This is a genomic window from Janthinobacterium sp. Ant5-2-1 (assembly GCF_001445815.1).
GTDB classification, from domain to species: Bacteria; Pseudomonadota; Gammaproteobacteria; order Burkholderiales; family Burkholderiaceae_D; genus Janthinobacterium; species Janthinobacterium lividum_E.
This window is the reverse complement of the sequence record NZ_LNCE01000014.1, coordinates 1-165,329: the sequence shown is the minus strand read 5'-3', so window position 1 is coordinate 165,329 and position 165,329 is coordinate 1. Positions and strand designations below refer to the sequence as shown.

The 165,329-nt window shown below is 63.6% G+C and carries 136 protein-coding genes, 14 tRNA genes and 2 pseudogenes; 64 read left to right on the top strand and 88 right to left on the bottom strand.

Features of this window, described 5'->3' with window-relative positions; genetic code table 11:
- From ASN89_RS28915 to ASN89_RS05580, 4 genes and pseudogenes are all read left to right on the top strand, one after another.
- Window positions 1-1,478: pseudogene (locus ASN89_RS28915) on the top strand (hypothetical protein); the annotation flags it as partial.
- Between the two features lie 135 nt (window positions 1,479-1,613).
- Window positions 1,614-2,885 carry a TolC family protein gene (locus ASN89_RS05590; RefSeq protein WP_058048543.1) on the top strand — a complete coding sequence of 424 codons (1,272 nt, stop codon included), beginning with the start codon at window positions 1,614-1,616 and terminating at the stop codon, window positions 2,883-2,885.
- A 28-nt stretch (window positions 2,886-2,913) separates the two neighbouring features.
- Window positions 2,914-5,046 carry an ATP-binding cassette domain-containing protein gene (locus ASN89_RS05585; RefSeq protein ID WP_200968978.1) on the top strand — a complete coding sequence of 711 codons (2,133 nt, stop codon included), beginning with the start codon at window positions 2,914-2,916 and terminating at the stop codon, window positions 5,044-5,046.
- Entirely contained in the window at window positions 5,043-6,212 is a 1,170-nt protein-coding gene (locus ASN89_RS05580; RefSeq protein WP_052755812.1) for an HlyD family type I secretion periplasmic adaptor subunit, read from the top strand. Before ASN89_RS05585 ends, ASN89_RS05580 begins: the two co-directional genes overlap by 4 nt.
- Window positions 6,213-6,238: 26 nt before the next feature.
- Here the strand turns inward: ASN89_RS05580 and udk are convergent, their stop codons facing one another.
- The 6 genes from udk to rnr form a co-directional block, all read right to left on the bottom strand.
- The gene (gene udk, locus ASN89_RS05575; RefSeq protein ID WP_046684712.1) at window positions 6,239-6,883 is read right to left on the bottom strand and encodes a uridine kinase; all 645 of its coding nucleotides are present in this window, start codon (window positions 6,881-6,883) and stop codon (window positions 6,239-6,241) included.
- Window positions 6,884-6,940: 57 nt separating this feature from the next.
- Window positions 6,941-7,444 (bottom strand): DUF2199 domain-containing protein, encoded by a 504-nt coding sequence (locus tag ASN89_RS05570; protein ID WP_058048542.1) that lies wholly within the window; start codon window positions 7,442-7,444, stop codon window positions 6,941-6,943.
- A gap of 13 nt (window positions 7,445-7,457) precedes the next feature.
- Window positions 7,458-8,168, bottom strand: coding sequence for a YceH family protein (locus ASN89_RS05565; RefSeq protein ID WP_046684714.1), 711 nt, complete (start codon window positions 8,166-8,168; stop codon window positions 7,458-7,460).
- Window positions 8,169-8,178: 10 nt separating this feature from the next.
- Entirely contained in the window at window positions 8,179-8,928 is a 750-nt protein-coding gene (cysE, locus tag ASN89_RS05560; protein WP_034784004.1) for a serine O-acetyltransferase, read from the bottom strand.
- A 128-nt stretch (window positions 8,929-9,056) separates the two neighbouring features.
- Complete coding sequence (rlmB, locus tag ASN89_RS05555) at window positions 9,057-9,800, bottom strand: 23S rRNA (guanosine(2251)-2'-O)-methyltransferase RlmB (protein WP_058048541.1); 744 nt, start codon at window positions 9,798-9,800, stop codon at window positions 9,057-9,059.
- A 14-nt stretch (window positions 9,801-9,814) separates the two neighbouring features.
- Window positions 9,815-12,340, bottom strand: a complete 2,526-nt coding sequence (rnr, locus tag ASN89_RS05550; RefSeq protein ID WP_058048540.1) for a ribonuclease R — start codon at window positions 12,338-12,340, stop codon at window positions 9,815-9,817.
- A gap of 408 nt (window positions 12,341-12,748) precedes the next feature.
- Here rnr and ASN89_RS05545 point away from each other — a divergent pair.
- The 5 genes from ASN89_RS05545 to ASN89_RS05525 all read left to right on the top strand — a co-directional run bounded on the left by ASN89_RS05545 (window position 12,749) and on the right by ASN89_RS05525 (window position 15,841).
- Window positions 12,749-12,833, top strand: a tRNA-Leu gene (locus ASN89_RS05545).
- Between the two features lie 233 nt (window positions 12,834-13,066).
- Window positions 13,067-15,250, top strand: coding sequence for a heparinase II/III domain-containing protein (locus tag ASN89_RS05540; protein WP_082654405.1), 2,184 nt, complete (start codon window positions 13,067-13,069; stop codon window positions 15,248-15,250).
- Between the two features lie 192 nt (window positions 15,251-15,442).
- Window positions 15,443-15,527, top strand: a tRNA-Leu gene (locus tag ASN89_RS05535).
- A gap of 69 nt (window positions 15,528-15,596) precedes the next feature.
- Window positions 15,597-15,681: transfer RNA gene (locus ASN89_RS05530), tRNA-Leu, on the top strand.
- A gap of 75 nt (window positions 15,682-15,756) precedes the next feature.
- Window positions 15,757-15,841 (top strand) — tRNA-Leu (locus ASN89_RS05525).
- A gap of 91 nt (window positions 15,842-15,932) precedes the next feature.
- Here ASN89_RS05525 and ASN89_RS05520 read toward each other — a convergent pair.
- Window positions 15,933-16,784, bottom strand: coding sequence for an SDR family oxidoreductase (locus ASN89_RS05520; protein ID WP_058048539.1), 852 nt, complete (start codon window positions 16,782-16,784; stop codon window positions 15,933-15,935).
- 116 nt (window positions 16,785-16,900) lie between these two features.
- On the opposite strand from ASN89_RS05520, the gene ASN89_RS05515 reads away from it, so the two are divergent.
- The 4 genes from ASN89_RS05515 (at window position 16,901) to phaP (ending at window position 20,633) form a co-directional block, all read left to right on the top strand.
- Window positions 16,901-17,329 carry a winged helix-turn-helix transcriptional regulator gene (locus tag ASN89_RS05515; protein WP_058048538.1) on the top strand — a complete coding sequence of 143 codons (429 nt, stop codon included), beginning with the start codon at window positions 16,901-16,903 and terminating at the stop codon, window positions 17,327-17,329.
- Window positions 17,330-17,431: 102 nt separating this feature from the next.
- A complete protein-coding gene (locus ASN89_RS05510; RefSeq protein WP_058048537.1) occupies window positions 17,432-19,672 on the top strand; it encodes an ATP-binding protein in 2,241 nt (746 codons plus the stop codon).
- Between the two features lie 47 nt (window positions 19,673-19,719).
- The gene (locus tag ASN89_RS05505; protein WP_034755105.1) at window positions 19,720-19,914 is read left to right on the top strand and encodes a hypothetical protein; all 195 of its coding nucleotides are present in this window, start codon (window positions 19,720-19,722) and stop codon (window positions 19,912-19,914) included.
- Window positions 19,915-20,021: 107 nt separating this feature from the next.
- Complete coding sequence (phaP, locus tag ASN89_RS05500) at window positions 20,022-20,633, top strand: TIGR01841 family phasin (RefSeq protein WP_046684733.1); 612 nt, start codon at window positions 20,022-20,024, stop codon at window positions 20,631-20,633.
- A gap of 116 nt (window positions 20,634-20,749) precedes the next feature.
- On the opposite strand, the gene ASN89_RS05495 is transcribed toward phaP, so the two are convergent.
- On the bottom strand, window positions 20,750-21,979 hold the full coding sequence (locus ASN89_RS05495; protein ID WP_058048536.1) for an MFS transporter: 1,230 nt from the start codon (window positions 21,977-21,979) through the stop codon (window positions 20,750-20,752).
- A gap of 156 nt (window positions 21,980-22,135) precedes the next feature.
- On the opposite strand from ASN89_RS05495, the gene ASN89_RS05490 reads away from it, so the two are divergent.
- From ASN89_RS05490 to ASN89_RS05480, 3 genes are all read left to right on the top strand, one after another.
- Entirely contained in the window at window positions 22,136-22,840 is a 705-nt protein-coding gene (locus ASN89_RS05490; protein ID WP_058048535.1) for an SMI1/KNR4 family protein, read from the top strand.
- 95 nt (window positions 22,841-22,935) lie between these two features.
- On the top strand, window positions 22,936-24,588 hold the full coding sequence (locus tag ASN89_RS05485) for a VRR-NUC domain-containing protein (protein ID WP_058048534.1): 1,653 nt from the start codon (window positions 22,936-22,938) through the stop codon (window positions 24,586-24,588).
- The gene (locus ASN89_RS05480; protein ID WP_152988445.1) at window positions 24,585-26,852 is read left to right on the top strand and encodes an ATP-dependent DNA helicase; all 2,268 of its coding nucleotides are present in this window, start codon (window positions 24,585-24,587) and stop codon (window positions 26,850-26,852) included. Before ASN89_RS05485 ends, ASN89_RS05480 begins: the two co-directional genes overlap by 4 nt.
- Before the next feature lie 142 nt (window positions 26,853-26,994).
- On the opposite strand, the gene ASN89_RS05475 is transcribed toward ASN89_RS05480, so the two are convergent.
- The 14 genes from ASN89_RS05475 to pstS all read right to left on the bottom strand — a co-directional run bounded on the left by ASN89_RS05475 (window position 26,995) and on the right by pstS (window position 41,341).
- Complete coding sequence (locus ASN89_RS05475) at window positions 26,995-27,723, bottom strand: LytR/AlgR family response regulator transcription factor (RefSeq protein WP_058048532.1); 729 nt, start codon at window positions 27,721-27,723, stop codon at window positions 26,995-26,997.
- 11 nt (window positions 27,724-27,734) lie between these two features.
- A complete protein-coding gene (locus ASN89_RS05470; protein WP_058048531.1) occupies window positions 27,735-28,811 on the bottom strand; it encodes a sensor histidine kinase in 1,077 nt (358 codons plus the stop codon).
- A 6-nt stretch (window positions 28,812-28,817) separates the two neighbouring features.
- Window positions 28,818-29,633, bottom strand: coding sequence for a LiaI-LiaF-like domain-containing protein (locus tag ASN89_RS05465; RefSeq protein WP_058048530.1), 816 nt, complete (start codon window positions 29,631-29,633; stop codon window positions 28,818-28,820).
- Window positions 29,623-30,006, bottom strand: coding sequence for a LiaF transmembrane domain-containing protein (locus ASN89_RS05460; protein WP_034755139.1), 384 nt, complete (start codon window positions 30,004-30,006; stop codon window positions 29,623-29,625). Before ASN89_RS05460 ends, ASN89_RS05465 begins: the two co-directional genes overlap by 11 nt.
- 381 nt (window positions 30,007-30,387) lie before the next feature.
- Entirely contained in the window at window positions 30,388-31,302 is a 915-nt protein-coding gene (locus ASN89_RS05455) for an NAD-dependent epimerase/dehydratase family protein (RefSeq protein ID WP_058048529.1), read from the bottom strand.
- A gap of 93 nt (window positions 31,303-31,395) precedes the next feature.
- Window positions 31,396-33,342: a UvrD-helicase domain-containing protein gene (locus tag ASN89_RS05450; protein ID WP_058048528.1), complete on the bottom strand. Its 1,947-nt coding sequence runs from the start codon at window positions 33,340-33,342 to the stop codon at window positions 31,396-31,398.
- Window positions 33,343-33,366: 24 nt separating this feature from the next.
- Window positions 33,367-34,563: a selenoneine synthase SenA gene (gene senA, locus ASN89_RS05445; RefSeq protein WP_235501867.1), complete on the bottom strand. Its 1,197-nt coding sequence runs from the start codon at window positions 34,561-34,563 to the stop codon at window positions 33,367-33,369.
- A 76-nt stretch (window positions 34,564-34,639) separates the two neighbouring features.
- Entirely contained in the window at window positions 34,640-35,956 is a 1,317-nt protein-coding gene (gene phoR, locus ASN89_RS05440) for a phosphate regulon sensor histidine kinase PhoR (protein WP_034755076.1), read from the bottom strand.
- A gap of 11 nt (window positions 35,957-35,967) precedes the next feature.
- Window positions 35,968-36,657 carry a response regulator gene (locus ASN89_RS05435; protein WP_034755074.1) on the bottom strand — a complete coding sequence of 230 codons (690 nt, stop codon included), beginning with the start codon at window positions 36,655-36,657 and terminating at the stop codon, window positions 35,968-35,970.
- Window positions 36,658-36,662: 5 nt separating this feature from the next.
- A complete protein-coding gene (gene phoU, locus ASN89_RS05430) occupies window positions 36,663-37,373 on the bottom strand; it encodes a phosphate signaling complex protein PhoU (RefSeq protein ID WP_034778131.1) in 711 nt (236 codons plus the stop codon).
- A 42-nt stretch (window positions 37,374-37,415) separates the two neighbouring features.
- Window positions 37,416-38,198 carry a phosphate ABC transporter ATP-binding protein PstB gene (gene pstB, locus ASN89_RS05425; protein ID WP_010396817.1) on the bottom strand — a complete coding sequence of 261 codons (783 nt, stop codon included), beginning with the start codon at window positions 38,196-38,198 and terminating at the stop codon, window positions 37,416-37,418.
- Between the two features lie 38 nt (window positions 38,199-38,236).
- Window positions 38,237-39,124: a phosphate ABC transporter permease PstA gene (gene pstA, locus ASN89_RS05420; RefSeq protein ID WP_046684743.1), complete on the bottom strand. Its 888-nt coding sequence runs from the start codon at window positions 39,122-39,124 to the stop codon at window positions 38,237-38,239.
- Window positions 39,121-40,092 carry a phosphate ABC transporter permease subunit PstC gene (gene pstC, locus ASN89_RS05415; RefSeq protein WP_235194289.1) on the bottom strand — a complete coding sequence of 324 codons (972 nt, stop codon included), beginning with the start codon at window positions 40,090-40,092 and terminating at the stop codon, window positions 39,121-39,123. The genes pstA and pstC overlap by 4 nt, the downstream gene beginning before the upstream one ends.
- A 199-nt stretch (window positions 40,093-40,291) precedes the next feature.
- The gene (pstS, locus tag ASN89_RS05410; RefSeq protein WP_046684744.1) at window positions 40,292-41,341 is read right to left on the bottom strand and encodes a phosphate ABC transporter substrate-binding protein PstS; all 1,050 of its coding nucleotides are present in this window, start codon (window positions 41,339-41,341) and stop codon (window positions 40,292-40,294) included.
- Between the two features lie 271 nt (window positions 41,342-41,612).
- On the opposite strand from pstS, the gene ppk1 reads away from it, so the two are divergent.
- The 3 genes from ppk1 to ASN89_RS29665 all read left to right on the top strand — a co-directional run bounded on the left by ppk1 (window position 41,613) and on the right by ASN89_RS29665 (window position 44,517).
- On the top strand, window positions 41,613-43,706 hold the full coding sequence (gene ppk1 / locus ASN89_RS05405) for a polyphosphate kinase 1 (protein WP_034755061.1): 2,094 nt from the start codon (window positions 41,613-41,615) through the stop codon (window positions 43,704-43,706).
- 25 nt (window positions 43,707-43,731) lie between these two features.
- Window positions 43,732-44,190: a phosphohistidine phosphatase SixA gene (gene sixA / locus ASN89_RS05400; protein WP_058048527.1), complete on the top strand. Its 459-nt coding sequence runs from the start codon at window positions 43,732-43,734 to the stop codon at window positions 44,188-44,190.
- A gap of 198 nt (window positions 44,191-44,388) precedes the next feature.
- A complete protein-coding gene (locus ASN89_RS29665; RefSeq protein WP_256267160.1) occupies window positions 44,389-44,517 on the top strand; it encodes a hypothetical protein in 129 nt (42 codons plus the stop codon).
- An 84-nt stretch (window positions 44,518-44,601) separates the two neighbouring features.
- Here ASN89_RS29665 and ASN89_RS05395 read toward each other — a convergent pair whose 3' ends face one another.
- The 8 genes from ASN89_RS05395 to ASN89_RS05360 form a co-directional block, all read right to left on the bottom strand.
- Window positions 44,602-45,723, bottom strand: coding sequence for a polyamine ABC transporter substrate-binding protein (locus tag ASN89_RS05395; RefSeq protein WP_058048526.1), 1,122 nt, complete (start codon window positions 45,721-45,723; stop codon window positions 44,602-44,604).
- 185 nt (window positions 45,724-45,908) lie between these two features.
- Window positions 45,909-48,515: an ATP-dependent chaperone ClpB gene (gene clpB, locus ASN89_RS05390; RefSeq protein ID WP_034755055.1), complete on the bottom strand. Its 2,607-nt coding sequence runs from the start codon at window positions 48,513-48,515 to the stop codon at window positions 45,909-45,911.
- A gap of 121 nt (window positions 48,516-48,636) precedes the next feature.
- A complete protein-coding gene (gene moaE, locus ASN89_RS05385) occupies window positions 48,637-49,110 on the bottom strand; it encodes a molybdopterin synthase catalytic subunit MoaE (protein ID WP_058048525.1) in 474 nt (157 codons plus the stop codon).
- A complete protein-coding gene (locus tag ASN89_RS05380; RefSeq protein ID WP_058048547.1) occupies window positions 49,107-51,689 on the bottom strand; it encodes a DUF349 domain-containing protein in 2,583 nt (860 codons plus the stop codon). Before ASN89_RS05380 ends, moaE begins: the two co-directional genes overlap by 4 nt.
- Window positions 51,690-51,890: 201 nt before the next feature.
- Window positions 51,891-52,520, bottom strand: coding sequence for a hypothetical protein (locus tag ASN89_RS05375; protein ID WP_138828856.1), 630 nt, complete (start codon window positions 52,518-52,520; stop codon window positions 51,891-51,893).
- A 116-nt stretch (window positions 52,521-52,636) separates the two neighbouring features.
- A complete protein-coding gene (locus ASN89_RS05370) occupies window positions 52,637-55,303 on the bottom strand; it encodes a bifunctional acetate--CoA ligase family protein/GNAT family N-acetyltransferase (protein WP_058048524.1) in 2,667 nt (888 codons plus the stop codon).
- A gap of 99 nt (window positions 55,304-55,402) precedes the next feature.
- Window positions 55,403-56,395, bottom strand: coding sequence for a DUF2804 domain-containing protein (locus ASN89_RS05365; protein WP_058048523.1), 993 nt, complete (start codon window positions 56,393-56,395; stop codon window positions 55,403-55,405).
- The gene (locus ASN89_RS05360) at window positions 56,392-57,729 is read right to left on the bottom strand and encodes a winged helix-turn-helix domain-containing protein (RefSeq protein WP_235501865.1); all 1,338 of its coding nucleotides are present in this window, start codon (window positions 57,727-57,729) and stop codon (window positions 56,392-56,394) included. The genes ASN89_RS05365 and ASN89_RS05360 overlap by 4 nt, the downstream gene beginning before the upstream one ends.
- Before the next feature lie 338 nt (window positions 57,730-58,067).
- Between ASN89_RS05360 and ASN89_RS29765 the strand changes: the two genes are divergently transcribed.
- Together ASN89_RS29765 and ASN89_RS29760 are read left to right on the top strand one after the other, a co-directional pair.
- A complete protein-coding gene (locus ASN89_RS29765) occupies window positions 58,068-59,273 on the top strand; it encodes a discoidin domain-containing protein (protein ID WP_321166316.1) in 1,206 nt (401 codons plus the stop codon).
- Between the two features lie 93 nt (window positions 59,274-59,366).
- Window positions 59,367-61,292: a di-heme oxidoredictase family protein gene (locus ASN89_RS29760; protein WP_321166315.1), complete on the top strand. Its 1,926-nt coding sequence runs from the start codon at window positions 59,367-59,369 to the stop codon at window positions 61,290-61,292.
- A 33-nt stretch (window positions 61,293-61,325) separates the two neighbouring features.
- Here the strand turns inward: ASN89_RS29760 and ASN89_RS29660 are convergent, their stop codons facing one another.
- Window positions 61,326-62,672, bottom strand: coding sequence for an ATP-binding protein (locus ASN89_RS29660; RefSeq protein WP_268766376.1), 1,347 nt, complete (start codon window positions 62,670-62,672; stop codon window positions 61,326-61,328).
- A 170-nt stretch (window positions 62,673-62,842) separates the two neighbouring features.
- On the opposite strand from ASN89_RS29660, the gene ASN89_RS05345 reads away from it, so the two are divergent.
- Complete coding sequence (locus ASN89_RS05345) at window positions 62,843-64,987, top strand: TonB-dependent receptor domain-containing protein (RefSeq protein WP_058048521.1); 2,145 nt, start codon at window positions 62,843-62,845, stop codon at window positions 64,985-64,987.
- Between the two features lie 63 nt (window positions 64,988-65,050).
- Here ASN89_RS05345 and ASN89_RS05340 read toward each other — a convergent pair whose 3' ends face one another.
- Both ASN89_RS05340 and ASN89_RS05335 read right to left on the bottom strand, forming a co-directional pair.
- Entirely contained in the window at window positions 65,051-65,719 is a 669-nt protein-coding gene (locus tag ASN89_RS05340; protein WP_058048520.1) for a response regulator, read from the bottom strand.
- Window positions 65,720-65,740: 21 nt separating this feature from the next.
- A complete protein-coding gene (locus ASN89_RS05335) occupies window positions 65,741-66,112 on the bottom strand; it encodes a YajD family HNH nuclease (RefSeq protein ID WP_034755042.1) in 372 nt (123 codons plus the stop codon).
- Between the two features lie 281 nt (window positions 66,113-66,393).
- Between ASN89_RS05335 and ASN89_RS05330 the strand changes: the two genes are divergently transcribed.
- The 3 genes from ASN89_RS05330 (at window position 66,394) to ASN89_RS05320 (ending at window position 74,483) form a co-directional block, all read left to right on the top strand.
- Window positions 66,394-69,414 (top strand): PAS domain-containing protein, encoded by a 3,021-nt coding sequence (locus tag ASN89_RS05330; protein ID WP_235501863.1) that lies wholly within the window; start codon window positions 66,394-66,396, stop codon window positions 69,412-69,414.
- Between the two features lie 67 nt (window positions 69,415-69,481).
- Complete coding sequence (locus ASN89_RS05325; protein WP_058048518.1) at window positions 69,482-70,708, top strand: exonuclease SbcCD subunit D C-terminal domain-containing protein; 1,227 nt, start codon at window positions 69,482-69,484, stop codon at window positions 70,706-70,708.
- Between the two features lie 16 nt (window positions 70,709-70,724).
- On the top strand, window positions 70,725-74,483 hold the full coding sequence (locus ASN89_RS05320; protein WP_058048517.1) for an AAA family ATPase: 3,759 nt from the start codon (window positions 70,725-70,727) through the stop codon (window positions 74,481-74,483).
- 4 nt (window positions 74,484-74,487) lie between these two features.
- On the opposite strand, the gene ASN89_RS29260 is transcribed toward ASN89_RS05320, so the two are convergent.
- On the bottom strand, window positions 74,488-74,655 hold the full coding sequence (locus ASN89_RS29260) for a hypothetical protein (RefSeq protein WP_166449232.1): 168 nt from the start codon (window positions 74,653-74,655) through the stop codon (window positions 74,488-74,490).
- Between the two features lie 177 nt (window positions 74,656-74,832).
- On the opposite strand from ASN89_RS29260, the gene ASN89_RS05315 reads away from it, so the two are divergent.
- From ASN89_RS05315 to ASN89_RS05295, 5 genes are all read left to right on the top strand, one after another.
- A complete protein-coding gene (locus ASN89_RS05315; RefSeq protein ID WP_034755039.1) occupies window positions 74,833-75,042 on the top strand; it encodes a hypothetical protein in 210 nt (69 codons plus the stop codon).
- Between the two features lie 61 nt (window positions 75,043-75,103).
- Window positions 75,104-75,961, top strand: a complete 858-nt coding sequence (locus ASN89_RS05310) for a hypothetical protein (RefSeq protein ID WP_058048516.1) — start codon at window positions 75,104-75,106, stop codon at window positions 75,959-75,961.
- 58 nt (window positions 75,962-76,019) lie between these two features.
- Complete coding sequence (locus tag ASN89_RS05305; RefSeq protein WP_058048515.1) at window positions 76,020-77,198, top strand: methyltransferase; 1,179 nt, start codon at window positions 76,020-76,022, stop codon at window positions 77,196-77,198.
- A gap of 56 nt (window positions 77,199-77,254) precedes the next feature.
- Window positions 77,255-77,331 (top strand) — tRNA-Met (locus ASN89_RS05300).
- Between the two features lie 145 nt (window positions 77,332-77,476).
- Window positions 77,477-77,553: transfer RNA gene (locus ASN89_RS05295), tRNA-Met, on the top strand.
- Between the two features lie 67 nt (window positions 77,554-77,620).
- Here the strand turns inward: ASN89_RS05295 and ASN89_RS05290 are convergent.
- On the bottom strand, window positions 77,621-78,289 hold the full coding sequence (locus tag ASN89_RS05290; protein ID WP_138828859.1) for a hypothetical protein: 669 nt from the start codon (window positions 78,287-78,289) through the stop codon (window positions 77,621-77,623).
- Window positions 78,290-78,517: 228 nt separating this feature from the next.
- On the opposite strand from ASN89_RS05290, the gene ASN89_RS05285 reads away from it, so the two are divergent.
- The 6 genes from ASN89_RS05285 to dbpA all read left to right on the top strand — a co-directional run bounded on the left by ASN89_RS05285 (window position 78,518) and on the right by dbpA (window position 86,431).
- A complete protein-coding gene (locus tag ASN89_RS05285) occupies window positions 78,518-79,036 on the top strand; it encodes a sigma-70 family RNA polymerase sigma factor (RefSeq protein ID WP_058048514.1) in 519 nt (172 codons plus the stop codon).
- Between the two features lies 1 nt (window position 79,037).
- A complete protein-coding gene (locus tag ASN89_RS05280) occupies window positions 79,038-80,048 on the top strand; it encodes a FecR domain-containing protein (protein WP_058048513.1) in 1,011 nt (336 codons plus the stop codon).
- Window positions 80,049-80,198: 150 nt separating this feature from the next.
- Window positions 80,199-82,667 carry a TonB-dependent siderophore receptor gene (locus ASN89_RS05275; RefSeq protein WP_235501861.1) on the top strand — a complete coding sequence of 823 codons (2,469 nt, stop codon included), beginning with the start codon at window positions 80,199-80,201 and terminating at the stop codon, window positions 82,665-82,667.
- Window positions 82,668-82,790: 123 nt separating this feature from the next.
- Complete coding sequence (locus ASN89_RS05270) at window positions 82,791-84,455, top strand: acid phosphatase (protein ID WP_058048511.1); 1,665 nt, start codon at window positions 82,791-82,793, stop codon at window positions 84,453-84,455.
- A gap of 205 nt (window positions 84,456-84,660) precedes the next feature.
- Window positions 84,661-84,897, top strand: a complete 237-nt coding sequence (locus ASN89_RS05265; protein ID WP_046684764.1) for a hypothetical protein — start codon at window positions 84,661-84,663, stop codon at window positions 84,895-84,897.
- A gap of 109 nt (window positions 84,898-85,006) precedes the next feature.
- The gene (gene dbpA / locus ASN89_RS05260) at window positions 85,007-86,431 is read left to right on the top strand and encodes an ATP-dependent RNA helicase DbpA (protein WP_058048510.1); all 1,425 of its coding nucleotides are present in this window, start codon (window positions 85,007-85,009) and stop codon (window positions 86,429-86,431) included.
- Here dbpA and ASN89_RS05255 read toward each other — a convergent pair.
- From ASN89_RS05255 to ASN89_RS05240, 4 genes are all read right to left on the bottom strand, one after another.
- Window positions 86,418-86,960 (bottom strand): hypothetical protein, encoded by a 543-nt coding sequence (locus ASN89_RS05255; protein ID WP_058048509.1) that lies wholly within the window; start codon window positions 86,958-86,960, stop codon window positions 86,418-86,420. The two genes, dbpA and ASN89_RS05255, sit on opposite strands and share 14 nt — an antisense overlap.
- Window positions 86,953-87,531, bottom strand: coding sequence for a hypothetical protein (locus ASN89_RS05250; protein ID WP_058048508.1), 579 nt, complete (start codon window positions 87,529-87,531; stop codon window positions 86,953-86,955). The genes ASN89_RS05255 and ASN89_RS05250 overlap by 8 nt, the downstream gene beginning before the upstream one ends.
- Before the next feature lie 42 nt (window positions 87,532-87,573).
- The gene (gene cysS, locus ASN89_RS05245; protein ID WP_058048507.1) at window positions 87,574-88,956 is read right to left on the bottom strand and encodes a cysteine--tRNA ligase; all 1,383 of its coding nucleotides are present in this window, start codon (window positions 88,954-88,956) and stop codon (window positions 87,574-87,576) included.
- Window positions 88,957-89,193: 237 nt separating this feature from the next.
- Window positions 89,194-90,435 (bottom strand): MFS transporter, encoded by a 1,242-nt coding sequence (locus ASN89_RS05240; protein WP_046684768.1) that lies wholly within the window; start codon window positions 90,433-90,435, stop codon window positions 89,194-89,196.
- A 127-nt stretch (window positions 90,436-90,562) separates the two neighbouring features.
- Here ASN89_RS05240 and ASN89_RS05235 point away from each other — a divergent pair, with 127 nt between their 5' ends.
- The gene (locus ASN89_RS05235; RefSeq protein WP_058048506.1) at window positions 90,563-91,393 is read left to right on the top strand and encodes an AraC family transcriptional regulator; all 831 of its coding nucleotides are present in this window, start codon (window positions 90,563-90,565) and stop codon (window positions 91,391-91,393) included.
- Window positions 91,394-91,436: 43 nt separating this feature from the next.
- On the opposite strand, the gene aqpZ is transcribed toward ASN89_RS05235, so the two are convergent.
- The 17 genes from aqpZ to ASN89_RS05150 form a co-directional block, all read right to left on the bottom strand.
- Entirely contained in the window at window positions 91,437-92,126 is a 690-nt protein-coding gene (aqpZ, locus tag ASN89_RS05230; protein ID WP_058048505.1) for an aquaporin Z, read from the bottom strand.
- Between the two features lie 211 nt (window positions 92,127-92,337).
- Window positions 92,338-92,766 carry a GNAT family N-acetyltransferase gene (locus tag ASN89_RS05225; RefSeq protein ID WP_058048504.1) on the bottom strand — a complete coding sequence of 143 codons (429 nt, stop codon included), beginning with the start codon at window positions 92,764-92,766 and terminating at the stop codon, window positions 92,338-92,340.
- A complete protein-coding gene (locus tag ASN89_RS05220; RefSeq protein ID WP_058048503.1) occupies window positions 92,766-93,224 on the bottom strand; it encodes an Ivy family c-type lysozyme inhibitor in 459 nt (152 codons plus the stop codon). Before ASN89_RS05220 ends, ASN89_RS05225 begins: the two co-directional genes overlap by 1 nt.
- Window positions 93,225-93,286: 62 nt before the next feature.
- On the bottom strand, window positions 93,287-93,697 hold the full coding sequence (locus ASN89_RS05215; RefSeq protein ID WP_138828861.1) for a hypothetical protein: 411 nt from the start codon (window positions 93,695-93,697) through the stop codon (window positions 93,287-93,289).
- Window positions 93,698-93,725: 28 nt separating this feature from the next.
- Window positions 93,726-94,832, bottom strand: coding sequence for an amidase family protein (locus tag ASN89_RS05210; protein ID WP_235501860.1), 1,107 nt, complete (start codon window positions 94,830-94,832; stop codon window positions 93,726-93,728).
- Between the two features lie 248 nt (window positions 94,833-95,080).
- A complete protein-coding gene (locus ASN89_RS05205) occupies window positions 95,081-95,656 on the bottom strand; it encodes an elongation factor P (protein WP_034758247.1) in 576 nt (191 codons plus the stop codon).
- Window positions 95,657-95,791: 135 nt separating this feature from the next.
- Window positions 95,792-96,961 (bottom strand): elongation factor P maturation arginine rhamnosyltransferase EarP, encoded by a 1,170-nt coding sequence (gene earP / locus ASN89_RS05200; protein ID WP_058048501.1) that lies wholly within the window; start codon window positions 96,959-96,961, stop codon window positions 95,792-95,794.
- A gap of 94 nt (window positions 96,962-97,055) precedes the next feature.
- Window positions 97,056-97,131 (bottom strand) — tRNA-Glu (locus ASN89_RS05195).
- Between the two features lie 57 nt (window positions 97,132-97,188).
- Window positions 97,189-97,264 (bottom strand) — tRNA-Glu (locus ASN89_RS05190).
- Between the two features lie 124 nt (window positions 97,265-97,388).
- Window positions 97,389-97,464, bottom strand: a tRNA-Glu gene (locus ASN89_RS05185).
- A gap of 464 nt (window positions 97,465-97,928) precedes the next feature.
- Window positions 97,929-98,004 (bottom strand) — tRNA-Ala (locus ASN89_RS05180).
- A 47-nt stretch (window positions 98,005-98,051) separates the two neighbouring features.
- Window positions 98,052-98,127: transfer RNA gene (locus tag ASN89_RS05175), tRNA-Glu, on the bottom strand.
- Window positions 98,128-98,178: 51 nt separating this feature from the next.
- Window positions 98,179-98,254, bottom strand: a tRNA-Ala gene (locus tag ASN89_RS05170).
- Between the two features lie 134 nt (window positions 98,255-98,388).
- Window positions 98,389-98,464: transfer RNA gene (locus ASN89_RS05165), tRNA-Glu, on the bottom strand.
- Between the two features lie 67 nt (window positions 98,465-98,531).
- Window positions 98,532-98,607, bottom strand: a tRNA-Ala gene (locus ASN89_RS05160).
- 124 nt (window positions 98,608-98,731) lie between these two features.
- Entirely contained in the window at window positions 98,732-100,138 is a 1,407-nt protein-coding gene (gltX, locus tag ASN89_RS05155) for a glutamate--tRNA ligase (protein WP_058048500.1), read from the bottom strand.
- Window positions 100,139-100,208: 70 nt separating this feature from the next.
- Window positions 100,209-101,120, bottom strand: coding sequence for a LysR family transcriptional regulator (locus tag ASN89_RS05150; protein ID WP_046684828.1), 912 nt, complete (start codon window positions 101,118-101,120; stop codon window positions 100,209-100,211).
- 144 nt (window positions 101,121-101,264) lie between these two features.
- Between ASN89_RS05150 and lysA the strand changes: the two genes are divergently transcribed.
- Together lysA and ASN89_RS05140 are read left to right on the top strand one after the other, a co-directional pair.
- Window positions 101,265-102,509 (top strand): diaminopimelate decarboxylase, encoded by a 1,245-nt coding sequence (gene lysA / locus ASN89_RS05145; RefSeq protein WP_046684775.1) that lies wholly within the window; start codon window positions 101,265-101,267, stop codon window positions 102,507-102,509.
- Window positions 102,510-102,572: 63 nt separating this feature from the next.
- Window positions 102,573-104,138 carry a phospholipase D family protein gene (locus ASN89_RS05140; RefSeq protein ID WP_058048499.1) on the top strand — a complete coding sequence of 522 codons (1,566 nt, stop codon included), beginning with the start codon at window positions 102,573-102,575 and terminating at the stop codon, window positions 104,136-104,138.
- A gap of 102 nt (window positions 104,139-104,240) precedes the next feature.
- Here ASN89_RS05140 and ASN89_RS05135 read toward each other — a convergent pair whose 3' ends face one another.
- From ASN89_RS05135 to apbC, 3 genes are all read right to left on the bottom strand, one after another.
- Window positions 104,241-105,932 carry an alkaline phosphatase family protein gene (locus ASN89_RS05135; RefSeq protein ID WP_058048498.1) on the bottom strand — a complete coding sequence of 564 codons (1,692 nt, stop codon included), beginning with the start codon at window positions 105,930-105,932 and terminating at the stop codon, window positions 104,241-104,243.
- 138 nt (window positions 105,933-106,070) lie between these two features.
- Window positions 106,071-106,478, bottom strand: a complete 408-nt coding sequence (locus ASN89_RS05130) for a DUF4399 domain-containing protein (protein WP_058048497.1) — start codon at window positions 106,476-106,478, stop codon at window positions 106,071-106,073.
- Window positions 106,479-106,565: 87 nt separating this feature from the next.
- Entirely contained in the window at window positions 106,566-107,654 is a 1,089-nt protein-coding gene (gene apbC / locus ASN89_RS05125) for an iron-sulfur cluster carrier protein ApbC (protein WP_034758315.1), read from the bottom strand.
- 147 nt (window positions 107,655-107,801) lie between these two features.
- Here apbC and metG point away from each other — a divergent pair, with 147 nt between their 5' ends.
- From metG to panC, 5 genes are all read left to right on the top strand, one after another.
- Window positions 107,802-109,958, top strand: coding sequence for a methionine--tRNA ligase (gene metG / locus ASN89_RS05120; RefSeq protein WP_058048496.1), 2,157 nt, complete (start codon window positions 107,802-107,804; stop codon window positions 109,956-109,958).
- An 18-nt stretch (window positions 109,959-109,976) separates the two neighbouring features.
- On the top strand, window positions 109,977-110,456 hold the full coding sequence (locus ASN89_RS05115) for a GNAT family N-acetyltransferase (RefSeq protein ID WP_034778216.1): 480 nt from the start codon (window positions 109,977-109,979) through the stop codon (window positions 110,454-110,456).
- Window positions 110,457-110,563: 107 nt separating this feature from the next.
- The gene (locus ASN89_RS05110; RefSeq protein ID WP_034778041.1) at window positions 110,564-110,773 is read left to right on the top strand and encodes a DUF3460 family protein; all 210 of its coding nucleotides are present in this window, start codon (window positions 110,564-110,566) and stop codon (window positions 110,771-110,773) included.
- A 17-nt stretch (window positions 110,774-110,790) separates the two neighbouring features.
- On the top strand, window positions 110,791-111,723 hold the full coding sequence (locus tag ASN89_RS05105) for a segregation and condensation protein A (RefSeq protein ID WP_058048495.1): 933 nt from the start codon (window positions 110,791-110,793) through the stop codon (window positions 111,721-111,723).
- A 54-nt stretch (window positions 111,724-111,777) separates the two neighbouring features.
- A complete protein-coding gene (panC, locus tag ASN89_RS05100; protein WP_058048494.1) occupies window positions 111,778-112,617 on the top strand; it encodes a pantoate--beta-alanine ligase in 840 nt (279 codons plus the stop codon).
- Window positions 112,618-112,656: 39 nt separating this feature from the next.
- Here the strand turns inward: panC and ASN89_RS05095 are convergent, their stop codons facing one another.
- Window positions 112,657-113,109, bottom strand: a complete 453-nt coding sequence (locus tag ASN89_RS05095; protein ID WP_046684783.1) for a hypothetical protein — start codon at window positions 113,107-113,109, stop codon at window positions 112,657-112,659.
- A gap of 294 nt (window positions 113,110-113,403) precedes the next feature.
- Between ASN89_RS05095 and ASN89_RS05090 the strand changes: the two genes are divergently transcribed.
- The gene (locus ASN89_RS05090; protein WP_058048493.1) at window positions 113,404-114,156 is read left to right on the top strand and encodes an SDR family oxidoreductase; all 753 of its coding nucleotides are present in this window, start codon (window positions 113,404-113,406) and stop codon (window positions 114,154-114,156) included.
- A 77-nt stretch (window positions 114,157-114,233) separates the two neighbouring features.
- On the opposite strand, the gene cheY is transcribed toward ASN89_RS05090, so the two are convergent.
- The 14 genes from cheY to flhD all read right to left on the bottom strand — a co-directional run bounded on the left by cheY (window position 114,234) and on the right by flhD (window position 127,202).
- Entirely contained in the window at window positions 114,234-114,632 is a 399-nt protein-coding gene (cheY, locus tag ASN89_RS05085; RefSeq protein WP_010396677.1) for a chemotaxis response regulator CheY, read from the bottom strand.
- Window positions 114,633-114,779: 147 nt separating this feature from the next.
- Entirely contained in the window at window positions 114,780-115,850 is a 1,071-nt protein-coding gene (locus ASN89_RS05080) for a protein-glutamate methylesterase/protein-glutamine glutaminase (protein WP_035826603.1), read from the bottom strand.
- A 108-nt stretch (window positions 115,851-115,958) separates the two neighbouring features.
- Window positions 115,959-116,567 (bottom strand): chemoreceptor glutamine deamidase CheD, encoded by a 609-nt coding sequence (cheD, locus tag ASN89_RS05075; RefSeq protein WP_034758343.1) that lies wholly within the window; start codon window positions 116,565-116,567, stop codon window positions 115,959-115,961.
- Between the two features lie 9 nt (window positions 116,568-116,576).
- The gene (locus ASN89_RS05070) at window positions 116,577-117,449 is read right to left on the bottom strand and encodes a CheR family methyltransferase (protein WP_058048492.1); all 873 of its coding nucleotides are present in this window, start codon (window positions 117,447-117,449) and stop codon (window positions 116,577-116,579) included.
- 71 nt (window positions 117,450-117,520) lie between these two features.
- A complete protein-coding gene (locus ASN89_RS05065) occupies window positions 117,521-119,242 on the bottom strand; it encodes a methyl-accepting chemotaxis protein (RefSeq protein ID WP_058048491.1) in 1,722 nt (573 codons plus the stop codon).
- 195 nt (window positions 119,243-119,437) lie between these two features.
- Entirely contained in the window at window positions 119,438-119,944 is a 507-nt protein-coding gene (locus ASN89_RS05060; protein WP_034758356.1) for a chemotaxis protein CheW, read from the bottom strand.
- A gap of 30 nt (window positions 119,945-119,974) precedes the next feature.
- Window positions 119,975-122,176, bottom strand: coding sequence for a chemotaxis protein CheA (cheA, locus tag ASN89_RS05055; RefSeq protein WP_058048490.1), 2,202 nt, complete (start codon window positions 122,174-122,176; stop codon window positions 119,975-119,977).
- A gap of 43 nt (window positions 122,177-122,219) precedes the next feature.
- Window positions 122,220-122,585: a response regulator gene (locus tag ASN89_RS05050; RefSeq protein ID WP_034758362.1), complete on the bottom strand. Its 366-nt coding sequence runs from the start codon at window positions 122,583-122,585 to the stop codon at window positions 122,220-122,222.
- Between the two features lie 83 nt (window positions 122,586-122,668).
- A complete protein-coding gene (locus ASN89_RS05045) occupies window positions 122,669-123,217 on the bottom strand; it encodes a hypothetical protein (protein ID WP_034758366.1) in 549 nt (182 codons plus the stop codon).
- A gap of 46 nt (window positions 123,218-123,263) precedes the next feature.
- Window positions 123,264-124,241: a flagellar motor protein MotB gene (gene motB / locus ASN89_RS05040; RefSeq protein ID WP_046684787.1), complete on the bottom strand. Its 978-nt coding sequence runs from the start codon at window positions 124,239-124,241 to the stop codon at window positions 123,264-123,266.
- A 58-nt stretch (window positions 124,242-124,299) separates the two neighbouring features.
- A complete protein-coding gene (motA, locus tag ASN89_RS05035) occupies window positions 124,300-125,160 on the bottom strand; it encodes a flagellar motor stator protein MotA (RefSeq protein WP_034758373.1) in 861 nt (286 codons plus the stop codon).
- A 218-nt stretch (window positions 125,161-125,378) separates the two neighbouring features.
- Entirely contained in the window at window positions 125,379-126,140 is a 762-nt protein-coding gene (locus ASN89_RS05030; protein WP_058048489.1) for a class I SAM-dependent methyltransferase, read from the bottom strand.
- A gap of 120 nt (window positions 126,141-126,260) precedes the next feature.
- Complete coding sequence (gene flhC / locus ASN89_RS05025; protein WP_058048488.1) at window positions 126,261-126,824, bottom strand: flagellar transcriptional regulator FlhC; 564 nt, start codon at window positions 126,822-126,824, stop codon at window positions 126,261-126,263.
- 60 nt (window positions 126,825-126,884) lie between these two features.
- The gene (flhD, locus tag ASN89_RS05020; protein WP_010396649.1) at window positions 126,885-127,202 is read right to left on the bottom strand and encodes a flagellar transcriptional regulator FlhD; all 318 of its coding nucleotides are present in this window, start codon (window positions 127,200-127,202) and stop codon (window positions 126,885-126,887) included.
- Between the two features lie 607 nt (window positions 127,203-127,809).
- Here flhD and kynU point away from each other — a divergent pair.
- The 5 genes from kynU (at window position 127,810) to ASN89_RS04995 (ending at window position 133,713) form a co-directional block, all read left to right on the top strand.
- A complete protein-coding gene (gene kynU / locus ASN89_RS05015) occupies window positions 127,810-129,060 on the top strand; it encodes a kynureninase (RefSeq protein ID WP_058048545.1) in 1,251 nt (416 codons plus the stop codon).
- A gap of 8 nt (window positions 129,061-129,068) precedes the next feature.
- Complete coding sequence (gene kynA, locus ASN89_RS05010) at window positions 129,069-129,959, top strand: tryptophan 2,3-dioxygenase (protein WP_058048487.1); 891 nt, start codon at window positions 129,069-129,071, stop codon at window positions 129,957-129,959.
- A gap of 23 nt (window positions 129,960-129,982) precedes the next feature.
- Window positions 129,983-130,528 (top strand): RBBP9/YdeN family alpha/beta hydrolase, encoded by a 546-nt coding sequence (locus tag ASN89_RS05005; protein WP_058048486.1) that lies wholly within the window; start codon window positions 129,983-129,985, stop codon window positions 130,526-130,528.
- Window positions 130,529-130,630: 102 nt separating this feature from the next.
- The gene (locus tag ASN89_RS05000) at window positions 130,631-132,685 is read left to right on the top strand and encodes a hypothetical protein (RefSeq protein WP_152988444.1); all 2,055 of its coding nucleotides are present in this window, start codon (window positions 130,631-130,633) and stop codon (window positions 132,683-132,685) included.
- A gap of 2 nt (window positions 132,686-132,687) precedes the next feature.
- Complete coding sequence (locus ASN89_RS04995) at window positions 132,688-133,713, top strand: hypothetical protein (RefSeq protein WP_058048484.1); 1,026 nt, start codon at window positions 132,688-132,690, stop codon at window positions 133,711-133,713.
- A gap of 2 nt (window positions 133,714-133,715) precedes the next feature.
- Here ASN89_RS04995 and ASN89_RS04990 read toward each other — a convergent pair whose 3' ends face one another.
- Complete coding sequence (locus tag ASN89_RS04990) at window positions 133,716-134,753, bottom strand: hypothetical protein (RefSeq protein ID WP_058048483.1); 1,038 nt, start codon at window positions 134,751-134,753, stop codon at window positions 133,716-133,718.
- A 134-nt stretch (window positions 134,754-134,887) separates the two neighbouring features.
- Between ASN89_RS04990 and ASN89_RS04985 the strand changes: the two genes are divergently transcribed.
- On the top strand, window positions 134,888-135,619 hold the full coding sequence (locus ASN89_RS04985) for an alpha/beta fold hydrolase (protein ID WP_058048482.1): 732 nt from the start codon (window positions 134,888-134,890) through the stop codon (window positions 135,617-135,619).
- Here the strand turns inward: ASN89_RS04985 and ASN89_RS04980 are convergent.
- Window positions 135,596-135,973: a hypothetical protein gene (locus tag ASN89_RS04980; RefSeq protein ID WP_152988443.1), complete on the bottom strand. Its 378-nt coding sequence runs from the start codon at window positions 135,971-135,973 to the stop codon at window positions 135,596-135,598. The genes ASN89_RS04985 and ASN89_RS04980 overlap by 24 nt on opposite strands.
- Window positions 135,974-136,139: 166 nt before the next feature.
- On the opposite strand from ASN89_RS04980, the pseudogene ASN89_RS04975 reads away from it, so the two are divergent.
- The 4 genes and pseudogenes from ASN89_RS04975 to ASN89_RS04965 all read left to right on the top strand — a co-directional run.
- Window positions 136,140-137,234: pseudogene (locus ASN89_RS04975) on the top strand (alkene reductase); the annotation flags it as partial.
- A gap of 21 nt (window positions 137,235-137,255) precedes the next feature.
- Window positions 137,256-137,801: an OsmC family protein gene (locus ASN89_RS29655; protein WP_268766378.1), complete on the top strand. Its 546-nt coding sequence runs from the start codon at window positions 137,256-137,258 to the stop codon at window positions 137,799-137,801.
- A 63-nt stretch (window positions 137,802-137,864) separates the two neighbouring features.
- Window positions 137,865-138,197, top strand: a complete 333-nt coding sequence (locus ASN89_RS04970) for a carboxymuconolactone decarboxylase family protein (RefSeq protein WP_046684792.1) — start codon at window positions 137,865-137,867, stop codon at window positions 138,195-138,197.
- A 61-nt stretch (window positions 138,198-138,258) separates the two neighbouring features.
- Window positions 138,259-138,960 carry a DsbA family oxidoreductase gene (locus ASN89_RS04965; RefSeq protein ID WP_058048480.1) on the top strand — a complete coding sequence of 234 codons (702 nt, stop codon included), beginning with the start codon at window positions 138,259-138,261 and terminating at the stop codon, window positions 138,958-138,960.
- Here ASN89_RS04965 and ASN89_RS04960 read toward each other — a convergent pair.
- Window positions 138,957-139,586: a TetR/AcrR family transcriptional regulator gene (locus tag ASN89_RS04960; RefSeq protein WP_058048479.1), complete on the bottom strand. Its 630-nt coding sequence runs from the start codon at window positions 139,584-139,586 to the stop codon at window positions 138,957-138,959. The genes ASN89_RS04965 and ASN89_RS04960 overlap by 4 nt on opposite strands.
- A gap of 17 nt (window positions 139,587-139,603) precedes the next feature.
- Here ASN89_RS04960 and ASN89_RS04955 point away from each other — a divergent pair, with 17 nt between their 5' ends.
- The gene (locus ASN89_RS04955; RefSeq protein WP_235501858.1) at window positions 139,604-140,083 is read left to right on the top strand and encodes a CopD family protein; all 480 of its coding nucleotides are present in this window, start codon (window positions 139,604-139,606) and stop codon (window positions 140,081-140,083) included.
- 14 nt (window positions 140,084-140,097) lie between these two features.
- Here ASN89_RS04955 and ASN89_RS04950 read toward each other — a convergent pair whose 3' ends face one another.
- The 3 genes from ASN89_RS04950 to ASN89_RS04940 all read right to left on the bottom strand — a co-directional run bounded on the left by ASN89_RS04950 (window position 140,098) and on the right by ASN89_RS04940 (window position 144,310).
- Window positions 140,098-140,661, bottom strand: coding sequence for a TetR/AcrR family transcriptional regulator (locus ASN89_RS04950; RefSeq protein WP_046684796.1), 564 nt, complete (start codon window positions 140,659-140,661; stop codon window positions 140,098-140,100).
- Between the two features lie 222 nt (window positions 140,662-140,883).
- Window positions 140,884-142,803, bottom strand: a complete 1,920-nt coding sequence (htpG, locus tag ASN89_RS04945; protein WP_046684797.1) for a molecular chaperone HtpG — start codon at window positions 142,801-142,803, stop codon at window positions 140,884-140,886.
- A gap of 88 nt (window positions 142,804-142,891) precedes the next feature.
- Window positions 142,892-144,310 carry a PLP-dependent aminotransferase family protein gene (locus ASN89_RS04940; RefSeq protein WP_058048477.1) on the bottom strand — a complete coding sequence of 473 codons (1,419 nt, stop codon included), beginning with the start codon at window positions 144,308-144,310 and terminating at the stop codon, window positions 142,892-142,894.
- A gap of 148 nt (window positions 144,311-144,458) precedes the next feature.
- Here ASN89_RS04940 and ASN89_RS04935 point away from each other — a divergent pair, with 148 nt between their 5' ends.
- From ASN89_RS04935 to ASN89_RS04925, 3 genes are all read left to right on the top strand, one after another.
- Window positions 144,459-145,367 carry a DMT family transporter gene (locus ASN89_RS04935; RefSeq protein WP_058048476.1) on the top strand — a complete coding sequence of 303 codons (909 nt, stop codon included), beginning with the start codon at window positions 144,459-144,461 and terminating at the stop codon, window positions 145,365-145,367.
- Window positions 145,368-145,543: 176 nt separating this feature from the next.
- On the top strand, window positions 145,544-146,737 hold the full coding sequence (locus ASN89_RS04930) for a PLP-dependent aminotransferase family protein (RefSeq protein ID WP_046684799.1): 1,194 nt from the start codon (window positions 145,544-145,546) through the stop codon (window positions 146,735-146,737).
- Between the two features lie 291 nt (window positions 146,738-147,028).
- Window positions 147,029-148,387, top strand: coding sequence for a diguanylate cyclase (locus ASN89_RS04925; protein ID WP_058048475.1), 1,359 nt, complete (start codon window positions 147,029-147,031; stop codon window positions 148,385-148,387).
- Between the two features lie 194 nt (window positions 148,388-148,581).
- On the opposite strand, the gene ASN89_RS04920 is transcribed toward ASN89_RS04925, so the two are convergent.
- The 5 genes from ASN89_RS04920 to ASN89_RS04900 all read right to left on the bottom strand — a co-directional run bounded on the left by ASN89_RS04920 (window position 148,582) and on the right by ASN89_RS04900 (window position 156,205).
- Window positions 148,582-150,855 carry a TonB-dependent hemoglobin/transferrin/lactoferrin family receptor gene (locus tag ASN89_RS04920; RefSeq protein WP_058048474.1) on the bottom strand — a complete coding sequence of 758 codons (2,274 nt, stop codon included), beginning with the start codon at window positions 150,853-150,855 and terminating at the stop codon, window positions 148,582-148,584.
- Between the two features lie 249 nt (window positions 150,856-151,104).
- Window positions 151,105-152,682 (bottom strand): FGGY-family carbohydrate kinase, encoded by a 1,578-nt coding sequence (locus ASN89_RS04915; RefSeq protein WP_058048473.1) that lies wholly within the window; start codon window positions 152,680-152,682, stop codon window positions 151,105-151,107.
- A gap of 4 nt (window positions 152,683-152,686) precedes the next feature.
- Window positions 152,687-153,124, bottom strand: a complete 438-nt coding sequence (locus tag ASN89_RS04910; protein WP_058048472.1) for a hypothetical protein — start codon at window positions 153,122-153,124, stop codon at window positions 152,687-152,689.
- Window positions 153,030-154,598, bottom strand: a complete 1,569-nt coding sequence (locus tag ASN89_RS04905; RefSeq protein ID WP_058048471.1) for a glycerol-3-phosphate dehydrogenase/oxidase — start codon at window positions 154,596-154,598, stop codon at window positions 153,030-153,032. The genes ASN89_RS04910 and ASN89_RS04905 overlap by 95 nt, the downstream gene beginning before the upstream one ends.
- Window positions 154,595-156,205, bottom strand: coding sequence for an FAD-binding oxidoreductase (locus tag ASN89_RS04900; RefSeq protein ID WP_058048544.1), 1,611 nt, complete (start codon window positions 156,203-156,205; stop codon window positions 154,595-154,597). The genes ASN89_RS04905 and ASN89_RS04900 overlap by 4 nt, the downstream gene beginning before the upstream one ends.
- A 139-nt stretch (window positions 156,206-156,344) precedes the next feature.
- Here ASN89_RS04900 and ASN89_RS04895 point away from each other — a divergent pair, with 139 nt between their 5' ends.
- The 3 genes from ASN89_RS04895 (at window position 156,345) to ASN89_RS04885 (ending at window position 159,302) form a co-directional block, all read left to right on the top strand.
- Entirely contained in the window at window positions 156,345-157,406 is a 1,062-nt protein-coding gene (locus tag ASN89_RS04895) for an AraC family transcriptional regulator (protein ID WP_058048470.1), read from the top strand.
- Between the two features lie 92 nt (window positions 157,407-157,498).
- Entirely contained in the window at window positions 157,499-158,281 is a 783-nt protein-coding gene (locus ASN89_RS04890) for a 3-hydroxybutyrate dehydrogenase (RefSeq protein WP_058048469.1), read from the top strand.
- Between the two features lie 172 nt (window positions 158,282-158,453).
- Entirely contained in the window at window positions 158,454-159,302 is an 849-nt protein-coding gene (locus ASN89_RS04885) for a DUF2071 domain-containing protein (protein ID WP_058048468.1), read from the top strand.
- Here the strand turns inward: ASN89_RS04885 and ASN89_RS04880 are convergent.
- The 3 genes from ASN89_RS04880 to ASN89_RS04870 all read right to left on the bottom strand — a co-directional run bounded on the left by ASN89_RS04880 (window position 159,274) and on the right by ASN89_RS04870 (window position 162,174).
- Complete coding sequence (locus ASN89_RS04880) at window positions 159,274-160,917, bottom strand: PAS domain-containing methyl-accepting chemotaxis protein (protein ID WP_058048467.1); 1,644 nt, start codon at window positions 160,915-160,917, stop codon at window positions 159,274-159,276. The two genes, ASN89_RS04885 and ASN89_RS04880, sit on opposite strands and share 29 nt — an antisense overlap.
- A 239-nt stretch (window positions 160,918-161,156) precedes the next feature.
- Window positions 161,157-161,747, bottom strand: coding sequence for a hypothetical protein (locus tag ASN89_RS04875; RefSeq protein ID WP_058048466.1), 591 nt, complete (start codon window positions 161,745-161,747; stop codon window positions 161,157-161,159).
- A 61-nt stretch (window positions 161,748-161,808) separates the two neighbouring features.
- A complete protein-coding gene (locus ASN89_RS04870; protein ID WP_058048465.1) occupies window positions 161,809-162,174 on the bottom strand; it encodes a winged helix-turn-helix transcriptional regulator in 366 nt (121 codons plus the stop codon).
- A 113-nt stretch (window positions 162,175-162,287) separates the two neighbouring features.
- Between ASN89_RS04870 and ASN89_RS04865 the strand changes: the two genes are divergently transcribed.
- Both ASN89_RS04865 and ASN89_RS04860 read left to right on the top strand, forming a co-directional pair.
- Window positions 162,288-162,995 (top strand): glutathione S-transferase family protein, encoded by a 708-nt coding sequence (locus ASN89_RS04865; protein ID WP_058048464.1) that lies wholly within the window; start codon window positions 162,288-162,290, stop codon window positions 162,993-162,995.
- 118 nt (window positions 162,996-163,113) lie between these two features.
- A complete protein-coding gene (locus ASN89_RS04860; RefSeq protein WP_058048463.1) occupies window positions 163,114-165,198 on the top strand; it encodes an alpha/beta hydrolase family protein in 2,085 nt (694 codons plus the stop codon).
- The last annotated feature ends 131 nt before the right edge of the window (window positions 165,199-165,329 follow it).

Here is a 165,329-nt window from a genome sequence, read left to right as displayed (position 1 = left end):
GGGCGGCGAAAGCCGATGACGCGGCAGCTGCGCTGGCGGCAGCCAACGCCGCCAACGCCCAGGCAGCGCACAACGCCGCCGTCGCCGACGACCAGGCGGCAGCCGATGCCGCCGCCACCGCAGCACTGGCACAAGCGGCTGCCACGGCAGCGGCAGCGGCCGATGCCACCGCCGCCGCCAGCGCCGCCGCAGCGGCAGCGTCACTGCTCGCCGCACAGGCGGCGCAGGCCGACGACACGGCCGCCAACCAGGCAGCGGCCAATGCCGCCGCCGCCACCGCCGCGCACACGGCAGCCATTGCCGCCGACGCCCTGGCTGTCAGCACGGCGGCAACGGCTGCCAGCGCACTGGCAGCGGCCACCGCAGCGCAGAACGCCGACGACGCGGCCGCAGCAACGGCAGCGCAGGCCGCCGCCTCCTTGGCGCTCACCCAGGCGGCGCAGGCCGACGATGCGGCGGCAGCGACTGCCACCATCAACGCCAACAATGCAGCGGCAGCCGCGCTGGCCGCCCATGCCGACGATGCGGCCGCGGCATTGGCGCAGACACAGGCCGCCGCTTCCCTGCTGGCCATGCAAGTGGCGCAAGCCGACGATGCCGCCGCCGCCAGCGCGGCAGCGGCAGCTGTGCAGGCGCATGCCAATGCGAACGCCGCGTATGCGGACGACGCGGCGGCAGCCCAGGCCAATGCCGACGCGCAAGCGGCCGACATCGCCCTGGCGCAAGCGAACGCCATCGCCGCGCAGACCGACGCCAGCGCCCTGGCATCCGTGGCAGCCACGGACGCGGCCCACGCCGCGGCCGTGCAAACCATCGCCGACCAGACCGATGCCGCGGCGCTGACGCAGGCCGCCGATGCGGCAGCGGCAGCGGCCCTGGCAGCGACCCAAACGGCCGACCTGACGGACGCCAACGCCCTGCACTTGGCAGCCGATGCGGCAGCGGCCGCCGCCCTGCAGGCGCAGGCGCAAGCCGACCTGACGGATGCGGGCTCGCTGACGGTGGCGGCGAATGCCGATGCCGCGGCGGCGGCGGCAGCCCAGGCGCAGGCCGACCTGACGGATGCGAGCCAGCTGTTCGTGCTGAGCCAGAATGCCCTGCACAACCCGCTGACGGTAGCCGACTTCAGCACGGGCTTGCCGGCCGCCGGCGGCGACGTCATCGACATGTCGGCCATCGCCGACCTGACGGCATCGGTGGCCGTCGGCGTCAATGTGGGCACGGACTTCAGCAACAACAACCTGTTCATCTTCGACGGCACGTCCGTGTCGATCGGCGCGGCGGCCAGCGCCATCGCGGCCGACGACAGCGTCTTGTCGGGACAGGGTTACATCGTCATCGCCGATGCGCAAAACAGCGGTGCCGTGACGGTATATCACTCGAGTGACCTGAGCAACGCCAACGCCATCGACACGGCGCTGGTGCTGCTCAGCGGGGTGAACATCACGCAGCTGACGGGCGCCAACTTCGTCGTCTGACGCCGTGCACCCACGCCAGGCGCCGCGCCTGGCACGGCAGCGGGAGCGTGCAGCAGCACGCTCCCGCCCCTACCTTGAAATGCTTCAGGCCTGGCGCCGGAAAAATACGGGATGAGATTACGCGGTTTCCCAGCATTGTTTGTACTGCCACGTGGCGCGGCCTTGCTGGCGGCCATGGCCATGGCATCCATCAGCTCCTTCGCCCAGGCCCAGGGCGCCACCGCCTGGAGTTTCGACCAGGTCTTGCAGCAGGCGCTGCAAAACCATCCCGCCGTGCAAGGCAAGCGCTCGGCGCAGGCGGCCGCGCGCGCCGACCTCGATGGCGCGCAGTGGCAGCGCTTCCCCAGCCTGTCGGCCGAAGTTCCCGCAGGGTCGCGTGAAACGGGCGGCGTGGTGCGCATCGAGCAGCCCCTGTGGAGCGGCGGTCGCATCAACGCGGGCATCGATGCGGCCGGCAGCCGGGTCGACGCGGCCGGCGCGGCCATCGAAGAAGAACGCCTGACCCTCTCGCTGCGCGTGATCGCCGCCTACACGGAAGCGCTGCGCCAGACAGCCCGCATGCGCTCGGCCGAAGAGGGTCTTGCCGAACACCAGCGCCTGCTGGACATGATCAAGCGCCGCGTGGCGCAGTCGGTCAGTTCGCAAACGGACCAGCGCCTGGCCGAATCGCGCGCCTACCAGGCGGCCAACGACGTGTCGAATGCGCGCCAGGCGCAGGAAAACGCGCTGGCGCAGCTGTCGCAGCTGGCCGGCAAACCCGTGCGCCTCGTCACCGCCGCCGGCATCGGCGTGGGCGAACCGCTGCCCGACGCCAGCCTGGATCGGGTCATGCGCCAGGCCATCGACTACTCCCCTACCCTGCACCGCCTCGATTTCGAGGCGCAGGCAGCCGATTCCGAGATCACCATGCAGCGCTCGGCCTACATGCCGAAGGTGGTGCTGCGCATGGAAAAGCCCACGGGCGGCGGCATCAATGCCGACAACAGCACGCGCGCCATGCTGGTGCTGCAGGCGCAGCCGGGCGCCGGCTTGTCGGCCAAGGCCGGCGTGGACGCGGCCGTTGCCCGGCGCGAAGGCGCGCGCGCCGCGCACGATGCGGCCGAGCGTGACGTGCGCGAGCGTTTCACCCTGGACTGGAACGAGGCCGAGGCGAGCCGCCAGCGCCTGGGAAACGCGGGCGAAGCCAGCACCACCTCGACGCAGGTATTCGAATCGTATGCGCGCCAGTACGTGATCGGCCGCAAGAGCTGGAACGACGTGCTCAACGCCGTGCGCGAAGCAACCCAGGCGCGCTTTTCGCTGGAAGACACGCGCGCGCAGGCGATTGCCGCCAGCCTGCGCCTGGCCGCGCAGACGGGCACCCTGGCCGGGCGCACGACGCCGGCGGGCCTGGCGCGCGCGAATTGACACCGACACGATGCACACAGGAGACAGCGTGGATACCTCCATCAAACATGGCTTGCTGACACTCATCGAACGGGCCGCCCGCCTGACAGGCCAGCACGTCGCTAGAGCGCGCCTGGCCGACCTGCAGCGCCAGCTCGATGACGTCGACGACAATGGCGCGCCCAGCGCGGTATTGACCACCATCTGGCAGGCGGCCGGCCTGGAAGGCGCGGCGCGTCCGCTGCACGAACCGACGCCGGGCGAGCTGCCGTTTGCCGTCTACAGCGCCAGCACGGGCTGGGGCTTGCTGCAGTCGCGCGGCGCCGACGGCGCCTGGCGCGGCGAAGGCATCGATGGGCGCGCCCTGCAATTGGCCTCGCTGGCGGGCCTCGCTTGCGTGGGCCTGCCGCGCCGCAGCGAAAAAAGCGGCGCCCGCCCCGGTGCGCTGGACCTGGTGCGCAAGGCCCTGTGGCTCAAGAAAAGCGTGTTTGTCGACGCCGTGCTGGCCACCGCGCTCGTGACCCTGCTGACCATGGCCACCTCGCTGTTTTCCATGCAGGTGTACGACCGCGTGATCCCGAACCAGAGCTTCAGCACCCTGTGGGTGCTGGTGGTGGGCGTGGCCCTGTCGATCGGCCTGGAATTCATCCTCAAGCAGGTACGCAGCCGCATCGTCGACCACTCGTGCAATGACGTCGACCATGAATTGTCCGAGTGGTTTTTTCAGCGCATGCTGGGCATCCGCATGGAGGCGCGCCCCGCTTCCGTCGGCACCCTGGCGGCGCAGGTGAAAGGTTTTGAAATGGTGCGCGGCGTACTGACGTCCACCTCGCTGTTCGTACTGACGGACGTACCCTTCGCCCTGATTTTCCTCGCCATGATCACCATCATCGGCGGCTGGCTGGTGGTGGTGCCGCTGGTGGCCCTGCCGCTGGCCCTCGTGTGCGGGCTGATGTTCCAGCGCGCCATCCAGAGCCACACGCGCAAGAACCTCAACGCCAGCAACCGCAAGGCGGGCTTGCTGGTGGAAGCCGTCGATGGCGTGGAAACGCTCAAGGGCAGCAGCGCCGAATGGATGATGCAGGCGCGCTGGGCCGAACTGGTGGCCGAGACCAGCCACGCGGAGCAGAATATCCGCGACTATGCGGCCCTGTCGCAAAACATCACGGCCGCCTTCCAGCAGCTGACCAACGTGGCGCTGATCTCCATGGGCGCGTGGTTCGTGGCCGAGAACCAGATGACCATGGGCGCCCTGATGGCCTGCACCATCATCAGCAACCGCGCGCTGATGCCCATCGTGCAGCTGCCCTCCGTGATGGTGCAGTGGGCGCACGCGCGCGCCTCGATCGACGGCCTGGAACAGGTCATCAGCCTGCCCAACGAGGCCGACAACGCGCAGTTCGCGCTGACGCCGCGCAGCCTCGATACGGGATTGCGCTTCGAACGCATCCGCTTTACGTACGGCGGCGCGCAAAAGGTGGCGCTGGAAGTGGAAAACCTGGCCATCCTCCCCGGCGAACGGGTCGGCCTGGTGGGCGCCATCGGCTCGGGCAAGAGCACCCTGCTGAAACTGGCCTCGGGCCTGTACCAGCCGGCCGAAGGCAAGGTGTACCTGGGCGACGTCGACATGGCCCTGCTGGCGCCGGCCGTGGTGCGTGAAATGGTCGGCTACCTGCCGCAGGAAACGCGGCTGTTCAGCGGCACCCTGCGCGACAACCTGCTATTGGGACTGGCCGACCCCGGCGAGGAAGCGATCCTGGCGGCGGCCAAGCGCACGGGCCTGATCGAGCTGATACTGGGCCAGCCACGGGGGCTGGCGCTGGGCATTACCGAAGGCGGGCGCGGCGTGTCGGGCGGCCAGCGGCAATTGATCGCCGTCACGCGCCTGCTGCTGGCCAAGCCGCGCATCTGGCTGCTCGATGAACCGACGGGGGCCATGGATGCGAAGACGGAGGCGCGCATCGTCGGGCTATTGGGCGAACTGGCGGCCGAAGGCGTGACCATGGTCGCCACCACGCACAAGAACGCCCTGCTGCCCCTGCTCGACCGCCTGGTGGTGCTGCAGGCGGGAAGAGTACTGCTCGACGGCCCGCGCGATGCCGTGCTGGCGAAGCTGTCGGGCAAGCCGCAGGCCGTGCCCAGTCCCGCAACTGCGCCGGTGGCGCAAGGAGCCGTCGCATGAAACTGGCCAAGGTCGAAGCGAAAGAGGAAGCGAAACGGGGCCGGGTGCTGATCTGGAGCTGCACGGCGGCGCTGGCCGGCGTCATCGCCTGGGCTTCATGGGCGGAGCTGGACCAGGTCACGCGCGCCAACGGCCAGGTGATCGCCAGTTCGCGCAACCAGATCATCCAGGTAGCCGATGGCGGCGTGCTGGCCGAACTGCGCGTGCATGAAGGCAGTGTGGTGAAAAAGGGCGAATTGCTGGCCCGTTTCGACCGCACCCGGGCCGAGACGAGCTACCTGGAAAGCACGGCCAAGGCAGCCGGGCTGAAGGCGGCAGTGGCGCGCCTGCAGGCGGAAGTGTTTGGCGGCGCGCCGAAGTTCCCGCCCGAGCTGCAGGCGTTTCCGGAATTTCGCGCCAACCAGCTGGCCCTGTTCAGCAAGCGCCAGGGCGCCGTGCAGGCGGAAGTGGGCTCGCTGGAAAGCGCCATGAAGCTGATCAAGGAAGAGCTGGAAATGAATTTGCCGCTGCTGGAAACGGGGGACGTCAGCCGCGCCGAAGTGCTGAAACTGCGGCGGCAAGTGGTCGACATCCAGGCGCAGATCACCAACCGGCGCAACAAATACCTGCAAGACAGCCAGACGGACCTGGTGAAAGCCCAGGAAGACCTGGCCGGCGTGCTGCAGACGGTGACCCAGCGCAAGGAGCAGCTGGGCTCGACGGACATCTACGCGCCCACGGACGGCATCGTGCGCAACGTGCGCCTCACTACCCTGGGCGGCGTGGCCAAGCCGGGCGAGGAAATCCTGCAGATCGTGCCGACGGACGACGACCTGATCATCGAAGCGAAAGTCAAACCGGCCGACATCGCCTTCATCAAGCCCGGCCTGCCCACGGCCGTCAAACTGGACGCCTACGACTACGGCATCTACGGGCGCCTGCGCGGCACCGTCAGCTACATCAGCGCGGACACCTTAAGTGAAGATAACAAGGGCAACGAGCAGCCCTACTACCGCGTGCAGATCAAGACCAGCGGGCGTAATCTGATGGGCAAGAATGGCGAGCCGATCCTGATCCAGCCCGGCATGACGGCCACCGTGGAAATCAATACGGGCCGCAAGACGGTCTTGCGCTACCTGACAAAACCGATCACCAAGACGTTCTCGGAGTCGATGGGAGAGCGCTGACGTAGCAGGCGTTTAGCCGGCCGGTTTCAAGCTGCCGGTTTCAACTGGCCAATCACGCTGGCCACCTTGGCCGTGATCATGTCGACCGCGGGGCCATTCGCGCCATGCGGCAAGATGACATCGGCATTGCGCTTGGTCGGCTCGATGAATTGCTTGTGCATCGGGCGTACCGTTTCCAGGTACTGCTCGATGACGCTTTCCACCGAACGGCCGCGTTCCGTGATGTCGCGTTGCATGCGGCGGATGAAGCGCACGTCGGAGGCCGTGTCGACAAAGATCTTCAGCGACATCATGTTGCGCAAGTCTTCGTCATACAAGGCAAACAGGCCTTCGATCACGATCACCGGCGCCGGCTTGACGGGGATGGTCCGGTTGGAGCGGTTGTGCAGCGTGAAGTCGTACTCGGGCATCTCGATCGCTTCGCCATTGCGCAAGGCCTGGATATGCTGCACCAGCAATGGCCACTCGAACGCCTGCGGATGGTCGTAGTTCTGCTGGCGCCGGACTTCTGGGGAGAGATGGGTTTGGTCGCAGTAGTAGTCGTCCTGCATCACGACCGAGACCATGTCGGCGCCGAACGACGCCAGCACTTGTTGGGATACGGTGGACTTGCCACTGCCGCTTCCGCCAGCGACACCAATAACAAACGGTTGGAAGGAAATATTATTCATGCCGAATGATACCGGAAACGGGGCTGGACTGACAGGGAGCGGCTGAGAAGCCGGGCCTCACTCGCCATGCGCGAGCTGCGCATACAGCTCGGCCACCCGCTCTGCCGTGATGCCATCGCGCTGTTCGATGGCCAGCGGATGCTCCGTCGGCTCCAGCTCGATGGATGGGCGCACGCCATCGTCGCGCAGGTGGACGCGGGTTTTCAGGTTCAGGGTATCCGGGTACACGGGCAGCTGCGTGCTGAGCCAGCCGAAGAAGGGGCCGATGTGCGCCCGCTGCGCGTCATTGAAGCAGGCATCCCAGGAGTCGAAGCTCTCGCCGCTCAGTGACACCCACACGCCCCAGCTGAACGGCTCATCGGAGCCATGCACGGGGATGTCGATGGTGGCGCGCACGAAGCAGTGCGCTTCGTCGACGATGCAGGCGTCGCTGTCGAGCTGGCAGCGCGCTTCGCGCTCGGCGGGCGCCATCTGCTCATACAGCCACGGCGCATCGGCGCCGAAGCTGGGCATGCCCGTGTGGGTTTCGCCGCAGGAACGGCACAGGAAGGAAAAAGTCACGCCTGCGTGCCCCTCACTCGAACTGCTTGCGGAACGCCTCGAACTGCGCCGCCAGGCCATCGAAGTCGCTGCGCAGTTGCAGCACCTCCTGTTCCAGCTGGGCGACACGGCTGCCCTGCTGCGGCGCGCTGACGGCGCCGGCGTAGCCTGCCGCCGTCTCGATCTGCGCCAGCGCTTCCTCGCCGCCCAGCAAGTGGCCGTAGCGCGGTTCCTTGGCACCGGGTGCGACGGCCAGCTTGGCCACCAGCGGCGGGTATTTGTCGATCAAAAACTGCAGGCCCGACTCCACTTCCGCCACGGACTTGAATTCATGTACGCGGCCGCTGCGGCTGCGGATTTCGCCCGCCGTCTGCAAGCCGCGCAGCATCAGGATCGTCAGGATGGCCAGCTTGTCCTGCTCCAGCGACCACTTGATGCGCATGCGGTGTTCGTACTTGGCGACCCGCGCGCCGGCCTGCGTGATGCCGTTGACGAACTTGCGTTGCATCAGGCGCTGCAGCACGTCGTAGACGGTTTCTTCGGACAGGGCCATGACGGGATCGCGGCTGGACAGCTGGTTGCAGCCGTTCGTCAGCGCGTTGAGCGAGAGCGGATAGCTGTCCGGCGTCAGCGCTTCCTTTTCGGCCAGCACGGCCAGCACGCGGATCTCGAACGGGTCGAGCAGATTCGGATTGTCAGTGCTTTTTTCTGCTGCGTTTTCAGCTATGTTTGCGTCTGTAGTCATACCTGTATCCTTAATCAACCAGCTTGTTCATTTGCTCGGAATCGAATTTATCACACTCGGGCACGCCCTGACAGCAGATGCCCGCCGCCTTCAGTGTGGCGAGGATGGTTTCGATGCGCTGTTCCTGCGCCACGGCATGCGTGATCAGGCCTTGCAGGGCTTTCGACAATGGATCGTCGCCGTTGGGCGTGACGCCATACGCGGCGAACAAATGGGCCGTGCTGCCCTCGCGCAGGGCGCTGACATCCTTTTGCACGATATGCGCGGGGTTGCCCACAGCCGTCGCGCCGGACGGCACGGGTTTCAACAGCACGGCGTTCGAGCCCACCTTGGCGTACTCGCCCACCGTGAAGCTGCCCAGCACCTGCGCGCCGGCGCCGACGATGACGCCGCGCTCCAGGGTCGGATGGCGCTTGGCGCCGCTGTGCAGCGATGTGCCGCCCAGGGTCACGCCCTGGTAGATGGTGCAGTCGTCGCCGACAACGGCCGTCTCGCCGATCACCACGCCGAAGCCATGGTCGATGAAGACGCGCCGGCCGATGACCGCACCCGGATGGATCTCGATGCCCGTGATGATCCGGGCGATATAGGAAATGAAGCGCCCTACCCACTTCATGTGCCGCGTCCAGCACCAGTGCGCCCAGCCATGCATGACGATGGCGTGCAAACCGGGATAACAGGTCAGCACCTCCCAGCCATTGCGGGCGGCCGGGTCACGTTCGATGATGCTGTTGATGTCTTCGCGCAGGTGGTGGAACATAATGACAATGAATAAGGTGGAACGCAAATGGTAGCGTATTCGGCGGCGTGCTGCCGGAGAGGCAGATAAACAACCGCCGCCTCAAGGGCGGCGGCTCAAAGAAGCGCTATAAAACGTTCAGGACGTTCTTAAGCTTCTAAAGCAATCCGCTGGCGGCGGGCTTCATACAAGCACACGCCCGATGCCACGGACACGTTCAGGCTCTCGACGGAGCCGAACATCGGGATGCTGACGAGGATATCGCAGGTGTCGCGCGTCAAGCGACGCATGCCTTCGCCTTCGGAACCCATGACGAGGGCCGTCGGGCCCGTGAAATCGGCTTCGTACAAGCCTTTTTCGCCGTCGTCCGAGGTGCCGATCAGCCAGATGCCGCGATCCTTCAGTTCACGCATGGTGCGCGCCAGATTCGTCACGGTGATGTACGGGACGGTTTCGGCGGCGCCGCTGGCGACCTTGGCGGCCGTGGCGTTCAAGCCCACGGCGCGGTCCTTCGGCACGATGACGGCATGTGCGCCGACGCCGTCGGCCACGCGCAGGCAGGCGCCCAAGTTGTGCGGGTCGGTGATGCCGTCGAGAATCAACAGCAGCGGCGGGCCGTCGATGGCGTCCAGCAGCTCATCGAGATTGCGCGCCAGCGACAGTTGCGAGGCAAACGCGATCACGCCCTGGTGGCGGCGCGTGCCGACGATCTTGTCCAGACGCGACGAGTCGACAGGCATGACGCGCACGTTGGCAGCCTTGGCGGCGGCGATCATGTCCTTCATGCGGCCGTCGACGCGGCTGGCATCGACGAAAATTTCTTCCACGGACGACGCTTCATGACGCAGACGCGAGGTGACGGCGTGGAAGCCGAAAATCATTTTATTCTTCATTATCTATCTATCGCTTATCGCTTGTTCTTGCTTGATTTTGATACAGTTTTTGCTGCACGTGGTGCCGCCGCAGCAGGTGCCGCGGCTGGTTTCTTGCTGCGCTTAGACTCGGCGGCCTTGGGGACTGCCGCCTTGGGAGCGTCCTTGGCTGCAGGCTTGGCTTGCGCCTTGGCGCCATTGGAACGGCCGCCGGTCTTGACGCTATTTTTGATCTCGTGGCGCTGCTCGGTCGCGGGACCGGGCTTGACCATCGATTTCTTTTCGCCCTTGCGCTTGCCGCCAGCTTGCTTGGCCGGCGCTTCTTCGCCCGCCAGTTCCGCATCGGTGACCAGACGCAGGTCGATCTTGCGCGTTTCCAGGTCGACACGCGCCACCTGCACCGTCAAACGGTCGGTCAGCTGGTAACGCTTGCCCGTGCGTTCGCCGCGCAATTCATGGCGCGCATCGTCGTACTGGAAGTAGTCGGTACCCAGCTCGGTGACGTGCACCAGGCCTTCGACAAACAGGGTGTCCAGTTGCACGAACACGCCGAACGTGGTCACGCCCGTGATCGTGCCGGTGAATTCCTCGCCCAGTTTGTCCTGCATGAAGTAGCACTTCAGCCATGCCTCGACGTCGCGCGACGCTTCGTCGGCGCGGCGCTCGTTGGCCGAGCAATGCACGCCCAGCGCGTCCCAGATCGTCAGGTCCGTCTTCTTCGGCTTGCCGTCGGCCTTGTCCTTCGCCTGCTGCTTGCGCGTGGCGTTCGATACGTTCGTGTTCAGCACGGTTTTTTCGGACAGCTTCGGCTCGTATTTCTTGCCTTGCAAGATGGCCTTGATGGCGCGGTGCGTCAGCAGGTCGGGATAGCGGCGGATCGGGCTGGTGAAGTGGGCATACGCCTCGTAGGCCAGGCCGAAGTGGCCGATATTGTCCGGGCTGTAGACGGCTTGCTGCATCGAGCGCAGCAGCATCGTTTGCAGCAGGGCCGCATCGGGACGCTGCTTGATCTGCTGCATCAGGGTCTGGTAATCGGATGCCGATGGCGTGTCGCCGCCCGTCAGGTTCAGGCCAACCTGTTTCAGGAAAGTGCGCACTTGCGTGAGCTTTTCCTTGGTCGGGCTGGCGTGGATGCGGTAGGTGCCTGGGTGCTTGTTACGCAGCAACAGATCGGCTGCGCAAACGTTGGCTGCCAGCATGCACTCTTCGATGATTTTGTGCGCTTCGTTGCGCGTACGGGGAATGATCTTTTCGATCTTGCCCGCGCTATTGCAGACGATATACGTTTCCGTCGTCTCGAAGTCGATGGCGCCCCGCTCCGTGCGTGCTTTCAGCAAGGCGCGGTAGACGGCTTCCAGGTTTTGCAGGTGCGGCAGGATGTCCGCGCGGCGCGCCGCTTCGGGACCCTTGGTGTTGCCCAGCACGGCAGCGACTTCGTCATACGTGAGGCGTGCGGCAGAGTGGATGACGGCCGGATAGAACTGGTAAGCCTTCAGCTCGCCCTTGTCGCTGACGACGGCGTCGCAGACGAGGGTCAGGCGGTCGACGGCCGGGTTCAGCGAGCACAGGCCGTTCGACAGTTTTTCCGGCAGCATCGGGATCACGCGGCGCGGGAAGTAGACGGAGGTGCTACGCTCGAGCGCGTCGATATCGAGCGCGTCGTTCGGTTTCACGTAATGGCTGACGTCGGCAATGGCCACGATCAGGCGGAAGCAGTTGGCGCGGCCGATCTTGACGGGTTCGCAATATACGGCATCGTCGAAATCGCGCGCGTCCTCGCCATCGATGGTCACCAAAGGCACGTCGCGCAGGTCGACACGGTCTTTCAGGTCGGCGGCGCGCACTTCGAACGGCAGCTTTTCAGCTTGCTTGAGGGCGGCGGCGGAAAAGATGTGCGGCACGTTGAATTTGCGCACGGCAATTTCAATTTCCATGCCGGGATCATCCAAAGCGCCCAGCACTTCGACGATCTTGCCGACCGGCTGCTTGAAGCGCATCGGTTGCTCGGTCAGCTCGACGCTGACGATCTGGCCGGCTTTTGCCTTGCCCACCGAACCGGTGACCAGGATGTCCTGGCCGATGCGCTGGTCTTCCGGCGCCACGACCCAGGTGCCGTTTTCCTGGATCAGGCGGCCGATGACGTGGGTATTGGCGCGGTAGGTGACTTCGACAATCGTGCCTTCCGGGCGGCCGCGGCGGTCCGTGCCGACGATGCGGGCCATGACCTTGTCGCCATGCAGTACTTTCTGCATTTCTTTCTCAGGCAGGAACAGGTCGGCGCTCGCGTCGTCGGGAATGACGAAGCCGAAGCCATCGCGGTGGCTGGTGACGCGACCGGCGACAAGCGCGCTCTGGTCGGCCAGGCTGAAAACACCGCTGGCGTCAGACTTGAGCTGGCCGTCGCGCTCCATCGCCTTCAGGCGACGAACGAGGACATCCATGGAATCGGCATGCACTTGCAGCGTTTTCCCGAGAGACTGCGGGTCGAGAGGCGCGTTGACGCTGCGGAATATGCCGAGAATGTCCTCCCGGCTGGGGATGGTGTGGGTATTTTGGCTCAAAAGTATTTCTATAGTTGTTATTGACAGTGATCAAACGGAAGACAAAGACCGATGACATCACCGTCAATATTGACACGGTGATGTCCGGTAGTGTACCGGAGGACGCCTTGGTTTGCCTAACGGACAGCGTAGCGGAAACCGAACAAGTGCCCCGCCGATGAAAAAAAGGAGAAAAGCTGCGCAATGCATTTGACTTCGGCAAATATTGCTCTATAATCTCGGTCTCTTGCAGCGACAAACCTTCACGGGAATGCAGTTGCAGGAAAGCGGTACAGGGTTGATGTGCAGTATGGAGCGAAAGCTCATCTGGCGCAAAACTCTTCAAGTCGCTATAATAGCAGAATTGTTGCTAAGTTATTTGGCAACAAGTACTCGAGCAGTAATGTAGTAAGTCACAGCAGCATCAGTGCCCACGTGGCGGAATTGGTAGACGCGCATGGTTCAGGTCCATGTGCCTTCGGGTGTAGGGGTTCGAGTCCCTTCGTGGGCACCATTACCTAATTCGCAAAAAAGCCGCAAACTTTCACGAGTTTGCGGCTTTTTTCATTTCCGCAGCACGGCACCGACTCGCCTTGAAAAATTATCAAAAAAGAACATTCTCAGCCTATTTGATAGTATATTGACATCTTCTTGGCCGCGCATCGCGCGTGGCTGGCAACAGCCTTACGGAGAGAAGTCATGACATGCAGGCCCCGCAAACACCAACGGATTCTTTTCAGCAGCTTTATGGCATTGAGCCTCGGCGCTGGCGCCAGCCAGGCGGCGGACTGGGTGACCACCCGCTCCAGCAGCCCTGAAATCGTCAAACCGGCACCGGAGCAAGTGAAATTGCAGGTGCAAAATCCGCCGTCCTTTGCCTGGCCGCGACATGCCAGCTATCCCGCGCAATATGTTGTGGAGATTTTACCGCTTGGCGGCACCGCAAGCAGCCACACGGTTTCGCGCAACTTCCTGCTGCCATCGAGCGCACTGCCGCTCGGCGAGTATGAATGGCGCGTGAGCCCGCTCTCCACGCCCCGCAACTGGTCCGATAAACGCCCATTTACCATCGACAGCAATTCACGCACTTTTGTCGTTCCCGAATCGTCCGATCTCGCGGCCACCGTGCGGGCCCACCCGCGCCCGCGCCAGTTGCCAGCCGCCTTCACGCAAGCGAGCGCCTGGGATGCCGCCATGGAGAGCAAGCGGCGCCCCTTCCTGAACCGCCTCGTCAGCGAAGTCAATCTGAATACCACGGCCGTGGCCAGCGTCAACGATGGCCTGTGGACCACGCCCAACGATAGTGGCCAGTACAACCGTATCGCCAATGCCGCCGGCGCCGTGATTCGCCAAATGGAAGCGGCCGCCCTGCTGTTTCGCTTGACACAGGAACGCAGGTATCTGGACGAAGCCATGCTGCGCGGCGACCAGCTGGCCGCGCTGAGCCCGGACGGCCCCACCAGCTATAAAGCGCAGGATCAGGTGGCGCGCATGATTGCCCTGGTACTTGCCAAGGGCGCCGACTTCCTGTGGCTGGACCTGGACGCGCCGCGCCGCGCGCACTGGCTGTCGGTCGCCGCGCAGCGGCTGACACCCATTTATGCGGATCTGTCCGCCGCCGGCGGGCGCCTGGATCAATCCCCCATGGACTCGCACGGCGTCGAAGCACTCGGCTACCTTGCCGCCGCCTCGACCCTGCTGCTCGATGCCAGGCCGGAAGCGCAAGCCTGGTTCGACTTCGCCGTGCGCTCGTACATGCATATCGTCCACGTCTGGAGCGGCCCGGAAGGCGGCTTTGCCAACGGCTCGGCGTATGGCCAGTACACCACCGACATGCAACTGCAATTATGGCAGCCACTGGCCGAAGCCACCGGCGTCAGCCTGTTCAACAAACCCTGGGCTGCGGGATTTGCCAATTATTTCATGCAGTTCATTCCACCAAACGCACCGCGCCATGTCTTCGGCGATGTCCATGAAAGCAAGCCGGACCCGGCGCCACTGAAGGCATATGTGGCGCGCCAGGCCACGCCAGCGGCCGCCTGGTACAGCAGCCAGCCAGGCGCGCAGGAAAATCCCATCACCCTGCTGCAAGCGCCCTACCCGCTTCCCGCCGACACTGTCGCGCCCGAGGCGCCACCCAACGCCATGCTCTTCCCCAGCATCGGCTGGGCCGCCATGCACAGCGACATGAGCAATCCAGCCCGCACTTCCGTCTACTTCAAATCGAGCCCGTTTGGCGCTTTCAATCACAGCCACGGCGATCAAAACAGCCTGGTCATCAACAGCGGCGGCAAGCCATTGCTGATCGAAGCCGGCTACCAGGACTACTATGCATCGCCGCTTTCGCAGAACTGGTACCGCCAGTCGCGTGCGCACAACGCCATCACATTTGATGGCGGGAAAGGTCAATTCATCGAAGGCCATTACGAGATGCGCTACAAAAACGGCAAGATCACGATATTCACGCCCGGCACGGACCTCGATTATGTGGAAGGCGATGCCAGTGCCGCCTACAGCAACGACTTGAGCCTGGCCAGGCGTCAGGTATGGTATTCGCGCCTGAACGACGTGGTGGTGGTGCGCGACAAACTGAACTCCGCGACAGCGCGCACTTTCGAATGGAACATGCATGCACTCAACACCTTGTACCTTTACCCGAATGGCCGGGCCAGCATAGAGAACGGCAGCACCTCGCTTTGCCTGCAATCACTACGGCCAGACGAGGAGCAATTGTCCAGATTCAGCGCCCCCAATCCACCGCTGGAAGCCAGCCAGCAGCATGCCGCCTACGTCAAGACCACCCCGGCCATGGCGGCAGAGTTCCTGATCGTGCTCGATATCGGCTGCAAATCGGTGCCAACCTCGCTGGAACCCGTGCCTGGCGGACGCTTGCTGCAGATAGGCACGCAAACCATCACCCTGCCGCAATAAGCGCCCAATGCCTGTTTTTGCCAAAAAAACAGGCAGACTTATCCTCCCTTTCATAGGGAAATGCCTTTTTTCAGGGGAAAAGGGTGTTTCTTGAAGAAAAGTGCAAAATGTTGATTGACCGAATGCGCGCCAGCCCTTATGATTTTGTCCTCGCTGCAGAACACGCAGCGACAAGCAGCAAGCAGTAACAATGCCCACGTGGCGGAATTGGTAGACGCGCATGGTTCAGGTCCATGTGCCTTCGGGTGTAGGGGTTCGAGTCCCTTCGTGGGCACCACCAGCAACGAGTTGTTCATCGTTGTGATCCGCAGTAAAGTAGCAAGATTGCAGTAACAAGCAGCACAATGCCCACGTGGCGGAATTGGTAGACGCGCATGGTTCAGGTCCATGTGCCTTCGGGTGTAGGGGTTCGAGTCCCTTCGTGGGCACCACCAGCAACGGGTTGTTTTCGTTGTAGTCCGCAGTACAGTAGTGAGATATAGCAGTAAGCAACAAGCAGCATCAGTGCCCACGTGGCGGAATTGGTAGACGCGCATGGTTCAGGTCCATGTGCCTTCGGGTGTAGGGGTTCGAGTCCCTTCGTGGGCACCATTACCTAATTCGCAAAAAAGCCGCAAACTTTCACGAGTTTGCGGCTTTTTTCATTTCCGGATGCCGTGCTGCCACGGCATCCTCCCTCCCCTTACTTCGCCAGCGCCGCCTTGACGGCGTCAAGCAGGCTCGTCGTCGGACGGCCGATCAACGCGCTCAATTGCTTGCCATGATCCTCCAGGCCGCCCTTGGCCACACCCGCGTCGGAGTCGGCCAGCAGCTCGGCAAAGCCTTCCGGCACGCCCACGCTCACCAGCGCCGCCTTGAAGTCCGCCTGCGGCAAATCCTTGTACACAATCGTCTTGCCCGACTGGCGCGCCACTTCGGCCGCATATTCCGTCAGGGTAAAGCCCTGGTCGCCAGCCAGTTCATAGATGGCTTGCGGTTTATCCGCCGTCAGCACGGCAGCGGCGGCGGCGGCATAATCAGCGCGCGCGGCCGACGAGAAGCGGCCGTTTTGCGCCGCACCCAGCACGACGCCATGCTCGAGCACGGGCGCCAGGTGTTCCGTGTGGTTTTCCAGGTACCAGCCGTTGCGCAGGAAACTGTAAGGCAGGCCGGAGGCGCGGATGGCCGCTTCCGTGGTCACGTGCTCGGCGGCCAGGCCCAGCGGCGATGTGTCGGCGCGCAAGACGCTGGTATAGGCCAGCAGGGATACGCCGGCGCGCTTGGCCGCATCGATGACGTTCTGGTGCTGCTGGGCGCGCTGACCCACTTCGCTCGACGAAATCAGCAGGATTTTCGTTGCGCCCTTGAACGCCGCATCGAGGCTGGCGCCATCGTTGTAATCGGCCTGGCGCACTTGCACGCCCTGGGCGGCCAGGTCGGCGGCCTTGGCCGGGTTGCGCACGGCGGCAATGATGTTGGCTGCGGGAACGGATTTGAGCAGGCTGGCGATGACGTGCTGGCCCAGATTGCCTGTGGCGCCGGTGATGACGATCATGATTTCTCCTTGGTACGTGGGTGGTAAAACCCTATAATAGGACTATTACTTACTTATTGTAAGTACGTACCTTTTGGTAAGTATGAATGAAATTTCAATTTATAGGGCCAACTATCATGTCCACAGACACTCCCGGCGCCAGCCTGCGCGCCGCCCTAGCCCGGCAAACCCAGGACGCCCATCTGATGGCCGCCGCCTGCCCCTCGCGCGCCGTGCTCAGCCACCTGACCAGCCGCTGGGCCGTGCTGGTGCTGGTACTGCTGCTGAGCGGCACGCGGCGCTTCAGCGAACTGCGCCGTGAAGTGGGCGGCGTCAGCGAAAAAATGCTGGCGCAAACCCTGGAAGCGCTGGCGGGCGACGGTTTCGTGCTGCGCCAGGCGTATCTGGTGATACCGCCCAAGGTGGAATACAGCCTCACGCCGCTGGGACGCGAAGCGGCCGAACGCCTGGCCGTGCTGGTCGACTGGATCGAGGATAACTACCCGCGCATCGAGCAGGCGCGCGCCGACCTGGCAGCGGCGCCCGCAGCGCAAAACGCCGCGTGAACGAGACCCATCCGCATTGCTTTGAGTCATCAAGAATTATCGTTTACTCCTACTTGCCTTGATGTAATACTAGGCCCATGAACCGCGTAAGGGCGCGACACCATGAATCAGTTGATTTCTTCCATCACCGACCGGGCCAATGTGCTGCTGGTCAGCAATTCGCCGAACGAAGTGCGCGAACTGCTGTATGTGCTGGACCGGCATAACCTGGGCACGGGACTGGCGGGCGATATCGACGAAGGCGTGGAACTGGCGGCCGGCGGCACGGACCTGATCCTGCTCGACGCAGCCCTGGCGGGCTCGAATATCGGCGCCACCTGCATGCGCTTGCGCAATGCGGGCGGACGCCACAGCGTGCCCCTGCTGCTGATGTCGGCCACGCCCAGCGCCGAGGAACAGGGCCGCAGCGTGGGCGCCGGCGCCTCCGACTACATCAAGATGCCCTTCAATGCGCGCGACGTGGCGGAAAAAATCCTCATGGAACTGGCGCTGCACAAGGCCGAGGCGCCCGCGCCGCGTGCGACCACGCCGCCGCGCCCCCTGCATCCGCAAACGCTGGAAGTCAATTACCACTCGATCCTGGCAGGCTCGCCCGACGCCGTGCTGCTGTTCGATATCGACAATGGCCTGCTGATCGACGCCAACCACCTGGCCGAAGAGTTGTTCGGCATGCCGCTGGCCGAGCTGCTGCAAGGCGGCATGGAGCCGCTGTTCCCTCAGCATCAGAGCGATGGACGCGCCTCGCCGCAGCTGCTGGAAGAAAAGATCCGCGATACCTTGCAAGGCAAGATCGTCGTCTTCCGCGCCAGCTGCTGCCACCGCGACAGCCGCCCGATCGCCTGCGAAATCCGGCTGATGCGCCTGTCCGTGCCGGGCCGCCAGCTCGTGCATGCGCGCATCATCGACTTGACCGAACGCAACCTCGCCGAAGCGATGCGCTCGGGCCAGAGCGCCCTGCTGGAAATGGTCGCCAAGGGCGCGCCCCTGATTCCCACCCTGAACCAGTTGCTGCGGCTGATCGAAGGCCAGTCGCGCGGCGTGCTCTGCTCCATCATGCTGCTCGACGATGACGGCATCCACATGCACAGCGCGGCCGGTCCCAGCCTGCCGCCCGACTACATGGCACTGCTCGAAGGCGTGGCCATCGGCCCCGGCGTGGGCTCTTGCGGCACGGCCATGTTCCTGCGCGAACCCGTGGTCGTCAGCGACATCATGTGCGATCCGCTGTGGGCGCCCTACCGCGAGCTGGCCGCGCCGTTCGGCTTGCGCGCCTGCTGGTCGCGCCCCATCTTCGGCCAGGATGGCGCCGTGCTCGGTTCCTTCGCCATGTACTACCGCGATGTGCGCAAGCCCGATGCGCGCGACCTGGAGCTGATCGACACGGCGACCGACCTGGCCGGCATTGCAATTGGCCGCATGCGCCACGAACGCGAGCTGCAGCGCCACCGCACCCACCTGGAAGAGCTGGTGGCCGAACGCACGGCGGCCCTGACGCAGGCCAAGGAACACTCGGAACAGACGAACCGCGAGTTGGCCGCCGCACTGGAAAACCTGTCCATCACGCAGGAGGAACTGGTGCGCCGCGATAAGCTGGCCGCGCTCGGCGCGCTGGTGGCCGGCATCGCGCATGAACTCAATACGCCGATCGGCAACGGCCTGGTGGTGGCCACCACGATGGCCGAGCGCACGCGCGAAATCCAGGCCAGCTTCCTCGACGGCTTGCGCCGCTCCGAACTGGGCGCCTACCTGACCCAGGCCAGCGAAGCGGACGCCATCATGCTGCGCAACCTGCAGCGCGCGGCCGACCTCGTCTCGAGCTTCAAGCAGATCGCCGTCGACCGCGCCAGCTCGCAGCGCCGCCACTTCCTGCTGCGCCAGTTCGTGGCCGAGCTGATGCTGCCCCTGTCCACGCAGCTCAAGGCCGCCGGTCTGACGCTGACGCAGGACGTGCCGGAGGACCTGGCCATGGACAGCTATCCCGGTCCGCTGGGCCAGGTGCTGAGCAACCTGCTGGAAAACTGCCTGCGCCACGCCTTCGAGGGCTGCAGCGGCGGCGCCATTAACGTCAGGGCGCGCGGCAGCGACGACGGGCAAACGATTACGCTGTCCATCGCCGACACGGGCGTGGGCATCGCCGCCGACGACCTCGTGCACGTCTACGACCCCTTCTTCACGACCAAGCTCGGTTCCGGCGGCTCGGGCCTGGGCCTGCATGTGGCGCACAACATCGTCACGGGCGTGCTGGGCGGCCATATCGACGCCACCAGCCGCACCGGCAACGCCAGCGGCACCACCTTTACCCTGCAGCTGCCCGCCACGGCGCCGCAATCGCCCGCGCCCTGAACGGCAAGCGCGCTACAATGCCCGTAAGCAATTCTTTCGGAGCACCCATGAAATACCTGATCGCCACGGCCCTGCTGGCAGTTTGCGCCTGCGCAATGGCCGGACCTGCCCCCTGGTACAAGTGGCGCAGCAAGATCGACGGCACCCTGTCGTGCGCCCAGTCCACCCTGGGATTTGGCTGGGAACTGGCCTCGGGACCGTACAAAGATAGCCGTTGCGAAAAACCGGCGCTTGTTAAATAATGGGGCCATGACCACACGGGGCACCGGCTTGAAAGCAAGCGATGGCATTGCGGCGTCGAAAGAGTATGGAACGATAAGAACGTATCTATTCAAACCGAGGAGACCACATGTTTACGAATCCCGAACAATTCGCATCGGCCACCAAGGCCCTGTTTGAATTCCAGCTGATGACCTTCAACACCCTCACCTCGAAGGCCGTGCAAGGCGTGGAACAGGTGCTGGCATTGAATATGGCCACCGCCAAGTCCGGCATCGAGGATGGCCTTGCCGCCGGCAAGGAAATCAGCCAGGCCAAGGATCCGAAGGCCGCCATGGCCGCCGCCGCCGCCCAGCTGCAACCGGGCGTGGCCGGCGCCAAAGCGTATAAACAGCAACTCGACGACATCATCAAGGAAATCCACACGGAATTCACCACGGCCGCAGAAGCCCACGTGGCCGAAGCGAAAAGCAATCTGAGCGCGCTGATCTACGACGTCACAAAAAACGTGCCTCCAGGCTCGGAAAACGCCGTCGCCATCGTCAAGGCCGCCATCGACAACGCCTTCCTCGGCTACGAGCAAGTGACCAAGGCCACGAAACAGGCCGTGAAGACTGTCGAAGAGCAAATCGCCAAGGCCAGCGCACAGGTAGCGCAAGCGACGGAAAAAGCCACGAGCGGCGCCACTGCCGCGGCTGAAAAAGCGGCGCCGACGGCCAAGCCGAAGGCTGCTAAAAAGTAAGCGATGTAGGTCGGATTACGCGCTTGCGCGCTAATCCGACCTACCTGACCTACAATGAATCCACCGGCAGGTTCCAGTATTCACCTCCTCCCATACCCCCGAAAGATGGTCCGCTACTAGCTGCAGAAATCCTCGCATGCCTTCGCCTCGACGGCGCCTTCCAGCTGGCGGCGCCAGGCCGCCATGCGCCACGCGGCCCAGGCGGCGGACAAGGCGCCCGCGACGAGTATCAGCCGCGTATCGATCAGGGTCAGCACGGAACCGCTGAGGGCGACGACGATATTGGCGATGCAAAACGTCGTGGCCAGCAAACCCATCACGGCGCCCTGTCCATGCGCGCTGAAGCGCTCGGCGCACCAGCCCTGTATCACCGTGTTGTACAGTGCATTCGGAATACCGAACAGCACGATGGCGGCGATGCCCACCCAAATATTACCCAGCGCCAAAATCCCTACGGCCAGCGCCACGCCGCACGCGTACCAGCTGGCGCGCAGCAGCGGCGCATGGCGGCTGGGTCCGCCCGCCAGCAAGGAGGTGATGGTCATCGTGCCGCACAGGCCCACATTCACCCAGGCAATCTCCCGCGCATGGTAATTGGCCGTCTCGACCAGCCACAGCGGATAGAACTCGTAAAAGCTGGCTACGCCGCAGGTCAGCGCCAGTTGCACGATGAACAGGGTGCGCAGCTCCTCATGGCGCAGGAGGTTCAGCGAATGGCGGTCGCGCGCCACTTGCCACCACGACGTCGTCAACAGCGAGGGCGTTTCACGCTGTAAACCCACGGCCACCAGCACGGCGACCAGCATCAGGGCGGCGGCGGCGATCCAGAACGGCACCGTCACGCCCCAATGCAAGGTCGCGCCCGCCAGAATCGGGCCCACCAGCCAGCCCAGGTAAAACGCGCCGTTCAGCCACGACATGGCGCGCAGGCGCAGCGGACCCGTCAACTGGTCGGCCAGCATGGCGCGCGCCACGGCGCCGTTCCCTTCCAGCAAACCCGTAATGAAACGGGCGACGATGAATAGCGGGTAGGATTGGATCACCAGCGCCCAGGCCGTGATGGCGTGGCCGATGGCGGCGCCCACGGCCGTGCGCATCAGCAAGGGACGGCGGCCATAGCGGTCCGACAAGGGACCCAGCAAGGCCGAGCCGATCAGCAAGCCCAGCGGGTTGATGGTCAACGCCAGGCCGAACAGCAATTTCGACGGCAAGCCCAGGAAATTATTGAAGGCATTCGGCGCCTCTGCCGCGAACAGGGGTGGCAGGATAGGGTATGGCAACGAGGCGCCGATGGTCGACAGCAGCGCCAGCAGGCAGGCGGCGGAAATCAGGATGATGTTTTTCATGCGGGTTCGGCGGATGTTAGTCTGGCAAGCATACGTGACCATGCCACACAAGCAAACTTAAATGTTTATTAATGATGTCCATCGTTGCTGCCGTGAAGCGTGCGAGGCGCGGCCTCGGCTATCATGCCCACACGAATCACGTTTAACGGGGCAAACATGACACTGTCAGAAATTGAACAGCAGCACGGCTTCACCTATCCCGCATTGTATCGGCAGCTGGAGCGCGACGGCATGCTGGCCGTGGGCGAATACGGCCCCGACTGGTACAAGCTGGTCTATCCCACCTTGACGGAGCGGCCCACCCTGCTGCTGCATGCGGACGATTTCGAATTGCTCAACATCGAGGCCGTCGCCGCGGAAGCGGAAACCTTGCTGGATACGGACGATTACCGGCAGATCGATCCCGCCTTCCAGTTCATCCCGTTTGCGCAAACGGGCGCGGGCGACCACTACTGCTTTTTCGCCTCAGGCCAGCAGGACGGCGAGATGCCCGTCGTGCTGCTGTGGCATGACGAGAATGAAGCCCAGCACCTGGCGAAAAACCTGCAAGATTTCATCGTTCACATGCTGTTGAACAGCATGGCCGACCAAGATACGTACAACGACGTCAGCGACGAGGCATTCAAGGAGCAACTGACAAAAACCCTGGGCACGCATGCGCGCTACCTGACGGCGCGGCAAGCCGAAGTGCTGCAGGCCTTGCTGGCAAGAGACATCATCGATTACGACGTGGCGCTGCCGAAGGGGTGCAAAGAGGCGCACCGGGGCTTGCTGACCGATATGGAACTGGCCAGCCTGCGCGCGAAACTGATTCCCTACGAAAAGTTCGACAGCAGTTTTGCCTACAGCACGGCTGACTGAACATAAAATCGCTGGGCAAGCGGCGGCTGAAGGTTTAAACTGTATATAAACACAGTAAAACCGATCACCTTGCATCTTGCCCTATTACCATCCCCATGTTGAGAGTCCTGGAAAATCCCCTGTACTATCTGGATAATTTCCAGGACGTGCTGAACTGGATCAGCGCGCGTTACGCCGATCTGCTGAGCCCTGAAGAAACGCAGTTCATCGCCGCATTCGGCGCGCTGCCGCAGTCGTCGCGCGCCCTGTTCGTGCGCCTCGTCATGCGCAAGGGTTGCCTGTTTCGTGCCAGCAAGCTCAATTACCCGGAAATCGGCGACACGCGCGCGGCTGCCCTGCCCTTGCTGGCCCTGGAATGGGTCGAAGCCGATCCCGTCATCGCGCTCGAGGAGCTGTTCGACTTGCTGCTGAAGGCGGAAATCGTCCAGGCCTTCGACCTCGCCGCCCCGCTGAAAGCGGCGCGCAAGGCCGAGCAGCTGGACGCCTTGCGCGAGCAGCACGGAGAAAATAAACCGTTCTCCGCTTGGCATCCGGCCTCCGGCGACGTACTGTACCGCATCGGTCTGCAAGCGCTGTGCGACCGCCTGCGCCTCATTTACTTCGGCAATTATCACCAGGACTGGTCGGAATTCGTGCTGTCCGACCTCGGTGTGTACCAGTATGAAAAAGTGGAATTCTCGCCGCAGTCGCGCGGATTTCGCACGCGCCAGGATATCGAGCACTATGAAGTGCTGCACCAGTGCCGCGAACGCTACAACGACAGCGCGCCGGCGGACGAAGTGCTGCAGGAACTGGCTGCGCTGCCCTTGTCCGAAGATAATACCTGGCTGGCCAGCCGGCGCGACAAGCTGCGCTTCCAGATCGCCCAGCACCTGGAGAAATGCCAGGACTGGCCGGCCGCCTACCGCGCCTACGCCCATTGCCGCTATCCGGGCGCGCGTGGCCGCGCCATCCGCGTGCTGGAAAAAGATGAGCAGCCGCAAGCTGCCTACGAGCGCCTGCTGATCGCCCTGGCCGCGCCGGAAAGCGAAGCGGAACAGCAATTGCTGCTGCGCATGGCGCCCCGTTTGCGGCGCAAGCTGGGCCATGCGAAGCAGGCGGCCAATGCGACGGCCGCCGTGGAACGCATTGACCTGCTGCTGCCCTACCCGGAACAGGCATGCTACGTGGAAGGGGTGGTGCAGCAACACCTGATGCAGGACGATGCGCCCGTGTATTACGTGGAAAACACCCTGATCAACTCGCTGTTCGGCCTGCTGTGCTGGCCCGCCATCTTCAAGCCCATGCCGGGCGCCTTCTTCCACCCGTTTCACAGGGGGCCCGCCGACTTGCACAGCGCCGATTTTTACCAGCGCCGCAGCAACGATTTTGCCGCCTGCCTGGCGCAGCTGGACGATGGCAGTTACCACGCGGCCATCCGCGCCACGCTTGCCGCCAAGCACGGCATCGTCTCGCCCTTCGTCAGCTGGAGCATACTGGAAGACGGCTTGCTGGACCTGGCCCTGGCCTGCATCCCGGCCTTCCACCTGAAGAAGGCGTTCGAGCGCATCTTGCTCGACATTAAAAGCAACCGCAGCGGCTTTCCCGACCTGATCCAGTTCTGGCCGACCGAGCAGCGCTACCGCATGATCGAAGTCAAGGGTCCCGGCGACCGCCTGCAAGACAACCAGCTGCGCTGGATCGCGTATTGCGCCCAGCACGCCATGCCCGTCAGCGTGTGCTACCTGCAATGGCGGGCGGCCACATGAGCCGCAACACTTACACCATCGCCGTGCGCGCCCTGTGCGAATTCACGGCCAAGGTGGGCGACCTGGACTTGCGTTTCACGCCCTCGCCCACGGCGCAGGAAGGCATGGCCGGCCACGCCACCGTGACGAGCCGGCGCGACGATGACTACCAGCGCGAAATCAGCTTGTACGGCGACTTCGGTCCCCTGCACGTGCGGGGCCGTGCCGATGGCTACGACCCTGCCCGGCGCCAGCTGGAAGAAATCAAGACTTACCGGGGTGAACTGGACGCCATGCCTGCCAACCACCGCCAGCTGCACTGGGCGCAGGCGCGCATCTACGGCCACTTGCTGTGCCAGCAGCTGAACTTGCCCATGCTGCGCGTGGCGCTCGTGTATTTCGATATCGTGAGCCAGAAGGAAACGGTCATGCACGAGGAGTGCACGGCCGAGGCGCTGCGCACCTTCTTCGAACAGCATTGCACGCTGTTTCTCGACTGGGCCGAGCAGGAAATGGCGCACCGCGCCAGCCGCGATGCGCAGCTCACGGCCATGGCCTTTCCCCATGCGGACTTCCGCCCGGGCCAGCGCCAGCTGGCAGAAGCCATGTACAAAGCCAGCAGCCGCGGCTGCGGCTTGCTGGCGCAGGCGCCGACCGGTATCGGCAAGACGGTGGGCAGCCTGTTCCCCATGCTGAAAGCAACGGCCGCGCATGGCCTCGATAAACTGTTTTTCCTCGCCGCCAAGGTGCCGGGCCGGCAAATGGCGCTCGACGCCTGCGCCATCCTCAAGGATAGCGCCCCGCTGCTGCCCTTGCGGGTGCTGGAACTGAGCGCCAAGAGCAGCGCCTGCGAGCATCCTGACAAGGCCTGTCACGGCGAATCGTGCCCGCTGGCCAAGGGTTTTTACGACCGTTTGCCGCTGGCGCGCGAGGTGGCGCTGGCCAGCGGTTTGATCCTCGACAAGGAGGCCGTGCGCGCCGTCGCCTTGCAACAGGGTATTTGCCCCTACTACCTGGGCATGGAGCTGGCGCGCTGGAGCGACGTCGTCATCGGCGACTACAATTATTACTTCGACCTCAGCGCCATGCTGTACGGCATGACATTGGCGCATGACTGGAAAGTCAATGTGCTGGTCGACGAAGCGCACAATATGGTGTCGCGCGCGCGCAGCATGTATTCAGCCGAGCTGGCACAGATCGACCTCAAGATGCTGCGCAAGTTCGCACCCGATGTCCTGAAAAAGCCGCTCGACCGCCTCTCGCGCCAGTGGACGGCTTTGCTGAAAGAACAGGATGGCGATTACCACGTGCATCCAGCCCTGCCCGAAAAATTCTTTGGCGCCCTGCAAGGCGTGGCGACGGCCATCGGCGACTACATGGCCGAACACGCCACGGCCCTGGACGAAGACTTGCAGCGCTTTTACTTTGACGTGCTGCTGATCAACCGCCTGGCGGAAAGTTTCGGCGAGCATTCGCTGTTCGACGTCAGCAAAACAGACACTGGCTCCACCGTCTGCATCCGCAACATCGTGCCGGCGCCGTTTCTCAAGGAACGCTTCGCGGCCAGCCACAGCACAGCCCTGTTTTCCGCCACCCTGAGTCCGTGGAATTACTACAGCGACACCCTGGGCATGCCGGCCGACACGGCCTGGGTCGACGTGGAGTCGCCGTTCCAGGCGGAACAATTATCCGTGCGCGTGGCCGACACCATTTCCACGCGCTACCAGCACCGCGCCGCCTCGCTGCTGCCCATCGCCCAGCTGATGGCGAAGCAATACGCAGAAACGCCGGGCAACTACCTGGCCTTCTTCAGCAGTTTCGATTACATGGAAAAGACGGCCACCCTGTTTGCCCAGCACTACCCCGACGTTCCCATCTGGCAGCAGCCGCGCCGCATGGACGATACTGCCCGCGCGCAATTTCTGGGCCGCTTCGGCCTGGACACGCGCGGCATCGGCTTTGCCGTGCTCGGCGGCGCGTTTGGCGAAGGCATCGACTTGCCCGGCGCGCGCCTGATCGGCGCCTTCATCGCCACCCTCGGTTTGCCGCAGATCAATCCCGTCAACGAGCAAATCCGCCAGCGCATGGGCGACATCTTCGGCGCCGGCTACGACTACACCTATTTATATCCGGGCATGCAAAAAGTGGTGCAGGCGGCCGGCCGCGTCATCCGCACGCAGTCGGACAAGGGTGTCGTGTATCTGATCGACGACCGTTTTTCGCGCCCGGAAATACGGCAGCTGTTACCCACGTGGTGGGATGTGCAGCTAAGTAGGTCGCAATAAATTATTGTGATTTCTGACTTCCATAACCGGCGCTCTGCGGTGTTGCCCGCTGCTAGCAGTGCTCGCACTGCGTCGCAGCGGGCGCCTTGCAGAGCATCCGGTTCTGTTCGTCATAACTTCACAATAATTTCCCACGACCTACTTAGCCAACCAGTAACTTCAGCTTCTGATAGCCCGCCTTGCTCACGGGTATCCTCGTATCGTCGCGCAGGATGGCCACGTGGCTGTCTTTCGTTGCCGCCTCGATGCGGCGGATGCCGTCGATATTGAGCAGATACGACCGGTGCACGCGCAGGAACTTGGCGGGATCGAGCTGGGTCTCCAGCTCCGACAGTCGCTGGCTTTTCAGGTAGGACTTGCCTTCGGAACGGATGCTGATGTAATCGTCCTGCGCCTCGATGTAATCGATGCGCGCGCTGGAGATGACGTGGACCTTGGCGCCATCGCGAATCAGCACGCGGTCCAAAGGCGCGGCGCGCGTGGCCGCTTCGCGCGCCAGCGTTTGCACAGTCTGGGGCACGCTGCGGTGGGCGCGCGCATGGGCCAGCGCCTGGTCGAAGCGCTGTTCGCTGAACGGTTTGAGCAGATAATCGAGGGCATGGCATTCGAACGCTTTCAAGGCGTACTGGTCGTAGGCCGTGACAAAGATGAAACGCGTCTTCGCGCCGATCAGCTCGGCCACTTCAAAACCGTCCAGGCGCGGCATCTGGATGTCGAGAAACACCAGTTCCGGCGCCAGTTCCGCGATGGCCTTGACGGCGTCAAAGCCGTTGGCGCACTCGGCGACGATCTCGATATCGTCGTGGCGCGCCAGGTATTCGCGCAACACGCTGCGCGCCAACAATTCGTCATCGACGATGGCCACCCGCATTCTTGCCTGCATCATGCTTCCTCCGTGTCGCCGGTCTGTGCCGGCATCGATAGCGTTACTTCAAACATCGCGCCGCGCCGCGCCCAGTGCACGCTGGCCTCGTGGCCATACGCGCCGGCCAGGCGCTGGCGCACATTTTCCAGGCCCACGCCATTGCCGCGCGCCGGCCCCTGATCCGCATCGACGGGATTGCGCACGGCGATCTGCAGCAGGCTGCCCGCGCGCCGCACCTCGATGGCGATCTGGCCACCCTCCGTCAAGCCGCAGATACCATGCTTAACGGCATTTTCCACCAGCGGCTGTATCAACATGGGCGGCAACAGGCACGCCAGCGCGGCAGTGTCGACACTTTCCGCCACTTGCAGGCGCGCGCCGAAACGCACCTGTTCGATGGCCAGGAAATGGCGAATCAGCACGAGTTCCTCTTGCACCGTGATGTGCTTGTGCGCTTCCAGGCTCAGGCTCTGGCGAAAGAAACTGGCCAGCTGCACGGTCATCTGGCGCGCGCCCGCCGCATCGATAGACGTCAGGGCGCTGATGGAGTTCAGGCTGTTGAACAGAAAATGGGGATCGATCTGCGTGCGCAGCATGCGCAGTTGCGCTTCCTGCGCCATCAGCTGGGCTTCCAGGCCCCGCTGCTCGGCCATCCTGGCGCGCACGAATTCCAGCAGCAGATAATGCACGGCGGCGGCCAGACAATACAGCAGCGCGCCCAGGCCGAAGAACAGGGCCAGCAGCGATGGCGTCAGGTCCACGCCCAGCCAGTGCTGCTCCATCAACAGGCTGACGCTGTTCAAAAATTGCAGCAGGGTCGCCCACAGCAAGCCCGCGAACAGGGCCGCCACGCCCATTACGCCGGCGATGGCGAGCGGATGGCGGGCGTGCAAGGGATAGGCACGGCACAGGTAAAACGCGGAAAACCCCGAACCGATCGCATACACGAGCGTGGCGGGCGCCACCAGCAGGACGGCATTGAGCCAGGGCGCGTGCGCCACCCTGGCCAGGATGGAAGCCAGGGCCAGGCCCAGCGCGATGCAGACCAGGAACACCACGACGGCGCCGCGCCGCTTCGACAAAGGTCCGGACATGCGCGCCTAGTTGCGGATTTCCAGGCCGCCCATGATGGCGTATCCCGTCACGTACAGGCGCTTGTTCTGGTTCGGCGGCACGATGGTCTTTTCTTCGAAGCCGCCAAGGATGGGCGTGCCCTGCAGGACCACGCTCCAGTCGGGCGGGATCTTGATGGTGACGCCGCCGCACAGGGCAAATACGTTGAGCACGGCTTCGCCTTCGATCGATGCCTGGCGCAGGTCGATTTCGCAGCCGGCCATGATGACGTTGATATCGCCGCCCCTGAAGCGCTGCGACGACACGCGTCGCACATAGCCGCCGAGGATGGCCGTCACTTCGATGATGCTGTCGTCGTCCGCCTGGGCGCCGGCGCCGGGAGCGGCAGTGGCACCGGCGACTTCCTTGTCGAGCGATACGGCGCCATTCCTGGCCTGGCCGAATGCATCAGGCGCGGCGCTGGCATCGGGCGGCGCGGCAAAGTGCCGGCGGCGCTGCCGCTGCCGCCCGCCTGGCAGGGATTTCGACACGACGGCCACGCCGGCGGCAATGATGAGCAGCGGCCACAGCATGCTCCAGTTGATATAGAACAAGCCCATGGCTTTCAAGGTCCAGCTCAGGCCCAGCAAGACCATCACACCGCCGAGGATGTAGCCGGAGCGGGAATGGCTTTGCGATATTTTCAGCAAGCCGAAAATGATGAGGATGGTGGGCCAGAAGCGGAAGGTATAGCGCACATTGATGAAACCGAGGTTATCGAGCAGGAACAGCAGCCCCAGGCCGATGACGATGACGCCCAGCACGATCTGCGATGGCGAGTGCAGCGGCGGTCTATTTTTCATGCTCGGACTCCCGGTAGGCAATAAAATGTTTGTTCAACAGCGGTTCGAGCACGAGGCCCACGCCCCAGGCGATCAGCAAGGCGGGCCAGCTATTGTAGAAATTCAAGTTCCACAGTTCTTCATACGACACATACCACCAGGCGGCGAAGAAGATCAGCCACAGGCCGCTCAGCACCTGCTTGGCGGACACGGGCGTGAGCAGCTTGTTGAGGCCAAAGACGGCTAGTATCACCGGCCAATAATGCCATAGTGCATAGTAATCATGGAGATAGATCACATCGAGCCGGTCCAGCAGGATGATGGCGCCGATGGCGATCAGCAGCACACCCCACAGCAGCTGGGTACGGCGGTAATACGCTGGTTCAGGTTTCACGGTCACCCCTTGAAGTTGGTTGATCGTAAAGATACGCGGATTTCGGGCACGCGAAAACAGCGCTTCGGCGAATGGCGGACAGGTGGCGGTGAATGGCGCAACGGCAGAAAAAACCGGCAAAAAAAAGACCGGCTAGGCCGGCCTTGAAGGGGTTCGCAGCACACACCGCGACCTGGAGTTGCAGTGCACAGCCGCAGAGCGCAAACGCGCCGGCGGCGAAAATCTGGTGCCGATCCTTGAGGCGACCGGCTGACCTGCTGGAAGATCGAACATGCCGCCAACTTCACGGCAGTGCGTCTCAACCAAGCAGAGCCATCATACTCCCGATCGCAAAACAGCACCGTTCGCTAGCGCACACTGATGCTGTTTTGCTGAGCTGCATCAACCGGCGACGGCGTGCGGCGGCTTAAGCATGTCCTTCTCGATCCATGCCAGCACGGACGGCCCCTGCGGCTGCCAGCCCAGCAGCTTGCGTGCCCGCTCGCCGCGCACGCGGCTGTTGGAACCGAGGCCGTAGGAAGCCATCTCGTAGCCCCATTCGGCAATGGCCTCGGGCAACGGCCAGTCCTGCGCGGGACCCAAGTCCAGTGCGGTGGCGATGGCGGCCGTCATGTCGCGGAAAGCCGCTTCGCCCGATTCGACGAAGTAAAACGTGCCGGCGGGCGACTTTTCCAGCGCCAGCAAATACAGGCTGACGACGTCGTCGATGTGCACGTTGGACCAGATATTGCGGCCCGGCCCCACGTGGCGCACGATGCCGCTCTTGCGCGCCTGTTTCAACAAGCGGGGCAGCTGCACGCTGTCGCGCGGCAAGGCGCCATGGCCGTAGATCAGGGTGTTGCACAGCACGCTCGCGCGCACGCCCTGGCTTGCGCTGGCCAGTATCAAGTCATCGATGGCGACCCGGGCCGCCTTGTCGGCCGTGGGTGCCGGCAGCTTGTCTTCATAATAGATCTGTTCCGTGCCCTCGCCGCCCGACGCATCGCCCACGATGGACGAGCCGCTCGTGTGCAGGAAAACCTTGTTCGTGCCGGCCAGCGCTTCGAGGATCGCTTCGACAGCGCCCCGGTGGTCGCTGCTGGCCGCATTGATGACGGCATCGGCCGCCTTGGCCTGCTCGATGATGAGTTCGCGGTCGTTCAGGGTACCGACGATACCTTCCACCCCAATGCTGACCAGCTCGGTCACCTGCTCCGGTTTGCGTACGAGACCCGTCACCTGATGGCCCGCGCGCACGAGGCCCGCCGCGATGGAACTGCCGATGAAACCTGCCGCGCCTGTCAAGAAAATCTTCATGCTTTACTCCTGTCTGGTTAGATTGCTGTCAATCACACCAGTCCAGTATGCCCGCTTTCGTCTTTCGCAAAAAGCAGCCGCGCGGCAAAAGATCTATGACTTTGAGGCAACAATCTTCTGTTTCAGCTGCAGGGCGGCGATGTAGCGGCTCCGGTAGGCGGGATCTTCCGGCGTGAGCAAGGTGAGCCTGTCGCGCGCGCGCGTGGCGGCCACATAGAAACGGTTTTCCTCTTCCAGCGGGTCGGTCTTGCTACGCGGGAATTCGTCGACGGCCAGGTAGGGCAAGATCACGTGGTTGTATTCAAGGCCCTTGATCTGGTCGATGCAGGCGATGACCAGCTTGGCCTTGCCGGTCGAGACCGTCACGGCCTCTTCCATCTCGCCCAGCCAGCCGGCAAAGCCGCCCAGCGCCACCCCCGCTTCGCTGCACACGGCGATAAAGCCGTGCAGGGAACGGGCGACGACCCGCGCCTGGGCCGGGTCGACATAGATGCGGCGCGCCGTCTGTTCCAGCTGCATCAGGCCAAAGATGTGCCGCAGCGCCTCGCCCGCCAGGGCATCCGGGGGCAGTGCGCGCAGGTAATCGACGGCGGCCAGGGTCAGCGCCGCCTTGTCCTGGTTCTGCGACTTGGCCAGCTGGTTCGTCAAGAAGCCTTCCAGCAAGTCGGGATAGTTGGCCACGTCGGCCTTGGCTTGCTGCAATTCCGCGCGTGTAAAAGGGATTTCCGCGAAGGCCACCAGGGCTTCGAGGATTTCACCGCGGCGCGGGCCGCTCTTGATCGCATGCAAGTCCTTGCGGGCGATGGCAACCATGCCGCGCAGCATCAGCACTTCCAGGCTCAGCAGATAGCTGTTCATGTCCACCAGGCCATACGCGATGCCGCTCTGGAACAACGCTGTTTCCACGCGGATGGCTTGGTCGCGGTCGCGCAGCAAAATAGCCGTCGTGCCCGCATGCGCGTGTTCGAGCGCGGCGATCAGCTGGGCGCTGCACGCCTGCGGCTGCGCATGGTCGTACTCGAGCAGCTCGATGTGGGTGGCGCGCGACAGGGCCGACACGCTGGCCTTGTTTTTCAGCACGCCCACGGCCTGCGCCAGTTGCGGGCCATAGCGATAGGAAGCCGTCAACGGCAAGCGCTGCAAGGTGGGGAATTCCTGCTCGAAGCGCTGGCGCAGGAAGCGGTGGTCGGCGCCCGACCACGTGTAAATGACTTGATCCTTGTCGCCGGCGCCGCAGAAAAACGCGTTGCCGCGGCGTATCAGCATGGTCAGCAGGCGGAACGACGCTTCATTCAAATCGTGCAATTCATCGGCCACGATGATCTGGAAGGCCGGCAATTGCTGGCGCAGCGGCTCGTCGCCGTCGAGCATGCGCACCAGGTCGTAGGTGGCGTCGAACGGCGCACGGAACTGGATGTCGCCCGTGTCGGCGCCGCGCAAGCCTTCGTATTCGCGCAGCCACAGATAATGCGTGCGCGACATGCCCAGCAGCTCCAGGTTGTCGTCGAGGGAATTGCTTTCGAAGTCGGGATTCTGGAAATCCAGGCGCGCCTTGGTGCGCAGCTGCAGTTTCAAGAATTCGGCAATCGCCCCGTTCGTCGTGTTGATTTCCAGCGGATAGCGGTGAGCATATTTTTCCGACACGACGGCCAAAGCTTCCCAGGCAATCGGGCGCAGCTCTTCATCGCTGCGCATGGCTGCCACCTGCATGTTTTCCAGCTGCAACAGCACCTTGGCGGCAAAGGCGTCGAAGGTGTCGACCGTCAGGCGCTTGACGACACCGAGCGGCACACCCACTTCCAGCAGGCGCTGGCGCAGGGCCACGCGCGCCGCTTCCGTGAAGACGAGGGCCAGCATGCGTTCCGGCGCGCGTCCGCGGTGCAGCGCTTCGGCCAGGCGCAGGGCCAGGGTCGTCGTCTTGGCCGCGCCGGCATTGGCGTCGATCAAGACCACTTTCTTTTGCGCCGTCTGGATGGCGACCTGTTCCGGCGTGGGCGTGATGCGTTTGGGAATGAACTGCGGGGCGTTATCTGTACTCAAAAAGAATCCTGAAATGGTTACCTGTTACCAGGCGCAAGTGCGAAGGCCGGCAAAGATGTCGCCCCGTTCGGGCGCATGGAAGGCGCGCATGCGGGGCGAATGCAGGCGCGGCGGCGTGGCGAATGCGGCGCCGCGCAACACCTGGTGCCGCATGAAATACGGCGCCGAATATTCGCGCCAGGCATCGACCGCAAAACCCGGATACGGTTCGAACGGCGTCGCCGTCCACTCCCACACCTGGCCCCAGTGAAAGCGCGGGTGGCCGGACAGCGCAGCATACTCCCATTCCGCCTCGGTCGCCAGGCGGCGCCCCGCCCAGGCGCAGTACGCGTGCGCTTCATACAGGTTGATGTGGCGCACGGCTTCATTCGGCGGCAAGGTCGTGCGCTGGCCGAAGCGCATGGTGCGCCACTGTGTTGCTTCGCGCAGCCAGTACAGGGGCGACGAGCGCTCCTGCTGCATCAGCCATGCGCTGCCGGCCGCGCTCCAGAACTGGCGGTTCTGATAGCCGCCGTCGGCGACAAAATCGGCAAACTGGGCGTTCGATACGGCACAGGCATCGATGGAAAACGGCGGCACGTAGGAGGCGTGGGGCGGCGATTCATTATCAAAAGCAAATCCGGCCCCGCGCTGCGAGCCCAGTTCGATGGTGCCGCCTGGAAAAGCGATCTCGCCCGCGCCTGGCGGCAAGGCCGGGCTGGCCGCCAGCGATTCCGGCGCCTCCAGTCCCAGCCATTGCAGGCCGGCCAGCATTTCCTCGCCACACAAGTCTTCATGCGCCAGTGCCAGCCGGTACGGCGCCAGAGCGCTGTCGACATTGGCTTCGCGCGACAGTTTATCCAGCACCCGGTCGAGTACTTCGCGGCAATACGTTTTCACCGCGCCCGGGCTGGGCAGTTCCAGCTTCCAGCGCATGCGCTGCTCCACCATATTGGCGTCGAACAAGTCGTCGCCGCGCGTCAGCAGGGAATTATAAATGGCGTCGGCCGGATGGCTGGAAGCGGCTTCGCGCAGGATGAACCACTCGGCAAACCAGGCGATGTGCGCAAGTTGCCACAAGGGAGGATTGAGGCGCGGATGGCGGGGCAGGCCGGCCACCACGTCCAGGCCGGCAGTAACGTAACAGTCGAACAGGGATAAAGTATCGTGGCGCGCAGCCTGCAGCGACTGGGCCAGTTGTTGCGCGCCGGCGTGGCGAAAAGAGGCGTTGATTAAAGTCATGGCCTGATTGTAACGACTTATGCCAAGCTTGCACTAGTCGCGCAGGAAACAGGGAAGAAGTCCTCCCCTCCCCCGCTTACTTGACCAGCAATTCGCCCTGCAGCGGCGTGACGACGGACTTGGGCATGCTGACGATGAAGCTGCTGCCCTTGTCGGCCACTGACTGGATTGCCAACGTCCCGCCATGGCGCAGCAGCACGTGCTTGACGATGGCCAGGCCCAGGCCCGTGCCCTGGGTTTCACGCGAACGGCTCTTGTCGACGCGGTAGAAACGTTCCGTCAGGCGCGAAATATGCTCCTGGCTGATGCCGATGCCCGTATCTTGCGCGATGAATTGCGGACCGGCCGGGCCATCCTGCCAGCGCAGGGTGATGGTGCCGCCGGCCGGCGTATAGCGCACGGCATTCGACGCCAGGTTGCCAAAGGCGCTGTACAGCTCGTCGTAGCTGCCCAGCACGTCGGGGCCGTCGCATTCCATCGTCACTTCATGCTTGCCTGCCGACAAGCCCTTGGCGTCGCGCAAGACTTGCTGCATGAGCTTTTTGATATCCACCGGCTCGGGGCGCAGCGGATAATCGACCGATTCCAGGCGCGACAGGGTCAGCATGTCCTCGATCAGATGCTGCATGCGGTGGCCCTGCTCCGTCATCAGCTTGAGGTGGGAGGCGCGCGTGGTGGCGTCCAGGTCCAGCTCTGCGGAAGCGATTTCCAGGAAGCCGACGATGACGGTGAGCGGCGTGCGCAATTCGTGCGACGCGTTGGCGATGAAGTCGCGGCGCATCATTTCGATGCGTTCCGTCTCCGTCACGTCATGCGTGACGAGGATCTGGCGGCGATTCTCGAATGGAATGATCTGCACGATCAGCTTGCGGTTGCGGAAAGTGATCGTCAGCGGCTGGTCGTAACGGCCCAGGATGATGTAATCCATGAACTCGGGGCTGCGGATCAGGTTCGTCACGCGCATGCCCTTGTCGCGCTCGTGCGTGAGACCCAGATGTTTCTCGGCGGCCGGGTTGCACCATTCGAGGAACAGCACGTCGTCCATGATGACGACGCCGTCGGGCAACAGGTGCATGGCCTGGCGGAAACGCGCCAGCCATTCCGTCAGCTCGGCCTGGTTTTTCTCGTCGTCGCGGCGCATGCGGTACAGGCGCGCGAAAATGCTGGTCCAGGCGCCCCAGCCGTCGGGCAGCTTGGCGCTTTGCGGATTGTCCAGCCAGTTACTCAGCTGGAACAGATACGACAGCTGCACGAACACCATCATGGCCATCAGCACGAAGGCGATGCCCAGCGCATACGTGGCGCCAAACAGATACCAGACGACGGCCACGCCCAGCAGCGCCAGCACCATGCGCAAGGCGGCCGGTACCCAGAACAGCAATTTCGGATTCATAGAGTCAAGCTTTACTTTTCAGACAACATGTAGCCGACGCTGCGCACCGTCTTGATCAGGCTTTCCGCCTCTTTCAAGGCTTTGCGCAAGCGCAATACGTGGACATCGACCGTGCGTTCCTCGATCACCACATGGTCGCCCCACACCTTGTCGAGCAGCTGGCTGCGCGAAAACACGCGTTCCGGATGGGCCAGCAGGAATTTCAGCAGCTTGTATTCGGCGTGGCCGATATCGATCTTCTGTTCATCCATCATCACCGTGCAGCTGACGGGGTCCAGCGCCACGTTGCCCGCGCGCATGGGCGCCTGCGCGTGTTCCGGACTCTTGCGTCGCAAGAGAGCCTTGGCACGGGCCAGCAGCTCGCGTGGCGAGAACGGCTTGGTGACGTAATCGTCGGCCCCGCTGTTCAGGCCGGCCAGCTTGTCTTCTTCCATGCTCTTGGCGGTGAGCATGATGACGGGGATGGCGGCGAAATTGCGGTCGGCGCGGATGCGCGACAGCAGACGCAAGCCCGTCTGGTCCGGCAGCATCCAGTCCAGCAGGATCAGGTGCGGCGTGCGGTGCTGGATGAATTCCCAGGCATCGGCAACGTTTTGTACGGAACAGCAATTCCAGCCGGATTCGCGCAGCGAATAGGTCACCAGTTCAACGATGGCCGGCTCATCTTCAACAATCAATACCGTGGTTTTATCAGATGCCATAAAGCTTACTCAGGGAGCTCCTCGGAAATGGCGGGAGCAGCCACCTTGGTGTGGCGGATGTCCTTGCCTTCAACCACGTAAATCACGTATTCGGCGATGTTTTTCGCATGGTCGCCGATCCGTTCGATGGCCTTGGCCACCCACAGGGTATCGAGCGCCGCCGAAATCGTGCGCGGGTCTTCCATCATAAAGGTGATCAAGTTGCGCATGATAGACCGAAACTCATGGTCGATGATGGCATCCTGTGCAATTAATTGTAAGGCTTGCTTGCCATCGTTGCGCGCAAACGCGTCCAGGGCGTCGTGCAGCATGTCGGTGGCCGTGTTGGCAATGCCGCGCACCATCTCGTAATGGTTGACGACGCCGTTGCCCCGCTTGTGCAGATTCTTCGCCACGCGGGCGATTTTCGTCGCCTCGTCGCCTACGCGCTCGAGGTCGGTAATCACCTTGATGGTGGCCATGATGGTGCGCAAATCGTTGGCGGCCGGCTGGCGGCGCACGATCAGATGGCTGCAGGCGTCGTCCAGCGACACTTCCAGCTGGTTGACGACGTCGTCTTCGCGCATCACGCGGTCGGCGCGTTCCGGGTTGCCGATGCGAAAGCACGTCATCGCGTCGAGGAACTGGGTTTCAACGATGCCGCCCATGAGCAGCACTTTCGAGCGGATCGCTTCGAGTTCGTTGTCGTATTGCTTGGATGAATGTTCGCCTATCATGCTGTCTCTCCGTATTCAGTTGTTGTGTATGCGCGGGGCGGATCAGCCGAAGCGGCCCGTGATGTAATCCTGCGTTTCCTTGCGGGCCGGATTCATGAAGATCTGGTCCGTTTCGCCGAATTCCACCAGCTCGCCCAAATACATATAGGCCGTGTAGTCGGAGCAGCGCGCCGCCTGTTGCATATTGTGCGTCACGATGGCGATCGTGTAATCCTGTTTCAGTTCGCTGATCAGCTCTTCCACTTTCGAGGTCGAGATCGGGTCCAGCGCCGAGGTCGGTTCATCGAGCAGCAAGACGTCCGGCTTCACGGCCACGCCGCGCGCGATGCACAAACGCTGCTGCTGGCCGCCCGACAGCGACAGGCCGCTCTTGCTCAGCTTGTCCTTGACTTCGCCCCACAGCGCGGCCTTTTTCAGGGCCCACTCGACGCGCTCGTCCATTTCGCCCTTCGACAGGTCCTCATACAGGCGCACGCCGAAGGCGATGTTGTCGTAGACGGACATGGGGAACGGCGTCGGCTTCTGGAACACCATGCCGACCTTGGCGCGCAGCATGTTGACGTCCTGATCCGCGTCGAGCACGTTACGCCCGCGGTACAGGATCGAGCCTTCCGCGCGCTGGCCCGGGTACAGATCGTACATGCGGTTCAAGGTACGCAGCAGGGTCGACTTGCCGCAACCGGACGGGCCGATGAAGGCCGTGACCTTCTTCTCGTGGATATCGAGATTAACGTTATGCAGGCTTTGCGTTTTGCCGTAAAAAAAGTTCAGGCCCGAAATCTCGATGGTTTTTTTCTTTGGTGCCAAGTCTTGGGCTGGATTCATTTGCGTATTCATAGGGGTTCGCTTCGCTCGGTATCTGTTTAATTAGGGACTTTTTGGCTGAACACGGTGCGCGACAGGATATTCAAGGCCAGCACGCTGAAGGTGATCAGCAGTGCGCCGCCCCAGGCCAGCGAGCGCCAGTTGTCGTACGGGCTCATCGCAAACGATGCGATGACGGACGGCAAGTTGGCCATCGGCGCATTCATGTTGAAGCTTTGGAACTGGTTATTCAGGGCCGTGAACAGCAGCGGCGCCGTTTCGCCGGCGATGCGGGCCAATGCCAGCAGTACGCCGGTGATCACGCCCGCCTTGACGGCGCGCAAGCGCACGAGGGTGGCGACCTTCCAGCGTGGCGCGCCAAGGGCAAACGCGGCTTCCAGCAGGCTGTTCGGTACCAGACGCAGCATATTGTCCGTCGTGCGCACGACCACGGGTACGGCGATCAGCGACAGCGCGATGGCGCCCGCGTAACCGGAGAAGTGTTTCACATGCGCCACGTACAGCGCATACACGAACAGGCCGATGACGATCGATGGCGCCGACAGCATGATGTCGGTGACGAAACGCGTCACTTGCGCCAGCTTGTTTTCTTCGCCGTATTCGGCCAGGTAGATGCCGGCCAGGATGCCGATCGGGGTGCTGACGACAGTCGCCAGGCCCACCATCAGGGCGCTGCCGACGATGGCGTTGATCAAGCCGCCGCCTTCGCTGCCGGGGGCCGGCGTCGTTTGCGTGAACAAGTCGATGGACAGTGCGCCGAAACCCTTGATCACCAGGGTGCACAAAATCCACACGAGCACGGCCAGGCCCAGGGCCATGGCGCCCACCGACAGGGCGATGCCGATGCGGTGCATCAGCAGGCGCTTGCGGTAGACGGGATTCATGGCCGGCTTGACCGGAGCGTCGAGAGTGCTTACTTGGCTCATTTCGTGCCTTCCTTGCGGGACATGCCAGCCAGCATCAGCTTGGCGGCGGATAAGACGATAAAGGTGATGACAAACAGTATCAGGGCCAGCGAGAACAGCGAGGACACGTGCAGCGCCGATTGCGCTTCGCCGAATTCGTTCGCCAGCAGGGAGGTGATGCTGTTACCGGCGGCAAACAGCGACCACGACAGTTTATTCGCGTTGCCGATGACGAAGGTCACGGCCATGGTTTCGCCCAGCGCGCGGCCCAGGCCCAGCATGACGCCGCCGACGACGCCGGTCTTGGTGTATGGCAAGACGATCTTGCGCACCACTTCCCAGCGCGTGCAGCCCAGGCCGTATGCGGATTCCTTCAGCACGGCAGGAACGATCTCGAACACGTCGCGCATCACGGAAGCGATGAAGGGGATGATCATGATGGCCAGCACCAGGCCGGCCGTCAGCAGGCCGATGCCCATCATGGGGCCGCTGAACAGCTGGCCGATGACGGGCACGTTGCCCAAGGTGGCTTTCAGGATGGGCTGGACGTGGTCGGCAAACAGGGGCGCAAACACGAACAGGCCCCAGATGCCGTAGATGATCGATGGCACGCCGGCCAGCAGCTCGACAGCCGTGCCCAGCGGGCGGCGCAGCCAGGCCGGGCAGATTTCCGTGAGGAACAGGGCGATGCCGAAGCTGACGGGAAAGGCGATCAGCAGAGCGATGACGGACGTCACCAGGGTGCCGATAATGGGGATCAGGGCGCCGTACTGGTCATTGACGGGGTCCCACTCGGCCGAAACGATGAAATGCAGGCCGAAGGTCTTGAAGGCCGGTATCGATTCCATGATCAGCGAAATGATGATGCCGACCAGGACGATCAGCACCGACAGGGCGAACAGCATCGTCACCTTGTGGAACATGAAATCCTGGAAGCGCTGCTTGCGCATGGTGGAAAGCATTTGCGCGTGACTGATGGAATCGGTCATGGTGCCGCCTGGCATGGGGATCGTGGAGGAGGTAGATTGTGCGCTCATAGTGTGCCATATGGGTGGTACTGCAGGTACTGCTATTTTTATCGTGCTCTTTTAGCCGGGAACGCCTGCAAGGGCTTGCGGGCGGTCCTGGCTAACTCCCTGCCCCGCCGTGCTGCTGACGGGGCAAGGATGCATGACTCAGGCCATGCGATTAGTAGATCGACTTGCCGGAAGCGTCTTTCAGGTTGGCTTTCCACGATTCCTGCACCAATTTCACGACCGATGCCGGCATAGGCACGTAGTCCAGCTCAACGGCAGCGGCGCCGCCGTTCTTGTAGGCCCAGTCGAAGAATTTCAGGACTTCTTTGGCCTTGGCTGCGTCAGCCTGTACTTTGTGCATCAGGATGAACGACACGCCCGTGATAGGCCAGCTGTTCTTGCCAGCCTGGTCGGTCAGGACCACGCCGAAGCCTGGGGTTTGCGTCCAAGGTGCCGAAGCGGCGGCTGCCTTGAAGTTTTCGTCGTCAGGCTGCAGGAAGTTGCCGTCCTTGTTTTGCAGCTGGGTGTGCGACATCTTGTTCTTCTTGGCGTAAGCCCACTCGACGTAGCCGATCGAACCCTTGATACGCTGCACGTTGGCGGCGACGCCTTCGTTACCCTTGCCGCCCACGCCCACGGCCCATTTCACAGCCGAGCCAGCGCCGATTTTCGATTTGAATTCCGGGTTGGTTTTCGACAGGAAGTCGGTGAACAGGAACGACGTGCCCGAACCGTCGGCGCGGTGCACCACGGTGATTTCCGTGTCCGGCAGCTTGACGCCACTGTTCAGGGCGGCGATTTCAGGCGCGCTCCATTTGGTGATCTTGCCCAGGTAGATGTCGGCAACGACTTTACCCGTCATTTTCAGTTGGCCTGGGGTTACGCCGTCCAGGTTGACGATGGTGACCACGCCGCCCATGATGGCCGGGAACTGCATCAGGCCTGCCTCTTCCAGCTCTTCCGCCTTCAAAGGCATGTCCGAAGCGCCGAATTCAACAGTTTTTGCCTTGATTTGCTTGATGCCGGCGCCGGAACCGACGGACTGGTAGTTCAGGCCGTTGCCCGTGTTGGCTTTGTACGTCTCGGCCCATTTGGCGTAGATCGGGTACGGGAAGGTTGCGCCAGCACCTGTCATATCTGCCGCCATGACGGAAGCGGAAGAAAATGCCATCGCTGCCGAAGCACCCACGACGATAAATTTGAACATTTGCTTCATTTGCATATCAAGTCCTCAGGGTTGTTGGGGCTCAAAGTCCCGGTTGAATGCTGCGCAGTCTAGCAAGCGAATATGACAGCTTTATGACATGGGTAAAAAATCCTGAAATAATTGCCTACGCCCGGGGAACTGCCATTTTCAGCGCGAAAAATGACAGAGGTGGCGACGCTTTATGACAGCGTATGTCACGCTTACGTCATATTTCATGATTACACTCACAACGCGTCATACATGATGAAATACGGCTAGAATTAACTATCTGCAAAGACAAAAGAATATGAAACCTGAACTGCACACGGAAGTGACCAAATCGGGCATCCTGCTTGACCGCGAGCTGTCGCAACTGACTTTCAACCGGCGCGTGATGGCCCAGGCGGAAGACCCGAACATTCCGCTGCTCGAGCGCCTGCGCTACCTGTGCATCGTCAGCAGCAATATGGATGAGTTCTTCGAGGTGCGCGTGGCCAGCCTGCTGGCGGCCGGCAGCATCGGCGGTTCGCTGGCCGGCCACCCTGCCCTGGCGGCCAACCTGGAGCGCATCGGCAAGGAATGCCATGCGCTGGTGGAACGCCAGTACGAGATATTAAATAGCGAAGTCTTGCCGGCCCTGCGCGAAGCGGGCGTGCATTTGCTGCGCGACAGCGACCGCAACGAGGCGCAGCGCGCGTGGGTCAAGCAGTATTTCGACCGCGAAGTGCGGCCCCTGCTGACGCCCATCGGCCTGGACCCGGCCCACCCGTTTCCGCAGGTGGTGAATAAAAGTCTCAATTTCATCGTCTCGCTGAGCGGCAAGGATGCGTTCGGCCGCGGCACGGCCATCGCCATCGTCAAGGCGCCCCGCGTCTTGCCGCGCGTCATCAAGCTGCCGGACGAGATTTCCGGCGATGGCGTGTCCTTCTGTTTATTGTCGTCCGTCATCCATGCGCACATCTCGGACCTGTTTGCCGGGCGTGAGGTGATCGCCTATTCGCAATTTCGCGTCACGCGCGACAGCGACCTGTGGGTGGACGAGGATGAAGTCAAGAATCTGCGCCAGGCCCTGAAAGGCGAGCTGGTCGGCCGCCAGTTCGGCACTTCCGTACGCCTGGAAGTGGCGCGCAATTGCCCTCCAGAATTGTCGCAGTTCCTGCTCGACCAGTTCAGCCTGGATCAAAGCCGGCTGTACCGCGTCAACGGCCCCGTCAATCTGGTGCGCCTGTCGGAAATGATCGACCACGTCAAACAGCCAGAGCTGCGCTTCCCACCGTTCTTCCCCGGCCTCGCGCATAAAGCCATCGGCAACGACATCTTTGCCGCGCTGAGCAAACACGACATCCTGCTGCACCACCCGTACCAGTCGTTCCAGACGGTGATCGACTTCATCCGCAGCGCCGCCTACGATCCCTCCGTCGTCGCCATCAAGCAGACGATCTACCGCACGGGCATGAACTCGGACTTGATGGAGTCCCTGATCACGGCGGCGAAGATGGGCAAGGAAGTGACCGTCATCGTGGAATTGATGGCGCGTTTCGATGAAGAAGCCAATATCAACTGGGCCGACAAGCTGGAACAGGCGGGCGCACAGGTCGTGTACGGCGTGGTGGGATTGAAAACCCATGCCAAGGTGGCGCTCGTCATCCGCCGCGAAGAAGGCGCGCTGCGCTTCTACGCCCACTTGGGCACCGGCAACTATCATCCGACGACGACCAAGCTGTACACGGACTTCGGTTTGCTGACGGCGAACCAGGACCTGGCCGTGGAAGTCAATGAAGTCTTCATCCACCTGACGAGCCTGACCAAGCCGCACAACCTGAACCACTTGTGGCTGGCGCCGTTCGGCCTGCAAAGCGAGATCATCAAGGCCATCCGCAACGAGGCGAAGATCGCCCGTTCGGGCCGGCGCGGGCGCATCATCGTGAAAGTCAACGCGCTCGTTGATGAATCCGTGATCCGCGCCCTGTATGCGGCCTCGACCGATGGCGTGAAGATCGACCTGATCGTGCGCGGCGCCTGCACCCTGAAGCCGGGCGTGCCGGGCCTGTCGGAAAACATCAAGGTGCGCTCCGTGATCGGCCGCTTCCTCGAACACAGCCGCATTTACTACTTCCGCAACGACCTGGCGCACGATGTCTACCTGGCCAGCGCCGACTGGATGAGCCGCAACCTGTTCCGCCGTGTGGAAGTGGCTTTCCCGGTACTTGACCGGGCGCTGAAACGGCGCGTGATCGCCGAAGGCTTGAATCCGTATTTGAAGGATAATACAAATGCATGGGAACTGGAGCCGACCGGTCATTACGCGCGCCGCAAGCCGCGCGGCAAGCAAACACCGTTCAGCGCCCAGCAATACCTGATGCACACACTGGGCACGCCGGGCGCGGAGGTCGGCGAATAGGCAATTCAACACAGAGGAGCACAGCATGGATCTCATCTTGTGGCGACACGCAGAAGCCGAGCCGGGCGTCCCCGACCTCGAACGCGCCCTGACGGTCAAAGGCCAGAAGCAGGCGCGCCGCATGGGGGAATGGCTGGCCTCGCAACTACCGGAAAATTGCCGCATCCTCGTCAGCCCCGCCCTGCGCACCCTGCAAACGGCGGAGGCGCTGGGGCGCAAGTTCAAGCTGATGCCGGAACTGGCGCCCGGCGCCGAAGCGGAAGACATCCTCAAGGCGGCCAACTGGCCCGGCGGCAAGGAAACCGTGCTCATCGTCGGTCACCAGCCCACCCTGGGTCAGGCGGCCGCCCTGCTGCTGACGGGCGAGGACCAGGAATGGGAAATGCGCAAGGCCAGCGCCTGGTGGTTTTCGCAGCGCGAGCCAGGCGACCCCGTCAGCATCTATTTGAAGGCGGTGATGGCGCATGACCTGGTGGTGAAGTAAGGGGCGTGAAATAAGCGGGCGAAGCGGGGAAATGCGCAAAAAGTGCGCTGGGACAAATACTAGTGGGGTTCGCAACTCAGCAGCCTTGTAAAGCGCTGCCGATCTGCTAGAGTTTAATTGCATCAACTACGTGCAAGAGCCCTGCTCCCGCACATTGAGCAACCCAGCGGACAGCCGTCCAACGGCGGCTGAAAGACCATGTTAATCACCTTCCTCGTTTTTCTCTTCATCGCCATCTTCGCCGCCATCATCGGCTTTGTCGCCTTTGAACTGGTCGAAGAAATGCGCGGCAGCCACCATAAGCTGATGGACCGCTATCACGAGTAGCGCTCACCTCGGCACTATCGCATGGCGCCAGCGACGGCCCAACAGGCCCGTCCCTCGCGCCATCCTTGTTTTTATACTCCCGTCTTACACTCCCGTTTTGAACTTCGTATAGATGCGCGTCATCAAGCGGCGGATGTCGGCCGTGGTCGCTTCAGGCGCGGCCATGCGCTGCTTGTCGGCGTCCGACAGGAAGATGGCCTTGTTCTCGCCGATGTCCTTGCGTACATATTTGATGCTGGCCGGATTCGGGTTCGCGTAGAACACCTTGTTGCTCAGGCTGGCATGCACTTGCGGACGCAAAATATAGTTGATGAACAGGTGCGCATTGTTCGGGTGCGGCGCGTCGGCGGGAATCGCCATGGTGTCGAACATCAGGGCGGCCGTCTTCGGCACCAGCACCTGGATCACATTGCCGTTTTTCGCATCGATGGCGCGCTGGCGCGCGATATTGATGTCGCCCGACCAGCCCAGCGCCACGCAGACGGAGCCGTTGGCCATGTCATTGATGTAGCCTGACGAGCTGAACAGGGTCACATAAGGGCGGATCGCCTGCAGCACCTTGCCCGCTTCCTGGTAGTCGGTGGCCGTTTTCGAGTAGGCGGGTTTGCCCAGGTATTGCAGGGCGGCCGGCAGCACTTCCGACGGCGAGTCGAGGAAGGACACGCCGCACGATTTCAGCTTGGCCGCATATTTCGGGTCGAAGACCAAGTCCCAGGCATTGTCGGGCATGGGCATGCCGCCCAGCGCGGCCTTGACCTTGTTGACGTTGATGCCCACCGTCGTGTAGCCCCACAGCCAGTCGACCAAATAATCGTTGTTCGGGTCGATCTTCGCCAGCTTGGCCTGCAGGTTCTGATCCAGGTTGCCCAAATTCGTCAGCTTGCTCTTGTCGAGTTTACGCAGCAGGCCCGCATCGATCTGCAGGCGCGCCCACTGGGCCGTCGGCACGACGATGTCGTAGCCGGACTTGCCCGCCACCAGTTTCGCATTGAGGATTTCGTTATTGTCGAAAACGTCGTAGCGCACCTTGATGCCCGTTTCCTTCTCAAAATTCTTGATCGTATCGTCGCCGATATAGTCCGACCAGTTATAGATGTTCAGGACTTTTTCTTCCTGGGCCTGAGCGTGCGCAGGCAAGGCCAGTACGGCCGCCGCCAAGGCCAGTCCCACTCCAATGCGCCGCCCTGCTTGCCATGTGTTTGCCATCGTACCGCCTCCGGAATTAGTCAGAAAATAGTGACGATGATAGCAAGAAGGGCGCGATCAGGTCTAGCCCGATTGCGCCCTTGCTTTAGAATATCCCGATGTTAGCTTGTGCCAACACCCCACAGCGTAAAACTGGGGTCAGACCCGACGGGTCTGACCCCGGCACTTTGCCGTTGGGGTAAAAATTACACCTTGTCCAACCCCACCTGCGCGCCCGTAAACACCAGGTTGCCGTTCTGGGCGTCGATGCGGATCTCGTCTTTCGGGCCGAACTTGCCTTCCAGGATCAGCTTCGACAGCGGATTTTCGATCTGCTGCTGGATCGCCCGTTTCAGCGGACGGGCACCATACACCGGGTCGTAGCCCGCTTCGGCGATTTGCTGCAAGGCCGCGTCGGTCAGGCTCAGCTGCATGTCCATGCGCGCCAGGCGTTCTTCGAGAATCTTCAGCTGGATCTTCGCGATCGCGCCGATGTTTTTCTCGTCGAGGCCGTGGAACACGACGATTTCGTCGATGCGGTTGACGAACTCGGGACGGAAGTGCGAGCGCACCTCGGCCATCACGGCCAGCTTCACGACACCGGGATCATCGCTTTCCATGGCCTGGATTTTATGCGAACCCAGGTTCGAGGTCATGATGATGACGGTATTCTTGAAGTCCACCGTGCGGCCCTGGCCATCCGTCATGCGTCCATCGTCGAGCACTTGCAGCAGCACGTTGAAGACGTCGGCATGCGCCTTTTCCACTTCATCGAGCAGGATCACGCTGTAGGGCTTGCGGCGCACGGCTTCCGTCAGGTAGCCGCCCTCGTCGTAGCCCACATAGCCCGGCGGCGCGCCGATCAGGCGGGCCACGGAATGCTTCTCCATGAACTCGCTCATGTCGATGCGGATCATCGATTCTTCCGTATCGAACAGGAAGGTGGCCAGCGCCTTGCTCAATTCCGTCTTGCCGACGCCCGTCGGTCCCAGGAACATGAAGGAACCATACGGACGGTTCGGATCGCTCAAGCCGGCGCGCGAGCGGCGGATGGCGTCCGCCACGGCCGTGATCGCTTCATCCTGGCCCACGACGCGCTCATGCAGTTTCTCTTCGATGTGCAGCAGCTTGTCGCGTTCGCCCTGCATCATGCGCGACACGGGTATGCCTGTCGCGCGCGACACCACTTCGGCGATTTCCTCGGCGCCCACTTCCGTGCGCAGCAGCTTCGGCTGGTCGGGGTCGAGTTTCGGGATGCCGCTGTCAGCCTGCTTGAGCTGGGCTTCCAGCTGCGGCAGCTTGCCGTACTGCAGCTCCGACACTTTCTGCCAGTTGCTCTCGCGCGTGGCCTGCTCCATCTGCAGCTTGACGTTTTCGATCTCTTCCTTGATGTGCGTGCTGCCTTGCACCACGGCTTTTTCCGCCTTCAGGATTTCCTCGAAGTCATTGTATTCGCGCTGCAGCTTGACGATCTCTTCCTCGATCAGGCCCAGGCGGCGCAACGACGCTTCGTCCTTTTCCTTCTTGACGGCTTCGCGCTCGATTTTCAGCTGGATCAAGCGGCGTTCCAGCTTGTCCATCACTTCCGGCTTCGAATCGATCTCGATCTTGATCTTCGCCGCCGCTTCATCGATCAGGTCAATCGCCTTGTCGGGCAGGAAGCGGTCCGTGATGTAGCGGTGCGACAGCTCGGCGGCGGCAATGATGGCCGCGTCCGTGATCTCCACCTTGTGGTGCAGCGCGTATTTATCCTGCAAGCCGCGCAGGATGGCGATCGTCGCTTCCACGGTCGGCTCGTCGACGAGCACTTTCTGGAAACGGCGTTCCAGCGCGGCATCCTTCTCGATGTACTTGCGGTACTCGTCGAGGGTCGTCGCGCCCACGCAATGGAGCTCGCCGCGCGCCAGCGCCGGTTTCAGCATATTGCCCGCGTCCATCGCACCTTCGGCCTTGCCCGCGCCCACCATGGTGTGCATCTCGTCGATGAAGACGATGGTTTGCCCTTCATCCATGGCCAGTTCTTTCAGCACGGATTTCAGGCGTTCCTCAAACTCGCCGCGGAATTTCGCGCCGGCCAGCAAGGCGGCCATGTCCAGCGACAGTACGCGCTTGCCTTTCAAGGACTCGGGCACTTCGCCATTGACGATGCGCTGCGCCAGGCCTTCGACGATGGCCGTCTTGCCCACACCCGGTTCACCGATCAGCACGGGGTTGTTCTTGCTGCGGCGCTGCAGGATCTGGATGGTGCGGCGGATTTCGTCGTCGCGGCCGATGACGGGGTCGAGCTTGCCCTTGCGCGCCCGCTCCGTCAGGTCCAGCGTATATTTTTTCAGGGCTTCGCGCTGGCCTTCGGCCTCCTGCGAGTCGACCTTGTTGCCGCCGCGCACGGCGTCAATGGCCGCTTCCAGGGCCTTGCGGGTCAGGCCGTTTTCGCGCGCCAGCTTGCCGCAGTCGGACTTGTCGTCCGTCATGGCCAGCAAGACCATTTCGCTGGAGACGAACTGGTCGCCCGCCTTTTGCGATTCCTTGTCGGCCAGGTTCAGCAAGGCCACGAATTCGCGGCTGACCTGCACGTCGCCGCCCGTGCCCGATACCTTGGGCAAGCGTTCGATCGAGGCGCCCAGGGCCTTGGACAGGCCGCCCACGTTGACGCCGGCACGCTGCAACAGCGAGCGGGCGCCGCCGTCGTCCTGGTTCAACAGGGCCGTCAGCAAATGGACTGGTTCGATATAGGGGTTGTCATTGCCCACGGCCAAGCTTTGCGCATCGGCCAGGGCTTCCTGTAATTTGGTAGTGAGTTTGTCTTGTCGCATGAAAGGCGCTCCCGGTTAATTAGTTGTTAACCAAATTGGGGTGAGGCAGTACTTTTCAAGCATACACAAAGCAGAAAACCGATGCATTTGGGCAAAAGCTACGGTGCGGGACCCGTACGATTCAAATGGCGCTTGCTTTTGCCGCCCACTTGTCCAGCGCCGTCTCGTCGCTGTCGCGCGCATCGACCCAGCGCGCCCCTTCGGGCGTGTCTTCCTTCTTCCAGAACGGCGCTTCCGTCTTCAGGTAGTCGATGATGAATTCGCAGGCGGCGAAGGCCTCGCCCCGGTGAGCGGACGAGACCGCCACCAGCACGATCTGCTCCTGTGGCAGCAGGGGCCCCACGCGGTGGATCACCAGCGCCCCGGACAGGGGCCAACGGCCCCGCGCCTGCTCGACGATGGTTTCGATGGACTTTTCCGTCATGCCCGGATAGTGCTCGAGCTCCATGGCCGCCACGTCCAGTCCTTCGTTCATGTCGCGCACCGTGCCGACGAAGCCGACGACGGCGCCCACCTTGGGGTTGCCTGCACGCAATTGTGCGATTTCTTGACTCAAGTCAAAATCAGCTTGCTGGATGCGGACGGTGGTACTCATTTGACGTTTCCTCCGATACGGCGCAGCAGGGTTTCGATGCGGCTGGCCGTGCGCGCATCGGTGGCGGCGGCAATCGCGCACAGCTGCATCAGCTGCGACGCTTGCGTGAGCGGCTTCTGGCCCGATTTGAGCGACGATTGCAGCACTTCCACCTGCATCTTCAGGCGGTCGCGGGCAAATTCGGCGCCGCTGTCGACGCCGGCGACGATTTCCAGGCGCAAGACTTCAGCCAGCAAACGCTCCTGGTTCGATTGCAATTGCCGCACGTAGGCGGCAGCGCCCTCGCCCAGCGCGGCCTGGGCGGCGGCAAAGCGCTGCTGCAGGCTGCGTTCGTACTGGGTGTCGAGCGGCGGCAAGGCGCTCCAGCGCTCGCTCCACGCTTGCGCGTCGTCGGCGCCGCCATCAGCCAGTGAAACTTCCAGCGATTGCACCAATCGCAGCTTGTCGCGCAAGGCGTTGGCCTGGGCCGCGCCAGCCCGTTCGGCGATGGCGTCCGCCTGCGCTTGCACGCCGGCGACAGCCGCCTGGTAGCGCTGCTCGACCTTCGCTTCGCTGGCGCGCGGCACGGGACCCGTGGCGTTCCATGCGGCACGCGTGTCGCGCAGCAAGTGATTGATGAAGGCGGTGCGGCTCTTGTCGTCGCCCTCGGGCACGACGGCCGTTTCCAGCGCGGCGCACAGCGCTTCGCGCGCATGCAGGTGTTCGCGGCGCTCGTGGTCGGCCGCGTGGGCCGTTTCCTTGCGCCTGGCGAAGATATCGTCGCAGGCGGCGCGGAAACGCTGCCACAACGCCTGTTCCGCGCGGCGCTCGAGCGGCAGGGCTTTCGCCAGTTCCTGCCATTTATCCTGCAAGGCTTTGAGCATGTCGACCGTATTGCGCTCCGAAGGCTTGAGCAAGCCCACTTCGACGATCAATTGTTCGCGGCGCGCCGTCTCGATCTGGCGCTGCGTTTCCAGCGGCTTCGACAGGGCGTCCAGCGCGGCGCCAAATTCCGCATCCAGGCGTTTCTTTTCCTTGCGGTCGATGGTGCCCAGGCGCGTCCACGCCTGGCGCAAACGCTGCGAGGCGGACGCGACGTGTTTCCAGTCGGTGCTTTCTTCGGCCGCCAGGGTCGCCGTTTCCGCGATCAATTCCTGGGCCTTGGCCGCATTGCCGTGGCGCTCTTCGGCCAGCTGCTTGAAATGCTGGGCCGCCGGCGCATAGGCCACGCTGCATGCCGCGTCGAAACGCTCCCACAAAGACTTCGGTGCGGGACCGGACAGGGTGTCGAGCGACTTCCAGCGCTCGCGCAGGCTGCCCACTTTCTTGGCCAGCTCGGCCATTGGGAGTTGCTGCGCCGGCAATTCCTCGCCCGCCTTGACCAGTTCCTCGCGCGACACGTTGCCGCCCCAGCGCGCCCAGTCGGCCAGGCGCTTGAACTCTGCGCGCACGTGGGCCAGGCGGTCCGCTTGCGCCGGCGTCAGCCGACCGTGTTTGGTATCGCGCAAAGTTTTATCGTGCTCGGAAGCCACGTGCAGCAAGCCATCCTGCAACGCCGCTTCCATGGCGTCGAGCACCTTGAAGAATTGCTCCGTCGCTTCTTTCGACACGGGCGCGTGTTCCTGGCGCGGCTTGCGCGGTACAGGTAGAGGCTCGGCATGGGCCGCTGCAGCCTCTGTTGTTGCCGTCTGCACGGGCGCCGGCGCGCTGGCCAACACGGCCGCAAATTGCTGCTGCAGGCTGTCGGACAATGGCGAATCGGGCAGGCGCGGCAAGGCTTGCCACGCGCGTTTCAAGGCATCCAAGTCGAGCGTGGCGGCGTCTTGCGCCTGCCATTCGGCCAGCGCGGCCTGGCGTGCGTCGAACACGGCCTGGTGCTGCTGCAGCGCTTGCAAGGCGGACTGCGCCTGCTCGCGCGCCTGCGTGAAATCCGTTTCCAGGTGTTTCGGCAAGGAGGCACGCTCGGGCGATTGCGCATGCTGCGCATGTTCCGCGTCGAGGCGTGCCAGCGCCTGCGCCAGCTCGCCGGCGGACTGGCCGCTGGCAGCCAAGGCGCGCGTGGCGGCAACGGCGTCGATCACGGCGCGCTGCAGCGCCACTTGCGCTTCCAGGCGGGCGGCCAGCGCGGCGCGCGCGGCGGCAAACGCCGTCGCCAGCTCGGGCGTGGCCTTGATGACTTGCCATTGGCGGTCCAGCTCGGCAACCTGGTTAGGGCTCAGCTTTTCATCGTTCAACAGGCGCTGGGCCGTGTCGATGCTGGCCTGGGCGCGCTGCGTCTCGGCGGCCTGGTGACGGATCAGGTCGATGCGGCCCTGCATCAGCTTGGCAACGCGGCGGTCCGTGTTACGCATGGCGTGGTGGACTTTTTCCAGCAGGGGCAAGGCATGGATGTGTTCGGCCGCGATCAGGCGGGCATCGGCAAATTCGCTGGACACGATGAATTCAAAGGCGGCGGTTTCGTCGCCGGCCACGGCATGGGCGCGCGCAACCTGTTCGGCGCGGCGCGATGCGCTCTGCGCCGAGGCGGCGGCCTGTTCTGCCACGACAGGATCGGGGACGGCAGTCTTGCTGGCAGAACGCTTGAAGAGAAATTCGAACATGACGGGTTTCGCGTGGATCAAAACCACCATCATAACAAAGCCCGGGGTATTGCATCGGACAGGTATGTACAAGTTACCAATTGAGTAACATAGTGAATAACAGAGTGAGTAACACGGCACTCCCCCATGGGTGGGCCAGCGCAAAATCAGGAAAGCGCCCCCGGTACAAACGGGAGAATGGGGTGTGCGCTCGCTACCCGTTCAAGCCTGCGCGCGCAGCGGCTGCGGCGGCACGGGCGAGCTGGACTCTGCGCCATCGGCCACCGCTTCAGCGCCGCCGGCTGCCGGCAAAACAAAGGGCAGCACTTGCGCCTTGCCACGGCGCGCTTCCTGCGCGCGCGCATCGTGGGCGAGGAACTGGTAGGCGATGGCAAACCACGTTTCGCCCACGATGACCTTGCGCGCCAGCGCGAACAGCTCGCGCTCTTCTTTTTCCAGGCGCTGCAGCAAGGCCGCGCAAAAGGCGTCGATGGCGGCGCACAGCTGCTCGGCCTGCAATTCCGAATGGTCGATGGCGGCGCCCGCGCGCTGCTGCACGACGTTGATGCTTTCCAGCGCCGCATGGTTCAAGCCGTTGATTTCATCCAACAGACCATCCGCATGCGGCGCGGCCTGGCGGATGGCGGGGATCAGGTACATCTCCACCTTGCGCCAGTAGCCGCCCTGGTAGAGCCGGTTCAGCCAGTCGCCCGCGTACTGCATCTGCGCCAAACTGAGCCTGCTCTGGTGGCGCAGTTGCACATGCATGTACTTCTGAAAAGCCAGCAAGCTCATGCGAATGCTGGCCTGTTCCACCGACAGGGAAACCAATATATATGTTGCCGTAAGCATGCACTCACTCCCGAAAACGCGCTGGATGTCTGATCCTGGAAGTGAAAGTGTAAAGACTACCGACAGCGGCCGGTTTGATCCTGCACAAACCCGCGGCGGGCCAGGCGCGCTTTCTTTTACGGCGCGCGCAGGCCGATATGCAGGTTGACGACGCCAGGCTCTTCCGACGGCGTGACTTCGCCGCCAAAGCTTTTCACCAGCCGCTGCATGCCCTTGTTGCGCGCCATGGCCTCGCCCACGAGCGCTTCCGTGCCGCGGCTGCGGAAATAATCGACGAGCTTCTCGAACAGGATGTGGCCCAGTCCCTTGCCTTTCAGGGCCGAGCGCACGGCGATGGCGAAATCGGCGTGGATATTGTCCGGGTCGGCCACGGCGCGCACCACGCCCAGGGTTTCCGGCTTGCCGTCCGGCCCCGTGTGTGTGGCAATAAAAGCCATGGCGCGGTCGTAGTCGATCTGCGTCAGGCGCGCCAGCTGCGATACGGGCAGCTCGCGCATGGAGGTGAAAAAGCGCAGGCGCACGTCGTCCGGGTCCAGCGCGTGGAACAGCTCCATGTGCTGCGGCGCGTCTTCGGGGCGGATGGGACGCAGCAGAATCGGCTGGTCCATCCACGTCACCTGCTCTTCCAGCTCCTGCGGATACGGGCGGATGGCCAGGCGGTCGCTCTTTTGCCCGGGCTGCAGGCGGATGCGCGCGTCGAGGGCGATCACGCCGTCCGCGTCGGCCACCAGCGGGTTGATGTCGAGTTCGGCCAGCTCGCCGATGTCGGCCACCAGTTCGGCCACCTGGATCAGCGTATAGCAGATGGCGTCGATGTCGGCCGGCGGCTGGTTGCGGTAGCCGGCCAGCAGTTTCGACACGCGCGTGCGCGCCAGCATGTCGCGCGCCAGCACCATGTTCAGGGGCGGCAGGCCGATGGCGTGATCGGCCGTCACTTCCACGGCGATGCCGCCCTGCCCCACCAATATCACAGGGCCGAAGGCGGCGTCGGTCGTGACGCCGACGATCAATTCATGCGATTGCGGCCGGCGCGCCATCTGCTGCACCGTGAAGCCGTCGATCAGGGCGTCGGGACGCATGCGGCGCACGCGCTTGAGCATGGCGGCGGCGGCCGTGCGCAGGATGTCGGGCGTGTCGAGGTCGAGCGCCACGCCGCCCACGTCGGATTTGTGGGCGATGTCGGGCGAATGGATTTTCAGCGCGACGGGATAGCCGATGTCCGCCGCCACGGCCAGCGCCTCTTCCACGTCGGCCGCCATGCGCGTGGTGGCGACGGGAATGCCGTAGGCGGCCAAGATCTCTTTCGAGCGGCATTCGCCGAGCACCGTCTGGCCGGCCGCCAGCGCGGCGGCGACGATTTCGCGCACCCTGGCGCGGCGCGGCGTGGCCGACATGGGCAGCTGCGCCGGCACCTGCATCAGGGTTTCCTGGTTGCGCCGGTACTGCACGATCTGCATGAAGCCATGCACGGCCTTTTCCGGCGTGTCGTAGGTGGGAATGCCGGCCCGGTTGAAGACCTGGCGCGCGGGCGCCACGGTGGTGCCGCCCAGCAGGCATGACAGCACCGTGCGCGAAGTGGCCTTGATCAGCGGCGTGACGGCTTCGGCGATGTCGATCGACGAGACCATGGCCGTGGGCGCGTGCAGCAGCAGCAAGGCGTCCGCCTGCGGCTCGTCGAGCAGCGGCTTGATGGCGTCGGCATAGCGCTGCACGGCCGCGTCGCCGGGCAAGCCGACGGGGTTGTCGTGCGACCAGCCCCGTGGCAACGCCTTTTCCAGCGCGATCACGGTATCGGGCGACAGCTCGGCCAGCTTGCCGCCGCTGCCCACCAGCGCGTCGGTCGCCATCACGCCCAGGCCGCCGCCGTTGCACAGGATCGCCAGGCGTTCGCCGCGCTGCGAGCGGATATGCGTCAAGGTTTCCACGGCGTCGAACAGCTCTTCGGCCGAGTACACGCGCAGCATGCCGGCGCGGCGGATGGCGGCGTCGTAGACGGCGTCGGAACCGGCCAGCGCGCCCGTGTGCCAGGCCGCCATGGCCGCGCCTTCCGCCTCGCGCCCCGCTTTCAAAACGATGACGGGCTTGCTGCGCGCGGCCGCCCGCGCCGCCGACATGAATTTACGCGCCGCCTGGATGTCTTCCATGTACAGCAGGATGGCGGCCGTGTCGATGTCGCCGGCCAGGTAATCGAGCAAGTCGCCGAAATCGATGTCGTAGCTGGCGCCCAGCGAAATGAACTTGGAAAACCCCACGCCGTGCGCGTTGGCCCAGTCGAGCACGCCCGACACCAGCGCGCCCGATTGCGACACGAAGGCGATCTTGCCGCTCGTCGCGCCGACATGGGCGAAGCTGGCGTTCAAGCCCAGTTTCGGCACGAGCAGCCCCATGCTGTTGGGCCCCAGGATACGCAGCAGATGCGGCTTGGCCGCCTTCAGCATGGCCAGGCGCAGCGACTGCTCGCGTACGGGATCGAGGCCCGACGTCATGACGATGGCCGCGCGCGTGCCCAGCGCGCCCAGTTCGCGGATCAGCGCCGTGATGGTGGCGGGCGGCGTGCAGATGATGGCCAGGTCCGGCGCCTTGGGCAAGTGCGCCAGCTTGCGGTAGCATTTCAGGCCCATCAGCTCGTCGTACTTGGGATTGACGGGCCAGATTTCCCCTTGGTAGCCGCCGCCCAGCAGGTTGTACAGGGCGATGGCGCCCAGCTTGCGCTCGCGCGCCGTGGCGCCGATCAGGGCCACCGAGGCCGGCTTGAACAGCTTGTCGAGATTACGGATACTCATGTTCTGGCCTCATGGTTTGCCGGAGCGACTGTGCGCCAGTGTAAAGGATGCGCAGGCAAATAAATTTGACCTTGCGATGTGTTTCGCGAAAAAGCATGCTCACCAGCGCGAGCGGTGGCTTTCCGTGACCCCCGCCAGCTGCGCCACGATGCGCTTCGGGGAATCCGCGCTGGTGCGCACCCAGCCGCTGAACGTGCCGATAGGCTGGATGTAGCGGCTGGCGGCGATCCACAGGTTTTTGTCTTCGCGCCGCGCGCCTTCCGGCTTGAAGTGCAGGTCCAGCAGATCGTCGTCCGTCCACACATGCCACGGCGCCAGCGGATTGTCGGGATTGAAGTCGAAATGCGCGCGGCCCAGCGCATACAGCTGGCCATCGAGCCACAGCGCGTTTTCATGCGCGCCGAAATAGCCGGCCTGCAGATTGAAGCCCAGGTCCAGGCTGTGCGCCGAAGCCCAGCGCCATTCCGTCTCGCGCGCCAGCAGCCCGTTCGAATAATCGAAGCTGGCAACGCCGTCGTCCAAACTGTAGCCGACGGCGCCGCAGCGCACGGTGCCCCACAAGGGCAAGCCGCCCGACTTTTGCGTCGCATGCACGCTGCCGCCCTCGCCCACGGGGCCGATGGCCAGCAAGGTGGGCGCCACGGGCGGGCCCCATTCCGCATCGATGCCGAAATGGCCGCAATCGAGCCGCAAACGGTAGCGCTGCTGCGGCTGCGCTTCGATGCTGATTGTTTGCGACAAAAAACGGAAACGGCTGCTGGCGCCCGCATGCGGCGCAACCGACGCGCACAAGCCGGGGATGCCATCCTGCGAAAAGGTCGCCACGATCTTGCCCTTGTGGCGGTCGAAGGCATACGCGAACGCCGTGCCGGTCCAGCCCAGGTCGACGATGGCCACGCCGCAAAATACGGCCGGTGTCGACAGGGCCACGTAATGCCAGCGCTTGTGGTGGAACAAGCGCCAGAGGGCGCCGCGCGCGTGCGGCGGCGCCAGCGCGGCCCAGTCGAAAGCGTCCAGCTGGCCCGTGTAGCGGCCAAAACATGGCTGGCCGTCGGCGCCGAGCAGATGGGAGGGAGCCGGCGGCAGCATCATGCGGCCTGCCTTGCGGCGCCGCCGTCGTGCAGCGCCTCGGCCAGCAGCGCGCCAAAAGCGGCCGGCTGCGCCTGGGCTATCTCGACCTGCGGGCAGGCATGCCACAGCGCCAGGCGCCGCACGGCGCCGGCCACGTCCTGCACCAGGCGAGGACTGACGCGCACGCCGTCTTCCAGCGCCAGCGACTTGATCTCGAAGCGCCCCTGCGCGCGGTGCGCCTTGGCGTCCAGCCGTCCCACGAGCGCGCCGCGCCGCAAGATCGGCAAGGTGAAGTAGCCGTAGCGGCGTTTTTCAGCGGGCGTGTAGCATTCGAGCCGGTAGTCAAAGCCGAACAGTTCCAGCGCGCGGCGCCGGTCCCAGACGACGGGGTCGAACGGAGATAAAATCGTCGTCAGGGTGGACGCCAGCTTGCCGGCGGCCGCGTCGCGCAGCAACTCCCCATGCTCGGCATGCACGTATACGGCGTCCATCCAGCCGTCGACCGTACAGCGCAGCAGCGCGCCCTCGTCCACCAGCGCCTGCAGATCGTGCGCCAGGCTGGCGCGTGGCTGTTTCGTGCGGAAGTAGTCGCTGATCCAGCTGGCCCGCGCCAGGCCCAGCGCCTTCACGCTGGCCAGCAGCAGGCGCCGGCGCACCTGTTCTTCGGTCGGCAGCAAGCCGTCGTGCCAGCCCGGCAAAACACGTTCGGCCAGGTCGTAATAACGCTGGAACTGATGGCGCTTGGCGATCATCAGCACGCCCGACGTGAACAGCACTTCGAGCGAGCGCTTTTCCGGCTTCCAGCTCCACCAGCCGCCTGCCTTGCCATCCGTGCGTTCAAAGTCCGCCGAGCGCGCGGCGCCGTTGGCGCGGATATGTTCGAGCACCGAAGCGACGGCGTCGCCCTGCTCGGCCATCCATTTGACGGAATACTTCCAGCCCATGGCGGCCGGGTCCAGCATGCGGTGGCGGTACAAGCCATAGTCTTCGATGGGCACGAAGCACGCTTCATGCGCCCAGTATTCGAACAGCGCACCCTCGGCCAGCAATTGCTCGAGCCACGGCTGCGGATAGTCGCCCAGCCGGCTCCACAGCACCAGGTACGGGCTGCGCGCGACCACGTGGATGGTGTCGATCTGCAGCACGCCCATCTGGCGGATGGCGGCCAGCACGTCGGCCTTGACGGCCTTTTTACGCCGCGCCTGCAGCAAGCCCTGCGCGGCCAGGTGCAAGGCGCGCGCGGCGGCCAGGGAGAGCGGTGCGGGTATCGGTGCGGCGGGTGAAATCGGCAAGGTCAGTTCTTCCTCAAAAAAATGGGACGCGTCGGCGGCAGGCATTTCAGGAAGATACCGCATTCCCGTCGCGCGCCACGCATTTTTTCCTGAATTTTATTCATGCTATCGCACATTTTCACTCACTTTGCGCACCAGCACAGTGCAAAAAATCCCGGTGACATGCACAGTGAATGACAAGCGCACGAGATCTCTTGACATGCCTCATGCGCTTCTATAACTTAATGAAATATTGCCATACGGAAATTAAAATACTCCCCTATCTTTGCCCGTCATGCTCCTCCTTGCCGTCCCCTGGCCGCAAGGCGCCGCCGTGACGCTGCAGCATGCGCAACACATCGGCGGGGATGCGGAGATAGCCAGTCCAATCTTGCATCATCAATAAAAACAAGGAAGATAGCATGCACATATCCCTGCATCGGCCCCGGCGGCACCAGGCCGGCCTTATCCACTTTTCCAGGCGGCGCTTGCCGCTGGCCGTGGCCCTGCTGCTGGCGGCATGCGGCGGCGGTGGCGGTGGCGGCGACAATCCGGCCACGCCCGCCATGGCGCAGCACCTGCTGGCGCAGACATCGGCCGAAACGGCGCTGACGCCAGTCGCCGCCACGGCCAGTTCGGCGGAACGGGGCGACCTGTCGGCCGGCGCCGCGATCGACCGCAACGACGGCACGCGCTGGGGCAGCGCCTTTTCCGACAATGAATACCTGACGCTCGATTTCGGCAGCACGCAAACCATCACGCGCGTGCATATCGCCTGGGAAAACGCGCACGCCAGCGCCTACCTGCTGCAGGTATCGGACGACAATACGCACTGGACCACCGTCCAGCGCGTCGACGACAGCCACGGCGGCATCGAAGACATCACGGGGTTGACGGCGCAGGGCCGCTACCTGCGCATGCAGGGCGTCAAGCGCGCGGGCCAGTACGGTTACTCCATCTTTGAAATCCAGGCATTTTCGGGCACACCCGTACTGCCGCCCGTGACGCCGCCCGTCACCGAACCGCCCCCGGTCACCATCGATCCGGGCCAACCCGGCGTGGCCATTTCGCCCGTGGCCGCCACGTCCTCGCCCGTGGAAAACAACGGCATGTCGGCCGCCATGGCGATCGATGGCAAGACGGGCACGCGCTGGGCCAGCAAGTTCGAGGACGGCGCCTGGATCCAGTTCGACTTCGGCGTCAAGACGCCCGTCGGCTACATGAAACTGCTGTGGGAAAACGCGTACGGCAAGCAGTACGCGCTGCAAGTGTCCGACGACGGGCAAAACTGGTCGCAAATCCGCTACGTGAGCAATGGCCGCGGCGGCACGGAGGAATTCTTCAACCTGGGCATCCATGCCCGCTACATCCGCCTGCAGGGCGTGGCGCGCGCCACGCAGTATGGCTACTCGCTGCTGGAAGTGAGCTTCAAGACGCCCGGCAGCGACAACAGCCTGTCGTCGACCGCGACGTCGGCGCTGAAATTTCCCGCCAACGGCGCGGGCATGGCGCCGCTGCCCGCCGCCGCGCAGCCGCTGGAAAGCCTGCAATTCACCCTGGCCGACGGCACCCTGGTGACGCGCTTCGGCGCGCGCGGCCTGGCACGCCATGGCCGCGAGCGGGGCTAGGAATGGAATGAGATCGGCTACGGTCCGAATGAAACGGTCGATCCCGTCACGGGCCTGCCGCAAGACAAGGGGCCGGGCAATTACCTGACTTTCGTGCCGCAGTACTTCAAGAACCGCACCTGGGGCGTGGAAATCATCGACAACAGCAAGGTCCGCGGCGTCACTAGGCCCACCTTGATCGTCAACCAATACACCACCGTCGATTTCCTGTCCGGCGGCGTGGCCTTCTTCCGCGGCTTCGACCGCCCTGGCGTGACGGGCTACGGCTGGATGTCGCCCGGCGAGCTGGTGGACCGCAACGTCCCCGTCTGCAAGCCGACGGCCTACCCGGCCAACGACCGCCTGACGAACGCCAACGGCATCAATGGCGCCTGCACCTTGCTGATCAAGGAGTACCCGGGCCATGGCGGACTCGATGCCAACGGCATGCCGAATGGCACCGACGTCAAGGCGCGCGCCCTGACGGCCGGCGACATCATCGAAGTGTCGCCATCGATGTTCTCGACCACCGCCGCGATGGCATCGAAGGGTGATGATGGCGGCATCCGCTACTACTCCTACGAATGGACGTACGTGGTGGGCGCGGGACTGCGGCCGTGGTACGGCGTGCAACCGCGCCTCAATGGCGTGCCGCTGCCGGAAGAAACGCTGTCCGGCGGCCTCGGTTCCGTGTCATATAACTACTCGGACAACGCCCTGTTCATGTTCCAGCAGCCGCACACCAATATCGGCATGCAGAACATGCAGCGCTTCGTCGAGGGCCGCCGCCTGGTGCACACCAACTTCACCACGGGTGACCACAACGAAGACGGCAACGACCGCTACGCACCCGCCGTCGGCCTGCAGGGACAGCGCTACGGGCAGTCCGCGTGCATCGCCTGCCACGTCAACAATGGCCGCAGCCCCGCGCCCGCGGCCCTGAACCAGCGCCTCGACACAATGGCCGTGCGCGTCGCCAGCCTGAATGCGGCGGGCCAGCAGGTGCCGCACCCGCAGTACGGCACGGCGATCCAGATGAATGCCGTGTCGCCTTCCGGCGTGCCGCAAAACTGGGGCAACAGCGTCAGCGTGGGCGGTTTCACGACACGCAAGACCACCCTGGCCGATGGCACGCAGGTCGAACTGCGCAAACCGACCTTGGCCTTCGAAGGCCCCGTGCCGCAAGTCGTCTCGCTGCGCGCGGCGCCGCCGATGATAGGCACGGGCTTGCTCGAAGCCGTGCCGGAAGCCGATATCCTGGCGCGCGCCCGCAGCACGCCGGATGCCGACGGCGTCAAGGGCCTGCCCAACTATGTGTATGAACCGGAGACGGGCGCCGTGCGCCTGGGCCGCTTCGGCTGGAAGGCCGCGAAAGCCACCCTGCGCCACCAGGCCGCCGACGCGCTGCTGCTGGACATGGCCGTCACATCGTCCGTGTACCGCAACCGCGCCTGCATGGCCGGGCCGGTGGCCTGCGCGGCGGGCGGCGCCCAGCCGGGCATCTCGGAAGCGGATCTGCAGTCGATCACGCAATACCTGGCCCTGGTCGCCGTGCCGGCCCAGCGCAGCATCGCCAGCGGTTTCCCGAAAGGCGTGGCGCCGATCGAGGAACTCAAGGTCGACCCGCAGCAGGTTGCCGCCGGCTCGAAACTGTTCCAGGGCATGCGCTGCGCCGCCTGCCACACGGTGGAAATGAAGACGGGTGCGGGACATCTGTTTGCGGAACTGCGCAACCAGACCATCCGTCCCTACACCGATTTGCTGCTGCATGACATGGGTCCCGAACTGGCCGACACCTTCACGGAAGGCCAGGCGCAAGGCAGCATGTGGCGCACGGCGCCCCTGTGGGGCATCGGCTACACGGAAAAAGTCATGGGCAATGGCGGCGGCAAGGCGGGCTACCTGCATGACGGCCGCGCGCGCAGCCTGACGGAAGCGATCCTGTGGCACGGCGGAGAAGGGACCAAGGCGCGCCAGCGTTTCGAGAACCTGTCGAAGACGGACCGCGACGCGCTGCTGGCTTTCCTCAAGTCGCTATAAAGTCGGTCTAAGCACCTTGCCCTGGCGGGGCCGTCATGGAAACATGACGGTCACCGCCAGCCCCCTGCCCTGCAAGCCGGCACCCAGCACGATGTGCGCCCCATGCCGCTCGGCGATGCGGCGCACGATGGACAGTCCCAGGCCGCTGCCGGGCAGCTGTGCGCCACCCAGACGCACGAAGCGTTCGAACACGCGCTCGTGCCACTCCTCGGCGATGCCGGGGCCCGTATCGGCCACGCGCACATGGCTGCGCCCATTCTCCACGCCACAACTGACGACCACAGAACCCGGCGCCGGCGTGTAGCGCAGCGCATTCTCGACCAGGTTACGCAGCAGCATCTGCAGGCTGTCCGCGTGCAGTGCCCACGGCGCCGGCGCCATGTTTACGCTCAGCGACAGTCGGTAAGACGCGGCCAGCGCCTGCCACTGTGCGGCCTGCTGCGCCAGCAAGTGCGCCAGGTCGCCCGGCGCCAGCCCTGTCTCCGCCTGCGACTGCGGATCGAGCTGCGCCAGCGCCAGCAACTGGTTGACGAGGCGCGTGGCGCGCTCCACGCTGGCGCCCAGGGCGGCGATGAATTCCGCGCGTTCGTCCGCGCTGCGGGCCCGCTGCAGCACTTGCAGATTGGTCTTGATGGCGGCCAGCGGCGTGCGCAGTTCGTGCGCCGCATCGGCCGTGAAGCGCTGCTCGTTGTCGCGGCTTTGCCGCACCCTGCCGAACAGGCGGTTTATTTCCAGCAGCAGTGGATGCAGCTCGGCGGGCGCGCCCGCCAGCCTGACGTCGGCCAGTTCATCGGGCGTGCGCGCCGACACTTCATCGGCCGACGCCTGCAGCACGCGAAACACGCGGTGGATGCTCCACCAGATGGCGATGGTGGCCAGCGCCACCAGCAGCAGGCCGAACAGCGCGATGCGGTAAAAGAAGCCGCGGCTGATGTCGTCGCGGTGGCTGGTCGGCTCGGCCACCAGCAGTTGCAAAGTGCGCTGCGGGTCCCACAGCGAAAACAGACGCCAGCGCTGGCCGGCTATGCTGGTCCACGACAGGCCGTCCGGCGCGCTGCGCGACAGGGCGATGTCGGACGCCGCATCATTGCGGTATAGCACGCGCTGCTGCGCGTCGCGCACCTTGAACAGCAAATACTGGTGCGGATTCGGATGGCCGCGCAGGGGCACGTCGATGGGCCCCGTCAAGCCATGTTGGCGCGCATCCTTTTCCACCAGCGACAGCAGCAGATGGCCCGTCTCGATCAGCGACTGGTCGAACAATTCCTGGCTTTCGCGGCGCGCCTCCACGTACACGATGGCGGCGCTGCCCACCCACAAGGCCAGGGTCAGGCCCAGCAGCACGGCCAGCAGGGTACGCCGCAAGGACCAGGTTTTCACGCCGCCGCCAGCTGTTAAGAATCTCTTAAGAACTTCTGCGCAAGATCCGGAGCGACATATTTTTTGGGTAGCCATGACCGCAATTGTAAATGATTCTTATTGCATCAATGATTCCCATTATCTTGCACCGGCAACAAAAACCAATAACACATCCACCATCAGGAGTTTGCATGTCCAACAGCACCCGCCGCGCGCGCCTGCCGCGTCCCACCACCCTGGCCCTGGCCTTGGCCGCCCTGTCCTGCCTGCCGGCGCACGCCCAGACGGGCGCGCCTGCCAGCATGCCGGAAGTGGTCGTTTCCGCCTCCGGTTTCGAGCAGGACATCAAGCAGGCGCCCGCCTCGATCACGGTGCTGACGCGCCAGGAACTGTCGAAAGAACGCTTCGGCAACCTGACGCAGGCGCTGGAAAGCGTGGAAGGCATCGACGTGGGCGCAGCGGGCGACAAGACGGGCGGCATGAACATCAGCATCCGCGGCATGCCCAGCGACTACACCCTGGTACTGATCGACGGTCGCCGCCAGAACGCGGCCGGCAATGTCACGCCAAACGGCTTCGGCGGCACGCAGACGAGCTTCATGCCGCCGCTGGCCGCCATCGAGCGCATCGAGATCATCCGCGGCCCCATGTCGACCCTGTACGGCTCGGACGCCATGGGCGGCGTGATCAACATCATCACGCGCAAGGTGGGCAAGCAGTGGATGGGCTCCGTCTCGGCCGATTACACCGCGCAGCAGGAATCGGACTTCGGCGACGTGAAAAGCGGCCGCTTCTACCTGAGCGGCCCCATCGCCACCGACCTGCTGGGCCTGTCCCTGCGCGGCAGCAAGCAGCGCCGCGACGCGGCCAATATCCGCTCCCCGAATGCGGCCGGCGGGACTACGGCCGCCAGCATGGGCGCCAATCCCGTGCGCGCGGACATTGACAACTTTGGCGCGCGCCTGGCCGTTACGCCAAACCGCTACCACACCGTCATCCTCGACGCGGACGCGGGCCGCCAGACCTATGACAATTCGAACGGCCAGCTCGGCACCAAGAGCGTGCAAGGCGGCTACGGCCCGGAACAGAAATACAAGCGCGACCAGTGGACCCTGTCGCACACGGGCCGCTTCGGCTTCGGCACCCTGGACAGCAGCTATATGGTGAACAAGACGGAGACCTTGGGCCGCACGATCCCGCCAGGCACGCCCGGCGCCGTGGCCGGCAGCGCACGCACGCTGGAAGTGGAAAGCCAGGTGTTCGACACCAAGCTGGTCATGCCATTGGGTAAGCACATGGCGACCGTCGGCGCGCAATGGTGGAAGGCGGAAATGACGGACGGCGTGGCGCCAAAGAAATTCGAATTCACGCAAAAAGCCCTGTTCGTGGAAGACGAATGGCAAGTGCTGGAGAACGTCGCGCTGACCTTCGGCGCCCGTTATGACGATCACAGCATCTTCGGCGGCCAGACCAGCCCCCGCGCCTATGCCGTGTGGAACGCGACACCGAGCTGGACCGTCAAGGGCGGCGTCAGCAAGGGTTACAAGACGCCGCGCGTGGAGCAACTGTCGCCAGGCATCAACGGTTTTGGCGGCCAGGGCACGATCCCCCTCGTCGGCAGCCCGGACTTGAAGCCGGAAACGAGCACGACCACGGAAATCGGCGCCTACTTCGACAACTTGGCCGGCTGGACGGCCAGCGGCTCCCTGTTCAACAACGAATTCAAGGACAAGATCACGACGGGCACGGGCCTCGTCAATTGCGACTACCGTCCATCGCCGAACCGTCCCGGCTGCGTCAGCTTCGGCAACTGGCCCAACGTCGATGCGTTTGGCCAGTCCGTCAACGTGGATGAAGCCGTCACGCGCGGCGTCGAACTGAACACGCGCTTCCCACTGAGCAAGACCTTGTCGGCCAGCGCCAACTACACGTACACGGAAAGCGAACAGAAGAGCGGCAGCAACGCGGGCAAGCCGCTGAGCGACACGCCCAAGCACGCCGTCAATGCGCGCCTGTCGTGGGATATCTCGCGCGAGTGGAACGGCTGGCTGCGCGCCGAGTACCGCAGCGAGCGCTTCCGCGATCCAGGCACCTCGGCTTCCACGCGCGCCGCCAAGGCCGCGCTGGGCGACTACAAGGGCTACACCATGCTGCACCTGGGCAGCAGCTATCAGCTGAACAAGCGCGTCACATTGAACGCGGCCGTGTACAACCTGCTTAACAAGGACTTCATCGACTACCAGCCATACCGCGCACCGGCATTGACCTACGCCAACCGCTATGTCAACAGCCTGGACGGACGCCGTCTGTGGCTGTCGGCCACCGTCGATTTCTGATGAGTTGATGGCTGACCAGCCATAGAGCACAACGGGCCGCCACAGGGCGGCCCGTTTTCTTTGTCAGGCCGCTTTCGGCTTGTCGATGCAATAACCGATCGCATGCACGGTGCGTATCAAGTCCCGCCCCAGCTTCTTGCGCAGGTGGTGGATATGCACTTGCACGGCATTGCTTTCCACCTCGCCGCCCCAGCTGTACAGGTTTTTCTCCAGCTGCTCCCGGCTCAGCACCCGGCCGCCGTGTTCCAGCAGCAGTTGCAGGATGCGAAATTCCTTCACTGTCAGCATCACGGGCAATCCCCCTTGCGTCACCTGCCGGTCCGCGATATCGAGCACCAGGTCGCCGTGCACGAGGTGCTCGCGCAGGCGCCCGACGGCGCGGCGGCAGGCGCTGCGGATGCGCGCGGCCAGCTCGTCGAGGTCGAACGGTTTGACGATGAAGTCGTCGGCGCCCGCGTCGAGGCCGGCGATGCGTTCGCCTACCTTGTCGCGCGCCGTGACGACCAGCACGGCACCGCTGTAGCCGTTATCGCGCAGCACGCCCAGCGCCTGCATGCCGTCCTGCCCCGGCAAGCCCAGGTCGAGCAGGATGCAGCCATAGTCGTGCAGGCGCACGGCCGTGTGCGCGTGTTCGGCGCTCGTGACCCAGTCGACGGCGTAGCCGCCCTGCTCCAGGCCGATCTGCGTGGCGCGGCCCAGCTGCGGGTCGTCTTCGGTCAGCAAGATGCGCATGGGGAAAGCGGCGCGGCCCGCTCAGTCCTTTTTCTTGATCAGGCCCGCCAGTGCGGCAAACGGATTGTGCGTGGCGGGCGCCACCTCGGCCGACAGCAGGCCGGCGCCACGGTCCGCTTCCAGGTAGCGCGAGTGCTCATTGTCGTGGCAATACAGACACAGCAGTTCCCAGTTGCTGCCATCGGGCGGATTGTTGTCGTGGTTATGGTCGCGGTGGTGCACGGTCAGCTGCTGCACGTTGGCGCGCGTGAATTCGCGCATGCAGCGGCCGCATACCCACGGATACATCTTCAGCGAGCGCTCGCGGTAGCCGCTCTCGCGCTGGTCGGCGGCGCGGCGCGCTTCGGCCACGATCTTGTCCAGTCTTGCCGCGTCGGGCTTTTTACTCTGCATGACAACTTTCGATATGGGAGGTAGAAGCATCCATTTTAATGAGGATGGGGGCGCAATTGTACTTTTTCTGCCACGCCGCCAGCCCGTGTCGCCGCCGGCGTGCTTTTTTTAGCGTGCGCGGCACCACAGATACTTGATTTAACGCAAAATAAGGCCAGCGACAGACCGCGAACAGACAATGGGCGTGGTGGCGACAGGCTTATGCGCAAGGCAGCCGATTTCGGCTATCATGCGCGCCACGCCGCCCTTCCCTTTTTCATGACCCTAGCCTGCAAGCGCCCGTGATAGCGATAACAAGACCCCTGCAACGCCTTGCCCGCCGCCTGTACAGTCTCAGCCTGGTGCCCCTGTTCGCGCTCATCTTGCTGCTGGCGCTGTGGGCGGCCGTCTTTTACCAGGTGGGCCAGGAACGGGCCAGCGCCGTGCGCGACGCCGTGGCCGTCAGCCAGTCGCTGGCGCGCACCCTGGCCGACCATACCAGTTTCACCCTGCGCCAGACGGACCACGCCACGCAGCTGTTCAAGCTTAAATACGAGGAGACGGATGGCAGCCTGCGCCTGAATGAATTCACGCGCCGCCAGGGCCTGCTCGACAGCGTGCTGCCATCGAAGCTGGAACTGCCGATCGCCCTCATCGACGCGCAGGGCAATGTGGTCGACAGCGCCCACGCCTATCTGCCGGAAAACCTGGCCACGCAGCCATTTTTCAGGGCGCTGGCCGCCAATGCATCCGACACGGCCCTGGTCGATACGCCCATGCTCGACGCGGACGGCAAGCGCTGGACCATCCGCCTGGCGCGCCGCCTGAACGATGCCCAGGGCCGTTTCGCCGGCGCCATCGTCATCCTCGTCGACCCCACGTATTTTGTCGACGACTACGACCGCCTGAACCTCGATGAGCATGGCGCGCTGATGCTGGTGGCGCGCGACAGCGGCCTGACGGTGGGGCGCATCGGCGAGCAATTGATCCTCAGCGACCGCATCGACTTTCGCATGCCGGGACCGCCGCAGCACGCCGCCGAGGAACTGCTGATCGAGCCGCCCGTCGACGCGACGTCGCGCATCTACAGCTACCACGAGCTGCCGCGCTACCCGCTGCTGGCCGTGGTGGGCGTGAGCCGCACCGTCGCCCTGGCGCGCTTCGAACACCGCCGCATCGTGTATATCGGCGCGCTGCTCGCCGCCAGCGTGCTCATTGCCGGCTTTACGACCCTGCTGATGCGCCAGAGCGCGCGCCTGCGCCGCAGCATCCGCCAGGCCAAGGAAACGCAGGCGCTGCTGCGCGCGGCGCACCAGGGCAGCCTCGATGCCGTGCTGCTGCTGAAAGCCTGGCGCCCCGCACCGGGCAAACCGGTGGAAGACTTCACCTTTGCCGACATCAACGAGCGGGCCGCCGACATGCTGGGCAAGCCGCGCTCCGAACTGCTGGGCCAGCGCGTGCTGCCGCAGATGCCGCTGTTGCGCGGCGAGCGCTTCTTCAAGCGCTTCGTGCTGGTGATGGAAACGCGCCAGCCGCTGGAAGATGAATTCGAGCTGCCGCTGGCCTCGGGCGGCACGCGCTGGCTGCGCCACCAGGTGGTGCCGATCGCCGACGGCGTGGCCGTCACTTCGCGCGACATCAGCGCGCGCAAGCACGACGAACTGGCGCTGCAGGATAACCGCAGCTTCCTGCAATCGCTGATCGACCATTTGCCCGTGCTCGTCTACGTGAAAAGCGCGCGCCCGGAAAATTTCGGCCAGATGGAAGTGTGGAACAAGGCGGCCGAGGACATCACCGGCCACCTGGCCGCCGACGTCATCGGCAAGACCGATTTCCAGGCCTTCCCGCCCGACTTCGGCCTGCACGATGCCGAGGACGACCGCGCCATCCTGGCCGAGCACGGCGTCATCGACCATACGGAAAAGCCATTGCGCCTGCTTGACGGCAGCCTGCGCTACCTGCGCGCCGTCTCCGTGCCCGTGTTCGACGAGCGCCAGCAAATCGAACATATCCTGTGCATTGCCGAGGATATCTCGCAGCGCCGCCAGCAGGAACTGGAACTGCGCCAGAAACAGGCCGAGCTGGCCGCCGTCAACGACGCCTCGCCACTGGGGCTGGTGCGCCTGGACCGCCAGCGCCGCTGCACCTACGTCAACCGCACCTTCGAATCGATCACGGGCCTGCCGCGCGCGGCCGCCCTGGGCGCCGGCTGGACCAGCGCCCTGCATCCGGACGACTATCCACTGATGCACGTGGCGCTGGAGCAGCTCACGCGCAGCCATGCGCCATTCCAGTCGACCCTGCGCTACCTGCAGCGCGACGGCAGGCTGGTATGGGTCTCCGTCAAAATTGCCCCCATCCTCATCGACGGCAAGATTGAAGGCTACGTGGGGACCCTGGACGACATCACCACCTTGCGCGAATCGGAAGTGGCGCTGCTGGAAAGCGAAGCGCGCCTGCGCACCATCGCCGACACCTTGCCGGCCATGATCGCGTACATCGACGCCGACCAGGTCTACCGCTTCCTGAACATCGCCTATGAACGCGAATTCGGCCTGACGGGCCGCCAGGCGCTGGGCAAGAGCGTGCGCGACACGGTGGGCGAGGCGCGCTACCGCACGGTGGCGCCGTATATCGAAAGAGTGCTGGCCGGCGAAACCTTGAGCTTCGAGGAAGAAGACGAGAAGGAAGGCATCGAGCGCTGCCTGGAAGTGATCTACATCCCGCAGATCGGCGAAGACAAGCTGCAGGTGGTGGGCTTTCACGTGATGCGCCAGGATATCACCGTGCAGAAGCGCGAGAAACAGCGCCTGCTGAAGCTGGCCCAGGTCGATGCGCTCACGGGCCTGTCGAACCGCGCCGGCTTCCAGCAAAAACTCAGCGACGCCATGCACGCGAGCCGCCAGCAGCAGCACCTGATGGCCGTCATGTACATGGATATCGACCGCTTCAAGCCCGTCAACGACACGCACGGCCACGGCACCGGCGACGCGCTGCTGCGCGCCTTCGCCCAGCGCCTGACGCAAACCATGCGCGCCACCGACATCATCGCCCGCCTGGGCGGCGACGAATTCACCATCATCATGGAACAGATCACCCGGCCCGACGACGCGGCCGTGCTGGCCGAAAAAATCGTCGCCGCCATGCAGCAGCCGTTCGAACTCGATGGCATCACCGTGCGCATTTCCGCCAGCATCGGCCTGGCCTTCTACCGCGACGAAGACATTTCGCCCGCCGTGCTGCTGCAGCGGGCCGACGTGCTGCTGTACAAGGCCAAGCAGGATGGCAGGAACACGTATCGCGCCGGCGCATTGACGGCTTGATTTAGCCGCTGGCGCATGCCGTCATTCCTGCTATATTGGCGCCTGTCCTCCCTACCGTTGCCACACCATGCGCCTGCTGCACACTTCCGACTGGCATCTGGGCCAGACCCTGCACAATTTTGAAAGGGGCTACGAACACCAGCGCTTCCTCGACTGGCTGCTCGACACGCTCGTGGCCGAACAGGTCGACGTGCTGCTGGTGGCGGGCGACGTATTCGACAACGCCAACCCGTCGGCCGCCTCGCAAAAGCAGCTATATGTATTCCTGCAGCAGGCGCGCGCGCGCCTGCCCGCGCTGCAACTGGTCGTCGTCGCCGGCAACCACGATTCGGCGGGACGGCTCGAAGCGCCCGGCCCCTTGCTGGCCGCGCACGGCACCCACGTGATCGGCCATCTGCTGCGCGACGAGGCAGGCAATATCGACCTGGAACGCCTGCTGCTGCCGCTCGCCGGCAGCGACGGGCAAGTGCAGGCCTGGTGCCTGGCCGTGCCCTTTTTGCGTCCCGGCGACGTGCCGAAACTGCCGGCCGGCGACACGCAGGATGCCTACCTGGGCGGCATCGCCCTGCTGTACCGCCAGCTGGCGGACCTGGCGCTGGCGCGCCGCCAGCCAGGGCAAGCCATCGTTGCCATGGGCCACTGCCACATGGTGGGCGGCGAAATGTCGAACGACTCCGAGCGGCGCATCGTCATCGGCGGCACGGAAATGCTGCCCTCGGGGATTTTCGACACGTCCATCGCCTATGCGGCGCTGGGCCATCTGCACAAGGCGCAGGCCGTGGGCGGGCAGGATCACATCCGCTACTGCGGCAGCCCGATTCCCCTGTCGTTCGCGGAAGTGAATTACCGCCACCAGGTGCTGTGCCTCGATATCGATGGCGAGCAGTTGACTGAGGTGCGCGCCATCGAAGTGCCGCGCGCCGTGCCCTTGCTGCGCGTGCCCGCCACGCCGGCGCCCATCAACGAAGTACTGGCGCAGCTGGCCGCCCTCGACGTGCCCGCCGCGCCACCGGAAGCGCAGCCCTTCCTGGAAGTGCGCGTGCGCCTCGATGCGCCGGAACCTGGCCTGCGCACGCGCATCGAAACGGCGCTCGACGGCAAGCCCGTGCGCCTGGCGAAGATCGAAACATCGAGCGCCGCGCGCAGCAGCGCACCCGAGAACCTGACGCTCGACCAGCTAAGCCAGCTGCAGCCCGACGACATCTTCCGCCGCCTGTACCTGCAAAAATACGGCAGGGAAGCGCCACCCGAACAACTCTCGGCCCTGGCCGAACTGCTGCTGCCCGGCGCGTGAGCGCAACTGAAGAACCATGAAAATACTGAAAATCAGCGGCAAGAACCTGGCCTCACTGGCCGGCGAATTTGAAGTCGACTTCCAGCAGGAGCCGCTGGCGTCTTCCGGCCTGTTCGCCATCAGCGGCCCCACGGGCGCGGGCAAGAGCACCTTGCTCGACGCCCTGTGCCTGGCCCTGTACGACGCCACGCCGCGTTTGCTGAAAGTGCTGGGACGGGGCAGCGCCCTGCCCGACGTGGGCAAGGAAACCGTCAATGCCCAGGATACGCGCACCCTGCTGCGCCGCGGCACGCCGGACGGTTACGCGCAAGTCGATTTCGTCGGCAACGACGGCGCAAGTTACCGCGCACGCTGGAGCGTGCGCCGCTCGCGCACCAAGGCGGAAGGCGCGCTGCAGGCAACCGCCATGAGCTTGCACCAGCTGCCCGCGCTGCAACCCATCGGCGGCACCAAGACGGAAGTCAAGGAAGAGATCGAAAAGCGCATCGGCCTGTCGTTCGACCAGTTTACGCGCGCCGTGCTGCTGGCGCAAAACGAGTTTTCCACCTTCCTGAAAACGGAAGACAATGAACGGGGCGAATTGCTGGAAACCCTGACGGGCAGCAGCATCTATACGGATATTTCCATGCGCGCCTTCGAGCGGGCGAAAAAGGAAAAACAGGTCCTCGAACGCCTGGGCGAAAAGCTGGCCGACCAGCGTCCCCTGTCGCCGGAAGAACGGGCCGAAACGGCAACGCTGGGTGAGGCCGCCGAAGCGGCCCTGCAAACCATCGACTTGCGCAAGGCCGTGCTGGAACTGCAACAGCGCTGGCACCAGGAGACGCACAAGCTGCAAACCCAGGTGGAGTCTGCGCAGCAAGCATTGGACAGCGCGGATGCCGAACGGGCCGCTGCCGAAGCGCGCCGCGCGGCGCTGGCGCAGTGGGAATTGCTGCAGCCGGCGCGCCCCCTGATCGACGACGTGGCGCGCCTGGCGAACGACATCGCCAGCACCGCCGCCACGCTGGAAGCGTCGCGCGCGCAGGCGGCGCAGGCCGTCGCCAGCGAAGCGCAACTGGCGCAGGCCGTACAACTGGCGGCAGCGGCCTTGCAGGCCAGGGAAGCGGCGCAACACGATGCGGCGCCCCTGCTCGACCAGGCCAAGGCGCTCGACGCCGGCATTGCGGCACACTTGCCCGCGCACCGCCAGGCGCAAGATGGCGCCCTGGCCGCCGACCAGGCCAACGAGGCGGCGCGCGCCGCGCTGCACGCGCTGCAGCAGCGCCAGCAAGCCGCGCAGGCGGAACAGGAAGCGGGCCGCCAGTGGCTGGCATCGCACCAGCAGTGGCAGGCGCTGGCGCAATCGTGGCAATTGTGGGATCAATTGTTTGCCCAGGCCGGACAAGCGGCCGCGCAAGCCGATGCGGCCGACGCCAGCATGGCCGAATCGGCACGGCAGGTGCGCCAGGCCCTTGACACAACGCAGGCGGCGCAAGATGCGCTGGCCAGCGCCGCTGCCGCGCTGGCGCTGCGCGATGCCGAACGGCGCGAGGCGCTGGCGGCGATGCAAGCCATCGACGGCCAGGGGCTGCAGGAACAGCGCGGCCAGTTGGAGGCGCACGCGCGCATCTTGACCAGCGCGGAAAAAACCTGGAGCGAACTGGCACGCCAGCGGCAGGCGCTGGCGCACTGGCAAGCGAAGGCGGCCCAGCTGGCGCAGGCCGCGCAAACGGAAAGCACGGCACTGGCGGCGGAAGCGGCGCAAACGGCGCTGCTGGAAGCGCGCCTGGCGCAGGCGGAAAAATCCTTGAAGGGTGCCGAAGTGGCATGCGCGGCCAGCGTCGAGCAGCTGCGGGCGAACTTGCAGGACGAGCAGCCCTGCCCCGTCTGCGGCGCGCTGGAACACCCGTACAGCCACGCCGATCACGCCTTGCAGGCGATGCTGGCCAGCTTGCAGGATGAGGTGCTGGATTGCCGCACGCAGGCGCGCGGCAATCTGGAACGGCTGGCCACGCACAAGGTGGCGCTGGCCGCCCATTTGCGCGAACAGGCGCAAACGGCGGAAGAACTATCTGCACTGCCGTCCATCATTGACGGCCTGAATGCGCAATGGCAGCCGCATGCGGACACCCTGCAGCTGCCGCCGGAAGACGAGCGCGCGGACTGGTTCACGCAGCAACTGGCGGCCAATGCGGCAGGCTTGCAGGCGCTGGCGCAGCAGGAAACGGCGCTGCGGCAGGCCAGTACACTGCGCGAGCAGGCGCAGGCGGCGCTCGACCTGGCGTCCAGCGACCACGCGCGCTGCACAAGCGCCGTCGCCGAGGCGCAAGCGCGACTGGCCCAGCTGCAGGCGCAGCAAGCGGGCAATGCAGACAAGGGCGAGACGGCGCGCGCCGCGCTCGATACCCTGCTGGCGCAGCTCGATGGCGCCTTTGCCGACGCCGACGGCGCCGAAGGCTGGAAAGAGGGCTGGCGTGCCGGTCCGGCCGCATTCCGTGCGGCGCGTGAATCGGAAAGCCGGCAATGGCTGAAACAGCAGGCGGACCAGGACAACCGCGGCCACGCGCTGGCGACCCTGGCCGCGCAACTGGAAGCGGCGCTGCTGGCCGCCGGCAAGGCACAGCACACGGCGCAGGAAGCCCACGCCGCCTTTGCCGCCGCCGACAAACGGCGCACGGCGCTGCAAGCGCAGCGCAACGCGCTATGGCAGGGCCAAAGCGCGGCCGAGGTCGAACGCGCGCTGGCGGATGCCATCGCGCAGGCCAAAGAACAGCTGGCGCAGCAGCAAACGGCGGCGCAGTCGGCCAGCCAGCAGCGCACGCGCCTGGACGAAGCGTGCGCGCAGCTGTCGCAGCGCCTGGACGCCCTGCGCGAGCAGGAACACGGCGCCACCGCCGCCCTGCACGGCTGGCTGCGCCAGTTCCAGGATGCCCACCCTGGTCACGCACCCGCCACGCTTGACGAGCTGCGCGCGCGCCTGGCCATCACGCCGGACGCCATGCGCGCCGAACGCGACGCCCTGCAAGTGCTCGCCGACCGCCACACGGCGGCCGTCTCCGTGCTGGCCGAACGCCGGCGGCAGTTGGCGATGCATGTGCAGCAGCCGCCGCAGGCGCTGGAAATGGACGTGGCGGCGCTGCAGGCCGCGCTCGATGCACTGGCGCTGGAACGCCAGGCAGCCAACGAGGAAGCGACGCGCTTGCGCCTGGCCATCGCGCAGGACGACGCACGGCGCCACAGCGCGCAAGCGATGCTGGCGCAGATCGAGGCGCAAGCCGTCATCGAGCGGCGCTGGGCCAGCCTGAATGAACTGATCGGCTCGGCCGACGGCAAGAAATTCCGTAACTACGCGCAGCAATTCACCTTGGAAGTGCTGCTCGGCTATGCCAACGCGCACCTGAACCACCTGGCGCGCCGCTACCAGCTCGAACGCATCGACAACCCGAACAATCCGTCGCTGGGCCTGATGGTGCGCGACCAGGACATGGGCGGCGAGCTGCGCTCCGTGCACTCGCTGTCGGGCGGCGAATCGTTCCTCGTCTCGCTGGCCCTGGCGCTGGGCCTGGCCTCGCTGTCATCGAACCGCGTGCGCGTGGAATCGCTGTTCATCGACGAGGGCTTCGGCAGCCTGGACACGGAAACCCTGCGCGTAGCCATGGATGCGCTCGACGGCTTGCAAGCGATGGGCCGCAAGGTGGGCGTCATCTCGCACGTACAGGAAATGACGGAACGCATCGCCACCCGCATCCTCGTGCAGCCGGGCTCCGGCGGCAAGAGCGTGGTGACGGTGCGTTAGGTCGCTAGCGGCTGGCCGGCTCCCGGCACAATCTGAGCATATCCCAACCCAGTTCGCGGCGGATCTGCTCGGGGTCGGGCGGCGGCCGGCGCTGTTCCAGCTCCGCTTTCAGCCACTTCCTGACCAGCTCCTTGGCGGGCTGTGCAGGCTTTTCCTTGTCATGCTTGTCCATTGTGCTACCTCGTCAATGGATGCCAGATGGCCTCCGTAGTGTCTCAACGTGATAGACAGGATTCAGTTGACTTCAGCGTGGCGCAGTTGCAACAACGTGTAACGATGGCCGGAGTGCGTTAAAATCGCCGCCTTCGCGCAGGCACCGCCTACGCCCCGCAACAGTTCAAGGAAACCCATGAAAGCCGCCCGCAGCCTCACCTTCAAGTGCGTAAAATGTCACAAATCCATGCAGGTCTACCTGCAAAAAGTCTCCGCCTGCTCGCATATCCAGCCATACCAGGGCATTTGCGCATGCGGCGAACTCAAGCGCCACGCCACGGGCCAGGCCGATGCCGTCAAGTCCTACCTGGAGTCGGCGGACGGTAGCTGGTCGCACCACCACTAATGGTTAAAGAATGGGCGTAGAACGCCGTTAATAACGGTACTTCGCTCATTGAGAAACCGCCATGTCCCAGCTACCCGCCCTCGCCAGCCGTCAACCCGCCCCGAATACGCTGGCTGGCCAGCAGCCGTCCCGCACGGGCGGCGGCGCCACGGGGCTGGCGGCTTCGCCCCTGATGCAGCGCACGGCGCAAGACGTGGTGGCGCTGTCGAAAAATGGCCTGGACCTGTCGGCCAAGGGGCTCTCGCAACGCACTGATGCGCTGGGCAACGCCACCGTTGACGTGGCGCAGGATTTTTTGAGCAACATGACGCGCCAGCTGTTCAGCGACGGCGCCACCGTTGCCTTCGATTCCGTCGACCTGCAGGCGGGAGCCAGTTTCAGCAGCGGCAGCGCCAGCGTCTCGGGCACCAGCGGCAGCAGCCGCGCGGCCGCCTTCAGCCTCGATGAAAACGCGCACTTCATCGGCAAGGGCAAGATCACGACGGCCGATGGCCAGACCTTCGACTTCGAAGTGGAAGTGCAATATCAATCGAACATCAGCGCGGGCGTCCTTGAGCAAACGCAAGAGGCATCTGAAGAGGCTAGCTCTGCCGAAGACGCAAGCCTGCCCGTCAGAGAATTGCCCGACACACATTTCGCCGGCAACCTGCACGACCTGTTCAAGCTGCTGGGCCAGCAATTGCAAAGCAATCTCTATCAGGGCCTGTCCGACGGCGCCAACGCCAGCGGCAACGATGGCGACCTGGCGGGCAGCCTGAGCTTGCGCTTGCTCAAACTGGTGCAGCAGGACGCGGTGACCGACGCCGGCAAGAAAACCGTGGAAGCCACGCCGGAAGAGCAGGCGCGCACCCGCGCGCTGGCGCTCGCCTATGGCACGGACAGCGCCGGCAGCACAGACGGCACGGCCAGCAACGTATAATGGAAGACGGCCTGCGCAGGCGACCATGCCGCGCGCCCCCTTCTATCGATTGAATCCCATGTCCGACACCTCTTCACCTACCGTTCATCCGCAGATCCACTGGAGCGAAAACGGCGCCGAACACGCGGCCCGCTGGCGCTCGGAAAGCGGCATGCCGCCGCCCAAGCGCGTCGTCATCGCCGATGACCGCACGACGGCCGACCAGGCTTACCGCCTGGCCTGCGAAGGCACGGCCATGCTGTGGCGCGGCGACTTCCAGAACGCGCGCCAGCTGCTGCAGGCGCTGGCGCGGCGCGCCGACCACAAGAACGACAAACCGAGCAAGAAGGCCAAGGCCGCCAAATTGGCCAAGCCGGAACCGTCCGCCACGGAAGCCTTCCATTTGCACCGCCAGGCCCAGTCGCAACGCGCCCGCACCCTGGCCATGCTGCTGCTACCCTTCGATGCCGACTACACGATCCCGCTGCGCCGCGCGCCGGACGTAAAACTGGCGTGCAATGAAGCGTATGGCCGCGGCGAAGAGCCGTTCGTCGCCTCGCTGCGCGAGCTGCTGGGCTTGATCGGCGCGCACGAATGGCGCCGCACGGGCGTGGAACTGCCGGCCCTCGGCCAGCGCATCCACCCGCACTATGGCGTGTTCGCGCCGATCCGCGGCGAATACGTGGGCCTGGTGGCGGAAGCGCCCCTGCCCGCGCGCGCCAGCCTGGCCTTCGACATCGGCACCGGTACGGGCGTGCTGGCCGCCGTGCTGGCGAAGCGCGGCGTCGCCCGCATCGTCGCCACCGACCAGGACCCGCGCGCCCTGTCCTGCGCGCGCGAAAACCTGGCCCGCCTCGATGTGGCCGACAAGGTCGAGGTGGTGCAGGCCGATTTGTTCCCTGCGGGCCGCGCGCCGCTCGTCGTGTGCAATCCGCCATGGCTGCCGGCCCGTCCAAGCTCGCCGATCGAATACGCCGTCTACGATCCGGACAGCCGCATGCTGCGCGGCTTCCTCGCCGGCCTGGCCGAGCATCTGGAGCCAAACGGCGAAGGCTGGCTGATTCTGTCGGACCTGGCCGAGCACCTGGGCTTGCGCCCGCGCGCACAATTGCTGGAATGGATAGAACAGGCGGGCTTGAAAGTCATCGACCGCCTGGATGTGAAGCCCACGCACCCGCGCGCACAGGACGCCACCGACAGCCTGCATGCGGCCCGTTCGAAGGAAGTCACCTCGCTGTGGCGCCTGGCGGCGGCGTAATCGAGGGTCTGAAACCCGGCCATTGCGCATTGCAGCAAACCCCGCTATAATTCGCCTGCGGGGTGGAGCAGTCTGGCAGCTCGTCGGGCTCATAACCCGAAGGTCACAGGTTCAAATCCTGTCCCCGCAACCAGATATATAAAAAGCCGCTGATTCTTGCAAAGGGATCAGCGGCTTTTTCCATTGCGGCGCAGCATGTCCAACGCCCTCCTGCAAGCCAAATGCCTTTCGTATCAATCCGCTCTTTCGCAATGCAACAAACTCGGTTATAATTCGTCTGCGGGGTGGAGCAGTCTGGCAGCTCGTCGGGCTCATAACCCGAAGGTCACAGGTTCAAATCCTGTCCCCGCAACCAACACATAAAAACCGCTGATACCTGCAAGGGCATCAGCGGTTTTTTCATTCCGGGTCTGGCCCACGTTTTACACGGCGACGCTGGCCCTGATCTGTCTGGCCGCCGCGTGCAGGCTGGCCGCCACGCGCTCCAGCTTGTCGGCGCCCGCCGTTTCGGCCAGGGCGGCGAACGCGCTGATATGAAACGTGGCCACCATGGCTGGCGACACTTCGAGTTCGAGCGCCGTCTTGCTCAACTCAGTCGACGCCTCGAGATAGGGTTCGCTGCCCGCCTCGAACGCCTGCTTGGTTTCCAGCAATTCCTGCCCCCCTTCCGCCTTGGCCAGGCAGGCATCGACCTTTTGCTGGAAGGCCGGCAAGGTGTCGCGCACGGGCCCGGCATCCGGCGCGGCTTCCGCTTCCGGCTCTGCGGGTGCGGGCTCGGCTGCGGCCGGCTTGGCGACAGGCGCCATGTCGCGCAACGTCAGCCAACGCTCGACGGCGAGAAAGTCGGCAAACGGCTCGGCCACCTTGGGATTCATCAGCCAGACTTCGCCAGTGCGCCAGTCGATCCGGGCACCGCGCTCGTTTCTGGCCAACAAAATATCCTTGCCGCCATCGGCATTCGACACCCGGCCGATATCGAGCCAGTTCATCAATTCCGCCTGGCGCGACATCGCGTTGACCCGATGAAAATAGGCCAGCCATACAAATCTGGCGACCAATAGAACCAGGGCACCGCCAACCATCCACATCATTTTTCGCTCCGCTCCGCACCACATCGACAGCGCGCATTTTCTCACATGAAAGCTTGCGCCAAGGAAACTTTTACATCTGCCGTGCGGCAGCGCAAATCCGGCGCCACGCGTGACCCGGACGCGCAGTCGCATTTCAGCAACGCCGCGCTTTCCTGATTGCCTAGCGTGCGCCGCTGCGCTATTATGAGAACAATTCTCATTTAGATTAAGCTATCCGATCCCGTCCGCATGCTGTCCGCCCCTTCCTCATCGTCCGATTTCCAGGCCCTGTATGCCGAGCACCACTCGTGGCTGCTGCACTGGCTGAAGCGCCGCCTGCACGATGCGGGGCTGGCCAGCGATCTGGCGCAAGATACCTTCATCAAGATTTTCGTCGCGCGCAGCAGTGCCGGAATCTTGCAGCCGCGCCCCTTCCTGGCCACCATCGCCAAGCGCCTGCTGGCCAACCACTGCCGGCGCGAAGAGCTCGAACGGGCTTACCTCGACGCCCTGCTGCACCAGCCGCAAGCGAGCACGCCGTCGCCGGAAGCGATGTCCATCCTGCTCGAATCGCTGCAGCTGGTCGACCGCGCGCTGGACCAGCTGTCCGCCAAGGCCAAGGCCGCTTTCCTGCTGGCCCACCTGGACGGCATGACCTACGCCGAGATCGCCGCCGAACTGGGCACCACCACGCATTCCGTCAAAAAATACCTGAGCAAGGCCAACCTGCTGTGCTTTTTTGCCGTGCCCGATTTTGCCGCTTCCTGACATGCGCGGCGCCACCGTCTACGCACAGGGCCAGCCCATCGACCTGGCCATCGCCATGCAGGCAGCCGAATGGCTGGCCACCCTGATGAGCGGCGAAACGACGCCGGCGGAAAAAACGGCCTGGCACGAGTGGCGCCAGGCGCACCCCGACCATGAGCGGGCGTGGAAACACATTGAAAGCGCCAGCGGCGGCTTGCGCGAACTCGATGCGCAGGCCAGCCGCAAGGCGTTGACACAACGCTCCCGCCCTGCCTCGCCTACCTCGCGCCGCCGCAGCCTGCAATTGCTGGCATGGGCAGCCACCATCGGCGTCACGGGCTGGTTCGGCGCGCGCTCGGAATACGCACCCGGATTTGCCCGCGCCGCGCTGGCCGACCTGTCCACCGGCGTGGGCGAACGCCGCGAGCTGACCCTGCCCGACGGCAGCCGTCTGCACCTGAACAGCGGCAGCGCCGTCAACATCCGCTACACGGGCACGCAGCGCCTGCTGCAACTGGTGCATGGCGAAGTGTTCATCGCCACCGCCCGAGAAACGGGCATGCCCTACCGCCCCTTCCTCGTCGAAACGGCGCAAGGCCACGCGCAGGCGCTGGGCACGCGCTACTCGGTGCGCCAGGCCGATGGCAGCACGCTGGTCGCCGTCGAGGAAGGCGCCGTCCGGCTGCTGCCGCGCCATGGCGACGCCAACCCGGTGATCCGCGCGGGCCAGCGCGGCGGCATGACGGCGCAGAATACCTTGCCCGCGCACGCCGTCTCACCCGATGTCTGGGCCTGGCGCCAGGGCTTGCTGCTGGCCGACGCCATGCCGCTGCGCGACTTCCTAGATGAACTGAGCCGTTACCGCCACGGCTTGCTGGGCTGCGACGACGCCATCGCCGGCCTGCGCATATCCGGCGTCTTTCCGCTCGCCGACCTGGACGCCGTGCTGCTGTCGCTGCCCGACTCGCTGCCGGTGGACGTGCGCCTGCGCACGCGCTACTGGGTGCAAGTGGAAGCGCGCCAGCGGCGCTGAAGTTTATTTTGAGTCCAACGAAAAAAAAGTACCCGCTTCCGATTCTCGCGTGACCTGTGTAGGCAACGTTCTTTTTGACGACTACACCACAAGGTAACCATGTCTCCAGTTATGTCCTCCCGGTCCCGGCCGCGCCCATCGCGCACGTGCATGGCACATGCCATCCAACTCGTCTTCATCGGTTCGGCCCTGCTGCTGAACGTCCAGGCGCCAGCCCTGGCGCAGGAAAGCGCGGCGGCGGCCACTGCCACGCTCGACTTTCAGGTGCCCGCCGGCGACTTGGCCACCGCGCTGCGCCAGGTCGCCAGCCAGTCGCGTGTCATCCTCAGTTTCACGCCCGAGCAGACGCGCGGCAAGACGTCGGCCGGCTTGAGCGGCCGCCACGGCGTGCTGGCCGCCCTGAACGGCGTGCTGCGCGGCACGGGCCTCAAGGCCGAACGCAGCGCCAACGGCAGTTATGTGCTGCGCCCGGCCGATGCGGCGGCGAGTGGCGAAGCGATGGCGATGGCGATGGCGATGATGCCGGAAGTGTCGGTCAAGGCGCAGCAGGATGCGACGGAAGGCTCGGGCGCGTATGTCTCCACCCTGCCGATCGCCACGGCCACGCCGCTGGGCCTGTCGATCAGGGAAACGCCGCAGTCGGTCAGCGTCATCACGCAGCAGCGCATGCAGGACCAGGGCTTGAACACGATCGCGCAAGTGATGGCACAGACGCCGGGCATCACGCTGTTCTCGCTGGGCAGCGAACGCACGGGATTTACTTCGCGCGGCTATTCGATCACCAATTACCAGCTCGATGGCGTCAGTACGCATTCGGAAAACCTGGGCCTCAATGCGATACCGTCGCAAAGCCTGGCCGACATGGCGCTGTACGACCGCATCGAAGTGCTGCGCGGCGCCTCGGGCCTGATGACGGGCGCGGGCGACGCGTCGGGCGCCATCAACATGGTGCGCAAGAAGCCGACGGCGCAGTTCCAGGCCTCCGTCGAGGGCGAGCTGGCTTCCTACGATGAGCGGCGCGCCATGGCCGACGTCTCGGGTCCGCTGAACGAGACTGGCAGCGTGCGCGGCCGCCTGGTGACGGTGTACGAAGAAGGCGACAGCATTATCGACGACTACAGCCGCGACAAGAAAGTGGTCTATGGCGTGGTCGAAGCGGACCTGTCACGCGACACGAAGCTGACGGCCGGCGTCACGCACCAGCGCAAGCGCTCGAACGGATCCTTGTCCTACCTGGGCTTCCCCCTGTTCTACAGCAATGGCGTCATGACGGACCTGCCGCGCTCTTTCAGCCCGGCCGCCAAGTCGAATCGCTTCGACACCAATTCGACCGACCTCTTCGCCACCGTGGAGCACGCGCTGGCCAACGACTGGAAACTGAAAATCTCGGCCAACCGCGTGCAATCGTCGCAGGAAGAACGCGCCGTCTACCTGAGCGTGAGTGGCGGCTTTCCCGACCAGGCCACGGGCGATGGCCTGAGCTTGAACGCCGACTACCGCGACTACCAGCTTCAGGTCAACAGCGTGGACGTCAATGTGCGCGGGCCGTTCAGCGCATTCGGCCGCCAGCACGAGCTGGTGCTGGGCATGGACTACAGCGAATTTCAAAGCACGACCGATGGCCGTTTCGACCGGGGCGTCGAAAACACGCCCGTCAACCTGTACCGCTGGAATCGCACGGCAACGCCCGTGTTTGGCGGCACCACCGTCATCTACGACAGCACGCGCCGCCAGGCCAGCGCCTACGCGGCCAGCCGCTTCAACCTCTCCGAACGCCTGAAACTGATCGCCGGCGCCAAGGTGCTGCGCTACAGCGAGAACTACATCTCGGACGCGCCGTCCGTGAATTTTTACAGCGCGTCCCCCGCCTCGGAGAGCCGTGTCTTCACGCCGTATGGCGGCCTCGTATTCGACATCGACGGCACGCACAGCGCCTACGCCAGCTACTCCACCATCTACCAGCCGCAAGCATCGCAAGACCGCTACGGCAAGCTGCTGGCGCCGCGCGAGGGCAAGACCTTTGAGGCAGGCATCAAGAGCGGCTGGCTCGATGGCCGCCTGAACACCTCTGCCGCGCTGTACCAGATCCGCCAGAGCAATCTGTCCGAATCGGACCCCGGCTACACCGTGCCTGGCACGAACAATCCTGCCAACCGCGCCATCAAGGGCGCCAAGACCCAGGGCGTGGACGTGGAAGCGACGGGCGCCATCACGCCGGACTGGAATATTTCGGCATCGTGGTCGTACAGCCAGACGGAAAACAATGCCGGCAAGGCCATCCTGACCACCTTCCCGCGCCACCTGGTGAAACTGTGGACGACTTACCGCCTGCCCGGCGACCTCAATCGCCTGACGGTGGGCGGCGGCGTGAACTGGCAAAGCCGCGTGTATTCGGACATCGACGCGTGGCAGATCAACAGCACCATGCACTGGGAACAGAAGGCGTACTCAGTGGCCAGCCTGATGGCGCGCTACGACGTCAACGACAAGCTGTCGGCCACCGTCAACGTGGCCAACCTGTTCGACAAGCAGTACACGGCTTCCGTGTCGGACTGGTGGTACTCGGGCATGTATGGCCCGGCGCGCAAGGTGGCGTTGAAGGTTCGCTACCAGTTCTAGGGCCAGAGCTGGGCTGAATAGTTCACAGGGGCGCAGGGCCGGTGATACAATTTTCCCGCTTCACGGGCGTTGCCGGCCATTGCCGCCAACGCCCGTGCCCATAGAGACACCCAAGGAGAATGTGTGAAGGACCTCGCCCCCGCCCTGCCAGCCGATCCGGCCGACCAACCCGCCAATCCCTCGCGCCGGCGCATTTTCCAGGCTGCTTCCGCAGTCGGCCTGGCCGCCAGCCTGCCGGCGCTGGCCGATGCCGCGCCCGCCAAAAAAACCATCGCCAAGGGTTCGCTCGACGCGAAACTCAAGGCGCACGTCAAGAACGTGGTCGTGATCTACCTGGAAAACCGCAGCTTCAACAACCTGTTCGCCAACTTCCCCGGCACCAGCGCGCCCCTGTCCGCAGTCACGGCTGAACAGGCGCAGCAGCTGGACCGCGACGGCAAGCCGCTGGCCACCCTGCCGAAAATCTGGGGCGGCCTCGTACCGAACCAGCAAAATATCGGCGGCACCGATTACCTGATCAAGGAAGACCAGATTTCCGGCCTGCCCAACGCCCCCTACAAATTGAGCGACGCGGCCGGCAAGCCCCTGCCCGAGAGCATCATCACGCGCGACCTCGTGCACCGCTTCTATAACAACCAGATGCAGATCAACGGCGGCAAGAACGACGGCTTTGCCGCGTGGGCCGACAGCGGCGGCCTGGTGATGGGCCACTACGGCGAGACGTCGAAAAACCTGAACCTGTGGCAGATCGCCGAGCAGTACACGCTGTGCGACAACTTCTTCATGGCGGCCTTCGGCGGCTCCTACATGAACCACCAGTTCCTCGTGACGGGCCGTCCGAACGAATACTTCAACGCGCTTGATACGGCGGCAAAGAAAAAGATCGCCGTGCTGTCCGACGGCCCGCAAGGCGTGCGCCTGGCGATCTCGCCCGACTGCCCCGCCTCCGCGCTGGACGGCAAGCCGAAATACGTCAATGACGGCGCCCTGACGCCGGATGGCTATGCCGTCAACACCATGGCCCCGCCATATCAACCGAGCTACATCCGCCCCGCCTTTGACGGCGACCCGCTGCATGCCGACCCGGCCGACGCGAACACCCTGCCGCCGCAAACGTATGACACCATCGGCGACCTGCTGTCGCGCAAGGGCGTCAGCTGGGCGTGGTATGGCGGCGGCTGGCAAGCGGCGCTCGACCAAAAAGGCGGCGGCAGCAAGCCGAACTTCCAGTTCCACCACCAGCCGCTGAACTACTTCAAGCAGTTCGCCCCTGGCACCGCCGCGCGCGCCGAGCATCTGCGCGACGGCGGCACGGGCGACAGCCCGATTTCGAACAAATTCCTCGCCGCCGCCGTGGCGGGCAAGCTGCCGGCCGTGACCTTCTACAAGCCGCAGGGCAATCTGAACCTGCACGCGGGCTATTCCGATATCGAATCGGGCGACCAGCACGTGGCCAACGTCATCCAGCACTTGAAGGAATCGCCGCAGTGGAAGGACATGATCGTCGTGATCACGTTTGACGAAAACGGCGGCTGGTGGGATCACGTGGCGCCGCCGAAAGGCGACCGCTGGGGTCCGGGCACGCGCATTCCCGCCATCGTCGTCTCGCCGTACGCGAAGAAAGGCGCCGTCGACCACAGTTTTTATGACACAACGTCGATCCTGCGCCTGATCACGCGCCTGCACGACCTGCCCCTGCTCGAAGGCTTGAAAGTGCGCAACGATGCGTTTGCATCGCGCGGCGCGCTGCCGCCGGGCGACCTTACTGGCGCTCTGAGCTTCCGCTAAGCCACCCACAATGCGGCACGCCTGTGATACACTGCGTGCCGCACTTAAATCCGCAGGAGAAGTTTTCCTGCAGCTTGTCCCAACAATGAGCCCGACTCCAGTAGCCGGGCTTTTGTTTTGTGGATGAAGTTAAAGCGTATAGACATAGGCGGACAGCATCTTGCCCGCCCCCTGGCTTTCGCAAGCCAGGGACAGAGGTTAGCAAATGAGAGATAAAAAAGACAACGCCACCATCGACCTGCCCGGTTTCGGCCCGCCGCCAGCGCCCGAGGCGCCAGAGCCGGCGCCTGAACCGCAGCGCCGCCCGCGCGCGCGCAAGGTGGCTTTGAAGCAGGTGCAGCTCGAGTTGCTGGAGCCGACCGACGCCACGGGCTTGCCCGTGTGGACGCGCGACGCCGGACTCGATCTCACCGGCTTGCCCATCTGGGCCCCCGATACCTGATTTTCCAACGCGGGCGGCCGTTTGCCGCCGGCTTCATCACCATCCGCACAAGGGCGTAAATCGCCTGTAGACTGTGCCCATCCACCCGCTTTTTACCGGCTACGCCCCTATGAACACCACCTCCGCCACCACTTCTTTTTCCAGCCTGCCGCTGACGCCCGCCTTTTTGGCCAACCTGGATTCGCTCGGCTACCACGAGATGACCACCATCCAGGCGCAAAGCCTGCCGGCGGTGCTCGATGGCCGCGACCTGATCGCCCAGGCGAAAACGGGCAGCGGCAAGACGGCCGCCTTCGGCATCGGCATCCTGCACAAGCTCAATCCGGCCTGGTTCGCCGTGCAGGGCCTGGTGCTGTGCCCCACGCGCGAACTGGCAGACCAGGTGGCCAATGAGCTGCGCCGCCTGGCCCGCGCGGCCGGCAACATCAAGATCCTGACCCTGACCGGCGGCGCGCCGATGCGCCCGCAAATCGCCTCGCTGGAGCACGGCGCCCACATCGTCGTCGGCACGCCGGGCCGTTTGCGCGACCACCTGGGCCGCGGCACCATCAACCTGAATCACGTGCAAACCCTGGTGCTCGATGAAGCGGACCGTATGACGGACATGGGCTTTTACGAGGAAATCGCCGGCATCGTCAGCGCCTGCCCGGCGCGCCGCCAGACCTTGCTGTTCTCGGCCACGTATCCGGAAGACATCCGCCGCGCCACGGCGTCGTTCCTCGTCAATCCGCTGGAAGTAACGGTCGAGGCGCAGCACGACAACGACAAGATCGAGCAGCGCTTCTATGAGATCGGCTTCGACGAGCGCAATAGCGCCGTCGGCAAGCTGCTCAAGTACTTCAAGCCGGAATCGACCCTCGCCTTCTGCAACACCAAGGTGCATTGCCGCGAACTGGCCGACGAACTGCGCCAGCAAGGCTTTTCCGCGCTGGCCCTGTACGGCGAGCTGGAACAGCGCGAGCGCGATGAAATCCTGGTGCTGTTCGCCAACCGCAGCTGCTCCGTGCTGGTGGCCACCGACGTCGCCGCGCGCGGCCTCGATATTTCCGACCTGGGCGCCGTGATCAACGTCGATGTGTCGAAGGACACGGAAGTGCACATCCACCGCATCGGCCGCACGGGCCGCGGCAGCAAGAAGGGCCTGGCCCTCTCGCTGTGCGCGCCGAACGAGAAAAAATGGGTCAAGCTGATCGAGCAATACCAGAACAGCGCCGCCGAATGGCACGACCTGAAGGAACTGGCGGAAGATGACGGCATGGAGGCGCTGCCGGCGCCGATGGTCACCCTGTGCATCATGGGCGGCAAGAAGGACAAGCTGCGTCCGGGCGACTTGCTGGGCGCGCTGACGGGCGACGCGGGCCTCACCAAGGAGCAGGTGGGCAAGATCAACGTGTTCGAGTTCATGACCTACGTGGCGCTGGACCGCAAGGTGGCCGAAGCGGCCTTCAAGCGCCTGAACGCGGGCAATACCCTGGGCCGCGACTTCGGCAACATCAAGGGCCGCAGCTTCAAGATGCGCTTTATCGAAGCGTAAGCTGCTGCAATGCACGCAGGGCCGCCATGGTCCTGCGTCCCGGATAGTCGCCCCACACGGGATATTGTTCGCGGTAGTAGCAGCTCCAGTAGCTGATCGTGCGCCGCTCCAGCGTGTCCACATACGCGGGGTTCTCCCCCAAATAGCGCGCCAGCGTCGCCGCATTCCAGGCCGGCAGCACCGCGCCAATTACCTCGATAATCTCCAGCACGTATTCGCCGCACAGGTGCACGACAAACGGCACCGTCCACGCCCGCTCCTGCAGCAGCAACTGCCTCAAACACGCTTCGCGCACGTGGCCATCGTGGTGGCGCGCGCCCAGGCACAGGGCGATCACGCCCGCGTCGCCGGCCAGCCGCGTACAGGCCAGCAGCCGCTCGCTGTCGTAATACGTGCGTGTCGGGATCTGCAAGACCTGTCCATCCTGGCGCACGGCAAATGGCGGGGGCGCGTGATTGCTCCCCAGCGCAGGCAACAGCTGCGCCACCGTGCCGGCCAGTGCGGCCGGAAAGGCATCCGCTTCAGCCATCGCGAGCTTCCTTGCAGACCTTGCGCACGCCCAGAGCAGGCTTGTCGATCTTTTCAAAGATCACATTCGAATACCATTCGGCAGGAGCGCCTTCGGTGGGCTTGCCCAGCGAAATATAAAAGCCATCATGCGTGAACAGGGCCGTGGTTTCCTTGCCCGGCCTCGTCCCCTGCAGGAAGGCGGGCCAGGCCGCCCTGTCGACCGGCGTGAAACGGGCGGCCAGCAGCGCCAGCAAACGCACGTGCGTGGCTGGCGCATACGGGAACAGATACAGGTATTCGACCAGCTCACCGCCGTCGGCCAGGCGCGTGACGGCGGATGTCGCCGCCTCCACAGCTTCCTTGCCCGCGCCAAAACTGCACAGCACCCCGCCGCTGTAGGCGAAATCGATGACGGTCGCCGGCGCGCACGCCTGCCGTTCGCGGTCGATGCCGACGGGTGGCAGCGCGCGCACTTGCGCCAGCAACGCCTCGCCCGATGTGGCCAGCGCGGGAAAGCCCGGGCATTCGCTGGCCGCCTGCGCGGCAGAAAAAGCAAGGCAACAACTCAGTAGCAGCAAACGGCGCTTCACGGCATCTCCAGTGTCATCATGCGGCCATTATGCCGGACATCTTCACAAAGACCGCGCCTGTTGCCCCTGCGGCGTATCGTCGATGTCATAGCCGGCCGCGCGCGCCAATTCGCGCAGGCGATCCGCCTCGGCCCACTGGCGCTGCGCGCGGGCGACGGCCCGTTCCGCCATCCACGCCTGCACCGGCTGCGGCACAGCCACCTGCGCCGGCCGCCAGGCCAGCAGGTCGAGCCCCAGGGCAGCATCGAAGCGGGCAATCGTAGCTTTCTTTACGGCGTCCGGCAGCTCGCTTTTCAGCAGTTCCCAGGCCACGGCCACGGCGCGCGGAAAGTTCAGGTCATCGTTGACCTGCGCCGCAAAGCGCGCCAGCCATGCGGGATCAGGAGCGGCCTCACCCTGCGCTTCACCAAGGCCATGCGCGCTGACGCGCAGGCGCGCCAGACCGCTGGCGGCGGCGCGCAACGCTTCGTCCGTGAAATTGAGGCTGCTGCGGTAATGGGCGCCCAGGCACAGGTAGCGGTAGGCCAGCGGATCGACGCCCTGCTCCACCAGGCTTTGCAAGCGTAAAAAGTCGCCCGACGATTTCGACATCTTCGCATCCTGTGTTTTCAGGAAGGCGCCGTGCAGCCAGAAGTTGGCCAGGCGCGTGCCGTGGCGCGCTTCCGTTTGCGCGATCTCGTTGCTGTGGTGGACGGCCACGTGGTCCTCGCCGCCGCAATGGATGTCGAAGTACGCACCCAGGTGCTTTTCCGCCATGGCCGAGCACTCGATATGCCAGCCGGGGAAACCCAGGCCCCACGGGCTGTCCCACTCCATTTGCCGCTGTCCAGGCACGCCGCTGAACTTCCACAGCGCGAAGTCGCAGATGTCGCGCTTTTCGCCCAGGTCCACCCTTTTGCCCGCCTGCAGGCCGTCGCGGTTCAGGCGCGCCAGTTTGCCATAACTGTCCTGGCGCGTCGTGTCGAAATAGATGCCGTCATCCGTGCGGTAGGTATAGCCCTTCGCTTCCAGGTCGAGGATGAAGGCGATCTGCTCGGCGATGTGGTCCGTGGCGCGGCACCAGACGGTGGGCGGCAGGATATTCAACTGGCGCAGATCGCCCTCGAACGCGCGCGTGAATTCAGCGGCGATGTCCCAGGCCGACTTGCCGCTGCGGGCGCTGCGCGCCTCGATCTTGTCGTCGCCGCTGTCCGCATCCGACGTCAGATGGCCCACGTCCGTGATGTTCATCACGTGGCGCACCTGCAAGCCGTTGAACTCGAGCGCACGGCGCAAGCCGTCCACGAACAGATAGGTGCGCAGGTTGCCGATGTGCGCGTAGTCGTAGACGGTGGGACCGCAGGCGTACAAGCCCGCCTTGCCCGGGGCGATGGTCTCGAAGGGCCGCAGGCTGCGGCTATACGTGTCGTACAAATGTAGTGTCATGCGGGACTTTCATGCGCATTGCGGAAAAAGAAAATGGCCACAGGTTTTTCAACGCTGTGGCCATCGGAATGAGGAGTAAAAAGTTTAACGGCGCCGGGCCGCATCCTCGCGAAGCCAGGTACACGGACACAGCGCAGCAGCGGCGCGGTATGCAAGGACTGGATGGAGGATGGAAGAGATCATGGGACAATATCGCATGCGCGCGGGCGGGCCGTCAAGCCCTCCCGCCACGCCGGCCTATTTTTTCGCCTGCTCGATATGCGGCAGCAGCACCGTCAATATGCCCAGCAGCGGCAGGTAGGAGCAGATTTTGTACACATAGGCGATCCCCGCCACGTCGGCCAGGTGGCCCATGGCGGCGGCCGCGATGCCCGACACGCCGAACATCAGGCCAAAGAAAATCCCCGCGATCATGCCCACCTTGCCCGGCACCAGTTCCTGCGCGAAGACGACGATGGCGGAAAACGCGGATGAAATCACGAAGCCGATGATCACCGTCAGCACGGCCGTCCAGAACAGATCGACGTAAGGCAGCAGCAGGGTAAATGGCGCCGCGCCCAGGATGGAAATCCAGATCACGCGCTTGCGGCCGATGCGGTCGCCGATGGGGCCGCCCATGAAGGTGCCGGCCGCCACGGCGGCGAGGAAGAGGAACAGGTACAACTGGGCATCGCCGAGCGACAGGTGGAATTTGTCGATCAGGTAGAACGTGTAATAGCTCGACAGGCTGGCCATGTAGATGTACTTCGAGAACACCAGCAGGGCCAGCACGCCCAGCGCGCCCATCACCTTGTTGCGCGACAAGTTCGGTCCAAGGCCGCCCGTCTTCGGCTTGAAGCTGGCCAGGTGGCCGCTGTACCAATGGCTGACCTTGTACAGCACGCCGATGGCCAGCACGGCAAGCAGGCTGAACCAGGCGACATTGCCGTGACCACGGTTGACGATGACGGCGGCCGCCAGCAACGGGCCCAGGGCGGAACCGACGTTGCCGCCCACCTGGAACAGGGACTGGGCAAAGCCGTAGCGCCCGCCCGAGGCCATGCGCGCCACGCGCGACGCTTCCGGGTGGAAGGTCGAGGAACCGACGCCGATCAGGCCAGCGGCGATCAGCAGGGTCGGGAAGGTCGACACGACGGACAGCATCAACACGCCGGCCAGGGTAAAGCACATGCCGACGGGCAACAGGAACGGCAGCGGACGGCGGTCCGTGTACAAGCCGATCCAGGGTTGCAGCAGCGAGGCCGTGCATTGGAACGTCAGGGTAATGAGGCCGACCTGGGTAAAACTGAGTGAAAACTCGGCTTTCAGCATCGGATAAATCGACGGCAATAATGCCTGGATCAAGTCATTGAGCAAATGCACGAAGGCGACGGCGCCAAGGATGTGCATGGCCAGACCGGATTGTTGTTGGGAACTATGAAGCGAGGGCGCCGCCGGCACGGACTTGGCCAATGCTGGAGCAGTTGTGGTTGTGTGCATGTGTCATCCGCAATAATCGGGCTCGGCAGGCAGCCCGGCAAAGAAGCCAGTATAGTATGGTCACTGAACTGATAACTTCCAATAATCGTCGCCCAAGTGACAACTAGGCGCCCCTCCAACGACCAGCATGTACACCCAACCACTCGTCCAGACCCACCCCGATGGCGTGCCGTTCAGCCGCAGCACCAGCTCGCACGACTACCAGCATGTGCCGCGCCCCGTGACGACCATGTCGCGGCAATACGTGGCGGGCGAGTATACGGCGCCGCACAGCCATGTACGGGCGCAACTGCTGTATGCGACGGAAGGCGTGATGCGCGTGTCCACCGAGCACGGCGTGTGGATGTTGCCGCCGCGGCGCGCCCTGCTGATCCCCGTGGGCATCGTGCATGAAGTCCACATATTGAGCGAACTGAGCATGCGCACCGTGTACATCGATGCGCAGGTGGCGGCCCGATATGGCGACGATTGCAAGGTGCTGGAAGTGAGCCGGCTGTTGCGCGAGCTGATCCTGGCCCTGCTGGCCGAACCGGTCGAATATGCGCTGGCGGGGCGCGGCGACTGGCTGGCGCACCTGATCCTGTCGGAACTGGCGGCGGCCGATACCGTGCCACTCGCCATCCCCTGGCCGCGCGACCGGCGCCTGGTGGCCGTGTGCTCGGCCATCATGGCTGCGCCCGGCAGCCGGCGCAGCATCGAGGACTGGGCGCAGGACGCGGGCGCCAGCGCGCGCACCCTGATCCGCTTGTTTCCCAAGGAAACGGGTTTGCACTACCGCCAATGGCTGCAGCAAGTCCACCTGGCCGAGGCCTTCTGTCGCCTGGACCGGGGCGAAGGCGTGGCGGCCATCGCCTATGCGCTGGGCTACGCCAGCCCCAGCGCCTTCAGCGCCATGTTCCGCCGCATCCTGGGCCGCACGCCGCAGCACTACTTGAGCGAGTGGCGCGCCGCCGAGTAAACGAAAAAAGCAGCCCGCAGGCTGCTTTTTTACATTTTCAAACTTACTCTTTTTCGCCGGCGATCAGGCGGTAGGCCAGCGCGCCCAGCAAGGCGCCGATGATCGGTGCCAGCCAGAACAGCCACAGCTGGCTTGTCGCCCAGTCGCCCACGTACAGGGCCACGCCCGTGCTGCGGGCCGGGTTGACGGAGGTGTTGGTGACGGGGATGCTGATCAGGTGGATCAGGGTCAGCGCCAGGCCGATCGGCAGCGGGGCGAAGCCGGCCGGCGCGCGCTTGTCGGTGGCACCCAGGATGACGATCAGGAAGAACATCGTCAGCACGATTTCAATGACCAGCGCCGACAGCATCGAATAGCCGCCCGGCGAGTGGGCGCCGAAACCGTTCGAGGCAAAGCCCTTGCTGACGTCGAAACCGGCCTGGCCGCTGGCGATCACGTACAGCACGCCGCCAGCCACGATGGCGCCCAGCACTTGCGCGATGATGTATGGCAACAGTTGATTGGCAGGGAAACGGCCGCCGGCCCACAGGCCGATCGAGACGGCGGGATTCAGATGGCAGCCCGAGATGTGGCCGATGGCGTAAGCCATGGTCAGCACCGTCAAGCCAAACGCCAGCGCCACGCCGACAAAGCCGATGCCAAGGCCGGGGAAAGCGGCGGCCAGCACGGCGCTGCCGCAACCGCCCAGTACCAGCCAGAACGTGCCGAGAAATTCGGCGCCATATTGTTTCATGATGTATTCCTTTACATTGTCGAAAAAACGTACCCAGGGGACGACCAGTCAGACCGCTCATTCAGCTCGCCCTCACCGCATGGCGATGGCAAGGCAAAACACCAACAAAGTACGGCTGCGCAACCGCAGCAGAGCGCGCATAATGACATATTGTCATTATCAAGGCAATATTAATCTAATACGACAATATCAATAGTTTTTATGGAATCAACTATTTTTTTGATAATTTTACTGACGCGGGGCGGCGCATGTATTTTTGCGGCGCCTCCAGCGGCGCAAAACCAAAGCCTGCATACAGGCCATGCGCATCGTCGGTGCCCAGCATCCAGACGACATCGCGCAAACGCGCATCGCCGAGTACGGCGGCCACCATCTGCTTGCCATAGCCGCGCCCCTGGTATTGCGGCAGCACAAACACGTCGCGCAGGTAGGCAAAATCCGTGTAGTCGGTGATGACCCTGGCAAACGCGACTTGCTGTCCATCCACATAGCCGCCGAAACACAGCGCGTTGGCGATCCCCTTGCGCACCGTTTCGATCGCCACGCCCCGCTTCCAGTACGACTGTTCGCTCAGGTAGCGGTGGATCATGGGCACGTCCAGTTCGCCTTGCTCGCTGGAAATGCGTAATGGCGCGTGCATCAGTTCTTGTACAGCAAGTCGGCTTCAGCGATGCTGGGATCGCCGAAGTACACGGTGCGCAGTTCTCCCTTGGCATCGCTGCCCATGTACACGCCCGTCATGCTGCGCGCGACCGGATCGTACAAAATGGAATAGCGGTGGCCGCAATTGTGCGGTTCGCAGACGCTGCTCAACAGGCGCGCCTTGCCGTCGATCTCGACCGGCTTGAGCGGGCTGGCCACGCCATCGGGCACCCAGCGCTGCCGCTTCAGGCCCGCCTTTTTCAAGCCGACATTGAAGGCCGTGCGAAAGGCGTAGTCCGCCTTGTAGACATCGGGGAAATACGGGCAGCTGGAGCCGCCGTCGCAGCTTTGCGCCTGCTCGATCAGCGACAGCCTGGGCGTACGCGCTTGCGCCGGCATAACGGCCAGCGCCACGGCAGCGCCCATGAACAGGGGCAAGAGCAAACGTGTGGACATGCAATCTCCTAAAACATCGATAACAGGCGCAGCATAGCAGAATGGCATCTTGCGCACGGGCATCAGGGAGAACAGCGAATACCGACCACCCCGTTGACCTTGCCTTCCGGCCAGCCCGTCTCGCGCCAGCGGTACACGCCGGGCGCGACGATGATCAACTGCCATTCCACCAGCTTGCCGGCGGCATTGAGGCGGGTTTCATTGTCATAGCGTAACGTCAGGCTATGCTCCGTTTCCGCCACGACCGTCGCGGCAAAGCGGTTGGTTTCGCCCAGCTTGCTTTTCCACGTGCGGTCGTTGAAGATCGCCAGCCGCTGGTGATCGTCAGACAGTTGCATGCGCGTGAAGTGGCGCGCTTCTTCGCACACACTATTCGTATTCACGCTGTCGGACCAGCTGCCAGACAGTTGATCGGCATCAAAAGGAGTGGAGGTGGCGGCCACGGCCGCGATCAGCAGCAAGGTTGCAAGCATAAATTATCGAAAGAAAACAAAAGAATCGTCATGGTCGACGCAGCGCCAAAGTGATGCTCGATGGCAGTGCGGGCGTGCACCGGTGCAAAGTCGCCTGCTCGTAGGCATACGCCATCGCAATGAGCGGCATGTCGTCGTGAGCAGGGCCGATGAAGGACAAGCCGACCGGCAAGCCCCCGACCACGCCGGCAGGTACCGTAATATGCGGCAAGTCGGAATGCGGCTGCGCCACGCCATGGCAGGTGGGACCCACCAGCGCATCGAGCGCATGCGAACGCAGCAGCGCTTCGATGTCGCCAGCCCCGGTCGCGGGCGGCGGCTCGATCAGTTCCGCGCCCTGCTCTCGCAGCACGTGCAGCGCCTGTTCGATCACGGCATCGGTCCCGGCACACAGGCCGAACAGCTTGCGCGCCACGCCGATGCGGCGCCCGCGCAAGCCGGCGGCATCGAACACGACGCCATCGGCCAGGCGCTCGCCGCTCAAGGCGGCCAGCAGCCACGCTGCCTCGCGCACGCTGGACGCCATCGGTCCAGCCGTGGCTGGCTCTGCGTCCTGCCCGCCTACAGCCCTGCCCGTGGGCTTGATGGCGACCAGGCCGCAGTTTGAAGCCGGCGCGACGATGGCGCCGTCCGCCGCGCTGTCGACGGCCAGGATGGTGAGCCCCGCCCAGCTGGCACTGGCATGCGGCACGCTGACGGCCGCCCACTGGCGCAAATTGCTTTTGCCGATGATCACGGCGCCGGCCGCGCGCAAGCGCGCCGCCACGAAGGAATCGCAGCTGGCATGTGTGGCCAGGGGCGCTTGCGTGCGCGTCTTCATGCGGTCGCCCGTGGCGATATTGTCGCGCAAGACGACGGGAATGCCGTGCAAGGGGCCGCGCACCTTGTGCACCTGCCGCTCGCGGTCCATTTCCAGGGCGATTTTCAGCGCATCGGGATTGATTTCAATGCCCGGATAGGCGCGCGCGCCTATGCTGCACAGGGAGCGGATGCGGGCCAGGTACTGCGACGTCAGCGCATGGGAACTGAGTTTGCCTGCCTGCATCATCTGCTGTTGCGGCAAGACGCCCGCGTCGAGCAGATGGGCCATGGGACTGGCCGGCGCCGTGGCACGGGCCAGTACGGGGCGCGACATGCTCCGGGACGCGCCACTGCGTAACATCTGACTGCGCTGCATCGTATCTCCAGGAAACCTCAGTGTTTCTAACGCAATAATGTGCTAGCCATAGCATAGCAGTCCTTGCAACTCAATTGTTGTTGAAGGGAATTATTTTTTAAGCAAAAAAAACGCCGCCCGAAGGCAGCGTTTCTTGATGGTCCAGCACTGGAGCAAGCCAGGCCGGCGTTTGCCAGTCCAGGAGAGCGGCGCAGTGCAAGGCTCTATCAGTTGCGTACGACACGCTTGTATTCGTTGGTACGGGTGTCGATTTCGATGACGTCGTCCTGTGCCACGAACAGCGGCACTTGCACGGTGTGGCGGTGCGCATCGATGGCGTTTTCGATCTTGGCTTCTTTCAGGACGTTGCCCGACGTGTTGCCCTTGACCGCTGGCTCCGAGTACACCACTTGACGGGCGATGGTCGTAGGCAGTTCAACGGAGATTGCTTTGCCGTCATAAAAAATGGCTTCGCATTCCATGCCATCTTTCAGGTAGTTCAGCGCTTCGCCCAGGTTTTCTTCTTCGATTTCGTACTGGTTGTACTCGGTGTCCATGAAAACGAACAGCGGATCGGCGAAGTACGAATACGTTACTGGCTTTTTATCCAGAACAACGACGTCGAACTTGTCGTCGCCGCGGAACACGTTTTCCATCGGGGTGTTCGTCAGAAGATTTTTCATCTTCCATTTGTAGGTGAAGCCCGTGCGGCTCGAACCGTTGACATCAGAACGCAACACGATCATAGGCTTGCTGTCGACCATGATGATATTGCCAACACGAATTTCTTTTGCGGGTTTCATAGGAATGTACGTAAAAAGTGGGTTGCATGAAGACCATCTGCCGCCTGTGCGCCATCAGCGCCGCAAGCTTGCGTTTGATCGGTTAAAAATACGTTAGAAATAACCGGGCATTTTACCTTAATTTTGAGCAAGCGCCTATCTCGTCGCGCCAGCGAACGCCAGCAAGTTACTTGCCAGATCGCCATTAGCCTGCATCTGCCGCTGCCAATCCTGCGCGCGCGCCCGGATGCGCGGCAAATCGGCCTGCAATGCGGGCCACAGCTGCGCCCACGGCAAGGCGCCCGCGCTGGCGCCATTCCAGGCCAGCGCCGCCTGCACCAGGCTGTCGATGGCGCCATCCGCATCCACCGCATAGCGCTGCAGGAAGGCGCGCAATTTGACGTGATGCAAGTTCTCATCCTGCAGATAGATATGCCAGAGAAACGGCTGGCCGGCCCATTGCGCGCGCACGAACGAGTCCTCGCCGCGCACCAGGTTCACGTCGCAGGCCCACAGCAGGCGGTCGTAATCGTCCTGCGGCACGAACGGCAGCACGCGCACGGTAAGCGCGCCGCGCGTGCGCGCCGCACCGGGCACCGCCGCATCGTCGCCGATAAACGCCTGAACGGCGTCGAACGCGACGCCTTCCGGCACCAGGCACGTGATGAGTTCGCTCCCCGCCTGCCAGGCCGCAAACAGCTCGGCGACGGGAGCCGATGGATAGCAGAACAGCGACACTTTCAAGGCGCGCATGTCCGCCGCCGTCACGCCGAATTGCCCGAGGAATGCCGCCATGGCGGGCGCATCGGACTGGAACGCCAGCCGCCGCTCGTCGAGCGCCGCTTCGCGCAGCAAGCCGCCCGTCTTGTTCGTGAAGCCCGGGAAGAAGAAATGCTTGATCATGCCGTGGCGCGGCGACGTCAGCGCATGGCAACCCTCGACCCACTCTTCCGCCGTCAAGCCTTCCAGGTTCAGCCACACGGGCTGCGGCGCGCACTGCGCCATGGCGGCGATATAGCCGGGCGGAATGTCGCAGGCAAAAAACTCGATGACGATGTCGGCGATATCGGCAGGCGCAAACACGCCATCCTGGCCGCGCCAATGGCGAATCGTGACGCCCGAGACTTGCTGCGCTTCGGCCGCCACATCGATTTCAGGGCAGATGCGCTGGAAACTGGCTAAATCATCGACCCACAGGGTGACGGCTACGCCGTGCTCGCCGCTCAACTGCCGCGCGAGGCGCCAGCAAATGCCGATATCGCCGTAGTTGTCGACGACTTTGCAGAAGATGGCCAGGGAAGGTGCGCGATCGGTAGCTAATGGCATATTTAATAGGGAAGAGAAAAGGTGACATGGCAGCCCATAACAAAAAAGCCGCGCTGTTACCAGGCGGCTTTTTTGTTGGCTGATTCAGCCGGTCTGGCGTCCCCAAGGGGATTCGAACCCCTGTACTCACCGTGAAAGGGTGATGTCCTAGGCCTCTAGACGATGGGGACAGAAAATCTGTCCTGGATGCGCTGCTTTGCATCCCGACCTGTTACTACTTGCGAATCTGGCGTCCCCAAGGGGATTCGAACCCCTGTACTCACCGTGAAAGGGTGATGTCCTAGGCCTCTAGACGATGGGGACAGAAATCTGTCCTGAATGCACTACTTTGCATCCTGACCCGGTACTGCAGCAATATGGCAGAAACAAAAAAAGCCTGACTTGTCAGGCCCGTTCAGCACTGCACTCTTACTTTACAACGAAATCCTGGCGTCCCCAAGGGGATTCGAACCCCTGTACTCACCGTGAAAGGGTGATGTCCTAGGCCTCTAGACGATGGGGACCTGTGCTGGCTTTACTCTCAGCGGACTCTTCGTTGAAGGCTTTGCTTAGCCCCTCAAAAAAGCGTGCGCGAAGTATAGCACGGGGTGATTCACGAAATCAACTGCCGGGGGTTTTATTTTCCGCCTTATTTGCAGGGATCTATCTATGGGGATCGGATATTGATTTAGACGGTGGCATTGTCGGATTACGCGTGCCGCTAATCCGACCTACGCCCTCCTCATCCGAGGGGTATGACGATTAATAAACGGACGTAAAAAAAGCCGCTCGAGGCGACTTTGATTACTGTGTGATTTCTGCGCTGTTGGTGGAGGTTTGCGGGAGCTAACCGCTGACCTCTTGCATGCCATGCAAGCGCGCTAACAGCTTAGCCATATTCCCCCGAGGGTGTGGCGGAAATACTTCGCCAAAATAAAAAAGCCGCTCTAGGCGACTTTGATTTATTCACTACCTGTTTCTGCGCTGTTGGTGGAGGTAAGCGGGATCGAACCGCTGACCTCTTGCATGCCATGCAAGCGCTCTCCCAGCTGAGCTATACCCCCCGGGCGCAGAAACACTGCTACTTCTTTACTACAACACCAGACTGAACTGGCGTCCCCAAGGGGATTCGAACCCCTGTACTCACCGTGAAAGGGTGATGTCCTAGGCCTCTAGACGATGGGGACCTCGGTACTACATTTTTACTTCTACAGCTTGCTGCTTTACCTCTGCGCTGTTGGTGGAGGTAAGCGGGATCGAACCGCTGACCTCTTGCATGCCATGCAAGCGCTCTCCCAGCTGAGCTATACCCCCCGGGCGCAGAAATAATAAAAGCCGCACTTGGCGACTTTGTTCCACTACTTGCTTTCCATCCAGATTCCGCTTTTTACGGGCCTGAACTTACAACAATCAGTACAAACAACTGCCACTACTATACCACAACTACCTGGCGTCCCCAAGGGGATTCGAACCCCTGTACTCACCGTGAAAGGGTGATGTCCTAGGCCTCTAGACGATGGGGACCGCGGAACTTCCAAACAACATCTGCACCACTTCAACGACCAACAAAACCTGACTGCGATTTTGCTGCTGGTGGAGGTAAGCGGGATCGAACCGCTGACCTCTTGCATGCCATGCAAGCGCTCTCCCAGCTGAGCTATACCCCCGTTGGTGCAGAAACAAGAGTATAGCAAAGAAGTTTCACTCTGCAAATACCCTTTTTCGTCTATGAGCAACTTTTCATAGGGGCGGTTTCCGCGCCGTATTTTTACGCGTATTTAAGAGCGGCGATTACAGCCACTTTGCCAGCCGCGCCAGCACGGTGTCGCGGCCGAAGATCACCACTACCTGGTCGATGGCAGGCGTCTGCAACTGGCCCGTCAGAATCAGGCGCAAAGGCATGGCCAGCAGCGGCATCTTGATGGTGTTGGCGGCCAGCACTTCCTTGATCATGGCGGCCACGGCTTCCCTGCTCCACTCCACCGTGGCGATGCGCTCGGCGAACTGCGCCAGCACGGGCTTGATGGCATCCGTGATGTGCTGCGTTACCAGTTCCGCTTCCGGCTGCGGCTCGCGGAAGAACAGCATCGACGCGGCAGCCAGTTCATTGACCGTGTTGGCGCGCTCTTTCATCATGCCCAGCACTTGTGCCAGGTCCGGCGCGCCTTCGAAGACGGCGCCGGCGGCGACCATTTGCGGACGCGCCAGGTCGGCCAGGCGGCTGTTGTCGGCCTGCTTGATATAGTGGTTGTTCAGCCAGGCCAGTTTTTCATTGTTGAACTGGGCGGCGGACTTGGACAGGTGGTTCAGGTTAAACCACTCGCAGAACTGCTCGGTCGAGAACACTTCATCGTCGCCATGGCTCCAACCCAGGCGCGCCAGGTAGTTCAGCATCGCTTCCGGCAGGAAGCCCTGCGCCGGATAATCCATCACGCTGACGGCGCCGTGGCGCTTCGACAGCTTCTCGCCATCCGCACCCAAGATCATCGGCAGGTGGCCGTACAGCGGCAGCGGTGCGCCGATGGCGCGCAGGATGTTGATCTGGCGCGGGGTGTTGTTGACGTGGTCGTCGCCGCGGATCACGTGGGTAATCTGCATGTCCCAGTCATCGACGGCCACGCAGAAGTTGTACGTCGGCGTGCCGTCCGGGCGGGCGATCACCAGGTCGTCCAGTTCGCGGTTCGAAATCGTGATCGTGCCCTTGACCACGTCGTCCCAGCTCACGTCGCCATCGAGCGGATTCTTGAAACGCACGACGGGCTTGCGATCCGCTGGCACTGCCGGCAGGGTCTTGCCCGGTTCCGGACGCCAGGTGCCGTCGTAGCGCGGCTTTTCTCCGGCGGCGCGCATGCGTTCGCGCATCGCTTCGACTTCTTCCGGCGACGAATAGCAGTGGTATGCAGTGCCTTCGGCCAGCATCTGCGCCACCACTTCACGGTAGCGGTCCATGCGCTGCATCTGGTAGAACGGGCCTTCGTCGTGGTCCAGGCCCAGCCACTTCATGCCTTCGATGATGGCTTGCACAGCTTCCGGCGTGGAGCGCTCCACGTCCGTGTCTTCGATGCGCAGCACGAAGGTGCCGCCGAAGTGACGGGCATACGCCCAGCTGTATAAAGCGGTGCGGGCGCCGCCCAGGTGCAGATAGCCGGTCGGGCTGGGAGCAAAACGGGTACGGACGGGAGTAGCGGTTGTGGTCATCGAAGTAATCAGGCTTGAATAAGTAAAACGCCATTTTACTCTGTTGACCGCCGCCGCTCCACAAGCGCCGTCACAGCTGCAGCAAGCGCCTTTTCACTTCCTCCGCCTGGGCATGCAGCGCCTGCTCGAACAGGGCCACCAGTTGCGACAAGGGCCGGTGCAAAGGCTTGACCAGATTCACGGTGAACGGCAAGGACACGGCAAAGCGGCGGATCTGCAAGCCCTGCCCCGCATAATCGAGGGCCGTGAGCGGATTGACGATGGCCAGACCCACGCCTTCGCGCACCATGGCGCAGACGGAAGCGGCGCTGTGCGTATCGAGCGCCATGCGCCGCTCCACGCCGGCCTGCGCGAAGATGGCATCGATCTGCTGGCGATACGGGTCGACGGCGGCCAGGCTGATGAAAGGCTGCCCCGCGAAGTCCGCCGGCGCCAAGGTCATCTTGCCTGCCAATGGATGGCCATCGGGCAGCACGCACACTTCATCGACGGACATCAGGGTGGCGAGCGCGGTGCCCGGCGGGGCGTTGCCCACTTCCGTCAGGCCAATATCGTGGCGCTGCGCGGACAGCCACTCCTCCAGCAGCGGCGACTCCTGCGGCGTGATGCTGATGCTCACCTTGGGAAAGTCGGCGACGAAACGCTTGCACGCCTGCGGCAGCAAGGACTGGGAAAACACGGGCAGGCAGGCGATTGACAACTGCCCCTGGTCGAACTGGCGCAGGGCCGCCGCCGTGCTGACGATGCGCTCCAGGCCGAAATACGCGCGCTGCACTTCCTCGAACAGCTGCAGCGCCTGCGCCGTCGGACGCAGCCGCCCCCGCTCGCGCTCGAACAGGGTCAAGCCCGTCAAATGCTCGAGGCGCGCCAGCTCGCGGCTGACGGTGGGCTGCGACGTATGCAGCATGGCGGCGGCCGCCGTCACGCTGCCCGTCGTCATGATGGCGCGAAAGACCTCGATATGGCGCAAGGAGATAGTCATGTCCATATCATAAATGAATAAGGTCAGCTTAAATGGATATTTTATGTTTACAAAGAAAACCCGCATCATGGCCAACATCGTAGGTCGGATTAGCGCAAGGCGCGTAATCCGACACCACCCCACAACATGACAAAGACATCCACCATGAAACCAGTGCCAGACGCCACCCTCGCCCAACTCGCCCAGGAACACGGCACGCCATTGTGGGTGTACGACGCGGCCACCATCCGCGCGCGCGTGGCCCAACTGTCGCAGTTCGACACGGTGCGTTTCGCGCAAAAGGCCAATTCGAACATCCACCTGCTCACATTGATGCGCGAAGCGGGCGTGCACGTGGACGCCGTCTCGCTGGGCGAAATCGAGCGCGCGCTGCAGGCGGGCTTCACGCCGGCGCAAACCAACGGCGCCGCCGGCGTGGTGTTTACCTGCGACCTGTTCGACCGCGCCACCCTGGCGCGCGTGGCGGCAGAAAAAATTGAAGTCAATTGCGGCTCCGTCGACATGCTGCGCCAGCTGGGCCCCGTGTCACCCGGCCACCGCGTCTGGCTGCGCATCAATCCCGGCTATGGCCATGGCCACAGCAACAAGACCAACACGGGCGGCGAAAACAGCAAGCACGGTATCTGGCACGAAGAACTGCCGGAGGCGCTGGCCGTCATCCGCGCGCATGGCCTGCACCTGGTAGGCCTGCACATGCACATCGGCTCGGGCGTCGACTACAGCCACCTGGAAACCGTCTGCGGCACCATGGTCGACCTGGTCAAGAACATGGGACACGACATCGAAGCCATTTCCACGGGCGGCGGCTTGTCCGTGCCTTACCGCGAAGGCGAGCAGCCCGTCGACACGGACCACTACTTCCAGCTGTGGGATGCGGCGCGCAAGCAGATCGAGGCGCACCTGGGCCATCCCGTGCACCTGGAAATCGAACCGGGCCGCTTCCTCGTGGCCGACGCGGGCCTGCTGGTAGCCGAAGTGCGCGCCACCAAGCAGATGGGCGGCAACCATTTCACCCTGCTCGACACGGGCTTCAATGAACTGATGCGCCCCGCCATGTACGGCAGCTACCATGAAATGTCGGTGATCGCGCATGACGGCCGTGCCCTGGACGCTAGCCCCGCATGCGCCACGGTCGTTGGCGGCCCCCTGTGCGAATCGGGCGACGTATTTACCCAGCGCGATGGCGGCGTGGTGGAAACCCGTTTGCTCCCTGCAGCACAGGTGGGCGACTACGTGGTCTTCGAAGGCGCGGGCGCGTATGGCGCGTCGATGTCGTCGAACTACAACAGCCGCCCGCATGCGGCCGAATACCTGGTCGATGGCGAGCAATCCCGCTTGATCCGCCGCCGCCAGACGGTGGCCGAGCTGATCGCACTGGAACAACTCTAAAACCGCGCCCGCGTGCGGGCATGCGCATCTGCTAACATCGGGGCAACTCGATGAAAGCCCTCCATGCCCGTTCCCGCACTACCCTCACGCAGCGCCAGCCGGCTGCTGCTGCCCCTGCTGCTGTCCGCCGTCCTCGCCGGCTGCGCTTCACTGCCCTCGCTGGAAAGCCGCATCCCCTCAAATGTCATCGCCGATACGGCACATACCCAACTGGCCACGGCCATTGCGCCCATGGTGGCGCAGCATCCGGGCGTGTCCGGCATTTACCCGCTGGTCGACGGGCGCGACGCGTTTGCCGCGCGCGCCCTGCTGGCCGCCGCGGCCCAGCGCAGCCTGGACGTGCAGTACTACATCTGGCACAAGGACATCACGGGCACCCTGCTGTTCGACGCCTTGCGCCAGGCGGCAGAACGGGGCGTGCGCGTGCGCCTGCTGCTCGACGATAACAACACGGCCGGCCTGGACCAGACATTGACGATGCTGGGCAAGCAGCAGAATCTGGAAATCCGCCTGTTCAATCCCTTTATTCCCCGCGCGCCGCGCGCGCTGGCCTTTGCCACGGATTTTTCCCGTCTCAACCGGCGCATGCACAACAAGTCGTTCACGGCCGATAACCAGGCCACCATCGTCGGTGGGCGCAATGTGGGCGACGAATATTTTGGCGCGGCCGGCGACGTGCTGTTCGCCGACCTGGACGTGCTGGCCATCGGCCCCGTCGTCGGCGACGTCTCGCACGATTTCGACCGCTACTGGAACAGCGCCTCGGCCTACCCGGCCAGGCTGCTGCTGACCAGCCCTGTCGAAGGCGACGCGGCCACCATCGCCGCCGAAGCGGACCGCATCGACGACACCAAGGCGGCCGAGGAATACGTGCAGGCGCTGCGCACCTCGCCCTTCGTCAAGCAGATGATGGAACGCACCCTGCCCTTCGAATGGGCCAGGACGCGCATGGTCAGCGACGACCCGGCCAAGGTGCTGGACAAGGCCCGGCCCGGCACTGGTGTGGCGGAAAACCTGCAAAACCTGCTGGGCGTGCCGGAAAAGGAAGTGGACCTGGTGTCGCCGTATTTCGTGCCCGGCAAATCGGGCACGCAAGCCTTTGCCGACCTGGCGAAAAAAGGCGTGGGCGTGCGCATCCTGACGAATGCGCTGGAAGCGACCGACGTAGCGGCCGTGCATGCCGGTTATGCAAAGTGGCGCAAACCCTTGCTGGAAGCGGGCGTGCTGCTGTATGAATCGCGCCGCTCGTGGGAAGCAGGCGACGCGCGCGAACAGACTGGCCGCTTCGGCAGCTCCGCATCGAGCCTGCATGCGAAGACCTTTGCCGTCGACGACCAGCGCATCTTTGTCGGCTCGTTCAACTTCGACCCGCGCTCGATCGAGTTGAACACGGAAATGGGCCTCGTCATCGACAGCCCCGCGCTGGCCAGCCAGCTGGGTCTAGCCATGCGCACCACGATCCCGCAACGCGCCTACCAAGTACTGCTTGGCGACGACGGTGCACTGTACTGGATCGCCCGCGACGCCAGCGGCGCCACCACGCGCTACGACACGGAACCGGGCACCAGCGTGTGGAAGCGCATGGGGGTGGCGATTCTGTCGGTGCTGCCTATCGACTGGTTGTTGTAAGCGGTTTTGCCAACGTTGTTGTCGGATTACGCTCATCGCAAGGTCATCGTAGGTCGGCTTAGCGCGCAGCGCGTAAGCCGACAACACCACAGCCCAAGAGTTTTAGCGCACCGCTTCCGTCAAAATCCGCCCTTCCGACGCCGACGGCTGGCGTATGCGCAGCAAATGGGCGAGCGTAGGCGCGATGTCGACCACTTCCGCGTACTGGCCATAGGCGCCCGGCTTGATCCAGCGGGGGCCGAAGACCATCAGCGGCACGTTGGTGTCATACGTGTACGGCGTGCCATGCGAAGTACCGCCACTGCCCTTGCCGAAGTACCAGGCCGGTTTTGTAACGACCATCAGGTCGCCCGACAGTTGGCGGTTCCAGGCGCGGCGCATCAGTGTGTCCATGCGCGTGGCGGCGGCTCCCGTTTCCATCTGCGTGCGCGTGTAGACTTGCGCCAGGCCGTCCTGCTGCATCAAAAAGCGGGCCGCCGCGTCTTCCAGGGCGGCACGATGGACGCCGCTCTTTTCCGCCAGCGCGTAATCGAGGTAGATATTCGGCAGCGACGACGCCGTCACCAGCTTGTCGATGCCCAGGTTTGTCGCCAGGTGCAGGTTCAAGGCATCGACCAGTTTGGCGCCGTCGATGCGCTTGGCGGAGAAGCCGCGCGTTTCGGAAAATTCCGGCACGTTGGCAAAGCCATGGTCGGCCGTCAGCACCACCAGCACATTGTCCATGCCGACTTTTTTATCGAGATCGAGAAAGAAGCCGGCCAGCATGCGGTCCAGGCGCTGCAGGTGGTCGTGCGACATCTTGCTTTCCGGGCCGTAGGCATGGTTCACATAGTCGTGCGCGGACAGGCTCACGCCGAGGATATCGGGCACGCCGGCCGGATTGCGGCCCAGGTTCTCGCCATCGATGGCGGCACGGGCGAATTCCAGGGTCAGCTCATCGAGGAAGGGACCGGACTTCAGGCGGCTGTAGTACTCGCCATCGAGCTTGCCGCTGTCGCTGTAGTAGGCGAACGGGAAGGTGTTGCGCGTGCCCGGCTTGGCCGCCACAAGATCATCACGGGCGTCGCGCGCATAGGCCGAATCAGCCAGCAGCGGCGTCCAGCTCTTGCCGTAGTAGCGGTCCTGCGGTTTGGCCGCCTGGTAGCGCTGCACCCATTGCGGGTGCTGCTGCATATAGTAGGTGCTGCTGGCGAAGTTACCCGTCTTTTCCATGTACATATACGCCGTGCCCGTTTTCCCGGCCAGCAGGATGGCACCGCGGTCCTTGCCCGACACGGTGACGACCTTGGCCTTGTCACCCGTCGAATAGCGCAACTCATCGCCCAGTGTGCTCACGCGCAGCCTGGTCGGCGCCGTGCCGTCGTCGGGTTGCGTGTCTTCGCCGATGTAATGGAAATTGCCATCCTCGGTGCAGTACACGGATTTTTTCGTGACGGTATCTATCCAGTTATTGCCGATCACGCCATGCTGGTAAGGGTAGGCGCCCGACAGCACGGCCGAGTGGCCGATGGCGGTAACCGTGATGCCATGCGCCTGGTGCGCATCGCTGAACCACGCGCCCTGCTCCAGCAGGCGGCGGAAACCGCCCTGGCCGAACTGGTCGCGGTAGCGCGTCACCTGCTCTTGCGGCAAGCCGTCCACTACCAGCACGACGACCAGCTTGGGCTGCGCCGCAGAGGCAACAGCAGCAACAACAGGAAGCGCCTTGGCCGCATGCGCCTGGCACGCCGCCACGCCAGCGGCCAGCAGCAGCGCCTGCGCCAGTTGCCGGGAAAGGGAGAAATGTTTCGTCATATCCGCTCATCAAAAGTTAGGCCACCGGGCAGCATACGCCGACTATATGACGCACTGATGACAGAAGCAATAACAAGAAAAAGGCCAGGCTCCATCGCTGGAACCCGGCCTTTACCGAAACAGATGACTATGCCTGGCTTACTTGACCGTCACCTTGATGCTCTTGCTCAATTCCGGCCCATACGACTGGTGCGCGCCATTGGCGAACTGCATGGTCAGGGTGTACTGGCCCGGCGGCAAGGTAACGTCCGTTTCCGTTTGCCCTTTGCCGAAGTGCAAATGCTTGTCATCCATGGGTATCATCTCGCCCGCCTTCATCGGCCCCGTATTGATAAGCAGATGGTGGTGGCCCGTCTTCGCCGTCATGTCGCCGGCCGGCTTGACGGCCATGCCGCTGACGGCAAACTTGACTTTGAAAGGACTGGTCACTGTCGCGCCATCAACGGGCTCGACGAAGGAAACGGATTGCGCAAACGCGCTGGCGGCCAGCAGGCTGCCGGCAATCACTGCTGCGGCCTGGCGCAGGAATACGGTGTTCAATTGCATGATGTCTCCTCTTGTTTAATAACAACACGGACTGCATGAAACCATATTCCTGCTGACAATGGCGCATGGGAGCGCCAAGCCCAACAATCAGTCGTTCTTGATGACGATCGACGGGAATTTACTTGTCATATCCTTCGCCTTTTCCGCCACCTTGATGGCGATGGTGCGGGCGATCTGCTTGTAGATCACGGCGACGGGGCCTTCCGGCTCGGCAACGACGGTGGGCGTGCCCGAATCCGTCTGCTGGCGAATCGCCATGGTCAGCGGCAAGGCACCGAGGAACTCCACGCCGAAGTCCGCGCACATCTTCGCGCCGCCGCCGGCGCCGAAGATTTCTTCCGCATGGCCGCAGTTCGAGCAGATGTGCGTGCTCATGTTTTCCACCACGCCCAGGATAGGAATGCCGACTTTCTCGAACATTTTGAGGCCCTTGCGCGCGTCCAGCAGCGCGATGTCCTGCGGCGTCGTGACGATGACGGCGCCCGTGACTGGGACTTTCTGCGACAGGGTCAATTGAATGTCGCCCGTGCCTGGCGGCATGTCGACGATCAAATAATCGAGGTCGCGCCAGTTGGTCTGGTCCAGCAATTGCTGCAAGGCTTGCGTGACCATCGGGCCGCGCCACACCATCGGCTCGTCCGGATCGATCATGAAGCCGATCGACGACACCTGCAAGCCGTGGTTTTCCATCGGCTCCATGCTCTTGCCGTCCAAGGTCTTCGGCTGGCCGCTGATGCCCAGCATCATCGGTTGCGACGGGCCGTAGATATCGGCGTCCAACATGCCGACGGTGGCGCCTTCGGCCGCCAGGGCCAGGGCCAGGTTGACGGCCGTGGTCGATTTACCAACACCGCCCTTGCCGGAAGCGACGGCAATGATGTTTTTCACGTTGCTCATCGGCTTCAAGCCGCGCTGCACCGTGTGCGAAATGATTTTCGACGACACGCCGACGCTGACGTTGCCCACGCCCGGCAGCACGCGCAAGGCGGCCAGCACGGATTTGCGGATCAGGTCGATCTGGCTCTTGGCGGGGTAGCCCAGCTCGATGTCGAGGGAAATATCATCACCGTCGACCTTCAGATTCTTGACGGTTTTACTGGAAACGAAATCTTTATGTGTATTTGGATCAATAACCTGGGCCAGTGCGGCCTTGACGTCTTCTACTGTGATGCTCATGACTATCTCCGTATGCAATACGCGCAGTCTAGCGCAAAATCGCCATGCGCGATGGAGGCAAAAGCATCACTTGCCGGCGCTGTATCTGCTCATATTGCGTTTCCGCTGTTAAAATGTCCTATTATCCATCCCAAAAGTGCATCAATCATGACTCGCAAGCTGTTCGTCACCACTGCCCTGCCTTACGCAAACGCCGCTTTTCACATTGGCCACATCATGGAATACATCCAGGCCGATATCTGGGTCCGGTTCCAGCGAATGCAACGCGATGGCGCAGCCGGCCGTGAAGTGCACTTTGTGGGCGCCGACGATACGCATGGCACGCCCATCATGATCGCTGCCGAAAAGGAAGGCATCACGCCGCAGCAATTCGTCGCCAACATCGCGGCCGGCCGCGCCCAGTACCTCGATGGCTTCCATATCGCCTTCGACAACTGGTATTCGACCGACTCGCCTGAAAACGTCGACCTGTCGCAATCGATCTACCGCAAGTTGCGCGATACGGGCCTGATCGTCACGAAAACCGTCGACCGTTTCTTCGACCCGGTCAAGGGCATGTTCCTGGCCGACCGCAACATCAAGGGCGAATGCCCGAAATGCGGCGCCAAGAACCAGTACGGCGACAATTGCGAAGTGTGCGGCGCCGCCTACCAGCCGACCGACCTGGTCAACCCGTTCTCGGTCTTCACCAACGCGACGCCCGTGATGAAGCCGTCGGAACAGTATTTCTTCAAGCTGTCCGACCCGCGCTGCTTCGAATTCCTCAAGGATTGGCTCAACACGCCAGGCCGCTTGCAGCCGGAAATGGTCAACAAGGTCAGCGAATGGCTGGGCGAAGCGGGCGAAAAGCTGGCCGACTGGGATATCTCGCGCGACGCGCCCTACTTCGGCATCCCGATTCCCGATGCGCCGGGTAAATTCTTCTATGTGTGGATGGATGCGCCCGTCGGTTACCTGGCCAGCCTGAAAAACTATTGCGACAAGAAAGGCATCGATTTCGACGCCTTCCTGAATGACCCGTCGACGGAACAGATCCACTTCATCGGCAAGGACATCGTTTCCTTCCACTTGCTGTTCTGGCCCGCCATGCTGAAGTTCGCCAATCACCCGGTGATCGACAAACTGAAAGTCAATGTGCACGGTTTCCTGACGGTCAACAACGAAAAGATGTCGAAATCGCGCGGCACGGGCATTTCGCCGCTGCGCTACCTGGACCTGGGCATGAACCCGGAATGGCTGCGCTACTACATCGCCTTCAAGCTGAACTCGAAAGTGGAAGACCTGGACTTCAACGGCGAAGATTTTGTCGCCCGCGTGAACAGCGACCTGATCGGCAAGTACGTGAACATCGCCAGCCGCTGCGCCGGCTTCATCGCCAAGCGTTTCGACGGCAAGCTGGCGTCGACGCTGTCGGAAGGCGCGCAAAGCTGGATCAACCGCGCCCTGACGGTGGACGTCAACGGCGTCATCGTCGAGCGCCAGGCCAGCATCGCCGCGCACTTCGAAAACCGCGAATTCGGCAAGGCCTTGCGCGAGATCATGGAAATCGCCGACATCACCAACCAGTATGTCGATGAAAACAAGCCATGGATCCTGGCCAAGGATGCGGAAAAAACAGCCGAACTGCACGACGTGTGCACGACGGCCCTGATCCTGTTCCGCCAACTGACGATCCTGCTGTCGCCGGTCCTGCCGGGCGTGGCGAAGAACGTGGCATCGTTCCTCAACGACGCCGAGTTTACTTGGGCCGACACGCAAGTGTTCGGCGACGCCGTCTCGAACAGCATGCTGGGCCGTACCATCGGCGCCTACAGCCACTTGATGACGCGCATGGATGCAAAGATGATCGAAGCGCTGTTCGACGCGCCGCAAGCGGCAGCCGCCATTGCCGCGCCAGCTGGCGACGCCGCGAATGACGCCGCAGCTCCAGTGGCAGCCGCTGCCGCCATCGAGGAACTGGCGCCCGAGATCAAGATCGACGACTTCCTCAAGGTCGACCTGCGCATCGCAAAAATCGTCAACTGCGAACTGGTCGACGGCTCCGACAAGCTGCTGCGCCTGACCCTGGACGCGGGCGAAGGCCGCCTGCGCAATGTATTCTCGGGCATCCGCTCGGCGTACCAGCCGGAAGAACTGATCGGCAAGCTGACGGTGCTGGTGGCCAACCTGGCGCCGCGCAAGATGAAGTTCGGCATTTCCGAAGGCATGGTCATGGCGGCATCCAGCGCCGACGAGAAGGCGAATCCAGGCATCTACATCCTGAACCCGTGGCCGGGCGCCGAACCTGGCATGCGCATCCGCTAAGCCCCACAAGGACCGATGATGAATATCGTGGTGCGCGAAGCAACAAATGCCGATGCACAGCTGATGGCCGAACTGACCCGCGCCGCGTGGGCCGGCAAGGTAGCGGCCTCGTCCAGTGGGCACCACGAGACGGCGCAGCAAGTGGAAGAGCAATTGCGCCATGGCGGCGGTTTTCTGTTGCTGATCGACGACATTCCAGCCGGTTCGCTGCGCTGGATGCCGCTCGACAGCGATCCCGCCATCTGGAAGATTTCACGCATGGGCGTGCTGCCCGCCTACCGGGGCAGCCACGTCTCGCAGCATTTGCTGGAAGCCATCATTCATCACGGCCTGTCGTGCCAGGCGGAGGAATTGCGCCTGGCCGTACGGCGCGACCAGCGCAAGCTGATCGATTTTTATGCGGCCTTCGAATTCGACCTGGCCGAAGAACTGGAATATTCGCACGCCAACCCCGCCGAACCGGCGCCGATGGTGATGCGGCGTTTGCTGCGTTATTGATTTTTAGCAATTTCGCCCCGTACTTGCCGATACAACAACCCGCCAAGCCGCACGGCGCGGTAAAATACGGCCGGCTGACCTTACCCATAAGACACTCAGAAGAGAATATGAAACTGCCTGCAAAACACAACAACTACGTATCCGACCACACCTTGTTCATCGCCGAACTGAAGGCCAAGAACCCTGGCATGGAAGCGGGCCAGCAAGCGGGCCGCGCCCTGCTGTGGGACAAGCCGGCCGTCAGCATCGATGAGCAGGAACGCCAGCTGGCGTCGGCCGTCAAGCAACAGGCTTACGTTTACCAGAACAAGAACTAAGATCTGGAACCGGCACGATGTTGCCTGAAGAGTCTGCAGTCACGCCGGAAGCCGACGCTTCCGGCGCCGGCGCAGTCATCGAGTCGCCCCAACCTGTCGCTGACGGCGACGGCAGCGGCGACCCTGCAGCATCCGCCACGGCAGTAACGGACGCGGCACCCGCCGCCGACCCGCTGGGCATCGCCCGCCTGTATGGCGAGCCGATGATGCGCATGCCGACGGATTTGTACATTCCGCCGGACGCGCTGGAAATCTTCCTCGAAGCCTTCGAAGGACCGCTTGACTTGCTGCTCTACCTGATCCGCAAGCAAAACTTCAACATTCTCGATATTCCGATGGCGCAGGTGACCCTGCAATATCTGAAATATGTCGACCAGATCCGCGTGCGCAACCTGGAACTGGCCGCCGAGTATCTGTTGATGGCTGCCATGCTGATCGAGATCAAGTCGCGCATGCTCTTGCCTTCGCGCAAAAGCGACGTCGAGGAAGATGGCGGCGATCCCCGTGCCGAACTGGTGCGCCGCCTGCTCGAGTACGAGCAGATCAAGCTGGCCGCCTACGACCTGAACGCCATCCCGCAGTTCGAGCGCGATTTCGTGCGCACGCAGATTTTCATCGAGCAAAGCCTGACGCCCACCTGGCCCGACGTGGAACCGGTGGACTTGCAGCAGGCGTGGCTCGACGTGCTGAAGCGCGCCAAGCTGACCCAGCATCACCGCATCAGCCGCCAGGAACTGTCCGTGCGCGAGCACATGTCGAGCATCCTGCGCCACTTGCAATCGTCGCGTTTCGTCGAGTTCAGCGAGCTGTTCGACATTGCCGGCGGCGTGCCCGTGGTGGTGGTCAACTTCGTGGCCCTGCTGGAACTGGCCAAGGAAACCCTGATCGAAATCACGCAGGCAGAACCGTTTGCCCCCATCTACGTCCGGCTGGCCTATTCGCCCGCCTGACCCCTTCCCTTTGTCACTGACCACCGTACAACGGGGTTTTAGCGAAAGCAATCCATGAAAATTATTTCCGACATCGAAGAATTGCGCGACCAGCTCAGCGGACAGCTGCGCACGGCGTTCGTCCCCACCATGGGCAACCTGCACGAAGGCCATCTGTCGCTGATGCGTTTGGCGCGCAAGCATGGCGACCCCGTCGTCGCCTCGATCTTCGTGAACCGCCTGCAATTCGGCCCGAACGAAGACTTCGAAAAATATCCGCGCACCATGGCGGCCGACATCGCCAAACTGGAAAAAGAAGGCGTATACGTGCTGTTCGCCCCGACGGAAAAAGAACTGTACCCGGAACCGCAGGAATACCGCGTGCGCCCGCCCGACGACCTGGGCAATACCCTGGAAGGCGAATTCCGCCCCGGCTTCTTCGAAGGCGTGTGCACGGTCGTCACCAAGCTGTTCTCGTGCGTGGGTCCGCGCGTGGCCGTGTTCGGCAAGAAGGATTACCAGCAACTGATGATCATCCGCAACATGGCGCGCCAGTTCGCGCTGCCGACGGAAATCATCGCTGCGGAAACCTACCGCGCCGACGACGGCCTGGCCTTATCGTCGCGCAATATGTATTTGTCGGAAAGCGAACGCGCGGAAGCGCCGGAACTGTACAAGGGTCTCAATTTCGTGGCCGAAGAAGTGCGCAAGGGCAATCTGGCCGTGGGCGAACTGGAACAGGCCAGCATGCAGCTGTTGAACAGCCGGGGCTGGAAATCGGACTACATCGCCGTGCGCAAGCGCGCCAACCTGCAAGCGCCTAGCGCCGCCGAACTGGCCGCAGGCGAACCGCTGGTGGTGCTGGCCGCCGCCAAGCTGGGACAGACCAGATTGATCGACAATCTGGAAATCTAAGCGCAGTCACAACGGGGCCATTCGGCCCCGTTTCTTTCTCTACTTCTCCATCCCTACCAGCTTGAGTTCGGCAAACAGCGGCTTGTTGCTGCCGCGGGCCGCTTGCAGCATGTCGTAGCTGGCCGCATCGAGCACGATTTCCTCCCCCGCCCACAGCTTGCGCTGGTTCGCGGGCAGCCTCAGGCTGCGCAGGATGGCCCGTACCTGGGCCGGATCGGCCGCCAGCAGGCGGATGGCGCGCGCATGGCGCTGCGTGCCCGTGAGGATAGGCAAGCCGCCCTCGGGGCCGTTCTGGCTCAGGCTGACATAATCCTGGCCACCCACGCGGTGCAGATAGGCATGCCGGCCATCCGCTTCGGCAGGCGGCTGCACGGCCGGCTCCTGCATCTCGACAGACGCGACAGGCGCCACGGCGGTTTGTTCAAGGCTCACGCCACAGGCCGCCAACAGGGCCGTGCTCAGGGCGAAAAATAATACGGGTGCTCGGCGCATCGTGCGCTCCTTCTTGTCGGGGTCGGGGACAAAGGTGGAATACTGCAGCGATCATGGGCCAAATTATTTGACGTGTAAAGTTAACTTTAGGAAATATTTCATTCCTTTGCGCAATTACTTGCAGGCAGCATGATCTGGCCTGCCCATACCGGACAGCCCAGCAGTCATTGTTGATGTAATTTGCACACTGTAACCATTAATACCATCTTTATCCACATATCGATAAATATCACAATGGCTGCACTGGCTCGCAGCGACAGCATGCGGGCTTCCCACCACGACAGGAGAACAGCCATGAACTTAACATCCAGCCCCGCCAAGGTCGCCATCGTCACGGGCGCTTCGCGCGGCATCGGCGCGGCCATCGCCCGCCGCCTGGCGCGCGACGGCATGCAGGTCGTCGTCAATTACGCCAGCGCTAACGTGGAGGCGGAGCAACTGGTGGCGGCCATCGTGGCCGACGGGGGCGCCGCCATCGCCGTCAAGGCCAACGTGGCCGAGGCAAGCGATGTGCAAGCGCTGTTCGATGCGGCCGAGGCAGCCTACGGCGGCGTCGACGTGCTGGTCAACAATGCCGGCATCATGCCGCCCGCACTGCCTGCCCTGGCCGACACGGACGATGCCACCTTCGACAGCCTGTTCGCCATCAACGTCAAGGGCAGCTTCAACACCATGCGCCAGGCGGCGACGCGTTTGCGCCACGGCGGCAGCGTGATCAACTTCTCGACCAGCGTGATTGGCCTGGCCCTGCCCGGCTACTCCATTTACGGCGCCACCAAGGCGGCCATCGAGACGATGACGAATATCTTCGCCAAGGAGTTGCGCGGCAAGAACATCACGGTCAACGCCGTCGCCCCCGGCCCCACGGCCACGGCGCTATTCCTGAACGGCAAGACGCAAGAAACCATCGAACGCATGGGCAAGATGGCGCCCCTGGAACGCCTGGGCACGCCGGACGACATCGCCGCCGCCGTGGCCTTTTTGGCTGGGCCGGATGGCCGCTGGATCAACGGGCAAACCCTGCGCGCGAATGGCGGCCTGGTGTAAGCAAGACGCAAGTTGACGAAAAAAAACGCTGCCGGTTTGCACGGGCAGCGTTTTTCTTGATTGGTATCAAGCCGTGATCAGGCGCCGGCTTTTTCCAGCTTCTCGAAAATCTTGTTCAGCTTTTCATCGAGGGTCGCGGCCGTGAACGGCTTGACGACATAACCGCTGGCGCCAGCTTGCGCGGCGGCGATGATGTTTTCTTTTTTCGCTTCGGCGGTGACCATCAGCACGGGCAGCTTGGCCAGTGCGGGATCGGCGCGGATATGCTGCAGCATCGTCAGGCCATCCATGTTTGGCATGTTCCAGTCCGAAACGACGAAATCATACGATTCCGCGCGCAGCTTGGCCAGGCCCATCACGCCGTCTTCCGCCTCATCGACGTTGGCATAACCCAGTTCCTTCAACAGATTCCGGACAATGCGGCGCATCGTCGAAAAATCGTCAACGACTAAAAATTTCATCTTTGGATCAGCCATGAATAACTCCGTTGTTTCTGTAGCGGTTTGTTAATAATATCGACATGAATGCCGACATTATGGTCGACACTACGGCAGCAAGTTGTAGGATAGCATTTTCGTTGCTTTTAGGCGAACAAACTTGCCTCAGATCATATAAAACGTGGCTTACACGCGCAAAGCACGCATGCCGTGCGCCGCCAGGTGTCCCAACACCATGCCAGGCAGCGCCGTCAGAGCGCCGACCTCATGCGTAGCACCGACAGCGATCGCCTCGCGCGGCATGCCGAACACCACGCAACTGGCTTCATCCTGCGCAAAATTATACGCTCCTGCGGCCTTCATCTCCAACATGCCTTGTGCGCCATCCTTGCCCATGCCGGTGAGGATCACGCCGACGGCATTTTTACCGGCCGATTGCGCGGCCGAACGGAACAGCACATCGACGGACGGGCGGTGGCGGTTCACCGGTTCGCCCTGGTCGATCTTGGTCATGTAGTTGGCGCCGCTGCGCGTCAGGGTCAGGTGCGAATGGCCGGGCGCGATGTAGGCGTGGCCGGGCAGCACGCGTTCGCCGCCTGCCGCTTCCTGCACCGAAATCTTGCACAGCGAATCGAGGCGGCGCGCAAACGAGCGCGTAAAGCCTTCCGGCATGTGCTGCGTGATCAGGATGCCGGGGCAATCGGACGGCATCTGCATGAGGAATTCGCGGATCGCTTCCGTGCCGCCCGTGGACGCTCCCACGATGATCAGCTTTTCGCTCGACGTCAGCGGGCTGCGCAGGGCCGGCAACGGCGCGGCCACCTTGTCGCCGGCCGACGGCAGGGTGCGCGCGCGGATGCGCGCCTTCGAGGCGGCGCGGATCTTGTCGGCGATCATGTCCGTGTACTCGCGCATGCCGCTCTGGATGGAAATCTTCGGCTTGGTGACGAAATCGACGGCGCCCAGTTCCAGCGCGCGCATGGTGATTTCCGAACCGCGCTCGGTCAAGGACGACACCATCAATACCGGCATCGGGCGCAAGCGCATCAGCTTTTCCAGGAAATCCAGGCCATCCATCTTCGGCATCTCGACGTCGAGGGTCAGCACGTCGGGGTTGGTCTGTTTGATCATCTCGCGCGCCACCAGCGGATCGGGCGCCGCGCCCACCACTTCCATGTCGGGCTGGCTGTTTACGATTTCCGTCATGACGCTGCGGATCAGCGCCGAGTCATCCACGATCAATACCTTGATCTTCATAGTTATCCTTCCAGGCCTTGCGGCCCGTATTCTTTATTAAATTAGTACACCGGACAAACCGCCGCAAGCCGCACAGCGCGACGCGCAGCAGGTTTGGCCTGGTGTTTGTCAGAACAGTTCGACTTCGCCGCCCACCGGCGCGACCTTGAGGCGGCTGGCGTAATCGAGTTCGCGGCGCACCAAAGTGTCGTTATGCGTCTGCATCAGTTTTTTCACCAGCACCTTGCCGCTGCGGGGGAAGAAGTACACCTTGCGCGGGTGGATGTCGTTCAAGTCTTCCGCGACCACGCGCATCTTTTCCGCCTTCAGGTAGTTGATGACGAAGGCCGCATTGCGTTCGCCCACGTTGATCGCCGTGAAGCCGCGCAGCACGGCGCCGCCGCCGAACACTTTCGCTTCCATGTTCTCGCGCCGCGCGCCCGCCTTCAGCAAATCATTGATCAGGATTTCCATGGCGTAGGTGCCATAGCGCATCGACGCGGAAATCGGGCTGTTCGGATCGCTGCCGCCATCGGGCAGCATGAAATGATTCATGCCGCCCAGGCCCGTGACGCGGTCGCGGATGCAGGCCGAGACGCAGGAGCCGAGCACGGTGACGATCAGCATGTCCTTGTTGGTAAAGTAATACTCACCAGGCAAGATCTTGGCGGCGTCACAGTTGAACGTCCTGTCGTAATAGACGTTAGTGGCGAATTGCTCTTTGGATTCCAGGCTCATATTTCACTCTCATGTACGATGCGACGGTGCCTTGGGCGCGGTGCCCCGGGGCTGGTCGAGCTCATAGACTGTTTTACCGCGCAGCTTCAATGAATCCGACACGTACAGAAAATTCTCCGAATGGCCCGCGAACAGCAGGGCATCCGGCTTCATCAATGGCACAAAGCGCGACAGGATCTTGCGCTGCGTCGCCTTGTCAAAATAAATCATCACGTTGCGGCAAAAGATGACGTCGAACTGCCCCGTCAATGGCCAGCCGTCGGCCAGCAGGTTGAGCGGCTTGAAGGTGATCATCTGGCGCAGTTCCGGGCGCACCCGCACCTGTCCTTCGCGGTCGCCCTTGCCGCGCAAGAAAAAGCGCCGCGCACGGTCGGCCGGCATCTTATCGAGCCGGTCCAGGTTGTAGACGCCATTGGCGGCCGTGGCCAGCACGTTCGTGTCGATGTCCGTGGCGATGATGGTGACGGGCGGCGTGAGCGTATTGAACGCCTCGCACACCGTCATGGCGATCGAATACGGCTCCTCGCCGGTGGAACTGGCCGAACACCAGATGGTGATCGGCCCGCTCAGCTTTTTCACATGCTCGGCCAGCAGCGGGAAGTGATGCGCCTCGCGGAAGAACGACGTCAGGTTGGTCGTCAGCGCATTCGTGAACGCCTCCCACTCGTCGCCCATGCGGCCCGCTTCCAGGTCGTCCAGGTAGCGAACGAACGAGGAGATGCCGGTCGCGCGCAATCGCCTGGCCAGGCGGCTGTAGACCATTTCCTGCTTGCTGTCGGCCAGCGCGATGCCGGCCCGCTTGTAAATCATGGCGCGGACCCGTTCGAAGTCCTTGCCAGTGAAATCAAATTCCTTGACCGAATCCGTTTTAGTTTGCGGCATTTGTTTTTTACCTCTCTATGACTACTCTGACCAATGCCTTTGCAAGTATAACTAGCGGGACCGGGTTGCCGTCAGAACTCTTCCCAATCGTCGCCGCCGGCCGCCGCCAGCTTTTTCGCGGGCGGTGGCGAACCGGCTTGCACCGTCTTTGCCAACCGCCGTGTATTTGCCGCCACATTCGGCGCCGGCCGTGGCGCCGCCTTGACTACCGGTGCGGGCGCCGGCATGGCCGCCTGCGCCGCGCTCTCGCCGTCGAGCTTGAAGATGCTGACGGCGGCGCCCAGATTCTGCGCCTGCTCCTGCATGCTTTCGGCCGCCGCCGCCGCTTCCTCGACCAGCGCCGCATTTTGCTGCGTCATCTGGTCCATCTGCGCGATGGCCTGGTTCACTTCCTCGATGCCGTGGCTCTGTTCCTGCGTTGCCGCCGTGATCTCGCCCATGATGTCGGCCACCTGCCGGATCGACGTGACGATCAGGCCCATGGTCTGCCCCGCCTCGTCCACCAGGCGGCTGCCCGCATCGACCTTGTCGACCGAGTCGCCGATCAGGCCCTTGATTTCCTTGGCTGCGCCAGCCGATCGTTGCGCCAGATTGCGCACTTCCGACGCCACCACCGCAAAACCGCGTCCCTGCTCGCCTGCGCGCGCCGCTTCGACGGCCGCATTCAACGCCAGGATATTCGTCTGGAACGCAATGCCGTCGATGACGCCGATGATGTCGACGATCTTGCGCGAACTGTCCTTGATGGAACCCATCGTATCGACCACTTGCGCCACCACCTTGCCGCCCTGCTCCGCCACCGACGATGCCGACACAGCCAGCTGGTTGGCCTGGCGCGCGTTGTCCGCGTTCTGCTTCACGGTCGACGTCAGCTCTTCCATCGACGACGCCGTCTCTTCGAGCGAACTGGCCTGCGTTTCCGTGCGCGCCGACAGGTCCGCATTGCCGCTGGCGATCTCGCGCGACGCCACGGTGATCGTTTCCGTGCCCTTGCGCACGTCGCTGACGGTCTGCACCAGGCTCTCGTTCATGTCCTTCAATGCCTGCTGCAGCGCGCTCGTTTCATCCTTGCCTTCGACCACCACGCGCGACGTCAGTTCGCCGGCCGCCACCTTCTGCGCCACGGCCAGGGCGCCGGACAATGGCACCGTGATCGAGCGCGTGATGAAGATGGCGCACCAGGCGCCGATCGCCACCGCCGCGCCGCCCAGGATGAACAGTACCGTCATCAGGCGCGCATCGGCCGCCAGCGAGTCGTCCATGAAGCTTTGCTGCGCCACGTGCTGCAAGTCGAGCAGCTTGTTGATATCGGCCAGGGTCGTCTTGTTCAAGGGATCGATGCGGGTGGCGATCACCTTCGCCGCGCCCTCGCTGTTAAACGCCAGCACCTGCCCCATCGCTTCCTTGAAGGCGGCATCGACTTCGCCGTCGACCTTGGCGATATTGGCCAGCAGCGCCTTCTCGCCATCGGACAGGCCCAGGGTGGCCAGCTTGCCGCGCGCGCCGTCGTACAGCTTGCGCTGCGCGCGCACCTTGCCCTCTTCCGCCTGCATCAGGGCCACATCGCCCTGCAGGCCGATATTGCGCATGGCGATACCGGTTTCCAGCATCGCGCTTTTCATCAGCGACGCCTGCGTATTCTTTTCGCTTGCCAGCTCCAGGCCCGTGAGCAGCTGGGCCTTGTTACGGTAATTCAGTGCATTCGCCGAAACGATCACCACCACGAGGATGGCGAGGATGCTGCCAAAACCTATCCCCAGCCGGGTGCCTATCTTGAAATCGCGCAAACTCATTACAGTCTCCAATATTTATGTGAACGGCGCCCGTTCAACCGGACGGCGCCGTGTTGTGGCCTGGTCTCTGTCGGACCTTGCAGCCTGCCGGCGCGCCTCTCAATACTGCTCGCGCCGGTACATGCATATCTGTAGTGATTCTTTGCGTGCTAAAACGGCGGCGCACCGGGCGCCGCCTTGCTGCCATGCGGAGGCTTACGCCGCCAGCTTGTCGATCAGGCCCATCTCGCTGCTCGACATCAGCTTGTCGATGTCGACCAGGATCAGCATGCGCTCGTCGATGGTGCCCAGGCCGATCATGTAGTCGGTCGAGAAGGCGGTGCCCATTTCCGGCGCCGGTTTCACCTGCTCCGGCGTCAGGGTGGTAACGTCGGAAACGCTGTCGACCACCATGCCCACGATACGGCCGCCGATGTTCAGGATGATCACCACCGTGAACTGGTCGTACACGGGCGTGCCCAGGTTGAACTTGATGCGCATGTCGACCACGGGAATGATGATGCCGCGCAGGTTGATCACGCCCTTGATGAATTCAGGCGCGTTGGCGATGCGGGTGACCGCTTCGTAACCACGGATTTCCTGGACCTTCAGAATATCGATGCCGTACTCTTCGGAGCCCAGGGTGAAGGCCAGGAATTCACGGCCGGCGATGTCCTTGCCGTCGCCCGCATTGCTTCCGGATGTTTGTTGAGTATCTGACATGGTGGGTTTTCCTATCTTTATCTATCGGTATTACGAAAAAATGGACTCGTCGGCCAGCTGGCGCGAGGAACGGATCAGGGCGGCGACATCGAGAATCAGCGACACGCCGCCATCGCCCAGGATGGTGGCGCCGGAAATGCCCACCACCTTGCGGTAATTCGATTCGAGGTTTTTCACCACGACTTGCTGCTGTCCCACCAGGTCGTCGACAAAGAGGGCCGCCTTGCGCCCTTCCGTCTCGAGGATCACGCAGATGCCTTCCGACGGGCTGGTAAAGCGCGGCGCGATGTCGAACATCTGGTACAGCGGGATCAATGGCAGGTATTCGCCGCGCACTTTCACCACCTGCCCCTTGCCACTGATGTCCTTGATGTCTTCAACGGCTGGCTGCAGCGATTCGATGACAAAGCCCAGCGGTAAAATATACACTTCGTCGCCCACGCGGATCGACATGCCGTCCAGGATGGCCAGTGTCAGCGGCAGCGAGATGGAAATCGTCGTGCCGAAACCTTTCGCGGAACGGATGTCGACGACGCCGCCCATGGCGCTGATATTGCGCTTGACGACATCCATGCCCACGCCGCGGCCCGACACGTCGGTAACGGCTTCGGCGGTGGAAAAGCCGGGCGCGAAAATCAGCTGCCACACGTCGGCGTCGCTCATCGTCTCGGATACGTCCAGGCCCTGCTGCGCGGCCTTGGCCAGGATGCGCTCGCGGTTCAAGCCCGCGCCGTCATCGGATACTTCGATGATGATGTTGCCACCCTGGTGGCTGGCCGAGAGGAACAGCCGGCCGGCCTCGGTCTTGCCGGCGGCCACGCGGGCGGCCGGCATTTCCACGCCATGGTCGATGCTGTTGCGCACCAGGTGCGTGAGCGGATCGACGATGCGCTCGATGAGGCCCTTGTCCAGTTCCGTGGCGGCGCCATTGGTGATGAAATCGACCTTCTTGCCCAACTTGGTGGCCAGGTCGCGCACCATGCGCGGGAAGCGCGAAAAGACGAAATCCATCGGCATCATGCGGATCGACATCACCGCTTCCTGCAAGTCGCGCGTATTGCGCGTCAGGTGGCTGACGCTGTCGAGCAGCTTTTCATGCAGCATCGGGTCGAGCGCGCTGGCGCGCTGCTCGATCATCGCCTGCGTGATCACCAGTTCGCCCACCAGGTTGATCAGCTGGTCGACTTTTTCGATCGAAACGCGGATCGACGACGATTCGGCACCGGCCTTGTCGCCTTCTTTCTTGGCCGGTTTCTTTTCCTGCTCCGCTTCGGCCACGGCGCTGGCCACGGCAGGCGCGGCGGCAGCGCTGGCGTTGCCCGCCTTGGCCGCGTCGGCGCGTATCTGTTCGAGGGGCTGGAAGAAACCGTAGCCCTGTTCGGCGTCGCTCTGCACGCCGGCGGCGGCGCGGATGTCCTCGAGCGGCTGGAAGAAGCCATAGCCGGGGTCTGTCGCGCCCTGCGCCGCAGGCGCGCCTGGCAGCGGGTCGAAGAAACCGTAGCCCTGCGCCTTTTCCTGCGCCGCGCGGACCGCTTCCGCTTCGCCTGGCGCCAGCGGCGGCGCCTGCGTGATCACCATGTCGTCGGGATTGAGCACGAACGAGCAGATGGCCAGGATATCGTCCAGGCTTTCATGCGTCGTCACTTCCAGCACCTTGCGCGCGTCGGGCAAGGCGGACACGGCGACGTCGCCCAGCAAGCCCAGTTCGGCCGCCAGCGCATCGACTTCGCGCGGCTCCATGGCTGGCAGTTCCAGGCGGATGCGATGGCCGCCGGCATGGCTGACGGCCGCCTTTTCCGCCGTATGGAAGGCCGGCGCGACGGGCGTGAGCGCGGCCACGGGCACGTCGTGCGAGAACGACTGCAGCATCATGCGCACATTGGCCACGGCATCCTGGTCGACGGCGCTGCCGAGGCGATGGCCGTCGAGCTGCATCTTGAGGATATCCTTGGCCGCCAAGAAGGCGTCGACGTGTTCCGCCGTCAGGGCCATCTGGCCCTGGCGGATGCGGTCGAGCAGCGACTCGAGGATGTGCGTCACCTCGCTCATGTCGGAGAGGCCGAACGTCGATGCGCCGCCCTTGATCGAATGAGCGGTACGGAAAATGGCATTCAGGTCTTCGGCGTCGGGCGCCGCAATATCGACGGCCAGCAGCAGCCGTTCTTTTTCAGCCAGCAGTTCTTCGGCCTCATCGAAAAAGACCTGAAAAAACTGGCTAATATCGATGGTCATAGGGTGACTCCGTCAATTGCATCATTGCACTGCGCGGCTGGCATCAGCCGATCACCTTCTTGACCACTTCGATCAGGCGTTGCGGATCGAACGGCTTGACCAGCCAGCCATTGGCGCCGGCGGCACGTCCCTTCGACTTCATCTCGTCCGACGACTCCGTCGTCAGCATCAGGATGGGTACCTTCTGGTAGGTCGGCAGCTCGCGCAGCAGCTTGATCAGTTCCAGGCCATCCATGCGCGGCATGTTCTGGTCCGTCAATACCAGGTCCACGGTTTGCAGCTTGGCTTTTTCCAGTCCGTCCTGGCCGTCGACGGCCTCCACCACCTGGTAACCGGCGGCTTTCAGGCTGAACGCCACCATCTGGCGCAATGAGCTGGAATCGTCCACTGCAAGTATCGTTTTGGCCATCTTTGCTCCCACTTATTCCGGGCATCCTGCCCGAGTATTTGATTAATCAATCCATGCAACCACAAGCGCTCCGCACTGGCATGCTAGAACAGCTCGATGTCGCCACTTTCCAAATGCTGTTGACTGACAGCCTTGCGCAGCACGCTGCGCAACTCCAGGCTTTGAATCGCCAGCGCCATGCTGACCCTACCCAGCAAGGCGACAATTTCTTCATTGTCGCTCTCCGGCAACATCTCCGCGCCATGCTCGCCCAGGGTCCCGAGGAACTCGCGCAAGCCCGTCACGCGCTTCAAGGTGCGCTCGATCAGCTGGCTGGTCATGTCCTGGAACTGCAGGCTGGTGATGGCGGCATTCACATAGCCCCCCACCTCATCCTGCAACGCCAGCAGTTTTTCCCGTTGCTGCTCGGCCGGAATACCGCCGTCGAGCAGCAGCGCGATGGTGTCTTGCTGCGCAGCGACGGCTGCGTGTATCGCCATGAAATTGAAGGACAGCTTCTCGATCGCCTCTTCCAGCAAGATGCCGGTCTGCACCAGGTCGGTTTCCACCTCCGTCAAGTGCTTGCGGCCATGGTCCGACACGCCAGACAGCAGGCGCTTTACATGCGAGCCAAGTATTTTCTTTCTTGTCATAAAGGTCTCATTGTTTCAATACACCACGCGTCGACAGACTTGCGTGTTATTTTTTCGCCGCTGCCGGGGCGGGGACTGGCGCCGCCGCGGGCGGCGCACCGGCCGCCAGCCCTGAAGCGACAGCGGCGGAAGCGGCATCGGTCACCGGCAGCTCGATCGCCGAACCATCGCGCAGGACATTTTCTTCCGTGCGTTTGTTCATGACGATGATGCTGATGCGCCGGTTGATCGGATTGAAGGGGTCGAGCTTGTCCAGGTGGGCGGCCGAACCCAGCCCCACCACGCGCAAGACTTTTTCTTCCTTCATGCCGCCGATCACCAGTTCGCGCCGCGACGCATTCGCGCGGTCGGCCGACAATTCCCAGTTGCTGTAGCCGGCATCGCTCATGTAGGGCGTCGAATCCGTATGGCCGGACAGGCCGATGCGGTTCGGCACTTCATTGAGCACGGAGCCGATCGCGTGCAGGATTTCCTTGGTGTACGGTTGCAGATTCGCATTGGCGAGCGCAAACATCGGACGGTTCTGCTCGTCGACGATCTGGATGCGCAAGCCTTCGCTGGTGATATCGAGCAGCAACTGGTTCTTGTATTTTTTCAGCAGGGGATTGGCGTCGATGGTCGCTTCGATGCGCGCCTTGAGCGCCTGCAGGCGCTTGCCTTCCTCGCGTTCGAGCGCGGCCTTGGCGGAATTGAGGTCGAACGATTTGCGCTGCTGCTCTTCCTGCGCCTTGCGTACTTGCCCATCCTGGCGCGACAGGTCCTGGCCGCCGCCCTGGATCACGGAATTGCTCTCGCCGCTGCCGGAGCCGCCCGCCATGGCCACTTTCAAGGGCGTCTTGAAGAATTCGGAAATGCCGTTCAAGTCGCCCTTCGAGGTGGAGCCCAGCAGCCACATCAGCAGGAAGAAGGCCATCATGGCCGTGACAAAGTCAGCATAGGCGATCTTCCACGCCCCGCCATGGTGCCCGCCAGCCGTCTTCTTGATACGCTTGACGATAATCGGGCGCATGCCTTCATCGGCCATGGCGTCCCCCTTCCGTGTGCTGCAAATGACTCATGGTGTCCAAGCGTGTATTCACTGCTTACTTCGTTTTCGATTTCTTGATGTGGTCTTCCAGCTCATTGAACGTCGGGCGCTCGGTCGAGAACAGCACCTTGCGGCCGAACTCCACGGCCAGCGCCGGCGCATAGCCGTTCAGGCTGGCCAGCAGGGTTACTTTCACGCACTGGAACATCTTGCTCGACTCTTCCAGCTTCTGCTCGAGCAGGCTGGCCAGCGGACCGACGAAACCGTAGGCCAGCAAGATGCCGAGGAAGGTGCCGACCAGCGCGTGCGCGATCAGCATGCCCAGCTCGGCCGGCGGAATGCCCACCGACTCCATCGTGTGCACCACGCCCATCACGGCGGCGACGATACCGAACGCGGGCAAGCCATCGCCCACCTTGGCGATCACGTGGGCCGGCACGGCGCCTTCGTGATGGTGCGTCTCGATTTCATTGTCCATCAGATTTTCGATCTGGAACGCATCCATATTGCCCGACACCATCAGTCGCAGGTAATCGGTCATGAATTCGACGATGTGGTGGTCGGCCAGCACGGCCGGGTATTTCGAAAACAGGGGGCTTTCCTCGGGCTTGTCGATATCGCCTTCGATCGACATCAAGCCTTCCTTGCGCACCTTGCTGAGCACTTCGAACAGCAAGGACATCAGTTCCATGTACAGCTCTTTGGTATAGCGCGAACCCTTGAACAGGCTCGGCAAGGCGGCGATCGTCGCCTTGATGGCCTTGTTATTGTTACCAACAAGGAAGGCGCCCAGGGCGGCGCCGCCGATCATCAGCAACTCCAGCGGCTGGAACAGCGCCGCCAGATGGCCGCCGGCCATTGCGAAGCCGCCAAAGACCGAGGCGCAGACGATGATGTATCCGATTATGACTAACAAGTGCCCTGACTCCCAATAATGGCCGGGGCTGTGTGCCCGGCATGTTCAAACCTGTTCCTGTCTTCTGGCGGCTGCGCCACCGGCGGAGACTGCGGCAAAAAAGCAACCGGAAGTTAATTGAAATGTGTTGATTTTCAATGCAATTCCGAGAAAATGCCGTGTGGAACTACAATAACGTGAGATTGCCCCACGGGCAAGCAAATAACGCAGACAATTGCTTAAAAGCACCATATGTAAAGCAAAGGACCACCCTCTGTGGCGGCGATGGTCTTATCGGGCTCGCGTGCCGCGATCTGGAATTCGTAACTAAGAAGCATGCTACCGGGCAACATTTCCCTTTCCGCCTTGCTCCACAGGGCCGCCATCGCCGCCGGCGACAGGTAAGCGAACACGGCATCGTAGCGGCCGAAGTCGAGCGCTTCATAGTCGCCGCGCAGGAAGCGCGCGCGGCTGCCCGCCAGCCTCGCCCGCAAGTGGCTTGCCAGCCACGGCAGCGGCGCCAGTTCGATGCCGGAAAACTGCCCGTCGGGCCGGCGCCGCGCCAGGTCCAGCACCAGGCCGCCCAGGCCGCTGCCGATATCGACCAGCCGCACGCCGGGACGGTCCGCGATCAGCTCGGCCACGGCCTGCCACACCTTCGGCCCCGAAGGGTAAAACGGCACTTGCGTGCGAAACGTGGACCAATACAGGCTCAGCAGGAAAACAAAAGCCGCCAGGAACACGGCCGGGGGCAAATCGAGCAAGCTGGCCGCCAGCAAGGCGGGCGCAAACAGCAGGCCGATGGCGCACCACCAGCGCGCCAATCCCGCCCGCCAGGTAATAAACGCCGCCAGCACGCCCTGCACCAGCGCCACGGCAGGCAGCGACATGGCTACGCCGGCACGCGCCAGGCCATATACCAATAGCAACATCAAGGGAAAGGCCAGCACCTGGATCAGGATGGCCTTGAGCGCGGGCGCGCGCAGGATTTGTTGCAGCATGGGCAAGTTAAAGGAGGAAAACGCCAGTGTAAGCGAAAGCACCATGAAAAAACCGGAGTCCGGTCTGGCGACCGCTCCGGTTTTTACTGAGGCTATATTGGGACAGTAATTCGGGCAGTATCAGGCGGCGACACCCGGCGATGCACCAGCGGCCGCTTCATCGCGCGCCTTCTTGGTCTTGCCGGCCCGCGAAGGCATGTGGCACAGGCCGCACACATAATCGGCGTTCAGGTCGAGGCAGTTGACGACGAACTTGCCGCCGCACTTGCCGCAGGGCGCCATGTCCAGCATCTTGCTGCTGAAAAAGCGCACCAAGGTCCAGGCTCGCGTCAGCGACAGCAGCGGCTCTTCGCCCGCTTCGGGCGGCATCTGTTCCAGATACAGTTTATAGGCCTTCATCACGGCTTCGATGCCCGTGGCGCCGGCGTGCTCGACGAGGAATTTGTGGATATTGATGAACAGCGAGGAATGGATATTCGGTTGCCAGGTGAGGAACCAGTCGGTGGAAAACGGCAGCATGCCCTTGGGCGGCGAGACGCCCTTCAATTCCTTGTACAGATTCAGCAGGCGTTCGCGCGACAGCGAGACTTCCGTCTCCAGCAGTTGCAAACGCGCACCCAGCTGTATCAATTCGATGGCCAGCTGGATTTCCTGCGCTTCCGATACGACACTTTTCTTGGCCATGCTGTGTACTCCGCGACTGACTGATACTGACTAACTGCTACTGACTGAAAGCTTGCTGTATCAAGCGATTTCTTCGACGCCCTGGCCTGCCATGAGAATGGCCGCATGCGACTGCGCCAGCGAACGGTCTTTATTGTAGTTCGTCAACATGCCCAGGATGGCGCTGTCGTCGAAGCGGAAGCGGGCCAGCATCATGTTGCCGCCAGCAAGCTTGAGGATCTGCGCATTGCTCATACCTTCGATCAGTTCGGCGATGTCGGCGGCGATGCCCAAACGGAAGATGGCCGTTACCTTGTCCGCACGAATCATTTGCTGGGCCAGCATCAGGTAGCTCAGGTTAGCGTCGCGAATCTCAGCCATCATGTCGTTAGCAGTCATTTCCATCTCCTCAATCCGTTGAATTCAGCTGGCATTGTTTGTTGCCAGTGAGATACATTCTGCAGGAGCAACATTAAACGCAACAGAGGCGCAGCGCTGTATTTTTGGTCGGGGAATAGCGGATAGGATCGTAGGTGTTTGTCTGACAAACACTGCTCGATCATGGTCGCACGCCAGTAACGGCGCGGATGTGGGTGGTTGGCTTCATGCCGGATTTAGCCAACTTTGGGCCTGTAAAAAATATCACTTTTTTACAACAACTTGATTGGAATCAAGCCTGTCTACCTAGATAACGGCTGCTCTGGCAGGAACTTTAGGGCTTTTTTGAAAAATATTTCAAAAACCCCGCATTCTTTTTCGGCCGGTTTGACACCGTTCATGTAATCGTTGACGGCGGCCCCTGGGAAAACTTTAGGGTTATTTGAAAATATTTTTAAAAATCGTGATTTTTTTCGTTGACGCCCCGCAGGACGGCACTTTCCGCGCTTCATCCAGCGCGGAAATTCCGCTTTTCGGCATGGATTTGCTACACTGCCTGCTCCCGCACAATACTTTAAGCTTCAAGCAATATCGTGCCATTGAGACAAGTATCAATATGAAAGCCACCATGATTTCTCGACATGACTGCAGCGCGCGCGACCTCGACGATCCCCTGGCGCCATTGCGCCAGCAATTCGACTTGCCGCAAGGCGTGATTTACCTCGACGGCAATTCCCTGGGCGCGCGGCCGACAGCGGCCCTGGCCCGCGCCCAGCACGTCATCACGGCCGAATGGGGCACGGACCTGATCCGCAGCTGGAATACGGCCGGCTGGTTCGACCTGCCCAAGCGCCTGGGCGACCGCCTGGCCCCGCTGCTGGGCGCCGGCACGGGCGAAGTGGTGATTACCGACACCACCTCCGTCAACCTGTTCAAGGCCCTGGCCGCCGCCCTGCAGATGCAGGCCAGCGAACCCGCACATGCGGCGCGGCGCATCATCGTCAGTGAACGCAGCAATTTCCCCACCGACCTGTACATGGCACAAGGCCTGGCCGCCTGGCTCGACCGCGGCTACCAGCTGCGCCTGGTCGACAGTCCCGAAGAACTGGCGCAAGCCATCGATGCCGATTGCGCCGTCGCCATGCTCACGCACGTGAACTACCGCACCGGCTACCAGCACGACATGGCCGCCATCAGCAGCCATTGCCATGCGCAGGGCGCGCTGGCGCTGTGGGACCTGGCCCATTCGGCCGGCGCCGTGCCGCTGGACCTGAACGGCGCCGGCGCCGACCTGGCCGTCGGCTGCACCTACAAATACCTGAACGGCGGCCCCGGCTCGCCCGCCTTCATCTGGGTGCCGGAAAAACACCAGGCGCGCTTCCGCCAGCCTTTGTCCGGCTGGTGGGGCCACGCCACGCCGTTCGCCATGGACCCGGGCTTCGCGCCGGCAGACGGCATCGCCCGCGCCCTGTGCGGCACGCAGCCGATACTCTCGCTGGCCCTCGTCGAATGCGGCCTCGATATCTTTGCGCAAACGAGCATGGAAGCCATCCGGCGCAAGTCGCTGGCCCTGACGGATCTGTTCATCGCGCTGCTGGAGCAGCGCTGCGCCAGCCACCCGCTGGGCCTCGTCACGCCGCGCGAGCATGCGCGCCGCGGCAGCCAGGTCAGCTTCACGCACCCGCATGGCTATGCCGTCATGCAGGCGCTGATCGCGCGCGGCGTGATCGGCGACTACCGCGAACCGGCCATCATGCGCTTCGGCTTCACGCCGCTGTACACGAGCTTTGCCGACGTGTGGGATGCCGTGGAAATCCTGCGCGACATCCTCGACACCCAAGCCTACGACATCGCCGCCAAGCGCGATGCCGTCACCTGAATCACCCCATGAGCGACGACAAGAATATGAACAAGGAAAACACGAGCGGCTGCCCCATGCATGCCGGCGCCCAGCAAGGCACCGAATGGCATGGCGCGCAGATGGATTTCAGTGAATCCATGAGCTACGGCAATTACCTGGCGCTGGACCGCATCCTGACGGCCCAGCATCCGCTGTCGCCGAACCACAACGAGATGCTGTTCATCGTGCAGCACCAGACAAGCGAATTGTGGATGAAGCTGATGCTGCACGAAATGCACGCCGTGCGCGCCAACCTGCAAAGCGGCGACCTGGCGCCCGCCTTTAAAATGCTGGCCCGCGTGGCGCGCATCATGGACCAGCTGGTGCACGCCTGGGACGTGCTGGCCACCATGACGCCGCCCGAATACACGGCCATCCGTCCCTACCTGGGCGCCTCGTCCGGCTTCCAATCCTTCCAGTACCGCGAAATCGAATTCATTTTGGGGAACAAGAACGCGGCCCTGCTCAACGTGCACACGACGGCACCGGAAACCTACAAGGTGCTCGACGCCGCCCTGCGCACGCCCTCCGTCTACGACGAGGCCATCAAGCTGCTGGCGCGCAGCGGCTTGCCTATCGCCCCCGAGCGCCTGAACGCAGACTGGACCCTGCCGACCAGCGCCGACGCCTCCGTCAAGGCGGCGTGGCTGGAAGTCTACCGCGACCCGTCGAAACACTGGGCCTTGTACGAGCTGGCCGAAAAGCTGGTCGACCTGGAAACGGCCTTCCGCTTCTGGCGCTTCCGCCACGTGACGACGGTCGAGCGCATCATCGGCTTCAAGACGGGCACGGGCGGCACGGCGGGCGTCAGCTATTTGCGCAAGATGCTCGACGTGGTATTGTTCCCGGAGCTCTTTGCCTTACGCACGGAGCTCTGATTTCAATTTCAAAAGGAGAAATGATGTCGCCTCTGGTCCTGACCCTGGCCGGCCTGTGGAATTCCGGGCCGCAGCATTGGCAAACCCATTGGGAAGCGCGGCATCCGCAATGGTCGCGCGTGCCGCACCGGGAATGGCAGACGCCGGACAAGGACGAATGGGTGGCGGAGCTCGACCGCGCCATCGCCGCCTGCGAGCGCCCGCCCGTGCTGGCGGCGCACAGCCTGGCCTGCACGCTGGTGGCCCATTGGACGGCCAGCGGCTCGCCGCACAAGATCGCCGGCGCCTTCCTCGTCGCCCCCAGCGATGTGGAAGCGCCCTCCTACCCCACCGGCACGACGGGCTTTGCGCCGATGCCGCTGCAAGCCTTGCCGTTTCCCAGCCTGGTGGTGGCCAGCGGCGATGATCCCTACGTCAGCTTCGCACGGGCACGCGCGTTTGCCGCCGCCTGGGGCAGCGATTTCACCATGATCGGCGACGCCGGCCATATCAACGGCGACGCCGGCTATGGCCCGTGGCCGGACGGCGAACAGCTGCTGCTGGACTTCTGCGCAGCGCACCAGCCGTGAACCGGGGCGCGCACACGATAGACGCGCGCCCATTTGCCCACAAGTAAGAACGCAGGCAGAATCGTGGCCTTTCCATTGCGGCGCCCCGGCGCCAGCCTCACGATGAAACGTCTGCTTCTGCCCTTGCTGCTCTGCTCCGCCTTTGCCCACGGCGCGCCCTTCTACGAAGGCAAGACCCTCGCCCATCCCGCCATCACCGCCTCGCAGGACAGCGGCTTCGACATCGCCTTTCTCAAGGAAAAAGAGGGCGTCAACGGCTATTACTGCGAGTGCAAGAGCGGCACCTCGAAACCCATTTTGCTCGACCAGTTCGGCAACGCCGTCATCCGTTCCGTCTTCTACGCCTCGCTGGACAAGGAGTCGGACGACAGCGTGCAAACCATGCTGGTGCTGTTCCGCCAGGACGGCAAGAACGGCTTGCGCGCCTACCGCTACCACCGCAGCTCCGGCAAGTACCGGCGCCTGGACGGCTTGCAGCCGGCGTTGAACCGCATCGTGGCGCAAAGCGCCGCGCCCAACGCGGGCCAGGTCAAGGCGGCGCTGGCCAAGCTGACGCCGATGGACTACAGCGTCGCGCGCGGCAAGAGCGGCAATGCGGACTTCGACGCCATCGACCATACGCAGGGCACCGTCGTCGGCTACTACAGCGACGAAGGCAAGCCCGTGGCGGCTGGCAGCCAGGACGCCATCACCTACAAGAAAACCTTCGAGAAGAAAGGCGAGCGTTTTCTCACCGCCAGCTACACCCTGTACAGCGATGCGGGCGCTGGCATCCTGCGCAATTACCGCCTGTGGCAAGTGACCTGGGAAACGGCGCCGAAGCAGTTCACGGGCAGCCAGGAAGGCCCTTCCGTCATCTACAGCCTGGCCTGGGACGACGGCTCGGTCGTCGAGCGGGGCCAGTACGCGAAAGGCAAGCGCCAGGGCCTGTGGGTGCGCGACGGCATGCACGAAGGCAGCGAAAAGGGCCATTTCGTCGATGGCCTGCAAGAAGGCCTGTGGTCCTTCAACTATCCCAAGCAGAGCGAGAGCGGCATGTACCGGGCCGGCAAGCGCGAAGGCCGCTGGACGGTCGTCAACTATGCCGATGCGGAGGAAGTGACGGGCTTTGACACCTACGCGGGCGGCCAGCTGAACGGCCCGCACGAACGCAGCATGGGCGGCAAGCTGCAAACGCGCGGCAACTACGTGAACGGCTCGCGCCATGGCGCGTGGATCACGGAAGACGGCGACGGCAGCTTCATCGAAGGCTTGCGCGACGGGCCGTGGAAGCTCAAGCTCAAGGACAAGGCCACGCAACGCGTCACTTTCGTGCAAGGCAAAAAACAGGGCGAAGCGATCGACACGGATGCGCAGGGCGCGCTGCGCCTGCGCGACCATTACCAAGCCGGCGTGCTCGAAGGCAGCCGCACGCGCTATCTGGGCCCGGCCGGCAAGGAATACGTGGTCTACACGGCCACCTACCGCAACGGCCAGCTTGATGGGCGCGAACAGGCGTTCGACGACAGCGGCAAGATCCTGCGCCTCGACACCTTGTGGGAGATGGGCAAGAAGCAGGGCCTGGACGCGCGCTACTACCCGAGCGGCAAGCCGGAACGCCTGGCCGTCATCGACCAGGGCCGCCTGCTCACGCACCTGCGCGAGTACTATGAGGACGGCCAGCTGCTCAACGACATCCACCGCTGCACCTTCAAGGAATACGGCAGCACGCGCGACGACGTGTGCGAGTACCACCACATGTACTACCCGGACGGCAAGCCGCAGTATTACTACGCCTTCCAGTACGGCCAGCGCCAGGAAGGCTATTCGAACTACCCGAACGGCAAGCGCAAGGATGAACTGCTGGTCGACCGCGCCGCCGACACCTCCGTCTTGAACGTCTATTACGAAAGCGGCCAGCTCAAATGCACGGAGCCGCGCAGCGGCCACAGCACGCGCACGGTCAACGGCGAAACCATGATCAGCTACGCTTCGGCCGACCGCGACGGCGACAATATCTGCTACCACCCGAACGGCAAGGTGGCCAGCATCTACACCTTCCGCAAGCGCGTGCTCGTCGAGTGCGGCAAGCGCTACGACGACACGGGCAAGCAGACGTTTCCGGGGCCGGAAGGCTGCCCTCCGCCCAGGAAAGTCGACTACCCGATAGGACTGTGACCATGACGCAAGCAAGACAGCCTCTACGCATCCAGAACCCCGGGCGCATCGACGCCGGGGCGATCCGCGCCGCCATCGCGGGCGGCCAGCAGGTGCTGGTGCAGTTCGACACCCTGGGCGAGCCGGAGCCGCTGCTGGCCGACCTCGACGCCCTGGCCGCCACCTGCGGCACGGCGCTGACCATCCGCATCTACGGTTACGACCCGAGGGTGTTCGATGCCCGCATCCTGCGCGCGCTGCCGCATGTGGCCAGCCTGTCCATCGACTGCCACTGGCAAGCCATCCATCTGGAAGCACTGGGCGAGCTGCGCCACCTGAAGCGCCTGAGCCTGGGCGTGTACAAGCTGGCGCAGGCCGACATCCTGCAGCTGGATAATTTGCGCGGCCTCGAATACCTGCACCTGGGCGAGTCGGCCAAAAACAATATCGACCTGGCGCCCCTGCGCCACTATGCGCACCTGGCCAGCCTGGTCATCGAAGGCCACGACCAGCATATCGACACCGTGGCCGGCCTGCCGGTGCTGCACGAGCTGTCGCTGTACCGCATCAAGAACAAGGTGCCGCTTGATTTCATCTCGGAGATGACACGCCTGGACAAGCTGCTGTTGCAGCTGGGCGGGCGCGAATCGCTCGCGCACATCGAGGCGCCGCTGTTGCGGAAACTGGAAGTGATACGCGTGCGCGGCCTGGAAACCCTGGGCGACATCGGCCGCTTCCCGCTGCTGCAGGCGCTATGGGTGGAAGACCAGATCAAGCTGCGGCAGATCGCGCTGGGGCCCAATCCCGTGCTTGAACGCCTGCATCTGCACACCTGCAAGACGCTCGACAGCCTGCCCGGCCTCGCCGCCTTGCCCGCCCTGCGCCAGTTGTCGGCGTCCGAGACCATGCTCGACATCGACGCCTTGCTGGCGCATGGCTTGCCCCCGTCCCTCACGCATGCGCGGCTGCGCACGGGCAAAAAAAACCGCGACGACACCATCGCCGCGCAGCTGGCGCAACTGGGCTACGAGCAGACGCGCCCTAACTAAGTTCAGCGGCTGGCGGCCAGCTTGCGCTGCCACAGCGCCACGTCGATCATCACGCCATCGGCGCCCGTGTTGCGGATGTAGACGCGGTAGCTGCCCTGCCCCATGTCGCCATCGAGGTAGGCCGTGCGCTCGTTGCGCTGCAGCCGAGCGCCCTTGGCCAGCTGGCGGTAGCGCTCGACCACCGTGTCGAAGCTGGCATAGCTGCGCAGCGCCACTTCCAGGTCGCGCGGCGGGCGGCCTTCCGCATGGTCGAGCACATTGTTCTGTTTCTTGCCCTTCAAGGTGAGCGGATAGGCAAACACGCCCGCGCCGGCCGACGTCAGCACCGTGGATTTATCGAGCAGCAGCGGCAGCAGCGCCGGCGGATACGCGGGCGGCAGCTGGGCGCGGTTCCAGCCCGGCAAGGCCGGCTGCGCCAGCACATATTCGACCGTGGCGATCTTTTGCCCATCGGCGCCCGCTTCCTTGTCGCCCGCGATCAGCGCCAGCATGGGCGGCAATTGCCGGGCCCAGGCCAGCAAGGGCGCCGCATCGCCGACCAGCATGCCCTTGCGGTGGAACACCGTCAGCACGGCATTCGGATCGGGATTGCAGACCTTCGCCAGCGGCTGCCCCTCCAGGTGGCAATGCCCGTTGACGAGGCCAAAGGCGAGGATGGCGCCGCGCTTGTCGAGCAACATGGCACCGCGTTCGCGGCCCTGCTTGCGGTCATTCATCGACGCCAGCAACTGGCGGCCGTCGGCCAGCACGGTGCGCGTGGCGTCGCGCTTTTCGCTGATCGCTTCGAGCGCCTGCGCCAGCAGCAGCTCATCGTCTTCCGTGTAGCTGCCGCGCGCGTAACCGAAGAAATCGAACAGGGCCGCGCGCACTTGCGGGTCTTCGCTCAGGCGCGGCAAGGGACCGCCGGCCAGCAAGGACGACAGGCTTTTCCCGGCCGGCGCCGAGGGCGCCGCCGTGGCGCGGGCGGGCTGGGAAAGGATGCAGGCCGCTGCCAGCAAGGCGCCGCCCAGGGTGCGGTAATTCGAAAAAATGATATGCATGATTCTGTCTGTCGGGGATTTGACCGCTCTTGCGGCCACGCATGGCGCGCCGGCGATTCTAGCATGGCGCCAGCCCCCATGCCCTGCGGCTGGCGGACGGCGCGTGTACCGGCGCGGCTGTTATGATGGGCGCAATGACGACACCAACCCACGCCTCGCCCCTGCTTGTCCTCCTGCCCGGCATGGATGGCACGGCCAGTCTATTCCACCATTTTGACGCCGCCTTGCGCAAGCAGACCGCCATCGCCACCTTGGCCATCGCCTATCCGGCCGCGCCGCTCGACTATGCGGCGCTGGAAGCATACGTGCGCGAGCGCTTGCCGCAGGACCGCACGTTCGTCGTGCTGGCCGAATCGTTTTCAGGGCCGCTGGGGGCCGCCCTGCGCGCCGATCCGCCGCCCGGCATGCGCGCGCTGGTCCTGTGCTGTTCATTCGTGCGCAATCCGCGCCCGATGCTGGCGCCGCTGCGCCACCTGCTGGGCCTCGTGCCCTTTGGCGCCATGCCCGGCTTCGCCCTGCGCCAGGCGCTGCTGGCGCCCCACTCCACGCCGCAACTGCAGGCGGAACTGGCCGCGGCGCTGGCGCAGGTGCCGCCCAGCGTGCTGCGCCAGCGCCTGCGCGCCGTGCTGGAAAACGACGCCTCGCGCAGCTTCGCGCGCGGCAGCCTGCCCGTGCTTTATCTGCGTGCCCGACATGACCGCCTGGTGCCGCCGGCGAACGCCATGCAGATACTGCGGCAGGCAGCGGGCGCGCAAGTGATTGACATCGCCGCGCCGCACATGCTGCTGCAGGCGGCGCCAGAAGCGGCCGCCGTCGCCGTCGCCGCTTTTATTACGGGCCTGTCAGCCGCGCAGGCGCTCAACTAAGTGTCCAGTTAAACGCGCGCTGGCCAGCACGGCCAACCAGCTCAAGCCGCCCGCCAGTACGCTGAAGTAAATCGCCCGCAGCGGATGCTGGGGCAGCAAATACGCCAGCACGGCCGCACCCAGCAAGCCGCACAGCGCAGGCTTCCACCAGCCAGGCGGCAGCAGCGCCAGCAGCAGATTCGTACCCGCATACACGTAAAATACGAGCAGCAGGGCCAGGCCGCCGGCCACGCCGCGCGAGCCCAGGCTGCCGAACACCTGCGTGTACAGGAAAAATCCCAGCCAGCTCAACACAATAAACAGCAGGCAGCCCAGCGCGTGCGCGCCCAGGCCCGCCATCAGGCGCTTCTTCATGGCAATCATCCGTATCGTCCCGTGCAAAGCCGCATCATAGCGATTTTGTTGCCGATGCCATCGATTGACTTGCCTACCTACTAGATGGTAGACTTATTTCAAGCCGGGTATTTCAGCCGGCAATCCTTTCGCGCCACGGCGCATTCGACTCTTTGCGAGGCATCACATGCATCAACTGTTCACCCCTTATGACCTGTCCGGCATTTCCCTGTCCAACCGCGTCGTCATGGCGCCGATGACGCGCACGCGCACGCTCGAAAACAATCCCGACGCGCTCACCGCCTTGTATTACGCCCAGCGCGCCTCGGCCGGCCTGATCGTCACCGAAGGCTTGCCCGTCTCCGATGAGGGCCGCGGCTATCTGTACACGCCGGGCATCCATAGCGACATACAGGGCCAGGGGTGGCGCCAGGTCACCGATGCCGTGCACGCCAAAGGCGGCAAGATCTTCGCCCAGCTGTGGCACGTGGGCCGCATGTCACACGTGTCTATCCAGCCAGGCAACGTGGCGCCCGTGGGACCCAGCGACGTGGCGGCGGAAAACACCACCGTCTACGCCTGGATCGAAGCGGGCAAGGCGGGGCCGGTGCTGCCCAGCGTGCCGCGCGCGCTGACCGTCGACGAGATCGCGCGCGTCACCGCCGACTTCGTGCATGCCGCGCAGGTGGCCATGGCCGCAGGCTTCGACGGCGTTGAAATCATGGCGGCCAACGGCTTCCTGTTCGACCAGTTCCTCAGCGGCGCCGTCAATACGCGCACCGACCAGTACGGCGGCAGCATCGCCAACCGCCAGCGCTTTTTGCTCGAGACCATAGACGCCCTGTCGGCCGCCATCGGCGGCGGCAAGGTCGGCGTGCGCGTCTCGCCGTTCGGCCGCCTGTACGACATGCGCGCCTATGCCGATGAAGCACAGGTGTGGAGCAGCGTGGCCCAGGCCCTCAACACCAGGAAACTGGCCTATGTGCACCTGAACTACCAGCCGACCATCACGGCGGCGCAAGTGCCGCCCGGCTTTGGCGCGCAATTCCGCCAGGACTACCACGGCACCCTGATCGGCGCGGGCGGCTTCACGCAGGAACTGGCGCGCAGCGAACTGGAAAAAGGCGACCTCGATCTGATCGCCTTCGGCATGCCGTTCATCTCCAACCCGGATCTGGTGGAGCGCATGCAAAACAACTGGCCGCTGGCCGACAGCGACCGCTCGACCTATTACGGCGCCAGCGGTCCCCTGTCCCATGGCTACACCGACTATCCCGCCTATGGCGCGGCGGCCGGCGCCAACATGCTCAATGGCATCAACGTGGCAGCATTGCAGCAATTCGCCCAGGGCGTGGCAGGCCATCCCGACAAGGGCGAAGCGCGTTTCAACGTCAAGACCCGGTGGCAACATCAGACGCGCAGCGTGGCCACCGTCAGCCACTATGTGCTCGGTGGTGAAAAGCATGCGCGCCATTTCGAGATCGCCTCCGACGAACCGCATGAATTGCTGGGCCAAAACACGGCGCCCAATCCGCAAGAGCTGCTGATGGCCGCACTCAACGCCTGCCTGTCAGTCGGTTACGCGGCCAATGCGGCGGCCATGGGCATCACCGTGCACAGCCTGGAAATCGAAACGGACGGCAAGCTGGACTTGCGCGGCTTCCTCGGCCTGGACGAGAACGTCAATCCCGGTTACGACGAAGTCAGCTACGTGGTGCGGCTGCGCACGGATGCTTCGCGCGAGCGCGTCGAAGCGCTGCACCAGGCCGTCACCAAGACGTCGGTCAACCTGGCCAATTTCTCGAAGGCCATCCGCATGCTGCCCGCCCTGGAAATTATCGAGGCTTGATACCCCTCCCGGGAATCATCGAACCACCAACCCGCGCGCAAGCGCCTATATAGCGAGGAAATCATGGAAGACTGGAAACAAGCTCGGCAAGATATCAACACACGTGCGATACAACTGAACGCATTGACGCCCGACACCATGAAAGGCATCGCCGCATTGGGCGGCGCCGGCGACAAGACCAACCATCTCGATGCGAAGACGCGCGAGCTGATCTCGCTGGCAGTGGCCGTCACCACGCGCTGCGACGGCTGCATCGCCTTCCACGCGGCCGCCGCCAAGAAGCTGGGCGTGACCGTGGAAGAAATTGGCGAAGCACTCGGCGTGGCGATCAATCTCAATGCCGGTGCCGCGCTTGTCTACAGCACCCACGTGCTGGACGCATTCGACAAGGCTTGATACTGCCGCACCAGCCGGCCTGGCATGCGAGCACGCCGGGCCGGCCATTCAAGGAACAACCATGAAAAACAACACACAAACGCTGGTCGTCGACATCTGGTCCGATTTCGTCTGCCCCTGGTGCTGGATTGCCAAGCACCGTTTCGAGAAGGCCCTTGCCGCTTTCGAACACAAGGACGCCGTGCAGGTCAGGCTGCGCGCTTACCGCATCGCGCCGAACCATCAGGCCGAACCGATCAAGGCAGCCTTGCTGAAAAAATTTCGCGATCCGCTGGCCGCCGAGGGCATGTTGTACTCGGTGCAGTCGCATGGGGCGGCGGAAGGCCTGGACTACCGCTTCGACACCATGCTGTTTGGAGACACCATGGATGCGCACATGCTCGTCAAGGCCGCCGGCGACGCGGCATCGCAGCAGCGCCTGGCCGAAGTGCTGTATGCGCAGAGCATTTCGCACGGCAAGTCACTGTTCGACCGCGATTCCCTCGCCCTGCTCGCGGCGCAGGCGGGCGTGCCTGCCGAGGCGGTGCAGCGCGCGTGGTCGACACCGCAATTGCGCCAGCAGGTGCAGGACGATGAGCGCAGCGCATCGCGCATCGCTTCCGGCGTGCCGCTGTTCGTCTTTGGCAATGGTATGCACATTTCCGGTGCGCAGCCGCAAGAGGTGTTCCTGCAGGCGCTGGAAAAAATGCATGCCCGCTCCCAGGAGGACCAGGCCGCATCGGATGGGGAGATGTGTGGCCTGGACGGCTGCATCCTCCCTTAAGCGCTGGCGGCAGCTTCCCTGCCAGGTCCTGCCGCATCCAGATAGCCGTGAACCGCGCGTCCCAGGCGCCGTGCAAGCGACGCCATATCCGTTTCTCCCCGCAGCGCCGCGGCGTCGATGATGCCGCGGCATAGCGCAATCACGTCGGCGGCGGCCATATCAGGATCGGCGACGCCATGACGCGCCAGCAGCCCCGCGAGCTGGTCGGCAAGCGCCTGCCGCAAGGCCTCGTCCTCACGCTGCAAGGATGGCGACGACGGCGCCGATTCCAGCGCGAGGGCAAGCGCCGGGCGCCTGAACTGGTGCGCCAGGCCGGCCATCACACCTTGCTGTATCGCGAACGGCAATTCTCCCTCCAGCGCCATGGCTAGGCCCACGTCGTGCAGCAGCATCGCCCGTTCGCGGCGCACCAGTTCGGCCAGCAGCGCCTCTTTCGACGGGAAGTACTGGTACAGGGAGCCGATGCTGACGCCGGACAGCTCGGCAACGTGATTCGTCGTCAACGCGGTCCATCCCCGCACTTCGATAATGCGAGCAGCCGCCTCCACCATCGCCGCGACGGCGGCAACCGACCGGGCCTGGGACGGCCGCTTGCGGGGTTCTCCATGTGCTGCGGTTTTTGCCATGAATGCGAGTAGCGAAAGTGGGTAGTAAAACTTATTCTAAACGTTCCGCAAACAACCGTCCCTGCCGATACGAGAACGCCATGCACACCTATACATTCCTGCTGATATTGCACATTGTCGCCGCCATCGCCTTCATCGGCCCGATGATGCTGACGCCGCGCCTGCTGAACCTGATGCGCGAGCCCGCCGGCCGCGCTACATTACACAAACTCCAGCAGCAGATCGGCGTCGCAGGCTGGATGCTGCTTATTGGCGGGCTGGTCCTGTTGTATCTGCAAGAATGGGCCTGGCTGCACATGGGCTGGATGCGGCTGTCCCTCGCGCTTTTTATCGGCGCGCAAGCCATCGATCATTTTTGGGCGGACAAGGTGGAAGAGAAGGTGGAACAGGGATACGCGCAGGCGGGCGCCAGACTGGGAATCTGGCTGTGCATCAAGCTGGCCGTGTTTTTGACCATCTGCGCGCTCATGATCGCCAAACCGGCCCTGTTTTCCTGAGCGGGCTGGCCGCGCTACGCCAGATTGTCGAGCATGTAATGGAACGCGGCCAGCGGATCGGTCGAAGGCCCCAGGGCCCAGCCGATAAAGCTGGCGCCTTCCAGTGCGCTGAGCAGCATGAAGGCATAATCCTTCGGCGCTTTCCGCAAGGTCCAGCCATGCAGCTGCGCCGCCTGCACGAGATTGTTTTCCATCCAGTCCAGCTGCTGCGCCATCAGCTGCCTGCCCAGGGCCTGCAGCGATTCGGGCAGCGCCGCCATTTCGGCCGCGAGCGCGCCGCACAGCGGCAGCAAATGGTCGTTGGCGCTGGCCAGGAACAGCCCGCCGAACTCGCGCAGGCGTTCGACCGGATCGGCATGCGCCGCATCGATCGCCTGCAGCTTTTCCGTAAACACCTCGATATATTGCGTGATCAAGGCCACGCCGAGATTTTCCTTGGTGGGGAAATGATGGTGGATACTGGCCTTGCGTATGCCGATTTCTTCCGACAAATCGGCATAACTGAAAGCGGCGTAGCCTTTCGAACGCAGGTGGATCTCTGCGCTTTTCAAAAGGGCGTCGCGGGTACTCACTGACATGACAGGCTCCTGCACCAACGGCCATGCCGGCCATTGACGGATTAAATTCAACAAGGGGCAATTATGCCTGAAGTCGCTGCACTCAGGGCTTGAGGCATGCGCATGCGGCGCTGAACATCGGCCATGAAAAAAGCCGGCCCTTTCACGAGGAAAGGGCCGGCCTGGATGCATCAGCCGCGGTGTCGGATTACGCTGCGCTAATCCGACCTACACGCATCTGAATTACTTCGCCGAATTGAGCAGCAATTCGTTGAGGCGTTTCACGAAACTGGCCGGATCGGCCAGCGAGCCGCCTTCGGCCAGCATGGCCTGGTCGAACAGGATGTTGGCCCAGTCGCCGAATTTGCCGCCTTCAGCGTCTTCGTATTTCAGACGCGTCACCAGCGGGTGGTTCGGGTTGATTTCCAAAATCGGCTTCGATTCCGGCGCGCTCTGGCCAGCAGCTTTGAGCATGCGCAGCAGGTTGCCCGACAATTCGTTTTCATCGGCCACCAGGCAGGCTGGCGAATCGGTCAGGCGGAACGTGACGCGCACGTCCTTGGCCTTGTCGGCCAACACGGTCTTCATCTTGCCCACCAGGTCGGCGTACGAGGTTTCCGTTTCTTCGTGCTCTTTCTTTTCCGCTTCGTCTTCCAGCGCGCCCAGGTCCAGGCCGCCCTTGGCGACGGAAACCAGTTCCTTGCCTTCGAAGTCCTGGATAAACGACAGCATCCATTCATCGACACGGTCCGTCAGCAGCAGCACTTCGACGCCTTTCTTGCGGAAGATTTCCAGGTGCGGGCTGTTTTTCGCTGCGGCGTAGTTGTCGGCCGTGACGTAATAGATCTTGTCCTGCCCTTCCTTCATGCGCGCCACGTAGTCGGCGAACGACGTGATTTGCTCGTCGCTGTCGTTGGCCGTCGATGCAAAGCGCAGCAGCTTGGCCAGGCGTTCCTTGTTGGCCGCGTCTTCGCCGATGCCTTCTTTCAGCACCTGGCCGAATTCCTTCCAGAAGACGGCGTACTTGTCCTTCTTGTCCTGCTCGTCCGCGTTCGCCAGTTCTTCCAGCATGCCCAGCACGCGCTTGGTCGAGCCTTCGCGGATCACCTTGACGTCGCGCGACTCCTGCAGGATTTCACGCGACACGTTCAGCGGCAGGTCGGCCGAGTCGATCACCCCGCGCACGAAGCGCAGGTACGTCGGCATCAGCTGCTCGGCATCGTCCATGATGAAGACGCGCTTGACGTACAGCTTGATGCCGCCGCGCTTGTTGCGGTCCCACATGTCGAACGGCGCCTTGGCCGGGATGTACAGCAGCTGCGTGTATTCGCTGCGGCCTTCCACGCGGTTGTGCGTGTGCGTGAGCGGCGACTGGAAGTCGTGCGATACGTGCTTGTAGAATTCGTCGTACTGTTCCGGCGTAATGTCGGCCTTGTTGCGGGCCCACAGGGCGCTGGCCTGGTTGACGGTTTCGAATTCGTCTTTCAGGACGGTTTCTTTTTTCTCGTCGTCCCACTCTTCCTTCTGCATCACGATCGGCAGCGAGATATGGTCCGAGTATTTGCGGATGATGGACTTGATCTTCCAGCTCGACAGCAATTCGTCTTCGCCTTCGCGCAGGTGCAGGATGATGTCCGTGCCACGACCCGTTTTTTCGATGTTCTCGATGCTGTAATCGCCTTCGCCGGCCGATTCCCAGCGCACGCCTTCCGAGGCGTCCGCGCCGGCGCGGCGCGTTTCGACGGTGATCTTGTCGGCGACGATGAAGCCCGAATAGAAGCCCACGCCGAACTGGCCGATCAGGGCGGCGTCCTGCTGCTGGTCGCCGGAGAGTTTACCGAAGAATTCCTTGGTGCCCGACTTGGCGATGGTGCCCAGGTGCGAGATCGCCTCGTCGCGGGTCATGCCGATGCCGTTGTCGGAAATGGTGATGGTGCGCGCATCCTTGTCGAAGCTGACCTTGATCTTCAATTCGTGATCGTTGCCGTACAGGGCGTCGTTATCGATCGCTTCAAAGCGCAATTTGTCGGCCGCGTCGGACGCGTTCGAGATCAATTCGCGCAGGAAGATTTCCTTGTTCGAGTACAGGGAATGGATCATCAGGTGCAGCATTTGCTTCACTTCGGTCTGAAAACCCAGGGTTTGCTTTTCGGAGACAGCCATTTTTACCTCATAGTCTTGTGGATGGGACGGATTCTACGGAGTTGGGGATGGTACAAGCGATTTCAAGAGCGGCCGCCGAAAGTCGCCCCTAACCCAGCGCGCGAGCGAAAAACGCCCATACCCGCTCGTCCTGCACCGTGGCCAGGTTCAGGCGCATGCGCGTCGATGGCAGCTGGCGCGGCGAAAACAGGCTGCCCGGCGCCAGCACCAGCCCCTCGGCCAGCGCCTTCTCGGCCAATACATTCGTGTCGCAGCCCGCATCGGCCCACACGAACATGCCGGCCGGCGCGGGATCGAAGCGCAAGCCCGCCCGTTCGACCTTGCGGTACGTACCGTCGCGCACCTTGTCGAGCCGCGCGCGCAGGCGCTCCGCATGCTTGCGGTACAGCCCCTGCGAGAGGATCTTATACACGACGCGCTCGCCGATGTCGCTGGTGGTCAGGGTGGCCAGCATCTTGCGGTCGGCCAGGCGCTGCGCCCGCTCAGGCGAGGTGGCGATGAAGCCCACGCGCAGGTTCGCCGCCAGGCTCTTGGAAAAGCCGCCCAGGTAAATCACGCGGCGCAACTGGTCCAGCGCGGCCAGGCGCGTGGCCGGCTGCACCGCGCCACCCGGGTGCATGTCGCAATAGATGTCATCCTCGACGATGAGGAAATCGTGCTGTTCGGCCAGGCGCAGCACCTGGAACGCCTTGGCCGCCGACAGCGACGTCGAGCTGGGGTTGTGCAGCACCGAGTTGATCACATACAGCTTGGGACGGTGCAGGGCCGCCAGCTCGGCCAGCACGGCGATATCGGGGCCGTCACCGAGACGCGGGATGCCGATGACGTTCATGCCCATGGCGGCAAAGGCGCCGAACATGAGCCAGTACGCGGGATCGTCGACGAAAATGGTTTCGCCGGGACGGGCAAACTCGCGCGCCACCAGATCCAGCGCCTGCATCACGCCCACGGTGGTGACGATCTGCTCGGGCGGGCAGGCGATTTCCAGCCCCGCCAGCTTCAGCTGCAACTGCTGGCGCAGCGGCAGGAAACCCTGTGGCGTGCCGTAGCCCAGCAGCAGACTGCCGGGCTGGCGGCTGACGTCGCGCAAGGCGCGCGCCACGAGGTCGCCATCGAGCCACTCGGCGGGCAGCATGCCGATGCCGGGCGCGGGGATGGCCGGCGTCTGGCGGAACATGTTACGGATCAGCCACACCACGTCCATCGGCTGCGCCGCTGCTTCCTGCGCGCCAGCGGGCGCCGCCGGCGTGTTCAGGGGCGAGCGCTCGCGCACGAAAAAGCCGGCGCCGCGCCGCGATTCCAGGTAGCCGCGCGCCACCAGCTTGTCGTAGCTGGCCACCACCGTGGCGCACGACACGTCCAGGCCGGCCGCGCACTGGCGGATCGACGGCATGCGCGCGCCGCCGCGCAGCAGCTTGTCGTCGATGCGCGCCACCAGCGAACGCGCGATCTGGTCGATCAGGGTTTCGCCCGAGGCGCGCGACAGCAAAGGGAGTGTATTGCTCATATGACCATCACAGTATGTGAAATTATGCGTGAAAGTGTATTTGTACTGTACTGCTATTGAGCCCTAGGATAGCAGTACGGCAGGAATTAATCCACGCCTGCCGCACATCCCGCACCTCCATTACCGCCAGTACCAGGAAACCCATGCCATGACCACCAGTACCGCCCCCGCCAGCCACCCTCCCCGCCTCGGCGCCGACCGCAAAGGCCTGCTGCTGGGCTTGATCGCCGTCGCCCTCTTCAGCCTGACCCTGCCTTTTACGCGCCTGGCCGTGGCCGAACTCGATCCCACCTTTGTCGCCCTGGGCCGCGCCTTGGTCGCCGCTTGCCTGGCCGGCCTGTGGCTGTGGCAGCAGCGCGCGCCCCTGCCGCGCCGTGAACAATGGCTGCCGCTGGCCCTGGTGTCGCTGGGCTGCGTGCTGGGTTTTCCCTGGCTGACGTCGGTCGCCATGCGCAGCCTGCCTGCCTCGCACGGCGCCGTGCTGGTGGGCATCTTGCCGCTGGCCACCGCCGTGTTTGCCGTACTGCGCGGCAAGGAACGCCCTTCCCCGGGATTCTGGCTGATGGCGCTGCTCGGCACGGCACTGGTGGTGGCGTTCGCGCTGCGCCAGGGCGGCGGCAGCTTCCACGTGGCCGACTGGCTGATCTTTGCCGCCGTGCTGCTGGCCGCACTCGGCTACGCGGAAGGCGGACGCCTGGCGCAAGCCATGCCGGGCCAGCACGTGATTTCCTGGGCGCTGCTGCTGGCCGTGCCTTTTGTCTTGCCCGTGGTGCTGTGGAATGCCTGGCCGCAGCGCGCGCTGATGGCGCAGGCCAGCGGCGCGGCCTGGCTGGGCTTTGCCTATATCTCCGTGTTTTCCATGTTTATCGGCTTCTTTTTCTGGTACCGGGGCATGGCGCTGGGCGGCGTGGCGCGCGTGGGACAGACGCAGCTGCTGCAGCCCTTCCTCACCTTGCTGGGCGCGGCCGTGCTGCTGAATGAGCCATTGACGGGCGAAAGCCTGCTGTTTGCCGGCGCCGTGATCGCCGTGGTGGCCATCGGGCGCAAGCTGAAGTAAGGTTCCCTGACGCCCATTTGCAACGCCGTTACGCGTGCGCATGGGCACGGCGGCGTGCAAGCCGTACAATACGGCAGCATCATGGCGGCGCCTATCCGGTGCCGCTTGCGCAAGCACCGCCACAAGCGGGCCAACAAATCCAGCCGGCGCAGCTCGGCATCTTCTGTGAGACTCGTATGAAAATTGAAAATCCGAATCCGATCCAATGGCGCTTTGCCGAACGCGCAGAACAGCTGCAAAGCTCGTTCATCCGCGAAATCCTGAAGATCACGCAGCGTCCCGAGATCATCTCGTTTGCCGGCGGCCTGCCCTCGCCCGCCACCTTCCCCGTGGAAGAAATGAAGACCGCCTTCGACAAGGTCCTGTCGAACAATGGCAAGGTGGCCCTGCAATACGGCCCGACCGACGGCTACCTGCCGCTGCGCCAGTGGATCGCCGACTCGCTGTCGAGCAATGGCAGCACCATCCTGCCGGAACAGGTGCTGATGACGTCCGGCTCGCAGCAGGCGCTGGACTTGCTGGGCAAGGTCCTGATCGACGAAGGCAGCAAGGTCCTGGTGGAAACCCCCAGCTACCTGGGCGCCCTGCAGGCATTCTCCGTCTACCGTCCCGAATTCGTTTCCGTCGATACCGATGACGAAGGCCTGGTGCCGTCGTCCATCAACCCCGTCGCCGATGGCGCGCGCCTCTTGTACGCGCTGCCGAACTTCCAGAACCCGACGGGCCGCAGCCTGTCCGTGGCGCGCCGCGTGGAACTGGTGGAAACCTGCGCTCGCCACGGCCTGCCGCTGATCGAGGATGATCCGTACGGTGCCCTCAGCTACAGTGGCGAGCCGTATCCGAAGATGATCAACATGAATCCGGACGGCGTCATCTACATGGGTTCGTTCTCGAAAGTGCTCACGCCCGGCATCCGCCTCGGCTACGTGGTGGCGCCGATGCCGCTTGTGCGCCGCCTGGAACTGGCCAAGCAGGCGGCCGACCTGCACACCTCGCAGCTGACGCAGATGGTCGTGCATGAAGTGATCAAGGATGGCTTCCTGGACCGGCACATCCCCAGCATCCGCAGCCTGTACGGCAACCAGTGCCAGGCCATGCTGTCGGCGCTGGAAGAGCACTTCCCGGCCGGCGTCACGTGGACGAAGCCGGAAGGCGGCATGTTCATCTGGGTCACCCTGCCGAAACACATCGACGCGATGAAACTGCTCGACGAAGCCATCGCCAACAAGGTCGCTTTCGTGCCGGGCGCGCCGTTCTACGCCAACACGCCGGACACGCACACCCTGCGCCTGTCGTTCGTGACGGTGCCGCCGGAACGCATCCGCGAGGGCATCGCCATCCTGGGCAAACTGATCGCCGCAAAAATGTAATCGCACTCTCCACGCCCCGCTTGCCGCGGGGCGTGTCCCCTGCTGCCCCCGCACCAACGGGCACGCGTCTTTTCCGCCTAAAAACCGCTTTCATGATAGCAATTGCGTGTATTTATTTTTAAAAATATCATAAAAATAATACTTTCATTGCTCGCGCAACATCGATTTTTTCACCCAAAAAAATGGCGAGGCGGTATGATTTGACCGCTGTATCAGATTTGACCCCGGTCAGCATCACCGAATATGCAGCAAACGCAGGCAGCGCAAAGTACATCGAGAAGGCCGGAAGCAATGAGTCCAGGCAGTGTGGAGCATTCCCAGCGGCGTGAGGCCGCTATTTTGATTGTCGACGATGCGCCGGCCAACCTTGAGCTGCTGCGCAAGCTGATGAGCGAACAGGGTTATCAAACCTATGTGGCCACGTCCGGCGAACGGGCGCTGGCGATCGCCCAGCGCGCCCATCCCGACCTGATCCTGCTCGACGTGCTGATGCCGGACATGGACGGCATCGAAACGTGCCGCCGCCTCAAGCAGCATCCGCTGACGCAGCGCATCCCCGTCATCTTCATGAGCGCCAAGACGGAAACGGAAGACGTGGTGGCCGGCTTCGACTGCGGCGCCGTCGATTACATCAGCAAGCCGCTGCGCATGGCCGAAGTGTGCGCGCGCGTGCGCGCCCAGCTGCAAATCCGCAGCAACAATGAAACCCAGCAGGAACAGGCCGAGCGCCTGCGCACCATCGTCAACAACATGGCCGAGGGCTTGCTGATCATCGAGGCAGATGGCCGCATCCAGTACACCAATCCGGCCTGCGACCAGTACCTGGGCTACCGCGAAAACGAACTGGCCGGACGCTTCATCGGCGAGCTGCTCAGCCCCCTCGTGACGCAGGAATACCTCGATTATTTCGCCATGCACGCGGCCAATCCGGAAAAAGCGCACAACCACGGCACGCGCGAAGTGGCGATCCGCCACCGCAATGGCGCAGCGTTGAGCATGGACCTGACCCTGACGCCCATGTATCTGCGCCAGCCCCTGTATATCGGCCTGCTGCACGACATCACGCATCACAAGCAGTCGGAAGACGCGCTGCAGCGCGCCGCCTATCTCGACCCGCTGACGCAGATCGCCAACCGCCGGCATTTCGACAGCTTCCTTGAAAAAGAGTGGCAGCGCGCCGTGCGCGGCGGCGGCGCCCTGTCGCTGGTGGTGCTCGACGTCGACCATTTCAAGCTGTACAACGACAGCCTGGGCCACCCGGCCGGCGACATCTGCCTGCAGCAGGTGGCGCAAGCCATCGATGCGCATGCCAGCCGCTCCGGCGACCTGGCGGCCCGCTACGGCGGCGAGGAATTCGTGCTGCTGTTTGCCGACACGGATGCCGGCAACGCCCTGCACCTGGCCGAGGCCATCCGCGCCAGCATCGAAGCGCTGCAGCTGCCGCACCCGCGATCAAGCACCTCGCCATGGATCACCGTCAGCATCGGCGTGGCCACCATCCGCCCGCACCAGCTGGACGACCGCGAAGCCCTGTTCGTCGCCGCCGACCGCGCCCTGTACGTGGCCAAGGAAGCGGGCCGCAACCAGGTCCGCGCCACGCACTCGGGCAGCACGGCCTGGGAGACGGTCAAGGCGATCGTACTGCGTTAAAGCTTAGCAAGACATGCGGCAAACAAAGAGTAGGCCCAAGTCACAAAAAAAGGCACTCCGGGCCAAGCGAGCCTGAAAAATGTCGAGGGCAAGGCGCAGCGACGCAGACAATAGCCAGTACGGCAAGGAAGCTGCAACGCCGCCATCGGCATTTTCTCAGGCCCGCGTCTCCGGCCCGCCATTTTCAGAAGTAATCAGAATTTTCTGGACACACTCAACTTCGCATTCCTCCCCACGCCGGTAACCGCTTCACTCAAGTAGGGCATGTAATTGCGGTTGAAGACGTTGTCCACCGTCAGCCGCACTTCCGTGCCGCACCACACGCCCTGCCGGCCATTCCACGACGCGAACAAAGTGTGCAGCGCATAGCCTTTCGATGGCGGCAAGCGGTACACATTCCCCACCGGCAGGACGCGCTCCTGCTTTGCCACGAAGCGGCCCTGCCAGCCGATGCTGGCCCCAAGGTCGGGCATGCGCCAGCCCAGGCCCGCCATCAATTTATCGGGTGCGATGGTCGACACGGCTTCGTCCTGGCCCCACGGGTCGCGCTGGGAACCCGTGCGCGTGCCGCGCTGCTTCGACAGCGAGGCGCTGGCAAACAGGCGCGGCGAGTTGTAATAGGACTCGACTTCCACGCCCTGCGTGCGGAAACCGGCCAGGTTGCGGTAGGACGACAGGGCCGGCGGCACCTTGCCCGATCCCGGCACATAGCCTTCGATCAGGATACCCAGGCGCGGACCGATATTGTCGCTGACGCGGTTCCGGTACGCCGTCAGGCGCAGCTGCACGTCGTCGCGCTCCATGAACACGTTCTGACGGTGCAGCATGACGCCCGTGCGCACGGCCGTCACGCGCTCGACGGCCAGGTCGCGGCTGGTACCCGGCGTCGATGAACCGAGCCTGGACGACACATAGTATTCATTCGAATACATTTCGTCGATGGTCGGCGCGCGCCAAGTGCGGCTCAAGTCGCCGAACAGCGCCACGCTGGCGGACGCCTTCCAGAACAGGCCCAGTCGCGGCGACCAGTCTTCATGCGCCTTTTCGCTGAAGTCGTGGCCAGCCGCCGCCAGCGGGCTGTTGTAGCGCGACGCCTTGTTCGGCACGCCCTCGGAAACGACTCTGTCGTGGCGCAGGGCCGCCGTCACCGTCACGTCGCCATAGGTCATCGCATCCTGCAGATACAGGCCCGTGGTTTCCTGGCGCCCGGCCGGCATGTAGTAGGGCTGGAAGTAGCCATAGTTGTAGCTGGGGTCCTTCAGCGCCGTCGACGACGGGTAGTACATCAAGGTGTCGCGCACGTTCTTGTGCCATTGCAGTCCCGTCAGCAGCACGTGCGACACGGCGCCCGTCGTAAACACGCTTTCGTTGCGCACTTCGGCGATGCGGTCCACGTACGAGGCCCAGCTCTCGTTGCCCAGGGAGCCCAGGTAGGAACCGAGCGACGCGGAGGGCAGGCGCTTGTCATGCTGGTCCGTGTGCGAATAGCCGGCGCTGGCCGTCAGCTTGATCCATCGATTATTTTGCGGCGCGTACTGCCACTTCACGGAATATGTATCGTCGTCCTGGTCGCGGTACACGGCCTTGCGCTGCCACGCTTCTTCCAGTCCGTATTTTTTGATTTCCGCCTCGGTCGGCGTGGGCACGTCCTCGCCCATGGCGGCGAACGGCCCCCAGCCCGAACTGCCGCTCTTCATGGCCGTCAGGGTCAAGAGCTGCTCCGGCGTCAACCGGATATTCAGCTTGGCCAGGCTCGATGGCGCATCGATGGCGGAAAAGCGGAATGGCTTGCCATCGGGCTTGCGCAAATCGTCGGACTTGCGCTGCGTCGTAAAGGCCATCGCATCGAAGCGGCCATCTTCCGTGCGGCCATAGACGGCCACGGTGGCGTCGTTTTCCCCATTGTTCGAGTGGCGCGAGTACTTCAGCATGGCGCCCGCTTTCTCGCCACCTTCCAGCAAGTCCTGCGCATCCTTGGTCTCGACCGTGATGACGCCGCCGAAACCGCCATTGCCGTACAAGCTCGTATGCGCGCCCTTGTTCACTTCGATCTGCTTGATCAGTTCCGGCTCGATGAAGATGGAACCCTGGCGGTATTTCTCGAAGCCCTTGGGCACGCCGTCGAGGATGACTTTCACGTCCTGCACTTTATTGAAGCCCCAGATATTGAGGCTCTGGCCGCTGGGACGGGCCGTGCCTGCCAAGTCCACGCCAGGCAAGGTGTCGAGCAGGGACGCGACATTGTCGGCCTGCTGGCGTTCGATGTCGGCGCTGTTGATATACGAGCGTCCGGCCGTGCCGGCGCTGATGGCGTCGCCGAACACGCTGATGGCGGGCATCTGCACGGCGTCGGCCTTCTCGGTCTTGTCGGCCATCGCCACCGCCCACGCGTGGCCGTGCGCGCCACCCAATGCCAGCGCCAGCGCGGCGGCCAGCGGGGTCAATCCATGTTTGCTGCTGCTCTTCATCGCTATCCTTGCCTGGGTTTGCTTGCTGCTCGATGCTTGTGGAATGAAAAAATGCAGGGGCAGAGGACAGCGGTGCACGATCAAGCGGCGGCGTTGAAGGAAGCGTTGCGGCGGAACTCTGCCCGCGCGGACACGCCACCGGCGCATGGCCGGCGGCGCACTGCAGTCACAGGGATAAGTTGCCTTAGTGAAATGCGGAACACATCATATATCGGATGCGAATGATTCGCAATACGATTTAATGACTAGCTATTCCGGATAGCCGGTGATATCGGCAATCTCGCGGTACAGCGGCTGCAGCCGCGCATACATCTTCTGGTACACGCGCCGGTACAGCTGCTCGTAGATCTTGCGGTGCTCGGGATGCGGCTGGAAGACCGTGCCCTTGCGCGTCATCGCCTGCACGGCGGCGGGGAAATCCGCATGCCAGCCCAGGCCCACGCTGGCGGCGATGGCCGCGCCCAGGCCCGAGCTTTCATACACGTGGGCGCGCGCGGCAGGCAGGCCGAAGATGTCGGCCGTCAGCTGCATGGCGGCGTCGCTTTGCGAACCGCCGCCCGCGACGCGCAGCTCCGAAATCGCAATGCCGCTGCGCCGCTCGATGCGCTCCTTGCCTTCGCGCAGCGCATACGCGAGCCCTTCGAGGATGGCACGATAGATGTGGGCGCGCGTGTGCACGTCGCCAAAGCCGATCATGGCGCCCTTCGCTTCCGGCCCCGGCACCTTGATGCCTGGACTCCAGTACGGCTGCAGCATCAGGCCCATGGAGCCGGGCGGCACGGCGTCGACCAGGCGGTCGAACAGCGCTTCGGCGGACAAGCCCGTGCCATCTTCGGCGGCCGCCGCCCGTTCGCGGTCGCCGAACTGCTCCTTGAACCAGTTGACCATCCAGTAGCCGCGGAAAATCTGCACTTCCGTGCTGTAGGCGCCCGGCATGGCGGCCGGATACGGCGGAATGAAGCGCGTCACTTCCACGTATTTGCGGTTGGTCGTATTGATGGTGGCCGTGGTGCCGTAACTCAGACAGGCTACGTGCGGTTCGACGCAGCCGGCACCCAGCACTTCGCAGGCCTTGTCGGCGGCGGCCGCCAGCAAGGGCGTGCCTTCCAGGATGCCCGTCGCCGCGGCGGCCGATGCCGTGATGGCGCCCATGCGCGTGCCCGGCGTCACCAGCTCGGGCAGCATGGACGGCTTGATCGCCAGCGCCTGCCACTTCCAGTCGAAGCGCCCGGCCCACGCATGGCGCTTGTAGTCGAACGGGATGTACGCCACTTGCGAGCCCGTCGAATCGATGTATTTTCCGCAGAGGCGGTGGTTCAAAAAGCCCGACAGCAGCAGGAAGTTGTGCGTGCGGCGCCAGATGTCGGGCTGGTGCGCGCTGATCCAGTTGATCTCGGCCTCGCGGCGAAAGTACGCGATCGTGCCATCGAGACGCGTGGCGCGGAAAGCGGCGCGCCACCATGGCGCCAACTGGGGAATGTCGCGCGTGCTGCGCTGGTCCAGCCACGTGATGGCAGGCCGCAGCGGGGCGCCGTGTTCATCCACGTTGACGACCGTGCCGCGCTGGGTCGTGACTGCCACGCCTGCGACCGACGGTTTTTCAATGACGGTGCTGCGCCACAGCTGCTGGCACGCTGCGCACACGGCTTGCCAGTAGCCGTCGGCGTCGTGCTCGGCCCAGCCGGGGTGATCGGAATAGTACGCTTCGAGGAACACTTGCGCCTTGGCCGCCAGATTGCCGTCCCGGTCGAACAGCAGCGCGCGCACGCTTTGCGTGCCATTGTCGATGGCGAGAATGTACGGCCCCGGGCCGGCTGCGCTGGCCATGGCCTCAGCCCAGGCTGGCCAGCGCGGCGCGCAGCGCCTGCAGCAGCGCTTGCGGATCCTTGTCCGGCCGGGCGCTGAACACGGGCGCCTCCCAGTCCTGTCCCCGCACTGCCACCACGCGCAAGCGTCCCTGTTCGTTCCAGGCCGGATACCAGCCCACGTCGACGATGTCGCCATTCGTGCACGTGATTTGCAGCAGGTCTTCGCCCAGGTCGTCGACGAGGACGTCCACGCTCTGGCGCAAGTCCAGCGGCGACAGGCTGTCGTAGGTGATGCGCGCGTCGCCCAGCGCCAGGGGCTGGCCAAACAGGATGGTCTCGATGATGCTCTCCTTTTTTATCGTTGCTTCATTCGCCTTGTGGCACGCTGTAATGGCGGCGCCACAGGGCCAGGTAGCGCTGCTGCTCTGCCTCCCAGCGCGCGTCGTCCCAGCCCAGTTCACGCTGGCAGATGGCGCGCAGGCGCGGCATGATAGCAAGCGCGCCGCCGGCCAGCTGCAAACCGATGCGCGTGCGCCGCAACAGCAAGTCGTCCAGGTACTGCACGTCTTCCCTGCGCGCGCCCCAGCGCAATTGCGCCCACAGGGTCTGCGTGCCGGGAATCGGCGCCAGTTCGCCATCGTGCGCCGCATCGCACAGCGCTTGCGCCCCCGCGCCATGACGGCCCAGCAGCCGTTCGCGCTGTTCGGCATCGAGCGCCAAGGCCTTGCCCGACAAGGGTGGCACAGCATCGAAAATCGGCAAGGGGCGCAAATCCGCGTGCCAGCCCGGCAGCAGCGGCGCGGCACGGCGCAATGCGTCGAGGGCGATCACGCGAAACGTCGTCAGCTTGCCGCCCGCCACCGTCAGCAAGCCGTTTTCCAGCCATAGCGCATGTTCGCGCGCTTCCTTCGACGGGTCAAGCTGGCCGCTGCCGATCACGGGACGCACGCCGGCAAACGTGGCCAGCACATCGCCCTCGCCCAGCGCCAGCTGCGGGAACTGCCACTGCAAGGCGGCCAGCAGATAAGCGAGTTCGCCGCGCGTGATGGCCGGCTCCACGTCCAGGCTGGCGCCGTGGTCGACATCGGTGGTGCCCACCAGGGTCACGCCCTCCCACGGATACGCAAACACGGGACGGCCATCGTGCGGGTGCATCAGGCTGACAGCTTGCGCCAGCGGCAAACGCCAGGCAGGCAGCAGCAAATGGCTGCCGCGCAGGGGCCGCAGTTTCGGCTGCTCTCCCACTTGTCCCCGCAAGGCGTCGGCCCAGGCGCCCGTGGCGCTGATCACCAGGCGCGCGCGCACCGTGAATGCCCTGCCATCGAGCGCATCGGTCAAGGTGGCGCCGGCGACCTTGCCACCGTCGCGCAGCAAGGACGCCACGCCCAGGTAATTGACGGCCACGCCGCCATGACGCCGTGCTTCCTGCAGCACGCGCAGCACCAGGCGCGCATCGTCCGTCTTGGCGTCCTGGTAGAGCATGCCGCCCTGCAGGCCGTCGCGCCGGATGTGCGGCGCCAGCATGGCAAAGTCAAGCGCATCGACATAGCGGCGCGCGCGCCGGCCCGCCATCATGTCGTAGATGGCCAGCCCCAGCATGAACTGGCGCCGCCCCGGTTTCCTGCCCGTGTAGTCGCCAAAGGCAAAGCCTTGCGGCTCGACCAGACCCGCCGCATCCGTCAGCAAGGCTACCCGCTCGTGCACCGATTCGCGCGTCAGCGCGAACTGGCCCTGCTTCAGGTAGCGCAAGCCGCCATGCACGAGCTTTGATGAACGGCTCGACGTGCCCCAGGCGAAATCGCGCTGCTCCACCAGCAGCGCCGTCAAACCGCGCCGCGCCGCTTCCAGCAGGATACCGGCGCCCGTGATGCCGCCGCCAACGATCAACACGTCCCATTCGCGCGCCAGGATGCCGGGCAAATCCTCCCTGTTCACAATCCGCTGCCCGCGTCAGGCAGCAGTTTGCCCGGGTTCATCATGCCCTGCGGGTCGAACTGGCGCAGCAGCGCGCGCATGGCGGCGATGCCCAGCTCGCCCTTTTCGGCCATCAGCCACGGCGCGTGGTCCGTGCCCACGCCATGCTGGTGGCTGATGGTGCCGCCGTTGGCGACGATGGCGGCGCTGGCCGCATCCTTCAGGGTACGCCAGCGCGCCATGTTTTCCTCGTACGTGGACGCCAGCCGGTAAACATAGGTGGTGTAGACGCTGGCGCCCTGCGCATACACGTGCGACAGATGCGTGTATGCGTGCACCTGCTCGCCATGCGCGGCCAGCGCATTCACGCCTGCCTGTTCCAGCGCCGCCATCATCGGCGCCACGCGGGGCCAGTCGACGGCCGTCTCCACCGTGTCTATCACATAGCCGTGCTCCCACGCGCCATTGCGCAGGTAGACATTGCGAAAACGCCCCTGCTTCCACTTGTCGCCCATGTGCCGCCCTACGTGCACGCCGCCATGCCGCCGCGCCAGCGCCAGCGCGCCGCGCAGGGCCGCGCGCGCGGCGCCGGCTTCTCCGATGACGCCCAGCATCAGCATGCACTTGCCTTCGCCGCAGCCGCGCAGCGACAAATAGCGTTCCAGCAGTCCCACCAGTTTCTTGTGCCCGGCCAGGGTCAGCATGGTTTGCGTTTCGACCGCGTTCGACAGGCGCAGCATGCACAGGGGCAGGCGCGATTGGGCCAGCGCCCGCACGGCCGATTGCGCCTGGCCCCAGTCTGCAAAGAGCACGGCGTGGAACGCCTCGTAGGGCGGCAGCGGCGAGACGCGCACCGTCGCCTGCGTCAGGATGCCCAGCCGCCCTTCGGAGCCGAGCACCATTTCGCGCAAGTCGATGCCGGCCGCCGACGCGGGAAACGTGGGGATGCGCAAGGTGCCGGCCGGCGTTTCCACTTCGCCGCCCGCGAACAGCTGCTCGATACGGCCATAGCGCAACGATTGCTGGCCCGACGAGCGCGTGGCGATCCAGCCGCCCAGGGTCGAATACTCGAACGACTGCGGATAGTGGCCCAGGGTATAGCCCTGCGCGCGCAGCTGCGCTTCCAGGTCGGGGCCATACACGCCCGCGCCGAACGTGGCCAGCTGCGCCTCGCGGTCCAGGTGGCCCAGCGCGCACAGGCGTGCGAGACTGACCGACAGCACGGGGCGCGGCCCCGCCGCCACCGTCAAATGCCCGGCCACGCTGGTGCCGCCGCCATGCGGGATGACGGCCACGCAGGCCTGGCGCGCATACGCGAGCAGCTGGCGCACCTGCAGCGCGCTGTCGGGAAAGGCCACGCCGTCGGGCACGGCGCCGATGCGGCCATGACGCAATTTGAACCAGTCGGGCAGGCTTTGGCCGAGCGCATGGCGCACGCGCGTGGCGGGCTGGGTGTCGATCAGCGGATGCGGCGCCAGGCGCGAAGCGGGCACCTGCGCGCAGGCGTCGTCGAAGGTGGCATCGACGATGCCGCTGCCCGGCCCCAGGCGCTCGCGCAGAAACGCCAGTGCGTCCCCGCTCAGCGCATACGTGATGCTCTCGTCTCCCCAGCCATTCCAGCGTTGCATCGACATCCCCTGTATTCGGCCAGTTGCGCGCCACGGCGGCTTGCTATACTGTTCCTGCCTGATTTTCTTGCTAGATCAATAGCATATTCCGCCACAGACGAAGGGTATTGGTTTTTCATGACAATCGCATTGTTCCATCATGACAAGCACTGAAGGCCGGGTCGCCGGCGCCTACCTGCTGCCGCTGCTGGAAGCGGCCGGCGCGCATGGCATCGCAGCAGCCACCCTGGCGCAAGCGGCCGGCGTGGCGCCGCACAGCCTGGAGGCCTCCGCGCCCAACCTTGCCGCGCGCGACTACGTGCGCCTGCTCGATGCGGGCGCGCTGCTGGCGGGCGATGCGCATTTCGGCCTGCATGTGGGCCAGCGGGTGCGCATGGGCACGTACAGCGCGTATGGCTTGATACTGCTCAGTTGCAGCAACGTGGGTCAGGTACTGGAACAGACTGCTCGCTATGAACGGCTGGCGCACGACCTGGGCCAGTCGGCCCTGCAGCGCGATGGCGCCGTCGCGCATTACCGCTGGACCAGCAACTACCCGGGCGCCAGCCGGCACCTGGTCGACAGCGTCTTTGCCGGCATCCGTGTCAGCGGCGACTGGCTGGCCGGCATGCCGCTGCCGCCGGCCAAACTGGCATTCACCCACGATGGCGGCGGCGAGCTGCTGCGCCACGCGGCCCACCGCGACGAATACGTGCGCGTGCTGGGCAGCCTGCCCGCCTTCAACGCCCTCGCCAACACGGCCACTTTCGACGCGCAATTGCTGGACTGGCCCGTACCGAACGCCGACGTCAGCCTGTACCCCGTGCTGTGCCAGCATGCGGAACAGTTGCTGGCGCAGCGCGAAGCTGAAACGGACACTGGCGGCGCCATCGACGCGCAAGTGCACGCGGCCATCGTGGCAGGCTTGCGCCATGGCTCGGCGCGGCTGGCCACCGTTGCCGCCGCCCTCGCCGTGACGCCGCGCACCTTGCAGCGCAAGCTGGCCGACGCGGGCACCAGCTTCCAGACCCTGCTGGACCAGGCCAGGTTCGGCCTGGCGCGCGACTATCTGCGCGAGCCGGATTTGTCGCTGGTCGACATCGCCTTCCTGCTCGGCTACCAGGAACAAAGCGCGTTCAATCACGCGTTTCGCACGTGGGCGGGCACCAATCCTGGCGCCTGGCGGCTACAGGAAATCCTTGACAGGCAGCAAGCCCCATAGACGTGCGCGGGGCATGCACACCGTGTTTTCTCGCTATACTGGCATAGTCAGGTTTTCCACGATCACTCCAACCCGCAATGCAAAGGATTAATATGCAACTCAAAGACAAAGTCGCACTGATTACCGGCGCCGCCAGTGGCATCGGCAAGGAAATGGCCATCGAATACGCAAAACAGGGCGCCAAGGTCGTCATCGCCGACCTGGTCCTGGAAGCGGCCAGCAAGACGGCCGAGGAAATCAAGCAATCGGGCGGCCAGGCATTTGCCGTCGCCATGGATGTCTCGAGCGAAGAACAGGTCGACAAGGGCGTGGTCGATGCCGTGGCCCACTTCGGCGGCATCGATATCCTGATCAGCAATGCGGGCATCCAGATCATCAGCCCCGTCGTCGATTACCCGTTCGAACAATGGAAAAAGATGCTGGCCATTCACATGGACGGCGCCTTCCTCACCACGCGCGCCTGCATGCGCGAAATGATCAAGGCCGGCCGCGGCGGCGCCATCATCTACATGGGTTCCGTGCATTCGCACGAAGGCTCGCCGTTCAAGAGCGCCTACGTGGCCGCCAAGCACGGCTTGCTGGGCCTGGCCAAGGTAGTGGCCAAGGAAGGCGCGAAAGACGGCATCCGCGCCAACGTCATCTGTCCCGGCTTCGTGCGCACGCCGCTGGTCGACAAGCAAATCCCCGAACAGGCGGCCCAGCTGAACATCAGCGAAGAAGACGTGATCAAGAAAGTGATGCTGAAAGACACCATCGACGGCGAATTCACCACCACGCAAGACGTGGCGCAAACGGCCGTCTTCCTGGCGGCATTCCCGTCGACGGCCTTGAGCGGCCAGTCCATCGTCGTCAGCCACGGCTGGCACATGCAGTAATAGTGACGCCCGCCCACATCGGCTGCGCGGCGCCCTGTGCGGCCTGCGATGCTCGCTGTGCTCTAGCACAGCTGCGCGTCTCAGCCACACATCGCTGCCGCTCGCGATGATGTGGACGGACGTTGCAGCGTTAGCGTATCAACCTTCCTGCGCCTTTCCCGAAAGTTCCCAATTGCAAGACAACACTTACCGCCACCCGCGTGCGGGCTGGCCGGGGCGACTGTTTGCCGCGCTCGCCAATTGCACGCACTTTGCCACGGTGCGCCAGGCCGTCATGTCGCGCCTGCCCTTCCTCACTTTGCACAGCGACGTGCGCGACGTCGTCTACGTGAGCTGGCTGGTCGACGCCGCTGCCGCGCAGCACTTGCTGCCGGCCGGCGTGGTTCTGTGGCAGCGCGATGGCAAGACGCCATTCACGGTGCTGACCTACCGCCACGGGCATTTCGGCCCTGCCATGCTCGGTCCGTTGCGCAAGCTGCTGCCATCTCCGCTGCAGAGCAACTGGCGCTTGTACCTCGACCATACGCCAGCGGGCGCGCCCGCCGTGCCCTGCGTGTATTTCTTGAAAAATATCATGGACAGCTTGCCCCATGCGTTGGGCACGCGGCTGTTCAGCGACATCCTGCCGACCCACCTGGCCGACAACATGACGCTGGAAGTCACGGCCACGCAGGCGCGCTGCACGATCACGCCCGGCGCCGGCAGCGCCCCGCTGCTCGACGTACAGGCGGACATCACGGCGGAGCATGGCCTCGATGCAGACTGGCAGCAACTATTCGGCAACTGGCGCGATGCCGTCGCCTTCCTCGCCTGCCAAGATGCGGCCATCGCGCACGTGCCGCGCAACGGCAAGCTGGTCTTTGGCGAAATCGACTTGCCCGTCGATGTGGGTCAAGTGCAGGCGCTGACGGCCTTGCGCGCCGACTGCGGCTTGCTGGGCCAGCTGCCGCCCCTGTCAACACCGTTCGCCTTTCTCGTGCCCGAGCTTGCCTTCAAGGCGCTGTCAGAGCGCCTGCTGTAGCGCGGCGGCGCTCGGGTGGACGTACAGGCGCGGGCGGGCCGCCGCGCCGCCGTTCCAGCTTGAACAGGGCCATCGCCTGTTCAAGCTGCAAGGTCTGGTCTTGCAGCGAAGCGGATGCCGCCGCCGATTCTTCCACGAGCGCCGCGTTCTGCTGCGTCACTTCATCCATTTGCGTGACGGCCATATTCACTTGACCGATGCCGTGGCTTTGCTCGCGCGAAGCGGAAGCGATCTCTTCCATGATGCCGTGCACGCCCTGCACGGCGCCCAGCATCTCGGCGCTGCTGGCGCCCGCCTGCTGCGCCAGCTTCGCGCCCGCCTCCACCTGCGCCAAAGACGCCGTGATCAATTGCTTGATTTCCGTGGCGGCCGCCGCGCTGCGATGGGCCAGGCTGCGCACCTCGCCCGCCACGACGGCAAAACCGCGCCCCTGGTCTCCCGCGCGCGCCGCTTCCACGGCCGCGTTCAGGGCCAGGATATTCGTCTGGAAGGCGATGCCTTCGATAATTCCCGTAATGTCGCCGATCTTCTTCGATGAAGCGTTAATGTCCGCCATCATGCTCACCATCTGGCCGACGAGTTCGCCGCCGCGCCCGGCCAGGCCGTGGACCTTGCCCGCCATGTCGCTGGCCTGCACGGCGTTGCCGCTGTTTTGCTGCACCGTGGCCGCCAGCTGTTCCATGCTCGACGCCGTCTGCTGCAGGGCCGATGCCTGCGCTTCCGTGCGGCCCGACAGATCCATATTGCCGGCGGCGATTTCCTGGCTGGCCATGCTGATGCGCAGGAAGTTGCCGCGCACGTCGCCGACGATGGAATGCAGGTTGACGCGCAGCTGGCGCAAGGAGCGCAGCAGCTGCCCCATCTCGTCGCGCCGCGTGGTGTCGAGCTCGCCCGTCAGGTCGCCGCCCGCCATCACGTCGCAGGCCTGGCGCGCCTGCTGCAACGGTTGCAGCACGGCGCGGTGCAAGCTGTGCCAGAAATACAGGGTCGCGCCCAAGGCCAGCACGGACAGGCCCGTCAGCCAGCCGCCCGCGCCGGCCGGCAGCACGCCCGCATTCCACGCCAGTTGCAGCAGCAGTACCAGGCTCAGCAAGCCCAGATTCCAGCCGATGCGCTTGCCCAGCGGCAGGTCGCGCAAGCTCGCCAGCCTGGCCAGCCAGCCCGTGCGCACGGCCGCGCCCTGGCTGATGACGATGCCATCGGCCTGCCCCGCCTTGATGCGCGCGTACAGGGCGGACGCCTGCGCCACCTGCTGGCGCGTGGGCTTGGTGCGCACGGACATGTAGCCGACGGCCACGCCATCCTCGACCACCGGCGTGACGTTCGCCAGCACCCAGTAGTAATCGCCATTCTTGCAGCGGTTTTTCACCATGCCGCTCCACGAACGGCCCGAGCGGATGGTGGCCCAGAAATCGGCAAACGCTTCGACCGGCATGTCCGGATGACGCAGGATGTTTTGCGGCGCACCGATCAATTCTTCCGCGCTGTAACCGCTGACGGCGATGAAATACGGGTTGGCATAGGTGATATTGCCTTGCAAGTCGGTAGTCGAGACGATGGTCTCGGTATCGCTCAGGTTGATCTCGGTATCGCTGACGGGAAGATTGAGTCGCATGGTCGGATCCTTGGCTGTAGCCCTTGCGGGCACGGGGAAGTGGTCAAATGCGGCACGGCAGGAAGCCGGCGGCAGTCCGCATCGATACATTAATTTTAATATTTAATTATTAATTTAAATCGGCAATTTTCACGGATGAGATTGCCTTGTGGATCTGCAAATATTGCAGACGGCGGCGTGGCCGCGGGGGATGGCAGGAATGATGCCGGAACAGCGTGGCTGTCCCGGCGGAAAGACGTCTAACGGGGCACGTAGCGCCAGTTGCCATTCTCGAGCATGAAGGTTAGTTCCGTCTTGATGGCTTCCGGGCGGCTCGGCACGCTCAATTCCGTATCGCATGCGAGGTAGCCCGTCTTGCGCTTGACGTCGCATTCGTTGACGGCCTTGACCTGCATGGTGCTCTGCGCTTCCTGCATCTGCACGTCCTTGGCCGCTTCCGGATTGCGCGCCACTTCTTCCTTGGCCCACGCGCGTATCATCGCTTGCGCCTCGGCCGGCGACGGTCCCGCGAACTTGGCGTTCTTGCGCTCGACGCCGACCCAGGTTTCGCCCTCTTTACGCAGGGGCAGTACATTAAAGGCATCGCGCATGCCTGCACTCATGCCCACCAGGCACACCACTTCGCCTTGCACTTCCTGCGAATCCTGGCAGCCGGCCAGGCTGGTGACCTTGATGACGAACGGCATGCTCGACTGCGTCTTCGCTTGTGTCTTGGCCACGCCCGCCTGCACGGCGGTGTGGATTTGCTCGAGTGTCGGCATGGTGGCGGCCTGGGCCGGCAAGGCGGCGAACAGGGCGGCGGCGGTCAGGGCGATGGAAGTCAGGCGCATGGGTATCGAGTGTAGTGAGCTAAGGCCGGCAGTCTAGCACTTTGCATAAAAACAGCTGTTTCTATAGAGAATTATCTGCGGCATCGGGCGCGAGAAAGGCCCCGCCCGCGTCCGCCTGTCCGCGCAGGCACAAGCCGATGGCCCGCAGCATCTCGACCAGTTCGCGCAGACGCAAGCCCTCATCCGTCAGCCGGTATTCCACCTTGACGGGCACTTCCGCGTAGATCGTGCGCGTCAGCAAGCCCGCTTCTTCCAGCGCGCGCAAGTCCAGGGTCAGCATGCGCTGCGAGATATTCGGCACGGCGCGGCGGATTTCGCTGAAGCGCTTCGGCCCCGCCATCAGATAGCTGAGCAGCACCACCCGCCAGCGCCCGCCCAGCAAGCGCATCGCTTCTTCCACGGCGCAGCCGGAGACATTGTCTTTCATGGTTCGCTTCCAATCTGGTATAAAAAATGTAGCTATACCACATTATTCTGCCTTCTTCCAAATAGTAACCATCGCGATTAGACTGCTCTTCCCTCACCTCATCGGAGTTTGACTTGGAAACCACCCTGATCTACAGCGTGCCGTTCGGCTGCTCGTTTGCCGCCATCGCCGCCCTCGAATGGAGCGGCTTGCCGTATCGTCTGGCCCGCGTGGAAGCGCGCGACCCGGCCAGCAAGCAGCATCCGGCCTTTCTCGCCATCAATCCCCTGAGCCAGACGCCGGCCCTGCTTACGCACACGGGCGCACCACTGCTGGAAAGCATGGCGATCCTGCTGCACCTGGCCGCCCGCGCGCCAGGCAGCAGCCTGGGCTTTGCACAAGGCACGCCAGACTACGACCGCCTCAACAGCGTGCTGTCCTTTTTGCACACGACGTTTCACGCGGCCTTCATGCCCGCCTTCCAGGCCGCGCGCGCGGCACCAGACGATGCGCGCGCGGCCGTCTGGCGCGAGATGGCCGTCGAGAAAGTGAACAAAAGCCTGGCCCACCTGGAGCACCTGCTCGAGGGCCGCGCCTGGCTCGTATCGGACACGGCACCGACCATCGCCGACGCCTACCTGGCCGCCACGGCGCGTTGGGCCGAACCGCTGCAGCTGGCCAGCCTGGCCGATTATCCGAACACGGCGCGCGTGCTGGCGGCGCTGGAACTAGACCCCGGCATCCGCTTTGCCCACGCCATCGAAGACGGCGTGCCGGCCACCAGCCGGGGCGGTTTCCTGGGGCACGTGGCGCTCGACCAACTGGCACTGCAGGCCGGCTAACCGGCGGTCAACTCCCGCAGCAGGCGCGTCTTTATTGCTATGATGTCGGGCTGCCGGCGGTACAGCCGGCCACGTCAATACCATATCGATAACGTCGCAATATAAAACGGGAGTTTGAATGAGTTTACGTCTGCTGCTCTTGGGAGCATTCAGTGCCGCCATGGCCACCACTGCCGCCGTGCCGGCATTGGCCGCGCCGCGCGGTTTCACCGTGGAAGACATGGTGGCCATGGAACGCGTGGGCAGCCCCGTGCTGTCGCCGGACGCCACGCGCGTCGTCTACACGGTGCGCACCACCAACCTGGACAAGAACCGCGGCAATACGCAGCTGTGGATGATCGACCTGCGCGCGCCGAACGCGGCACCACGCCAGCTCACGCGCGGCGACGCCAGCGCCAGCGACCCGCAATGGTCGCCGAACGGCGACGCCATCTACTTCCTGTCTGGCCGTTCCGGCTCTTCGCAAGTGTGGCAACTGCCCCTGAACGGCGGCGAAGCGGCCAAGGTCACCGACCTGGCGCTGGACGTCGACACCTATCGCTTGTCGCCGCAGGGCGACCGCCTGGCCTTCAGCATGGGCGTCTTCCTCGATTGCGCGGACCTCGCCTGCACGAAAAAGCGCCTCGATGACAAAGCCAAGAACAAGGCAAGCGGCATGGTCTACGACCAGATGTTCGTGCGCCACTGGGATACCTGGGCCGATGGCCGCCGCAATGCGCTGTACTCGGCGCCGATCGACGCCACCGGCAAGGTCAGCGCCGCGCCCGTGAGCCTGAGCGGCACCCTCGACGGCGACGCGCCTTCAAAACCGTTCGGCGACAACGGCGAATACCATTTCAGCCCGGACGGCAAGACCGTGGCCTTCTCCGTGCGCGTGGCCGGCCGCACGGAATCGTGGTCGACCAACTTCGACGTCTACACGATTCCCGCCGCCGGCGGCCAGGCGCCGCGCAACCTCACGGCCGACAATCCGGCCTGGGACGCGAAAGCCACCTACTCGCCCGATGGCCGCACCCTCGCCTATGTCGCCATGACCAAGCCGGGCTTCGAAGCGGACCGCTTTCATTTGGTGCTGATGGATGTCGCCACCGGCAAGAAGCGCACCGTGGCCGACGACTGGGACCGTTCCGTGGCCGACTTCCGCTGGACGCCGGATAGCAAGGCTTTCCTCGTCTCCGCCGATGACGTGGGCCAGCACCGTCTGTTCCACATCGACGCGGCCAGCGGCAAGGTCGCTGCGCTGACGGGCAAGGGCGCCGTGGGTGACTTCGACGTGCGCGGCAACACCATCGTGCTGGCGCAAGCCAACCTGGCCTCGGGCGCGCAGCTGTACACGCGCAAGCTTGACGCGAAGTCGGAAAACACGCCAATGGTGCAGCTGACGAAACAGAATGCGGCAGCCCTGGCCGACGTGCGCTTCGGCGAATATGAACAGTTTTCGTTCGCCGGCGCGAATGGCGAGACCGTCTACGGCCACGTCATGAAACCGTGGAATGCCAAGGCCGGTGAAAAATATCCTATCGCTTTCCTCGTGCACGGCGGCCCGCAGGGCAGCTTCGGCAACAGCTGGAGCTACCGTTGGAATCCGCAAGTGTATGCGGGCGCCGGCTACGCCACCGTCTTCATCGACTTCCACGGTTCGACCGGCTATGGCCAGAAGTTCACGGACTCCATCAGCGGCGACTGGGGCGGCAAGCCGCTGGTCGACTTGCAGAAGGGCCTGGAAGCGGCCACCAAGAAATTCCCGTGGCTGGACCGCGAGCGCAGCTGCGCGCTGGGCGCCTCGTACGGCGGCTACATGATGAACTGGATCGCCGGTAACTGGCCAGACGGCTTCAAGTGCCTGGTCAACCACGATGGCGTGTTCGACAACCGCGGCATGGCTTACGCGACGGAAGAACTGTGGTTCACGGAATGGGAAAACGGCGGCCCGTACTACGACGCACCGGCCAAGCACGAGCAGCTCAATCCCGTGAACTTCGTGAAAAACTGGAAGACACCGATGCTGGTGGTCCAGGGCGACCTCGATTTCCGCATCCCCACCGCGCAAGGCCTGGGTACTTTCACGGCGCTGCAGCGCCAGGGCATCCCGAGCAAGCTGCTGGTCTTCCCGGACGAGAACCACTGGGTACTGAAACCGGCCAATTCGCTGCTGTGGCATCACACCGTTTTGGATTGGTTGAATACCTACACGAAGAAGTAAGCGGATACATGTCGGATTACGGCCTTCGGCCTAATCCGATCTACGTAAAAAAGCCGCGCGGTGCAGAGATGCACCGCGCGGCTTTTTATCGTGCAAGTGGATGGTAGGTCGGATTAGCGGCGCGCAGCGCC

Excerpts from the sequence above, each read along its gene's own strand:
- ASN89_RS05580 (WP_052755812.1), top strand. The coding sequence starts at position 5,043 with ATGAAACTGGCCAAGGTCGAAGCGAAAGAGGAAGCGAAACGGGGCCGG.
- udk (WP_046684712.1), bottom strand. The coding sequence starts at position 6,883 with ATGAATAATATTTCCTTCCAACCGTTTGTTATTGGTGTCGCTGGCGGA.
- ASN89_RS05565 (WP_046684714.1), bottom strand. The coding sequence starts at position 8,168 with ATGACTACAGACGCAAACATAGCTGAAAACGCAGCAGAAAAAAGCACT.
- cysE (WP_034784004.1), bottom strand. The coding sequence starts at position 8,928 with ATGTTCCACCACCTGCGCGAAGACATCAACAGCATCATCGAACGTGAC.
- rlmB (WP_058048541.1), bottom strand. The coding sequence starts at position 9,800 with ATGAAGAATAAAATGATTTTCGGCTTCCACGCCGTCACCTCGCGTCTG.
- ASN89_RS05540 (WP_082654405.1), top strand. The coding sequence starts at position 13,067 with ATGGCATTGAGCCTCGGCGCTGGCGCCAGCCAGGCGGCGGACTGGGTG.
- ASN89_RS05520 (WP_058048539.1), bottom strand. The coding sequence starts at position 16,784 with ATGATCGTCATCACCGGCGCCACAGGCAATCTGGGCCAGCACGTCATC.
- ASN89_RS05515 (WP_058048538.1), top strand. The coding sequence starts at position 16,901 with ATGTCCACAGACACTCCCGGCGCCAGCCTGCGCGCCGCCCTAGCCCGG.
- ASN89_RS05510 (WP_058048537.1), top strand. The coding sequence starts at position 17,432 with ATGAATCAGTTGATTTCTTCCATCACCGACCGGGCCAATGTGCTGCTG.
- ASN89_RS05505 (WP_034755105.1), top strand. The coding sequence starts at position 19,720 with ATGAAATACCTGATCGCCACGGCCCTGCTGGCAGTTTGCGCCTGCGCA.
- phaP (WP_046684733.1), top strand. The coding sequence starts at position 20,022 with ATGTTTACGAATCCCGAACAATTCGCATCGGCCACCAAGGCCCTGTTT.
- ASN89_RS05495 (WP_058048536.1), bottom strand. The coding sequence starts at position 21,979 with ATGAAAAACATCATCCTGATTTCCGCCGCCTGCCTGCTGGCGCTGCTG.
- ASN89_RS05490 (WP_058048535.1), top strand. The coding sequence starts at position 22,136 with ATGACACTGTCAGAAATTGAACAGCAGCACGGCTTCACCTATCCCGCA.
- ASN89_RS05485 (WP_058048534.1), top strand. The coding sequence starts at position 22,936 with ATGTTGAGAGTCCTGGAAAATCCCCTGTACTATCTGGATAATTTCCAG.
- ASN89_RS05480 (WP_152988445.1), top strand. The coding sequence starts at position 24,585 with ATGAGCCGCAACACTTACACCATCGCCGTGCGCGCCCTGTGCGAATTC.
- ASN89_RS05475 (WP_058048532.1), bottom strand. The coding sequence starts at position 27,723 with ATGCGGGTGGCCATCGTCGATGACGAATTGTTGGCGCGCAGCGTGTTG.
- ASN89_RS05470 (WP_058048531.1), bottom strand. The coding sequence starts at position 28,811 with ATGTCCGGACCTTTGTCGAAGCGGCGCGGCGCCGTCGTGGTGTTCCTG.
- ASN89_RS05465 (WP_058048530.1), bottom strand. The coding sequence starts at position 29,633 with ATGAAAAATAGACCGCCGCTGCACTCGCCATCGCAGATCGTGCTGGGC.
- ASN89_RS05455 (WP_058048529.1), bottom strand. The coding sequence starts at position 31,302 with ATGAAGATTTTCTTGACAGGCGCGGCAGGTTTCATCGGCAGTTCCATC.
- senA (WP_235501867.1), bottom strand. The coding sequence starts at position 34,563 with ATGACTTTAATCAACGCCTCTTTTCGCCACGCCGGCGCGCAACAACTG.
- phoR (WP_034755076.1), bottom strand. The coding sequence starts at position 35,956 with ATGAATCCGAAATTGCTGTTCTGGGTACCGGCCGCCTTGCGCATGGTG.
- ASN89_RS05435 (WP_034755074.1), bottom strand. The coding sequence starts at position 36,657 with ATGGCATCTGATAAAACCACGGTATTGATTGTTGAAGATGAGCCGGCC.
- phoU (WP_034778131.1), bottom strand. The coding sequence starts at position 37,373 with ATGATAGGCGAACATTCATCCAAGCAATACGACAACGAACTCGAAGCG.
- pstB (WP_010396817.1), bottom strand. The coding sequence starts at position 38,198 with ATGAATCCAGCCCAAGACTTGGCACCAAAGAAAAAAACCATCGAGATT.
- pstA (WP_046684743.1), bottom strand. The coding sequence starts at position 39,124 with ATGAGCCAAGTAAGCACTCTCGACGCTCCGGTCAAGCCGGCCATGAAT.
- pstC (WP_235194289.1), bottom strand. The coding sequence starts at position 40,092 with ATGACCGATTCCATCAGTCACGCGCAAATGCTTTCCACCATGCGCAAG.
- pstS (WP_046684744.1), bottom strand. The coding sequence starts at position 41,341 with ATGCAAATGAAGCAAATGTTCAAATTTATCGTCGTGGGTGCTTCGGCA.
- ppk1 (WP_034755061.1), top strand. The coding sequence starts at position 41,613 with ATGAAACCTGAACTGCACACGGAAGTGACCAAATCGGGCATCCTGCTT.
- sixA (WP_058048527.1), top strand. The coding sequence starts at position 43,732 with ATGGATCTCATCTTGTGGCGACACGCAGAAGCCGAGCCGGGCGTCCCC.
- ASN89_RS29665 (WP_256267160.1), top strand. The coding sequence starts at position 44,389 with ATGTTAATCACCTTCCTCGTTTTTCTCTTCATCGCCATCTTCGCCGCC.
- ASN89_RS05395 (WP_058048526.1), bottom strand. The coding sequence starts at position 45,723 with ATGGCAAACACATGGCAAGCAGGGCGGCGCATTGGAGTGGGACTGGCC.
- clpB (WP_034755055.1), bottom strand. The coding sequence starts at position 48,515 with ATGCGACAAGACAAACTCACTACCAAATTACAGGAAGCCCTGGCCGAT.
- moaE (WP_058048525.1), bottom strand. The coding sequence starts at position 49,110 with ATGAGTACCACCGTCCGCATCCAGCAAGCTGATTTTGACTTGAGTCAA.
- ASN89_RS05380 (WP_058048547.1), bottom strand. The coding sequence starts at position 51,689 with ATGTTCGAATTTCTCTTCAAGCGTTCTGCCAGCAAGACTGCCGTCCCC.
- ASN89_RS05375 (WP_138828856.1), bottom strand. The coding sequence starts at position 52,520 with ATGCTTACGGCAACATATATATTGGTTTCCCTGTCGGTGGAACAGGCC.
- ASN89_RS05370 (WP_058048524.1), bottom strand. The coding sequence starts at position 55,303 with ATGAGTATCCGTAATCTCGACAAGCTGTTCAAGCCGGCCTCGGTGGCC.
- ASN89_RS05365 (WP_058048523.1), bottom strand. The coding sequence starts at position 56,395 with ATGATGCTGCCGCCGGCTCCCTCCCATCTGCTCGGCGCCGACGGCCAG.
- ASN89_RS05360 (WP_235501865.1), bottom strand. The coding sequence starts at position 57,729 with ATGCGGTATCTTCCTGAAATGCCTGCCGCCGACGCGTCCCATTTTTTT.
- ASN89_RS29765 (WP_321166316.1), top strand. The coding sequence starts at position 58,068 with ATGCACATATCCCTGCATCGGCCCCGGCGGCACCAGGCCGGCCTTATC.
- ASN89_RS05345 (WP_058048521.1), top strand. The coding sequence starts at position 62,843 with ATGTCCAACAGCACCCGCCGCGCGCGCCTGCCGCGTCCCACCACCCTG.
- ASN89_RS05340 (WP_058048520.1), bottom strand. The coding sequence starts at position 65,719 with ATGCGCATCTTGCTGACCGAAGACGACCCGCAGCTGGGCCGCGCCACG.
- ASN89_RS05335 (WP_034755042.1), bottom strand. The coding sequence starts at position 66,112 with ATGCAGAGTAAAAAGCCCGACGCGGCAAGACTGGACAAGATCGTGGCC.
- ASN89_RS05325 (WP_058048518.1), top strand. The coding sequence starts at position 69,482 with ATGCGCCTGCTGCACACTTCCGACTGGCATCTGGGCCAGACCCTGCAC.
- ASN89_RS05320 (WP_058048517.1), top strand. The coding sequence starts at position 70,725 with ATGAAAATACTGAAAATCAGCGGCAAGAACCTGGCCTCACTGGCCGGC.
- ASN89_RS29260 (WP_166449232.1), bottom strand. The coding sequence starts at position 74,655 with ATGGACAAGCATGACAAGGAAAAGCCTGCACAGCCCGCCAAGGAGCTG.
- ASN89_RS05315 (WP_034755039.1), top strand. The coding sequence starts at position 74,833 with ATGAAAGCCGCCCGCAGCCTCACCTTCAAGTGCGTAAAATGTCACAAA.
- ASN89_RS05310 (WP_058048516.1), top strand. The coding sequence starts at position 75,104 with ATGTCCCAGCTACCCGCCCTCGCCAGCCGTCAACCCGCCCCGAATACG.
- ASN89_RS05305 (WP_058048515.1), top strand. The coding sequence starts at position 76,020 with ATGTCCGACACCTCTTCACCTACCGTTCATCCGCAGATCCACTGGAGC.
- ASN89_RS05290 (WP_138828859.1), bottom strand. The coding sequence starts at position 78,289 with ATGATGTGGATGGTTGGCGGTGCCCTGGTTCTATTGGTCGCCAGATTT.
- ASN89_RS05285 (WP_058048514.1), top strand. The coding sequence starts at position 78,518 with ATGCTGTCCGCCCCTTCCTCATCGTCCGATTTCCAGGCCCTGTATGCC.
- ASN89_RS05280 (WP_058048513.1), top strand. The coding sequence starts at position 79,038 with ATGCGCGGCGCCACCGTCTACGCACAGGGCCAGCCCATCGACCTGGCC.
- ASN89_RS05275 (WP_235501861.1), top strand. The coding sequence starts at position 80,199 with ATGGCACATGCCATCCAACTCGTCTTCATCGGTTCGGCCCTGCTGCTG.
- ASN89_RS05265 (WP_046684764.1), top strand. The coding sequence starts at position 84,661 with ATGAGAGATAAAAAAGACAACGCCACCATCGACCTGCCCGGTTTCGGC.
- dbpA (WP_058048510.1), top strand. The coding sequence starts at position 85,007 with ATGAACACCACCTCCGCCACCACTTCTTTTTCCAGCCTGCCGCTGACG.
- ASN89_RS05255 (WP_058048509.1), bottom strand. The coding sequence starts at position 86,960 with ATGGCTGAAGCGGATGCCTTTCCGGCCGCACTGGCCGGCACGGTGGCG.
- cysS (WP_058048507.1), bottom strand. The coding sequence starts at position 88,956 with ATGACACTACATTTGTACGACACGTATAGCCGCAGCCTGCGGCCCTTC.
- ASN89_RS05240 (WP_046684768.1), bottom strand. The coding sequence starts at position 90,435 with ATGCACACAACCACAACTGCTCCAGCATTGGCCAAGTCCGTGCCGGCG.
- ASN89_RS05235 (WP_058048506.1), top strand. The coding sequence starts at position 90,563 with ATGTACACCCAACCACTCGTCCAGACCCACCCCGATGGCGTGCCGTTC.
- aqpZ (WP_058048505.1), bottom strand. The coding sequence starts at position 92,126 with ATGAAACAATATGGCGCCGAATTTCTCGGCACGTTCTGGCTGGTACTG.
- ASN89_RS05225 (WP_058048504.1), bottom strand. The coding sequence starts at position 92,766 with ATGCACGCGCCATTACGCATTTCCAGCGAGCAAGGCGAACTGGACGTG.
- ASN89_RS05220 (WP_058048503.1), bottom strand. The coding sequence starts at position 93,224 with ATGTCCACACGTTTGCTCTTGCCCCTGTTCATGGGCGCTGCCGTGGCG.
- ASN89_RS05215 (WP_138828861.1), bottom strand. The coding sequence starts at position 93,697 with ATGCTTGCAACCTTGCTGCTGATCGCGGCCGTGGCCGCCACCTCCACT.
- ASN89_RS05210 (WP_235501860.1), bottom strand. The coding sequence starts at position 94,832 with ATGTCGCGCCCCGTACTGGCCCGTGCCACGGCGCCGGCCAGTCCCATG.
- ASN89_RS05205 (WP_034758247.1), bottom strand. The coding sequence starts at position 95,656 with ATGAAACCCGCAAAAGAAATTCGTGTTGGCAATATCATCATGGTCGAC.
- earP (WP_058048501.1), bottom strand. The coding sequence starts at position 96,961 with ATGCCATTAGCTACCGATCGCGCACCTTCCCTGGCCATCTTCTGCAAA.
- gltX (WP_058048500.1), bottom strand. The coding sequence starts at position 100,138 with ATGACCACAACCGCTACTCCCGTCCGTACCCGTTTTGCTCCCAGCCCG.
- ASN89_RS05150 (WP_046684828.1), bottom strand. The coding sequence starts at position 101,120 with ATGACTATCTCCTTGCGCCATATCGAGGTCTTTCGCGCCATCATGACG.
- lysA (WP_046684775.1), top strand. The coding sequence starts at position 101,265 with ATGAAACCAGTGCCAGACGCCACCCTCGCCCAACTCGCCCAGGAACAC.
- ASN89_RS05140 (WP_058048499.1), top strand. The coding sequence starts at position 102,573 with ATGCCCGTTCCCGCACTACCCTCACGCAGCGCCAGCCGGCTGCTGCTG.
- ASN89_RS05135 (WP_058048498.1), bottom strand. The coding sequence starts at position 105,932 with ATGACGAAACATTTCTCCCTTTCCCGGCAACTGGCGCAGGCGCTGCTG.
- ASN89_RS05130 (WP_058048497.1), bottom strand. The coding sequence starts at position 106,478 with ATGCAATTGAACACCGTATTCCTGCGCCAGGCCGCAGCAGTGATTGCC.
- apbC (WP_034758315.1), bottom strand. The coding sequence starts at position 107,654 with ATGAGCATCACAGTAGAAGACGTCAAGGCCGCACTGGCCCAGGTTATT.
- metG (WP_058048496.1), top strand. The coding sequence starts at position 107,802 with ATGACTCGCAAGCTGTTCGTCACCACTGCCCTGCCTTACGCAAACGCC.
- ASN89_RS05115 (WP_034778216.1), top strand. The coding sequence starts at position 109,977 with ATGAATATCGTGGTGCGCGAAGCAACAAATGCCGATGCACAGCTGATG.
- ASN89_RS05110 (WP_034778041.1), top strand. The coding sequence starts at position 110,564 with ATGAAACTGCCTGCAAAACACAACAACTACGTATCCGACCACACCTTG.
- ASN89_RS05105 (WP_058048495.1), top strand. The coding sequence starts at position 110,791 with ATGTTGCCTGAAGAGTCTGCAGTCACGCCGGAAGCCGACGCTTCCGGC.
- panC (WP_058048494.1), top strand. The coding sequence starts at position 111,778 with ATGAAAATTATTTCCGACATCGAAGAATTGCGCGACCAGCTCAGCGGA.
- ASN89_RS05095 (WP_046684783.1), bottom strand. The coding sequence starts at position 113,109 with ATGCGCCGAGCACCCGTATTATTTTTCGCCCTGAGCACGGCCCTGTTG.
- ASN89_RS05090 (WP_058048493.1), top strand. The coding sequence starts at position 113,404 with ATGAACTTAACATCCAGCCCCGCCAAGGTCGCCATCGTCACGGGCGCT.
- cheY (WP_010396677.1), bottom strand. The coding sequence starts at position 114,632 with ATGGCTGATCCAAAGATGAAATTTTTAGTCGTTGACGATTTTTCGACG.
- ASN89_RS05080 (WP_035826603.1), bottom strand. The coding sequence starts at position 115,850 with ATGAAGATCAAGGTATTGATCGTGGATGACTCGGCGCTGATCCGCAGC.
- cheD (WP_034758343.1), bottom strand. The coding sequence starts at position 116,567 with ATGAGCCTGGAATCCAAAGAGCAATTCGCCACTAACGTCTATTACGAC.
- ASN89_RS05070 (WP_058048492.1), bottom strand. The coding sequence starts at position 117,449 with ATGCCGCAAACTAAAACGGATTCGGTCAAGGAATTTGATTTCACTGGC.
- ASN89_RS05065 (WP_058048491.1), bottom strand. The coding sequence starts at position 119,242 with ATGAGTTTGCGCGATTTCAAGATAGGCACCCGGCTGGGGATAGGTTTT.
- ASN89_RS05060 (WP_034758356.1), bottom strand. The coding sequence starts at position 119,944 with ATGTCAGATACTCAACAAACATCCGGAAGCAATGCGGGCGACGGCAAG.
- cheA (WP_058048490.1), bottom strand. The coding sequence starts at position 122,176 with ATGACCATCGATATTAGCCAGTTTTTTCAGGTCTTTTTCGATGAGGCC.
- ASN89_RS05050 (WP_034758362.1), bottom strand. The coding sequence starts at position 122,585 with ATGGCCAAAACGATACTTGCAGTGGACGATTCCAGCTCATTGCGCCAG.
- ASN89_RS05045 (WP_034758366.1), bottom strand. The coding sequence starts at position 123,217 with ATGACAAGAAAGAAAATACTTGGCTCGCATGTAAAGCGCCTGCTGTCT.
- motB (WP_046684787.1), bottom strand. The coding sequence starts at position 124,241 with ATGGCCGATGAAGGCATGCGCCCGATTATCGTCAAGCGTATCAAGAAG.
- ASN89_RS05030 (WP_058048489.1), bottom strand. The coding sequence starts at position 126,140 with ATGCTGCAACAAATCCTGCGCGCGCCCGCGCTCAAGGCCATCCTGATC.
- flhC (WP_058048488.1), bottom strand. The coding sequence starts at position 126,824 with ATGGCCAAGAAAAGTGTCGTATCGGAAGCGCAGGAAATCCAGCTGGCC.
- flhD (WP_010396649.1), bottom strand. The coding sequence starts at position 127,202 with ATGACTGCTAACGACATGATGGCTGAGATTCGCGACGCTAACCTGAGC.
- kynU (WP_058048545.1), top strand. The coding sequence starts at position 127,810 with ATGATTTCTCGACATGACTGCAGCGCGCGCGACCTCGACGATCCCCTG.
- kynA (WP_058048487.1), top strand. The coding sequence starts at position 129,069 with ATGAGCGACGACAAGAATATGAACAAGGAAAACACGAGCGGCTGCCCC.
- ASN89_RS05005 (WP_058048486.1), top strand. The coding sequence starts at position 129,983 with ATGTCGCCTCTGGTCCTGACCCTGGCCGGCCTGTGGAATTCCGGGCCG.
- ASN89_RS05000 (WP_152988444.1), top strand. The coding sequence starts at position 130,631 with ATGAAACGTCTGCTTCTGCCCTTGCTGCTCTGCTCCGCCTTTGCCCAC.
- ASN89_RS04995 (WP_058048484.1), top strand. The coding sequence starts at position 132,688 with ATGACGCAAGCAAGACAGCCTCTACGCATCCAGAACCCCGGGCGCATC.
- ASN89_RS04990 (WP_058048483.1), bottom strand. The coding sequence starts at position 134,753 with ATGCATATCATTTTTTCGAATTACCGCACCCTGGGCGGCGCCTTGCTG.
- ASN89_RS04985 (WP_058048482.1), top strand. The coding sequence starts at position 134,888 with ATGACGACACCAACCCACGCCTCGCCCCTGCTTGTCCTCCTGCCCGGC.
- ASN89_RS04980 (WP_152988443.1), bottom strand. The coding sequence starts at position 135,973 with ATGAAGAAGCGCCTGATGGCGGGCCTGGGCGCGCACGCGCTGGGCTGC.
- ASN89_RS29655 (WP_268766378.1), top strand. The coding sequence starts at position 137,256 with ATGCTCAATGGCATCAACGTGGCAGCATTGCAGCAATTCGCCCAGGGC.
- ASN89_RS04970 (WP_046684792.1), top strand. The coding sequence starts at position 137,865 with ATGGAAGACTGGAAACAAGCTCGGCAAGATATCAACACACGTGCGATA.
- ASN89_RS04965 (WP_058048480.1), top strand. The coding sequence starts at position 138,259 with ATGAAAAACAACACACAAACGCTGGTCGTCGACATCTGGTCCGATTTC.
- ASN89_RS04960 (WP_058048479.1), bottom strand. The coding sequence starts at position 139,586 with ATGGCAAAAACCGCAGCACATGGAGAACCCCGCAAGCGGCCGTCCCAG.
- ASN89_RS04950 (WP_046684796.1), bottom strand. The coding sequence starts at position 140,661 with ATGTCAGTGAGTACCCGCGACGCCCTTTTGAAAAGCGCAGAGATCCAC.
- htpG (WP_046684797.1), bottom strand. The coding sequence starts at position 142,803 with ATGGCTGTCTCCGAAAAGCAAACCCTGGGTTTTCAGACCGAAGTGAAG.
- ASN89_RS04940 (WP_058048477.1), bottom strand. The coding sequence starts at position 144,310 with ATGAGCAATACACTCCCTTTGCTGTCGCGCGCCTCGGGCGAAACCCTG.
- ASN89_RS04935 (WP_058048476.1), top strand. The coding sequence starts at position 144,459 with ATGACCACCAGTACCGCCCCCGCCAGCCACCCTCCCCGCCTCGGCGCC.
- ASN89_RS04930 (WP_046684799.1), top strand. The coding sequence starts at position 145,544 with ATGAAAATTGAAAATCCGAATCCGATCCAATGGCGCTTTGCCGAACGC.
- ASN89_RS04925 (WP_058048475.1), top strand. The coding sequence starts at position 147,029 with ATGAGTCCAGGCAGTGTGGAGCATTCCCAGCGGCGTGAGGCCGCTATT.
- ASN89_RS04920 (WP_058048474.1), bottom strand. The coding sequence starts at position 150,855 with ATGAAGAGCAGCAGCAAACATGGATTGACCCCGCTGGCCGCCGCGCTG.
- ASN89_RS04915 (WP_058048473.1), bottom strand. The coding sequence starts at position 152,682 with ATGGCCAGCGCAGCCGGCCCGGGGCCGTACATTCTCGCCATCGACAAT.
- ASN89_RS04900 (WP_058048544.1), bottom strand. The coding sequence starts at position 156,205 with ATGCAACGCTGGAATGGCTGGGGAGACGAGAGCATCACGTATGCGCTG.
- ASN89_RS04895 (WP_058048470.1), top strand. The coding sequence starts at position 156,345 with ATGACAAGCACTGAAGGCCGGGTCGCCGGCGCCTACCTGCTGCCGCTG.
- ASN89_RS04890 (WP_058048469.1), top strand. The coding sequence starts at position 157,499 with ATGCAACTCAAAGACAAAGTCGCACTGATTACCGGCGCCGCCAGTGGC.
- ASN89_RS04880 (WP_058048467.1), bottom strand. The coding sequence starts at position 160,917 with ATGCGACTCAATCTTCCCGTCAGCGATACCGAGATCAACCTGAGCGAT.
- ASN89_RS04875 (WP_058048466.1), bottom strand. The coding sequence starts at position 161,747 with ATGCGCCTGACTTCCATCGCCCTGACCGCCGCCGCCCTGTTCGCCGCC.
- ASN89_RS04870 (WP_058048465.1), bottom strand. The coding sequence starts at position 162,174 with ATGAAAGACAATGTCTCCGGCTGCGCCGTGGAAGAAGCGATGCGCTTG.
- ASN89_RS04860 (WP_058048463.1), top strand. The coding sequence starts at position 163,114 with ATGAGTTTACGTCTGCTGCTCTTGGGAGCATTCAGTGCCGCCATGGCC.